The organism is Methanocalculus sp. MC3 (assembly GCF_054767395.1).
On the sequence record NZ_BAABMP010000002.1, the window covers coordinates 112,695 to 341,161 of the forward strand.

General features: G+C 48.7%; 238 protein-coding genes, 6 tRNA genes and 2 pseudogenes (2 of these 246 cut by a window edge). 126 read left to right on the forward strand and 120 right to left on the reverse strand.

Annotated features, from left to right (window positions below; translation table 11 throughout):
• Positions 1–529: the 5' portion of a mismatch-specific DNA-glycosylase gene (locus tag ACYUBO_RS04105; RefSeq protein ID WP_460372570.1), read on the reverse strand. Its footprint begins 146 nt before the window's first position; the window shows 529 of its 675 coding nt (coding positions 1–529); the start codon lies at positions 527–529; its stop codon lies off the left edge, out of view.
• A gap of 346 nt (positions 530–875) precedes the next feature.
• On the opposite strand from ACYUBO_RS04105, the gene ACYUBO_RS04110 reads away from it, so the two are divergent.
• From ACYUBO_RS04110 to ACYUBO_RS04190, 17 genes are all read left to right on the forward strand, one after another.
• Positions 876–1,208, forward strand: a complete 333-nt coding sequence (locus tag ACYUBO_RS04110) for a transcriptional regulator (protein WP_460372572.1) — start codon at positions 876–878, stop codon at positions 1,206–1,208.
• 1 nt (position 1,209) lies between these two features.
• Complete coding sequence (locus ACYUBO_RS04115) at positions 1,210–1,740, forward strand: hypothetical protein (protein WP_460372574.1); 531 nt, start codon at positions 1,210–1,212, stop codon at positions 1,738–1,740.
• 2 nt (positions 1,741–1,742) lie between these two features.
• Positions 1,743–1,841, forward strand: a complete 99-nt coding sequence (locus ACYUBO_RS04120) for a type II toxin-antitoxin system PemK/MazF family toxin (RefSeq protein ID WP_460372576.1) — start codon at positions 1,743–1,745, stop codon at positions 1,839–1,841.
• A 19-nt stretch (positions 1,842–1,860) separates the two neighbouring features.
• Positions 1,861–2,076 carry a type II toxin-antitoxin system PemK/MazF family toxin gene (locus ACYUBO_RS04125; RefSeq protein ID WP_460372578.1) on the forward strand — a complete coding sequence of 72 codons (216 nt, stop codon included), beginning with the start codon at positions 1,861–1,863 and terminating at the stop codon, positions 2,074–2,076.
• A gap of 333 nt (positions 2,077–2,409) precedes the next feature.
• Positions 2,410–3,507: a transposase gene (locus ACYUBO_RS04130; protein WP_460371484.1), complete on the forward strand. Its 1,098-nt coding sequence runs from the start codon at positions 2,410–2,412 to the stop codon at positions 3,505–3,507.
• A 412-nt stretch (positions 3,508–3,919) separates the two neighbouring features.
• Positions 3,920–4,150: a DUF7557 family protein gene (locus ACYUBO_RS04135; RefSeq protein WP_460372580.1), complete on the forward strand. Its 231-nt coding sequence runs from the start codon at positions 3,920–3,922 to the stop codon at positions 4,148–4,150.
• A gap of 53 nt (positions 4,151–4,203) precedes the next feature.
• Positions 4,204–4,419, forward strand: coding sequence for a type II toxin-antitoxin system RelE family toxin (locus ACYUBO_RS04140; RefSeq protein WP_343221800.1), 216 nt, complete (start codon positions 4,204–4,206; stop codon positions 4,417–4,419).
• Positions 4,420–4,738: 319 nt separating this feature from the next.
• A complete protein-coding gene (locus ACYUBO_RS04145) occupies positions 4,739–5,947 on the forward strand; it encodes a site-specific integrase (protein ID WP_460372582.1) in 1,209 nt (402 codons plus the stop codon).
• Between the two features lie 527 nt (positions 5,948–6,474).
• On the forward strand, positions 6,475–6,885 hold the full coding sequence (locus tag ACYUBO_RS04150) for a hypothetical protein (RefSeq protein WP_460372584.1): 411 nt from the start codon (positions 6,475–6,477) through the stop codon (positions 6,883–6,885).
• A 551-nt stretch (positions 6,886–7,436) separates the two neighbouring features.
• Entirely contained in the window at positions 7,437–8,891 is a 1,455-nt protein-coding gene (locus ACYUBO_RS04155) for a hypothetical protein (RefSeq protein ID WP_460372586.1), read from the forward strand.
• Positions 8,892–9,128: 237 nt separating this feature from the next.
• Positions 9,129–10,832 carry a UvrD-helicase domain-containing protein gene (locus ACYUBO_RS04160; RefSeq protein ID WP_460372588.1) on the forward strand — a complete coding sequence of 568 codons (1,704 nt, stop codon included), beginning with the start codon at positions 9,129–9,131 and terminating at the stop codon, positions 10,830–10,832.
• Positions 10,832–12,016: a DNA primase gene (locus ACYUBO_RS04165; protein WP_460372590.1), complete on the forward strand. Its 1,185-nt coding sequence runs from the start codon at positions 10,832–10,834 to the stop codon at positions 12,014–12,016. Before ACYUBO_RS04160 ends, ACYUBO_RS04165 begins: the two co-directional genes overlap by 1 nt.
• Positions 12,017–12,485: 469 nt before the next feature.
• Complete coding sequence (locus ACYUBO_RS04170; RefSeq protein ID WP_460372592.1) at positions 12,486–12,881, forward strand: hypothetical protein; 396 nt, start codon at positions 12,486–12,488, stop codon at positions 12,879–12,881.
• Positions 12,882–12,974: 93 nt separating this feature from the next.
• Positions 12,975–13,688, forward strand: coding sequence for a hypothetical protein (locus ACYUBO_RS04175; protein WP_460372594.1), 714 nt, complete (start codon positions 12,975–12,977; stop codon positions 13,686–13,688).
• Between the two features lie 793 nt (positions 13,689–14,481).
• Positions 14,482–14,871 carry a hypothetical protein gene (locus ACYUBO_RS04180; protein ID WP_460372596.1) on the forward strand — a complete coding sequence of 130 codons (390 nt, stop codon included), beginning with the start codon at positions 14,482–14,484 and terminating at the stop codon, positions 14,869–14,871.
• A gap of 203 nt (positions 14,872–15,074) precedes the next feature.
• Entirely contained in the window at positions 15,075–16,055 is a 981-nt protein-coding gene (locus tag ACYUBO_RS04185; RefSeq protein ID WP_460372598.1) for a ComEC/Rec2 family competence protein, read from the forward strand.
• Between the two features lie 5 nt (positions 16,056–16,060).
• Complete coding sequence (locus tag ACYUBO_RS04190) at positions 16,061–16,294, forward strand: DUF3006 domain-containing protein (protein WP_460372599.1); 234 nt, start codon at positions 16,061–16,063, stop codon at positions 16,292–16,294.
• A gap of 372 nt (positions 16,295–16,666) precedes the next feature.
• Here the strand turns inward: ACYUBO_RS04190 and ACYUBO_RS04195 are convergent, their stop codons facing one another.
• The 3 genes from ACYUBO_RS04195 to ACYUBO_RS04205 all read right to left on the reverse strand — a co-directional run bounded on the left by ACYUBO_RS04195 (position 16,667) and on the right by ACYUBO_RS04205 (position 18,945).
• Positions 16,667–17,047, reverse strand: coding sequence for a DUF3060 domain-containing protein (locus ACYUBO_RS04195; protein ID WP_460373586.1), 381 nt, complete (start codon positions 17,045–17,047; stop codon positions 16,667–16,669).
• A gap of 117 nt (positions 17,048–17,164) precedes the next feature.
• Positions 17,165–17,953: a hypothetical protein gene (locus ACYUBO_RS04200; RefSeq protein WP_460372601.1), complete on the reverse strand. Its 789-nt coding sequence runs from the start codon at positions 17,951–17,953 to the stop codon at positions 17,165–17,167.
• 374 nt (positions 17,954–18,327) lie between these two features.
• Positions 18,328–18,945, reverse strand: coding sequence for a hypothetical protein (locus ACYUBO_RS04205; RefSeq protein ID WP_460372603.1), 618 nt, complete (start codon positions 18,943–18,945; stop codon positions 18,328–18,330).
• A gap of 391 nt (positions 18,946–19,336) precedes the next feature.
• Here ACYUBO_RS04205 and ACYUBO_RS04210 point away from each other — a divergent pair, with 391 nt between their 5' ends.
• Positions 19,337–19,687 (forward strand): hypothetical protein, encoded by a 351-nt coding sequence (locus ACYUBO_RS04210; protein WP_460372605.1) that lies wholly within the window; start codon positions 19,337–19,339, stop codon positions 19,685–19,687.
• Between the two features lie 75 nt (positions 19,688–19,762).
• On the opposite strand, the gene ACYUBO_RS04215 is transcribed toward ACYUBO_RS04210, so the two are convergent.
• The gene (locus tag ACYUBO_RS04215; RefSeq protein WP_460372607.1) at positions 19,763–20,512 is read right to left on the reverse strand and encodes a tetratricopeptide repeat protein; all 750 of its coding nucleotides are present in this window, start codon (positions 20,510–20,512) and stop codon (positions 19,763–19,765) included.
• 264 nt (positions 20,513–20,776) lie between these two features.
• Between ACYUBO_RS04215 and ACYUBO_RS04220 the strand changes: the two genes are divergently transcribed.
• The 6 genes from ACYUBO_RS04220 (at position 20,777) to ACYUBO_RS04245 (ending at position 31,680) form a co-directional block, all read left to right on the forward strand.
• On the forward strand, positions 20,777–21,433 hold the full coding sequence (locus tag ACYUBO_RS04220; protein ID WP_460372609.1) for a hypothetical protein: 657 nt from the start codon (positions 20,777–20,779) through the stop codon (positions 21,431–21,433).
• Positions 21,430–21,873 carry a hypothetical protein gene (locus tag ACYUBO_RS04225; protein ID WP_460372611.1) on the forward strand — a complete coding sequence of 148 codons (444 nt, stop codon included), beginning with the start codon at positions 21,430–21,432 and terminating at the stop codon, positions 21,871–21,873. Before ACYUBO_RS04220 ends, ACYUBO_RS04225 begins: the two co-directional genes overlap by 4 nt.
• Before the next feature lie 63 nt (positions 21,874–21,936).
• Positions 21,937–22,257, forward strand: coding sequence for a DUF2085 domain-containing protein (locus tag ACYUBO_RS04230; RefSeq protein ID WP_460373588.1), 321 nt, complete (start codon positions 21,937–21,939; stop codon positions 22,255–22,257).
• Positions 22,258–22,604: 347 nt separating this feature from the next.
• Complete coding sequence (locus ACYUBO_RS04235; RefSeq protein ID WP_460372613.1) at positions 22,605–25,340, forward strand: ATP-dependent helicase; 2,736 nt, start codon at positions 22,605–22,607, stop codon at positions 25,338–25,340.
• The gene (locus ACYUBO_RS04240; protein WP_460372615.1) at positions 25,337–28,459 is read left to right on the forward strand and encodes a site-specific DNA-methyltransferase; all 3,123 of its coding nucleotides are present in this window, start codon (positions 25,337–25,339) and stop codon (positions 28,457–28,459) included. Before ACYUBO_RS04235 ends, ACYUBO_RS04240 begins: the two co-directional genes overlap by 4 nt.
• Positions 28,456–31,680, forward strand: coding sequence for a DEAD/DEAH box helicase family protein (locus tag ACYUBO_RS04245; RefSeq protein WP_460372617.1), 3,225 nt, complete (start codon positions 28,456–28,458; stop codon positions 31,678–31,680). The genes ACYUBO_RS04240 and ACYUBO_RS04245 overlap by 4 nt, the downstream gene beginning before the upstream one ends.
• Positions 31,681–31,782: 102 nt before the next feature.
• Here ACYUBO_RS04245 and ACYUBO_RS04250 read toward each other — a convergent pair whose 3' ends face one another.
• The 6 genes and pseudogenes from ACYUBO_RS04250 to ACYUBO_RS04275 all read right to left on the reverse strand — a co-directional run bounded on the left by ACYUBO_RS04250 (position 31,783) and on the right by ACYUBO_RS04275 (position 36,479).
• Entirely contained in the window at positions 31,783–31,920 is a 138-nt protein-coding gene (locus ACYUBO_RS04250) for a hypothetical protein (protein WP_460372618.1), read from the reverse strand.
• Between the two features lie 426 nt (positions 31,921–32,346).
• Positions 32,347–33,527 (reverse strand): annotated as a pseudogene (locus ACYUBO_RS04255) (IS256 family transposase).
• Between the two features lie 41 nt (positions 33,528–33,568).
• Positions 33,569–35,080 carry a GmrSD restriction endonuclease domain-containing protein gene (locus ACYUBO_RS04260; protein WP_460372620.1) on the reverse strand — a complete coding sequence of 504 codons (1,512 nt, stop codon included), beginning with the start codon at positions 35,078–35,080 and terminating at the stop codon, positions 33,569–33,571.
• Between the two features lie 126 nt (positions 35,081–35,206).
• Positions 35,207–35,611 (reverse strand): hypothetical protein, encoded by a 405-nt coding sequence (locus ACYUBO_RS04265; protein WP_460372622.1) that lies wholly within the window; start codon positions 35,609–35,611, stop codon positions 35,207–35,209.
• Between the two features lie 380 nt (positions 35,612–35,991).
• Positions 35,992–36,065: transfer RNA gene (locus tag ACYUBO_RS04270), tRNA-Thr, on the reverse strand.
• A 120-nt stretch (positions 36,066–36,185) separates the two neighbouring features.
• Positions 36,186–36,479: a DUF3467 domain-containing protein gene (locus ACYUBO_RS04275; RefSeq protein WP_300329746.1), complete on the reverse strand. Its 294-nt coding sequence runs from the start codon at positions 36,477–36,479 to the stop codon at positions 36,186–36,188.
• 41 nt (positions 36,480–36,520) lie between these two features.
• Here ACYUBO_RS04275 and ACYUBO_RS04280 point away from each other — a divergent pair, with 41 nt between their 5' ends.
• Positions 36,521–37,330, forward strand: a complete 810-nt coding sequence (locus tag ACYUBO_RS04280; RefSeq protein WP_460372624.1) for a PD-(D/E)XK nuclease family protein — start codon at positions 36,521–36,523, stop codon at positions 37,328–37,330.
• A 75-nt stretch (positions 37,331–37,405) separates the two neighbouring features.
• On the opposite strand, the gene ACYUBO_RS04285 is transcribed toward ACYUBO_RS04280, so the two are convergent.
• Genes ACYUBO_RS04285 through ACYUBO_RS04295 form a run of 3 tightly spaced genes read right to left on the reverse strand, consistent with a single transcriptional unit; the run spans position 37,406 to position 39,653 of the window.
• Positions 37,406–38,347, reverse strand: coding sequence for a nucleotidyltransferase domain-containing protein (locus ACYUBO_RS04285; protein ID WP_460372626.1), 942 nt, complete (start codon positions 38,345–38,347; stop codon positions 37,406–37,408).
• 5 nt (positions 38,348–38,352) lie between these two features.
• Entirely contained in the window at positions 38,353–38,931 is a 579-nt protein-coding gene (locus ACYUBO_RS04290; RefSeq protein ID WP_300329776.1) for an L-threonylcarbamoyladenylate synthase, read from the reverse strand.
• A 47-nt stretch (positions 38,932–38,978) separates the two neighbouring features.
• Positions 38,979–39,653, reverse strand: coding sequence for a DUF5612 domain-containing protein (locus tag ACYUBO_RS04295; protein WP_300329755.1), 675 nt, complete (start codon positions 39,651–39,653; stop codon positions 38,979–38,981).
• Between the two features lie 323 nt (positions 39,654–39,976).
• On the opposite strand from ACYUBO_RS04295, the gene ACYUBO_RS04300 reads away from it, so the two are divergent.
• Positions 39,977–40,519: an HdeD family acid-resistance protein gene (locus tag ACYUBO_RS04300; RefSeq protein WP_460372628.1), complete on the forward strand. Its 543-nt coding sequence runs from the start codon at positions 39,977–39,979 to the stop codon at positions 40,517–40,519.
• 79 nt (positions 40,520–40,598) lie between these two features.
• Here the strand turns inward: ACYUBO_RS04300 and ACYUBO_RS04305 are convergent, their stop codons facing one another.
• The 9 genes from ACYUBO_RS04305 to ACYUBO_RS04345 form a co-directional block, all read right to left on the reverse strand.
• Positions 40,599–42,221, reverse strand: coding sequence for an IS1634 family transposase (locus tag ACYUBO_RS04305; RefSeq protein ID WP_460372630.1), 1,623 nt, complete (start codon positions 42,219–42,221; stop codon positions 40,599–40,601).
• A gap of 329 nt (positions 42,222–42,550) precedes the next feature.
• Positions 42,551–44,452 (reverse strand): DUF8451 domain-containing protein, encoded by a 1,902-nt coding sequence (locus ACYUBO_RS04310; RefSeq protein ID WP_460372632.1) that lies wholly within the window; start codon positions 44,450–44,452, stop codon positions 42,551–42,553.
• 130 nt (positions 44,453–44,582) lie between these two features.
• A tRNA-Gly gene (locus ACYUBO_RS04315) sits at positions 44,583–44,653 on the reverse strand.
• Between the two features lie 109 nt (positions 44,654–44,762).
• A complete protein-coding gene (locus tag ACYUBO_RS04320) occupies positions 44,763–45,038 on the reverse strand; it encodes an AbrB/MazE/SpoVT family DNA-binding domain-containing protein (RefSeq protein WP_460372634.1) in 276 nt (91 codons plus the stop codon).
• On the reverse strand, positions 45,016–45,624 hold the full coding sequence (locus tag ACYUBO_RS04325) for a class I SAM-dependent methyltransferase (RefSeq protein ID WP_460372636.1): 609 nt from the start codon (positions 45,622–45,624) through the stop codon (positions 45,016–45,018). The genes ACYUBO_RS04320 and ACYUBO_RS04325 overlap by 23 nt, the downstream gene beginning before the upstream one ends.
• Before the next feature lie 667 nt (positions 45,625–46,291).
• Entirely contained in the window at positions 46,292–47,173 is an 882-nt protein-coding gene (locus tag ACYUBO_RS04330; protein WP_460372638.1) for a type IV pilin domain-containing protein, read from the reverse strand.
• A gap of 73 nt (positions 47,174–47,246) precedes the next feature.
• Entirely contained in the window at positions 47,247–49,775 is a 2,529-nt protein-coding gene (locus tag ACYUBO_RS04335) for an InlB B-repeat-containing protein (RefSeq protein WP_460372639.1), read from the reverse strand.
• Positions 49,776–49,787: 12 nt separating this feature from the next.
• A complete protein-coding gene (locus ACYUBO_RS04340) occupies positions 49,788–50,843 on the reverse strand; it encodes a type IV pilin N-terminal domain-containing protein (RefSeq protein ID WP_460372641.1) in 1,056 nt (351 codons plus the stop codon).
• A complete protein-coding gene (locus ACYUBO_RS04345; RefSeq protein ID WP_460372643.1) occupies positions 50,843–51,799 on the reverse strand; it encodes a hypothetical protein in 957 nt (318 codons plus the stop codon). The genes ACYUBO_RS04340 and ACYUBO_RS04345 overlap by 1 nt, the downstream gene beginning before the upstream one ends.
• A 213-nt stretch (positions 51,800–52,012) precedes the next feature.
• Between ACYUBO_RS04345 and ACYUBO_RS04350 the strand changes: the two genes are divergently transcribed.
• Positions 52,013–53,050, forward strand: a complete 1,038-nt coding sequence (locus ACYUBO_RS04350) for a radical SAM protein (protein WP_460372645.1) — start codon at positions 52,013–52,015, stop codon at positions 53,048–53,050.
• Positions 53,047–53,826, forward strand: a complete 780-nt coding sequence (gene uppS, locus ACYUBO_RS04355) for a polyprenyl diphosphate synthase (protein ID WP_300332041.1) — start codon at positions 53,047–53,049, stop codon at positions 53,824–53,826. The genes ACYUBO_RS04350 and uppS overlap by 4 nt, the downstream gene beginning before the upstream one ends.
• On the opposite strand, the gene ACYUBO_RS04360 is transcribed toward uppS, so the two are convergent.
• Complete coding sequence (locus ACYUBO_RS04360; RefSeq protein WP_460372647.1) at positions 53,800–54,393, reverse strand: undecaprenyl diphosphate synthase family protein; 594 nt, start codon at positions 54,391–54,393, stop codon at positions 53,800–53,802. The genes uppS and ACYUBO_RS04360 overlap by 27 nt on opposite strands.
• Positions 54,390–56,120 (reverse strand): DNA polymerase/3'-5' exonuclease PolX, encoded by a 1,731-nt coding sequence (polX, locus tag ACYUBO_RS04365; protein ID WP_460372649.1) that lies wholly within the window; start codon positions 56,118–56,120, stop codon positions 54,390–54,392. Before polX ends, ACYUBO_RS04360 begins: the two co-directional genes overlap by 4 nt.
• 48 nt (positions 56,121–56,168) lie before the next feature.
• On the opposite strand from polX, the gene ACYUBO_RS04370 reads away from it, so the two are divergent.
• The 8 genes from ACYUBO_RS04370 to ACYUBO_RS04405 all read left to right on the forward strand — a co-directional run bounded on the left by ACYUBO_RS04370 (position 56,169) and on the right by ACYUBO_RS04405 (position 63,494).
• A complete protein-coding gene (locus ACYUBO_RS04370; RefSeq protein ID WP_460372650.1) occupies positions 56,169–56,807 on the forward strand; it encodes a metal-dependent transcriptional regulator in 639 nt (212 codons plus the stop codon).
• Complete coding sequence (gene feoB / locus ACYUBO_RS04375) at positions 56,804–58,666, forward strand: ferrous iron transport protein B (RefSeq protein ID WP_460372652.1); 1,863 nt, start codon at positions 56,804–56,806, stop codon at positions 58,664–58,666. Before ACYUBO_RS04370 ends, feoB begins: the two co-directional genes overlap by 4 nt.
• A 13-nt stretch (positions 58,667–58,679) precedes the next feature.
• Positions 58,680–59,390 carry an RAD55 family ATPase gene (locus ACYUBO_RS04380; RefSeq protein WP_300333579.1) on the forward strand — a complete coding sequence of 237 codons (711 nt, stop codon included), beginning with the start codon at positions 58,680–58,682 and terminating at the stop codon, positions 59,388–59,390.
• A complete protein-coding gene (locus ACYUBO_RS04385) occupies positions 59,387–60,553 on the forward strand; it encodes a GTP-binding protein (protein WP_460372654.1) in 1,167 nt (388 codons plus the stop codon). The genes ACYUBO_RS04380 and ACYUBO_RS04385 overlap by 4 nt, the downstream gene beginning before the upstream one ends.
• Positions 60,554–60,561: 8 nt before the next feature.
• On the forward strand, positions 60,562–61,335 hold the full coding sequence (dph5, locus tag ACYUBO_RS04390; protein WP_460372656.1) for a diphthine synthase: 774 nt from the start codon (positions 60,562–60,564) through the stop codon (positions 61,333–61,335).
• Positions 61,332–61,910, forward strand: a complete 579-nt coding sequence (locus tag ACYUBO_RS04395) for a DUF357 domain-containing protein (RefSeq protein WP_460372658.1) — start codon at positions 61,332–61,334, stop codon at positions 61,908–61,910. Before dph5 ends, ACYUBO_RS04395 begins: the two co-directional genes overlap by 4 nt.
• 68 nt (positions 61,911–61,978) lie before the next feature.
• The gene (locus ACYUBO_RS04400; protein WP_460372660.1) at positions 61,979–63,028 is read left to right on the forward strand and encodes a lysylphosphatidylglycerol synthase transmembrane domain-containing protein; all 1,050 of its coding nucleotides are present in this window, start codon (positions 61,979–61,981) and stop codon (positions 63,026–63,028) included.
• Between the two features lie 16 nt (positions 63,029–63,044).
• Positions 63,045–63,494, forward strand: coding sequence for a bifunctional nuclease family protein (locus ACYUBO_RS04405; protein ID WP_460372662.1), 450 nt, complete (start codon positions 63,045–63,047; stop codon positions 63,492–63,494).
• A gap of 6 nt (positions 63,495–63,500) precedes the next feature.
• Here ACYUBO_RS04405 and hisE read toward each other — a convergent pair whose 3' ends face one another.
• The 3 genes from hisE to ACYUBO_RS04420 all read right to left on the reverse strand — a co-directional run bounded on the left by hisE (position 63,501) and on the right by ACYUBO_RS04420 (position 65,117).
• Positions 63,501–63,812, reverse strand: coding sequence for a phosphoribosyl-ATP diphosphatase (gene hisE / locus ACYUBO_RS04410; RefSeq protein ID WP_300330502.1), 312 nt, complete (start codon positions 63,810–63,812; stop codon positions 63,501–63,503).
• Positions 63,802–64,251 carry a NusA-like transcription termination signal-binding factor gene (locus ACYUBO_RS04415; protein ID WP_300330504.1) on the reverse strand — a complete coding sequence of 150 codons (450 nt, stop codon included), beginning with the start codon at positions 64,249–64,251 and terminating at the stop codon, positions 63,802–63,804. Before ACYUBO_RS04415 ends, hisE begins: the two co-directional genes overlap by 11 nt.
• Positions 64,252–64,388: 137 nt before the next feature.
• Positions 64,389–65,117: an SIMPL domain-containing protein gene (locus tag ACYUBO_RS04420; protein WP_460372664.1), complete on the reverse strand. Its 729-nt coding sequence runs from the start codon at positions 65,115–65,117 to the stop codon at positions 64,389–64,391.
• Positions 65,118–65,286: 169 nt separating this feature from the next.
• On the opposite strand from ACYUBO_RS04420, the gene ACYUBO_RS04425 reads away from it, so the two are divergent.
• Positions 65,287–65,901: a LysE family translocator gene (locus tag ACYUBO_RS04425; RefSeq protein ID WP_300330508.1), complete on the forward strand. Its 615-nt coding sequence runs from the start codon at positions 65,287–65,289 to the stop codon at positions 65,899–65,901.
• Positions 65,902–65,959: 58 nt separating this feature from the next.
• On the opposite strand, the gene ACYUBO_RS04430 is transcribed toward ACYUBO_RS04425, so the two are convergent.
• Entirely contained in the window at positions 65,960–66,667 is a 708-nt protein-coding gene (locus ACYUBO_RS04430; protein ID WP_460372666.1) for a putative hemolysin, read from the reverse strand.
• 71 nt (positions 66,668–66,738) lie between these two features.
• Complete coding sequence (locus ACYUBO_RS04435; RefSeq protein WP_460372668.1) at positions 66,739–67,683, reverse strand: radical SAM protein; 945 nt, start codon at positions 67,681–67,683, stop codon at positions 66,739–66,741.
• An 89-nt stretch (positions 67,684–67,772) separates the two neighbouring features.
• On the opposite strand from ACYUBO_RS04435, the gene ACYUBO_RS04440 reads away from it, so the two are divergent.
• Positions 67,773–68,354 (forward strand): nitroreductase family protein, encoded by a 582-nt coding sequence (locus tag ACYUBO_RS04440; RefSeq protein WP_460372670.1) that lies wholly within the window; start codon positions 67,773–67,775, stop codon positions 68,352–68,354.
• 46 nt (positions 68,355–68,400) lie between these two features.
• On the opposite strand, the gene ACYUBO_RS04445 is transcribed toward ACYUBO_RS04440, so the two are convergent.
• The 6 genes from ACYUBO_RS04445 to ACYUBO_RS04470 all read right to left on the reverse strand — a co-directional run bounded on the left by ACYUBO_RS04445 (position 68,401) and on the right by ACYUBO_RS04470 (position 72,887).
• Positions 68,401–69,492, reverse strand: coding sequence for an AI-2E family transporter (locus ACYUBO_RS04445; RefSeq protein ID WP_460372672.1), 1,092 nt, complete (start codon positions 69,490–69,492; stop codon positions 68,401–68,403).
• Positions 69,489–70,391: a formylmethanofuran--tetrahydromethanopterin N-formyltransferase gene (gene fhcD, locus ACYUBO_RS04450; RefSeq protein WP_460372674.1), complete on the reverse strand. Its 903-nt coding sequence runs from the start codon at positions 70,389–70,391 to the stop codon at positions 69,489–69,491. The genes ACYUBO_RS04445 and fhcD overlap by 4 nt, the downstream gene beginning before the upstream one ends.
• A 6-nt stretch (positions 70,392–70,397) precedes the next feature.
• On the reverse strand, positions 70,398–70,964 hold the full coding sequence (locus ACYUBO_RS04455; protein ID WP_300329473.1) for a 5-formyltetrahydrofolate cyclo-ligase: 567 nt from the start codon (positions 70,962–70,964) through the stop codon (positions 70,398–70,400).
• 48 nt (positions 70,965–71,012) lie between these two features.
• On the reverse strand, positions 71,013–72,152 hold the full coding sequence (locus ACYUBO_RS04460; protein WP_460372676.1) for a putative sulfate/molybdate transporter: 1,140 nt from the start codon (positions 72,150–72,152) through the stop codon (positions 71,013–71,015).
• Positions 72,153–72,242: 90 nt separating this feature from the next.
• A complete protein-coding gene (locus tag ACYUBO_RS04465) occupies positions 72,243–72,584 on the reverse strand; it encodes a hypothetical protein (protein WP_300329479.1) in 342 nt (113 codons plus the stop codon).
• 75 nt (positions 72,585–72,659) lie between these two features.
• The gene (locus tag ACYUBO_RS04470) at positions 72,660–72,887 is read right to left on the reverse strand and encodes a hypothetical protein (RefSeq protein WP_300329482.1); all 228 of its coding nucleotides are present in this window, start codon (positions 72,885–72,887) and stop codon (positions 72,660–72,662) included.
• Between the two features lie 221 nt (positions 72,888–73,108).
• Here ACYUBO_RS04470 and ACYUBO_RS04475 point away from each other — a divergent pair, with 221 nt between their 5' ends.
• From ACYUBO_RS04475 to ACYUBO_RS04495, 5 genes are all read left to right on the forward strand, one after another.
• Positions 73,109–73,807, forward strand: coding sequence for an ABC transporter substrate-binding protein (locus tag ACYUBO_RS04475; protein WP_460372679.1), 699 nt, complete (start codon positions 73,109–73,111; stop codon positions 73,805–73,807).
• A 112-nt stretch (positions 73,808–73,919) separates the two neighbouring features.
• Positions 73,920–74,726 carry an amino acid kinase family protein gene (locus ACYUBO_RS04480; RefSeq protein ID WP_460372680.1) on the forward strand — a complete coding sequence of 269 codons (807 nt, stop codon included), beginning with the start codon at positions 73,920–73,922 and terminating at the stop codon, positions 74,724–74,726.
• Positions 74,727–74,826: 100 nt separating this feature from the next.
• Positions 74,827–75,780, forward strand: a complete 954-nt coding sequence (locus ACYUBO_RS04485; RefSeq protein WP_300329491.1) for an ABC transporter substrate-binding protein — start codon at positions 74,827–74,829, stop codon at positions 75,778–75,780.
• 55 nt (positions 75,781–75,835) lie between these two features.
• A complete protein-coding gene (locus ACYUBO_RS04490) occupies positions 75,836–76,522 on the forward strand; it encodes a TupB family ABC transporter permease (RefSeq protein WP_300329495.1) in 687 nt (228 codons plus the stop codon).
• 51 nt (positions 76,523–76,573) lie between these two features.
• Positions 76,574–77,596 (forward strand): ABC transporter ATP-binding protein, encoded by a 1,023-nt coding sequence (locus tag ACYUBO_RS04495; RefSeq protein WP_460372682.1) that lies wholly within the window; start codon positions 76,574–76,576, stop codon positions 77,594–77,596.
• 61 nt (positions 77,597–77,657) lie between these two features.
• On the opposite strand, the gene ACYUBO_RS04500 is transcribed toward ACYUBO_RS04495, so the two are convergent.
• The 6 genes from ACYUBO_RS04500 to ACYUBO_RS04525 all read right to left on the reverse strand — a co-directional run bounded on the left by ACYUBO_RS04500 (position 77,658) and on the right by ACYUBO_RS04525 (position 85,810).
• Complete coding sequence (locus tag ACYUBO_RS04500; protein ID WP_460372684.1) at positions 77,658–78,164, reverse strand: type I phosphoribosyltransferase; 507 nt, start codon at positions 78,162–78,164, stop codon at positions 77,658–77,660.
• Between the two features lie 10 nt (positions 78,165–78,174).
• Positions 78,175–79,593, reverse strand: a complete 1,419-nt coding sequence (locus ACYUBO_RS04505) for an RNA-guided endonuclease InsQ/TnpB family protein (RefSeq protein WP_460372685.1) — start codon at positions 79,591–79,593, stop codon at positions 78,175–78,177.
• 449 nt (positions 79,594–80,042) lie between these two features.
• A complete protein-coding gene (locus tag ACYUBO_RS04510) occupies positions 80,043–80,285 on the reverse strand; it encodes a type II toxin-antitoxin system HicB family antitoxin (RefSeq protein WP_300329542.1) in 243 nt (80 codons plus the stop codon).
• Positions 80,286–80,491: 206 nt separating this feature from the next.
• Complete coding sequence (locus tag ACYUBO_RS04515) at positions 80,492–82,435, reverse strand: serine hydrolase domain-containing protein (protein WP_460372687.1); 1,944 nt, start codon at positions 82,433–82,435, stop codon at positions 80,492–80,494.
• Positions 82,436–82,520: 85 nt separating this feature from the next.
• Positions 82,521–85,034 carry a DUF4064 domain-containing protein gene (locus ACYUBO_RS04520; protein WP_460372689.1) on the reverse strand — a complete coding sequence of 838 codons (2,514 nt, stop codon included), beginning with the start codon at positions 85,032–85,034 and terminating at the stop codon, positions 82,521–82,523.
• A 65-nt stretch (positions 85,035–85,099) separates the two neighbouring features.
• Positions 85,100–85,810 (reverse strand): HFX_2341 family transcriptional regulator domain-containing protein, encoded by a 711-nt coding sequence (locus ACYUBO_RS04525; protein ID WP_460372691.1) that lies wholly within the window; start codon positions 85,808–85,810, stop codon positions 85,100–85,102.
• A gap of 266 nt (positions 85,811–86,076) precedes the next feature.
• Here ACYUBO_RS04525 and ACYUBO_RS04530 point away from each other — a divergent pair, with 266 nt between their 5' ends.
• Positions 86,077–86,952 carry a CPBP family intramembrane glutamic endopeptidase gene (locus ACYUBO_RS04530; RefSeq protein WP_460372693.1) on the forward strand — a complete coding sequence of 292 codons (876 nt, stop codon included), beginning with the start codon at positions 86,077–86,079 and terminating at the stop codon, positions 86,950–86,952.
• Positions 86,953–86,990: 38 nt separating this feature from the next.
• Here ACYUBO_RS04530 and ACYUBO_RS04535 read toward each other — a convergent pair whose 3' ends face one another.
• Positions 86,991–90,878: a PAS domain S-box protein gene (locus ACYUBO_RS04535; protein WP_460372695.1), complete on the reverse strand. Its 3,888-nt coding sequence runs from the start codon at positions 90,876–90,878 to the stop codon at positions 86,991–86,993.
• 485 nt (positions 90,879–91,363) lie between these two features.
• Between ACYUBO_RS04535 and ACYUBO_RS04540 the strand changes: the two genes are divergently transcribed.
• Together ACYUBO_RS04540 and ACYUBO_RS04545 are read left to right on the forward strand one after the other, a co-directional pair.
• Positions 91,364–92,986, forward strand: coding sequence for an IS1634 family transposase (locus ACYUBO_RS04540; RefSeq protein ID WP_460372697.1), 1,623 nt, complete (start codon positions 91,364–91,366; stop codon positions 92,984–92,986).
• A 15-nt stretch (positions 92,987–93,001) separates the two neighbouring features.
• Positions 93,002–93,604, forward strand: a complete 603-nt coding sequence (locus ACYUBO_RS04545) for a DUF2238 domain-containing protein (protein ID WP_527250158.1) — start codon at positions 93,002–93,004, stop codon at positions 93,602–93,604.
• 33 nt (positions 93,605–93,637) lie between these two features.
• Here ACYUBO_RS04545 and ACYUBO_RS04550 read toward each other — a convergent pair.
• The 11 genes from ACYUBO_RS04550 to argH all read right to left on the reverse strand — a co-directional run bounded on the left by ACYUBO_RS04550 (position 93,638) and on the right by argH (position 103,266).
• Positions 93,638–93,711 (reverse strand) — tRNA-Thr (locus ACYUBO_RS04550).
• Positions 93,712–93,851: 140 nt separating this feature from the next.
• On the reverse strand, positions 93,852–95,603 hold the full coding sequence (locus ACYUBO_RS04555) for a DUF2070 family protein (protein WP_460372701.1): 1,752 nt from the start codon (positions 95,601–95,603) through the stop codon (positions 93,852–93,854).
• A gap of 1 nt (position 95,604) precedes the next feature.
• A complete protein-coding gene (locus ACYUBO_RS04560; protein ID WP_460373590.1) occupies positions 95,605–96,264 on the reverse strand; it encodes a diphthine--ammonia ligase in 660 nt (219 codons plus the stop codon).
• 1 nt (position 96,265) lies between these two features.
• Complete coding sequence (locus tag ACYUBO_RS04565; RefSeq protein WP_460372703.1) at positions 96,266–97,135, reverse strand: carbohydrate kinase family protein; 870 nt, start codon at positions 97,133–97,135, stop codon at positions 96,266–96,268.
• Positions 97,132–97,470, reverse strand: coding sequence for a DUF555 domain-containing protein (locus ACYUBO_RS04570; RefSeq protein ID WP_255332848.1), 339 nt, complete (start codon positions 97,468–97,470; stop codon positions 97,132–97,134). Before ACYUBO_RS04570 ends, ACYUBO_RS04565 begins: the two co-directional genes overlap by 4 nt.
• A gap of 17 nt (positions 97,471–97,487) precedes the next feature.
• Complete coding sequence (locus ACYUBO_RS04575) at positions 97,488–98,015, reverse strand: nitroreductase family protein (protein ID WP_300331343.1); 528 nt, start codon at positions 98,013–98,015, stop codon at positions 97,488–97,490.
• On the reverse strand, positions 98,002–98,358 hold the full coding sequence (locus ACYUBO_RS04580; protein WP_300331341.1) for a hypothetical protein: 357 nt from the start codon (positions 98,356–98,358) through the stop codon (positions 98,002–98,004). The genes ACYUBO_RS04575 and ACYUBO_RS04580 overlap by 14 nt, the downstream gene beginning before the upstream one ends.
• Before the next feature lie 51 nt (positions 98,359–98,409).
• Positions 98,410–98,694 (reverse strand): DUF5350 domain-containing protein, encoded by a 285-nt coding sequence (locus tag ACYUBO_RS04585; RefSeq protein WP_300331339.1) that lies wholly within the window; start codon positions 98,692–98,694, stop codon positions 98,410–98,412.
• 48 nt (positions 98,695–98,742) lie between these two features.
• Positions 98,743–100,572 (reverse strand): Glu-tRNA(Gln) amidotransferase subunit GatE, encoded by a 1,830-nt coding sequence (gene gatE, locus ACYUBO_RS04590; RefSeq protein ID WP_460372706.1) that lies wholly within the window; start codon positions 100,570–100,572, stop codon positions 98,743–98,745.
• Entirely contained in the window at positions 100,562–101,788 is a 1,227-nt protein-coding gene (gene gatD, locus ACYUBO_RS04595; RefSeq protein WP_460372708.1) for a Glu-tRNA(Gln) amidotransferase subunit GatD, read from the reverse strand. The genes gatE and gatD overlap by 11 nt, the downstream gene beginning before the upstream one ends.
• Entirely contained in the window at positions 101,785–103,266 is a 1,482-nt protein-coding gene (argH, locus tag ACYUBO_RS04600; RefSeq protein WP_460372710.1) for an argininosuccinate lyase, read from the reverse strand. The genes gatD and argH overlap by 4 nt, the downstream gene beginning before the upstream one ends.
• A gap of 203 nt (positions 103,267–103,469) precedes the next feature.
• On the opposite strand from argH, the gene ACYUBO_RS04605 reads away from it, so the two are divergent.
• From ACYUBO_RS04605 to hisB, 17 genes are all read left to right on the forward strand, one after another.
• Positions 103,470–104,684, forward strand: a complete 1,215-nt coding sequence (locus ACYUBO_RS04605) for an ABC transporter substrate-binding protein (RefSeq protein WP_460372712.1) — start codon at positions 103,470–103,472, stop codon at positions 104,682–104,684.
• Positions 104,684–105,445, forward strand: coding sequence for an ABC transporter permease (locus ACYUBO_RS04610; RefSeq protein WP_460372714.1), 762 nt, complete (start codon positions 104,684–104,686; stop codon positions 105,443–105,445). Before ACYUBO_RS04605 ends, ACYUBO_RS04610 begins: the two co-directional genes overlap by 1 nt.
• Positions 105,442–106,200 carry an ABC transporter ATP-binding protein gene (locus tag ACYUBO_RS04615; RefSeq protein WP_460372715.1) on the forward strand — a complete coding sequence of 253 codons (759 nt, stop codon included), beginning with the start codon at positions 105,442–105,444 and terminating at the stop codon, positions 106,198–106,200. Before ACYUBO_RS04610 ends, ACYUBO_RS04615 begins: the two co-directional genes overlap by 4 nt.
• 60 nt (positions 106,201–106,260) lie before the next feature.
• Entirely contained in the window at positions 106,261–106,767 is a 507-nt protein-coding gene (locus ACYUBO_RS04620) for a 50S ribosomal protein L16 (protein WP_300331491.1), read from the forward strand.
• Positions 106,768–106,839: 72 nt separating this feature from the next.
• Positions 106,840–107,679: a fumarate hydratase gene (locus ACYUBO_RS04625; protein WP_460372717.1), complete on the forward strand. Its 840-nt coding sequence runs from the start codon at positions 106,840–106,842 to the stop codon at positions 107,677–107,679.
• Positions 107,646–108,224: a FumA C-terminus/TtdB family hydratase beta subunit gene (locus ACYUBO_RS04630; RefSeq protein WP_300334796.1), complete on the forward strand. Its 579-nt coding sequence runs from the start codon at positions 107,646–107,648 to the stop codon at positions 108,222–108,224. Before ACYUBO_RS04625 ends, ACYUBO_RS04630 begins: the two co-directional genes overlap by 34 nt.
• 67 nt (positions 108,225–108,291) lie before the next feature.
• A complete protein-coding gene (locus ACYUBO_RS04635) occupies positions 108,292–108,564 on the forward strand; it encodes a 4Fe-4S dicluster domain-containing protein (RefSeq protein WP_300334795.1) in 273 nt (90 codons plus the stop codon).
• The gene (locus ACYUBO_RS04640; RefSeq protein WP_460372719.1) at positions 108,561–109,661 is read left to right on the forward strand and encodes a 2-oxoacid:acceptor oxidoreductase subunit alpha; all 1,101 of its coding nucleotides are present in this window, start codon (positions 108,561–108,563) and stop codon (positions 109,659–109,661) included. Before ACYUBO_RS04635 ends, ACYUBO_RS04640 begins: the two co-directional genes overlap by 4 nt.
• On the forward strand, positions 109,658–110,446 hold the full coding sequence (locus ACYUBO_RS04645; RefSeq protein ID WP_460372721.1) for a thiamine pyrophosphate-dependent enzyme: 789 nt from the start codon (positions 109,658–109,660) through the stop codon (positions 110,444–110,446). The genes ACYUBO_RS04640 and ACYUBO_RS04645 overlap by 4 nt, the downstream gene beginning before the upstream one ends.
• Positions 110,443–110,982, forward strand: a complete 540-nt coding sequence (locus tag ACYUBO_RS04650; protein ID WP_460372722.1) for a 2-oxoacid:acceptor oxidoreductase family protein — start codon at positions 110,443–110,445, stop codon at positions 110,980–110,982. Before ACYUBO_RS04645 ends, ACYUBO_RS04650 begins: the two co-directional genes overlap by 4 nt.
• The gene (locus ACYUBO_RS04655; RefSeq protein WP_460372724.1) at positions 110,979–112,067 is read left to right on the forward strand and encodes a succinate--CoA ligase subunit beta; all 1,089 of its coding nucleotides are present in this window, start codon (positions 110,979–110,981) and stop codon (positions 112,065–112,067) included. Before ACYUBO_RS04650 ends, ACYUBO_RS04655 begins: the two co-directional genes overlap by 4 nt.
• Positions 112,064–112,939: a succinate--CoA ligase subunit alpha gene (sucD, locus tag ACYUBO_RS04660; RefSeq protein ID WP_460372726.1), complete on the forward strand. Its 876-nt coding sequence runs from the start codon at positions 112,064–112,066 to the stop codon at positions 112,937–112,939. The genes ACYUBO_RS04655 and sucD overlap by 4 nt, the downstream gene beginning before the upstream one ends.
• Before the next feature lie 23 nt (positions 112,940–112,962).
• Positions 112,963–113,742 (forward strand): DNA integrity scanning protein DisA nucleotide-binding domain protein, encoded by a 780-nt coding sequence (locus ACYUBO_RS04665; protein ID WP_460372728.1) that lies wholly within the window; start codon positions 112,963–112,965, stop codon positions 113,740–113,742.
• 61 nt (positions 113,743–113,803) lie between these two features.
• Positions 113,804–115,009, forward strand: a complete 1,206-nt coding sequence (locus ACYUBO_RS04670; RefSeq protein ID WP_300333787.1) for a methionine adenosyltransferase — start codon at positions 113,804–113,806, stop codon at positions 115,007–115,009.
• Positions 114,990–115,868, forward strand: coding sequence for an ATP phosphoribosyltransferase (gene hisG, locus ACYUBO_RS04675; RefSeq protein ID WP_460372730.1), 879 nt, complete (start codon positions 114,990–114,992; stop codon positions 115,866–115,868). The genes ACYUBO_RS04670 and hisG overlap by 20 nt, the downstream gene beginning before the upstream one ends.
• A gap of 5 nt (positions 115,869–115,873) precedes the next feature.
• Positions 115,874–116,584 carry a 1-(5-phosphoribosyl)-5-[(5-phosphoribosylamino)methylideneamino]imidazole-4-carboxamide isomerase gene (hisA, locus tag ACYUBO_RS04680; protein ID WP_460373592.1) on the forward strand — a complete coding sequence of 237 codons (711 nt, stop codon included), beginning with the start codon at positions 115,874–115,876 and terminating at the stop codon, positions 116,582–116,584.
• A complete protein-coding gene (hisB, locus tag ACYUBO_RS04685; RefSeq protein WP_460372732.1) occupies positions 116,581–117,159 on the forward strand; it encodes an imidazoleglycerol-phosphate dehydratase HisB in 579 nt (192 codons plus the stop codon). The genes hisA and hisB overlap by 4 nt, the downstream gene beginning before the upstream one ends.
• A 25-nt stretch (positions 117,160–117,184) precedes the next feature.
• Here hisB and ACYUBO_RS04690 read toward each other — a convergent pair whose 3' ends face one another.
• The 3 genes from ACYUBO_RS04690 to ACYUBO_RS04700 all read right to left on the reverse strand — a co-directional run bounded on the left by ACYUBO_RS04690 (position 117,185) and on the right by ACYUBO_RS04700 (position 119,341).
• Positions 117,185–117,394, reverse strand: a complete 210-nt coding sequence (locus tag ACYUBO_RS04690) for a histone family protein (protein ID WP_255332874.1) — start codon at positions 117,392–117,394, stop codon at positions 117,185–117,187.
• 172 nt (positions 117,395–117,566) lie between these two features.
• The gene (mtxX, locus tag ACYUBO_RS04695; RefSeq protein ID WP_460372734.1) at positions 117,567–118,328 is read right to left on the reverse strand and encodes a methanogenesis marker protein Mmp4/MtxX; all 762 of its coding nucleotides are present in this window, start codon (positions 118,326–118,328) and stop codon (positions 117,567–117,569) included.
• The gene (locus tag ACYUBO_RS04700; protein ID WP_460372735.1) at positions 118,325–119,341 is read right to left on the reverse strand and encodes a methanogenesis marker 2 protein; all 1,017 of its coding nucleotides are present in this window, start codon (positions 119,339–119,341) and stop codon (positions 118,325–118,327) included. The genes mtxX and ACYUBO_RS04700 overlap by 4 nt, the downstream gene beginning before the upstream one ends.
• A 104-nt stretch (positions 119,342–119,445) precedes the next feature.
• On the opposite strand from ACYUBO_RS04700, the gene ACYUBO_RS04705 reads away from it, so the two are divergent.
• Positions 119,446–120,819, forward strand: a complete 1,374-nt coding sequence (locus tag ACYUBO_RS04705; RefSeq protein ID WP_300329720.1) for a replication factor C large subunit — start codon at positions 119,446–119,448, stop codon at positions 120,817–120,819.
• Here ACYUBO_RS04705 and ACYUBO_RS04710 read toward each other — a convergent pair.
• Positions 120,799–121,179, reverse strand: coding sequence for a UPF0146 family protein (locus ACYUBO_RS04710; protein ID WP_460372737.1), 381 nt, complete (start codon positions 121,177–121,179; stop codon positions 120,799–120,801). The genes ACYUBO_RS04705 and ACYUBO_RS04710 overlap by 21 nt on opposite strands.
• Positions 121,180–121,241: 62 nt before the next feature.
• On the opposite strand from ACYUBO_RS04710, the gene ACYUBO_RS04715 reads away from it, so the two are divergent.
• Together ACYUBO_RS04715 and cas1 are read left to right on the forward strand one after the other, a co-directional pair.
• Positions 121,242–121,775 carry an archaemetzincin family Zn-dependent metalloprotease gene (locus tag ACYUBO_RS04715; protein WP_300329714.1) on the forward strand — a complete coding sequence of 178 codons (534 nt, stop codon included), beginning with the start codon at positions 121,242–121,244 and terminating at the stop codon, positions 121,773–121,775.
• Positions 121,776–121,876: 101 nt separating this feature from the next.
• Positions 121,877–122,803 carry a CRISPR-associated endonuclease Cas1 gene (cas1, locus tag ACYUBO_RS04720; RefSeq protein WP_460372739.1) on the forward strand — a complete coding sequence of 309 codons (927 nt, stop codon included), beginning with the start codon at positions 121,877–121,879 and terminating at the stop codon, positions 122,801–122,803.
• Between the two features lie 58 nt (positions 122,804–122,861).
• On the opposite strand, the gene ACYUBO_RS04725 is transcribed toward cas1, so the two are convergent.
• From ACYUBO_RS04725 to ACYUBO_RS04735, 3 genes are all read right to left on the reverse strand, one after another.
• A complete protein-coding gene (locus ACYUBO_RS04725) occupies positions 122,862–123,134 on the reverse strand; it encodes an acylphosphatase (protein ID WP_300329705.1) in 273 nt (90 codons plus the stop codon).
• Positions 123,135–123,474: 340 nt separating this feature from the next.
• Entirely contained in the window at positions 123,475–124,851 is a 1,377-nt protein-coding gene (gene glmM, locus ACYUBO_RS04730; protein ID WP_460372741.1) for a phosphoglucosamine mutase, read from the reverse strand.
• The gene (locus ACYUBO_RS04735; RefSeq protein ID WP_300333609.1) at positions 124,832–125,428 is read right to left on the reverse strand and encodes a DUF5806 family protein; all 597 of its coding nucleotides are present in this window, start codon (positions 125,426–125,428) and stop codon (positions 124,832–124,834) included. Before ACYUBO_RS04735 ends, glmM begins: the two co-directional genes overlap by 20 nt.
• A gap of 1,049 nt (positions 125,429–126,477) precedes the next feature.
• Here ACYUBO_RS04735 and istA point away from each other — a divergent pair.
• From istA to xerA, 3 genes are all read left to right on the forward strand, one after another.
• Positions 126,478–127,722, forward strand: coding sequence for an IS21 family transposase (gene istA / locus ACYUBO_RS04740; RefSeq protein WP_460372743.1), 1,245 nt, complete (start codon positions 126,478–126,480; stop codon positions 127,720–127,722).
• Complete coding sequence (gene istB / locus ACYUBO_RS04745; protein WP_460372745.1) at positions 127,719–128,498, forward strand: IS21-like element helper ATPase IstB; 780 nt, start codon at positions 127,719–127,721, stop codon at positions 128,496–128,498. The genes istA and istB overlap by 4 nt, the downstream gene beginning before the upstream one ends.
• Before the next feature lie 1,571 nt (positions 128,499–130,069).
• On the forward strand, positions 130,070–130,936 hold the full coding sequence (gene xerA / locus ACYUBO_RS04750) for a site-specific tyrosine recombinase/integron integrase (protein WP_460372747.1): 867 nt from the start codon (positions 130,070–130,072) through the stop codon (positions 130,934–130,936).
• Between the two features lie 25 nt (positions 130,937–130,961).
• Here the strand turns inward: xerA and ACYUBO_RS04755 are convergent, their stop codons facing one another.
• The 5 genes from ACYUBO_RS04755 to ACYUBO_RS04775 form a co-directional block, all read right to left on the reverse strand.
• On the reverse strand, positions 130,962–131,144 hold the full coding sequence (locus tag ACYUBO_RS04755; protein ID WP_460372749.1) for a tautomerase family protein: 183 nt from the start codon (positions 131,142–131,144) through the stop codon (positions 130,962–130,964).
• Positions 131,145–131,196: 52 nt separating this feature from the next.
• The gene (locus ACYUBO_RS04760) at positions 131,197–132,315 is read right to left on the reverse strand and encodes a DUF373 family protein (protein ID WP_460372751.1); all 1,119 of its coding nucleotides are present in this window, start codon (positions 132,313–132,315) and stop codon (positions 131,197–131,199) included.
• A 165-nt stretch (positions 132,316–132,480) separates the two neighbouring features.
• On the reverse strand, positions 132,481–133,341 hold the full coding sequence (locus tag ACYUBO_RS04765) for a coiled-coil protein (protein ID WP_460372753.1): 861 nt from the start codon (positions 133,339–133,341) through the stop codon (positions 132,481–132,483).
• Positions 133,342–133,679: 338 nt separating this feature from the next.
• Positions 133,680–134,825: a cell division protein FtsZ gene (gene ftsZ / locus ACYUBO_RS04770; RefSeq protein WP_460372755.1), complete on the reverse strand. Its 1,146-nt coding sequence runs from the start codon at positions 134,823–134,825 to the stop codon at positions 133,680–133,682.
• 15 nt (positions 134,826–134,840) lie between these two features.
• Positions 134,841–135,020, reverse strand: a complete 180-nt coding sequence (locus ACYUBO_RS04775; RefSeq protein ID WP_300330943.1) for a ribbon-helix-helix domain-containing protein — start codon at positions 135,018–135,020, stop codon at positions 134,841–134,843.
• A 274-nt stretch (positions 135,021–135,294) separates the two neighbouring features.
• Between ACYUBO_RS04775 and ACYUBO_RS04780 the strand changes: the two genes are divergently transcribed.
• The 3 genes from ACYUBO_RS04780 to ACYUBO_RS04790 all read left to right on the forward strand — a co-directional run bounded on the left by ACYUBO_RS04780 (position 135,295) and on the right by ACYUBO_RS04790 (position 138,180).
• Positions 135,295–136,287, forward strand: coding sequence for a pyridoxal phosphate-dependent aminotransferase (locus tag ACYUBO_RS04780; protein WP_460372757.1), 993 nt, complete (start codon positions 135,295–135,297; stop codon positions 136,285–136,287).
• Positions 136,275–136,877 carry an NTP transferase domain-containing protein gene (locus ACYUBO_RS04785; RefSeq protein WP_460372759.1) on the forward strand — a complete coding sequence of 201 codons (603 nt, stop codon included), beginning with the start codon at positions 136,275–136,277 and terminating at the stop codon, positions 136,875–136,877. The genes ACYUBO_RS04780 and ACYUBO_RS04785 overlap by 13 nt, the downstream gene beginning before the upstream one ends.
• A 67-nt stretch (positions 136,878–136,944) precedes the next feature.
• The gene (locus tag ACYUBO_RS04790) at positions 136,945–138,180 is read left to right on the forward strand and encodes an ornithine cyclodeaminase, nickel-pincer nucleotide-dependent (RefSeq protein ID WP_460372761.1); all 1,236 of its coding nucleotides are present in this window, start codon (positions 136,945–136,947) and stop codon (positions 138,178–138,180) included.
• 8 nt (positions 138,181–138,188) lie between these two features.
• Here ACYUBO_RS04790 and ACYUBO_RS04795 read toward each other — a convergent pair whose 3' ends face one another.
• The gene (locus ACYUBO_RS04795) at positions 138,189–139,175 is read right to left on the reverse strand and encodes an archaeosine biosynthesis radical SAM protein RaSEA (protein WP_460372763.1); all 987 of its coding nucleotides are present in this window, start codon (positions 139,173–139,175) and stop codon (positions 138,189–138,191) included.
• A 29-nt stretch (positions 139,176–139,204) separates the two neighbouring features.
• On the opposite strand from ACYUBO_RS04795, the gene ACYUBO_RS04800 reads away from it, so the two are divergent.
• From ACYUBO_RS04800 to ACYUBO_RS04845, 10 genes are all read left to right on the forward strand, one after another.
• Positions 139,205–140,305, forward strand: a complete 1,101-nt coding sequence (locus tag ACYUBO_RS04800; RefSeq protein WP_460372765.1) for a hypothetical protein — start codon at positions 139,205–139,207, stop codon at positions 140,303–140,305.
• A 33-nt stretch (positions 140,306–140,338) separates the two neighbouring features.
• Positions 140,339–140,421 (forward strand) — tRNA-Ser (locus tag ACYUBO_RS04805).
• A 99-nt stretch (positions 140,422–140,520) separates the two neighbouring features.
• Positions 140,521–140,745: a HypC/HybG/HupF family hydrogenase formation chaperone gene (locus tag ACYUBO_RS04810; RefSeq protein WP_460372767.1), complete on the forward strand. Its 225-nt coding sequence runs from the start codon at positions 140,521–140,523 to the stop codon at positions 140,743–140,745.
• Positions 140,745–141,086: a hydrogenase maturation nickel metallochaperone HypA/HybF gene (locus ACYUBO_RS04815; RefSeq protein ID WP_460372769.1), complete on the forward strand. Its 342-nt coding sequence runs from the start codon at positions 140,745–140,747 to the stop codon at positions 141,084–141,086. The genes ACYUBO_RS04810 and ACYUBO_RS04815 overlap by 1 nt, the downstream gene beginning before the upstream one ends.
• Positions 141,083–142,078 (forward strand): hydrogenase expression/formation protein HypE, encoded by a 996-nt coding sequence (gene hypE / locus ACYUBO_RS04820; protein WP_460372770.1) that lies wholly within the window; start codon positions 141,083–141,085, stop codon positions 142,076–142,078. Before ACYUBO_RS04815 ends, hypE begins: the two co-directional genes overlap by 4 nt.
• Positions 142,072–143,334: an amidohydrolase family protein gene (locus ACYUBO_RS04825; protein WP_460372772.1), complete on the forward strand. Its 1,263-nt coding sequence runs from the start codon at positions 142,072–142,074 to the stop codon at positions 143,332–143,334. Before hypE ends, ACYUBO_RS04825 begins: the two co-directional genes overlap by 7 nt.
• 59 nt (positions 143,335–143,393) lie before the next feature.
• Positions 143,394–143,519 carry a hypothetical protein gene (locus ACYUBO_RS04830; protein ID WP_300330347.1) on the forward strand — a complete coding sequence of 42 codons (126 nt, stop codon included), beginning with the start codon at positions 143,394–143,396 and terminating at the stop codon, positions 143,517–143,519.
• Position 143,520: 1 nt separating this feature from the next.
• Positions 143,521–143,835, forward strand: a complete 315-nt coding sequence (locus tag ACYUBO_RS04835) for a DUF167 domain-containing protein (protein ID WP_460372774.1) — start codon at positions 143,521–143,523, stop codon at positions 143,833–143,835.
• A 175-nt stretch (positions 143,836–144,010) separates the two neighbouring features.
• A complete protein-coding gene (gene dnaG / locus ACYUBO_RS04840; protein ID WP_460372776.1) occupies positions 144,011–145,339 on the forward strand; it encodes a DNA primase DnaG in 1,329 nt (442 codons plus the stop codon).
• Positions 145,340–145,410: 71 nt separating this feature from the next.
• Positions 145,411–145,695 (forward strand): UPF0058 family protein, encoded by a 285-nt coding sequence (locus ACYUBO_RS04845; protein WP_300330356.1) that lies wholly within the window; start codon positions 145,411–145,413, stop codon positions 145,693–145,695.
• Between the two features lie 5 nt (positions 145,696–145,700).
• Here the strand turns inward: ACYUBO_RS04845 and ACYUBO_RS04850 are convergent, their stop codons facing one another.
• Complete coding sequence (locus tag ACYUBO_RS04850; protein WP_460372778.1) at positions 145,701–146,501, reverse strand: ATP-grasp domain-containing protein; 801 nt, start codon at positions 146,499–146,501, stop codon at positions 145,701–145,703.
• An 18-nt stretch (positions 146,502–146,519) separates the two neighbouring features.
• Positions 146,520–147,992, reverse strand: coding sequence for a tetraether lipid synthase Tes (tes, locus tag ACYUBO_RS04855; protein WP_460372780.1), 1,473 nt, complete (start codon positions 147,990–147,992; stop codon positions 146,520–146,522).
• A gap of 136 nt (positions 147,993–148,128) precedes the next feature.
• On the opposite strand from tes, the gene ACYUBO_RS04860 reads away from it, so the two are divergent.
• The 4 genes from ACYUBO_RS04860 to argF are packed head-to-tail and all read left to right on the forward strand — an operon-like array spanning position 148,129 to position 151,370.
• Positions 148,129–148,629 (forward strand): CDP-2,3-bis-(O-geranylgeranyl)-sn-glycerol synthase, encoded by a 501-nt coding sequence (locus ACYUBO_RS04860; protein ID WP_460373594.1) that lies wholly within the window; start codon positions 148,129–148,131, stop codon positions 148,627–148,629.
• Complete coding sequence (gene pyrE / locus ACYUBO_RS04865) at positions 148,623–149,135, forward strand: orotate phosphoribosyltransferase (RefSeq protein ID WP_300330368.1); 513 nt, start codon at positions 148,623–148,625, stop codon at positions 149,133–149,135. Before ACYUBO_RS04860 ends, pyrE begins: the two co-directional genes overlap by 7 nt.
• 28 nt (positions 149,136–149,163) lie before the next feature.
• On the forward strand, positions 149,164–150,456 hold the full coding sequence (purD, locus tag ACYUBO_RS04870; RefSeq protein WP_460372782.1) for a phosphoribosylamine--glycine ligase: 1,293 nt from the start codon (positions 149,164–149,166) through the stop codon (positions 150,454–150,456).
• Positions 150,447–151,370, forward strand: coding sequence for an ornithine carbamoyltransferase (argF, locus tag ACYUBO_RS04875; protein WP_460373595.1), 924 nt, complete (start codon positions 150,447–150,449; stop codon positions 151,368–151,370). The genes purD and argF overlap by 10 nt, the downstream gene beginning before the upstream one ends.
• On the opposite strand, the gene ACYUBO_RS04880 is transcribed toward argF, so the two are convergent.
• The 3 genes from ACYUBO_RS04880 to ACYUBO_RS04890 all read right to left on the reverse strand — a co-directional run bounded on the left by ACYUBO_RS04880 (position 151,363) and on the right by ACYUBO_RS04890 (position 153,886).
• Positions 151,363–151,593 carry a hypothetical protein gene (locus ACYUBO_RS04880; RefSeq protein WP_300331635.1) on the reverse strand — a complete coding sequence of 77 codons (231 nt, stop codon included), beginning with the start codon at positions 151,591–151,593 and terminating at the stop codon, positions 151,363–151,365. The two genes, argF and ACYUBO_RS04880, sit on opposite strands and share 8 nt — an antisense overlap.
• A 3-nt stretch (positions 151,594–151,596) precedes the next feature.
• The gene (locus tag ACYUBO_RS04885) at positions 151,597–153,096 is read right to left on the reverse strand and encodes a methanogenesis marker 14 protein (RefSeq protein ID WP_460372784.1); all 1,500 of its coding nucleotides are present in this window, start codon (positions 153,094–153,096) and stop codon (positions 151,597–151,599) included.
• A gap of 64 nt (positions 153,097–153,160) precedes the next feature.
• Complete coding sequence (locus ACYUBO_RS04890; RefSeq protein ID WP_460372786.1) at positions 153,161–153,886, reverse strand: acetyltransferase domain-containing protein; 726 nt, start codon at positions 153,884–153,886, stop codon at positions 153,161–153,163.
• Positions 153,887–153,990: 104 nt separating this feature from the next.
• Here ACYUBO_RS04890 and ACYUBO_RS04895 point away from each other — a divergent pair, with 104 nt between their 5' ends.
• From ACYUBO_RS04895 to ACYUBO_RS04925, 7 genes are all read left to right on the forward strand, one after another.
• A complete protein-coding gene (locus tag ACYUBO_RS04895; RefSeq protein WP_460372788.1) occupies positions 153,991–155,208 on the forward strand; it encodes a YcaO-related McrA-glycine thioamidation protein in 1,218 nt (405 codons plus the stop codon).
• A complete protein-coding gene (locus tag ACYUBO_RS04900; protein ID WP_460372790.1) occupies positions 155,165–155,830 on the forward strand; it encodes a TfuA-related McrA-glycine thioamidation protein in 666 nt (221 codons plus the stop codon). Before ACYUBO_RS04895 ends, ACYUBO_RS04900 begins: the two co-directional genes overlap by 44 nt.
• Positions 155,831–155,902: 72 nt before the next feature.
• The gene (locus ACYUBO_RS04905) at positions 155,903–156,796 is read left to right on the forward strand and encodes a class 1 fructose-bisphosphatase (protein ID WP_460372792.1); all 894 of its coding nucleotides are present in this window, start codon (positions 155,903–155,905) and stop codon (positions 156,794–156,796) included.
• A 14-nt stretch (positions 156,797–156,810) separates the two neighbouring features.
• Positions 156,811–157,755: a fructose 1,6-bisphosphatase gene (locus ACYUBO_RS04910; RefSeq protein ID WP_460372794.1), complete on the forward strand. Its 945-nt coding sequence runs from the start codon at positions 156,811–156,813 to the stop codon at positions 157,753–157,755.
• 61 nt (positions 157,756–157,816) lie between these two features.
• The gene (locus tag ACYUBO_RS04915) at positions 157,817–158,053 is read left to right on the forward strand and encodes an LSM domain-containing protein (RefSeq protein WP_300333419.1); all 237 of its coding nucleotides are present in this window, start codon (positions 157,817–157,819) and stop codon (positions 158,051–158,053) included.
• A 6-nt stretch (positions 158,054–158,059) separates the two neighbouring features.
• Entirely contained in the window at positions 158,060–158,407 is a 348-nt protein-coding gene (locus ACYUBO_RS04920; RefSeq protein ID WP_300333421.1) for a helix-turn-helix domain-containing protein, read from the forward strand.
• A gap of 87 nt (positions 158,408–158,494) precedes the next feature.
• On the forward strand, positions 158,495–159,013 hold the full coding sequence (locus tag ACYUBO_RS04925) for an archaellin/type IV pilin N-terminal domain-containing protein (protein WP_460372796.1): 519 nt from the start codon (positions 158,495–158,497) through the stop codon (positions 159,011–159,013).
• On the opposite strand, the gene ACYUBO_RS04930 is transcribed toward ACYUBO_RS04925, so the two are convergent.
• Positions 158,985–159,554 (reverse strand): endonuclease dU, encoded by a 570-nt coding sequence (locus ACYUBO_RS04930; protein WP_460372798.1) that lies wholly within the window; start codon positions 159,552–159,554, stop codon positions 158,985–158,987. The genes ACYUBO_RS04925 and ACYUBO_RS04930 overlap by 29 nt on opposite strands.
• A 39-nt stretch (positions 159,555–159,593) precedes the next feature.
• On the opposite strand from ACYUBO_RS04930, the gene aglJ reads away from it, so the two are divergent.
• A complete protein-coding gene (gene aglJ, locus ACYUBO_RS04935; RefSeq protein WP_460372800.1) occupies positions 159,594–160,535 on the forward strand; it encodes an S-layer glycoprotein N-glycosyltransferase AglJ in 942 nt (313 codons plus the stop codon).
• Positions 160,536–160,561: 26 nt separating this feature from the next.
• On the opposite strand, the gene ACYUBO_RS04940 is transcribed toward aglJ, so the two are convergent.
• Genes ACYUBO_RS04940 through ACYUBO_RS04950 form a run of 3 tightly spaced genes read right to left on the reverse strand, consistent with a single transcriptional unit; the run spans position 160,562 to position 162,092 of the window.
• Entirely contained in the window at positions 160,562–161,134 is a 573-nt protein-coding gene (locus ACYUBO_RS04940) for an aldolase (protein WP_460373597.1), read from the reverse strand.
• Entirely contained in the window at positions 161,107–161,736 is a 630-nt protein-coding gene (locus ACYUBO_RS04945; RefSeq protein ID WP_460372802.1) for an endonuclease III domain-containing protein, read from the reverse strand. The genes ACYUBO_RS04940 and ACYUBO_RS04945 overlap by 28 nt, the downstream gene beginning before the upstream one ends.
• A complete protein-coding gene (locus tag ACYUBO_RS04950; RefSeq protein WP_527250159.1) occupies positions 161,736–162,092 on the reverse strand; it encodes a thioredoxin family protein in 357 nt (118 codons plus the stop codon). Before ACYUBO_RS04950 ends, ACYUBO_RS04945 begins: the two co-directional genes overlap by 1 nt.
• A gap of 45 nt (positions 162,093–162,137) precedes the next feature.
• On the opposite strand from ACYUBO_RS04950, the gene ACYUBO_RS04955 reads away from it, so the two are divergent.
• Together ACYUBO_RS04955 and ACYUBO_RS04960 are read left to right on the forward strand one after the other, a co-directional pair.
• On the forward strand, positions 162,138–162,293 hold the full coding sequence (locus ACYUBO_RS04955; RefSeq protein WP_300334397.1) for a hypothetical protein: 156 nt from the start codon (positions 162,138–162,140) through the stop codon (positions 162,291–162,293).
• Positions 162,294–162,359: 66 nt separating this feature from the next.
• Complete coding sequence (locus ACYUBO_RS04960) at positions 162,360–162,713, forward strand: hypothetical protein (RefSeq protein ID WP_460372804.1); 354 nt, start codon at positions 162,360–162,362, stop codon at positions 162,711–162,713.
• Here ACYUBO_RS04960 and ACYUBO_RS04965 read toward each other — a convergent pair.
• Complete coding sequence (locus ACYUBO_RS04965) at positions 162,706–163,287, reverse strand: carbonic anhydrase (protein WP_460372806.1); 582 nt, start codon at positions 163,285–163,287, stop codon at positions 162,706–162,708. The genes ACYUBO_RS04960 and ACYUBO_RS04965 overlap by 8 nt on opposite strands.
• Before the next feature lie 427 nt (positions 163,288–163,714).
• Between ACYUBO_RS04965 and ACYUBO_RS04970 the strand changes: the two genes are divergently transcribed.
• Positions 163,715–164,875 (forward strand): tubulin/FtsZ family protein, encoded by a 1,161-nt coding sequence (locus ACYUBO_RS04970; protein ID WP_460372808.1) that lies wholly within the window; start codon positions 163,715–163,717, stop codon positions 164,873–164,875.
• Positions 164,876–164,935: 60 nt separating this feature from the next.
• Here ACYUBO_RS04970 and ilvD read toward each other — a convergent pair whose 3' ends face one another.
• Positions 164,936–166,579, reverse strand: coding sequence for a dihydroxy-acid dehydratase (gene ilvD / locus ACYUBO_RS04975; protein WP_460372810.1), 1,644 nt, complete (start codon positions 166,577–166,579; stop codon positions 164,936–164,938).
• Positions 166,580–166,678: 99 nt separating this feature from the next.
• Between ilvD and ACYUBO_RS04980 the strand changes: the two genes are divergently transcribed.
• Positions 166,679–168,250, forward strand: a complete 1,572-nt coding sequence (locus tag ACYUBO_RS04980) for a CHASE4 domain-containing protein (protein WP_460372812.1) — start codon at positions 166,679–166,681, stop codon at positions 168,248–168,250.
• Positions 168,251–168,476: 226 nt separating this feature from the next.
• Here ACYUBO_RS04980 and ACYUBO_RS04985 read toward each other — a convergent pair whose 3' ends face one another.
• From ACYUBO_RS04985 to ACYUBO_RS05020, 8 genes are all read right to left on the reverse strand, one after another.
• Positions 168,477–169,904, reverse strand: coding sequence for an IS1634 family transposase (locus ACYUBO_RS04985; protein WP_460372814.1), 1,428 nt, complete (start codon positions 169,902–169,904; stop codon positions 168,477–168,479).
• Between the two features lie 70 nt (positions 169,905–169,974).
• Positions 169,975–171,336 carry a ribosomal eL19 family protein gene (locus ACYUBO_RS04990; RefSeq protein ID WP_460372816.1) on the reverse strand — a complete coding sequence of 454 codons (1,362 nt, stop codon included), beginning with the start codon at positions 171,334–171,336 and terminating at the stop codon, positions 169,975–169,977.
• 135 nt (positions 171,337–171,471) lie between these two features.
• Positions 171,472–172,227 (reverse strand): uroporphyrinogen-III C-methyltransferase, encoded by a 756-nt coding sequence (gene cobA, locus ACYUBO_RS04995; RefSeq protein WP_460372818.1) that lies wholly within the window; start codon positions 172,225–172,227, stop codon positions 171,472–171,474.
• 2 nt (positions 172,228–172,229) lie between these two features.
• The gene (gene hemC, locus ACYUBO_RS05000) at positions 172,230–173,117 is read right to left on the reverse strand and encodes a hydroxymethylbilane synthase (RefSeq protein ID WP_300332143.1); all 888 of its coding nucleotides are present in this window, start codon (positions 173,115–173,117) and stop codon (positions 172,230–172,232) included.
• Positions 173,105–174,349 carry a glutamate-1-semialdehyde 2,1-aminomutase gene (locus ACYUBO_RS05005; protein WP_460372820.1) on the reverse strand — a complete coding sequence of 415 codons (1,245 nt, stop codon included), beginning with the start codon at positions 174,347–174,349 and terminating at the stop codon, positions 173,105–173,107. Before ACYUBO_RS05005 ends, hemC begins: the two co-directional genes overlap by 13 nt.
• Complete coding sequence (gene hemB / locus ACYUBO_RS05010; RefSeq protein ID WP_460372822.1) at positions 174,339–175,313, reverse strand: porphobilinogen synthase; 975 nt, start codon at positions 175,311–175,313, stop codon at positions 174,339–174,341. Before hemB ends, ACYUBO_RS05005 begins: the two co-directional genes overlap by 11 nt.
• Positions 175,292–176,566, reverse strand: a complete 1,275-nt coding sequence (hemA, locus tag ACYUBO_RS05015; protein ID WP_460372824.1) for a glutamyl-tRNA reductase — start codon at positions 176,564–176,566, stop codon at positions 175,292–175,294. Before hemA ends, hemB begins: the two co-directional genes overlap by 22 nt.
• Positions 176,559–177,185: a precorrin-2 dehydrogenase/sirohydrochlorin ferrochelatase family protein gene (locus ACYUBO_RS05020; RefSeq protein ID WP_460372826.1), complete on the reverse strand. Its 627-nt coding sequence runs from the start codon at positions 177,183–177,185 to the stop codon at positions 176,559–176,561. The genes hemA and ACYUBO_RS05020 overlap by 8 nt, the downstream gene beginning before the upstream one ends.
• 216 nt (positions 177,186–177,401) lie before the next feature.
• On the opposite strand from ACYUBO_RS05020, the gene ACYUBO_RS05025 reads away from it, so the two are divergent.
• The 4 genes from ACYUBO_RS05025 (at position 177,402) to hycI (ending at position 178,916) form a co-directional block, all read left to right on the forward strand.
• Positions 177,402–177,473 (forward strand) — tRNA-Gly (locus ACYUBO_RS05025).
• A 57-nt stretch (positions 177,474–177,530) separates the two neighbouring features.
• Complete coding sequence (locus tag ACYUBO_RS05030; RefSeq protein ID WP_460372828.1) at positions 177,531–177,731, forward strand: hypothetical protein; 201 nt, start codon at positions 177,531–177,533, stop codon at positions 177,729–177,731.
• Between the two features lie 511 nt (positions 177,732–178,242).
• Positions 178,243–178,401 (forward strand): hypothetical protein, encoded by a 159-nt coding sequence (locus tag ACYUBO_RS05035; RefSeq protein WP_460372830.1) that lies wholly within the window; start codon positions 178,243–178,245, stop codon positions 178,399–178,401.
• Between the two features lie 62 nt (positions 178,402–178,463).
• Positions 178,464–178,916 carry a hydrogenase maturation peptidase HycI gene (gene hycI / locus ACYUBO_RS05040; RefSeq protein WP_460372832.1) on the forward strand — a complete coding sequence of 151 codons (453 nt, stop codon included), beginning with the start codon at positions 178,464–178,466 and terminating at the stop codon, positions 178,914–178,916.
• Between the two features lie 38 nt (positions 178,917–178,954).
• Here the strand turns inward: hycI and ACYUBO_RS05045 are convergent, their stop codons facing one another.
• Both ACYUBO_RS05045 and ACYUBO_RS05050 read right to left on the reverse strand, forming a co-directional pair.
• Positions 178,955–179,233 carry a type II toxin-antitoxin system HicA family toxin gene (locus ACYUBO_RS05045; RefSeq protein ID WP_460372834.1) on the reverse strand — a complete coding sequence of 93 codons (279 nt, stop codon included), beginning with the start codon at positions 179,231–179,233 and terminating at the stop codon, positions 178,955–178,957.
• Complete coding sequence (locus ACYUBO_RS05050) at positions 179,163–179,381, reverse strand: type II toxin-antitoxin system HicB family antitoxin (RefSeq protein ID WP_300331106.1); 219 nt, start codon at positions 179,379–179,381, stop codon at positions 179,163–179,165. The genes ACYUBO_RS05045 and ACYUBO_RS05050 overlap by 71 nt, the downstream gene beginning before the upstream one ends.
• A gap of 161 nt (positions 179,382–179,542) precedes the next feature.
• Here ACYUBO_RS05050 and ACYUBO_RS05055 point away from each other — a divergent pair, with 161 nt between their 5' ends.
• The gene (locus ACYUBO_RS05055; RefSeq protein WP_460372836.1) at positions 179,543–180,961 is read left to right on the forward strand and encodes an RNA-guided endonuclease InsQ/TnpB family protein; all 1,419 of its coding nucleotides are present in this window, start codon (positions 179,543–179,545) and stop codon (positions 180,959–180,961) included.
• Between the two features lie 108 nt (positions 180,962–181,069).
• Here the strand turns inward: ACYUBO_RS05055 and ACYUBO_RS05060 are convergent, their stop codons facing one another.
• From ACYUBO_RS05060 to ACYUBO_RS05125, 14 genes are read right to left on the reverse strand one after another with little or no spacing between them, the layout of a single operon-like run.
• Complete coding sequence (locus ACYUBO_RS05060; RefSeq protein ID WP_460372838.1) at positions 181,070–181,471, reverse strand: 4Fe-4S dicluster domain-containing protein; 402 nt, start codon at positions 181,469–181,471, stop codon at positions 181,070–181,072.
• Positions 181,472–182,482 carry a respiratory chain complex I subunit 1 family protein gene (locus ACYUBO_RS05065; RefSeq protein WP_460372840.1) on the reverse strand — a complete coding sequence of 337 codons (1,011 nt, stop codon included), beginning with the start codon at positions 182,480–182,482 and terminating at the stop codon, positions 181,472–181,474.
• On the reverse strand, positions 182,476–183,714 hold the full coding sequence (locus ACYUBO_RS05070) for a hydrogenase large subunit (RefSeq protein WP_460372842.1): 1,239 nt from the start codon (positions 183,712–183,714) through the stop codon (positions 182,476–182,478). The genes ACYUBO_RS05065 and ACYUBO_RS05070 overlap by 7 nt, the downstream gene beginning before the upstream one ends.
• Positions 183,707–184,393: an NADH-quinone oxidoreductase subunit C gene (locus ACYUBO_RS05075; RefSeq protein WP_460372844.1), complete on the reverse strand. Its 687-nt coding sequence runs from the start codon at positions 184,391–184,393 to the stop codon at positions 183,707–183,709. Before ACYUBO_RS05075 ends, ACYUBO_RS05070 begins: the two co-directional genes overlap by 8 nt.
• A complete protein-coding gene (locus tag ACYUBO_RS05080; RefSeq protein WP_460372845.1) occupies positions 184,390–184,824 on the reverse strand; it encodes an NADH-quinone oxidoreductase subunit B family protein in 435 nt (144 codons plus the stop codon). Before ACYUBO_RS05080 ends, ACYUBO_RS05075 begins: the two co-directional genes overlap by 4 nt.
• Positions 184,821–185,168, reverse strand: coding sequence for a membrane-bound hydrogenase complex subunit MbhI (gene mbhI / locus ACYUBO_RS05085; RefSeq protein ID WP_460372847.1), 348 nt, complete (start codon positions 185,166–185,168; stop codon positions 184,821–184,823). Before mbhI ends, ACYUBO_RS05080 begins: the two co-directional genes overlap by 4 nt.
• A gap of 1 nt (position 185,169) precedes the next feature.
• Entirely contained in the window at positions 185,170–186,726 is a 1,557-nt protein-coding gene (locus tag ACYUBO_RS05090) for a proton-conducting transporter transmembrane domain-containing protein (RefSeq protein ID WP_460372849.1), read from the reverse strand.
• A complete protein-coding gene (locus ACYUBO_RS05095) occupies positions 186,723–187,067 on the reverse strand; it encodes a sodium:proton antiporter (protein WP_300334733.1) in 345 nt (114 codons plus the stop codon). Before ACYUBO_RS05095 ends, ACYUBO_RS05090 begins: the two co-directional genes overlap by 4 nt.
• Positions 187,067–187,531: an MnhB domain-containing protein gene (locus ACYUBO_RS05100; protein WP_300334734.1), complete on the reverse strand. Its 465-nt coding sequence runs from the start codon at positions 187,529–187,531 to the stop codon at positions 187,067–187,069. Before ACYUBO_RS05100 ends, ACYUBO_RS05095 begins: the two co-directional genes overlap by 1 nt.
• Complete coding sequence (gene mbhE / locus ACYUBO_RS05105; RefSeq protein WP_460372851.1) at positions 187,531–187,797, reverse strand: hydrogen gas-evolving membrane-bound hydrogenase subunit E; 267 nt, start codon at positions 187,795–187,797, stop codon at positions 187,531–187,533. Before mbhE ends, ACYUBO_RS05100 begins: the two co-directional genes overlap by 1 nt.
• A complete protein-coding gene (locus tag ACYUBO_RS05110) occupies positions 187,794–188,048 on the reverse strand; it encodes a hydrogenase subunit MbhD domain-containing protein (RefSeq protein WP_460372853.1) in 255 nt (84 codons plus the stop codon). Before ACYUBO_RS05110 ends, mbhE begins: the two co-directional genes overlap by 4 nt.
• A complete protein-coding gene (mnhG, locus tag ACYUBO_RS05115; RefSeq protein WP_300329628.1) occupies positions 188,041–188,400 on the reverse strand; it encodes a monovalent cation/H(+) antiporter subunit G in 360 nt (119 codons plus the stop codon). Before mnhG ends, ACYUBO_RS05110 begins: the two co-directional genes overlap by 8 nt.
• Positions 188,397–188,654, reverse strand: coding sequence for a cation:proton antiporter (locus ACYUBO_RS05120; protein WP_460372855.1), 258 nt, complete (start codon positions 188,652–188,654; stop codon positions 188,397–188,399). Before ACYUBO_RS05120 ends, mnhG begins: the two co-directional genes overlap by 4 nt.
• The gene (locus tag ACYUBO_RS05125; RefSeq protein ID WP_460372857.1) at positions 188,651–189,178 is read right to left on the reverse strand and encodes a Na+/H+ antiporter subunit E; all 528 of its coding nucleotides are present in this window, start codon (positions 189,176–189,178) and stop codon (positions 188,651–188,653) included. The genes ACYUBO_RS05120 and ACYUBO_RS05125 overlap by 4 nt, the downstream gene beginning before the upstream one ends.
• A gap of 193 nt (positions 189,179–189,371) precedes the next feature.
• On the opposite strand from ACYUBO_RS05125, the gene ACYUBO_RS05130 reads away from it, so the two are divergent.
• Both ACYUBO_RS05130 and hisH read left to right on the forward strand, forming a co-directional pair.
• Positions 189,372–190,778 (forward strand): phosphoadenosine phosphosulfate reductase domain-containing protein, encoded by a 1,407-nt coding sequence (locus tag ACYUBO_RS05130; RefSeq protein ID WP_460372859.1) that lies wholly within the window; start codon positions 189,372–189,374, stop codon positions 190,776–190,778.
• The gene (hisH, locus tag ACYUBO_RS05135; RefSeq protein WP_460372861.1) at positions 190,756–191,361 is read left to right on the forward strand and encodes an imidazole glycerol phosphate synthase subunit HisH; all 606 of its coding nucleotides are present in this window, start codon (positions 190,756–190,758) and stop codon (positions 191,359–191,361) included. Before ACYUBO_RS05130 ends, hisH begins: the two co-directional genes overlap by 23 nt.
• Here hisH and ACYUBO_RS05140 read toward each other — a convergent pair.
• The 4 genes from ACYUBO_RS05140 to ACYUBO_RS05155 are packed head-to-tail and all read right to left on the reverse strand — an operon-like array spanning position 191,358 to position 195,805.
• Positions 191,358–191,978 (reverse strand): ArsR/SmtB family transcription factor, encoded by a 621-nt coding sequence (locus tag ACYUBO_RS05140; RefSeq protein ID WP_460372863.1) that lies wholly within the window; start codon positions 191,976–191,978, stop codon positions 191,358–191,360. The two genes, hisH and ACYUBO_RS05140, sit on opposite strands and share 4 nt — an antisense overlap.
• Positions 191,971–194,712 carry an alanine--tRNA ligase gene (gene alaS / locus ACYUBO_RS05145; protein ID WP_460372865.1) on the reverse strand — a complete coding sequence of 914 codons (2,742 nt, stop codon included), beginning with the start codon at positions 194,710–194,712 and terminating at the stop codon, positions 191,971–191,973. Before alaS ends, ACYUBO_RS05140 begins: the two co-directional genes overlap by 8 nt.
• Positions 194,713–194,771: 59 nt before the next feature.
• Entirely contained in the window at positions 194,772–195,101 is a 330-nt protein-coding gene (locus ACYUBO_RS05150; protein WP_460372867.1) for an SWIM zinc finger family protein, read from the reverse strand.
• Positions 195,098–195,805 carry a Nif3-like dinuclear metal center hexameric protein gene (locus ACYUBO_RS05155; protein ID WP_460372869.1) on the reverse strand — a complete coding sequence of 236 codons (708 nt, stop codon included), beginning with the start codon at positions 195,803–195,805 and terminating at the stop codon, positions 195,098–195,100. The genes ACYUBO_RS05150 and ACYUBO_RS05155 overlap by 4 nt, the downstream gene beginning before the upstream one ends.
• A gap of 102 nt (positions 195,806–195,907) precedes the next feature.
• On the opposite strand from ACYUBO_RS05155, the gene ACYUBO_RS05160 reads away from it, so the two are divergent.
• From ACYUBO_RS05160 to ACYUBO_RS05170, 3 genes are read left to right on the forward strand one after another with little or no spacing between them, the layout of a single operon-like run.
• On the forward strand, positions 195,908–197,416 hold the full coding sequence (locus ACYUBO_RS05160; RefSeq protein WP_460372871.1) for a homocysteine biosynthesis protein: 1,509 nt from the start codon (positions 195,908–195,910) through the stop codon (positions 197,414–197,416).
• A complete protein-coding gene (locus ACYUBO_RS05165; RefSeq protein WP_300332298.1) occupies positions 197,413–197,799 on the forward strand; it encodes a 4Fe-4S binding protein in 387 nt (128 codons plus the stop codon). Before ACYUBO_RS05160 ends, ACYUBO_RS05165 begins: the two co-directional genes overlap by 4 nt.
• A complete protein-coding gene (locus ACYUBO_RS05170) occupies positions 197,796–198,503 on the forward strand; it encodes a UPF0280 family protein (RefSeq protein ID WP_527250160.1) in 708 nt (235 codons plus the stop codon). The genes ACYUBO_RS05165 and ACYUBO_RS05170 overlap by 4 nt, the downstream gene beginning before the upstream one ends.
• A 1-nt stretch (position 198,504) precedes the next feature.
• Here the strand turns inward: ACYUBO_RS05170 and ACYUBO_RS05175 are convergent, their stop codons facing one another.
• Positions 198,505–198,897, reverse strand: a complete 393-nt coding sequence (locus tag ACYUBO_RS05175; protein WP_460372875.1) for a hypothetical protein — start codon at positions 198,895–198,897, stop codon at positions 198,505–198,507.
• A gap of 35 nt (positions 198,898–198,932) precedes the next feature.
• Between ACYUBO_RS05175 and ACYUBO_RS05180 the strand changes: the two genes are divergently transcribed.
• From ACYUBO_RS05180 to ACYUBO_RS05200, 5 genes are read left to right on the forward strand one after another with little or no spacing between them, the layout of a single operon-like run.
• On the forward strand, positions 198,933–199,208 hold the full coding sequence (locus tag ACYUBO_RS05180) for a MarR family transcriptional regulator (RefSeq protein WP_300332286.1): 276 nt from the start codon (positions 198,933–198,935) through the stop codon (positions 199,206–199,208).
• 6 nt (positions 199,209–199,214) lie between these two features.
• A complete protein-coding gene (locus ACYUBO_RS05185; protein ID WP_300332284.1) occupies positions 199,215–199,739 on the forward strand; it encodes a tRNA (cytidine(56)-2'-O)-methyltransferase in 525 nt (174 codons plus the stop codon).
• The gene (locus ACYUBO_RS05190) at positions 199,736–200,809 is read left to right on the forward strand and encodes an ATP-grasp domain-containing protein (RefSeq protein WP_460372876.1); all 1,074 of its coding nucleotides are present in this window, start codon (positions 199,736–199,738) and stop codon (positions 200,807–200,809) included. The genes ACYUBO_RS05185 and ACYUBO_RS05190 overlap by 4 nt, the downstream gene beginning before the upstream one ends.
• Positions 200,809–201,324: a transcription factor gene (locus tag ACYUBO_RS05195; protein ID WP_300332293.1), complete on the forward strand. Its 516-nt coding sequence runs from the start codon at positions 200,809–200,811 to the stop codon at positions 201,322–201,324. Before ACYUBO_RS05190 ends, ACYUBO_RS05195 begins: the two co-directional genes overlap by 1 nt.
• Before the next feature lie 42 nt (positions 201,325–201,366).
• Positions 201,367–201,843 (forward strand): HD domain-containing protein, encoded by a 477-nt coding sequence (locus ACYUBO_RS05200; RefSeq protein ID WP_460372878.1) that lies wholly within the window; start codon positions 201,367–201,369, stop codon positions 201,841–201,843.
• Positions 201,844–202,823: 980 nt separating this feature from the next.
• Here ACYUBO_RS05200 and ACYUBO_RS05205 read toward each other — a convergent pair.
• Both ACYUBO_RS05205 and trpY read right to left on the reverse strand, forming a co-directional pair.
• The gene (locus ACYUBO_RS05205) at positions 202,824–204,446 is read right to left on the reverse strand and encodes an IS1634 family transposase (RefSeq protein WP_460372630.1); all 1,623 of its coding nucleotides are present in this window, start codon (positions 204,444–204,446) and stop codon (positions 202,824–202,826) included.
• A 394-nt stretch (positions 204,447–204,840) separates the two neighbouring features.
• Positions 204,841–205,341: a TrpY family transcription regulator gene (gene trpY, locus ACYUBO_RS05210; protein WP_460372880.1), complete on the reverse strand. Its 501-nt coding sequence runs from the start codon at positions 205,339–205,341 to the stop codon at positions 204,841–204,843.
• A 206-nt stretch (positions 205,342–205,547) separates the two neighbouring features.
• On the opposite strand from trpY, the gene ACYUBO_RS05215 reads away from it, so the two are divergent.
• Positions 205,548–205,632: transfer RNA gene (locus ACYUBO_RS05215), tRNA-Leu, on the forward strand.
• A 124-nt stretch (positions 205,633–205,756) separates the two neighbouring features.
• On the opposite strand, the gene ACYUBO_RS05220 is transcribed toward ACYUBO_RS05215, so the two are convergent.
• Positions 205,757–206,881, reverse strand: coding sequence for a PKD domain-containing protein (locus ACYUBO_RS05220; RefSeq protein WP_460372882.1), 1,125 nt, complete (start codon positions 206,879–206,881; stop codon positions 205,757–205,759).
• A 52-nt stretch (positions 206,882–206,933) separates the two neighbouring features.
• Positions 206,934–208,127 carry a PEGA domain-containing protein gene (locus tag ACYUBO_RS05225; protein WP_460372884.1) on the reverse strand — a complete coding sequence of 398 codons (1,194 nt, stop codon included), beginning with the start codon at positions 208,125–208,127 and terminating at the stop codon, positions 206,934–206,936.
• 46 nt (positions 208,128–208,173) lie between these two features.
• Here ACYUBO_RS05225 and ACYUBO_RS05230 point away from each other — a divergent pair, with 46 nt between their 5' ends.
• From ACYUBO_RS05230 to ACYUBO_RS05275, 10 genes and pseudogenes are all read left to right on the forward strand, one after another.
• Positions 208,174–208,506, forward strand: a complete 333-nt coding sequence (locus ACYUBO_RS05230; RefSeq protein ID WP_460372886.1) for a hypothetical protein — start codon at positions 208,174–208,176, stop codon at positions 208,504–208,506.
• Between the two features lie 112 nt (positions 208,507–208,618).
• Positions 208,619–208,942: pseudogene (locus ACYUBO_RS05235) on the forward strand (hypothetical protein); the annotation flags it as partial.
• A 136-nt stretch (positions 208,943–209,078) separates the two neighbouring features.
• Positions 209,079–209,273 carry a hypothetical protein gene (locus ACYUBO_RS05240; RefSeq protein WP_460373618.1) on the forward strand — a complete coding sequence of 65 codons (195 nt, stop codon included), beginning with the start codon at positions 209,079–209,081 and terminating at the stop codon, positions 209,271–209,273.
• 70 nt (positions 209,274–209,343) lie between these two features.
• Positions 209,344–209,811, forward strand: coding sequence for a GyrI-like domain-containing protein (locus tag ACYUBO_RS05245; protein ID WP_460372888.1), 468 nt, complete (start codon positions 209,344–209,346; stop codon positions 209,809–209,811).
• A 92-nt stretch (positions 209,812–209,903) separates the two neighbouring features.
• Complete coding sequence (locus ACYUBO_RS05250; RefSeq protein WP_460372890.1) at positions 209,904–212,600, forward strand: hybrid sensor histidine kinase/response regulator; 2,697 nt, start codon at positions 209,904–209,906, stop codon at positions 212,598–212,600.
• A gap of 93 nt (positions 212,601–212,693) precedes the next feature.
• A complete protein-coding gene (locus ACYUBO_RS05255) occupies positions 212,694–214,613 on the forward strand; it encodes a beta-propeller domain-containing protein (RefSeq protein ID WP_460372892.1) in 1,920 nt (639 codons plus the stop codon).
• A 340-nt stretch (positions 214,614–214,953) separates the two neighbouring features.
• Positions 214,954–215,535 (forward strand): nucleotidyltransferase domain-containing protein, encoded by a 582-nt coding sequence (locus ACYUBO_RS05260; protein WP_460372894.1) that lies wholly within the window; start codon positions 214,954–214,956, stop codon positions 215,533–215,535.
• A gap of 160 nt (positions 215,536–215,695) precedes the next feature.
• Positions 215,696–215,986 carry a hypothetical protein gene (locus ACYUBO_RS05265; protein WP_460372896.1) on the forward strand — a complete coding sequence of 97 codons (291 nt, stop codon included), beginning with the start codon at positions 215,696–215,698 and terminating at the stop codon, positions 215,984–215,986.
• A 167-nt stretch (positions 215,987–216,153) separates the two neighbouring features.
• Entirely contained in the window at positions 216,154–217,734 is a 1,581-nt protein-coding gene (locus ACYUBO_RS05270) for an IS1634 family transposase (protein WP_460372898.1), read from the forward strand.
• Between the two features lie 344 nt (positions 217,735–218,078).
• On the forward strand, positions 218,079–218,546 hold the full coding sequence (locus ACYUBO_RS05275) for a nucleoside deaminase (protein WP_460372900.1): 468 nt from the start codon (positions 218,079–218,081) through the stop codon (positions 218,544–218,546).
• Here the strand turns inward: ACYUBO_RS05275 and ACYUBO_RS05280 are convergent.
• The 6 genes from ACYUBO_RS05280 to ACYUBO_RS05305 form a co-directional block, all read right to left on the reverse strand.
• Complete coding sequence (locus tag ACYUBO_RS05280; RefSeq protein ID WP_460372902.1) at positions 218,540–219,616, reverse strand: MFS transporter; 1,077 nt, start codon at positions 219,614–219,616, stop codon at positions 218,540–218,542. The two genes, ACYUBO_RS05275 and ACYUBO_RS05280, sit on opposite strands and share 7 nt — an antisense overlap.
• Positions 219,617–221,509, reverse strand: a complete 1,893-nt coding sequence (locus tag ACYUBO_RS05285; protein WP_460372904.1) for a beta-CASP ribonuclease aCPSF1 — start codon at positions 221,507–221,509, stop codon at positions 219,617–219,619. It lies immediately after the preceding gene.
• Between the two features lie 33 nt (positions 221,510–221,542).
• Complete coding sequence (psmB, locus tag ACYUBO_RS05290; RefSeq protein WP_300334055.1) at positions 221,543–222,184, reverse strand: archaeal proteasome endopeptidase complex subunit beta; 642 nt, start codon at positions 222,182–222,184, stop codon at positions 221,543–221,545.
• A gap of 78 nt (positions 222,185–222,262) precedes the next feature.
• On the reverse strand, positions 222,263–223,111 hold the full coding sequence (locus tag ACYUBO_RS05295) for a CBS domain-containing protein (RefSeq protein ID WP_300334052.1): 849 nt from the start codon (positions 223,109–223,111) through the stop codon (positions 222,263–222,265).
• Between the two features lie 5 nt (positions 223,112–223,116).
• Positions 223,117–223,545, reverse strand: a complete 429-nt coding sequence (locus tag ACYUBO_RS05300; protein WP_300334049.1) for a universal stress protein — start codon at positions 223,543–223,545, stop codon at positions 223,117–223,119.
• Positions 223,546–223,588: 43 nt separating this feature from the next.
• Entirely contained in the window at positions 223,589–224,620 is a 1,032-nt protein-coding gene (locus ACYUBO_RS05305; RefSeq protein ID WP_460372907.1) for an amidohydrolase family protein, read from the reverse strand.
• A gap of 76 nt (positions 224,621–224,696) precedes the next feature.
• Here ACYUBO_RS05305 and ACYUBO_RS05310 point away from each other — a divergent pair, with 76 nt between their 5' ends.
• Entirely contained in the window at positions 224,697–224,831 is a 135-nt protein-coding gene (locus tag ACYUBO_RS05310; RefSeq protein ID WP_300333873.1) for a preprotein translocase subunit Sec61beta, read from the forward strand.
• A 4-nt stretch (positions 224,832–224,835) separates the two neighbouring features.
• Here the strand turns inward: ACYUBO_RS05310 and ACYUBO_RS05315 are convergent, their stop codons facing one another.
• Positions 224,836–225,576, reverse strand: a complete 741-nt coding sequence (locus ACYUBO_RS05315; protein WP_460372909.1) for a coenzyme F420-0:L-glutamate ligase — start codon at positions 225,574–225,576, stop codon at positions 224,836–224,838.
• Between the two features lie 155 nt (positions 225,577–225,731).
• Between ACYUBO_RS05315 and ACYUBO_RS05320 the strand changes: the two genes are divergently transcribed.
• On the forward strand, positions 225,732–226,004 hold the full coding sequence (locus ACYUBO_RS05320; RefSeq protein WP_460372911.1) for a DUF1922 domain-containing protein: 273 nt from the start codon (positions 225,732–225,734) through the stop codon (positions 226,002–226,004).
• A gap of 9 nt (positions 226,005–226,013) precedes the next feature.
• On the opposite strand, the gene ACYUBO_RS05325 is transcribed toward ACYUBO_RS05320, so the two are convergent.
• Positions 226,014–226,781: a formylmethanofuran dehydrogenase subunit C gene (locus ACYUBO_RS05325; RefSeq protein WP_460372913.1), complete on the reverse strand. Its 768-nt coding sequence runs from the start codon at positions 226,779–226,781 to the stop codon at positions 226,014–226,016.
• On the reverse strand, positions 226,778–228,467 hold the 3' portion of the coding sequence (locus tag ACYUBO_RS05330; RefSeq protein ID WP_460372915.1) for a formylmethanofuran dehydrogenase subunit A. Its footprint extends 11 nt past the window's final position; only the last 1,690 of its 1,701 coding nucleotides appear in the window; its start codon lies off the right edge, out of view; the stop codon is at positions 226,778–226,780. Before ACYUBO_RS05330 ends, ACYUBO_RS05325 begins: the two co-directional genes overlap by 4 nt.

Consider the following 228,467-nt stretch of genomic DNA (forward strand, 5'->3'; position numbering starts at 1 on the left):
GAGCGACGAATACGGAGCTCTCCCCGATCATCTCAGATTGCATGCCATACCCGATCTCTCTTCTCTTTAAGGCGTGCCTGGCTGCTTCTTTCCCATTGAAGACGATGAAGCGGGGTGCATATTCCAGCATCTTCTGAATGAAACTGTCCGTGTTGTACTCTGATTTTGTCAGGGATCTGTCGGATCCCGACTCTGTCTTATTCAGATCGGTAAGCCCGATGCCATATTCCAACACAATCCTGCAATCCTCAATGGAAGCGGGCATTACGATCTCTCTGCCGGTTATCCGGGAGAACTGCGGCCAGAATTTGTTGCCCGGCCCGCAATAATAACACCCCTTCTCTCTTGACTTCCTGCTGACAGCAGATCCGCAAAAGACGATTAAAAGGTTATATGCCAGGATATCTTCAAGGATGTGCATCAGATTGTGATTGGAAGGATTGATTACCCATTTGGTTTCATCTGACTGGTATCGATCCTGAAGGAATTGAAGCTCATCTTCACGATCAATGAAGTTTTGTTGAGACATACGTAGACTACTTTGGTGTTAATGTAACTGATTAAGGAGACGGTGTGTGGTGGATCCCGTGTTTGAGGCTCATAATGATCACCCTCTCCGGTTGATGGTCTCAGGTGGATCAGTTTTTGATGAGTGGATACATTCATGAACGAAATGAATGGAAAAACCACACCGGGGATGGCTGTGGGTATTATTAACCGCACGATCACGTGGCGGATATTTTTCCATACACCTGTTAAGTATCTTTAATTGGGTCAATACCTATTTTTACGCGCCTTCTTCAGTAATTAATTTAAACTTCAAGTCGCAATTATGATCCACAAGCGAATACTTGCTGAAGTGGTGTGCGGGAAAAATGAAAGAAAAATTTTTGGAAATTGTCAATGAATCCGGAAATTTGAACTCAAAGTTATTTTCAATGAGCCGGATAAAAATTCTATGGGCCTTATCAGAACTCGGCGAGGACGGAGCAACAGCAAGGCAGATTAAAAACGGCCTTAATATCGGAAGTGACGGCTCAACATATTCAAATTTAAATGCACTTGTAGAGATGGGTTACCTGCGGATGGAAAAGGTCAGATTTGAATCAAAGGAAAATCTCGAATTATATGTCATTACTCCCGCTGGACTTGAAGAGTGGAATAAAATAAAAAACTGGCTTGATATGCTTGTATGCGAGGGTGAATAAGATGGGAGATTGGAAGAAAGCGATTGCAGTATTTGAAGAGATGGACTTTCCCTTAGACTGCGATGAATTTGAGGACAAAATTATTGCTCAAAAGACGATATGTCTCCTTCAGTTAAAGGGGATGAATCTGAATTATCCTTTTGGAATGTATGTTCGCGGTTCGTATTCCCCGGCATTTACCAAGGATTATTATGATCACAAAGAGGAGTTTAAAAGCCTTAGTTCAGGTTCTTTCTTATCTGATGAAGAGAAAGTGATGGTAAAAAATCTTGATGATCTCTTTTTGAAGAACGCTCCTCTTCTTGAGATTGGTGCAACATATGCCTTTATTGTTAAAAAAACAAACAGAACGCCAATAGAAGCATTCCGAATTATCAAAGAGACTAAGGGCTTTTATCGTGACACCCAGATTGCAAAAGGTATTTCAAAGGTGAAACAATTTTTATTTGAACCGACTGAAAAAGACCTTGAGTGGCTTAAAAACGAGACCGGGCCGATGCAGCGTGCATCTATAAAATCAATGAGGTATTAGGGATGGACTTCAATGAACCTGGAGAAGTCTGGTTTATTGAACTTGAAAACAGTCGCGGGCACGAACAGTCCGGCCGACGTCCGGCAGTTGTTCTTGCTTAATCTTTCGGGACGCATACGGTTGTTCCCCCTTACCACATCGGAGAATGGATTCAATTTTCCTCATACACATATTATTAACCCGGATTCAAAAAACAATCTTTCAAGCTTAAGTTTTGCAATGTGCTTTCAGGTTTTATCTCTTGATGAAGAGAGGTTTTTGAATAAAATAGGTGTGCTTTCAGAAAGTGATCTGGAGTGTATTAAAGAGCTTTTAAAGGATCTGCTGGATTTATGATATAGATTGAAACAAACAAGTAACGGATCAGCACCACCTATCCTAACACCCTCCCCAAATCACATATCACACTGTATTCGCTCCACAAAACCGATCCAGATGGAACCGGAGCATCATCATGATCGACGGAGGTTTGTTGAGAGATAAGTAGAGCCCATCAAATCAGGGATCTGACTTATAAAACCTCCCCTATTTTCCGGCACTCTGCGCGTTTCTGAAGAAATCCGCTTGATTCCACCATTGTTTCTATAGGTTTACCGAATTCACGAGATTTTTTTGCGCCCCTAAGAGGGGTTTTCAGTCAGGTTTATATACTCAGCGTACGACTGGCTCATGGACTCCAGCATTGAGTTCTCGGAAAAAGCAGGTCGAATTAAAGAGATTGAACAGGGAACCTCTATCTCAGAATTCCTGAGTTCATCGCATCTGCACACAATTGCACAGACCATTGAACGAGAATACTACCCCACAGGAAGCACCAGATTCCGTTATCCGGTTCATCTCCTGCTGAAACTCCTTATCATCAAGTGTTTCAGGAAACAATCCTATGCCCGGACAATTCTTCTCCTGACAGACGAGGATTGTTTTCATCTTGGGGCAGAGTTGGGCGAAGATGGGTACATCATACCCAATTCAGCAACACTCCACTACTTCGTGAAATACCGTCTCGGAGTCAAGGGGATGAAACGGCTCATGCACCTTGTCGGCGAGGCAATCCTTCTCTGGGCACAGAATGAGATGGTAGGTATCATTGATTCAACTCCGATTGAAGCTTCCCGGTACGACAAATATGCTCCGTTTCATCCGCACTACTCGGTGAAGATGGATAAAGCGCATATCTTCCATCTGGGACCATACCCTCTTGCAATGGTCTATTCGTATGGAACCGATGCTGATCCATCTCATCTTCTACCTCTTCTTAAACGGGTGAAGACATTGAATCCACGGCTCATCAATGTGCTGCTTGATGCAGGATATGACTCATTTGAAGCACATGCTCAGGTTTGGTATCATCTGAATGCCCGACCCTGTATCGATATCCGGGAAGGAGCAGTTCTCCAGAATGAAGGAAATGTTGAGAGAATCAGACACTGGGTCAACAAGCTCTGGAGAGCAGGGGGAGATATCCACGCTCCCCTGGCTCAACAGTTGAGATTCCTCTTCCAGAACGGAAGAGTGGAACAGGTCGGGATGCATTTCCGAAACAAGAATCTTCTCGACCCTGAATTCTCAGCAATCATGCGAAGCCGTGGTGAGTGTGAACGGGTACATGCCCGGATGAAGGCATCAGTTACCTTTCACCTCAGGAGGATTCAGCATGAAAGCCGGGAACTCTATATAATCCTCAACTTTGTTGTTTATCAAATGCTCCTCCTGACGGGGTTGCGTGCCGGGGTGAAGAACCCGACACACCTGAGTACGTTATTCTGAGGACTGATTCCTGCAGTCAGAAGAGGCAAACCCCTTGGTGAGAGGGGAATAAAGAGAGCGATAGCTTTGTCTTTTCAATGGGTTTTTGGGTAATCTGGCAGTGGAACCGTATCGCTGTTCAAGACAAGGGCAGGGATATTGAGCAGTTGAGTGATATATTCAGGGCTCATTATGGAGATCTGACGGAACAAATGACCCAGAATTTCATATCATCAAATCAGGAGGGGTGTTGTTTTGATGGGCTCAAGTAGACTACTTTGTTGTCAACAAAAGAGATTAAGGAGAGGGTGTTTTGGACTGGTGTGTTTTGGGTTCTGTAATGATTCACCCTCTCAGTTAGATTGCCTCAGGTGGATCAGTTTGTAATGAGTGGATACGAAATCTTATATTCTATACTCTCCTATGGGTTATTATGGCAACAACGATTCAACTTCAGCCGGAGACAAAATCCCGGTTGGATGAATTAAAAATACATCCCCGGGAGAGTTATGATGAGACGCTCAACCGCCTCCTGGATATAGCATATGACTCAGAACCCCTCTCTGAAGAGACATTGCAGCAGATAGAGGAAGGTATCGCAGATATCCGGGCCGGTCGCTTGCGCTCACTTGAAGATATTGCTTTGGAACTGGGTCTGGAATGATCTGGCGAGTCCTCTTCACTCCGAAAGCGGAACGTGACTTGAAACGCCTTCCAATGTCTGAGGAGCAGCGGATCAAAGACGAACTAACTGCTCTAGCAGAAGAATCATATCCTCGCTTACACATAAAAAAACTGAAGGGACACCAAAGCATTCCGATTTACTCTTATCGGATAGGGCGGTTTCGGATTATACTCACAATTGAGGATGACGTGATGGTCATCTTTGTGATTGAGATCGGAGATAGAAGCACAGTCTACCGAAAATATTGAAATGTCGAGGTTTATTATTTCATATTACCTTTTTTTCAGTTGCTATAGACAAGTGCTCCTCAAAGCAACATGCTTCCTATGATAGTATGAAATTCCAACTCGATATCTCGTTTCGATCTTCAATTCAAGGACTGAATTGTTCGCTACTGCAATATCTGCCCTTTGGAAGAAATACTCAGGATCAAGGTTTTCAAATAACGAGTAATGTAAGCCTTAATCTTGATTTAACGACTTTAAAAGAGAGCCGCCGGAGGGCTTTTAGATGTGAAGTTCTTAATCCCACAGCAACTATTTATAGTATCAAACCAAATATAATTTTATGAATAACACACGTTTTCATAACTCCCCTGAACAATACTTTGCAGCCGCAAAGAAATCTATACTCAAAGGATTGGAATCAGGCAGATTAACTGACGACGATGCAACACTCATTCGAGACTATGTTGATGAAAAGTCGAGTAGGCTGTCTCCATCACGATATTATAAGACAGTCTCAACTCTGGTAACTGTCAGAAAATATTTTGCTGTAGAGTTCCGAAAAGCAAAAAAGAACGATTACTATGCCGCCATGAATAAAATGCGGTATGCAAATAAACCTGATGGGACCTCCTATAAGAAAAATACTATCGCCGACTATACCAAATTCACTAAGAGATTTTTTACGTGGCTTGCCGAAGAGAACCATGTTGAAATAAAACCTGATCATATTCAAAAATTTGCTACTGAAAAATTTGATCGGAAAACTAAATCTAATGAGGATGTTCTCTCGGCTGAAGAGATCACCGCAATTATTGGTAAAGCAAAATCCGCCAAATACAAGGCTTTACTTGGGATCTTATACGAAGGAGGTTTCCGTATCTCCGAGGTTGCGTCTCTTAGATGGCGAGATATCACTCCTGTTGATTTCGGCTTTAAGATCCAGACTGATGGAAAAACCGGCTATGATCGGAATCTCCCAATTCGAACATACCAGAACTATCTTGCTCAGTGGCGTGTTGCATATCCCGGAGATCCGACTGGTGATGCATTTGTGTTTATCACGCCATCAGGTAAACCTCTCCAATATCGAGGTGTGGCAAAAGCAATCAAGGGTTTTGTTAAGGAAGCAGGGATCACAAAGAATGTTACTCTTCATAGTTTCCGACACAGCAGGATAACACATGCACTCAGCGGAGGTATGCAGGAGACTGTTGCAAAGAAAGCGTTTTGGGGTAACGAGAGCACGGATATGATTGCATCCTATTCGCACTTGGTAGATGATGATGTGGATAATGCTATGGCAGCACTTTCCGGAGTAGATATTGGAAAGAAGAAGGTAAAAGAAGCTCCACGCCCGGTGCAGTGTCCGGAATGTCACTATATCAACCCTCCTTCTACAAGATTCTGTGGAGATTGCGGTCAGCCGTTGACAGTAGAAGCGATTCGTGATGTGGAGTCTGCCCAGAAAAAATTATTGAAAATAATGCAGGAACAACCCAGTTTTGCACTTCAGGTTCTCGAAAAAACAAAACATGAGAAAACGGAATAGTCGCAGATCTGTACATCATACCTAAAAAAATAGGTTTGAAATAAAACATCTTCCCAAATCTATAAATAATATAATTCATTTTTGGTTGGTCGGACGGTCTGTTAAGCGAACATATCATCCATCATATGACCACCTCATTACTAAAAGAGCATGCTTATGCCCTTTAAAGAACTATTTGTATTTTCCTGAATAGAGTCTATTATAAACCCTATACTCGATAAAGTGCACGTATTGAGCACACCTCAGTGCCAAAGCTTGTATCGAGTGTGCATTTGTTTTGTTACTGATCTCTATTACTGTTACTCGGAGCACCAATATTTGTTAATTGAATTTTAAAAAAAAAAAACAGATTTCTAAGCATCATTCGGAAACTGTTCCTATACATAAGTACGGAACTCAGTTTAGGATGACAAGAACAGCAAGCAGATCATAGCAAGCAGATCACTGATAACAATGAATTCTGAATACATACACATTACAAGAAGACAAACAAAACAAATAACCAAACGCATTCTTCGTGATACTCAATGGGCAAAAGACCTCCAGAACCAAGACCTTCAGGCTGGGTTGATGAACCCTTCATCAACCTCATTCCTATATCATGGGTTGTCGAACTCTGCAAACTTCCCCCGTCAGCTATCCGAGTCGGACTCCTCATCTACCATAAGAAGGGACTCAATGACAAGAATCCATATCGAGATAAATACGGACCCGGGGTGCTTAACATAACCCGGAAGTTCGCGAACATTGCCATGCAAATACCTCCACGGACCCTTACGGAAGGTCTTGACAGACTTGAGGAGGCAGGATTGATCGCTGCCTCAAGAGGACGAGGAAGGGCGATACGCGTCTCGATCATCGATGTAAAGAAAAAAGAACAACCTGATGATTCGAACACTGAGGCGAATCAGCAAATTCAATGTTCGATTATTGAATAAAAAGAAATGTTACTTGAACACATCCGCGATGAATCTCATTGTCGCCCATACAAACTCAAAAGATCCCCTCAGACCCACATTCATTTATATGGGGATACTTCAAACTAGTATTTGTGAATAGAAAAATAGTTTCTATATCCAAACTGTCACGCAACGGAGGTCCCAAAGGATCGAACGTTCTGACAGTCCCAGCAGAAATCTGCCGACTTCACAATCTCCATCAAGGAGACCGATTTCTGATCAGTATCGATGATACTGGATGCATAGTTTATGAACACATCAAAAACGAAACTGAGTGACAGGGAGATCGAAATGTTCCGCAACATACCTCCCCGACAACTCAACCTCACAACCCTCCATGGAGGAATTACAATTCAATACTTTAAATCTCAAACGCTAAATAATGATCTAATCCAGATCCCCCGTGATGTATACGAACAACTCGATTCTCTCTATTTTGCAGCAGCAGAGATCCTTATGGAGCAGGGAAAAGTCATCATTATCGAATCTGATGGCAGCCCTGCACAAAGCGTATCACGAGGGTCTTCACTATGAGTTCGGATATACCTCCCGTCTCCGAGATCACAGTAATACCCGAATCATACTCGTCTTATACGGGGAAATGGATGGGAGGATTCACCCCCTCCCCCGATATCCCGATACATTCTGACGAGTATCATCAGAAACTGGCAGCAAAACTCTGGGTTGACAAAGTAATGAAGAAGAACCCTTCGTTGTTCGATTCGCTGAAAGAGCAGCATCTCTGGTCGTGTCGGGACAATGAGGTTGTCTTCTGGCAGGCGGTTGCAGCGATAATTCAGGAGAAAGGATCGACCTCACCAAATGTCGAACCTGAAACTGAAACAATTGAAACCAAATCGGATTTCCCCTCGGACGAAGAACTCGGAAAACTCGATCATCCTGCTCTCCTGAATCTCTGTGAAGAGCTGGCTCAACACTACCCATTCCTCGCGGGAAAAAGAGAGGAGTTCGACAAAAAAGGCGTTTTTTCCTCACCTGAAAATACTCGAATATTTCTTATGAATATGCGGAACATGATCTCCCATGATAATAAACAGACACCAAAACAGGATACAGCATCTACCCTCACTCCAAGAACAGCTCTCGATAATGTGCCGCTCCTTGTAGGAGATCTTACTCTGAAGATATCATCTTCTGGTAACAACTACATATCGGAGATATATAGTAAGGGTGAAGTTGTGGTGTCAGATACAGCATCCATACCCGCATTCCAGGATTCTCGGGCTGCCGGACGAATTGCTCGAAAGATAAAAGATACACTGCCGGTTTTCGATCAGAAAAATGTGAAAGATCATCTCGATCGTATTTTCAATGATATGGGAAATTCCCCCGATTCTCATGCGATCATGAGTGAGGCATGTGCAGAAGTTCTCCGGAAAACAGTTTCGGTTAAACGAGAAATGACCGAATCTCCAACGTATATCATCGAAATGGATGATACTGTATCTTTGACATTTCAAACAAAAGATTTTGGATCATTAAACTCGTCATCAATCAATAACCAATGGATCGAAAAATATAATCGTGGTCTTGACATAAAAACAAAAGAATTCAAACAAATTCGAGATTTTTGGATGGAACGTGCTGAAGATATTGAACCATTAGGATGCGTGTCTCCTTGGGAACCAATCGCGGAACAGATATTAGAACAGGTTGCTTCGAAAACAGCTTCAAATGAGCAAGAAGGGCTCGTGAGAAGCGGGTTGTATAAGGATCTTCACGGTCCGTTATGGGTCGCTGGTTCGATAATATCTGATGTGATGAAAGATAATGGTAAAAGTCCGACAGATCCCGGTCTTTCGCATTATCTGAAAAAAACAGGATTTCTGATTACTGGTTCCACAGTATTCAGAATTGGTTCGCAAACGGTGAGAGCATGGGGGTTCGATCCACAATTGAAACCCCTTCCCGATAATTCGAATGATGATCCTTTTACTGATTCGGAGGAGGTGTGTGCAGCATGATCCCCCATATTTTTGTTACAGGTAACCGACATGTAACACGCGAGGAAAGTTGTTTGCACGAAATCGTGCAAGATGCAAAACTACCCGTAACACCCGTAACACCTGTAACTGGTCGTCAAGAATCTATTTGTTCTTATATTAAAAACCAAATCGTCGTCCTTTTAGTAACGGGTGAAAACATACTAACCCGTAACACCTGTAACAGAAATACCTCGCGTGATTATATGGAGTTAACCTATGGCTGAACTCTCCCGATTCAGAGGAGGACCTGGTAGTGGGAAGACCACTCAACTAATCTCCTTTATCTCTGACGAACTGGGGAAAGGGGTATCTTTTGACGATATCAGTATCATGACATTTTCCCGATCCCAGACAGAAGATCTAAAAACCCGGCTCAGAAACGATATGCCGGATCTCTCTCCAGAACAAATTGACAAACGAGTAGCAACAATAGATGCAACGGTTTACCGGCAGTGTAGATATACCGGATTGTTCACGTCCGATCAAAATCCTATACTCCAACCCGGTGATTCCAAAAGGAACGGGGTTTTCCAGGAATTCATGGATCAACACCAGCTTGATTACAATCCGAAAGGGTGGCTCACCGATACTGACGATCATAGGCGTCTTGCCGACATACCGGTTGGAAACCAGCTTATTACCCTGAACAGCTATCTTAGTTCGACATTGAGATCTCACAATTCATGGCATGAATCAGCTTCATCCCTCGGATTAACCCTCTCCGGTGACGCATACAATATTCCCGAACTCCTCTCTGCATGGAGCGAGCATAAGATTCAAAAGGAGGTTGTCGAACACAGTGACTACGTCCGCCTGGCGCTGGATCATGAAATCCTCCCCCCAGCTTCGATCTTAATCATCGATGAATATCAGGATGTATCGCCTCTCCAGCATGCTCTCCTGAAGCACTGGATCGCCCATCCTGACACCAAACGAGCGTTTGTCGCTGGTGACGAAGATCAAGCAATATACGCGTTCAGAGGTTGCGATCCAAATCTCTTTCTCTCTCTCGATGCAAAGGACGTCGGATCAGATGGGATGGAGAATCGTCCTGAATCCCATCGTTGCCCAGTTGCGATTATGAACGTTGCCGAACGGGTCCTTGGAAAACAATCAAATGTCTCCGCCCATACCCGATGGAAAGGTCGAGCCGCTCATCAAAAATGCCCTCATGCCCACGATTTAATCGAGCTCGTCGAGGCTGGGATCAAACATCTCCATGGTAACAGTATGCCTGAAAACCTTTCCAAAAAAATGTTCATCCTCAGCCGGTTTAATGATAATGCGAAGAAAATTGCCCGGACACTCGCCAAACACGGCATCCCCTGTATGGGTATCAAAGAATCGAGAAATAAAGTATGGACCGCAACTATCGCCGGTAAAAGAATCGATCTCAATGAACTCAAATGTGTGATTCAGAAATATCTTACTCCCGGCTCTGAGGTCGATTATGACGAAGCCATAACATTTGTTCATTCACTTAGCGGTATTGATGGGATTAGGTATCATGATATCATCGCCGAACTCACTTCCTTAGATAAACACACAATCCTCCGAGCAGAACATTTACATCAGATAACCCGCGGTCGTAAAGACGACATCCTCGATCGATTGAACCTTACCCAAAAACAGATCGATCAGATCCGGGCATGTCTCCACAGAGATGCAAGGCGAGGTTTCACCATCCCTCCCGACATGATTCAAATCGACACAATACATGCCTCAAAAGGTCTGGAATCTCCCATAACACTTCTTCACTCCGGCTACTTGAAAAACAGGTATTCTGATCTGGTGATTCCCGAACGGAATGCTGAGGAACGGAGAGTATTTTTCACAGCGGTGACACGTACAAGCAAAAATCTGGTAATCGTGGATTATGGCAAGAGCCCGGTTTGCCCTCTGCTCGAAGAGGTGATCTAATGAAAAACCAAATCCTTGAAGATGCATGCCAATATTTCGAACGATACCTCACAGAAGAACACAGGAACTTCCTCCAGTCCCGGTACGGGTTCTCCCGCGAAACGATTACAAAGTACCGGATCGGGTATGCACCTCCAAAAGTAAGCGGGCTTCTTGAGTATCTCATGAGTCGTGGGTATCCAAATGAAGATATCAGCACTTCAGGTTTGATCAATCAGATCAGAACTGAAACCAAACACTCATCATCCGATCTATTTCAAGGAAGGCTCGTGTTTCCCTACCTTCTCTACGGTTCCCCTCTCTATTTCATCGCCAGGGAGACCGATGCCACTCCCTCCTGGGGGGACTACAAATCACCTAAATACATAAAGCAAAAGGTCTTAGAGAACGGATTCATCGAGCCAATATTTGGTGCTGATACAGTCATCCCTTCAAACACTCTCGTCATCACAGAAGGGATCACCGACTGTATTGCTGTCCATCAGGCAGGGTATCCGGCAATCAGTCCTGTTACAACTCGTTTCAAAGAGGAACGGATGCCTGATGTCATCAAGTATTGCAAATTTGCATCCGAGATCATCATCATAAACGATTCTGAGGAGAGCGGAATAGGAACACGAGGGGCTGCAAAAATAGCTATGGGATTGATCACAGGCAACTCTCCACCCACACGCATAGGCGAGATCCCCCGTCCGGACGGTGAAGAGAAAGTTGATCTGAACGACTATCTCCGGGCAGGTGGGTCTCTCGCATCTCTCATCGAGAGCGCCATTCCAGCTCAGGATCACCCTTCGGTACACGAGCTACAAAACAAGATGATTAACAGGGCAATGACAACCCTCCGTTCTGAAAGATCATCCACATCAAGAATTGCCTATTCTCAAGATGATATTGAAGCACTTAAGGACGCTATGCCTTCTCTCTCCGCATACACGGGTATAGCGCCCGGTCATCGTGGCTCCCATCCAGTATACGGGAGCATTCACGGTGATAATTTTGCTATTTCTCAGGATGGGCAGACCTGGACATCGTTCCATGGGGGTGCCGAAAAAGGAAGAGCCGGGGATATCCTCAAACTGATTGCCCTTGAACAGGGGTTCCTGGATGACGAAAATGACAAATTACGTGGTGATGCCTTCAACGAAACAGTGAAATTCTGTAGGAAGAAGTACGGGGTGAAATGAATACCTTTCCCTCCTCCTCCTTTAATTTCATGTCGTGACTCATCACATCAAAACCTTACTAGCCATGAGAGCTGTATATTGCCCATAATAATGGTCGATCTACAGAAACTGATATTTGACATAATCGAATAACAAACACGCGAAATAACCCTCTTCTCTCTCCTCTCCCTCTTATCCAATGAAAGAGTGATCACGTTGAGAACCCAGCAACTCATTTCAACTCAGCTATTCTCCCTACCTTTTCATTGACATACTACCCTCCTATCTGGGAAATCCTCTCATGCTGGAACAACTCCTAAAAAAAGCTCTTCAGGCTTGTTTGGTGATTATGAAAAATACCATAGATATTAATTAACACCTCAAGTTCTGACTGGGGCACCAATGCTGACATCCATCCGCAGCCTCATAAACCAGATAGCACAGCCGATTGAGCAGACTACTCCAAAACACGATAAATTTTCTGAAAACCATGAAAACCGACAACACCACTCCCATCCCTAAGCGACAGTCTGGATATCACATCTATAATGATATCTCCCCACATGCTCCCCCAAGCGAGAAAATCTTAAATGCCCTCCTTATCATCTCCATTAGAGATCCGATCTCCTTCAATCTGATCCACCCTCGCCATCTCAAAAGCCCCGGCGACTGGATCCGGTTCGTTGATTATGCAGTCAGCTCTCCTACAAGAGACGGTATCGGTTTTGTCGCCAGACAAGCAATGATAAAATACCTCGCCTCCTGCGATATCAACGACATCACCCGGCGCGAGGCGGTCCTCCTGACAAAGGTTGCCCGTCCCCATTCGGATCAGATTCCGAACCTGAAACCGCTGTTCGAACGAATCCGAATTTGGGAGGAGTGAGGTGTTTTAAAAATATTCTTATATAAGAATCTCGAACCCGCAACAGCTCTATGAACACTTCGAAATATTCCCCTTATCAACTGAGGAATTTATATGAAAAAAAAGAATGCGAACAACAAATACGACGACAACGTCCCCGTATCGCCAGAAAATCCCCTTCCCATGACCCGCGAAATGATCTTTGCGTTTGAGCATTGGAGCCCAGAAATGAAGGGTGTTGGACGATCCATGATTAAACAAGGACTCTGGTTCGTCCCGGAACCGCTCTCCGCTATAGACCAAACATACCCCGACCCTCTCACAGAAGAGATGGCTCATCCCTTTAAAATCCGTAGATCTATCATGGATCAGCTCATCGAACGCGAGCCGTTTTATAAAGATCTTGAAGAACAAAACGTGCGTAACCAAGTCTGGATGATCATTGAGGATCATGACGATACCCAGGACAGCGATTGTTATCCCACGGACTCCCTTTCCCCTCCATCCAAAACTCAAGATAACGGCGTCCCTTTTCACCTCGAAATCGTCCAGGAGGATTCTGTCGCCCTCTCCGATCTCAGTCTGATGGTCTCCCTCAAGTGCAATGTACTTCCAGGCTGCGATCCCATTCTTACAATGATCTGTCTGGGCAGCACCGAGCCGCTCATCATATATACGGGCGAGAGAGCTGGTAAAATCTATGAATGGATCCTCAGGGCGAAACATCTCAACAAATCCTTTTTGCGAATCGATCTGGTATCCGGCAAGGTTTCGTTCTGGACACAGAGCCAGATTCTCCACCAGAAGGGCAATCTCGTGTCAGAATAGGCTCGACCTTCTTCAATTCTCTTTTTGCCACTGGAAACGACTATCGTTAACAACATACATTGGCAAAAGCCTGAAAAGTACCTTCATCCATTGGTTGTGGCGAAAAGCCCTACCCCCCCCACCCGATTTTCCATTTTTATATCCGCGTTAAACCCTGGATATCAAAAATTACGCGCACAGAGCCGCCCCTCACCTCAGAGATGCGGGGGCACCCCACCCGACTTTCCATTTTCAAATATCCTAGTGGGAAACCGACCTCCGAAAAATTTTGAACCCAGAAAAGTTGAGCATGTATTATTACTCTCATGCATAAAATGATCAATTATAATTTATAACGGGCGGGGAATCCGAAAAATTGCAACACTCGAATCGAAACATAATGAAATTGGTGTACTCTGATGCACATATTTGTACATTGTGTATGTATTGATAGGTAAAGGTCTGTATACATGTCTCATCCTTGGGGGATTTGTGGCATAACTACGATTTCACATCGGTATGGCTAAACAGCGCTATTGGCACTCAAAACCATAACAGGGTTCAAATTTGACATCAGGATCATATGTCTGAACAGATGGGCACGTCATCACTCAGATAGATGATAGGAGGACACATGATCTTTATGGCTGAGTTATGCGGAGCTAGTTCAATTTGGAGAATCTTCCCCACCCCATGATAGAATCATAAGGAATAACATATAGCAGGTTATATTCCCACTATTCCGTGATTGATATCTCGATCAGATAATGTCATTATAATCAATCTCGTTATGGCGGGTTGGATGTGAAGGGCAATGGGTTTATTTGAGGAATTAATTGAAAAACTCAGGGGCAAGGGTAAAGACGTGCATTTTGAGACTTCTTCTGGGTTTGAAGAGGACGTTGACCCCTGCGCTGTTATTACTTTGACTCAAGGACTTGGGGGTGAAAATGAAGAAGATTACCTTTCCCCCTTCCCCGCACCCGAACAAATCACGGGTAGCCACGCAAATATGTCCTCACGATTTCTTATAACAGGTAGGTTTACACCAATTGGAAATAATTTCCCTGACTACTATGATAGAGGTGATGATTCTCTCGATGAATTGGAGCCATATGTCGGTTATGATTTAAGTTGGGGGGACGATATTGACTATTATCATTCTGGCGATTATCATGATTATTATGATCATCACCTACCCTAATATGTCAGAAGGAACAACGTTTGTGTTCTCTTCAATTTATGCTTTATTCGGTATTTAGATAATAAATAATCTGATTATCCGTCATTTATTTTCAAAATCGGAATAGGGTTATATATCAAAATCTCTGTAAATAACTGATGCCTATTGATTGACTATTACTTTATTTACACCTAATATACAAAATTACCACAACAGTGATTCCAATGAACCCAAAACATCTCATCCTCACCATACTCGCAATCTTTGCGATCATCACCATATTCAGCACAGCGGGCTGTGTCGACCAGGAACAACCCCTTCCCATCGCCACTCCTGAACCAACCCAGATCCCAACTCCTGAACCAACCGAACAGCCGACACAGATAACGCCAACACCACCCCCAGACACAACCCAAACCCCTCCCCCGCAAGTCCAACCCGGCAGTCGGCTAGAAGCTCACTTCATCGATGTGGGGCAGGGCGATGCCATCCTGATCCAGTATAATGGGAAGAACATGCTTATCGATGCAGGCGACCGGGGATATGGGTCAACAGTAGTTTCCTATCTCAGAGAACAGAGTGTATCCAGACTGGACTATATTGTAGCCACTCATCCGCATGCAGACCATATCGGGGGTATGACCGATGTTCTGGATGCATTCCCGGTCGGTCGGTTCATTGATAGCGGCAACCCGCATACATCGCAGACTTACGAGAACATGCTGCTTGCGATCGATGAGAAAAACATTCCGTTCAGTGTAGCAGAACGCGGGCAGACCATCAATCTCGACTCAGCTCTCTCGATCCAGATCCTCAACCCCGGACCACAACTCACCGGCGACCTGAACGAAGATTCGGTGGTCTTGAAGATGGAGTATGGGCAGGTCGCGTTCCTGCTCACAGGAGATGCCGGGATCAGCACCGAGAACCTCATGATGCAGCATTATGACCTTGAAAGTGAGATCCTGAAAGTGGGTCATCACGGGAGCAGATATTCATCAGGTGCAACGTTCCTGGCAGCCGTCAGCCCCGAGGTGAGCATCATCATGGTCGGGGAAGGTAACCGCTACGGTCACCCAACAGATGAGGTTCTCGACCGGCTCCGTGTGATTGGATCACAAGTCTACCGAACCGACCACCACGGGACTATCGTGATCGCAACAAATGGCGTGAAATACACCGTCACATCCGAACGTGGAGCATGAACCTGATGGAGAGACGCGGTTTCAAAGCCACCATAGACCGTTTTGCTGGCGATTACGCGGTACTTCTCGTCCGGGACGATGAAGATATCAAGATAGACTTCCCCACTACCCTATTGCCTGCGGGATGCAGGGAGGGGGATATCATAGATATTCAGATCGGCAGGGATGAGGAGGCGACTGCTGATGCCCGGGAGCGGGTGACAGCGTCGCTGGGTAAACTGAAAGCAAAGAACGGGTAATGTTATTCTTCATTAACCGAAGAGTAGGCTTCAACAAGGATGTATGGACGTTATCTACCCTTGATAATGCCCTGATATAACCCATTAGAAGAAAGATGGTTGATAGGTATGTATAAACGCATGACAGCACAATTCAGCAGACGATGTGCGGTAGTTGTTAACAGCCTGACATTTCACAAGAAGTATCATTTGTTACGGTCAGAATTTGTAAAAGCCATCGAAGAAGCAGGGACCTTTGAGAATCTCCCCTTTAAATGGCAAGAAATGATATTGGATTGTGAAGAATCGCTATAATGATCTGCCTCAAAAATGCAATCCTGACTCTTAACTGATCAGTGTGGTTTTTTGAAGATTTCTCATTGCTTCTTCTCTTTAATATGATTTAATCAAGTTTTCTGAACCATTCTCATTTATTAGAGGTCTGGAAGTTCTCGGATAATAAACTGTATTGTAGTTACCATTAACTCTAATCATCGTAACATCTGAATTGAGTATCTTAACTTCGTTATAATTGCCATTTACATGAATTCTTTCACCGGAAACATCTTGAATCTTATAATTACCATTAATAAATACATCTCCAACTGAAGGTAATACCTGCTGAGTAGATGATGGAACTCCATATGTTGGCTGTGAAGTAGGTGATGCTACACGTGCCTGATTATCGGAATGATTTATCTCAATACAACCAGAAAACGCAACAAGAATGAAAATTATCGTCGCAAATAAAATTCTTATATTTATTTTTCCCATATCCAATCAATCAACAATAGAATGCCATTAATGATAAGTTTTTCTCGATTATTAAGGATTTAAGATGATATCTTCTTTTTATGAATCTCCTTATTGGATGGAATATTAATTATGCATTTATTTGAATAAATTGTTCATTTGAAAATAAATGTCCTCTAAATCGCGATTTGCATTGTTAAGATTGTTCGTTGCTTGATTCAGCTCACCAACCCGCTGAGAGACTATCATCCCTTGTGCATTAATTTGAGAATATAAATCCATTGCCGCCTGTATTTCGTAAGGATTACTACTCGTTCGCCCAGCATAACGAGAATATTGGTTACTAAGTTCGTTATAGCGATTTACTGCTGAATTATATTCGGACACTTTTTGGTTGTAATCGTTAGTTGCCCTCTCAACAACCTTTAATTGAGTATTTAATTGTTTTATTAACGAGAGATAGGTTCTCATTTCCCGTGGGGATTCAAAAGACCAGCCCCGATAGTAGCCATCATCATAACTTATAAAACCGCCAGTTGCCTCTAATGCAACCCATTTCCCAGGCGATGTTTCCGCTAGAACCCATGCATGGGTTACTTCACTCAAATCTGTTAGTTTTGGTTTTTTTGGATCTCCAATCTGGATTTTTGCATTGATTCCCTCCGTTTCAACCATATTCCACACATCCATAGCCATATCACCACAAACAAAAATATCCGGACCCATATATGTGTGTGTTTCGTGGTAGGATCTCACAATCTCCTCAACAATATCTACATTAGTCCTCTGGGGAACCGGTTCCGGCGTCGTTTTAGGTGTTGATACAGGTGTAGCGGGTGCTGATGCTGGTTCTGAAGTACATCCCGCGATCCCGACTCCTGCAATTAGGAGCAGTCCGATAATAAAAAAGGTCAGTAATCTCCTCATTGTTTGGACTTGGCTATAGGGTTGGATAAAGGTTGCTATATTGGATGAAGAATAAAGGATAACTGCCTCCTCATCACACATTTTACAACTGACACATCGTTCGATGCGGTCATCAGCCAGAGGTTATGGATCGGTAAACTCACCAACGGCAATGGTCTGGAATTACGAATTTAAGGTTATAATTCCCTGCTAAAATCTAAGGCTATTTCGAATTTATTTCTTTTTTGAAATATAATTGGATCTCGCTACTCTACCGTTTCCGAAATGCGACTTTCCCAGGCAAGATCTGAAAAAGAGGTATAATTTCCCCCGGAGCCACCCCTAACATCCACTCATCCATCTATATCATCCGCGCCTATAATGACGTGGCAAAATTATTTTATTCTTGTTATCTTCACATCAACCATAGCAGTCTCACGTGCAACTACAAGATCTTTCGGACTGTTTCTTGTGTCAAGACAGAGTGAGTATCTTCCCGTACCTTCAGGTATGGTTACAACGAATTTTCTGTGATATGTATCATCGAATTGGGAAACAATTTTTCCTCTATAATCCCACTTTCTTTGATTCGAGTTCCACTCAGGGCGATAATTTCTGAAATTATCAAGATTAGTATCTTGCATGAAAAGGACATTCAGACTCTTATCTGATTCTACCTCGATCTCGTACTGTTCACCACCATAACAAAAGTCTACCCCGTGATCCCTAAATTGTATAATATGATAATAATTTATGGTAACTCCAATTCTTTGATCATAAATAACCTTGGGAAATGTCGTTAGGGGTGTTGGTGTCGATTCTGGTGTCGCTACTGGTACAGCGGGTGCTGGTTCAGGAGCCGATACAGTCGCAGCAGGTGTTGGTTCAGGTGTTGGTTCAGGTGTTGATACAGGTGCTGCGGGTGCTGGTGCTGGTTCTGAAGCACATCCTGCGATTCCGACTGCTGCAATTACGAACAGTCCGGTTATGAAAAAGATCAGTAGTCTCTTCATGATGTGGACTAGGTTATAGGGTTCGATAAAGGTTGCTATATTGGACGAAGAATAAAGGATAACAACTTCCCCATCAAACATTTTACAATGGACACCTCGTTCGATGTCAACATCACCCGCAGGTTATGGATGGGAACTATCATCGCCGGGCTCGGTATGGGATTGCTTCTGGAACTGGTTTTCCGGATCTTCAACGGGTCGCAGGTCTTACCGTTACTATTCGTTGCAACCATGGCGGGTGTTGTTCTGGTCTTTGTGTATTGGGTGCTTACTGAGTTTCAGAAGCAGCGTCCTTTATAAAGCAAATTTTAACCAGTCCGTAAATGAGTGGTCGAGAGATTACGAAACTTTTTTCAGTTAATGTCACATAATGGGATGATGGAGAATTGAAATGAGATTGTTTATTGACGATAGAAGCTCAAATTGGGCAGCGTATCCTGTTGATGATATCGAATCGATTTCATTTAAAGGTGGGGTTTTCACAATTAAAATTACCTTAAAACAAAATTATATTACTGCTGTTCATGGGGGAGGTCAAAAGAGCGTTATTTTTTCAATCAACGCGAATATTCCTAGGAGAGAATTTTATATAAAAATGTTTGAGGATATTTGCAATATTATTGCAGATGACAATATAAAAAAAATCTATCTCCGCGAACTTGAGAGTTTGGGGAGTGAAAGTAGTAGTGTTGCTGAAGAAGCTGAAGAACCTTTATCGCATAAAAAGCGTGTTAGAAGATAATATAAAGGTTTATAATAATCTTTTTATTAAAATTAGTAGTTAATATGTAGTAAATTCATGCATTAAATTGAAGTCCTATTTTGAGTTATTCCTTAAATCCCAACACTTCCACACCCTGACCCCCACGTATCCGACAACCACAACACTCCCAATCACCGCCCACCGGACCATCATCTCTTTAAACGCCAGCTGCTGCTTCAGGGTGTCCCTGCGCCACCGCACTGCCTCATCATCCGGATCAAGTGCAAGTGCCTTCTCAAACGCTGCTAATGCCTCCTCATACCGCCCCTGCTCGACAAGTCTTCTTCCTAAGTTATCCCAAGAGGGTGCATACATCGGATCGAGTGAGATTGCCACCTCGAACGCAGCCACCGATTCTTCAATCAATCCCATATCTGAATAGACTGCTCCTACATTGTTCCAGATCTCAACTGAATAGGGCGATCTATCAAGAGCAAGCTGAAACGATTCCATTGCTTCATCATACTGCCCGAGTGCCCGGAGCACAATGCCCCGGTTGATAAGTGCGTTTGTATAGTATGGATCCAGAGCAATTGCCCTGTCATATGATTCCAAGGCATCGTCATATCGTCGCATCTCATGGAACGTCACACCTTTATTGTACCACGGCAGGCTGAACCCAGGTTCCAACTCAATTGCCCGGTCGAACGATGCGATGCCTTTGGTGTACTGCCGTGCTTCGACGTAATCGCAGCCTTCGTTGATGTGGAAGAATACAGACTCGTTCTCCGCAGCGGCAGCGGGGCACAGGATGAGGATGAGGAGGAGGGCGGTTGCGTAGATGAGAGTCGGGCGGCGGGACATTGGGGATATGTTGGGGGCGGCAGGGGTTGAAGGTTGTGAAGTGATAGGCGGAGGGGTGCGCATTTCCCCGATCCTCCCCGAAACGTATGGATATCGTTTTCTTTAAAGATTAATTGATTATTGGAGGATTTTGTGACACTCGTGAACTTTGGATTAATTATATATAGTAGTATGATCTATAATGTGTAATACACCTATATTACAAAATGAAATACAGAGTTATTACATATTGTAAGTATCGGGTGTATTAAGGAGGTAGAGTGTATGACAAAAGATGAGATATTAAACAGACCGCTTGTTGAATGGACTATTGAACTACAAGATGACATTAAAAAATTAGATCGATCAAAGATATACAAACGGCAATATCGAAATCTGATACGATCCATAATCCAGATTCGGGGTTATCTGACAGAAGACGGACTTGGATTGGTCATTAATCCACAGGAAGACTTAGTTGAAGGGTATTATATCGTATCCTCGGAGGCATTTACTGATATAGATCTGCTTAAGGACTTAAATGAACGGGAGATTCATAATGAGTTATATGGGTGCTTTGCCACATTGGTATATAAAAAATCGATGGAGGATAAAGCCGAGTTTGTCGGAGTTTTTGATCCAGAAGACAACCAACAATGGAAAGAGGTCGCTATTAATGACACAACGAGTCCCGCAACATTCCGATTTCCAAAACATATTTTGGAGGAATATCGGACAGGTTGTAATGAAAAGGAACAGTCACTGACAGATGCTCTTGTAGGACAAATGTGGAATACGATTCGCCATTATCGGTACGGTTTGATGAATGCTGACACAATAAACATTCTAGGCAATGGTGAAGAATGGGATTTCATATCAGATGAGGGTATTCTTACTTTTTTCACAAGTCCTCTTGCCGAAAAAAGGGAGGTGGAGAAATGATCTCTCTCCATCAACTCTCCTGCTATCAGAATCCTCGACTTGTGAATCTCACACATCACACAATCAGATTGTATCAATCAGATGATTCGTATATAGAGATCCCACCAACAGGTAAGATCGCTAGGGTCGGGGCAGCAGAAGAGATCGTTGGATATGTTGGTGAGACACCCATCATTTACAAAGAATTTGGATCTGTAGTTAATCTTCCGGATCCAGTCGACAACGTAGTATACATCACATCAACTCTGACGGCTGAGACCGTTAAAAGACCTGACGTTGTATCTCCAGATAGAACCCCTCATTCAGCAGTTCGTGACGATTCAGGAAAAATGATAGGTGTGAGGATATTACGTTCGTATACACCCTCATCTCGACATATTAATGCCTTTGAAAGTTCACAATGCAAAGAGATGGAAGCTACCTTAACATGTTGTTTATAGATATTGGGGGAGGTAGCAGTATTGGAATTCATAAAATATTTTTGGGATGACAATATTGGACCCGTGTTCTCCATAAAAATTAAGGGCAAAACAATAAACCTTTGTTTCTGTCATCGAAAGAAGGAACGTTCAATACCGTTCTTCGGTTTAGAAAAGTATCTTTGTAGTAGATGTTTAGGGATGTATTTAGGTTTTGTATCTGGTTTGTTTTTTGTTATTGTAGGTTTTCGTCTACCATTTTGGATTCTAATACCCTTCTTTATTCCCATGGTTATTGATGGCACTACACAATTGATGGGGTTGCGAAAAAGTAATAATTGTTTAAGACTTATTACAGGTTTGTTATTTGGTTTCTCTATAAGTTTCTTGGTGGTTATATGGTAAGCGAAAGAGAGGAATATGAAGCACAATGTTGTCTCCATTTTATAATTTTAGTTATAATATTTATTATAATTTATTTTATTGTGTCATTATTTAACTATATCAACTCCATATTTAATTTTATTTAATCTAAAATATTAAATTAAATATAATTAATAATTTTGCATCCAATCTCAAAAATAATGGATTTATGTCTTCTTTTTGAGATAAAAAGATGACTTGCTCAGTCTACACAACAACAAATCGTATAAGAACATATTTCAACAAAGGATAATTGCGACTCATTATAACCAACCTGATACAATCAAATCTGAACAATTAATATAATGCCCCATCAACCATTGGTTATCATGCCCCTCCTCTCAGACACTCTTCAAGATAAAATTCTCAACGAACCCAAACCTCTTTCAGACCAACAACGCCGTGCTGTTCTCTGTCCTCGTTCACATATCCGTATAATCGCGGGTGCAGGTGCCGGGAAAACAGAAACCCTGACTCGCCGAATTGTCCATCTTCTTCTGGTTCAAAATGTTGATCCTTCTGCGATTGTTGCATTTACCTTCACTGAGAAGGCAGCACAAAGCATGAAAAGCAGGGTATACGAGCGGGTAAGAAATCTCGGGGGTGATGAGATCTGTTCCCGTCTTGGAGAGATGTTCATCGGAACCATCCATGGATATTGCTACCGTTTACTTGACGAGTATTTCGGGTATGGGGATTGGGGGGTCCTCGATGATAATCAGGAGATGGCATATCTCATGCGGTTTGGCTGGTCTCTCGGATTAGGTAGGGGAAGGTATTACGCAACTGATTGTGAAGATTTCACAAACACTCTGAATGTGTATTATGGAGAAATGATACCACAAACTGCATTCAGAAAACCCGAAGATAAAGCATTCCTTGAAAAACTAAAAAAATACGAAGATCTGCTTGATACCCATAAACAACTTACATTCAACCGAATGGTTCAGCTTGCACTAGATAGTCTGCGAGAGAAGCCGGAGGTATCAAAGTATGTCCAGCATCTCATTGTCGATGAATACCAGGATATTAATCTCGCACAGGAAGAACTGATTCAATTAATTGGAGATAAGGGGAATATCTTCGTAGTAGGTGATCCCAGACAAACCATCTACCAGTGGCGTGGTTCAGATGAACGTTGGTTTGAGGAATTTGCCAAAAAATACCCTGACACAGAAACGATTCATATCACCGAGAATCGACGATCAACTGTATCAGTTATAGAAACTGCCAATGGTTTCTCGGATACATTCGAAAACCAACATTATGATCACATGGTTCCTGTCCGTCGCGAACAGGGTGGCGTCTATCTCGCAGAGATGGAGAGTGATATTCAGGAAGTGTACTGGATAGCTGATCAGATCCAACACCTTATTTCTCAGGGGAAATGTAATTATTGCGATATTGCCATCCTGTTTCGAAGTGTATCAACCTCAGCACCACTCTTCATCGATGAATTCAGGCGACGAGATATTCCTTTTATCGTCGGTGGAAAAGTCGGTCTCTTCCGCAGGAAAGAGATCGTCAGTCTGGGAAAATTGTTTGCCTGGTTATATGAAGATGGGTTCTGGAAACCCGATCGATATTCAAAAGAGACAATACAGGGGGAGGAGTTATTTGATGGAGCAATTGATGACTGGAACCAGGGGATCCCAGATCTCAGACTAAACCAAAACACCATCACCAACCTTCATAGCTGGAAAAAATCTGTTGCCAGTGATACTTTTGAAAACCTTTCTCGGATCCTTGCAGAATTGTTGGTTATCCTCGGATTCCACCAGTTGGATCCCGATGATCCCCGTCATGCAGTCATCATGGCGAATATCGGGCGGTTCAATACCCTTCTTACCGATTATGAAACCGCGATAATGTTAGGCGGTCGCAGAAAAAGAGACTTGACCAGCGATTTAAAAGGGCTCTGCTGGTATCTGAACACCTATGCCTCATCAAAATATGAAGAACAGGCTGGTGACGATTTCAGTGGCGTTAATGCCGTCCAACTGGTGACAATCCATCAGAGTAAAGGTCTTGAATGGTCACAGGTATTCCTCCCTTGTCTGGTGAACCAACGGTTCCCATCAAGTCTTATTGGAAGAGGCAGGATATGGTTAATGAGCCACGGGCTGTTTGATGTTGCCAAATATCAGGGTGATGTTGAGAGTGAACGGAAACTCATGTATGTTGCTCTCACCCGTGCAAAAGATGTGGCAGTGGCAAGTTACTTCACTACCATGAGCGGTCGTCGGAAAGGAATGAGTTTGTTCATCAATGATATATCGGACCTGCAGTATGTGGAGCCACTATCCCAAAACGACAATATACCCGATCATACCTATTCGACTGGCGGTGTGAATGACGAGTTATTGACATTTACCGCAGGTGAGATTGTTGATTATGGAAGATGCGGATACTTTTACCGGCTCAGACACTTATGGGGATACCAACCAGGTCTATCCGAATATCTGGGTTATGGCAAAACCCTCCATTTCTGTTTGCGAGAAGCTGGCAATCTGATGAAGAACCAACAACTCCCTCCCTTGATCGCTGTATCAACCTCTGTTGATCGGCATTTCCATATGCCGTTTGTTACCGGAGGGCGGATGGAGAAGATCAAACAGGCAGCAAAAAAACAGCTCATGCGATTCGCAGACATTCATTCTGATGATATGCGACGGATAAAAGAAGTGGAGACACGAATCGAGTTTCCCATTCAAAACGCCATTGTTGCAGGTAAAGTCGATGTCATACTCCATGACGGTGATGCGGTCGAAGTGCGTGAGTATAAGACCTCTGATACCTCTACAACCCCCGAAGATTCAGCACTTCAGGTTCAGCTGTATGCAAGAGGACTCAGTGTTCTGGGAGAGACGGTGTCTCATGGATCGGTTGCGTTCCTCGAAGAAGCAGTTGTCAATGACGTGGAGGTAACTGACCAGACAATAAACGACACAGTGAAACGGGTTGAGAATCATATCAATCATATTATCTCCGGTGATTTTACACCGTGTCCAGGGGCTGTGTGTTCGGAGTGCGATTATAAGGTTATTTGCAGGTGGCAGGTATGATAGGATCCGATAGTAAAGTGATACAACATCAGGAAGATCGTTTGAAACGACATAAACAACAGCTAAAACAGAAACTTACAGAAATTTTCCAGATAGATTCTCCCGATCTCGATTTTGGTGTATATCGAATCATGAACCAAAAACGTGATGAGATTCTCAGGTTCATGGACGAGGAACTAATCAATACGGTTGATACAGAGTTCGGGAAATATGATGCGGATATCCGTAACCAGTTATTAGAAGATCTCAATACATTGGAACAGACTATCCATGAAACCTATGGTGAATCTGCGCTGGATGAATCTGGTCTTAAACCACAATACCGTGAGAGTCTGAAGGGGAAAGAACTACACGAAAAGTGGCTGAAACTCCAGGACAAGGTAGAAGAATCCTCGATGAGTGATCTTCAAAAAGCAGAGATATTTGCTCATCTCGAAGAGTTCTTCTCCCGATACTACAAAGATGGTGATTTCCTATCTTTGAGACGATACTCAGCAAATGAGAAGTATGCGATCCCCTACAATGGTGAAGAGGTCATGCTTCATTGGGCAAATAAAGATCAGTATTATATCAAGACGGACCGGCATCTGAAAACGCATGGATTTGATGTTGGAACGTACCGAGTCCTCTTTGAAGTGGTACATGTTGAAGGAGAATCAAATGGGAATGGGAAGGGAAGATATTTTGTTCTCGCAAATGACGATTCCGTTCTGTATGATGACGAAAAAAACCTTCTGACCATCCGATTCAGCTATAAACCTCTTTCAGACGAGGAATTAATCCATCAATACCCGGCTGGGGCGTCACGGCAAAAACCAAATCACGAAGATATTGTTACAGGACTCGTAGCACAGATACTTGATACAGAGATAATACCAAAAGGGTTAGCTGATGCGTTGAAAGCAAATGAACGGGAGAATGATTCCAAACCCCGTCTTTTCAAGCATATCAATAGTTTTACAAGAGAAAACACAAGCGATTTCTTCATTCACAAAAATCTGGGGGTTTTCCTCCGTCAGGAACTTGACTTTTTCATAAAAAACGAGGTCTTCCGTCTGGATGACCTCGGAACAGAGAATGAAGTTGCTGTCGAACGTTATGTGAAACGAGCTAAAGTAATAAAATCAATTGGTCACCAGATAATCGAGTTTCTGGCACAACTCGAAGAATTCCAGAAGAAGTTGTGGGAGAAGAAGAAATTCGTTATCCGAACCGGATACTGCATGACTATTGATCATGTTCCTGAAGATTTTTATCCCGAGATCCTTGCCAATGAAAAACAATTAGATGAATGGCGGATACTCTATGGTATTGGTGACAAAAGAGAACAAACCACGATTTTCGATACAAAAATCGATGTAGATTTTCTACAGAACCATCCATTCCTCGTCATCGACACAGCATTTTTTGATGAACGTTTCACAGATCGGTTATTAGAACATTTCCAACACCCTGATGGCACACCTGTTGATGATTTGGATGAGGTGGTTGGAGGGTTGATGATTAAATCGGAGAACTGGCAAGCTCTGAATTTACTCCAAGATAGATATCTTGATCAGATTGATACTATCTATATTGATCCTCCATATAATACTGGTAACGATGAATTTATCTATCGAGACAATTACCAACACTCAAGTTGGATCTCTATGATCTATCATCGAATTCATTTATCTAAAACTTTATTACAAAATGATGGAGTCTTTTTTTCTTCCATCGACGATCATGAGGTTCATAATTTGCGGATTTTATTAAATGATTTATTCGGCGAGAAAAACAATGAGGTGTATATATGGGACGTTCGTGAAGATGGAAATATGCCTAAAACCGCTCGAAATACAGTGCGGAAAGAACACGAATACATTCTCTCTGCATTTAATGATAAAAACACCATCAATTTTCGAAAATATCAAGAGATGAAATATAGTAGTAATGATGGTTGGGGCAATCCTGATAATGATCCCAGAGGCGATTGGATGTCTGGCAATATTTCACGCAATCAAATACAATCAACGACTGGGAAAAAATATTACTCAATCACTACTCCAACGGGGAAAATATATACAAGAAATTGGTCATTAGATTTTGAAGAATTTGAAGTTTTACGAAAAGATAATCGAATATATTTTGCAGATAATGGAGATGGGGTTCCCAGAAAAAAAATATTTGCGAACGAACCAATAGACATAATTCAATCTTCACTCTTTGAGGGCTTATCATCATCACAATCTGGGAAAAAAACAATAATTGATATCCTTCAACAATGTAAACTCAACCATCCAAAACCACTACCTCTAATTGAACGATTAATAAGAATATCTTCATATAAAAATTATCAAATAATGGATTTTTTCGCCGGTTCTGGCACCACTGCACATGCGGTTCTGAATGTTAATATGAAAGATGATCTTTCTATTAAATACATACTCATAGAAATGGGAGATTATTTCGACACCCTCACAAAACCCAGAATTCAGAAAGTGGTATATTCAACGAACTGGAAAGAAGGCAAACCTCAAGATACGGACGGTCAGAGCCACATATTCAAATATCTGGAATTAGAACAATACGAAGACACTCTTGATAATATCGAATTTTTAGATAGTGACGGGCAAATCCAAGCCACCATCTTCGGCATGAAAGATTACATGCTGAACTACTTCCTTGATTTTGAAACAAAAGAGAGTGCATGCAGACTCAATATTGACAAAATTGCCACTCCCTTGGCATACAAACTACGTATCCGACGCGATACTGGTTTCGAGCATCTCCCTGTTGATGATGATGGGTTCCGTGAGGTAACTGTTGATCTTGTTGAGACATTCAATTACCTCCTTGGTCTGCATGTCAAACGCCGAATCGTCCGAGAAAACAACGGGCTCACATACAGAGTTGTGCACGGGGTATTGCCTGATGGAGGCACTGCCACAATAGTCTGGCGGAATTCACCGAAGAATCCTGTAGGGCAAGAGAAGGCGCTTGAAGCCGATGAAGCGTTCATCAATGGTAATATCCTGAAAGAATTCCCCAATACCGGTACACTCTACGTTAATGGACATTGTTTCGCAACTAAAGCGACACCCATCGAACCTGAATTCAAGAAAAGAATGGGTGCGTGATAGATGTGCCAGTAACACGAAGAAGAGGGCAAGCACAACCCAGGAGTCAAACCTCAAAAGAGGGCGAGCTCCGACCTTGGTTAATGAAATTTTCATTTGCATGCCACATGTTTGGGTTAAACAAACTGTCTGATTTCCAGGTTCTCCTAGCAAAGATCGAAGAGGGAGAAGACGAGGATGGACAATCATACTTCTACCACGTTTTAAAACGTCATGATGGATTCAGAGAGAATGCCCGGATTACTCATGACGAGTTGCAGAATTATGATGAGAATATCGTTCGTTACATGAAACAGATCAATCATAACCGTGACACACCAATCCGTCTCAAATATTACCAGTGGCTGGCTGCTCTCTTCACGGAAGTGTATCTCGATCTATATTTTCAAAGTCCAGGAAAACTCGCCGCTAGGATCGAAGATGTGGTGAAGAATCATGTCAAAGAACGATTGAGAACCATTGAGGAGCCGTATGAATATTATGCCAGATTCACCCCAAATATAGATGAACTCCGGAAATGTGCCTTCTGGATGGCTACAGGATCCGGCAAGACATTTCTCATCCATCTCGCATATCTCCAGTTTCAACATTATAACAAAGGTCCAAACAAACTCGATATTGAACGTGTTCTGCTTATCACACCGAACACCGATCTCTCAGCACAACACATTCGCGAGATGAAGATCAGCAACATACCGTGTACCCAGTTTGATCCCGAACGGCTAAGTGGTTATTTCCAACCCCAATCTGAAGAAGCAATCAATGTAATAGAAATCACCCGGTTTACCGAAGATAAAAAAGATGGTGGACTCAAGAGAGTTGATATTGAAAATTTCGGCAAGAAAAACCTCATTTTCGTGGATGAAGCACATAAAGGATCCGGCGGAGAGAAATGGAAAAAATTCAGACAAGAGGTTTCCCGGGAAGGGTTTACGTTTGAATACAGTGCTACATTCGGACAGGCTGCAGCCGGTGGAGGATCAGTCGATAACGATAACCTCAGCGTATTTGCAAAAACCATCTTGTTTGATTATTCATATCCACACTTCTATAATGATGGATATGGGAAGGAATACCGTATATTAAACGTCAATAAATCCACTTATGAAACAGACAAAGTGCTTTTTGCCAACCTTCTGACCTATTATGAACAGAAGCTCGTGTTCGAGGATCTCAAAGAGGTTGCGACAACAGAATATAATATCGCAGATCCATTGTGGATATTTGTCGGAAGCACCGTAAATGTCTCCAGCACCAAATCCGATGTTCTCACTGTTGTTCGTTTCTTTAAGAGAGTACTCACTGACCGCGATTGGGTAATCAAGACAATAGATGCATTTGTTCAAGGGAGATCAGGACTACTGCATGAGAAGACAAAACACGATCTTTTCAGCCCAGCATATCCCGAGCAACGACTTCGTTATCTCCGAGAAAAGGGTTTGAATCCAGATGCAATATACTCAGATATGCTTCATCGAATATTCCGCTGTTCAGAAGCTTCCGGTCTCACTCTGGTCCACCTCAAAAATAGTGAAGGAGAGATCGGCTTGAAAAGTGGTGACAACCATTTCTTCGGAGATATTTATGTCGGTGATGCCCCAAAATTCATCAAAATTGTTGAAGATAATGAACCGCACATCAATGTTGAGAAAATCACCCATCCCTCGTTATTCCGTTCGATTGACAGTCCTGAATCCACGATAAATATCCTCATTGGTGCTAAAAAATTCATTGAAGGCTGGGATTGTTATCGCGTTTCCTGCATGGGATTGATCAACATCGGTAAGAGCGAAGGAACAGAAATTATCCAGCTATTCGGTCGAGGTATCCGCCTTAAAGGACATGATAACTCTCTCAAACGCAGTACAAATGATACCGGCGATCAACCACAGAACCTCCCTCTACTCGAAACACTCAATATTTTCGGGGTGGATGCAAAGTATATCGGATATCTCCGGGAATTCCTCACAATCGAAGGTGTGGATGAATACAAAACCGTTGAGAGACGGATTCCAATCAAGATCACTTCTGAACATATTCAGAACAAACTATTGATTCCACATTGGGAGAAGACCGGATTTGAACGAAAACAGCGGCTTGTGTTATCCAAAGAACATATAGTTCCAGTGACAATCGATCTACTTCCCAAGGTTGAGGTTGAAGACAGTGCGTTTTATTTAGGGGTTGAATCAGACGACCGCCCGGATCCAATCCGTATCGATACACAATACCTTGATCTGATCGATTGGAATGAGGTGTATTTCACTCTTCTCAACCATAAAAACACAAAAGGCTGGAAAAACGTTGTATTCAATAAAGATTTACTTCGTATGATCATCGCGGATCAGAATTGTTATACTCTATATTGTGATCAGAATGTAGTTCGCCCAGCAAAATTCACCGAGATCTCAAAATTACAGGATGTGATCATCCTCATCATCAAAAAATCAATCCAAACAGCATACAGCAGGCTGAAAAATATCTGGATGATGGATACCATTCAAGTTGAACGGTTATCTGAATCTCATGGGAATTTCGAGTTTGGTAAGTATACCCTTAAAATCAAGGAAAACGAGGTAGATGTCCTTGAAGCAATTGATGCTTCAATCAATGAGATCGAACAGATCAATATAGGTGAAACGACGAACTTCATAACAAACATCTTCTTTAAGAATCACCTGTATCAGCCACTGCTTGCCAAGACAAGCAAATCATCCACTAAAATCGATTCAATCTCTCCGGAAGGACTGAACGAAGGTGAAGAAAAACTTGTCCGGAGTATCAAGGTATTCATTGATGAACACCCGGAGCTGTTCTCGGATAAGAAAATCTACTTGATCCGCAATATTCCTAAGACTGGTGTCGGGTTCTACAAACGATCCTGGTTCTACCCGGATTTCATCATGTGGTTAGTTGATACCAACACACAACATATCATCTTCCTTGAACCGCATGGTATGGTCTACAGTGCCGGATTTGATGACGAAAAGGTGCAGCTTGCCAGTGATATCAAACAAATAGAACACAGAATCAACACCCGATTAAAAGAGAAGGGGATTGTATGTGGATTAAAACTTGATTCGTTCATTATCTCTGTAACCAAACCCCAGGATGGACAGCATTCATTCTATACCGATAAACAACTGAGGAAAGAACACCATATTCTATCAATCCATCAATCTGATTTTGTGAAAGAAATCTTCGAGTTTGCTCTATCCTGATCTTTCTCCATCATTTATTTCATTCGGTGTGTTGACACACCTGCTCTCTTACTTCAGAGATAGCTGACAAAAAAGAGTTGGTTATCTTCAAAGATTACTCAATTACTCAGCAACATCCCTAGCAATCGGTTTTCCCATTGCTACTTCTATTCTTCTGAGAATCGCCTCTTTCCGTGCCATGAAGAATGATTCAAAATCATCAGATCGAGCGATGGAGGGATCGATGTTATGACTCATCATAATTTCATCCAGACGATCAGGGGTGATATTGGTCTCCTTGTGAATCTTCTCTAAATACAGACTTGGAGCATATCCTCCGATTTTGCGGTTCGTTTTGTAGGAGAGAGGCGTTTTATTGATAATACAGTCATAATTGATGCCTGTGTTACTGTCTTTACTGACATTGTTTTCAACACACCATTTTTCTGGGGTTATGTCAGTATCGTCCTGTAAATTAGGCAAGACCTGTACCTAACACCAATTCGATCTCTTCTATATTAAACATTATGTGCAACAATTGGCTGTCGCAAATTCTTTTCCAGTACAGCGGGCTATCCTAACGACAAGGGGGTGGGCTCACCCACCCCCGACCACATGCAGCCACTGGGCACCAGTCACCCGTTATTCCTTTTCTACGGGAATTCAACGGCAGTTCATATGAAAGGGCTATTGAACAGCTACAGAACACTCTCTGGACGATCTGGTTGTCTCATCTACAGGAGGCGAGATCGTGAGGTATCGTTTGCCACAGAGCCAGTCTTCGTTCTTATCAATCAGGATCGAACCTATAAGACGCATCGCTGAATCGCCGTTCGGAAACGCCCCAATACTTCGTGATCTCCTCTTAATCTCAAGATTCACCCGTTCCAACATGTTCGTTGTCCTGAGACGTTTCCAGTGCTCTTCAGGAAACGCCTGGTAGTTGAGGAGGTCCGTAGAGAACCGTTCAAGACTTGCCGCAGCACTCTTGTATCCCATCTCTTCCAACTGTTGTATGGCGTTCTGGAGTTCCTGGAAATCTCCCTGAATTCCATTTCTGACAATCTCAACAACGACTTTTATATCGCACCTCCTGATCCCCTTGGATTTGATGATCCTGTGCATATGGACATGACACATCTGCCAGCTTGAACCGAGAAAAGCTCGTTGAACTGCATTCTGAATCCCTGTGTGTCCATCAGAGATGAGAAGTTGTACTCCGTGGAGACCACGCTCCTTGAGCATCTCAAAATGGTCGTACCAGAAGGCTTCACCTTCGCTGTCCATCAGGTCGATACTGAGTATCTCACGGAACCCATCCTCCCGGATCCCGGCTGTGATGAGAAGAGCCTGAGATACAACACGGGTACCGCGACGGACCTTGAGATACGTTGCATCAACGATTAAATATGGAAATGGCTGTTCTATCGGGCGATTTCTGAATTCTTGTACAACACCGTCAAGTTCCTTGGCCATCCTGGAGATGGTATCCGGACAGATGTTGGTGATCCCGAAGTGTTTCATCGTTTCATTGATCTTTCGGGTCGAGACACCGTTGATATACGACTCGGTGATTGCAAGAATAAGAGCGCGTTCAACTCGTGAGTATCGCTCAAAGATAATTGTCTGGAATGGCTTCTCACGAAACTCAGGTTTTTGAAGCCATATGTCGCCGTATCGTGTTTTTAAACCTCGTTCTGAATACCCGTTCCGTGTGGCGGTGCGGTGTTCAGAACGCTCATAATACCCTGCTCCGGCTTGTTCTCAGCCTCACAGCGCATAACCATGTTCATAAAGGTGGTCAGCAGGGTCTGCATTGCACCCTGTGGATCGGAAAGATAATCTTCTGCTAAATCGTATAGATCCATGGCTCTGTTCCTCTTTTGCAATTCTAACTTGGTACAGAGCCTTAATTAAATTTACAGGGGATTACGGATACTATCTTTTCTGGGAAGATATGATGAATATCAACGTTCTCTTCGAAGTACGTGGTATAATCAATCGGTTGACCACTCATGAAATCCAAAGCCCCGTCTCGCATCAGGAGGGTGTATACACCTTTGTATGCAGCACTATTCCGTGTGCGAAGGGTAAGAAGTCTGGATGGTGAGAAATATGCTTCAGTGACTGTTGACGGTTCAGGACCATCATTCTGAATCCAATTGTAAATCTCTGGTACATCTTTTGCAAATCGAGATTCAACCCCTGCTCCATAGAGTTCGCCCAAGACGCCACACCAGAACCATTGGAATATCTTCTGTCTAACAGTGTCACTCTCGATTTTATCACCCAACAATGAAACAACCGTAGCCAATGACGTGATCTGTGATCGGTAGGGAATATCACGAGACGAGAAGAATTTTTGTAGAGTCAGTAGCCGAGAAGCTTTGATAAAACCTTGCAACGCTTGATCGGAAAAACTCTGGTAATCCTCCAGAGTCATCTTCAGAATATCTTTTCTTTTGCAACTAATCCCTGGAGCACTCTCGGGATTCACACCGTCCTGAATTGCAGAGATATGCTTTTTTCGGGTTGCAAGCAGAGATATTGATTGCAGAAAATCCGTACTTTCAACCTTTTTTAGGATCGGATTGGACTTCAACTCTTTTTCGATCCTATCCCAATCATCCCGAAGATTGAAATTGTCTGCAGCGAATGTAGCTGTCAACAATTCAAACACATTCAGCGAGACACCACCTGTATTCACCTTCTCAAAGACAATACAGACTGCTTCTTTTGGCGTTTCTTTACCCATTGTGATAAGCGGTAACTGATACTGTTCAAATCGTTTAATTACCTCCGTATTGAACCGATTGAACAATTTGGTTTTTTCTTTATCATAATCCCAATATTCCTGGAATCCCATCATCCAGCCATCACTTTTAAAAATCTGATTAAATGGGAAGAGTCCAGCTTCATATTCTTTTTCAGGAGTTGTATAATCCTCAATGATTTCACCCCTGAAGTTTTTGACAAGTTTTGTCTCACCTATGCTACGGATACAATCATCCCGATCGTTGTTGGGATCGAGGGCTTCAACCATATCAATGTAATACCATCGATTCATAGGGTTTCCGCGAGTATCACGGGTTTCAACAACCGTTTGAGCGATGAGAGATTGATACAGAGCTGTCAATCGTTGTTGCCCATCCAAAATCAGGAGATCGGGATCGGGAGCAGAATTATGATTCACTCCCTCAACTAACCGGGGTTTAAATTTTACATCAGCATTCCCTGTCTCAAGCATCATAACTGTGCCAATCGGAAATGACTGAGATACACTTGCCAAGAGGCTCCGAATCCTATCATCATCCCATTTCCAACCCCTTTGGAAATCGGGCAGCTGGATTATCGCTTTTTTGATATTGGACAGAAGACTCAATAGAGATTCTTTGGTACTGTCGAATGTGGTTGATGTCATTGAGCATACCTCATGATGAGTATCATTAGTAGGCTATTCTGTAGAAGAAATGAAATACATATTGATTTGATTACGAAGCACCACGTTACACGCGAGACAAACTATACACAATTGAAAATGGATCAATCATCCCCCAACCACCTTTTCCATCCCCTCATACACTCCCGCCAGCCCCTCATCAAACACCTCTCCTGCCATCCTGGGGTTGACCTCAACCTTCCCCACCCCATACGTCACTACACCTTCATCACTCAACCAGGACACAACCGGGACACTCAGGATGGATATCGGAAACTCATCGTCAGCCGCCTCCTGCCATCTCCCTGCAGAGAACATCTTGTCTGCCACAGGAGCCAAGTGGATCTCCATGGAGGCGGCGAGTGGCTCGGTGATGTGGAGCAGCCGGTTGGGCGCGTCTACCACGACAAGAACGCCGCCGTCATAGAGGTCGAGTCGGCACCGCCCTACAATGATAGGGTTGCCGTCCAGCCAGGCGAGGCGGGATTCGTCGTCGGGGATGATGGAGGTCATTATCAATACTTTCCAATACATGTGTGTGCGAAACCTGATTATACAGTCTTATATCGCCTTCACATTAGCGATATAAAGGCGGATCTCAGGCTATCCTGATAGATACATCATATGGATTCAGTGTAAGACCCGTATGATCCGATTCCAATCAATTGAATCACATAACTCCTTACGCCACCGAAGAACTCAGGTTCTCACGAGCGCGGTAAAGGATTATATGGTTCGACCTTCAATGTCAGTATATCGATGAACTCAGAAATCGATATACATGACCAATCGAAAAAACCAACAGAAATGCGAGAATTTAATTTTATTTCAAAAAGTAAATAAACTCAGAATGAGCTTGGATTTTTGGAGGGATTAAGAACTTCACTTCTTGAAGCCGCCGGAGGGAGTTGAACCCTCGACCTGCTGATTACGAATCAGCCGCTATGCCGGGCTAAGCCACGGCGGCACTGCGACCATTCTATTGGCTTTGAAAAGGTTAAAAGGTTCTGCTCTTTTCAGCATCGCGGTATCATTTCTGGTTTCGCTCTCGTGCAGACTGTCGTAGAGACTATCGTTCTGACATCGCTTACGAGTATCCCCGCATCGTCACCGAGTCGCCTGCCTGCTGCTCCTGGGGGGGCTCGATGGTGCCGAACTTGGATTCAAACTCAGCAACACTCTGCTGGAGCACCGCGAGGAACTTCTTCGCATGTTTTGGGCTGATGGTGACGATAGACTTCGCCTTTGCCTGGTTGATATTTGGAATCTGGTGGAGGAAGAGGAAGGTGAATTCGTCGTCCCGGAAGGCGATCTGGATCATGTTGCTGTAAACGGGATCGAGATCCTGAGGCACATTTACGGTTATTTCCTTAGAAGCCATGCAAATCTATTAGCGGAGTGAAAAGAAAAGCTTTCTTACGCATGTCTGCGCCAACACGACCCTCAGAACCACAATTCATCCCAGTCTCGACACTCGTCCGCACTTCGGTCTGCCCGGTCCGGGTGTATCTGGAACGGCATGAAGGGATCACAGAGCCGCCGGAATATACCATTGCGAAACAGGTCGGCTACCACCTGGGAGCATTGGCCGTATCTGATGGTTCAGCGGCTACGGAATCTGAGGCTGTGTCATCTGTTGGATCTCCACAGGTTCCAGATTGTAATCCAGATCCCCACGTTGAGAGGATCTGGGGGGAGATCCGACTCGTCCGGCCGGATATCGATGATCCAATGAAAGAGTACCTCAAAGGGTGTATCGCCGCCTGCCGGGGGCTTGCCTGGGAGGCGCCTGTCGCAGCCGATGTTTCCTGTACAAACAGGAAGTACGGCATCTCCGGGCGGATCGACTGGATATTCAGCAAAAAGCCTGCAATCGGCATCCTCAGGGCAGGCCGTGCCCCGACCTATGGTGTCTGGAAGCAGGATCGGATCCGGGCGGCTGCATACCTGCTGGCGGCAGAAGAGATGGAACAGCTGAATGATGGAGGACACCCCCTCTCTGAAGTCCGGATCGCCTATATTCCATCCGGCATCGTCCGGACGGTCGCCCCCACCGCCTCGGACAGGCGGAGCCTCCTCGCCGCCCTCAGGAAGGCAGAAGCGATCTATCGCGGCGAAACCCCGCAGGCACCGCCGGATGCCCCCTGCGACCGCTGCCCGAAGAGGGAATCCTGCACCCGGGGCGCCGGCGAACCGCAGACGCTCTTTGACCGGTTCTTCAGGAGAGGGTGAATTCAGGAGAGGATAGACCGAAAAAGAGGGCGGAAACAGATTGGCAGGTGGAAAAGAGATCTCCGAAAAAACTGCTCACCTGTTCAGAAGTGTTCGTGAGAGGATGTACTCGCCCCGTGCCTCGCGGGTGGTGCCGACGATCAGCCATTTTTCTTCTCCATGATCCTCGACTACACCTGCTGCCTCGATCACTTCTCCTGCGAGTGCCTGCCCGGCATAGGTATGGGTGAAGGAGAGGACATAGCTGATCTCCTCGTGGTCGATTGCATAGACGGACGGGTTATCAAATGCAAGGGAGGCATCGATCACGGTCGCCTCGATCACATCCCGGCCGGTTGGAACTCCTTTTTTGATCGGAACGGCGTTCTGCCCTGCATATCCACGAGAGAAGAGGAGGTCGAAGTAGGTTCCTTCATACTCGCCCCGGTTGTATTTCCGGGCTTCATGGGCGACGAAGTCGTCAAAACCGATCTCAGGGACACGCTTCCTGTAGACCTTCCTCCACATCTCTTCGCTCATCTCCGGGATCTTCCCCGCTGAAACAGCATCGGCAAGCTGCCGCTGTGCTGAGAACCACTGCTCCCCATAGACGACGAGATCGATATCTGATGCTTCATTCTCAAGACCGCAGAGGAGGGAGCCGGTACAGCCAAAACTCTTCTCTGGGAGGCTGAAGAGATTTGCGAGGCTCCTGACACGGGGGTTCTGCTGCATGATCCGGTCCATCTCCTCTTCCGGCTTCAGGACAGAGGCGATCTGATCCAGCGGGATCCGATGAACGGTATCATTCCAATCCGGATGGTGGTCACGAATCCAGGCGAATGCCTCATCAAACTCGATCTTCCGGTACCGCTTTCCATCTGCACAGGTTCGCTCGCCATCCGGATCGGGGAGGTATCTCAGGACACAGCCTGCCCGCTCGTCGTTGTCGTACACTGAAACGGCATATATCCCGCCATCTCTATCGACTAAAAAATCACGAAGCCGGATAGGCTTCTCCATCCGCTTTATCTCCATGCAGCTCAGTCCATTTCGATGAGGAATCTGACGATCTCATCAAGCTGTGATCCCGGCCTGACGATCTCTTTTGTTTGGAGATCCACAACCGTGCTTGGCGTCCCCGGCAGCTCTCCCCCGTCGATGAAGAGCTCGTGCCGAACATTCACGTCATTTTTGGTCCTTGGAGAGATGTCACCGGAGAGGTTTGCGCTGGTTGCGGTGATCGGGGCATCCAGCTCGCTGATGATCGAAAGCGCTATTTTGTGATCCGGCCAGCGGATCCCGATCATCCCGGTGCCGCCGGTCAGTTCTGTCGGAACACAGCTCTTTGCCTTCAGGATTACTGTGACGGGTCCCGGGAGGAAGCGGTTGATGAACGCCTCTGCCGCCGGATTAAGATATGCGACACAGGCGAGCATCTCGATATCCGATACCGCAATTGAGATCGGTTTTCCCCTGAGCCTGTTCTTTGCTTCATATACCCGCTCGATTGCAATATCCGAGAAGGCATCCCCGCCAAGCCCATACACCGTCTCGGTCGGGTACACGATTAAGCCGTCATGGCTGAGGATGGAAACGGCCTGCTTAATGATGTCATCCATATCTTTCATAGTATCAGATCAACTCTTTGGAAGGTATATTCAGCACGTTAAAACTCGCGTCCCTTCACCCTGCTGATGTCAAAGATTGCCTTTTCTGAGACATGCATCACGGCAAAGACTCCCGCCTGGATTGGGTCGGTGACCACAAGATCCGCATGTTTTGTGACGCTCCCTGCCATCTTCAGGGCAATCACCGGTATTCCTTCTGCCTTTACGTTCTCGACAGCACGGCTGATCTTTCCGCCCATGATCGATCCGGCAAGCACAAGGATCGAGGCACGAGGCAGCCGTGTCACCGCATCAACTGCGAGTGCCAGCGTATCTTCCCCGACAAGCGGGATGGTATCGACCGAGATCCGTTCTCCCCGGATATTATGGCGATCCGCCTCATTCACAGCACCCATTGCCACCTGTGCAACCTGGGCGCCGCCGCCGATGATGATCACCCGCTGCCCGAAGATCTTCGAGAACGTCTCATGGGTTTCGACCTCAAGAATCTGGGGGAGGGCAGTCAGCGCAGCAACGATTGATCCGAAGTTGTCATCAACCTCGATCTCAAGATCCACCCATGCAAGGCCGGCCTCAGGTCCGCGTTTGATGATCTCCTGCTGTATCGTCAGAATATTCCCATTATGTTCGGCAAGAGTGGTTGCGATATCGCGGAGAACGCCTTTTTTGTTCTCGGTGATCAGGCTGATCGCATAGCTTGAAGAAGAGTCCATTGTCGCAAGGTTACCTTTTTCCCGGAATATACTTCCGGATATTGTTTTTCTTGTTCATGTACAGTTCAGTGTTCATCGAGTCCATAGTACCCTTCGATCCGTATATACATGGTTACTGCGGGAGGAGAGAAAACAATATCGGAAGTGCATTCTCTGGATGAGGAACCGGGCAGTCTCAAAGCATGCCTGGAAAATTCGGCATCTGGTTTTGATGGATGGCTCTTTCTGATCTGAAATATGAAAAGAGGAGAATACTCAAAGTCAGAGAACCTGATTAACGGAATTTTTAAATAGTCAGGATCGCAATTCCGTATTGATCCATTATGGAATCAGAAGTTATGACCCGGGGCGGGCTGTTGGCCCGCGGAATCTTTGCCCTCATCATTGGTGTCCTTTGTTTCACTATTCCGATCGCGATGGAGGCGTTATTTGCTTATATCATTGGAATCTTCCTGATAGTCATCTCGATTGTCACCGGCGCAGTCTCCATCAGTGACACCGGGAAAGTGCACTGGGGTGTTCTGATCCTCTCAATACTCGGATTGATCGTCGCAATCCTCCTCTTCATGACCCCGTTTGTCATGTTCGTTGCCCTGACTATCCTTGTTGCTGCCTGGGCGATTATCACGGGAATTGCAGAGCTTGCCCTTGCATTCAGCCTGGATGAACTGCCCTTCCGTATCATGCTCGGCATCGGCGGTTTCTTCTCGGTGCTCTTTGGTATCCTGATCGGATTTGCACCACTCCCGATGGACGGATCACTCATCCTGATCATGCTCATTGGAATCTACTTCCTGATCATGGGCATCCTGAGCCTTATCACCGGCCTCCTGATGCGGAAAGGCGAAGTGATTGTATCAGTCTGAGTAATCACCGAGTCTCCTGATGGTCTGATCACCCAAACCCCCTGTGAAGGATAAGATCTCGCATTCGGCAGCTAATTTTTCACGCATAATATTTTTCCACCCCAGACCCGAACAGCCGCGTTATATCCTGTAATTCATCTGTATAATTGAGAATACGGCATTCAACCCCTGCATCAGTCACTTCTTCAATCTGCCGAACCCGCCTGAAGAGATGGTAGATCCGTTTTGTCGTCGGTTTGTCGGTCTTCTTCTTGACATCACGAACCGTCTTCTTCTGCTCCTTAAGGATCTCCCTGATCTGCCATTGAGTAACCGTGTACACCATTAGACTGAGCACCATTAGCATTGAGACTGCGGCTATTCTATTCGGGTTTTTCAGAAAGATCTCTGAGATATGGAAGCTATTATCCTTTAAAAACCGGAAGCCGCGTTCAACTGCACCCTGCTCCTTGTACCAGTCGAGAAGTGTATCAGGATCGATCTCACAATCGTTTGTGGCGAGAATGAACCGTCCAAGCCGCTCTTTCTCCCGGTGCACCTCATCATCATTAAACATCAGCTTACAAGAGATGAGGAAGACCTCCTTCAACTCCTCTCCAATTTTTGGCCGCCCCTTCTTACCATCTGCACGACGGTGCTTGGTTATCACAAGAATGTTGCCAGGTAGGTATCGGTGATGTTTTCCAAACCATCGTTCAAGTTCAGCACGTGCATCAGTTTCACAGGCATATTCATGAGAAAATATCTTTTTCAGAGCGGTTTCATCCTTTTTTCGTTGCTTTTCTATGCGGGATGTGAACTTCTTTTCCGATCTGGTTTGTTGATCCCGTGAATGGTACAGCACCCATTTCTGAGGGATATCAGCATACCCAGATTGGAGTTCGTGGTAGTGATACCGGTCATCGGCACAGGGTTGCCAGGTGACGCCTTCCAGGTGAATGAGTGTTTTTGCTTCTTTAATCGTGTTTGGAACATGAGAGATCCAGTAACACTGGGTTCCCAGGGTTTGGAGATTTAATTTCGTATAAAACGCTGAATCTGCGATATGGTAGATTCGTTGATCGGTCACCAGATTATTCCGGACAGCCTGAATTGACCTGAGAAGGGATTTTTTATCCGAGGCATTCCCGGAGAGGGGTTCCATGAAGACGGGAATGCCATGCTGGTTGGTGACCAGGGTTATGACGAATTGGTTGAGATCGTTTCGGTGATCTTTGGAGTGGCCACGGACAATCTGAATTAGTCGTGTTCCAAAATCACTGTCATACTCTCCTGTTACCTTAAAAGAGCTTGTATCATGATGAAGTCGAGGAGAGTCCTGAGGTTTGGGAGGTTCGGGTGTGAGCTTTTTCATCATGGTGAGGCTGATTGCAGTGAAGAGCTGGGTCGGGTTAAACCGTGCAATTGCATCCAGCGTCTCACCAAAGAGAGATTCATTAAGATGATCAGGATGGATTCCCGGACCAAGGAGTCGTTCTGTTGCAATATCATCGAAGTAATCCGGCATGATATAGAGCCGCCGCTCCACAAAGCCGAGAGAGTTGAGGAGAAGTGCTTTGACAGCGGTGCCATGGGAGACGATGTGATGCCGTTTCTTGGGTATGAGTTCGTCAATGAGATCGCCGATCCCAAGCGAGTCATACACACCGGCAACGAGCCCAAGATGGGATATTGTGACATTCGAGCCATCTACAAGAGCCATAGTAGAACAATTGAATATTAAACATGTACTCTCATATAAAACTATGTACGTAAATGTTTGATAGTTGGATCTTTACTGCCGAAGACCGGATAAGATCGTTTAATGGGGGAACCTGGGTGAGGAAACAAAGGAGGGGGAATCTGAAGGGGAAATGAACTCCACCTCCTCATTTTCAAGTAATAGCCTCATGATGTGTAACTGAGCGTTTCAGATACATCCACTTCTTCTGGTGGAGCGTAAAGACAGGTCTTAGTACAATTTCTCTTTCTGCAAAGAATCTGTTTGGAAATCTCCGCCGTTTCGGAAGCGCCAACTCAACCTCTCTCCCATCATTTCTTTGTTCTATAAGCCTGCATGGGGTGCCTGGGATTTGATGGGAATGTATATTCAAGGATCCCGTTTTTAATCATAGGAGAGAGATAATTCTGAAATATCCATTTTTTATTTCTTTTTATGATCGTGGCAAGTTCATCCGCAGTATAGATCCGAATACTACAGAGCTCTACAATGACCTGTTGCACCCGCTCCGGCGGACTTCTCTGCCCGAGATTCCCGATGGCTTCTTCAAGCATGGTAGGTATGCCCTCAGGCATGGCAGGTAAGCTCTCAGGCATGGTAGGTATGCCCTCAGGCATGGCAGGTAAGCTCTCCCCTTCATCTGGGATGTTGGTGTCTCTGTGCATGAGTTGCTCCCTTCCGATGCCCTCTCCCTTTTCAACAGGTCTCGTCTCCTCCTTTCCCTCCGGTTGACGTATTTTTTCAGTGGGGGTATAATATGTCGCTGATGCGTGGGGATGCTGGTTTAGAAACCCCAGGTTACGTAGCCGCCGTAATGTTCCGCTTGCCTTTAGGGTGTTGAGACCTGTAATGTCCCGGCAGACAGCGTTGTTAATTGATCCGATCTCACGAGCATGAATCAGTATCCTGACTTCATCATCGCTCAGATTCAACTCTTTGAAATGCTCAAGCCACTTAATATCCTCCAGATCGAGGAAATGGTGCATAAGAAAGGTTGCTGTGAAGAGATCCTGTTCCCGGTTAGATTCGAAGGCTGGTGGAGAGAGATGTGCATCCTTCATGAGATGACGCATAACGCGTATTCCGCTTCCTTTACTCTCTGCGAACTTGGTTTCGTGTAGAACACCTGCAATTATTGGATTGCGAGGAGTTGAACCCGGCTCGCCGAGTATCTCAACAGGTTTGAGAGAATGGCCGGGATTTCGTATTTCAAGCCGGTTTGCATATCGTATAACCTGTACTGGACTGTTGATCCGATAACTTCGATGCATCAGGGAGTTAACAAGTGCTTCACGGATTACCCGAGGAGGGATGCGAGGTTCCTCCTGTCGCATGAGGCCGTCGGAAGTAAATGTGAATGCACGAGGAATATCGTCCATAATTGCTGCCTGTCCTCGTGTTAGAAGGCGAAAAAGAGGCTCGCGCATCTCTATTGCTTCAAATGGATGGTTCGGATCTTCGATCCAATCACGCCCAGCAACGCGGAGATAATCAAGGCGTATCATCGGAAAAAACATTCTGAGTGCCTTCCTTGAGCCAAATAGAAGAATTCCTGCCACAGTTGGCCGAAGTATTTCTCTATCATTTTTGATGCAATGAAGTGATTTGAGGAGGTCAGCATCGTTCCAGTGGAGTTCTTCAGCATCAGGGTCAACAACAGAACGAATACGGCGGTACTCCGCGATAGCCTCACTATCAAGATCTTCAATTGTTGCATCTGTGAGGATAGTTTCATCGTAGGGACGCTCTCTACCTTCTTGATAAATCAGTTGAAGATCATCATCGGTACAATGTTGATTTGTTGAACCGATACGGCGGAAAGCTCCTTTAGGTAATCCCATTTTTTTAAAGAATATTGGCTTATCTCCCGCCTGGGCTTCAGAGATGAACACTCCTACAACTGCTCTTCCTTCAATTGTCTCAACGAAACATTCCGGGCGGATTACGCGATTAAAACGGGAAGCGCACTGTTCAGCAATGTCATGTTGGATTTTATCAGGGTTGCTGATACCTGTTATGCAATATTTATGCTTTCCGGGTTCTTTACACTCATGGACACCAAGAAGGAGAAATCCTCCTGACAATCTGGGCTCGTTGGCAAATGCACATATCGTTTCCATGACGGATGTGCTGACCTGACTGGCAGTTTTTGCTTCAATGCGTGGATGCTCGTCAAGTTCATTTAACTGGCTGAAGAGATCAGAGCATTTCATTGAATCATCTCAAATATCCTTACAATGGGGTAAAGAGGGCAAGCATCACTTATAAGAGTGAGTTAATATTGTCGCACCTGAATCAAGGAGGAGTGATGATCTGATGCATATACAGAGGAACTTCCCTCAATGCGATAACCGGGATTCGAACCCGGGCTAGAGGCTTGGGAAGCCCCTGTCCTACCACTAGACTATTATCGCGCTTCCTCATTTTATCTGTCTGATCACTTATAGAAGTTATCGTTTGTATGCCCCATGTACTCCCTGATGGAGGGGAAAAAGGGGGTCATCCCCCGCAATTCTTTGAAAATCACTCTTCCCGTGGCTCTTCAGGGGGTTCTTCCGATGGTTTTTCAAACATCTGAAGTATCGAGAGCGCGATCTTTTTGAATGCATCAGCTTTGACGATTGCAATTCCACGATCCTCGTCCCCGAGAACTATCAGCGTATCCCCCGGTTTGATGTCGAATAATTCACGCGCCTCTTTCGGAATAACGATCTGGCCCCGATCACCCACCTTTACAGAGCCAAAGATATGCTTCTTCTCATCCGGGTGGGAATGGTTACAATGATGGTGATGAAACATCTGATTCTCCCTCTCTCTTCATTTCTATTGATGGGGTACATCTCAGGAATGCTTTCTCCTCAGATATAATATCCCAGAGTCCTGAGCCTGAGATGATCTGCCTCGTTCTGTCACGGGGTTGGTGGCCGTCGTCGATGATCAGTATGCCATCTGGTTTTGTGATCCGCAGCAGCTCTTTCAGAAATGCAGCGGTATCCGGAACCATGTGGAACATATCCAGTGCATAGACGAGATCAGCTGATCCTGTTGCCAGCCCTGAGTTGTACCCCTCTGCCAGCACGGGAATGATTCTGTGCTGTCCGGTCTTTGTGATCCGTTTTGAGACGGATTCAATAGCACGCTCATGAATATCCACCGCATACACAATGCCATCCGGACCGGCGAGACGGGCTGCACTGTCAAGATAGCCTCCGGGACCGCACCCGTAATCAACAACCGTCATACCGCTTTTAATGCCAAAACGGGTTACTTTATTTTCAGGCGGATAGAGTCTGTCCCTGATACGGAATAAGAATGCCATTGCAGAGAAGGCCGGATCAGGTATCCGATAGACGGAATCCCTGGAATCATGGCTATTGCCGGTCATATAACCACCACTCTGGTAAGATGGAGTTCAGGGCTCAGGCCATCCCGGTTTGGGATCTGAAGTGTTGGTTAAAAATTCATGTAATTCATACTTTTCATACTAATATGAATGTTCATACTTTATATCTTTTGTGATGATGGACTGCTGAGGCTGATGAAGTGGTTCTCTTTGCCGGAACTCAATGGGTGAGCCAAAATGTGAAGTCAGGTTCAAAAGGGGATTGTTGTGATATGATAGATTCGTCTTTTGGATACCATCAAAATGGTGTTATTGGTATGTGTATTTCGAGAGCCTTGCTCTCATGCCGGGGGCAGACCCGCATCATAGCGTGCCTGGATCTCTGCCTGCGTGAAGGCACGCTCATATGTGCCGAGGCCGCGGATCTCGCCGCCGAATTTTCTCAAGCATTGATGTTGGGCCGGGCCATTCTATTCCGGCCGGACCGCCAACCTGATATCTGCCCGGAGATGGGATGATTGTTCCCTTAAACCAATCGAGCCTTGATGGCCGCCCCATCCACATAGATGCGCAGCTATCCTGCATCCTGGTTATATACGCCAACCACATGATATCAGGTATCTCTCACCGGGGATGTGCTTGAGCGAGTAAACTGTCGGTTGGCATCTGTTGTCATGGCTACTTCTGATTGCGGCAATTGATATGATATTCACCCAAGCACAATAATCTCTTGTATCCGGTCCTGATTGAGCTGTAGTTGTATCTGTAATCTGATCACTTTCGCTCCATCAGTTGACTCGATGATGATTGGTGATACTGTTGCAGTGCCGACACCGGCAAAGTTCCGGTTTATGTATGTCAGGGTTGCTCTTCCATCACTGCCGATATTTGGACTCCATACTGCATCTGCTGAAATGACGACTCCTTGATCAACAAGGGCATTGCCCGCCCGCTCAAGAAGCGAGATGGCTCCCGGCAAGCTCCCATCATATGGGGTTCCATCCGGGTTATTGACCTGAAAGGTAATTGTTGTCTGTGTAAAGCCAACCAGCTCAATTGCCTCAGGTATTGGTGCTGGCGTTGGAACAGGCCCATGCAACATGCCCTTTACAGTCATCTGCTCCATAAAAACCAGGAGTTGGGAACCAATATCCACCGCAGTGATTGATCGTTCACCTGGTGCACACCCAATACCAGAGTTGACGGCAACCGCCCTGTCCTTTGTGAGCCGGGGGCCGTCAGGTGTATTGAACATGAAGATGCTCTCGCCCGGCCTCCAGTTCATGGGGGCAAGAGGAACTACACGGATTCTCTGCCCACCAATTGTGACGAAGAGATCAACTGCTTTTCCCTGTTCTGCGCCGGTTGTGTTCAGGGTAATCGTATCCCCGCCCCTATGCCGGAGTTCAATATAGGGTGTGCCATCGGGATCATGGACTTCGGACTCTATTGCGAGATAAGGAGGCTGGATAATTGTGGGGGCAATTCCATAGACTGATCCATAGATGACGATAGCAAAGAGGGAGGCGAGGGCTATCATCATGACTACGCCAATTACGGGGGAGACTGCGTCGTTATTAGTGGTTTTCATCTATTTTCCTGTTGTATTCTATTCTGTATTGTTCTTTTAAAAATTGGGTGCAGGGGGTTCAAACACCTCTTAATCAGAATGGATAATCATTTGGATCTCCAATATACTGGTCAAGGTTCTTGAAGGTGACTGTTGTCCCGCCACTTGTCACATAGAACCCGTCACGGGCAATGACAAGACCTTCAAGGAATGCTCCGTTAAAGGTTACCCTGCCATTTGGTGCATAAAATACGCCGGTAACGCCACCTCCTCCCATTCCGGTAATGGTTATATCACCAGTACGTGCGATGATGATCACATTCGTTGCTGTGGGTCGCCAGCTTGTAGATGAATAGCTGTCAGCAAATATTTTCATATTGCTCGTTAAAGCTCCCCCAGAGACGTACCCGCGTGGGTCATACCAGTCAGCGGCTTTTGTCGGAGGGATCTCCTGATCTGGCATGTCGAACCCGGGAACTGTTGCCTGGTGGATGCATTTGGCAAGGATATCTGCCGGGTAACTTGCTGGATGAGTAATTGTCCCGGTATAGTAAATGCGTGAATCCGGAGCAAGTGTTGGCGTATATCCAAGGTTCAGATTGCCATTGACATACACATTACCGAATATATGAGCATCTTTTAAGTCAAAGTTGCCATCAATATAGACATCCCCATAGATATGCCGCTGCCCTTCCCAGAGTCTCGTATCACCGTTCACGTAGATATTTCCAGGTTGAACTGATGATCCAAGCCCTGCACTTCCACCATCGAGATTCACATTTCCATCAATGTATATGGTTGAAACTGCAACAGCTGCGCCCTGATTTAAATCTGAGGTGATAAGGCCGCCGGTAATCACAATCGTTGCTCCTGGCCCTGTTACGCCACTTCCACTGAAACTGAGTACATTCCCATATACAAAGACATTCTCATCGATGACAAAGTCAACGAACGACTCTCCTTCGACTGTGATATAATCGATCTTCGTCACGGTCACGTTCGCATCCAAATTATTCACATCCTTCTTCGTCACCGTCAGGCTGACAGTATACGTCCCTGGTGTCACATAGGTGTGGGTGGGGTTCTGTGCTGTCGATGCCCCTCCGTCCCCAAAGTCCCATGCCCATGCAGTCGGAGAGTGTGTGGTCAGATCAGTGAACTGTACCGCAAGCGGGGCAGTGCCGTTGGTAACATCAGAGGTGAAGTTCACCACAGGCGGGCACCCTGCATTATATTTATCCAGGATCTCCTGCGGGGTGAATGCCCGCTCATGTGTCCCAAGGCAGAGGATGTTGCCACCAAATTTTCGCAGCTGAGCCGATGGCGGTGGACTGGGCCAGTTTATGCCGGCAGGGTCGCCGATCTGGTATAAGCCGGGCGATGGGATCAGTCCGAGGGTACTTACCGAAGCACTGCTCTCTTCAATTCCATTTACATAGATGCGGAGGTGTCCTGTCTCCTGGTTGTAGACACTGACAACATAGTACCATATTCCCTCAAGGGGGGTAGTTGTACTCTGGCGGAATGTCCTGACATTATTTGCAGTACGTATAGCAAATTCAAATTTGGTATTCTGCTGATCATGCTGGAAGTGATAGCGGCTGTTGGAATCTGCATTCCCATCGACCACGATCGTTGCCCAACGCTGATCATTATTATCCGGTGTTGGGTTCCTGTTCCACCTGACCCACGCCTCGGCTGTAAATCCACTGACTCCCGGGGGCTCAAAATTCGCCACAAGAGTCACGTCTTCAGCTGGCATAGTGTAGGTAAAGTTCGCATTGAGACTCTCTACGTTGCCATTCTTTGTCCAGTTGATAAAGGTGTAGCCTGAAGATGGTATAGCAGTTATAGAAACAACATCTCCTGCCTCATACATGCCTGAGCCATTGATTATTCCACCCACCAATGGATCGGCAACAAGTGTGAGAGTATATTTCACCGTTGGATCCATCTCGAAGTTCGCCACCAGCGTCACACTTTCTGCTGGCATGGTATAGGTGAAACCTGATGATGCACTGACCAATACGCCATTTCTTGTCCAGCTGATGAACTGGTAGCCTGCATTGGGCTGGGCAGATACGGGAACCTCTACTCCTGCCTCATACACGCCTGCACCAAAGACCGATCCCCTCTCTTCCGGGTCAGGAACTAGCGTCAGACTATATTTCTCCGTTGGATCCGGCCACGGGCCTGGCGGTACCCCGATATCCCCGATTGTGAATAGGAGTGCCGGGACATCCGGCCCGGTATGGACGATCTGCACACTGATATCATCCTGATAGGAAAAGCCAGGAAGATTCAGCCTGAGCCAGTCTCCGGTGCCAAACTCCGCCCAGCTCGAAACCTCCTCTTCACGGAAAAAATCCCCTGTCCGATCCACACCATCCACAAAGATCCTGGTCTTCTCCCGGAAGAGCATATCTCCTCCCCGGTTGATCAGAACCAGTGCACCTGAGTCATTATGAATATCCACCCGCAGCGCCGGCACCTCCGCAGGCGGCCCCTGGGAGAGGAGGGTCACCCCGACGATCCCGATGACGAGGACGATCAATGCGGAGAGGATCAGCGTGCCAACTAGTTCTGAGGAGGCGAGGCAGTTTAACCTATATTTTTTTTCCATGTCAATTCCGAATCATATATTCAAAATTCCATTCTGATAGATTACTGTGTTGCCAACTTCCACTTGATCCGCCTGACCTACAAATGAAATTTTATCATTGCTTTGTTTTGGATATTTTAAAACAAGTAAAGTTGGTTCAGCTGGCTTAACATTTGTGAGGGTAATTGTTGTAGAATTAGTACTATCTATTATTGTATGATTTTTTATTATTAATCGTGTATGTCCAAGATTATTTCCCTTTGAGGTAAATGTGAGACTAGATTCATAGTCTTTAAATGAAGTTATCCAGCTATCTATTAAATCTCCAGTTAATTCCACCCCATTTCGGTAAATCTTGGTTCCATACCCTTCTATGGTCCATCCTTTACTACCAACAGAAAACAAATCTGCGCTTGGCTGACTCTTTTTTCCAAATTCTATCGATAAGGTATCTCCAAAATTTAGATCAACTTGTTTAAGGGGATCCGTAGTTGTCAATATATATGATCCTGTGCTGTTAATAGTTAAATTTACAAACCCACCCAACGATGACTGCCCGCCAAGTGACATTCGATTAAAATAGATTGCATCAGATTGTAATCTCTCAGTGAAGTTATCAACAACGAATTGTGGGTCACACCCCCCTGGCTGTGGCGGCTCAGGCGATATAGGCGCCGGTCCTGGCGTGATAGGCACCCCCCCTCCGGTCACCTGTCCGATACTAATCTCGCGGATAAGATTCTGCTGCCCGCCGCGGGTAGAGATGATCTGAATGCGCTCCGGCTCTTCCAAAACATCCGAAAAAGTCAAACTCCCTCCAATTCCCCATTCTCCTCGATAGATTGGACTGCCCCCATCAATCAGGATATAATACTCCCCTGGTGCCATCAGATCCCCGCCATCGTGCTGGAGGTAAAGGACTTTGCTTGTTTCATTATATCCTGCAATCACATTCAGATCCTGTGTCTGCACAGGCGGTGGCTGAGAGAGGAACCCGACACCAATAATTGCGACAGCAAGGACGACCAGAGATATCAATAGAATTGAACCAATGACTTCCGATACAGCCTCATACTGCCTCTGCCTCATTATTCTATCACCGATGCAATTGACTGAACTGAAATGACTAAATCGACAGTACCATAAATAAGGGTGTTATTCCCATCCGGACGGGATACTGAAACAGTACTTCCACTTTGGGTAATAATCACATTGTCTGTGTTTAAACCTGCAAGCGCCCGTCGCTCCTTCAGTATCTTTTCCCATCCAATCGCTGCAAACTCGTCCCTCAGCTCGAATGTAACTGGCAAGGTTCCAGGAATTCCGGTGGTTACGTGATTTAACTCCGTATCTATCCTGACCGGCCCCTGCCCGGACATCCCCGATTTAGCCCTTGATGATATTTGCATAATCACCGCATCGTTTCCTTCAAGATTAAAATTTATCAATGGAGCAACCCTTGCAACCGTTCCGGCTGGCTGACGGAGAAAAACCCCTCCCATCTGATAGTAATAAGACTGCGGTATCCAGTAGTTGTTCGTTGTCTCAAATTCCAGAATTGCCAATGGGAAATGCTGCTCGTTATTATGGACGTCTCGAATAATGATGAATTCACTCTTATTTGTCACCACAATCGCCCCGGTAGATCCAACCGGGCTCATCACCGGAAGAAACAAACCCCCCGCCTGGGTGGTACCACCTTGCGACCCGAGTACCAGAGAATTGGAAAATGTCATTCCGGTCAGTGACTTATCGTCATTATGATTTACCCACAGCGAATCCGCTGTCACCTTATATTGCGTGAACCAGTTCCGGACATAGTTCATATGCTCGATCTCCTGCTGCCGCCCTTCCGCAGGAACCACATAGACCATCCAGAGGGAGAGGAAGATCATGAGAATAGCAATAATCAGGATGAACCCAATCACTTCAGAGAGGGCATCATCCGATCGTGGCAGGGTCGATCGTGCAGTCTTCGACCCAGCAGTACCAGACCACCCATTATCTGATCGTACATTCCGGGACCGGCTCAATCGCCTCGGCATGATGATACATAGCATCATCATAATGAAAAAGGTACTCCTCAGGATACCTCTCTTACCCCGGCATTGCCCTCCTTCCACATGCCCGGCTCTCCCCGCCACCCGTCCGCATACTGTTTTACTCATACACGATCAATAGAGAAGCAGAGATCCAAATGACACTCCCCACCCCACTTTCAATCCACATACAAAATCCCACACCCGCGAGGCGATCCCATGGACAATGATGAATCCGTATCCGGCCTCATGGAGCGGGCCGAGACTCTTCTGCCGGAGAACTTAAGCGACGGGTGTATCCTCTGCTACCAGGGGGCAAAGCTCGTCCTCTTCATAACCGGCCTCTGCGACCGCACCTGCTGGTACTGCCCCCTCTCGGTCGAGAGAAAAGACCTCGATGTAGTCTTCGCAAACGACAAGCCCGTCTCATCAGATGCCGACCTAATCACCGAGGCAGAGGCGATGGATGCGCTCGGCACCGGCGTCACCGGCGGCGAGCCCCTCCTCTTCATTGATCGGACAGTTCACTACTGCAGGCTCTTAAAAGATCACTTCGGCAGCAATCACCAGATCCATCTCTATACCGGCCGGGCCCCGACAGAGGCAGATTTAGCCGCACTTCAGGGGGTTGTTGACGAGATCCGGATGCACCCGCCATATGAAGTCTGGGAGCATATCATGGAGACGGACTATCCGGAATCCGCACGGCGAGCAAAAGAGATGGGCTTTGATATCGGGATTGAAGTTCCTTCCCTCCCCGGTATCGGGAATCTCAGGCCGATTTTGCCGCTGCTTGACTTCTTCAATATCAACGAGCTTGAGTGGGGCGAGACCTGTGCAGACGAGATGCGGAGGCGTGGCATGGAGTCGGAAGAAGGGCTCTATAACGCAATTAAAGGGGCAAAGCAATGGGCTGAAGAGATCACCGATGATCCGAAGGTGCACTATTGCTCTTCCGGCTTCAAGGATGCCGTCCAGCTGAGGGAGCGGCTCATACGAATAGCAACTATGACCGCCCGGAACCTCGATGAGATCACCGATGACGGTACAATCGTCTATGGAAGGATCAGATCCAACACCGATCTCAGCCATCTCCTCGCCATATTCGAAGAGGGGAGTTACGAGCTCCAGCCGGATGGCAGCCTCGAATGCGAATGGTGGCTCCTTGATGATCTGAAAGGAACACCCGGCCTTGAACTTGAGATCATCGAACGGTACCCAAATAATGGCATGATCGTGGAGATAGAACCGCTATGACACTCAGATCCCTCCTGGAACCCCTCTACTTCCGGATCCTGAAGTCGACCATCACCCATATCCCGACCCATATCGCGATCATCCAGGATGGAAACCGGCGATATGCAAAAGAGATGGGGCAGAAGACGGGGTTCGGGCACCGGCAGGGGGCCAACACCACCGAGACGATGCTCGAATGGGCACGGGAATTTGGGATCAAACATATCACCCTCTATGCCTTCTCAACCGAGAACTTCCGGCGGAGCGATGAAGAGCTTACAGAACTCTTTGAACTCTTCAAGGATCGGTTCTTAAAAGTACTCACAGATGAGCGGGTACACAGAAACAAGATCCGGGTCAGGATGGTCGGCGACAAGACCCTTCTTCCGGACGATGTCCTCGCATGTGTCGAAGAGGCAGAAGAAGCAACAAAAGAGTACAGCAACCACTACCTCAATGTCGCCATCGCCTATGGGGGCAGGAACGAGATCGTCCATGCCGCCCGCCGCCTCGTCTCACAGGTCCGGGCAGGCACCCTCAGATCTGACGAGATCACCCCGGCAATGGTCGAGGAGAACCTCTACGGCGGCCTCGGGCTCCCGCCGGTTGACCTGATCATCAGAACCGGGAACGAATACCGGACCTCAAACTTCCTGCCATGGCTCGCAAACGGTAACGAATCTTCAGTCTACTTCTGCGCACCATACTGGCCGCAGTTTCGGAAAATAGATCTGCTCAGGGCGATCCGGGTCTATGATCAGAGAAGACGTTCAGGCTCCAAAGCGTCGTGCCCGTGACTGGAAATCCCTGATCGCACGGAGCAGATCGGTCTTCCTGAAGAACTCCCAGTTTACATCCAGGAAGAAGAGTTCGGAATAGACCGACTGCCAGATGAGAAAATCGGTGAGGTAGCTCCCGCCAGTCTTTATGATCAGATCGGGTGCGGATCTGAAGGTGAGATGCGACTCGATCGTCTCCTCGGTAAGATCACATGGGTCAACTCCTTCATCCGCTATCTTTTGAATGCTCTCTGTGATCTCCTCCCGGCCACTCCTGCCAACGACGATCAGAACCGGGAGGCCCTCTCCTGAAAGAAAGACCTCATCTTTGAGATGCAGCTCGAGACGGGCATGCCGGGAAACCTCCTTCAAGTCATTAATAAAAGGCATCACGCAGGAGATATCGTCTGTGTCGATATGGAAAGTCAGCATCCCGATACCCGGGACACCCTCTGACCACCTGACAACATCGTTGATCCGCTCAGGCGCAGAACGGAGATCGAATGCCGTCAGCATAAAACAGATCTCGCGGGGGGGAGTTGTGATCTCCCGCATCAGCAGGTATTCATAGAGCCTGTGTATCATCTGAAATAGTCCAGTAATCCGGATAATGAATAGGTATTCAGAATATCGCGGGCTCCGCACCAGCCACGCCGGGCTGTCGTCACGCCATATCTCATCGCGGCAAAATCTCCCGGCCCATGGGAGTCGGTCCCGATTGCAATCTTCACTCCTAGTTCTTTTGCCGTCTTCAAATAAATATCATCAAGGTCGAGCCGGTATGGTGAAGCATTCAGTTCAACTGCCACCCCTGCCTCTCGTGCAGCCTCAAGGATCCGTGGAATATCAATTGCAGACGGCTCCCTTCTGCCGATCAGCCGCCCGGTCGGGTGGCCGATGATATCGACATGCTCGTTTTCTATTGCTGTTATCACTCTTCTTGTGATCTGATCGCCTTCCTGGTGAAGTGAGGAATGAACCGAGGCGATGACGAGATCGAGATCGGCGAGTACAGAATCAGGCAGCCCGAGACTCCCGTCGGTCATGATATCCACCTCGATACCGGCGATTGTCTGGCATTCATGGTTTCGGTTTGCGATCTCGATCTCATGTGCCTGTTCGAAAAGCCCCTCAGGTGTGAGGCCCCGTGCAACACCGAGTGAGGCAGAATGGTCAGAACAGAGGATATAGTCATATCCAAGCGCATCTGCGGTTGCTGCCAGCTCATCAACCGAGAGCGATCCATCTGATCCGGTTGTGTGGGCATGGAGATCCCCCCTGATATCTGATAGCTCAACCAGCTGTGGCAGCGTTCCGGCTTCTGCGGCAGCAACCTCGCCACGATCCTCCCGGAGCTCAGGGGGAATGAAATGGAGGCCAAGAAGCGAAAAGACCTCATCCTCGGTTGCACACCGGGTCATCTCCCCGTTCTGTTTATTCAGCAGCCCGTATTCATTCAGCTGCATCCCACGTGCAATTGCCCGCTCACGGAGCCGGATATTAAACTCCTTTGATCCGGTGAGGTACAGAAGCGTCGCACCAAACTCTATTGTATCTGCAAACCGTACATCAACCCGTTTCCCCCGATAGAAGAATGAAGTCTTCTTCATCCCCTCATCGATCATCTCGCTGGCAATCTTCCGGATCCTGGGATTGACCGATTGCGCAGGCTCGGTCGTCACAATATCGATATCCCCGACTGTGCTCCTGCCGCGCCTGAGCGACCCGGCATACTCAAATGTCCCCGGAATGAGAATGGCAGCAACCTCTCCGGCAATCTCTTCTGCCTCCGGGATGAGCATCCTCCCGGATCGGTTCTTATAAACCCTGACCGCCCGGAGGATCTCGTCTTCCTTCTTCTCACCAAATCCCCGCAAACCCCGTATCCGGCGCCCGCGGGCGGCGGTTTCAAGCTCTGCAATCGAGGTGATATTCAGGTGGCTCCAGAGCTTCTGCACCGTCTTTGGCCCGACACCATCCAGCTCAAGCAGTTCCGGAAGATCAGGGGGCACCTTCTCCATCAGGGATTCAAGTTCAGAGCAGGTTCCGGTCTCAGCAATAGCAAGAATGGCTTCTGATGTCCCCTTCCCGATGCCATCAAGTGCCATCAGTTCATTTTGGGTCATTGTCAGAACAGCGTGCGGGCTCCTCCGCACCGCCTCTGCTGCGCGCTGGTATGCACGGACTTTGAATTGATTCTCACCGATTACGAGAAGGAGATCGGCAACCCTCTCAAGCACCCCGGCAACCTCCGCGTTCACCCCGCTTCCCATATCCGGTATTGGTATCCATCTCCTTATAGATGCACGCATTTCCTCCAAATGGCATACTATATCATTTACGACTCAGATACTCTGTATATGCAGACCTCTCTTGAGGAAGATCTCCTTGAAACCATCCTTCGAATTCAGCAGGATGGTGACGTTCCTACACAGGAGAGGATTTTTTCTCATCTCTCTCAACCGGAGGCATCAATTTCCACTGCACTTGAACAATGCATGCATCAGGATCTCATCATCTCCGGAGGCTCCTCCGGCTACCACCTTACACCGGCAGGAAGAAGAGCTGCTGAGATGATCGCACGAAAACATGCTGTTCTTGAATGTTTTCTGAAAGAGACACTTGGTCTTGAGGCAGAGGCTGCCTCCCGTGAAGCATGCCTCCTCGAACATGATGTCTCCGAAGAGACGATCGACGCCCTTGATTCATTCATACAGTCAAAAGGGGGAAAGTGCCGGGGGCACTACAGGCGTCCCTGTCCCACCCCTCCGGAATCAAAACCACTCATCTCCTTCCCGGAAGGCGAGCCCCTTATCGTCACCTTTGTCCGTTGTCCCGGACGTCACCGGAGACTTATTGATCTTGGTGTTATCGAGGGTGAACCGATCATTATCCGGAGAAAACTTCACAATGAAGCCGTCGTCATCTCGGTGAAAGGGTGCGATATCGCCCTCTCCCCCGAAGTCGCCTCCGAGATCCATGCACGGAGAAGGGTATGACCGGACGCCTCTCCTGCGCGCTCATCGGAAACCCGAGTGTCGGGAAATCACTCATCTTTAACCATTTGACAGGCCTTGGTGTTGAAGTCAGCAATTATCCCGGCACCACCGTCGATCTGATGCGTGGAAATGTCTGTTTCCAGCGCGAGATGATCGAACTCGTCGATCTCCCCGGAATCTATTCTCTTGAAGGCGAATCTGAGGAAGAGACGCTTGTCCGGGGAATTTTAAGTCGGAAGGAGGTGGATATCCTCATCGCTGTCCTGGATGCCACCCATCTCGAACGGAACCTCTACCTCCTCCTTCAGGTCGCAGAATACAAGATCCCGATGGTTGTCGTCCTGAACATGGTCGATGAAGCAGAAAAGTTCGGGATAGAGATCGACTATGACCTCCTCTCAGAGAAGATCGGATCACCGGTCATCCCGACGGTTGCATCTGAGGGGAAGAATATGGAGGCGATCATCGATCTTGCACGGGGAGAACCCCCCATCCCGACAGTCAGTGTTCCCTACGATCACCATGTCGAAGCAGCTGCCCGGAGCCTCACCAAGATCTTTGGTATCGGGAGAAGTGCTGCTCTCCAGGCACTCGTACGCCCTGAGGGATCTGATGATCTCGCTGACTCGGCGCAGGGGCTTGGAGCTGAGATCGAAAAGCGGCATAATATGACGCCGCACCAGATCATCGCAACCAACCGGCACAACTTCTCACATGCACTGGCAGGGGAGGTAACCGAGCAGCACTCCCGCCCTCCCCGGTTTGATCTTGATACGATTCTGACACGGTCATTTCCCGGTATCCCCATCCTGATTGCGATGATCATCGCCATACTCCTGCTTGTATTCACCGCAGGCGCATTCTTTGAAGAACTTATCGTTACCTTCTTTGATACATATGCGATAGAACCATTTCTCGCTCTTGATCTCCCCGGAATCGCCTCAGCTGTCGGCCTTTCCATAATCATTGCCCTTCAGGCAGGCATGGGGATTGCGTTTCCTTATGTCTTCATCTTTTACCTGGTCATCTCGATCATCGAGGATTCAGGGTACCTCACCCGTGCCGCGTTCCTTGCTGACCGCTCGATGCACAGGTTCGGAATGCATGGGCAGGGGATCATCCCGATGGTTCTTGGGTTTGGATGTAGTGTCCCGGCACTGATGAGTGTCCGCCTCCTTGCAACCCGAAGAGAGCGGATCATTGCCTCGGTCCTTGTCACAATGATCCCCTGCTCAGCAAGAACCGTTGTCATATCAGGGATTGTTGCCTCCTTTATCGGTCTTGCCGCGGCATTCTCCGTCTATGGAATCGTCTTCCTCCTCGTCTTTGCAACCGGGATCGTTCTCTCGAAGGTGACTCCCGGCCAGCAGTTTGGGATGATCCTTGAGATGTCGGCACTCCGGGTTCCCCGGCCCGATATGGTTGTGAAGAAAGCCTGGTCGCGTCTCTCGGAATTTCTTTTCATTGCCATGCCGCTCCTCCTCGTGTCCAGTGTCTTCCTTGGGATCTTTGAGTATCTCGGATTCGTGTCGGCATTCCAGGATATCATAACCCCCTATTCCGAGGCTGTCCTCGGGCTTCCGGGATTTGCCGCGACCGCCCTTCTCTTTGGCATCCTCAGAAAAGAGATGGCATTTGAGACGCTGGCCGTTCTTGCAGGAACTGCAGATCTCGGCGCAGTCCTCTCGGGTGTGCAGCTGTATATTTTTGCGGTTGTCTGTGTCCTATTTATCCCCTGTATCTCAACAATTGCCGTTTTAATCAGAGAAATTGGAAAACGGTGGGCGATACTCATATCTTTGTATACTGTTGCCCTGGGTATCATCGTAGGAGCATTGTTAAAAATAGGGATGACATAACACGTAGTATATTATGTACAGCTACCAGTTCGGTATCCCTGCACTCGATGATCAACTCGGCGGATTGACCTCGGGTGCGAACGTACTCATACTGGCACCTCCTCTCTCTGGTGCCGAGAGGATTGCGTATAATCTCTCGTTTCCTTCTGAAAACGAATACTCGGTTCTTCTCTCGACAGATGAACGGGCATCTGAGATCCTAAACTTCTTTAAGCTGAATGGAACGGAGAGGAGAGCCCTTGCGATCATCGATGCTATCACAAAAAGCGATCTGCCGAACGTGCCTGATACCGACAGGATGAAGTTCGTTGCAAGTCCGGTTGATCTGACCGGCATCAGCATCAAGATGAGCAAGATGTTTGCGGGCATCGTCGATGAGAGCCTGAAGAATCCAAAACCCGGTGTTTTTCCGCCCCCGATTCGGTTCTGTGTAAGCTCTCTCTCAACATTTCTGATGTACAGGAAACTGGAGGTGATGTATCAGTTTGTCCACGTCATCTCTGCCAAGATCAAGAAGAACGAGTGGATCGGGCTTTATACCTTAAACAACGAGTCATTTGATGCCCGTACCATATCGGTGATTAAACAGCTGATGAACGGGGTGGTTGAAGTGAGAGAAGGGAAAGATAGCTTTGAGCTGAGGGTTGTTGGCCTTGGAGGACGGATGACTCCATGGCTTGCGTATTCATTTGATCCGAATGGGAAACTGGTGGTGGAAGGATGATATATACTGGAATTGATGCGCTGGATGGATTGCTTGAAGGAGGGATTCCTGATGGGAGCAGGGTTCTTTTTTCGATCGAGCCGGAGGCAGACGGACAGCATTTCCTGATTTCGATGCTCCATACTGCTGTCGTTTCCGGCAGGAAAACACTGGTTATTGCGCCGTTTACCAGTAAAGATGCCTACTTTAATGATATTGCAACACAGAGCCATTATCATCTGGATTGTTATGATGAACTGATCAGTTTCCTTGACCAGTCTGATGTCGAAGCAATCACGAGACAAAATCCTGACCAGAGTGCATGCAGGGCAGCATGGCGGGACAGAATCCGGAGCATTGTCAAAGAGGAAGATATCGACGTTATCGTCGTCTATCTTGATGTCCTCTCCGACTACTTTGAATTTGCCGGAGCAGTCTCGCTCTTTGATGATCTTGGATCAGATAAACCAGTCACCATCGCCTTTGAGTATTTCAATCTCTTTGGTGATGAGATGCTCAACTCAATCCTCAGCGAAACTCCCTGTGATCTCGTTATAACCCTTCAATCGGGAGCGGGAATTGTCTCTTTCTTCAACTACTTCACCCTCCATACCGTATCATGGCTCCCACTCCCGGCACGTTCACTCCCCTATATCGTCACCGAAGGCCATATTGTCCCTTATATCCCGAAGATCGTGGTGACCGGCCCCTCAAACAGCGGCAAGACGACTTTTGTCAAGAATATATCAGAGAGCGGCATGTCAGTCGATCGCCTCGGGGTACTTGGTACACCGACAACCGTTGCTCTTGATATCGGCCATATGGCAAGCAAGGGTTTTGATATCAATATCTACGGCACTCCAGGCCAGGAACGGTTTGATCCGATTGTTCCCCAGCTGGCACGCAATGCGATGGGCGTCATCCTGATGGTGGATGTTACACGCCCCGATCAGATGGCACGGGCATTGAAACTGAAGACAATAGTCGAGGGAAATGCTGTTGTTCCAGTGATCGTCGTTGCAAATAAAGCTGATCTTGAATATTCGATTAATGAGGAGGAAATACGTTCTGCTCTTGAGATCGGACAGGGAACACCGGTATACTTCATATCGGCAACCGACCACAGGCAATGCCGTGATATCATCGATTCAATGGTCGATCAGATCACGCGATTTGAGTATTGAGGATACAGATGCTGACATTTATCGGGCTTGGGCTCTTTGACGAGCATGATATATCCCTAAAAGGACTTGCCGTCATTCGTGAGGCAGATGCAGTCTTTCTCGAAACCTATACCTCCAGGCTGATGGGTGCGGATATCCCGGCACTTGAAGCACTCTACCAGCAACCCATCCGGCTTCTCTCCCGCGAGGATGTAGAACAGCACCCTGAACCGATCCTGGATGCCGCAGAATCGGGATCCGCTGTCTTTCTGACAGCCGGGGATACCATGGTCTCAACCACACACGCAGATCTCAGGATCCGTGCAGCCCAGCGGGGTATCCGGACCCAAATCATTCACGCGGCTTCGATTGCAAGTGCAGTCTGTGGCTTGTCCGGTCTCCAGAACTATCGGTTTGGAAAGTCATGCTCGCTCCCTTACCCGGAAGCACGATGGATGCCCACCACACCTGTTGAGGTGATTGCAGCCAACCGTTCCCAGAATCTCCATACGATCGTATACCTGGATATTCAGAAAGACCGGTATATGCGGATACCTGAAGCAATTGTGATCATCGAGGGGATCTGTTCAAAACTGAATATCACAATCCCTCTCTATGTCGGGATTGCACGGGCAGGTTCAGCTGATCCGGTGGTGATCGCCGGATCAGGGGATCAGTTGAAGAGAATGGATTTTGGCCCGCCGCTCCATATCCTGATCGTCCCCGCAGATCTTCATATGATGGAACGTGAGTACCTGGAATTGTTTGCCGGCCTTCCCCCTGAATCAGATCCAATCCGATGAATGCTCAGCTTGCAAAACTCTGCCGGTCTTTCACCGAAGCGCTTGAAGATACAAATCCACAGATAAACCCATCCTCTCCTTATCTCCGGGTTGCTGAAGAGATACTGGAGATGGCATTTGCCTATCTTGAGGATGGTGTTGTTTTTTACAGGCGGGGCGATCCTGTCAATGCCCTTGCCGCCTGGTGCTATGGATATGGGTGGCTTGATGCCGGTGCAAACCTTGGTATTCTGATTGTTTCCTCTACATTCAGCAAGATCCCAGGATTCCATGGTTCTATCCCCCCAACCTGTACTGAACATCTTGAAGAGAAGACAGAACGATACCAGAGGATGCTCCGGGATGCATGCCTCTCAATTGAAGATGCACCAGATGAATCAAGCCCAATCTATCCTTTATGTAGCATAATCCGGGACTGTGTTGATGATTGGCAGATGAAGGGCGAGGCATACCATGCCCGGCAGGATTCTGCTTCAGCACTTGCTGCATACAGCTATGCATATGGATGGCTTGACTGTGGCGTCAGGGCAGGAATCCTCCGGATCACCGGAGATCGCCACCTCTTCACGGCATAATTGCCAGAAGACGTTTTAAGAATGGCAGATAATGGTTGATGACAGAATTGTGATGTACAGGTACTGCGATGAATCAAGAACATAAGAAATGGATCTGGATCTCAATTGGCCTCAGCACCTTCTTTCTCATAGGGCTCCTGTACTTTACTTTTGATGAGTCCACACTCATCGCCCTTAAGAACCTCAGCCCGTTTATCATCCTTTTTGCCCTCACCATCCATGTTATTGCCCTCATCTTCTGGGCTCTCCGGATCAAGGTGATGGCATATTCGCTTGGCTATCGGGTGGGACTCTTTCATTGCATCAATCTCGTCTTTGCCAATCTCTTTCTTGCCGCAATCACTCCGTCCCAGGCAGGAGGCGAGCCGGTGCGGGTGCATGAACTCTATCGGGTGAATGTAAAACTGGGGGACGCGACAGCCATTGTGATCATGGAGAGGGTACTTGATGGCGTCATATTCGGGCTTGGCGGAGCAATCACCCTCTTTCTCCTTGGTACTGCCTGGAAAGAGGTTAATTTCCCTCCAATTGTCTATACTGTCATTTATATCACCTGGGCTGTTGTGACATTCGGGGTTATTCTCTTTGCCCTCTCTGTCAGAAACCCTCTGATTCTGAAAAAGCTGATGAGAACTGTCTCTGGTTATCTCACAAAGAAGTGGGAGATGGCACGGGTCGAGCGATTCATGGAAAGAGTCGATCGCGAGGTGGATAACTTCCATTTCAGTCTCAGCAAATTCATCGGAATGGGTAAGCTCGGTCTTCTCCTTGGCCTCTTCTTCACCGCACTCTTCTGGATCCTCGAATTTTTAATCGCCTCTATCCTTCTGATAGGACTCGGCCAGGGACCATTTTTCCTTGAATCATTTGTGTCTCAGCTGATTATTGCGATCCTCATGATGATCCCGCTCACACCGGGTGGTGCGGGTGTTGCCGAGATCTCGATCAGTTCGATCTATGGCCTCTTCATCAGCACATCGGTGATTGGCGTCTTTGTCCTGCTCTGGCGGATCATCCTCTACTACTTCAATATTGGAATAGGCCTCGTATCCAGCCTTCTGATCGTCAGGAGGGAAGTCGAATCCGGCGAGGGTGACCAACAGCTTCATAAAGAGTAATGACATTGAGACGGTCATGGAGCAGATCAACTGTGAGGTGGCCGGCGTCTACCTGGCGATACATGATCTCGGTGTTGCCCCGGTTGTTCTCCTCAAAACCAGGGATGAACGCTATATCCCAATTTTTATTGGTCTCTTTGAGGCCGTATCCATTCATTCTGCTCTCAACGGCCCGCCACCCCCACGCCCCCTGACGCATGATCTCTTCAGTGACACACTCACCGCACTTCGAGCAGGGCTGCGTGAAGTCAGGATCGATTCTATCGACGATGGCGTCTATTATGCCACCCTCTTTCTTGATACACAGACAGGCGATCTCTCAATCGACTCCCGTCCAAGCGATGGGATCGCCCTCGCTGTCCGAAAGAATGCCCCTGTATACATTGATTCAGGACTGATGGCGGAATCAGCGGTGACCCGGGATCAGCTCCCCGAACTAAGGGAATTTACTGAATATCAGGTGTAAAAAAGGTTAATCGTGGAGATTCATTCCTGCCCGGCGAACAGAAAGCTCCTCTTTTACAGCATCAAAACTGATATCAGCTGCTTTTAAGCTCACCATCAGGTGAAAGATGAGATCTGCTGCTTCAGAGGTGATACGTTCCGGGTCTCCTCCTTTTACTGCAAGAACATATTCGATCGCCTCCTCACCCACTTTCTCAAGGGATTTATCTAATCCCTTCTCATGGAAGAGGAGCGACCGGACATAGGACTTCTTCCCGCTCGAATCAACTGCCCGCTGCTCTATGACTTCCCAGAGGGTATCGAAGATATCAGGCTCCATGGTCTTCCTCAACGATAATGTCCCCGCTCTCGGGACCAAAGAAACGGCGTACGATCATGCGTGCCTTCTCGATGGTGCAGCCACCTTTTCCAATGGCGATCCCCACCTCATTCTTGTTCCTGACCGTAACCCGGATTCCGCCGGTCTCCCCTTCGGGGAAAGAGACCTGCAACACTTCGGCAGGTTTGAAGATGTTCCTGATGAACTGATCCCGCTCCTCTGCATACTCGACCATCTCAATCCGCTTGCCGAGCACCTTCTGCATTCTTTTAATATTGTCACCACTTTTTCCAATGGCAATACCCATGTCGCCCGGAGTTATGATATAGATCAGGCGGTCAAAGCGGTCGTCGATGATACAGTCAATTGCGGTTGATTTGGTGAGGATACGGAGCTCTTCAATATACCTGCGTTCTTTAAAACTAATCGTTCGCTCCATTGTATTATCCCGAGATGATGATTCATTCTCTTTAGGAGGAATATTGTCAATATTCCTCATTAAGCATTTGTATTCTCAGGTACTGATGTGGCATTGCTGAAAAAAGAGAAAGGAGGGGTTGTCTGGATGCAGATCCATCAGCAGATGTAGGTGATTGAGACCGTTGCGGTAACGCTTACCTCACCAGCTTCAATCGGGGTTGACGCCTTCTCCATGCCCGCACCGAGCATCCTGTAGTCATACATCGGCGATGCAGGATAGTACCCGCCCCCGATTGTAACCTCCTTCACATCACGGACAGTTAAGCCAAGGGATGCGGCGACGACATTGGCATCGCCACGGGATTGTGCTACCGCCTCTTTGAGCGCCTCTGCCCGAAGGCTCGCCTGTTTCTCGTCACTCAGGGTGAATGAGATATAATCTATGTTGTTTGCACCATTTTCAATGGCGATGTCGATGAAATCTCCAGCTTTTGTGGTGTCTTTGAGGGTGATCATGAGGGTGTTCGTAACACGGTAGACCTGGGCCTTCCTGTCTCCCGGGAAGACCCTGTCCTCTTCTTTTGTTACCTGGTAGATCGAGTACCCGGTGGTTTTGATATCCTCTGAGGTGAGCCCGGCATTTTTCAGGGCATTCATGACAGTGTTCATCTTCACAGCGTTCTCCCGCTGTGCAGCCTTCACATCGGCATGTTCTGTCATGACCGCAACCGAGATCTCGACGCGGTCGGGAGTGGTTGTAATGGTGCCGGTTCCCTGGGTGTGGATCACCCTTTCATCTGAGGTGGTTGCCGCCGATACCGGCAGAACAATCAGGCTGAACACAAGGATCAGTGCCAGCAGTGGTGTGAGTATGTGATTACGCATAGCGATCATACTATCAAGGGATTGTATATATCTTATAGTTTCTCTTAACTGCGAAGTTATTTGCAGTCTAATTTAGAAAATAATGGATTTTTGGATTTTAATGTTGTAATGGTATTCAGTAGCCTGATTCATCTGGAATAACAACACACCTGTTCCTACTGATACGTCCATGCCGGATCTCATCTCAATTTTTATCATAGGCCTTCTGATCGGCCTTACCGGGACACTTGCACCGGGCCCCACCCTGATCGCCACCATCAACGCTTCTGTCACCTCTGGCTGGCGTGCCGGTCCGCTCGTCAGCATTGGCCATATCGGAGCTGAGATCGGGATCATCCTGCTCATTGTTGTCGGGCTTGGTGCCCTTATTGGTTCAGTGACATGGGTGATCGGCCTTGTCGGGGGTGTAGCATTAGTGCTCTTTGGTCTCCTTACCCTCTCCTCGGCCCGCGTAGCTCTTCTTCCGACAGGAGATGATTCCATGGACGTGAAGAAGCCGGTTGCAGCAGGCCTTCTCACCAGCTTTGCAAACCCGTACTTCTGGATCTGGTGGTTTACCGTTGGTGCTGCCCTTCTCTGGAGCTACCTTGATGGGGGTATCATCGCAGGAGGTGCCTTTATGGCCGGCCACTGGGCAGCCGATATCGGGTGGCTCACTCTCGTCTCTCTGAGCCTTCACCGGGGCAGGTTCTTCCTCTCAGAATCCGGATACCGGCTCGTTCTTGCTGCTTGCGGCATATTCCTGGTCATCTTTGGGATATGGTTTGTATCGGGTTCGATCTAAAAAAGGGTGGCAGAGTCCTGCCAGGCAGCTTTCAGTCAGGCTGGTTCCATCCATCTCATCAGGCTTTGTCGTGATGTTGCCAATAGAATTCCCATTCATCCATCTCGGTTCCATCCGGGAGGATAGCTACTCCATACTCTCCATCAGGCCCGGATCGGATCTCATATGCATACCCGGACTCTTTCACAAAGACGGCTGCTGGATTTGCCATACCCGCCAGGGGGGCATCATATTCACTGATCGAGATGATCGTCACCGGCTGGCCCCACTGCTGGATTGTCATGACATCCTCAGGTGTTGCCGTGAAGGTGACGGTAAGCCCGTCTGTTTTGAACTCCTCTGCCAGGTTCAGGGGAAGGTAACGTGTACCTGCACCGGTAATAATCCCATAGAATCCGCCTTCAAGATCGATATAGGTGATAACTCCGGTGCCGGAGATCGAAGGTTCGCCATGTTCAACCCTGATCTCGGTGATCCGGATAGGAGTTCCCCACATCTGCATGGTGATGAGATCCTCTTCGGTCACACCGGTGAATGTCACTTCTGTCCCATCCACTTTCAGCTCTTCTGCCAGATTTGTTGGGAGGTACTGGGTGCCTTTTTCGGTGACGATTCCGAAGAATCCTCCTTCAAGGTCGATGTAGGTGATTGTTCCTGTCGCAGAAACTTCCATTCCTGCCGGAGGCTCCTCAGCCACACATCCGGCTGCTAAGAGGAAGCAGGCGGCGGCAGCCATGAGGGCTACTAAGATCAGTTTCGCTTTCATTGGTATCAATCAGATACTGGGCAGTATAATAATAAATATATTCCTTTAACTGCGGGGATTTCTGCAGTTATCTATTCGGAAAAACCCCTGCTCAGACCGGCTTTTTGTGCAGTTGCGAGTGCATCATCAAACTCCTGCTGCGTGATCATCCGCCTGAGAGCATCGAACCCGGAACTCTTCTCCCGCACCTTCCAGGCAGGGCGGTACTGGGGCATGATGTTCACATAATTTGAAACAGACAGCTCGTCTGCAATGAACCTCATCACCTCCTCTGTTCCGGCGAGCCCGTCTGGCAGCACCAGGTGCCTGATGATCATGCCCCGTTCTGCAATTCCGTTCTCAATAACAAGATCCCCTACCTGCCGGTGCATCTCAGACAGTGCTTCTTTCATCCGATCAACATAATCGGCAGCACCTGAGAGTGCATGAGCAATCCTATTGCTCCCATACTTCGCATCAGGCATATAGATGTCAATCACTCCGTCAAGGAGACGCAAGGTTTCGACTGCGTCATAGCCGCCGGTATTGTAGACGATTGGGATATGAAGCCCCCTGCCTGCTGCGATATCTACTGCCTTCAGAATCCCCGGCACCTGATGGGTGGGTGAGACCAGGTTGATATTATGGCATCCCCTCTCCTGGAGCCTGAGCATGATCTCCGCCAGATCATCTGCATGTACCTGAAAACCTCTCCCGCACTGGCTGATCTCGTAGTTCTGGCAGAAGATGCATCCGAGATTGCAGTTGGTGAAGAAGATCGTTCCTGATCCCCTTCTCCCGACAAGCGGCGGCTCTTCGCCGAAATGAGGGGAATAGCTTGAGATGATCAGCTCATCCCCTGTCCGGCAGAACCCGGTCTCTCCGGCGGTTCTGTCAACATGGCACTGGTGGGGACAGAGGGTGCAGTCGCTCAGTATCTCATATGCGGCATCTGCACGATCCCGTACTATACCTTCTGCCTGGAGGTCTGGGTATCGCTCTTTCATCAGTTCATAGGTGTTTCGGGTTGTATTCATATCCTTGGCAGTGCCGTATTGCTGACGAGAAACCATAATACTATCATGCATCATGCACGATCATCTGCTTGTTGCCGGAGAATCATAGAATGGATACCAGTATACACACCCTCATACGGAAGAGCAGGAGTACCCGGAGATTTCAGGAAGATCGTCTTCTACCTGAATCACGGATCATTGATTTCATAGATATCGCCCGGCTCTGCCCCTCTGCCCGGAACCGCCAGCCCCTGAAATATATCATCTCGGTTGACCCGGAGGAGACAACAAAGATCAGACATGCCCTCCTCTGGGCACTGGATCTCCCTGAGTGGGATGGTCCCGTTGAAGGTGAGCGGCCACCAGCCTATATCACGATCATTGCTCCTGAGAACTGCAGCCCTGACCCGGCGATCGATCTTGGGATCGCCGCCCAGACGATCCTTTTAGCAGCTGCCGGGCAGGGGATCTCCGGGTGTATGTTCGGATCCATAAGACGTGAGGAGATGAAGCGGATCCTGCCGGTTCCAGAAGGATATGAGATCCTCCTTGTGATTGCACTTGGCTATTCCGGGGAAGAGATCCGGCTTGAGCCCCTCGGAGATGATGGAGATACCCGGTACTGGCGGACACCCGACGGCGTCCATCATGTGCCGAAACGCTCCCTCGAAGACTGCCTCGTCAGGAGATAATCGTCCACATTTTCATAAAAGAGAGGGGAGATGTATTCAGATCTCCTTATTGTTGCTGCTCTTTCGGACCTGCACTCTCCCCTGACTTCCCCTCTGCAATCTCCTCGAATATGGTATCCACTCCAACCAGTGTATTGATCCACCTTGTCTCGTCGCTTGATTGGAGTATGATCAGAATAAGCAGGGTGAATGGCACGGCAAAGACGAGCCCGACAACACCAAGCGTCCAGCTCCAGAAGATAAGCGAGAGGATAACAACGAGTGCGGGCATCTCGAACCGTTTTGATGCAAGATGTGCATACACGGGATTCTCAACAACGACATTCAGGATGACGACAAGAACGACCACCGCAACAGCGCCCCAGACCCCGAACTGGAGCCAGGCAAAGAAGATCGCGGGTATCGCTGCGATGATCAGCCCGATATAGGGGATGTAGCCGAGTATCACTGTCAGAATTCCCCAGAGGATGGCGGAGTGCACCCCCATCACATACAGGACGCCTCCAAAAAGAAACCCATGGACAATATTCGTCTCTGTCCTGACGACGACAAAATCCACCATGAACCTGCTCATCCGGGCGAACTGTCTGAGGGATTTGTTCTCCACGCTACCGTAAATCTTCCTGATCCGCTCTGGAATCTTTGGTGCTTCAAGGAGGGCGAAGAAGGTGGTGATCGCAATGAAGAAGATATACAATAATGCCTCTCCAAGGCTGAGCATCGACTGGGAGATGATCACAGCAGTTGACTGGAGATCTATTGTCGGATGGGTGACTGATGTCCGTTCGATCCCGAGTCTGTCAAAGAGCATGAAGATATCAGCAAGACGCTCCTGGAGTTCTGCCTGGAAGAATGGGAGGTCGGCGATGAGCTGGCCGATTGAAGCGAGAATCAGAAGAATCAATGCGATAATTATCAGGATTGCTCCGCCTGTGATGATAGAAACTGCGGCAATATCGGGGAGCCCTTTCTCCTTCAGCCACCGTACACATGGGTAGATGAGCATGGTGAGAACGAGCGACAGGAGGAGGATATTGATGATATACGAGGTGATCTGTATTCCTATCACAAATACGATTAAAAGCGACAGAAATCCGAGTGTCGCATACGTCATTGGAATTGTCCGTGTGTCAATCATTGTCCACTTCCCCTCTCTTCAAAGAGATCATGCAGCCGGAACCTGTGGGGTCCCAGTCTGCCATCAAAGTTCGATGCGCCGATCGCGAGGATGCCGCCATGTGCAGTTGCCGCTTCTATCCCGGCCCTCATCGCCGTTTGGATCGCATCATCACCGATCCCGTTGATCACCACTTCATAGATCGAATTGACGCTGTCTGGAACCTGTGAGCCTTGCACCTTTCCTTTCAATGTCGGGCAGAGGAGATGGTTTGTGCTGGCGGGCATGGGGAAACGGTAATTTTTGCATCCGACTTTTGATCCGCTCCCGACAATACCCCCGGCAAAACTCATGATCACATCCCGTATCGGCTCTATTGCCTTCACTCCCGCCTGTGCGGCGGCGAGAGCCTCGCGGCGGTTATCCCCCATTACGAGGAAATTTCCTCCTGCAATGCCTTTCACTGTTCCATACCGCTCCTCTCCGATATATTCCCCTTCCATGACAGGAATACGCCAGCAGTGACGGTTGCCGACCATGCACCGCTCCTCATACCCATCTCCAAAGTAATGCATCCGTGTATAGAACCGATCGGGTGCATCGGGGAGTCCGTCATAGGCGGATGCTGTTGGCGCCGGGAGGATGCACTGGGATATTCGATCCGATACATTTGATCGCATCTGTTTCTTCTCCGCGGAGATCAGGATCGAGACACCCGGTCTTCCGTCAGGGGTATCATCCAAGGTGCCTTCTATACCTGCCTCACAGGGGCAGTAGATCTTTGAGGTGGCAAAACCTGCTGCTTCTGCTGCTGCTGCATATGCCAGTTCATGTGTGTCTGCGGTGACGATCACCCGCGAGATCCAGACCGGGAACGCCTCGGCAAAGGTATCGATTATGGTGATCCCGTTTCGTTCCATCCGGGATCACCCTCTCTTGAATATGACTCCGTCTTCGGTAATGATCGCATCCATTGGAATGTCGTGCGGATCAAGTGGGAGTGCTTCCATCTCCTGGCATGCAAAGGCAATACCGATCTTCCGAATCGACGGGTACTTCTCAAGAAAACGGTCATAATAACCTGCGCCATAGCCGATACGCCCGCCCCGGCGGTCGAATCCGAGCATCGGGAGGATGATCGTATCGATATCTGCACCATCCGCTGGGATCTCATTCCCGATCGGTTCAGGTACTCCGAAGGTGCTTGGGATCAAAACCCCCATATTCTCAATATAAGATAGACGAAGGCTGTAATCCTCTTTCTGGATGATCGGGACAATCACCGGATTTTTGTATGCGAGGAGCATCGTGATGAGCGGGACTGTGTTCACCTCCATCTCCTTTGAGGTGTAGACCATCACCGTCTCATTTGGCTGGATCATCTTCATCAGGTGAGCGCAGATCCGCTTGCTCCTCTCAAACCGCTCTTCCGGTGTCTGCATCTCCTTCCTGTGCCTGAGAATATTCCGAATTGCCTCCTTGTCTTCACCCATAGGAATCATCACCTAATGGCAGTAGTAGAGCAGGAAGGTATATAAGACTCATCCCTCTATCTGTGCCTCATCTCTCTTCTGCTTCCCGAGGATGTATGCAATAATCATGCCGATCAGAAATGCGGGTGTGATGCCGCCGATGAGAGCGATGATTCCCATTGTGATTGTAACCGGATAGGAGTCGGTCTTCATGCCATGTTTTCCAAGTTCAAGGGCAACGAAGATGAGAAGGCCGCCGAATATGCCATAGGGGATCAGGGTGAGCACTTCAGGGGGTGCAAAGGCGATTGCAAAACCGATGATGATAAGGCCTGCGATGATATTTGCACCGCCGGTTCGTGCACCAAACCGGTACATGGCGGCGAGCCCCCCGGCCCCGTGGCACATGGGGAAGCCGCCGAAGGGGGCAGTGGTCAGGTTCATGATCCCAATCGTCTTTGCAAGCCGATCAGGTTTGATCTCGTGCCTGAAGAGGTCAAGGGTGAGGAGCGATGTGGCAAGGATTGCGTTACCGATGGTGAGCGGGATCTGCGGGATCACCAGATGCAGAGCTGAGAAGAGCCAGTCTCCTGATGCAGGTATGATCAGCTCAGGAAATGGAATCAGCCGAAACGGGGGCAGTCCGGTCATGATGATACCTGCGCCAAGGCCGATTCCGATCACGATAAGTGAGGAGATATCCGGAATCTGCCTTGTATGTGCAGCAATAAAGAACCCTCCTATGATCAGAATGGCAACTCCCGCAAAGAATGGATCCGGTACAATATAGCCAAAGGATGTCCTGAGAAGAATAAGTGCCAGGCCGACCTGGATTCCCCGGATCACACTCACCGGGATCACTCTCTGAAGTGTCTCCATCCCCTTCAAATAGCCAAGGATGATAAGAAACAGCCCGATGATGATCCCGGAAGCAGCAATCTCGCCTGCTGTTAATCCTTCAGCGATGGCAATAGCACCGATCGCTTTCATCGGCTCGATAGGGACAGGGAGCCTGTAATAGAGCCCTGCGATGATGAACCAGAGCCCGACACCGAGGAATGCATAGCTGACATTGACTCCGGCGGCAATCCCTGCCCCGAGTATGATCGGAAAGATCGTCCCGAAGTCGCCGACCGATCCTGCAAGCTCCCTGAGTGAGAAACGGATGCCTGTCATCTGGTTCTCTTCAGGAGCCGGTTCCATATCCATCCGCATCACTCTTCTGGTAAGAGGGATAGGAACTGTTTATTGATAAAGAACATGGATAGTATCAGAATGCTGCGGTGGAGATTACTTCCGCTACCTGGGCGGCTCTCTCAGAAGATCAATCATTGTTTTTGGGAATTTCTCTGAAAAAATATCTACATAACGGCGATCGATTATGGAAACGATTGCATCTGTTCCCTTTCTTGTGGTGGATATGCCCACCCGCTCGGCTCTCCTGATAAGCCCGTCCTTCTCCATCGCGGCAAATTGCGGCAGGACATAATAGTGGGGTATACCAAGGTGCTCGGCAAGCCGACGTGTTCTGGGGAGTGATATGGAAACCTCCTCCCCGGTAACACTGATGGTGATGCGGCCTTCTTCCAGGATGAGCCGGATGGCCGCATCAAGCATTTCGTGGTGTTCGTATGCGTTCATTGAATGCTCTCACTATTCTGCTCTCTTTGTAAGAGCGGTTCAGTTCAGATGCCAGAGACAGTGCCTGTTTGATGCTTAATTTGATTTCTTCTTACCGTGCTGGTCTTCAGGCATATCCTGGAGATACACGATCTCAGCACCGGTATCGGTTGCAATCTGTTCAAGTTCGGTCTTCCGGAAGTGGGTTCCCTCAACCTTCAGCTGTCTCTTGTCATCTGCACCTGCGGTGACTGCAACAACCCTGAATCTGGGTTGTTTTACACCTGTGCCTACCTTCTGTCGTTCTCGTACATAGATCTTCATACCCTTCACCTCATTTCAGTTGGTATATCAGTTGATATACATGAATAGTATAAATAAGTTTGCACAATATGCTCCCTTTTAAGGTGATTTTGGATCTGTGTTCTATGAGGAGAGAGTTCATGATGTTTATTAAACTTATTAAATGTATTTAATCAACAATACATTATTCATATTTGTCAGCGAATGAATATGCTGGTACAGATGAAAGAGGAGAAGGGTTCGTGACCGTTTATCTTGGCATTGATGATACGGATACGCAGGAATCACGGGGAACCGGAAGGCTTGCCCGTTCTATCGCAGATGAACTGTCTTCAGAGTATACGATACTCGGTGTCACACGGCACCAGCTTTTTGTCCATGATGAGATTCCCTATACATCCCATAACAGTGCTGCTGTTATTCATATCGATTGCAATGGCAATGGATCTTTGCAAAAGATTTACCAGAGAGCCCGCGAGATGATGCTCTCTGACTTCATCGTTGGTAGTGATCCAGGTATCTGCATCGCAACATCAGATACAGTAACTCCCCCGGTTGTTGCATTCGGATGGAGTGCGAAAAACACCGTTCTCACGCAGGAAGATGCACGTCATCATGCAAAGAACTGTGGAATCACCCTTGAAGGGCTTGGAGGGACTAACGGCGGTATCATCGGTGCGCTTGCCGGGGTTGGCTTAGCGGCTTCGGGGGAGGATGGCAGATTTGTACAGAGGGGACGTTCCCGGATGATGACCGGAAGCCGGAGTATTGAAGAGCTCCTCGCCTCCGGGATCGATCAGATCATGACCCGGGATCGCGAGCCGGTTCCTGACGGGCTCGTGGAGATACGGAAGTTCCCAAAACCGGCTCTCGTGAATGGAAAAGCAGTCCTGTACGTCACAGGAACAGATGGGCACTATCAGGATCTCGTGGTTGGATAACACCCTTCCGGGATCGATCTGCCTATCACAGCAGTCAGAATAAATAAAGGCTGACTCCGGATGAATGATCTAGAATAAGGATAACGTAGAGTTACATAATGGTTTGATTATTATGCACAGAAGAAGGGAGATTGAATCCAAACTCAGAGGCGAGACGCTTGGACGTCGTGGCCTTCTGAAACGGTATGAAGGTACAGATCAGCTCAGGATCGCTCCGGATCTGAATGTTGTTAAGATCGGGGGGCATGGGATCGTTGATTACGGGGCTCCTGTATTAAAGCCGCTTGCAGAAGAGATCGGGGCGCTCTCACGGAAACACCAGATGATGGTTGTGACCGGCGGTGGTGTCCGTGTCCGTCATATCATGGATATCGGCCTGGATCTCGGTATGCCAACCGGCGTGCTTGCGGAACTCTCTGGTAAGGTGAGTGAGCAGAATGCGATCATGATGTCTGTTCTCCTTTCTGAGTATGGTGGAACCCGCATTCACTCTGCAGATCTCCTTGAGCTACCGATGCTCCTCCGGATGGGCATTCTTCCGGTGACACATGGCACTCCCCCTTATGGTCTCTACGAATCACCCTCAGAAATTGGCATGATCCCGGCTCACCGGACAGATACCGGTGCCTTTCTTATGGCTGAGGTGCTCGGGGCGAAGTCCTGTATTCTTGTCAAGAATGTTGACGGCCTCTTTACGGAGAATCCATTTGATAACCCGGATGCCGAATTGATCGAAGAGATCACAGCCGCCGAACTCCTGGATCTGGGGATGGAGGATCTGGTACTTGAGGATAAGGTGGTTGAGATGCTGCTGGATGCAAAATGTGTCCGTAAGGTTCATATCATCAATGGGCATGTTCCCGGCACACTGACACGCCTCCTGAATGGTGAGCGGGTTGGATCGATCATTAAAGCATGAATGTGGAATGTGATAGTTAATTGTGTTAATTAAATGAGGTTAACAACAAACTAAAAAATAACCGTTAAATAGTAAAAGATAGTAATAACCGCTGTTTGCTATGGAATGGAACAGAATTATTCTTGTAGCAGCCCTTCTGATCGCAGGGCTGCTTGTTGCAGGATGCGTCAGCGGGGATGCACCTGCCGTACCGGATGCAACACCAGCACCAACAGCCGCTCCAGCTCCCGAAGAGCTTCGGATCGCGACAACCACCAGCCTGTATGATACAGGATTGCTTGATCACCTGACGCCCGCGTTTGAGGAGAAGTATAATGCCAAACTCCTGATCGTCTCTGCCGGTACCGGGAAAGCTCTCGAGTATGGCCAGCGGGGCGATGTGGATGTAATGATGGTGCATGACCGTGCCCGTGAAGATACCTTCATGGCTGATGGTGATGGAGTTGAGCGGCGTGTCATCGCGTACAACTACTTTGTGATCATCGGTCCCGAGTCTGACCCTGCAGGCATCCGTGGAACAGAACCCGAGGAAGCATTTCAGACCCTCTTGACTGAGGGCAAAGCCGGAACTCCGGGTGTTGTCTTTGTCTCACGTGGTGATGCATCAGGAACCCATGCAAAAGAGAAGGCTATCTGGAAGTCCGCAGGCTATGACTATGCAACCGATGTCCAGAACTCAGGTGACTGGTATGTTGAAGCGGGAACCGGTATGGGTGCCACACTGGTGATGGCAAATGAGAAAGAAGCATACACCCTCTCGGATATTGGGACATTCCTTGCATACAAGGGAGATCTTCAGCTTGTGCCGGTCGTTGATTCCGGTGATATCCTCCTGAATATCTACTCAACGATGCTGATCAATCCTGAGAAGCATGCAGGTATCGACACAGAACTAGGGAAAGCCTGGATCAACTACTTAATCTCCGAAGATGTACAGCAGGAGATTGCCACATTTGGTGTTGCAGAGTATGGTGAACCCCTCTTCTTCGCAGCATCCGGAAAATGGGATATCATGGGTGTTCCCGAGGCAGAGGTAACTTCACCTGTTGTCTGATCGAAAACCAACTCTTTTTTTCCATCTTCGACTACATTTTCCATGAGAGTATGCTATGAATGAGATCGTTGCCGGCTTCACCACCGCAATCGAGTTGATCGTAAGCCTGGATCCGGAGGTAATAGAGACCGCTATACGGAGTATTATTATCTCGCTCACAGCGACGTTCTTTGCCACCCTGCTTGCGATTCCGATTGGATCTGTCATAACTTTCTCCGAATTCCGGGGAAAGAAGTCACTTATCAACCTGATCCAGACGCTCTATGCCCTCCCGACGGTGCTTGTCGGGCTCTTTGTTTTCCTTCTGATCTCACGTGCAGGGCCTTTTGGTTTCATGCGGCTCCTTTTCACCCCTGAAGGGATGATCATTGCCCAGGCGATCCTGATCCTGCCGATTATGGTCGGGCTGACGATATCAGCCCTGAAAGGTGTGGATTCGACGATCCTTGACACCCTCCGGTCACTGGGTGCGACCCGGTACCAGTTCATGAACAGCGTCGTCCGTGAGGCACGGTATGCGATCATGGCGGCAGTGGTTCTTGGATTTGGCAGGGCAATCTCTGAAGTCGGCGCTGCGATCATGATCGGCGGGAACATCCGGGGCCATACCCGTGTTTTGACGACCGCAATCTCGCTTGAGACCTCAATGGGAAACCTTGCTATGTCGATTGCCCTTGGGATCATCCTCCTCGGAATAGCCCTTGTGATCAATCTCATGCTGGCATTTGTACAGAACCGGTGATCCTGAATTCTCAGACTGCGTGATATTACCAAAAAATTCGGCGACACCCACGTGCTCAGGGGAGTATCTGCTGAGATCCAGAAAGGTGAAATCTTTACGATCATCGGACCCTCAGGTGCCGGAAAGTCGACACTGCTCAGGATCATTGATTTCCTGGAGACACCAACCTCCGGGACGGTGATCTTTGGAGGGAGGGATATTACCTCCGAGGGATCAATTGAGGTTCGCCGCAGGATGGGCATGGTCTTTCAGAAATCAGCGACCTTCAACACAACCGTGTACGAGAATGTTGCCATCGGCCTCAGGTTCAGGGGGATACCTGAGGCAGAAGTCAGGGAAAAGATTACAGAAGCCCTCGGGATTGTCGGGCTCACCGGGTTTGAAGAGAGGAAGGCAAAGACGCTCTCAGGTGGGGAGATGCAACGGGTGGCGCTTGCCCGGGTACTGGTCACAAATCCGGATCTTCTTCTTCTTGATGAACCTACAGCAAATCTCGATCCGGTCTCGGTGGAGATGATCGAGGATCTGATCAAGAAGATCAACCGAGATTTTGGGATCACCATTCTCATGTCAACACATGATATGGTCCAGGGGCAGCGGCTGGCACACCGGATAGGGGTGATGATGAATGGGGTTTTTTCCCAGATCGGTACCCCCCGTGAGATCTTTTCAGCTCCCCATGACCGTTACGTTGCCCGTTTTGTCGGAATTGAGAATATTATCGAGGGTACCATCACTGGAAAAGACGGCGGCCTTGCCACTATCGAGGCAGATGGTACGCTTCTGTATGCGATCTCCCCGCTTACAGAGAGCACTCATGTACATCTCTTCCTCAGGCCTGAGGATATCGCCCTCAGTTGTACAGGCGAACATGCGACAAGTGTCAGGAATATCCTCCCCGGAAAGGTGGTTGAGATCATCCCGATGGGACCCTTGAACCGCCTCATCCTTGACTGCGGGATACAGCTCATCGCCGTTATCACCTGGAAGGCAACCGAGGAGCTTGGGATCAGTGTGGGATCTGAGATCTGCGCATCTTTCAAGGCCTCGGCTGTGCATGTGGTGAAGAGGTAGGGCAGGTCATCATTTTTTCATCTCTTCTTCCTCTTTTCCTGCCTTGCATTGTGAAATGGGATTATCGATCATCCTCTTCGATCAATATCCGTCCACCGCAAACCCCCATTATTGCACAAAGAGCATGCACCGGGACTCCTGCCCGGATCCGATCCCTCCCTGCCTCAAATGTCTTCTCAACAAGCACCCCGACACCAACAACCTCCGCACCCGCCAAATCGGCAACCCTGATCAGTGCGGCGGCAGTCTCCCCCCGTGCCAGCACATCATCGATGATCAGCAACCGGTCCTGGCTCCCAATGTATTCCGTCAGGATGAAGAGATCCGTCTTGTGTCCTTTTGTCCGTGAATGCAGGCTCTCGTGAAAATATGGTCCCTGCATGGTCTTCGGGAGCTCTTTTCTGGCGATTAATACCGGTATGCCAAGCTCCATTCCGGTGGGGAGTGCCGCGAGTATCCCACTCACCTCGGCGGTCAGTATCTTTGTCGGGGAGAGATGCCTGAAATGCTCTGCCAGCTCCTCTCCGCAGCGCTTCAGGAGGTTGGAATCGGCAAGATGATGGGTCAACTACCCCGCCCTAAACGGCGGGGCTTGCAATAGCGGTGTTACCACAGACATTGCAATTTAATGTGCACGAAGGTTGCTCGTAGTTGAGCCTTATTCGTACCGGTCGGTTGACGCGACCGCTACTGATTATCGGTGTCATAACCGAATCACCAGCTACTTTTCTCAAATGGTTTAACGCACCATTGACATCCGCATTGATCACGATACCGGAACTACTCTGGTACAGTCCCCGGCTGATACGACGGCATCTTCCATACCATGGTTTCTGGATCGGATCGAGTGCCAGGGCATCAACCTGCGATGTGTACCGTTCATCATGGGAGTCGTCAAAGTGTATCCCGAATATCTCACATTTTGCCTGTAATTTCCGTCGAAATTTCGCATAGGGAATCTGGACGAAATTCTGGTTGTTTCTCGCACCATGATTGATCTCTTGTTTGATCCCATCCCATCGTGGCACAATAATGGTACCGATTTCGTGATCACATGCAAATTTGATGAGATAAGCGACAAATCGGTTCATCGCCTCATCGATTTTGTTATTTCGTCTGATGAGGAGGCGTGACTGGCGGTGCGTAAACTCCTCGGTTAATCCCTGTTTATCTTTAATCGATTGTAATCGGGCGTTTTCTTTGTTGTACCACCGGTTGATTGATTTTAGATACGTACCATCGATAATCGAGGCAGTCCCGGTAGCAGTGTCAACGATTGTTGCAAAATTGGTAACGCCGAGATCAATCGCAAGATAATGGTCAGGATTAAGACGTGTTGGTTGAAGGGGAACCATATACGCAAATTCGATCGTGTATACCTTCCCGTTATGGTGTGGCACAATGGTCACCTCACGGATCTGGTTTGGTTGAATGTGTGGCGGAATTTTGAATGTCAGTTCTTTCCCGGTTAATCTATGCTGTTTTTTAAACATCCGTGACATGCCGAGAGTGACATATCCATTCCGCATTGTGATATGCGATGCAGGAAATGCCAGTTTGTACCTGCCATTTTTGTCCAGATAGCGCGGGGATCGTGGTTGGCTGCTGAGTTCGCCACAGTGGTACATCCGCATGAGTGCAAAATACGAGGTGTACGCTTCTTCAACACTCCTAATCGTCTGTTGCGCAACATCACTATGGAGCAGCGGATAGTTCTCATTCTGGCGGGATTGGACATAATTTGAGACATCTTTGTAGGGAAAGTCTTTCTTCCGGGTATAGGGGAGAAAGGAACCGATACAGATGGTGACGTTTGCAGCAATATCCGGTCGAACCGCTTGGAAGATCGGAGCATTTTCGCAATATTCGAAGTAATGCTGCCGGGTATTGTACAATGCAACATTGTACAAATTCTTTGAATGGTATGCGAGTGTGTCAATAATATGATACTGTCGTTGTGACAGTCGCAGATAGTTTGACACCGTTCGAATTACCATTTGATGCATATGGGTTGTACTACAGGATATGGGTTATGGTTCAATTATGGGCGATTCCTCCCCGGCATGAATGCCGGGGTCTCCTCGCCCTTTTAGATGAATCATGGATCTTCAGCACGAGATTGAGTTGTTCCAAGTGCATGATTCAAACCCCTTGATCGTCAGATGTGAATTCATACACTTGTTAGGACTGGTCACCGAACATCCTCCGGGGGGGCACTGCCATCCCCCTTCGGAGCTCGGTGAAGGCGACCTATCGGTCACCAAGCGAGGCTTATAGCCCCGCCATTGAGGATAGATGGCGCTTCGCGCCCATTACTTGTTACTGTTTCCTCTCTCTTCCTCAACCACAGTTTCTTATGCACTGTCGCTTGTATGAAAGGGGATCATTTGTGAGGATGAAGCCACGACATTTAGATTCTTTTACTCAGGAATCAGGGATTAGATGATCAGAAATTTGGAAAAAAAGTCCTCATATGAGATGGAAGAGAACTGATCTGGATATTCTCAGATGCCATCTTTAATCTCGAGCTCAGACAGCCAATGATTGCTTCATGGATATTGTCAATAGCTTCTTTGAGCGTTTCTCCTTCGCTCATACATCCCGGCAGGTCAGTACACTCCACGACATACCGCCCATCCTCGTCCTTTTCGACAATGAGAGAGAATTTCATAATGGTATCGTAGATCATATTCTGTCAGGACATTCTATAAAGGTATGTGTATGCCCGGAGATCGAATGGAGGGAAACAATGGATCACTCATTTTTCCCTCTCTTGATTTGAAGAGGGGCAATTATCCTGGTGTGTAGGGTTCCTGATGATATCTGAGCAGCTAATAAGAATCTATTTAAACCTGGTATGGGGGAGTTCGGAGAAGATACAAAAAATAGTGAATCTCAGAGGCAGAATACCCAGAGATTCCAGGAATTGATCCACCAGAGCATCGCCACTGCGGCAGCAGCAACAACCGTATAATGGATTCTGTGCAGGCGGTTCCAGTACCCTTCTTTCCAGGCAATGGCAGCGAAACCAACTGTCAGCAGCGTCAACAGAAGCGAAAGTACCGGGACAATCAGGGCGAGGGTAAACTCAACTGGTGGAACCGGACTGATCAGGTATGTTGAGACGAGTGTCTCGTTATCTATGATTTCGGGTAGTAGTACCAGGACGAATCCAAGGAGCGAGAACGCGGATGCACCGGCAATCCACCGGGCAATCCGGGCGTGGCGTGGCATTGCCTTTTCAGGTATAGCATATGCCCGCCTGAATGCAGCGAGGAGCGGCCAGATGAGTACCGTTGCAAGAATAATCCCGGCGACATTTTTCACATTCTCCAGAAATGACGGTGTATCATGCCAGGCAAGCCTCTCAAAAGTGAGAATTGGGACGTTTTGAAGGACGAAAAACTCCGGCCTCCCGGCAGAACCGAGATGAAAGATGAGGTTTCCGGTGCACTGGGGGTCTCCATCCGGGAGTGCGAAGATATCCTCTTCAATCATATAATATTCCTGAGCATTTCCGGGGTGCTCAAGGAGGAGTGTTCCATTACTTGAAACAGAGATCACAATTGGTGATCGTTTGGCGACATACTTCTCAAAATGTGCCATATTGCGCCGGTTGGTCTCATAGGTGCCCGTATATTTCTCAAGATAGGCAGTGTTCAGTGGATCTGGATCCGGGATGGCTACCTCTTCTGCCGGGTAATAGTGATCCATAAATGCCCGGAGCAGTTCATTTCTCGCTGCCCCTCCGCCGACGCTATTATAGGAGACGAAGAAACCTGCCTGCTCTGTTGGCATGAAGATCAGGAGAGAATGAAACGTGTTGGTATCTCCGCCGTGACCGATCAGCCGCCTGTTATTGACATGCATCTCGTAAAATCCGAGACACATGCCCGAGCCGCGTGGATCATTTGTGAATGACTCTGCATGCATGAGCTCAGCGGTGTCACGGGGAAGGATTGTGACATCATCCAGGCTCCCACCTTTCATATGCATGGCAAGAAATGCCGCCATATCCGGTGCTGTGGAGCTGATTGTTCCGGCAGGCCCGATATTATAGATGTCATCATGGATGGCTTGATTCTTCCGGCTGAATACATATCCCTTCGAGAGTCTTTCTGCTCTTTCAGGAGGGAGATCCTCTCCTGTACTGGTGCTCTTCATTCGGAGTGGTGAGAGGATATTGTCGTTGATATATACTTCAAACGGAACTCCGGTGACATCCTCGATTATAACTGCTGCAAGGGTGGTTCCGTAATTTGAATAAGATGAGACCTTGCCGGGTGGATTGACCCGTGCGGGCATATAGCCGGCACAATAGTCCCTGAATGATATCATATTATCAACATTATCAACTGCCATAAACCAGATATACTCTTCAAACCCGGCAGTATGCGTCATCAGGTGGCGCATTGTTATCGGCTCACCGGGATAGGTGTCTGGTATCTGGAAATCTTTCAGGTACTGGTTCACATCAGTATCGAGATCGATTCTGCCTTCAGACTGAAGCTTCATCACAGCAGTCCAGGTGAAGAGTTTGGTGATCGATCCGATCCGAAAGAGCGTATTGTCCGCATCCACAGGCACCCGCTTTTCGATATCGCTGTAACCATACCCTTTTACAATAACGAGCTCTCCGTCTTTCACAACCGCAACCGTTGCCCCAGGCACATTGTAGAGGGCGAGGTTTGCCGGCATGATCTCATCAAGAAACGCTTCGACCTCTTCCGGGTCAAGCGGCCCGGGTGGCTGCACAGGGAGCTGATCTGATCCGGCAACCGGCAGGGCTGTTATGAAGCAGATCAAAAGGAGAAGGAGAAAGTGCCCTCGAAAGTCCATGCGGATTCATGGATTGAAGGGATGATAAGCCTTACCGCGTGTCTGAAGCCCACGCATAAGGCTTATCTTCCTTCGAATCAGCCTTTCAGCGAATCTCAACGATTGAATAGACCTCCAGCCGTTCAATTGGGATGACTATGCTATTGCCAGTACTGGCAAACGGTATCTCGCCGGTTACACCAGTTTCAAGATTATAAAGGATTACTCTCTCAGGGTTCCGTCCAGGAGGCATCTCAACCACAACCTCAAATCCGGGTGTGGTTGTGAATGCATCGGTTCTGTGATTATAGTTATAATTCACGAGATGAAGCAGCACGCTCTCATCCGTTGCATATCTCCGGATGCCCACGGTGATTGGCGCATCCGTTCTGATCTCGGGGTCATAATAGGTATAAAGGATGTCGCGGAACCGGTTCAGGTGTGGATCCGCATCTGTCTTCTCTGAAGGCAGCCTGATTTCTCCATCATGGAGGTAATACGCATACCCTGGCACCTCAGCCACCGTATGCCAGGTGCCAGCACCGATCTGCTTTGCCCCGGTTCGCCGCAGCTCTTCCAGGCGATTATGGGTATTCGTCTCAAATTCCTTGTTGTAGAGGCCGAACTTCCCTGTCTGAATCACAACACCTCCGTTTCTCACATACTCAAGAAGTACATCGATCTCTCCCTCATTCAGGATCGTTGCCGAGGGAAGAATGACAACTTCATAGTTGACAAGATCAGATGCTGTTATATCTCTTGGAACTACATCGCAGCCAGAGATTATCATTGAATAGGGAACATACAGGTCAAAGAGAAGATCCATTGTTCCGATGAGATCATAGTTCGATATACCGCTTAATTCCAGAGGGAGATACTGCCCTTTTCGTGAAGCAAATGAATGAATAACTGCTACCCGTGCGGGTTCATCGGCATGGAATAATTCAGGGTGCTCATGAAGGTACCTGGTATACCGCCCTGCAGCCTTGCCATCATACCGGACATAGTCACGGAAATCCACATATGTCCTTCCATCCATTGTGAGGATACCTTCAGGCCCTCTGATCAGCATATTTGTCCGTGATGAATAGGCATCTGCAAACAAGTACTTGAACAGGTTCTCGGTGTCGCGGGGAATTCTTCCCCTGTCATAACTGACCTCAATATAGGGGCTGAAATGCTTTGAATGGCCTTCTGTCAACTTCTGCTCGATTCCAACCTTCTGCGGGCTATTAAATACTGTATTGAAGTAGAAGAATTCACCACTAAGATAATCCACAAAATCCATCGGTAGGAAGCGATCCGCAAATGCCGGGCCGGCATTCATGCTGAAGAAGAACTCCCTGCCGTACCTATCCCTGGAATACGCTTTCATCTCATTGACTGTCTCTCTCCAGAACTCCATTCCGGCAATCTTCTGGAATCTCCCAAATTCATAGATCAATGGGTGGGGGTTATACGGGGACTCCGTCAGCAGGTGTTCCATATTGTTTTCGAGAAGATAGTCGCCGAGATGGAATGTATCAATATCAGGGATGGCATAGCGGGATTTGAGTTCCTCAGCAGTATACTTGTCTTTGAGGTATGTATTGAACCCGGCCATCGAGTATTCATCAAATGATCCCCCTTCCCTAAAGATAACAATATAGCCGCTCTGAGGATGATCCACGACTACTCCCTGCACTCCTGCATCAACATATTCCTTCAGATCAGCCCGTATCTCCTCCTGCCAGAGGGGATTTAAGATATTCCGATAGTAATAGCCTTCGAGATAACCGGGATTGTGGGGATCAAACCATACTATCGGGTTTCCATGGATGTCGACTGCGGCCATATCCTCCCGTTTGGTTGGATGCGGGCTTGTCGGGAGGTTCTCATCACGTCCTGCACCAATAAAATGGATATTTCTCTCCCTGAGCATCGCCATCATGTTCATATGGCCAACTCTATAGAATGACTCAAGAATTACCGGGCTCCAGGCAATTCCATGTGGCTGCAGGTCATCAAGGACCTCACCATCAATTTCATAGGGTGTGCTGGAAAGGAGAAATACCGGTCCTTTAAAGAAGGTGTCTCCATCACCTGACATGATATATGCAAAATCAGGATCTTCGCACCATGGCGGGGTTGGCCATGGCCCGGGTGGCGGACAGATCTGGAAAACCGCCATCATAACAATCCCAAACAGTATGACAGCTCCAATCCCTCCGGCTATAAGTATTATAGGGCTTTTCCCTGCCTCCTTTCGTGCGGAGAAGAGTGCTGCTATCCTGCACTGTTGATCGGATAACCTCAGGTATCCGCCATACAGGAGAAGCAAGCCTGCAGGTATGGTGATATTCAGCCCGAATGCCAAAATGAGGATGATACCCGATACAGCCATAAGTGCTCCTCCGATCCTCTTATTCGAGAGGACACTACCTGCAATTCCTGCAATTGAGACGAATACAGCGAGTATGACGGGCAAATACTCTCCGATATGCGGAGCTTCTACAGCACCAAGATCTCCGATGAGGATCAAAGGAACGATCTCCATCGCAAAGAACCAGGCTGCAAATATGATAGCTATGAAGCCACCAATGAGCCCATACCAGAATGGATGACGGGATGAGTCTGACATATGCGTTCCTTTGGAAGGCACGCTATTTGAGTGTTATGGCTGGTGGAAAGCCCGGAAAAAAGTGATTATATAAGTTTTGAATTTACCATATCGGCGAGCATTCTGCCCAGTTCAGTGAGCCGTATCGAGATATTGCGCCCTTTCTTTGCCTTTTTAATGAACCCGGCCTCTTCAAGCTTTGAGAGGTGGTGGGAGAGCCGGCTCCGCTCGCTCCTGAACTCCTTGCTAGCCTTCTCGATATCGGGAGTGATCATGAAGATAAGGCTGTCAAGTGACTCGACTCCCTCTCCAATGAGAGTGATGATATGCCGCTGCTCTTCACCAGGATAATCCACCGGGATGACCGGGATCTCAATGACCTCCTCAATTCCGATCTCTTCTCCCATGTCATCATATTTCGGAATGGCTGTTATCATCTTCGATCCGGTCATGCAGGCGGCGATATAGGCACCAACCGACAGGGTATGAGTTGAGCCGGATGTATTGAGGAAGACATCATTTCCTATCATCTTCTCTTCAGTGATCATCGTGAAGAGCTGGTTTGCTGCCTTCAGAACAGATTGCTTGTCAACTGCCCGGATGTCAATATCCCAGAGCATCTTCAGCTCGGTCTGAATCTGCTTGGCAATCTTTTTTATATTTTGTTCACTGGCTTTATTTTTATCTTCCCCGACGATAAGAAAGAGTTTTGAAAAAGGAATCTCACGAAGGGCGCTGATCGACTCGATCAGGCGATCCTTCTGGTTTCCCACAAAAACAATGTGTGTAGTTGGCATGTACATATAGCTATCACGTTGAATCGTGTATATATCTTTCTATGGATCAACCTCTTTTTCGAAGTCCCTAAATTAAAGTTGACTTTTGTCTTTTCACTCATCAATTCATTTCTCAGCCAATAGTTATGCATATATTCTGAAAATACAGGAATCATGTAGAGCATTGACGATTATATTTATGGATGGACTCTCTCTCACATAACCCCGGTGAAGTAGCCTGAAAATACCGGAATCACAATATTAATCTCTATGAAAAAGATTAGTATATGGAATCCACTGCTTCCTTTGGTATCAAAACAGGATACACTATCCCCCCAAATCCAAAGATCATGGTTTTGACATTCGTCATCCTCACCTTCATCTTCTCTTCACTCTTCTGGTACCTGATCTCAGGGACACCTGCACTGGCAGACAATGCGACCCGCCTCTATCTCTATACTATCGCCGTGATGTGGTGCCCGACGCTTGCTGCCATAATTACCCGCCTGTACTTTCAGCGGAACCTGAAGGGATTTGGAATGGCTGTCAAAAAGCCGATCTGGCTCCTTTTTGCTGTGCTCATTCCAATTGGAGCAGGGCTCCTGATGTTTGGATCGGCCTGGATATCAGCTATAGCCCCCTTCAGCCATGAGGGTGCAGCGATTCTCCTCTCAATCAGTTTCATCCCCACACTCACCATCGCAGTTGGATTCAACCTCTTCGCAGCAGCCGGTGAGGAGTTCGGATGGCGGGGATTTCTGGTTCCGGAACTTGCCCGGTTCCAGAGCTTCACACCCCTCGCACTGATATCCGGCGGCATATGGACGGTCTGGCACTTCCCGCTGATCATCTTTGGATCCTATCATGGGGCAGGATCACTCGCCTTCTCCCTTGCCGTCTTCATCCCCTCAGTGATGGGTGCAGGACTCATCCTTGCCTGGCTCCGCCTTATGTCGGGAAGTGTCTGGTCTGCCGTCCTTTTTCATGGCTTCTGGAACTATCTTATCCAGCAGTTCTACCCGGCACTTACCCAAATGACTGATGCCGGGGAGATGATGCTTGGGGAATTTGGCTGGTTTGCTGCTGCCTTTTATGTGGTTCTCGCACTCATCTTCTGGCATTACAGAAATGCACTGCCAAAACTGCCGGCAGAGGGGGTGTGAGCATGAGATCAGGCTCTGGTGTGAATGCTCTCAGACACTTATTGTCCAGAGAAGGAATGGTTCCCTCCCTGATCGGAATCTATCTCTTCCATTGAAGGTTGAATACAAAATCCTCCTTTTGGAACCAGGATTTCAAATCTCGCCCCCTCTCCGGGCACCCCGGTCTCTGAAATGGTAATTCCGGTAATCTCAAGGATCTCATTGACAAGGAAAAGGCCAAAACCCGTATGTCTTCCAACCCCGCTCTCAAAGATCATCTCTTTCTGATCATAGGGGATGCCTTGTCCGTCATCCTCCCAGGTGATAAGGAGGCCGTCATCCCTCTCCTGGCATCGAATTGTTATGCCTGTTGCCCCTTCTGCATGCCTTTGGGCGTTATCATAGAGGTTCATAAAGACCTTCCCGATCATCGGCTCGGCATAGATCAGCACAGGATCACAAACAGCAGTGATTGGTAACAATGAATCATCTATCTCTTCCAGAAGGCCTGATAACGAGATCCACTCAGGTTCATTTACAGCGATCTGGTCATACTGGCGGGTAAACTCAATCTGTCTTTCTATTGCATCAGCAGCGGCTTTCAGCTGCTCAAGGTATTCTGCGAGTTCCTCATCTGATTCTGTCTCCCCGGCAATTTCCAGGTACCCTTTGATTGTCATTATCTTATTCAGTATATCATGGCGGGTGATGCTTGAGAGAAGGTTTAATTTCCGGTTTGTTTCCCTGAGTGAATCTTCGGCCTGAATTCTCCCGGTAATATCAATCCCGACTCCGACAATAAATCCGGGTGCCATACCACCGGAAGATGCCCGCCGTCCATGCCACTCGATGAGGAGTCTTTTGCCGGTTCTGCTGATTATATGGTTCTGGTTGATCGTCGATTCTCCATTATTCATAATACGGGAAAAAATGTCAGCGAGACACCCATGCTCTTCTTCCGGAACAATTGCAGTGAGGTAATTCTTTCCGATCAGATCCTCTTCCCTGTATTCAACTGCTTCAAGAAGTGCCGCATTCATCTTGAGAAGTGTTCCATCATCTCCAATCGCTACAAAGAATGCAGGTGATGTGTCAAGGAGGGTTTTGATAAACTCCTGCTCTGTTTTGACTTTTTCCTCAGCATGCTTCTTATCTGTGATATCAAGAATGATTCCATCCAGCACCCGTGTCTCCGCCTCTCCGTCTATGGCGGCTCTCCCATTTTCATACACCCATCTTGTATCACCATTTCTGGTATAGATCCGATATTCGATCTCCCAGGGCTCATTTAGGCTGACCGCTTCATTGATTGATCTCTCAACATATGCGGAATCATCGGGATGAATGATACTTGCATATGTCCTGACGGCGTTCCGGATAAAATCACTGCCTGGGTATCCGCTGATCTCCTCGATATCGTCATTCAGGAACAGCATAGTCCAGTCTGAATCAAGCAGGCAGCGGTAAACAACCCCGGGAACATTCGAGACAAGTGACCGATAGCGGTTCCTGCTTTTTTGCAGCTCTTCTTCAAGCTTCTTTTGTTCGGTGATATCGATGATGATCCCCCGAATCCCGGCTAATACCCCGTCTTTTAGAATGAGTGATGAGTAGATGTTGATTGGGAAGGTCCTCCCATCTTTTCTGATTGCCAGGTATTCACGTATCGGTTCATCCAATCTCTCTTTTTTCAGAACTTTCATGAAGTTCTCCTTCGCCTTATCCCGTAATTCAGGGCTGAGAGTTGAAAGGACGTTTAACCCTGCATCGACATCTTCCTGTGAATAACCAAACATCTCAAATGCCATATGGTTTGCATAGGTAAGGGTGCCTTGTAGATCTGTTTCATAGACTGCCTGCGGAAGGAGTTCTGCAAGTTCCCGGAAGCGGCTCTCGCTCTCCCGAAGTGCGGCCTCTGATGCTTTCCGTTCAGTGATGTCGGTTGCGATGCTCAGCATCGCGGGTTTTCCTTCCCACTCAACCTGCTTGACAAAGATCTCAAGTGGAACACTAGATCCATCTTTTCTCAGATGTTCAACCTCAAAGGATGCTTCTCCATACTGAGCGATCTGCTGCATCCGTTCCTCAATCCGTGCAGCACTTGATGGGACATCAATCTCTGCAAGGTTCTTTGAGAAGAACTCCTCTTTCGAATATCCATGAATTTCAAAGGTCTTCTGATTGGCATACAGGAAATGTCCATCATAATCATGGACGGTAATTGAGTTTGGGGCAATATCGAGCATCCCGGCAATTGCCCGGCTTTTTTCCTCAATCTTCTTTAATTCTGTGATATCCCGGATTGACTCAATGGCGCCGGCAACATTTCCCTCTTCATCATACAGGCGTGATGCCGTAAACCAGAGTGCGGCTCCCTCCCCGCCCCGAAGGTGAGGTAATGTGATCTCGGAAAAGACTGTATCCCCACGCCGTTTGACATAGGGGTATCTGGACTTGACATCCGGATCATCCCTCAAAGCAAGATCGATAAGAAGTGGGCGCCGTTCACGATAGAAGGGGAGTGCATACTCGTAATTGCCTTTTCCAAGCATATCCTCTGCCAAAACCCCGCTCATCTCTTCCATCGCCCTGTTCCAGGCGATCACAACTCCATCGGTATCGATTGCAAAGGTGGCATCCGGTAGGAAGTTGATAATGTCCGCTTCACGACGCATGTATTTTCTGATGCTCTCTTCCGCAGCTTTTCGTTCGGTGATATCCTGGCCCTGGGCAATGACCGATCGAAGCGTTGTTCCATCATAATCCATGATCGCAGCAGAGTTCCAGATGACGCTTCTGACCCTGCCTGACTGGTGGATGATCGGGATCTCTACACCTTCAAGCCGCTCACCCCCCATCGCCTTATTGATGAGAACCATCCATTCATCTCTTGAATCTTCAGGAAAGAGGATCGGGAGCTTCTGCCCGAGTATTTCTTCTTCAAAAACTCCGGTCAGTTCCTCAAATGCATGGTTGATGCGGGTTATGGTGTACTCCGGATCCCAGACGATGATCGGTGCATTTGCATATGATATCAGGCTATTTAGGTATTCATTTGATTCTTCGAGGGCGTCATGGGTTGCGATAAGCTCTTCCAGCTGTGACCGCATCTCCTCCTCAGCTGCAGCGAGCTCCTCGTTCTTTCGCAGAATCTCCTCTTCCCTGAGCTTTCTCTCGGTGATGATCTCGGTATAGACAATGAGCCCGCCGATTGTCCCGTCCGATTCAAACCAGGGGCGGCATTCCCATCGTGTCCAGTCGAGCGAACCATCTTCGCGTGGATAGGGATCATCGTCTTCACTGAACACTCCTTCCCCGGCGAGTACCTTGCGGTGAATCTCCCTCAATTTCTCCGGAAAATCCGGAAAGACATCGTAATGGCTCCTGCCAATGACATCCTGATTTGTAATGCCATATGTCTCCAGGTACCGCTGGCTGACAAAGATATAGTCCATATTCAGATCATGCACGGCAACGGAGGCATTATTGTGCTCAATGATGTAGCGCATCAGTTCAAAGGTATGTGCGAGTTTCATCTCGCTCCTTCTCCTGGCAACAGCGTACATGATCTTATTTGAGAGTTCGGCAAACTGTGACTTCGGATCCCCTCCTTTCTGGAGATAGAAATCGGCACCGCTATTGAGTGCCTCAATCACCACATCTTCACGCCCCTTTCCGGTGAAGATGATGAAGGGTGTCTTATTCCCATTCTTCCTCAGATGCTGGAGAAACTGAAGCCCGTCCATTCCCGGCATCTGATAATCCGAAACGATTACATCGAATTCTTCTTTTCCAAGGAGCTCTATAGCCTGATCTGCACGATCACTTGTTGAAACAGTAAAATCTCCGCTCTTTTCAAGGAAGATCCTGCCAATTTCCAATAGAGCAGGCTCATCATCAACATAGAGAATTGATATGGATGGAGTGGATATACCGGGGGCGGGCATAATGTAGTGTTGATTGTTTAGTTGATTATAATGGTATTGGTTATTTTGAAACTATATTTCCTCTTCTCTCTCGAAGCAGTCATTCAGGAGCATTTAGGAGGGTATAAGAGAGGCAAAGGATTATATGCCCCTGTAGCAGATACAGATACCGGCGAGGAGTACCCCCTCTGGGATTAATTGATCTCCTCGTCGTGAACATATTCAAATCTAAAGGTATTTTATCATTTTTGCTGAATATTCAGGCTCTTTTACTAATCGCCTTATTTAGATCTCTGCTTCAAAAGATGCCAAGGGGCGTTCCGATCCTACGCTCACCATCATAGAGGCGGCAACAGGGAGATGACACCTTTTTAAAAGCCTCAAACCAACACTAAAATACTCATATGAAATTTCAATCCGGTCTTCGGCAGTAAAAATCAAACTATCAAACATTTGCGTACATAGTTTTATATGAGAGTACATGTTTAATATTCAATTGTTCCACTATGGCTCTTGTAGATGGCTCGAATGTCACCATATCCCATCTTGGGCTCGTTGCCGGTGTGTATGACTCGCTTGGGATTGGCGATCTCATTGACGAACTCATACCCAAGAAACGGCATCATATCGTCTCCCATGGCACCGCTGTCAAAGCACTTCTCCTCAACTCTCTCGGCTTTGTGGAGCGGCGGCTCTATATCATGCCGGATTACTTCGATGATATTGCAACAGAACGGCTCCTTGGTCCAGGAATCCATCCGGATCATCTCAATGAATCCCTCTTTGGTGAGACGCTGGATGCAATTGCACGGTTTAATCCTACCCACCTTTTCACTGCAATCAGCCTCACCATGATGAAAAAACTCACCTCTGAGCCACCCAAACCTCAGGATTCTCCCCGACTTCATCATGATACAAGCTCGTTTAAGGTAACGGGAGAATATGACAGCGATTTTGGGACACGGCTGATTCAGATTGTCCGTGGCCACTCCAAAGATCACCGAAACGATCTCAACCAATTCGTCATAACCCTGGTCACCAACCAGCATGGCATTCCCGTCTTCATGGAACCCCTCTCCGGGAATGCCTCGGATAAGAAATCCCTTCTCAGGTCAATTCAGGCTGTCCGGAATAATCTGGTGACCGATCAACGAATCTACCATATCGCAGATTCAGCGTTTTATACGAAATTAAACCTCCAAACCCTGGGAACACAGTGTTACTGGATCTCTCATGTCCCAAACACGATCAAGGAGGCAAAAACACTCATTCACCAGGAAGACGTTCCCTGGCAACCCTGTACCGATGAGCGGTATCACTTGTATGAACTCACTTCTGAGTATGCCGGGATCCCCCAGAAATGGGTGCTGTACCATTCCCGTGACCAGCAGACCAAATCTGAAAAGACATTTGCATCACGAATCAAAAAACAATGGAAAAAAGATTTAACCGCTCTGAAAATGACATTTCAGCATGAATATGCGTGTGAACCAGATGCACGTGCAGAACTTGATCGATGGATGAGAAGACACCCTCGCTACGTTCCAGTAAACATTCAGGTGACGAAGAAGAACCATCGTGCGAATGGGAAAAAGGGTCGGCCAAAGAATGGAGAGGAACTGAAGGAGGTCTTCCTCATCTCTTGTAAGCTGATGTTGAATGATGAAGAGATACGGCGGGAGAAAGAGCGGCTTGGGCGGTTCATTCTCGCCACAAACGATTGTGATTTGGATCCTGACACACTTCTTGACTGGTATAAGGAGCAGGGTGCCGTTGAACGCGGATTCCGGTTTTTGAAGGATAACAGTTTCCATATCTCTGAGATCTTTCTGAAAAACCCGAATAGAATAGCCGCAGTCTCAATGCTGATGGTCCTTAGTCTGATGGTATACACGGTGACCCAGTGGCAGATCCGGGAGATCCTCAGGGAGCAGAAGAAGACAATCCGTGATGTCAAGAAACAGACGGCGAAACCAACAACGAAACGGATCTATCATCTGTTCAGGCGGGTTCGGCAGATCGAAGAAGTGACTGATACAGGGGTTGAGTGCCGTATTCTCAATTATACAGACGAATTACAGGATATAACGCGGCTGTTCGGGCAGGGAGTGGAAAAATATTATGCGTGAAAATTTAGCTGCCGAATGTCGGTTCAATCAATTGAACTGTATTTTTTGCTCATTATCGAATCTCTCTTGACCTGGTTTGCATGGTCGGCTTTTATCAATGGAGACACCGTCCGTTTCTTTGTTGTCATCATCTCTATGGGTCTTATATTCATCCCATCTCTCATGGAGTTCCTTTTATCCATCCGGCTGCCAGCAGGAACTCACTTTGCAGTGGCAATTGCCCTTATCTTCCATGTTGCTGGTGGAATAAACCAGTATTACTGGATATATGCTCCCTACTACGACAAGGTGGCACATTGCATCTCAGGCTTTGCTCTTGGCCTTGTTATCTTCTCATCTCTCCTCTACCTTGGCATGAGGGGTGTCCGGCTCTCACCATTTCATATCGTTGCAGGAATAATCCTTCTTGTCTTCTTTTTTGGTGTGGTATGGGAGATATGTGAGCTTACAATTGACGCTCTGACCGGATCAACCTATAATCTGGGAGCAGAGGATACTTTCTTTGATATGCTTGGAAACACTCTCGGTTCACTTGTTGCGGTTGCGTATGCACTCCATATTATGAATTCAGTCGCACCTGAAAAGCAGGTCTTTTCCATCCTGGAAAAAACGGAATAACTCTCCTTTAAAAAGCAAAATCAAAAAATGAGAAGCCTCAGCCGTGATTTGAACACGGGACCTGCTGATTACAAATCAGCCGCTATGCCGGGCTAAGCCACTGAGGCGCTGTTGACTGCATTATCTGGCACCTGTGGGGAGAGAAACCACCCCGAATACAACCGCCCTGAAATGCTTATAATAATATGCCTGCCTCATTAAAAAGGTCTTCGGAATGCCTCTTCAAAAACCTCATCAGTTCCTCAGGTCACCAGTATAATCCGATGACAGAGAAGGTCAGGATGGAGAGGATAAATGCCAGGATCAACATCCCGAGACTTAATGGAGGAATAAAGACAAGCATGGCATTCACAGTGCCTGCAAACTGGGCAATCCGGTGAGAGCCGAAGATAATGAGTCCTTCACACCATGTTGTCACAGATGCCGACTTCGCGGGTTTCAGGTCATCAAGTGCCTCAAGAACAGCAGATCTGACATGGGGAATGATCGAAGAGACGGGAATGATATGGCCGATCGGGTTCTTCCCGCTCACGGTATTGACAACATGGGTATCTGTCGTCATGATTTCGCATTCATCAACGAGATCACTCACTGCCTCCCGTATCTCTTCTCTCACCCCTTCCTGGATATTGTTGCCATCAAAGAGAATAAAGGCGCATTTTGTGCCTTCAACGCTCATCGCAAGCACCTGAATGCCAAGATCGCCAAAACCCTCCATCCGTGTAAATGGCAGGCGTCGGTGGCATATCCCAATAGAGAACGGCAGAAGTGGTTCTTTAACCGCTTTCTCCATTGCAGCGAGGGCTGCACGGTAATATTCAGTTCCAAGCGGGGTTGCGGGCAGCACCGGGGAAGAGACATCTGTCATACAGTTGTGGGCATCTATGAAGGCAACATCACGGAACCACCGGTGTCCCTCGGCCATGATCGTCATCCCGATATTAAAGTCGATATCCTCTGTCTTTTCAGGTGAACGGGTGGAGATCATAAGGATCGAATCTGAGAACCGCTGGGTCAGGATCTCGACACTTCCATATCGGGTCCTGACCGGCCTGCTTGCCCCCTCAGAATAAATAAGGTTCTTCTGTGACTTGGCAAGCGCATCAATGATCACTTCAACTTCAGACTCTGAAACAAGATTAAAATCATGGGTTGCACACCCATGGGCGACAAAGACCTCCTCATCAAACCGATCGTGAATGATTTTGGGGAGGTTCGCACTCCCTATCTCGCCCATCGGTCCGGGATGGATATTGGGTACTGTGAGTACCGCATCACCTGCACCATCACGCGAAAAGAAGAGGCTCACCTGTGGAATTGTTACTTCTTCTCCTATCTCAGAGAAGAAATCTTCCAGGGTCTTCGATCCATCGGTCATATGGGCAATGAATGCATTCAGAAAGCTCAGTCCGGAGAGCCCAAAGGCCCTTTTCAGGGGTCTTTCGATGAGCCAGATGAATATGGAGCTGCCTATTCCGAAGATGATCAGGAGCCCGCCTGCCCAGAGAAGAAATTCCTGCCCAAAATAATAATATCCTGCACACAGTCCAAACAGGCTCTGGAGTGCCGCAGGAATGATCATTCTCCTGAGCCGGTAATCTGCAACTGCGACAAGGACGGGCATCCGGAGTGAGAGAACCATGCCAAGACCGGTTGCGTAGGTTATCGGAAGATAGAACCCTGAATCTACGCCTATGGCAGCAAAGGCGGTGATAATAACTCCGACAACCACTGATGCCAGGGCAAGAAGCCCGGATCTGTTCCAGGTCAGTTTCTTTCCTGATAAATGGATAAACTGGCGGGTAAAATAAAAGGCAAAGAGCGCAGGCAGAGTAAAACCGATGGATCCGAAGAACCAGATCGGCTCCTGTGCCCTAATTAATGCGATGTCTATTAAAAAACCGAGAATGATAATGATCAGAAGGGATCGTGGCCAGGAGGGGGCGGTAAAGATAAACCGCGATAATCTCTCGATCCTGACGTCGCCCCCCGGAGCCATACTACCACAATCCGTTGAGAATTAATTCACTTCTGCCAGTATAAACCCTGCGCATCTCGCCGCTCCACCTGATTGGGGTGCTATAGAAGGGTGCGTTTATTGCAAGGGTCTCGTATTCGCCCCCCTCTCCTGCGATATGTATCCGGTTCTTCGCTGAGATTTGCTTCAGCCTCTCTACCACTCCGGCATCAATATGGGTGCCAAGCATCTCTTCACCCAGCCCGTCTGCTGCACAGACCACGATGATTGCATCAAGCTGACGTACCACCTCATCCATGATCCATTCCGGATCCTTCTGCCAGAGGGGGGTGAAGACAGAAAGCCCCAGCCTCCCTGCAATGGTGCTGACCCGATCATACTGGTACTTCGACTGGATTGCACCGGCGACTATGCCTTCGATTGGAAGGAGAGAGAGCCCTTTCTCAAGATCAACCAGCTCCTCCTCCTTTTTACCGTGGGTTGTAATCTCTATGTACTCCATCCGGCCCCGTTCTGCGATCAGTCGGACCGCATCCAGGTTTGATGAATGGAACATATAGGAATCCGGATTATCCGGCCGGACGCAGACGATATATCCAACATCAAGCGCGGCATCAAGGGCAAGCTGGATGGAGAGGACTGAATCCTTTCCACCTGACGTCAGTGCCGCATACACCTGCATATCACCCAAAGTATGTATCCAGCCTATCCTGCATCTGATCCCATGTCGGTAAATTCGTCTGACACCCGGTCTTCTCGATGACAAATGACGAACAAACCGTCCCGATACGGCAGCAGTCTGCAAGAGGCAGCTTTTTCTTATAGGCCGTCAGGAACCCTGCACGATATGCATCGCCAGCCCCGGTCGGATCAACAAGCGTCACCGGAACTGATGGGATCATCGTGAGCGCTCCATCTTCGTAGAGTCTGCTTCCCTCTTTCCCCTGGGTAAAGATCGCAACAGGAACGCGTGCAGAAAGATCCTCTTCAGTATGCGAAAGAACTTTTGCCATAATTTCTGCCTCGTACCGGTTTGCGAAGAGAATATCAATTGAATCAAGCAGCTGTTCAAACTGCTCGGCACTATATTTGTGGATATCCTGTCCGGGATCAAAAGAAGCAAAACCGGCACGCTCCGCGACCTTCACGTTGTACGCGGGATCGGCGGTTGCCATATGCACAAAGTCAAATGACGGTGGATCAGCTTTTGTAAAAGCCTCTGATGCACCCCATTCAAAGAAGGTGATCTGATCTTCCCGTTCATCGGTGAACATACAGGCAAGGGGTGTGTGGGCTTCCTCCTCGATGTAGAAGTACCTGCCGACATGATGTGAATGAAGCCAGCGGTCATAATCTGTTCCTTCAAAATCGCCCCCTACAGCGGAGACGAGTGTTGATTCTCCACCAAGGACTGCAATGCCGACAGCGATATTTGCTGCCCCGCCGCCGAAGAAGATCTGGTGGTCGAGGATCTGTGTCGAGGTGTTTGGATCCGGAAGATGCGGGACACGAAAGATATGATCTGTCGCCGTATGGCCGACGACATGAATCATATCTCGATCACTTCCACAACCTGAAGTGGAATCTCCCTGAGTGCTTTTCCGATTGTCGCTTTTGCGATACGCTCGGCATGCTGCTCGGACTCCGCCTTGAAGACCTTCATATCCAGGGTCAGGCCCACAAGGGCGGTATTTGCTACCATAAGCGCGTTATTCAGTTCTTCTTCGCAATTTGGGCAAGATGTTGCCCCGATCTCAACCTCGACAAACTTTGCCGTCGGATTGAGTCGCTTACCAGCCTCGCTGATGGCAATACCGATCGCATCGTCAACGGTTTTAACGTCCTTAACGATCCATGCCGATTCCAGTGTCACATGATAATCTGCCATAATAATGAATCTCCAATTTACCAGTAATCCTCATGAAGGTGTTCGTGAATGGTCATCCGCTCAGGCGATACCGCCTGCTCCTTCCCCTCTCCGATCAGGAGGATTGCAACCGGCCGGACATGAGGGGGTATGCCGAGGATCTCTTTTACTTCCTCCTCGTCAAATGCCCCTATCCAGCAGGTGGCACGCCCAAGGGCATGGCTTGCGAGCATCATGTAGGTTCCGGCGATAGTCGCATCCTGTACAGCATAGAGTATCCCCCGCTCCCCATACCTGGACATCGATCTGACATAATTTGCACAGATGACAAAAGCGGTCCCTGCATGGGCAATAAACTCCTGGTTGAATGCCGCATCTGCAAGAGATTCCAGGAGATCCTCCTGCCTGCAGATGATCACATCCCATGCCTCGCGGTTTCCGGCAGTCGGACAAGTTGATGCAGCAGAGAGAATATATTCTCTCTCATCCTGCGTAATCTGCTCGCCGGTATAACTCCTGATTGAACCGCGGGATTTCAGAAAACCAAGAAACTCAGAGGATTCCATGTGAATGTAGTACTTCCCAGGCTTTCTGTGCCGCTGTTGTTGCAGCAGAGACGCCTTCGCCTGCCCGCTCTGTTGCAAGCCCAAACTGGCTGCTTTCGGTGAGGCTGATCATCTCCGAGAGTGAGTGGGACACTTTTGAAAAATCCGCATTCCCGGTTGCCGCTGATGCTGTCTCCGCATCTGCACGCAATTCCTCGATGATGCTGATCAACATTCTTCGACCGCCTGTTCTCTCTTCTTTTGGATAATCCGGCAGGCTCATGAGCATCTTTGATACCTGGATAATGCCGGTCTTGAGACGCTCAGCATACTGCCATGATAAAACTGCATTCCTGACATCCATATGGATATACAGGGGATAAAAGAATATAAAAAGGTAGGTAGTAGTCTTCTATTACCGCCTGGATTTCTGTTTTGCGCCCATCATCGTCTTCTTCGAGCGTCGAATGTGGCGCCTGACACGTGGGTCGACAACATGTCCTCCCCTGCGTCCTCCGCCCCCACGGCCCTGCTGCTGGGCGTTTGCCATCTTCTGCTCAAGCTTCTTGACGATGGTGTGTCTCTTAAATCTCTGGTTCGGTCCCGGCTTCTTAGCCTCACCACTCTTCTGAGGAACCAGTCTGATCTGTCCCTGGTTTCCTTTTACCTGGTGCCAGTTTATGCTGCCTGTCTTTCCCATGTGAAACTCCTTATAACTACTGTCTGGCTTTTTGATAAAGATATCTTTTCAAATCCTCTTCTCAATCGATCGCTTTAAAACATCTGCTACAATCTGGCCGTCTATCCTGCCCCTCACTTCCTTCATAACAACACCCATCACCGGACCAAGCGCCGCCATTCCACGATCCCTGATGAATTCTGCACGTTCGGCGACAATTCCCTCAATTAATGATTCCAGATCGGAAACCGAGAATGTAGGTCCGACTGACAAAATTGCCTCTTCGAGTGGAGAACCCCCGGCAAGGGCACGGAGGATGTCGGGAATTGCTTCCTTGGCAATCTCCCCGTCATTGACACGTGAGAGGAGCACAATGAGCGTCTCATCAGGGACTCCCCCACAATCCACACCATCGCGGGACAGTTCCCGCAGGGTTGAGATGAGGGTACGTGCAGCTAATGCAGGTTTTATCCCGGCTGCAATCGCCTTCTCGAAGGTCAGAAGCCGATCTGAATAAGCGATATGGCGGGCAAGCGCGCTATCGATGCCGAGCTCCTCTGTGAAGCGTTCCGCAACATCGGTCAACAGCTCCGGGAGCTCGATTGCATCCATCATCTCCCCGGTGATCTCAACAGGAAGAACATCCGTCTCGGGGTACATCCGTGCTGCTCCGGGGAGTGGCCGCATATATGCGGAACTTCCTTCGGGAAGCATCTTCCGGGTCTCTTCAGGAACTCCTTCAAGTGCCATCCCTGCACGCTTCAGTGCCTGTTTGATTGCACAAGATGCCTGCGGTTCTGTTCCTGAGACGATAATCACACAGTCGCCATCGCCTGCCATCACACGTCCCCTCAGGGCAGCAACCTCCTCTTCAGTAACGCCGTATGCAGGCAGTTCATCGGTATGGAACAGTCCGCCAACGCCGCATTTCTTTGCATAATCTGACATCTCACTTCCAAGGCGGCGTCCGGGTTGGATCTCCCGCCCTATGATCCCGGCAAATCCTTTCAGGGTCGCAGCCATGATGCATGGCGCCTTCTTCAGCACCTTCGATTTCGTGGATGAGAAGAGATCAGTGACATCAATCTCCCCGGGGAGCACCTCAGCACCACGGCTTTTCAGTTCCTCCCTGATCGCAAGCAGGCTCACCTGCCGCTCAACTTCACGGGAGACGACCTCCGGGATCAGATCGAGTTCCTGGACCCCCTTGATCTCAACACGGGCTCCGTCCCTGATCGAGATGTTCACATCCTGCCTGATTGTTCCAAGACCGCGTTTCACTTTCCGGGTTGATCTGAGGATCATGCCGATATATTCTGCGATCTCCTTCACTTCTTCCGGAGTATGCATACAGGGTGTGGTTGTGATCTCAACAAGCGGTATCCCGAGCCTGTCCAGCGAGAATGTCTTGTCGGTCACTCTCTGGGCTGCCTCCTCTTCAAGGCAGATCGACTCGATCCTGCAGCTGCCACCTGCAATCCCGTTCATGGCAACAAGTGCCGTTCTCTGGAAGCCGGTGGTGTTTGACCCGTCGATCACCATCTTCCTCATCGTATGCACCTGCGAGATCGGGGTCATCGAGAGCATCTTTGCGATGGTGAGGGTGATCTGAAGGGCCTCCGGATTCATCGGTGTCGGTGGCTCATCATCATTCTCGACAAGGCAGGTGGTATCGTAGGAATAGTATGAGAAGAAGCGCATCTGTTTCATCTCTTCTTCTGCCGCACGGTCGATGACACCCATCTCCGAGACCGTTGCCCTCAGGTATCGCCTGATCTCACCGTTTTTCTCATCAATATTCCTGAGAATGGTCGGACACCGGCAGTAGAGCTTTTCAGCTGTGTCGAGCTGCTGGTGAATCTCGATTCCTGCGGTCAGGCCGAGTGCCTTATAATCCATACACAGACCTCCGTACAATCTCACCCTTCAGATTCTCCTGCATCATCTTCCGGATCTCATCAGGGTTCTCTGTCTGTCCAAGAACCCACATCAGTTTGACAAGAGCAGTCTCGGGAAGCATATCTTCTCCTTCGATGACACCCGCCCTGAGGAGATCCCTCCCGGTATCATAGACCCGGTCGCAGACTCTTCCCTGGAGGCATTGCGTTGTCATCACGATTGTTGTTCCATTGCAGACAAGCTCACGTATCCTATCCATAAGGACAGTTCCGACATGGCCAAGCCCGGTTCCCGCGATGACAACCCCGCGATATGATGTATATGAATCAAGGATTGCCGGATTCATCCCCGGATAGTAGGAGATAAGGGCACATTTCTCCTCCATTGTATCCCTGAGAGTCAACTCCCGTGCATCTCTCCCTATGGCATCTGCCTGAAGCGATACCTCCAGATCCGGGTAGGTGACCGTTGCAATCGGTTCTGCTCCGATACTCTGGAATGCATCGCGGCGCGAAGTGTGCATCTTTCGTACCCTTGTCGCCCGGTGCACAGCACAATAATCGTCATTGACGGTACCATGCATGCAGATGGCGACCTCGCCCAGATTTGCAGATGCAGCAGCAGCACTACAGAGTGCATTCATCACATTGTCGCTGCTCGGGCGATCGGCTGATCGCTGGGAACCGACAAAGATGATGGGAACCGGTGTATCAAGCATGAAGCTGATGGCAGATGCCGAATATGCCATCGTATCGGTTCCATGAGTGACAATGACACCCCGGGCGCCTGCCTGAATCTCATCATGGATGCTGCGTGCAAGCTCAATCCACATTGAGGGTTTCATATTCTCAGACAGTATCGAGAATGGCTGTCTGGTTCGGAAACGCCCGATTGTAGCAAGCCGGGGAATGGCTGAGATGATCTCATCAGCAGTTGATCTGCTTGTGACCGCCCCTGTCCGGTAGTCTACACGGGATGCGATGGTGCCTCCTGTTGAAATGATTGCAAGCTCAGGTAATTTCGAATCCTGCACAACAGGAGGTTCGACTCCTTTCCTCTCCTCCCCATCCCTGATATGCCTGATTTCAGGGAATGGCACTCCGATATTGTATCCTGATGGGAGTTTCAGGACAGCCCTCTCATCCCGTTCTGTGATATACACTGCTTCAAGCGTCTTCCCGCCAATGGTACAGGAAACAAGATCTCCGGTCTTCATGCTTCAATAAGCCCCCGTATCATGGAGACAAGCTCCTCTTCAGCATCCTGTAAAACTCTTCTCTGCATCTGTATCGTCTCATTATGCTCCTTCAGAAGACCTGAGCGTATCCGTATCGCGTCATGGATGGCCTCTTCAGCCGGCCCCCCGGCAACCTTCTTCGCGGCAACTACGAGGGCTGGATCGAGTGCATTTCGAATTCGATCTTCTGTAAGCCCCATTTCCTGAAGAGAGATGCCTGAGATCTCTTTGCCCGCCTGTTCGATTACGCTCAGGGTGATCTCTTTTGAGCGGACTGCCCGGCCGACAATGTTGTGTGCTGTTCTGAATGGAAGCCCAAACTCACGCACAAGTGTATCGGCAAGTTCGGTGGCGGTCGAAAAGCCCCGGTCACTCTCCCGATACATCCTTTCGGCATTGAATACTGCCGTCTCCATCATTCCTGCAAGAATCTCCATGCTTGCAGCGGTATGTGAGATTCCACTCCAGAGATGGGGTGTCAGTGTCTGGAGATCGCGGTTATAGCTCATGGGGAGACCTTTCATGCAGACGAGTGCGGACTGGAATGCCCCTGCGACCGTCCCGGCGTGTCCGCGCATAATCTCGGCACAGTCCGGGTTCTTCTTCTGCGGCATGATCGAACTGGTGGAGCAGTATATGTCATCAAGCTCGACAAATTCAACAAAGGCACTGCTCCAGAGGATCAGCTCTTCGCAGAGCCTGCTTGAATCTGACATCAGAATGGCGAGGGCAGAGAGCGTCTCAAGTGCAAAATCCCTCCCCGATACCGCATCCATCGAGTTCCCGAGGATGCTGTTGAACCCAAGCAGCCGACTGGTCATCTCACGATCGATCGGAAAACCAGTCGATGCAAATGCGGCTGACCCGAGAGGTGATCGGTTCACGCGGGCAAATGTTTCGAGAAGCCGTTCTGCACTTCGGGAAAAGGCCTCTTCATAGGCGAGAAGGTGATGGGCGAGTGTTGTTGGCTGTGCATGCTGGAGGTGGGTGAAGCCCGGCATCACTGTTCCTGTATGCTCCCCGGCACGCCGGATAAGGATCTCCCTGAGTGTGGCAACTGATGTCAGGATCTCCAGAATATCCTCACGCACCCTGATCCTGAGGCAGGTTGCCACCTCATCATTTCGTGACCGTGCAAGGTGAAGCCGTCCTCCGGAATCGATACCGGCTTTTGCAATTAATTCTCCCTCTATTCCCGCATGGATATCTTCAAAACGCTCATCGAATGCCTCATCCGGGATGCCCTCGGTATACATTCTGAAAAGCTCTGATGCAATCTTCTGTGCATGCTCCTTTGGTATCAGGTTCTGCTGCCTCAGCATCGCCAGGTGAGCCATATCCACCCGGAGATCCGCAGAGGCGATCCTCCGGTCAGCTTCCATTGATGAGAGGTACCGTGCAATGAGCGCGCTCCGCTCCCCGGCAAGCCTCCCTTCCCGTATCTGGTCGTGTCGCATCCTCTTCCTCTTCAGGTATGATAGTATCTGAAAACTGATTATCTCTTCGTAGAAATCGATTCTTTTCTGGAAGGGTATGGAGTTACTCCTCAACTCCTCATTCTCTTTTTGTAGAATTTTTCATCAAAATATCTCTATAATGTCCACGAAATTCCGAAATCCAATAGATTATATAGTCTACCTAACCACTCATATTTATGAAAATGAAGGTGTTTTGGGGTATCATAACTCTTCTAGCACTTGCCATGTTTGTAGCGGGCTGTGTCACAGAAGAAGTACCGGTAACTCCCCCCGATGGTGTGCAGAGTGAAGTAGGTATCATGTATACGGCAACCGGGCAGATGCCTGTATTGCTCTCGACCGGCCAGATTGACGGCTACATGGTATGGCAGCCATTCGTCTCTGTCGCTGAGGTTTCAGGTATTGGAACTGTCGTCAGCTACTCCCAGGATCTTCCGCCAGCAGGTACCTGGACAGATCACACCTGTGATGCCCTGTCTGCACGCGAGGACTTCATAACTGCAAACCCTGATTTTGTGAATGCATTTGCTGCACTCCTTATTCTCTCAGGCAACTACGTCCAGGAGAACCCTGATCGTGCCGCAGAGGTCTCTGCCAACTGGCTCTTTGGTGGCGGGACCATGACTTTTGGTGATGTCAAGGTTGATTCAAAGGATGTTCTTGCCCATTCCATACCGACAATACGGTTCTCGACTGAACCCTCTGAAGAGTGGCTCCAGAGTAATGATCGCTTCATCGAAGCGCTCCGCGAGATCGGCTATCTGACAGGAAGCCTTAAGGATGCCTCAACTGCCGACGTACGTGCCACACTCTATGACTTCTCCCATTACGAAGCTGCACGGGTGATGGTTGATGCAGGCGAGATCACAACTCCCGGGAAGCTGACAAAGCCAGTCTCCCTTGGGTACCTCCCATCAGATCATGATGCACCCCTCTTTGTTGCTATCAAGGACTGGGAATACTTCAATGAGAATTATGGGATTGCCCTGAAGCCCCGGGCAACTGCCCCGGGCAAGGTCGATGTTGCCGATTTAATTGTCAATGGTGAGACCATCGCCGAAGTCAGGCTCGTCCAGGGTGAAGGTGGCGCCCAGCTGATGACACTCATGGGAAGCGAAGCTATCCAGCTCTCCTATGCAGGCACCCCGCCAACAATCTCTGCAATTGACAAGGGAATGGCTATTAAGATCCTGCTTCCAACACAGAATGAAGGATCAGGCCTTGTTGTTGCGGCATCTGCTCCGGTTGATGACTGGGATTCATTCATCGCATGGGCTGATGCACGATCCGCCGAGGGTCGGCCACTGAAGATCGCCGCACCAATACGTGGCTCGATCCAGGATGTGCAGATAAAATATGCGCTCCAGGACAGCGGTGTGGTGGTGAAAGAAGTCTGATGAGATGGTATCTGAAATTATTACCTCCTTTTTTTCTTCTCCTTGCGTGGGAAGTCGCATCGGTTCTGATCAATAACCCATTCATCCTCCCAACGCCGACGTCTGTTGCTGCGGTTCTTATGACTCCCGGGGCAGATATTCTCGGGAGCGGAAGTATCATCGATAATGCACTGCTCTCTGTCTGGAGAGTTCTGCTGGGTTTTGGACTTGCGGTTCTCTGCGCAGTTCCGATTGGGATTATTATCGGCCGTTATCGCACCATCGAAGAACTGGTAAACCCGATCATCCAGCTCCTCAGGCCGATCCCGCCGCTTGCATGGGTCCCCCTGTCATTAGCATGGTTTAAGATCGGGCTCCTTTCAATCGTCTTCATCATATTCATCGGGTCGTTTTTCCCGGTTCTGATCAATAGCATAGATGGTGTTCGGAGGGTGAATCGGACCTGGATCGAGACTGCGGCGATCTATGGTGCAAAAGGGTGGAAACTCCTTGCATATGTGATTTTACCGGCTGCTGCCCCTGCGATCTGGACTGGTCTTCGGGTTGGGTTTGGAGTTGCCTGGATGTGTGTCGTTGCAGCTGAGATGCTCCCGGGCACCAGCTCGGGTATCGGGTACCTGATCATGTACTCATACAACTGGGGACAGGTGCAGGTGATCATAGCCGGTATGATTGTCATTGGTATCATCGGGATTGGCGTGGATGTTCTCTTCCGCGAAGTTGAGAAGCGAAAGTTCCAGTGGCAGGAGATGAACAGATGACAGTGGTCCTGAAAAATGTAGGCAAAACCTTTACTGCGCGTCAGAATGAGCAGCTCATTGCTCTTGATAATGTTTCTGCCGAGATCTCAAGAGGTGAGTTTCTTTGTATGCTCGGTCCTTCGGGCTGTGGAAAGACAACCCTTCTCAGGATGATCGGCGGCCTCGATCATCCGACCTCAGGGGAGATTATTGTTGAAGGAACGCCCGTCACCGGACCCGATCCACGTCTTGCCATGATCTTTCAGGAATACTCGCTCTACCCCTGGCGAACTGTCCGGGCAAATGTGGGCTTCGGCCTCCAGATGCGCGGGATGCCGCATGATGAGCGCGAGGAGATTGTCAACCGGTTCATCGGTCTGGTTGGTCTGGAAGGATTTGGTGATAGTTACCCATATGAACTCTCAGGAGGGATGCGGCAGCGGGTTGCAGTTGCCAGAGCGCTGGCAACCGATCCTGCTGTCCTCCTGATGGATGAGCCCTTTGGCGCCCTCGATGCACGGACACGAAACCGGATGCAGAAAGAACTCCTCCTGATCTGGGAGAAGACGAAGAAGACGGTTATGTTTGTTACTCACAGTGTGGATGAAGCAGTCTTTTTAGCTGATCGGATCATGGTGCTCTCAGCACGACCCGGAAGGATAGCCGGGATCTATGATGTCGACATCCCCCGCCCCCGCGACCGTACCAGTGTCGAGTTTGCAACCATCCGCCGGAATGTGCTGGAATTTATCGATCGTCTCGAGCACAGCCAATAACTTTTATACCTCATACCATCCATTTTATTAAGCATATTTTCATAGCGAGGAGTTTTTTACATGGTACGAAAACCAGCAAAGATGTACAGGGCCATTTCAAAGAAGGCATATACACGCAGGAAATATATGGGTGGTGTCCCGGGCCTGAAGATTGTCCAGTTTGATATGGGGAATCTGAAGGAAGAATTCCCGGTTGCCCTCCACCTTGAAGTGAAAGAGGCATGTCAGCTTCGTCACACAGCTCTTGAAGCTGCCCGTGTGAACATGAATCGTCGCCTTATGAAGGAAGTGGGCAGGAGCAACTTCCATATGAAGCTCCGTGTCTATCCCCACCATGTTCTCAGGGAGAACAAACAGGCAACTGGTGCAGGTGCGGACCGTGTTTCAGAAGGAATGCGCCTTGCATTTGGAAAGGCAGTCGGGACCGCTGCACGTGTACACGAAAGACAGCGTGTCTTCACCATCTGGACATCTCCCCAGTACGTTGAGAAAGCAAAGTATGCGCTTCTCCATGGCGGACATAAGCTTCCAACACCTGTTTGTGTCGTCATCGAAGAGAAGAACTAAAAACCTTCAATATCTTTTTTTTTACCTGCATATTTCACGACTTTTATCATCTTTCGCATCATATCAGGCGGTATGAGTACCCGTGAAGAGCAGACGCTCCGGAAGGCTGTCTCGGATGCGACTCTTGCCTGTATCCAAGAGGCTGAGGTATTCCTTCCCCCGGATGTAGAGGCTGCTATTGATGCTGCATACGAGTTGGAAGCCGATCCCGTGGCCCGGGGAGAGCTTGCCAATATTCGCGCGAATATCTCCGAAGCCGGGAGACTGAATCTCCCTCTCTGTCAGGATACCGGAATTGCTGTCATCTACATGACGGTACCTCATTGCTACCCTTTACATGAAACAGATCTGAGGGAAGCCGTTTATGATGGGGTCAGGCGTGCAACCCTCTCTGTCCCTCTCAGGCCAAATGCAGTCGATCCGGTTTCACGGCAGAACAGTGGTGATAATACCGGTGTTTCAATCCCGCCGATCCATATCAGCGAAGGACCTGATCTCACCATCACTGTCCTTCCGAAAGGAGCAGGATCCGAGAATGTCTCACGCATCGGGATGCTCCTTCCTTCACAGGGAAATGAGATCCCTGCATTTATTGTTGAAACGGTGCTGCTTGCAGGCGGCCGGCCATGCCCGCCGGTTGTTGTCGGCGTTGGGATTGGAGGGACATTTGATCTGGCTGCCGCTCTTGCTAAAGAGGCGCTTCTCCTCCCTATTGATGCGATGGATACCTATGAAACAGAGATCTGCACAGCAATCAACAACCTTGGAATCGGACCGATGGGTTTGGGCGGAAATACCACTGCTCTTGCCGTGAAGGTGAAGAAAGCCCACTGTCATACCGCTTCACTCCCGGTTGCCGTAAATATCCAGTGCTGGGCATGCAGGCGGGCGACACGGAAGGTGAGTCTGTGAAGATTAAAACTCCGCTTGGTGATGAGATTCTCGATCTCAGGGCTGGAGATTCTGTTCTTTTATCAGGAACTATCTATACGGCCCGGGATGAGGCGCATCTCAGAATGATGGAGGAAAAAATCCCCTTTGATCCAAAGGGGGCCGCGATCTACCACTGCGGGCCAGTAATCCAGGATGATCGGATCATCGCTGCAGGACCGACCACGTCTGCCCGGATGAACAGGCTGACAGCTTTCCTCCTCGATGCCGGGGTACGCTGCCTGATTGGAAAAGGGGGGATGAGTGACGATGTTGCCGCCTCCCTGAAAGGCCGTGGCATCTACCTTGCCTTTACCGGAGGCTGTGCCGCCCTTGCGGCATCTCATATGAAACTCACCGGTGTCTTCTATCCCGATCTCGGGATGGCCGAGGCTGTCTGGGTTATTGAGGTGAATGATCTCCCGCTGGTGGTTGGCATAGATGCAGCCGGGGGCAACCTCTTCTCACTGGTAAATGACAGGGCACGGGAACGGTATGATGCATGGATCAGGGATCAGGTGCGATGATCAATGCGTTGATACGCAAGTGCTTATTGAATAGCCGCACAATTCTATATGCGAGGGTTTCCATTGCATGAAACTGGTTATCGATGATACACGGTGTAAAGGGTGCAACCTCTGCGTGATGGTCTGCCCATACAACATATTCAGGGAGGGGCAGAGGCCGAATAAGCGGGGTGTCTTTGTACCTGAACTGGATCGACCCGGACGGTGTACAAACTGCCGCCTCCAACAGCTGTACCAGCGCCGCCTCTGCGGAGTATGCCAGACCATCTGCCCCGATCAGGCGATCAGATGGGTTCAGGAGGCCCCCTTTGAACCGCATAAGGTGGTGATCGAATATTGACGCGAATTAACTTTATGCAGGGGAATGATGCCTGTGCAGAAGGTGCAGTTGCGGCAGGATGCCGGTTCTTTGCAGGATACCCAATTACCCCGTCATCTGAGGTTGCCGAGCAGATGGCTCGCCGCCTTCCAAAAGTTGGGGGTACATTCATCCAGATGGAGGATGAGATCGCCAGCATGGCTGCGATCATCGGTGGGGCATGGACTGGTGTGCGGTCGATGACAGCAACGAGCGGTCCTGGCTTTTCCCTGATGATGGAGAATATCGGGTATGCCGCATTCACCGAAACACCATGTGTGGTCATCAATATCCAGCGCGGGGGCCCCTCAACCGGCCAGCCGACGATGGCTGCCCAGGGGGATATGCTTCAGGCACGGTTTGGCTCGCATGGTGATTACAGCGTGGTTGCTCTTGCCCCATCAACCGTTCAGGAGATGTTTGACCTTACGGTGAAAGCATTCAACCTTGCAGATCGGTTCCGGGTTCCCGCTTTTCTGATGTCCGATGAGATCATCGGCCATCTCCGGGAAAGGGTGGAGTTCCCTGATGAGGTTGAATGTATTCCTCCAAAGCTGATAAGGGAGGGTATGCTTCCATTTGAACCAGAAGACGATCTTGTACCCGGATTCACTCCGTTTGGCAAAGGGCACCGGGTTCATGTGACCGGACTTACGCATAACGAGAAAGGATATCCTGCATCAACCGATCCTGATCTCCATGAGAAGCTGGTGATGCGGCTTGTGGAAAAGGTCGAACGGGCACGCCATGAGATTGCAGATTATGATATTGTCAACCCGGAAGCCGAGATCGTCTTCATCTCCTATGGTGCTCCGACGCGTGCGGTTCGCCAGGCTCTCCTGGATGCACCCGGGAAAACCTATGGACACCTGAATCTCAGGATCGTCTGGCCATTCCCTGAAGATCTCCTAAAGCAATTCCCAAATGCACGGGTGTTTCTTGTTCCCGAGATGAATCTCGGACAGATTGCGCGGGAGATTCAGCGGCATGTCGATCAGCCTGTTATCCCGATTCCGCGGCTTGGAGGCGAACTCCATGTTCCGTCATATCTTCTGAAATCAGCGGAGGAACATGAATGACAGCTGAAGAGTGGTTCAGGGAGGATCGTCTGCCTCATATCTTCTGTGCCGGATGCGGGAATGGCACAATCATCAACTGCACCCTCGAGGCAGTCGACTCTCTTGGATGGAAGATCGATGATACGGTCTTTGTATCCGGGATAGGCTGCTCGTCACGGGCGCCGGGATATATCAAAACCGACTCGCTCCATACCACGCATGGCAGGGCACTCCCCTTTGCAACCGGCGTGAAGATGGCAAAAAAGGATTTCAATGTGGTCGTCTTCACCGGTGACGGGGATCTTTCGGCAATTGGAGGGAACCATTTCATCCACGCCTGCCGCAGGAATATCGATATCACCATCATCTGCATGAATAACCAGATCTATGGTATGACGGGCGGCCAGGGAAGCCCCTGTACCCCAAAGGGGGCCGTATCAACAACCACTCCCTATGGCATGGATGAGAACCCCTTTGATCTCTGCGAACTGGCATCTGCTGCGGGTGCGAATTATGTGGCACGCTGGACATCATATCATGTCAGGGAGCTGACACAGGCGATAAAGACCGGCCTCCAGAGACCGGGTCTCTCGTTTATTGAAGTCATCGTCCAGTGCCCGACAAATTACGGGCGGCGGAACAAACTCCGTGATGTGCAGTCTATGATATCGTCGATGAAAGATCATTCACTGCTGAAAGAGAAGCGTGACCGTCTCCTTGCCGAAGGAAAACCGATCCCGGATGATATGTTTGTTGTCGGTACACTGACTGAGCGCAACCGACCGGCACTCGGGGTGAAGGAATGAAGTACGATGTGTTATTCTCGGGATTCGGCGGTCAGGGGATCATCCTCTCTGCCGTTGTCCTTGGTCGGGCAGCAGCGATGTATGATGGAAAATACGCTGTCCAGTCCCAAAGTTATGGGCCGGAGGCGCGTGGCGGGGCATCCTCAAGTACTGTCATCATCAGCAACGATCCGATCCAGTACCCAAAGGTTCTGGAGCCAAACCTCTATGTGATCATGTCTGAGGCCGGTTTCCTGAAGTTTGGCGCAGAAGCACCGGAATCTGCCCTGATGCTGATTGACACGGGGCTTGTCCAGTCCCGCCCACAATGCCGTTTCATCGAGATCCCCGCAACGATGCAGGCTAAAGAAGTACTTGGAAAGCCGATCGTCGCCAACATCGTCATGCTCGGAGCTCTCGTTTCTGCAACCGGAATAGTCAGTTTCGAAGCGATGGAGAAGGCTGTTCTTGACAGCGTTCCAAAAGGGACAGAAGAGCTCAACATCAGGGCATTGAATCTTGGTCGGGATATCGTGCAGAAAGGAGGAGATTCATGAAACTGCTTGAATACGAAGCAAAAAAAGTCTTTTCGACATTTGGAATCCCGGTTCCGGAGAGTGTCCTGATCACCAGTGCCAGAGAGGCATCTGCTGCCTGTCAGAAGATTGGCGGATCGGTGGTATTGAAGGCACAGGTCGATGTTGGTGGCAGGGGTAAAGCCGGCGGCATCCTGATGGCAACGGCAGATAATGCGGAAGCTGTTGCAACCGAACTCTTCCAGAAAGAGATAAAAGGCCTTCCTGTGAAGGAAGTGCTTGTGGAGGAGCGGCTTCCCATCCAGAAAGAATACTTTGTATCAATTGCCATTGACCGGAGCACCCGGTCCCCGGTGATCCTCTTTGCCGAAGCAGGCGGTGTTGAGATCGAGGCGACCGCCGGGGAGCGCCCGGATGCGGTCAGGAGCGCACATGTATCTCCCCTACTCAGTGAGGTTCCCGGCTTCATTCTCAGGTATCTGACCCGGGGATGTGAGAAAGAGATTATGCCGGTTATCTCAGCGCTCTACCGTGCATTTCGTGAGAAAGATGCCCTTCTTGCTGAGATCAATCCACTTGTGATCACACCGTCCGGTGTTCTTGCAGCCGATGCAAAACTGATCATCGATGATAATGCCCTTGCCCGTCAGGGGATCAGCGTGAACCGTGACCTCACCGATCGTGAGGCAGAGGCTGAGGCGCATGGGTTCTCGTACGTTGAACTGAACGGGTCGATCGGCGTCATCGGTAATGGTGCGGGACTTACCATGGCAACCCTCGATCTTATTGCCCACCACAACGGCGCCGCGGCCAATTTCCTTGATGTCGGAGGAGGTGCCGGTTCAGATCGGGTGATGCATGCAGTCAGGCTGGTTGCATCTGTTCCGGCTGTAAAGGTGATCGTTGTCAATCTGCTTGGCGGGATTACCCGGTGTGACGAGGTGGCCCGTGGCATTATCGCAGCCGGTGTTTCACAGCAGGTGATCGTCCGGCTTGCTGGAACAAATGAGGCCGAAGGGCGGGCTCTTCTTGAAGGGGCAGGCTACCGGATGCTTGAGACGATGGAAGACGCAGTTGCAGCGGCAGTTCTGGAGGCGTCATCATGATCTACTGCGATAAACAGACACGAATCCTTGTCCAGGGTGCTACCGGCAACCAGGGCGCCTTTCACATCGACCTGATGAACCAGTATGCCCGATCGGTCGGTGGTGCAGGCGTTGTTGCCGGGGTGACCCCAGGGAAGGGAGGTCTGGAAGTCCATGGTGTCCCGGTGTATGATACCGTCCGGGAGGCACAGGCTGTTCACGACACCGAAGCGTCTGTCGTCTTCGTTCCTGCGGGTGCTGCGGCCGACTCGATCATGGAGGCTGCCGATGCCGGGATTGGAACGATCGTTGCTATCACTGAGCACATCCCGGTGCATGATGTGATGAGGGCAGTTGCCTATGCACGTTCATGCGGATCAGCCGTTATCGGTCCAAACTGCCCGGGCCTCCTCTCTCCAGGTGAATGCAGGCTTGGAATCATGCCCTCCCCGCTCTTTCAGCGGGGACCGGTCGGGGTCATTTCGAGGAGCGGAACCCTGACCTACGAGGTTGTTGATGAGCTCACCAGGGCTGGTATCGGGCAGAGCACGGTTGTTGGGATCGGGGGTGATCCTGTGATCGGCGAGACGTTTGTCGATTGTATCGAGAGATTTAGCGAGGATTCGCTCACGAAAGCCGTCATCCTCATCGGTGAGGTGGGTGGTGCACTTGAGATCGAAGGTGCCGAAGCTGCACTCTCGCTCGATCTGCCACTGGTTGCCTATATCGCAGGCATCTCTGCTCCAAAAGAGAAGAGAATGGGCCATGCCGGTGCCATCATCGAAGGGGGTGAAGGTGATGCAGCATCGAAGATACAACGACTGGAGGCGATGGGTATCACCGTTGCAGCACGGCCATCCGAACTTCCCTCAAAAATACGCGAACTGTTATGATCGTGGATAAAGATCAGGTACTGATGGCAGCAGCAGCAGATCTTGCACGTTCAGTTGATGCCATCGCCATCCTCTCATTCCTCGAATCACAGCCATTTGAGTCTGATGTGCCGGTCATCTGGGTGAAGGAGCATCAGCCTGATCTGATGATCAAAAAAAATATGCAGGAACTCCTGCTCTTCTGCGAGCACCATATTCTTGATGCAGTTGTTCAGTATCATCTCAGAACCGAGGTTGCAAGCGGGAAGATCATCGGAGTCTTCCCATTTGCCATCCTCATCTATGATGTCGGGGATGGGCGTGATTACCTTGATCTCGCCAGCTATGAAGATATTGTTCCATCCGATATCCTCCATTCCGCTCTCGCCCTTGCAATTGAGATTGCACATGAAGGGAGGGAAGGTCGAAATATCGGAACCGCGTTTATCATCGGCGATGGTTCATCCCTCCTTGCCCGCTCGCACCAGGCTATCCTGAATCCCTATGCCGGCCACCCGCTGTCTGTCTGTGATATCAGGAATCGTGAGAACTGGGAGAGTGTCAAGGAGTTTGCGCAGCTTGACGGTGTCTTTATCATTACAAAAGAAGGATACATCACCGCCGCAGGCCGCTACATCGATGCGGATTCACGCGGAGTAAGCCTTCCATCAGGGCTTGGCGGCCGCCATATGGCAACAGCTGCGATTACCAGGGATGTTCCGGCTGTCGGGATCACCGTATCCGAGAGCGGCGGACTTGTCAGGGTCTTCCGCGATGGTGTCTGCAGGCTGACACTCCGATCAGAGGTGGCGCTGACCAGATGAACAATGTTAAATCAAATCCAGTCTTTTTTTATATACTGACAGAAACAAAATGAGGCTTCTCATGAAACGCACTATCAACGTTGAATCACTCCGGCAGATGCCGATTGAAGAACAGGCAATTGAACTTGTTGAACGCAAATGCATCGGGCACCCCGATAGTATCGCAGACGGAGTGGCAGAGGCCATCAGCCGCGCGCTCTGCCGTGAATATGAAAGCCAGTGTGAAGCAGTCCTCCATCACAACACCGATCAGGGTGAGGTTGTTGCCGGAGCTTCCCTCCCGTCATTTGGCGGTGGAAAGATCGTTCGTCCGATCTATCTTCTGCTGACGGGAAGAGCAACAAAATGTTTTGAGGGGCGTGTCATCCCAACCGATGCAACAGCAGTTGAAGCAGCCAGGGAATACCTGAAAGAGACCCTTCCCACACTGAACATGGAACGGGACATTATTGTTGACTGCCGTATGGGTGACGGGTCAACCGATCTCTGTGATGTCTTTAAATCCTGTGGTGGAAACGCCGTTCCAAGGGCAAATGACACCTCCTTTGGTGTCGGGCATGCACCGTTCTCTGAAGTCGAACAGATCGTGCTTGCCATGGATCAGGAGATCGCCTCTGTTCTCCGTCCGAAAAATCCGGCGATCGGATATGATATCAAGATCATGGGTCTTCGTCATGGTGAGGAGATGACTTACACCATCGCATCAGCCATGGTGGACCGGTACTGCTCATCCATCGATGACTATGTCGAGGTGACGGAGTTCATGAAGGAAGGACTTGAGGCAGTTGCCCGGAGACATACCAAACGCAAGGTCTCTGTTGCGGTAAATACTGCTGATGATATCAAGAGCCAGAGCCTCTTCCTGACTGTAAACGGAACATCTGCCGAGATGGGTGACGATGGGTCGGTTGGACGTGGAAACCGGATCAATGGGCTGATTACCCCGAACCGTCCGATGAGTATGGAAGCAGCAAGCGGGAAGAACCCGATCAACCATATCGGCAAGATCTACAACCTCCTTTCAACCGAGATCGCACAGGAAGCATGCACAAAGGTTGATGGCATCACCGAGATGTATGTCCGTCTCCTCTCACAGATCGGCCATCCGATCGATCATCCACTCGTGGCGAGCGTGCAGATTATTACCGAGAATGGTGCTGACTTTGGCAGTATCTCCCGTGATGTTGAAGAGATCGTGAATAACGGGCTTGCGAATATATCCAGTATCACCGAGAGGGTTATCAAAGGTGAACTCAAGACCTTCTGATCTGATCAGGCTGGCAATCCCGAATAAGGGAAGGATTGCTGAGCCCATTAACGATCTCATCGAGAAGAGCGGCCTCCATATCATTACCTCGGGGGATAGACGGTTGATCGCAAAAACCGTCGATCCTCATGTTGAGATACTGTATGTTCGCCCGATTGACATTCCCGAATACGTTGCGCAGGGAGTGGCTGATATCGGCATCACCGGACTTGATATGGTCGCAGAACGCGGATCAGATGTTCTTGAACTTCTTGACCTCAAAATGGGACAGGCCCGTCTTATTGTGGCTGTTCCAGAGGATTCCAGCTATCATGAGCTTGGTGATCTTGCGGGAAAGAAGGTTGCAACGGAATTTCCCGGGATCACCCGGAAATTTTTTGCGGATCATGGTGTTGATGTCTCGATCGTCTCGGTCTCCGGCGCCTGTGAGGCTGCCCCAAACCTTGGAATTGCAGATGCGATTGTGGATCTGACCAGTTCAGGGACGACTCTCAGAACCAACCACCTCAGGATTATGACTGACGTCTTCCAGAGCTCCACATGGCTCATTGCGAACCAGAGTTCTTTTTTGGAGTTTCGTGAGAAGATTGATGAGATTACTCTTGCACTTGAAAGTGTGCTGCGGGCAAAAGGGCAATGCTATCTGATGATGAATGTCAGTCGCGATCGGCTGGAAGAGATCAGATCAATTCTTCCCGGCCTCTCCGGCCCCACCGTGATGGAGGTTGCATCTGACCAGAACCTTGTCGCAGTCCATGTGGTTGTTGCCGAAGAGCGGGTATACCAGCTGATCAATATGGTCAAGCGTGCCGGTGCCAGGGATATCCTTGTGATGGATGTCCAGCGGATGATCCCGTGATGGTTATGGACATATTTCCCGCAGTTGATATCCTTGGTGGAAGATGCGTCCAGCTTGTTCAGGGTAAAAGAGAGACCGCATCTTCCTATGGTCATCCACTCTCTTCTGCCCTTCGGTGGATTGATGAAGGGGCAACAGCACTCCATATTGTGAACCTTGATGGTGCTTTTGGAAGTGCTGGGGCGAATGTGGATGTTATCCGCGAGCTGATAGCAAAAACTGATGTTTTTCTCCAGCTCGGCGGCGGTATCAGATCCGAATCCGATGCAGCCGGATGGCTTGAACTGGGTGTGGATCGCGTCATCATCGGAACGGCAGCAGCAGAAGATCCATCAATCATCAGTCGGCTTTCAATAGAACATGGAAGTGAACGGATCATGGCGGGTGTTGATGCCCGTGGTGGTGAGATAGCGATTCATGGTTGGGAGAAGACTGCCGGTGAGGTCTCTGTCTGGGCAAAAAGGTTTGAAGATGAAGGTGCTGGTTCTCTCCTCTTCACCAATGTCGATGTAGAGGGCCTCTGTGAGGGAATCGCCGTTGATCCTATACAAAGAGTTATGGCTGCGGTGAAATGCCCTGTGGTCGTCTCTGGTGGCGTCTCACGAGCAACGGATCTGAGAATTCTCCGGGAACTGGGTGTGGCAGGGGCTGTTCTCGGATCGGCTCTCTATAATGGGATGCTCTCGTTCCCTGCAGTTCTTGAGGAATTGAAATGAGACGGGCAGATATTAGTCGTGAGACGAAAGAGACGAGTATAACAATCAGCTTTGATCCGGATGGAGGTCCCCTGGAGATCCAGACGAGCCTTCCTTTCCTGGATCATATGCTTGAGTCATTTGGGAGGCACGGGGGTTTTGGCCTCTCTGTAACGGCATCAGGCGATCTCCAGGTGGATCCCCACCATACTGTCGAGGATATCGGTATTGTTCTTGGTATGGCTATTAAAGAGGCGATTGGAGATGGTCGTGGGATCACCCGGTTTGCCAATGCTGTTGTACCAATGGATGAGGCACGGGCAGAGGTTGCACTTGACTGCGGAGGAAGAGGGTATCTCGTCTTTGAAGGATCATTTGTTGGAAGTGAGACCGGGGGAATCTCAAATGATCTCTTTGAACATTTCTTCTATTCTCTCGTTCATCAGGCGGGGATTACTGCACATATCGTCTTTTCCGGCCGATCAGATCACCATATCTGTGAATCGGTCTTCAAGGCGTTTGGAATTACCCTCAATATGGCACTCAGACTGAGTGGAAACGAATCAGAGATTCGAAGTACAAAAGGAACGTTCTGAATTTTTTTAGAAAAGAGAGGAAATATCAAGCCTCGCTCTTTGCGGCGAGCTCGATGTCTTCCTCTTTGATCGTCTTTCTACCAGCGTGAAGGGCGTACTGATTTGCCTTCTTGGTGAGTTCGGCGATGTATGCTTCTGCTTTAGCAACAAGTGCTTCAGCTGCATCACTTCCGACACGCTCTGCACCATTCTTCTTTGCGATTCTTACTACAGCTGCAATTGGTAGGTCTGCCATGTAATTACCACCATTGAAAGAGTATATTGTTAAATATTTAAGGCTTTCGTATATTCAGCCCCTTTCTTCCTTCCATTTATCGGTATCTCGATGTTGGAGGGTTATTGTTAATTCAGGGTTTTCTTTTGAAAAGGGGTTTTAAATGGCTTTATTTGTGCCATTTGAGCTTATTTTATTGTTTTTTCAAATCACAGAGCTTTGCTGCCAGCCTGAGGGCATTCTCGTAATTATCAGATGCGCGCGAAGTATCGACGAACGTAACATCGATATTTACGACAGGTGCGCCATGTGATCTCCCGGAACCCAGAAGAACAAGTGTCCTGAAGATCAGGTTGCCGGATATGCCGTCAGGTGCAATCACAATCCCATACCTGTTTGCCGCCTCCTCGATCAGGATACCGGTATGAACTCCTCCGGTCAGTTGTGCAAGGAGCTCTCCCTCGGCCAATGATCGATCAACAACAGGATTCCTGCCGATATCACTCATCCGGCCTCCTGAAAGTATACCAATCGTCTGATCAATTCCGATGCATCCGGCAAGTGCAACAGCCCTCTCCACCAGGCTCACTTTCTCAGAACAAGTCCACCCTTCATCTATGCCAACGGGGGTGAGGAGGAATTTCTTTCCCTCCGGAGTTTCCAGAACCGCAATACGCTCGAGGCCTGAGGTGGTGGTTGATTCCCTGAGATACCTGAGTGTGGCATCGGATGGCAATGTTCCCCGCACCGCTCCATCGATCTCTCCGCTCAGCAGGCCATTGATGAGTGCGTGTATGGGGTTCGGTGATATATGGAAACGCACCTGTCCGCTCTCCTCTTCGCTCACCTCCTGAGAGGTATAAATGATGATGAGGAGATCGTCTGAAGCTGCCTTTCTGGCTGCCTCATATACCCTGGTAAAATCTTCCAGTGCCCCTATTCCGATTCTTCTCATAATGACTTGCACCAATCGATGGATCCGATGATCCCGTCATGGGAGAAGTCAAAGACTTCGGTGTTTTCTCCCTGATAGGTGATGGTGAGTTGCTGTGTATCGTTGATGGTTCCGATTATCTGTGCTGCCATACCTACGTCACGGAACAACCGTAAAACCTCATCTGCATGAGACTGGTTGGCAGTGAGTATGAAGCCCATTCCAGGGTACATTCGTACCCAGTGCTCAAAGGTGATCCCATGCACTGCAAGGTCGGGCATTGGTATCGACTGGAGATCAATACTCGCTCCTTTCCTGCTTACTTCAAGGAGCATCCCAAGGGTTCCGATGACACCGGGATTTGAGATATCCTTTGCAGATGTGACGAGGTGTGCCTCTCCGAGCTTCTTCATTACGCCAATCTGGGATCTGAGGGTCTTTGCATCTTTCATCGTGACAGAATCCCAGTTCATGGCACATGAAGGGTGAACACGGCCGTTGAGATCGATGGCTGCAATCACTGCATCTCCATTCTCTGCCCTGTCACTGTAAATGACCGAGTCCAGTCGTGCTGTTCCAAGAACCGCAACATCAATGACATTATATGGGGTGTTTGGATGGAGATGCCCTCCGACGATCGGAACGCCAAAACGGCTTGCAGCATCTGCCATTCCCCGTGTCACCTCCTGCATCAGTGTTTCATCCGTGAAGGAAAGGATATCAACGAGTGCAAGTGCATCTCCTCCCATCGCGGCAATATCATGAATATTTACAAGAACGGCACAGAAGCCGGACCAGTATGGATCAGCTTCCATCAGCTTGTTCCAGATACCGTCTGCGGCGAGGAGGAGAGCATCATCTCCCTTGCGGATGACGGCTGCATCTTCTCCAAACGATGCCACGATATCGGGAGAATCAAGCTTGAGAGAGCGGATGATCTCACCAATGGCGTGTTTTCTGGTCACTCCCTCGTATTCTCTAACCGCATCTGCTACTGATTGACTGGAGCAGTTCTTCACCACAATAAACACCAAATATCGATTACTCCTATATTTTTGCCTCATCAAAGATAATGTATTTGTTCTGGTTTACTGATCCCGGAACCTATTTTCTTCTCATAAACTGAAATAGATCTGATATGGACTGGGTGGAGAAGTATCGGCCAAAGACACTCGCAGATGTTATCGGTAATCAGTCTGCGGTTCATGAGCTCCTTGAATGGGCAAAAGACTGGACGACACAGAGCAAACCGATCCTTCTCTATGGTAAGCCAGGTATTGGAAAGACCTCGGCTGCATATGCGCTGGCACAGGATCTCGGCTGGGAGATCATTGAAATGAACGCAAGCGATCAGCGGACAAAAGGGGTGATCGAGCGGATTGCAGGGAGCTCGAGTACAACCGCCAGCCTCTCCGGCGCATTACGGCGCCTGATCCTCCTTGATGAAGCAGATAATCTTGATGGAAACGCTGATCGGGGTGGTGCAAAAGCGATTGTGGATATCATCAGGCGATCAAAACAGCCGATTATGCTCATCGCAAATGATGCCTATGGGGTGGCACCCGAGATCAGGCGGCTCTGCGATCAGGTCCAGTTCCGGGCAGTTCCCGCTCGTACGCTTGCCCCACATTTAAAAGATATCTGTGCAACGGAAGGGCTGGATTGCGATCCGGAAGCTGTCCGCATCATCGCCGAGGAGGCAAAGGGTGATATCCGCTCTGCTGTCAATATGCTCTTTGGCTCTTCAGTCGGAAAGGCTCGCATTCTTCCATCGGATCTCCAGGTTCAACAGAAGGATTCCCGTTCCAGCATCTTTGATCTTGTTGCAAAAACACTCTCCGGCTCTTCAGACGATGATTCTCTGATGCGGCTCTCCCGCGAGGTAGACGATTCGCCGGATGCGCAGATTCAATGGCTTGAAGCAGGTGCTCTTCAGCACCGTGATCCCCGGAGGCGTGCGCTCTCTCTCCGTCTTCTCTCCTGTGCGGATTCATATCTCGGCAGGACATTCAGCAGGCAGTATTACACTCTCTGGAGGTATGCAACCGGCATCATGCTCATAGGGACGGCTGCTGCGTCTGCGGGATCGGGACTCCGGGTGAGGATCTCTCCACCGGATCGATGGAAACGGATGGGGCAGGCGCGCAGGCAGAAGATGATCCGGCTCTCACTTCTGCACCGCTGCTCTGAAGCGTACCGGATCCCGGAAAAGACTGTGGCAGATGAGTATCTCACACCAATCGGTCTCCTTGCTGACAGGGATCCAATACGATTTGTCCGCTCACTCAATCTGGATGCCGATCAACTGGCACTGTTAATCCATGATAAGGCGCGTTCCCAGTCGGTCATGAAAGAGATTGAAAAAGCCGTAAAAGAAGAGGAGAAGAGAAAGTCATCACTAAAAAATGTGAAACCTGCACCTCGCGAAGATCCAATCCCTGAAAAGCAAACAGAAGAACCTGCTCTTGAAAAGAAGAAGGCAGAATCGCAATCAACACTTTTCTCTTTCTGATTGGGTTTTTTGTTTTGCGCAATAGCGGTGAAGAATGACGCCACAGTCAATCCTCTCCCCGCCATCCTGGTAGATCTCGCATCCCAGGTGGTAGATGAGCAGGTCTGATCTGACGTTTGCGGCAAGTTCGATGAGATCCGGCATCATCTCAATTCCCGGTCTGATCGCATATATGCAGTCTGATCCCCTGTAGAGCCTCAGATCGGGGTCTGTGATATCATCAACTGCTGTGCGTACCGTGCCAGCTGGTGGAAATGGCTTTCGATCGACACAGAGGATAGATCCACCCCTGCGTTGGATAATTGAGGCGGCAACCAGATTCCCGCCATATCCCACTTCAACGCATCGACGGTATCTCATTCCGATAAATGTGCCAATCGCTTCTTCAATATGTTTATAGCCGCTCATTTCCTATTTACAGTATGGGGATCGTGATCTATTGGGATTATCGATCGGTTGATGGCATCCAGCTTCCTGTGCAACGAATCATTTCGGCTGTCATTGGGTCTCCGGTTGAACTCATCCTTGGTGATCATTTTCCTCTTGAAGGATATCATCGGATACGCCGCCAGTATGATGGAGGGCGGATCATCAACCGGATAGGTCTCTTCAAACGGCTGCATGGAATACAGGATCACTTTCTACTGGTAATACCTGATGACATCTATGCCGACTCATCTGATTTTGTATTTGGACTGGCACGTGATTCTATTGGAAGTGCTGTTGTTTCAACAGCACGGCTGGAGAATGAATACTACGGGCTCCCCGGTGATATTCATCTGATCATTGAGAGGACAGCAAAGGAAGGAGCTCATGAACTGGGGCATCTCCTGGGGCTTGAACATTGCTCTGTTCCCGAATGCATCATGTACAGGCCTGAAAGCCTGAGTGAACTGGATCGGAAGGAGAGATATTTCTGCCCTGAATGCCGGCTGCAACTCCCTCCGATCAGGTGATCGTCCACCTTTTTTTCTCCAGACTTTTTTCCAAAGATTAATCACTGAAAGAACGGATAATATACTGTTGTTCTGTGTATGAGGGTTGATTATTGGTTGGTATGAAGATTCCCTGGCATGCAATCTGGGGATATGGTGCACATATCAAGTCGACACCAGGACTGTTGTATGTCCAGAAACGATCCCAGCAGTCAAGCTATTCAATAGATGCAATCAATCATCTGCTCCTGGTTGGAGGGCATACGATTCAGACTGCAACAATAAACCGTCTTCTTGAGAAGGGTGCATCAATCTCCTTCTTTGATGCTCATGGAACACCTCTTGGTACCCTAACGCCGTTTGGATCAAACAGGAATGAAGAGACCTGGTGCCTTCAGACCTCAACCCCTTCACATCGGTATATCATTGAATTTGTCCGCTCTTCTCTGCAATCACGGCTTCTCTGGCTGGAGGAGCTTGATAATACTCTTGAATCAGGCCTTTTCTATCGTGGGGAACATGATTTCCTTATACAGGCAAGAAATGAGATAGAGTACCTTGTCAGGATAGAAGAGATCAGAAGGCTCCATACTCTCTCAACTGATATGTATTATGAGATTCTTTCACGGATGCTTCCAACAGATCTGGAGTACAGGAGAAGGACAAACCGCCCTCACTTTGATCCTGTCAATGCGATGCTCTCGTTTGGGTATGCACTTCTCTTCGGCAATGCATGTGTTGCAATCATAGGGGCTCATCTGAATCCTGATAACGGCCTGCTGAATCAGGGGGCAGGCGGATTTGTCTATGATATAATAGAGCCCCTGAAGAGGACCATGGTCGATTCGACGGTATTTGAACTTGCAAAGGATTTTTTAACAGCAGGTGATTATGAACTGAGCCAGACCCGCTGTGTCCTCTCGGACGAACTCATATCCCGGCTCCTTGAGCGTTTATATACGAAGATCGATCAGCGGATCATCGATGCAAATGTGTATGCATATCTTAAATCTCTTGAGAAAGGAGGCAATTTCTCAGTTATTTTTTAAGGTATAGTGGAAGATTGGGGGTGCACGCCCTCCACTGCCTGCATAACCAATAATGTCTTCAAAGAGGGCGTTTGATGGAAAAATCCGGAAAATCTGTCAGGATGAACGTTCTCATATCAATATCCCGAATGATAGCACGGGGACAACTATAGAGCATGGATACGAACTTTTCAAGGATAACATCCTCGCCTGTGGCCAGTACATGCACCCTGCCATCCGGGAGATTCTCCACCTCCCCGGAGATGCCGAGGCTGGTTGCAATATGCCGTATACAGGCCCTGAAACCGACTTTCTGAACTCTCCCCGAAATGATCAGTTCGATTGTTTTCATCTCTCCTCCAGACTATTTCTCATCTTTCTTATTCATTTTGAGTGGATATTATGCCCTGTAACAATCAATGGTTGCTTCTTATTCAGAATGTTGTATTCTTTCGCATCTTCAGCTGAATCAGACTTTTGATTTCTGGAATTGATTGAATGTGTCGGGAGACAAACCCGGTTCTTTCTATCAATATGGGTATCTGACCATATCCACGAATCTCACTTTGATCTCAATTCTTGTGGGAAAGTCCTTTGTCATTATGATATGGAATGAATATAGTTAATAAAGAAATCTATTCCTTTGTTTTTTGAAAAAAAGAAAAAATAAGCTTATTATTTGATTTTAAGCCTTAATGGCAGCCTAATTGGAGCAGAGAGAGAAGATAGTCTTTTACTTCTTCTGCCCGCCTTGGATCCCGTGATTCTGCATAGAGCCTGATGAAGGGTTCTGTCCCCGAAGGGCGGATCAGAGCCCATGCATCATCCCACCGTATATGGATGCCATCGGTTTCATTCAGGCCAAGCTCAGAACAGGCTGATCGAACTCTTGAAAGGATGGCAGCCGGATCATCGGAATGGATCTTCTCTTTAACCATGGTATATGGAGGGATCTCATCTGCAAGGGCGGATATCGATCGTTTTGATGCAGCGACAAGTTCTGCCATTGCAGCAGCAGTCATTCCCCCATCCCTGCAGAACTGGTGATTGGGAAAGATCTGACCTCCATTTCCTTCACCGCCAAAAGCAACCCTCTCTCCTGCCTCGATCAGTTTCAGCATGGTTCGTGCGACATATATGCTTCCAACCTTTGTGTAGGAGGTTGTGCATCCGCAGTCGGCTGCCACCTCCCTGATGACATCTGATGTACTGACGGGTGTGACGACAATGCCCGGATTGTTTTGACATGCGGCACGTGCAAGCATCGCAAAGGTCAGATTCTCGTTCATGAAAGTTCCTGTCTCATCCACAAAGACTGCCCGATCTGCATCGCCGTCATGCGCAACCCCGAATGCTGCTTTGGTTGCAATGACTGTTTCAGAAAGGAGGGCGAGCCCCTCCGGGCTCGGCTCAGGGAGCCGTCCGGGGAATGTGCCGTCAAACCGTCCATTGATGGTATGGACCGTACATCCCATTCGCCTGAGGATCTCTGGTGTTGTTGCAGCAGCCGGTCCCGATCCCGGATCAACGACGACGACCATCTCTTTGCAGCAGTCTGTTGGAAAATGAGAGACAATGGCTCTGATGTACTCCTCTATCAGGTGGCTTTCATCAGTCAGCTTCCCAACACTCTTCCAGTCCAGAACTCTGACATCCTCTGAAAAGATCAAGGATTCCAGTGCTATTGTGCGGGTGTCATCCATCTCGGTGCCGTCACCCTCAATCACCTTCACCCCGTTATATTCGGGGGGATTGTGTGAGGCGGTGATCATCGCCCCTCCATCATAATGCTCCCTGACCAGGTACTGGAGTGCCGGTGTCGGGAGTATACCGAGATCGATGACATCGCATCCGGATGCGAGGAGTCCTGATCGCATTGCAGCAGCAAGTGCCTCTCCTGAGGTTCTGGTATCCCTTCCAAGCGCAACTCTGCCCCTTATCATTGTCCCAAGGGATAACCCGATCTTCATGACGAGTTCCGGGTTCATGTCTTCTCCAATGATTCCGCGGACTCCGTTTGTTCCAAAGAGTTTTTTTTTCGGTTCGGTATTATTCGTCATTATCTTCATCTCTCTCAGATTCTCTGCTATTTGTTTCATCCGGCTGAATGGATTGCCGGGATCGTTTGTTCAGGAGAATATTTGCAGAATCGCCAAGTTTTCTCATGATGTCGGTGATCCGGTCTTCTATTTCGATCTCGTCATCGATCTCAAGTGATGTGCCCTCAACTTCAAGGAGGAACCGTGCAATCTCGCTTGATTCAAAGAGGATGTCGTCAAGTTCGTCAAGGGTGAAGAAACCGCACATGGCCCCGTAAAAGAATGTGGCACCTGATTTCCTGACTTTTCTCTTGAAGGATGAACGTGCCTGGTTGACCGCCTGCGGAGAGTATGGCTCCTGCATAAATGGAACCAGATCAGGGAGATTCTCTCCGATAAAAGTCATCTCGGCACCTGCCGTTGTCTTAAAATCGGAACAGAGCCGGGCTATTGCCCATTCCCGGGCAGTTACGTACGTATGCTTCCGCAGGAACTGGTTGACTTTCCGGTATGTGGCGCCATCGACTTTCCGGAACTTCCGGTATTTGGAGATCTCCTCTCTCCGGCTTTCATCGATCTGAGGTTTTTCCTCTTCTGGGTTGCTCATCTCAGTACCTCTGTTGCTCTTCTGCCCCCTTGAACCTTTTTCTGTGTATATCGGTGTCAATGTATGACGAATTCCGGGGGCAGGATGCGGGAAATTCTGTCCTCTTTAACGTATAGCATCATATGGTTTATAGATGACGATCTACCTCGAAACGGCTCTGATTGAAGTATATTGTTGAATAAATAATTTATTTATTTTCCTGGATCCGGGGTGTGGGGGGTGAAGATGCAGATGCCTGGTTGGGGTTCGCATTACATCGGGTTGTATCGGGGGCTTGTAGTCGAACCCGTTTTCCTCACCATTGGGGATGTTTCATTCATCCCTGGATGTTGGCTTTTGACTGGTTCCTCTCTGGCTGGATGCTCTCTGAGATCTGCTGATCGATGTAGAATGTCAATGGCTTCGTTAAATTTGCGCTTCATATTGCTCAGGTGTGGCGATCGAAAAGTGCTCCATTGCTCTCCTGTCTTTTCCAACTGCTTACTCTCTGTTTGTCTTGGGTGGGAGGATTTCATGGCAGGCATGGTCTGATGCTGCTTGGGTATGGCGGTAAACATCGTCCAGACTGTAACCGGGCTCTGGCTCTTCGTTGATGCAGGGGCAAACGCAGTATCGTAAAAGTTTGGATTTGTGTATTGTTGGCTTGGGTTTGCGGGCTATGTGTTAGGGGTTACAGATTGGTTTTCTGATCAAAGGGTGGCTCCTCGACCGGGTCTCCTGGTTATCCCTGCTCCTCTTATTGATAGCAAAGCAGGCTCTCACACTATGATGCAGAGAAATGTCTGATATGTTCTCCTCTGAAAAGAGGCGGTCCTCTTCCAATCTCTATAACGGGCATCTGATCTGTCGCTGTTTGGATCTATGGTGTATAGATCGATTATTGATCAGATCGGTGGGTTTCTTGATCGGAACCCTCGGAGCTGTCAATGTCGGTTTACTTTTCCCCAGTTTCGTCGGCGTAAAAATACCCAAATGCGTCGGAATAAAAATCCCCAATGTGCAACCAGAGAGTGTCTGGGATTCACATGCTCAAGGACGAGGAGTATTTTATGTTACTGGATCTAGCTCGTGAACAGGAACTGGCAACAGGGAAAGTCAATATCAGCTTGCTTGCCCGAGAAACCGGATATGACAGAAAAACCATAGCTCGGCATCTTTCTTTGGATCAACCCTCAAAACATCCTCAGACCAGACAGAAAGCAAGCAAGCTGGATCCCTTCAAACCATACATCCAGGAGAGGCTGAACAATTATCCTCGTCTGAGCCGTGTTCGACTTCTGGAAGAGATCCAGGATCTCGGCTATGATGGCGGGCCAACAATACTTGGCGATTATATCCGCCAGATCCGTCCCAACATCACCATTCCAGCTGAAATCAGATACGAAACCAAGCCGGGAGAGATGATGCAGTGTGACTGGCTTGAATACCCCTATGAAACGGCAGATGGATCCAAAAAGAAGGTCTATGGCCTCTCAATGGTTCTTGGCTATTCCCGGATGAGATATGTAGAATTCTTCCCTCATCAGGGTCTTCTTGCTCTTCTCAAAGGACATCTGGGCGCCTTTGAGTATTTTGGAGGAGTCACTGACATGATCCTCTATGACAACCTTCGGAGTGTCGTCCTTGAGCGGAAATATCCCTCAACCGCTTCAGAATTCCATCCCCTCTTTGCAGACTTCCGTGACCACTTCGGGTTTACATCACGGCTCTGCCGCCTGGGTCGAGCCAAAACCAAAGGCAAAGTTGAACGTGCAATCTACTATGTCAAAGACAACTTCCTGTATGGTCGAACCTTCCATTCCATAGAGGATCTGAATCTTCAGGCACGTACCTGGCTCAATTGCGTCAATGGGAAGGTCCATGGAACCACCCATGAGATTCCGTTTGATCGCTTGGTTCAGGAGAACCTTCGTCCTTTCGCTTTGTACAAACCATATCTCCTCAAGAGGAAAGAATCCCGAAAAGTCTCCAAAGACTGTTACATCTCGTTATACGGGAATAGCTACTCAGTTCCATGGAAGTTTGCAGGAAGACGTGTTGACGCATATGTCCTGGAGAACCACGTATCGATTCATGCTGATGGCACAGAGATCTGCACTCATACTCTCCTGAATGGGAGAAATGAGCGTTCAAAGAAAAAAGAGCATTTTGAAGGGCTTTACAAAGAAATCCTGGGTATATCCAGCAATGGTACAAAGAAGAAACGGATAAACAAACCAGCCATTGATCAGGATTCTGTTGAAACACGAGACCTTGCCGAATATGATGTTTTTGCTGAGGAGGGTCGGGTATGACGACTCTTCTTCTCGAGCAGATCCATCACCGCCTTGCCATGATGAAACTGGATGCAATGGATGCTCTGCTTGAGCCAACGCTTGAACGTGCCATGAACGAGAATCTCAGTCCCATTGAGACGATCGGGTATCTGGTTGAACAGGAATGGAACAACAGAACTTCAACACGAATTCGAACCCGGACAAAAAGTGCTGGTTTCCCTCTTCTGAAGCGAATTGAAGAGTTTGATTTTGAGTTCCAACCCTCGATTGATCAGACGGTGATCAGTGACCTTGCCACTCTGAGATTTATTGACAATGCAGAAAATGTGGTCTTCCTTGGACCGCCAGGTGTTGGTAAAACTCATCTGGCGATTGGTCTTGGTGTTTCTGCAATTGAACAGGGGATCCCGGTTCTCTTCATCAATGCATCTGTCCTGATCGAACAGCTCAAGGACGCATACCATAGTGATCAGCTTGATCGGTATCTGAAGAAACTCACCCGACCAGGTCTCCTGATCATCGATGAGATCGGGTATCTTCCATTTGATGCTCAGGCAGCTTACTGCTTCTTCCAGTTGATATCCCGGCGATATGAGCAGGGATCAACGATCTTCACCTCGAACAAATCGTTTGGTAACTGGGGAGAGATCTTTCAGGATCAGGTGATTGCCGCAGCACTTCTGGATCGAATCCTGCATCATTGTAGAACAGTGAATATCCGGGGAGAAAGTTACCGTATGAAAGACAGAAAGAGCCACAAATTATGGGTGAACAAGCATGAATCGGCAGAATAGAGGTTTCCTAATGTTTGACAGAGAATTGACGATAGGTTTAAGTGGGGTGAGGAGAATTATTCCGACGAAGTTGGGGATTTCTAGACCGACGTTGACAGGAGCTCAGGTCGCTCTCTCTCTCTCTCTCTCTCTCTCTCTCTCTCTCTCCCTTTCAATCCATCTTCTCTCTTCTCTCTCCACTATCTGAATCGATCGTCTGTTATTCTGGATTGACCTCTATCACCGCCAGTTTGATTTTGTGCACTTTCGGCGGTGTAACAATGGGCACGTTCCGAAGTCCTTCCGGGTTGTACCCGAGTGTTGTGGCAACAACTCAATTGCTGGATGGCGTTTTTTCCAGGGAATCTGATCTCCGATCTCCTGTTCTTATGGTGTGTGATTGGTGCGTCTCCTCTTGGCAGGTGTGGGGTGGGACTGGTTATCTAAAAGGCAGTTGGTTTCCAAACCCTCCTCTCGTAATTCCTGCTATCTATCTCCCCGCATTTGGTTCAATCAATATTTCAATTGCGTCCAAAAATAACGTCCTCGTATTGGCATTCTCGTCTACTTTTTTCGATTATCATAATGTCTCATATTAAAAATGTGAAAAGATCGATGAAATCGACGATATGGAGTTTCTTTATATGCACCTTTCAGCCGGGGTGGCTGTACTCGCTGTCTGTCCGGATGGTCGGGGGTTCTGTTCCTCTGGAAAATTATGGTTTGAAGCTGGCCAATGCCTCTTGTCTCTAAAATCGTTAAATTTTAGTCCATTATCTTTTTAAGTCCTATATTGGAGTTATTTTTGGGGCATGTGAGAACGGCATTTTTTGCGCAGAATAGGTATTCTGCGCAATTATGGTGTGCAGGGGCCTGTTTTTGATATCATGCGGTGCAATCTGAATCATCAGACTCGAATGAATAGATCATGAGGGTTCTGTAATTATGATCGGCAATAATCATCTGTGCTTCTCCCGCTGATAGGACTGGCCCTTGGCATCTGGGTCGTTGGGGGGATCTCTTCATTGTGTGTAGTTCACTCTTCAGCATATTCTCAACGTCCCTCTATGTGAGGGATGGTTGTGATGATAATGTTGGGCCAGTAATTGATCCTGCTCTCTCCAACCCGATTTCCTATTATCTGTGTTTTTGCGAAAATGAAGTGGTGGAAGGGAATGCGGAAAATCATCGAATGCGTGTCTTAAAATGTGGGCTGGGCTATGGATTGGGTGGGTCTTGCTGAAAAAAGTCTCCTGGCTGTCAAAGATCTGTTTTTTTTATGGTGGGGGCGTGGGTGTTCTTATGGTATTATGGTGGCGGGTTGATCTGCTATTATTATCTGAACATATTTATATTCGAAATCCCTGAATTTTGTTCTAACTTACTAGAACAATACCTTCTATAAACCATATGATGCTATATGGATACGAGCTCATATTCTGCAACTTTTATACAGACAAAACCATCATCTCAGATCAGATATCGATCATAATTTTTGATCCACAAAGCCGGGTAGTCGAATCACGTATCTGATCGAATGTGGCCAAACTATTCTGCGCAAAGGTAATAACTCCGGAAAACCATGGTATATCATGGCTCCCCGTCAGCGGACGTTCTCTGTCTGGATTCCCCGGTATATGAATCACCTGACGATGCGGAATTATTCTGTAAAAACAATAGATACCTACCGCCGGGTGCTGCACGATTTCTCCTCCTATTCTGCCGGAGTGCAGGCCTCGGATGATCCGGATGTTGAGACTGATGGCTATGAAGTCACCAATTTTATGGCGCAGGCATCAGTTGAACGGGGCCTCTCCGCAACAACCATGAACCGTTATCTCTCAACGCTCAGCTCATTCTACACATTTCTCGTTGGCCAGCAGGTCATTGATACGAATCCGGTTCTCGGCGTGGATCGTCCTAAAATCAAGGATCGGGAACTCTTATACCTGAAACACGCGGATGTCATCACTCTTCTGGAGAAGATCGGGGATTCAAGGGATCGCCTCCTTATCAGGACAATCTATGCAACCGGGGTACGGGTGTCTGAACTCTGTGGAATTATGATTGAGCATATCGATTTTGATGAGGAGACGATTCGTATCCGTGGAAAAGGGGGCAAGATCCGGACGGTCTTCATCGATCCCGATACGCTGACCGCGATCAGGGGGTTTACCGGCGGAAGGAAGGATGGCCCGCTCTTCCAGGGCCATTCTGGCGCTCCACTCTCTTCCCGTTCAGTCCAGCATATATTCCAGAAATATGCCCCTGCCGGAATCACTCCCCACAAGATCCGCCACAGTTATGCAAGTGAACTCTACCGGCGTTCACGAAACCTCAGGGTAGTGCAGGAGAACCTGGGCCACTCATCAATCCAGACGACTGAAGTGTACCTGCATACGGATCTCGAAGAGAGACGTAAGGTCTACCAGGAGCATTTCCCGCTCTCAAATGAGTAATCTCTGAAAAAAAGATACAATCCTCTCAATCCGAGAGGAGTTTTCCGCTTTTTGCGATATTTTCGCGTGGCAACTCGTTGAAGATGACAATAACTGCTGCCGGGTCGACCCCGAACGTTTCGGCAACGGTTTGGGTAATCTCACCGGCAACTCTCCGCTTCTGATCTGCTGTTTTTCCTTCTGACATCTGAATTGTTATGACAGGCATGGAATAGACATCAGCATGTAATCATAAATGCATTGCCGTTTCATCTGGCTCTTCACCACTTTCTGCTCTTCTTACCGTCTATGACCCATTTGCTCGTTGCAGACTGGATATAGATCCCAATAAGTGCACAGAGAAGGCCGGCTACTGTGAAGATGATGATGGATTGCACTCCGCTACCAGCGGAGACGGGGAATTCGGGCACATTGCTGATTGAAAGCAGGTAACTGCTCGCCCCGTAGATGATTGTCCCTATCGCTCCGATAAAAAAGGGGATGATCACAATTCTGCTGAGCATCTCCTGTTCATTGAGGATGCAATCGATGATCTTTCCCGCAAGAGCAACAAGCCCTGCGCCCACAAACCACCATACCGATCCATAGATAAATGCAGCGAAAAAGAGCAGAACTCCGGCATCCTGTGGATAATAAACGAGAAGGCTCGTTAAACCCATGATTACAGCAACAATTGAGATCAAGGCTGCGGTTATGTATGCAACAAAACTGAAACTCCCTTTCTGAAAAGACTGCTGAAGTCCTGAGATGAGATAACTGAAGAATTCGTCAATTCCAAATCCTTTGAAGAGGAGATAAATCCCGACAGCTCCGACTACAAAGAAGGTTGCAAGATCCGGCCTTCCCCAGAGGTATGCTGCTGAATAGAGCAGCATTGCAAGGCCGATTGGAACAAGAACAACACGGGCAATCTTTGGATCATCGAGCAGTTTCTTGATGATATAGTAGGTTCCCTCAAGGTTTGGCATCTGTGCAACGATGACCCGTTTAACGCTCTCAACAGGGATCCTTGACTGGACGATCGGGAGGATGAAATCATCTTCAGCGCCATCAGATACAAGGATGCATGCGGTTACGTTCGTTTGATTGATTAATTGTGAGAGCGAATCGGCGATTTTACGATCTCCATCGAGCATGTTCATATGGCTTCCGCCAATGACAGAAACGATCACATCCTCTCCTCGTGCAGTCAGCTCGTCATATGTCTTGACTGCCTGGAATATCGCATTCACATCGGAATCTTCGGGATCGACAAGCCCGAGGCGTTTCGCTGCCTCGAGGCACGCCTCTCTTCCGATAACGGGACTTTCTATCCTCGCTTTATATCCGATATCGTCATCGCGATCGACGCTCAGCACGAGCGTCTTCCTCTTCTCCATTACAGAATACATGAACGTATTAGGATAATAATGTTGTTTTCTCAGAATGATGAATGAAATCTGGTTTTCCAGAGTGAAATCGTCAGAAAAGATTTCCTGAAAAATCGCCCTGCCGGAGAAGACCTGCCGGTCTTATTCAGTCATATCGTGCGTTCTGAAAAAAAATTAAATGAGTTTGGATCTCTGGAGGAGAAGAAGATCGTCGGTGGTAAGCTTTTCTCCACTCTTGAATGAGTTGAAGATCTTTTCAGCTTCCATTCTGACTGTTTTATTCTCTTTAACGGTTTTAACCTTCTTGGTTTTTGTCCGCATGCCGCTGATGACCTTGTCGTAGTCACGGAGTTCTTTCTGGCATTCGATGAAAGATTTGTGTTCGGCATCTGCTGCTTCCTGTGCCTCGACAAATGCACGGTGCCTGGCATCTGCCTCTTCACGGGACTTGTCGGCTTTCCTGTAGCACTCCACCATAAGATCGTGATGAGTCTGTGCAAGCTCTGCACTCTCGGTCACCTTGATGTGGAGATCGGATGCCTGTTTCCGGAGGTCACGTGCCTCCTGTAGCTTTGACCGGATCTCTTTATTCTGCTCAAGTTCAGCTTCCTGTTCGCGAACCTGGCTTTTCATCTGTTTGATCTTCTCAACGAGCTCACGTTCCTTGTCAGAACTCATTGCTTCGGTCTGCTGTTTGAACTCGAGAAACTCAATCTGACGCTGGATGTCTTTAACCTGGCCCTTTTTTATATTGCCATGTTCTTTTTTATATTCTTCAAGCTCCTCAAAGAGTACATTTGCCTGTTCATTCAGGACATTTCTCTGATCTTTCAGATCGGAGACATCTTTGTTGCTTGAGTCGCGAAGCTCCTTGTGCTTCTGGGCTTCTTCGACATACTGGCGCGTCTGGTTGTTCAGCTCATTCCGCTCGCGGGCACATTTGCTTGCGAGGGCATTGAGTTCATTTCTTCTGTTCTTGTGCTGTTCAGATTCAGCAAGAATAGTTTTTCTCTTGTCTACGAGATCATTCAACATGCTCAACAATCCTCAAATGTCGATACGTTTGCCTCTGGGTTGCAGGTTGGAGTATAAGCGCCCCGTTTGTACAGAGTATCCTCTGTTCCGGGTAGTAGATAAAAAACAGACAGCACTTCACGTGAGTGCTGATGCGCGTAAACCATCCTGTTCAACCTCCGATACGAAAAGCGATCAATTGCTCAATTCCGGTGGCAGAAACTGTTCCCGGTTCCAGAGGCATTGATACGACTTTCTATAAGTAAAGGTTAAGGTTGCTATTAAATGTATCGAATTCTCGGAATAGAGTGTAATTCTGGCCTGATGGCAAAATGTAGAAAAGAAAAAAGTTTTTTGGATTACATTACCCAGTCAAGCAGGCTTCCGGAGCGGGCATCTGCAGTTCCCCGGCCGATGCTCCGTCCCGGGATAACCGCTTCACTTCGTGAGCGTGTTGACTGCATCGAGAGGCTTGGGAGTCCACCGAGTATCTGCGGGCTCTGGACGCCTGTCATAATTGCCATTACCCTGACTTTCCCTTCATAGTCGCTTCTGACGCGCGCACCCCAGATCACATCTGCATGCGGATCGAGCTCATATGTGAGCTGGCTTGCAATCTCTTCTGCATCGTGGAGTGTAAGATCGCTGCCACCGGTGATATGAATGAGACATCCTGTTGCGCCACGATAGTCGATATCAAGGAGCGGGTGGTCAAGGCACTCGCGAACAACACTTTCCGCTTTGTTCTGCTGCTTGCTTTCGCCGACAAGCATTACGGCAAGCCCACCTTTGCTCATGGTGGCACGAACATCGGCATAGTCGATGTTGATGAGTGATGGTTCAGTGATTGTTTCGCTGATCCCTTTGACTGTTTCTGAGATGAGCTGATCCATAACTGAAAATGCCTGTCCGAGTGGGAGGTTTGGAACGAAATTCTTCAGCCGGTTGTTGTCAAGAACAATGACGGAATCTGCTGCATTGCGGATCGCTTCAAGCCCCTCTTCTGCTTTGAGCATGCGTGCCTTCTCAACCTGGAAGGGGTAACTCACCATGGCGACGACGATTGCACCCTGCTCTTTTGCGATCTGAGCCACAACAGGGGCCGATCCGGTTCCGGTCCCTCCACCCATTCCTGCGGTGACGAATACGAGATCTGCTGATTCAAGGAGGCTCTCAAGGGTCGGCCTGGCCATCTCGGCTGCGCGTCTGCCAACATCCGGGAATCCGCCGGCTCCAAGGCCTTTGGTCAGGGATTTGCCGATCAGGACTCTTTTATCGGACTGAACCATATCAAGGTGCTGTTTATCGGTGTTGATTGCGATCGTCTCAGCACCATTCACCTGCATATGGTGAAGCCGGTTTACTGTGTTGTTTCCTGCGCCGCCACACCCGATGATGACAATGCGTGGATTGCCAAGCATCTCATCATCATCGATGATCGATGATTTAACGCGGTCTTTCTCAATCTCTGCGTGTTTTAGAGCTTCATTTATAATTGTCTGCATACTACAACCCCTCATTTAAATTTTTAAAGACGTGACCTGATCGCTTTCGCGCATTACCCGATCTCCGTGCTTGGATAGGAGTTCCCGTACTGCATATCGAACCGCTTCAGATACGGTTGGGAATTCTCCGGCCGCTACCAGTTTCTCCAGCATTTCGACCTGTTGCCTGGGTAATCGGATGGTGATCCTGTCCATTTCTCACTCCAGTCAGACAATTGTCATACATTAATAAGCTAATTGTCAGACATTAAGCGCACAATCGTCTGATCTTACTAATCAGATAAATGTAGATGTATCGTTAATGTATATATAGTTTACGAAAAACTACGGAAGCGCCCCCGAAGAGCCTTTTCAGAACCCTTTTAATCAGAACAATGCAAATTAATTTTAGTATGATTCAACCCGCTTTCTTTGAGAATTGTTTTCATCAGATCCTTTCCTGGTGGCCTGCCCTATGAGGATCAAACACATGCCAAAAAGGCAGATACATGGTGGTATTATCAGGAATCTTCGCAGAGAAGGGCTGAAAAAAGATCTGCTGGACTTCAGTGCAAGCATGAACCCATTCCCTCCTGCTGTTGCATGGGAGCCAGGAGCATGTGATCTGGGCGATTATCCCGATGACACCTATCTTGATCTGAAGGAGGCGATTGGATCTGTATTTTCACGAAAAATCGAAGAGATCACCGTTGGCAATGGATCGGTCGAGCTGATCAGGATCTTTGCGCAGGTGATGGCACCCGCAGGGTCGCGGGCATTTATTGAGAGATCGACATTTGGGGAGTACGCCCAGTCTGTTCGTCTCGCCGGTGGTACAATTACCCATAATCCTGAAGACAGAGTTGATCTGCGGTATATCTGTAATCCAAACAATCCAACCGGCATGCTCCTTTCAAAAGATGCGATCAAACAAAGGCTGAAGGAGTGCCGGGATGAGGGCTCCGTCCTCTTTCTGGATGAGGCGTTCATTGATCTCTCGGATCCCGATCAGAGCATGGTGGATGAGAGGGATTCTGACCTCTTCATCCTCCGATCACTTACAAAGGCATTTTCTGTACCGGGCATCAGGTTTGGTTTTGGCTTTGGTGATCCGGATCTGATCGAAGCGATCGAAAGCACCCGTCCTCCATGGACTGTGAACAGATTTGCTGAGATATACGCAACCGAGGCTATCCGACATCTCCCTGATCTGGCAGAATCACGAAGAATGATAGCAATTGAGCGTGATTATCTCAACCAATCACTCTGCGCCATCGGTTACACTCCACATCAGTCATCTGCGAACTATATCCTCGTTGATGTGGGGATCTCCGCATCAGATCTGGTCCGGCGTCTTCTTCGTGAAGGGGTTCTGGTGAGGGACTGCACATCATTTGGTCTCCCGGAATCGATCAGGGTTGCAATACGAGGGCATGAGGAGAATCAGATTCTCATTGAGGCATTATCTGCATGCGCGCCTTAATAATGGCAGGAGGAGTTGGATCGCGCCTTGACATGGGGGAAAAACCCCTTGTCAGAATAGCAGGCCGTCCGATGATTCGTTTTGTTATTGATGCATTTTTAGCAGCAGGTGTAACTCCGATTATCGTAACATCCATAAAAACGCCCTACACAAAAAACTGGTGCCGGGCACATGATATCCTGTTTGTCTCTACTGATGGCACGGGTTATATCGAAGATCTCGCTCAGGCAGTCTCAATTCTTGAAGAGAACGGTCCTTTATTTGTAGCTGTTTCGGACATCCCCTGTCTCCGGCCGGATATTATCTCTTACATATGGGAGGAGTATGCGATTTCAGGGATGCAGGCCTGCTCAACCTGGATCCCTCTTACTCTCTGCAGCCGTTTTGAAACCACGCCACGCTACCAGATGGAGATTAATGGTGTCCCGGCAAGCCCGGCGGGAATCAATATCCTTGATGGTTCATGTATTCATGCGGAGCAGGAGGAACTCCGGCTCCTTCTCCATGATCCGGGGCTTGTATTCAATGTAAATACCCGGTTTGAGCTTGAACTTCTTGAAAAGCACTTTCAGTCACTCATGAAACGATGAGAAATGATCTCTTTTACAAGGAACGATTCGTCAGAATGCATATAACGAAAACTGCTGACTAGTATATATGAACCATTCGCGGGAGATCGAGGTCGAGGGTCATATCATTGATTCGGGCATTATGACACGGGTTTTTGACCGTATCATGGATATGGGGGGAGACTTTGAGATCATCACGTTTGATGTCGGAAAGAAGAAAGTTGATCCAAGCTTTGCCCGGCTCCGTGTCTTTGCCGAAACTGAGGAGAAACTCGACTTAATAACAAGCGAGCTTCATCGGTATGGTATACGCCTCATTGAGGCTGATAATGTCAGGCTTCTTCCAGCGGAGGCTGACCGGGTTATTCCATCCGGCTTCTATTCAACAACCAATCATCCGACATCAATCAGGTATAATGATGATTGGATTCTGGTTGAGAACATTGAGATGGATTGCATAATCAAAGTAGATCCAAACAATTCGCGTGCTTTCTGTATCCCTCTCTCAAAGCTGCGAAAAGGTGACTATGTCGTCCTGGGTGAAGCGGGTGTCAGGGTTATCTATCCTGAACGGCCCCGGGAAACCGGCATGTTTGAGTTCATGCACGGGCAGGTCTCCTCTGAACGGCCAAGCGAGACCATCGTCAGAAAGATCGCAGAGGAGCTGCTGAAAGTTAAGGCAAAAGGGCAGAAGGTTGCTCTCGTCGGCGGACCGGCAATTGTTCATACCGGCGCAGGAGAAGCACTTGCAACCCTGATCCGGAAAGGATACATCGATATCCTCTTCAGCGGCAATGCCCTTGCCACTCATGATATTGAGAGCAATTTGTTTGGAACTTCCCTTGGAATGAATCTCAAAACAGGTGATCTCGTAACCGGCGGTCATAAGCACCATATTATCGCAATCAGCGAGGTGATGCGTGCCGGATCAATAGCAGCTGCCGTTGAATCCGGGGTGATCACTCAGGGGATTATGTATGAGTGCGTGAAAGCAGGTATACCCTATCTGCTCGCAGGCTCGATCCGGGATGACGGTCCTCTTCCTGATGTAATAACCGATGTTGTGGTGGCACAGGATGCAATCAGGGCCAATCTTGGTGATTGCGGGATGGTTCTCATGATCGGAACACTTCTCCACTCGATTGCTGTTGGCAACTGCCTGCCTTCCTATGTTAAGACGATCTGTGTGGATATCAACCCGGCGTCTGTTACAAAACTGATGGATCGTGGAACCAGTCAGGCGATAGGTGTTGTCTCGGATGCAGGGACATTCATTCCGGCTCTCCTTGCTGCACTCCAGCACCAGAAAGAGACGTCAAAATAAAAAAAAAATTACCGGGTAAGGGGCATGCACCAGGGCATCTCATTGCCAAGGATATACTCCCACTCCTCTTTACAATCACAGCCTGCATCATATACGGCCTGGAGAAGGCTGCGATCAAAGCTCAGCGAATAAAGATTAATCGCATTTTTTATCTCCCGATCACAATCACCGCAGTTATGTGGTCCACGGGCAAACCCGCCCCCAACAGGATCACAACTGACCTTTTCATCGGTTGAGAGGAGGACATCAAGGGCACTCCAGAGGTATGGAGGCCGGTATGCTCCGCGTTTCCAATAGTACTCAACATCAGTTCGCTTCTGAACTGTGCAGAGATTCATTGACATCAAATCCGAATACGGTGCCGCCTCACGGATAGAGGTCTTCATATCTGCTATCGCTTCTTTTTCAGTCATGAAGAGTGGTTTCATCATCAGATATGACTTGACACCGACACCGGCTTCTTCTGCCTCTTTTGCTGCCCGGATAAAGTCGGCAAATGCCATTCCCTTGTCAATGCATTTCTCTCTGATTCGATCGTCTGTTGTCTCAAGCCCGATTGCAACATAGAGGGGCATCGTATGATCGCCGCAATCAATCTGGTCGAGGAATGAAGCAATTGCCGTCTGGGAAATATATTCGGCACGGGATTCGGCAATCGCAATTTTTCCCCTGATGAGCCTCCCAAGTTCCTCTCTCGCTTCCAGCGGAACTTCGTCAGGGTCAAAGAAACTCCCTGAGGTGAAGATCTTGATCACCTCGTAGTCATCGGAGCGATAATTCTCTTCGATCCACCGGATCTGGGCAATCATCCGCTCTTTTAATTCGCTCGTTTCTAATGAATGGTACCGTTCAAACCGGTATCCGCACATCCTGCACCTGTTCCAGCGGCAACCGCCGGATTTCAGAATAATGGTGAGTGTTTTTTTAATCTCGCCATCTATCAGGTCTTCCCCCATCCATGAGGCAAGGGGCTTCTCAACTGTTCGGGATACCATTAAAACCATATAAATATGATATCTCGATCATGAAAAAGATCGCACTTGCTGCCATTCTCCTCCTTCTCTGTATCTCAGCAGTGGGGGCATATAACTTCCAGTTTATCGGGCCGCCACGAGACTCAGGCAGTATTAACGGGAATGTCGGAGATATCATTACCCTTAGTGGGATCTCCCAGAACATACCTCCGGGCGTTACAATGACACTCTCTGTCACCGGTCCGGACAGTTACTATTCCAGCAGGAGTATGGTGATCCAGGATGGAGGGGTATTCTCAACGGAATTTGATACAACCGGGCTGAAAGAGGGTGATTACCGGTTTCAGATTCAGGCACCAAAATACTACGAGGTTTCACAGCCAAGAAACTGGGTTATCTACCACTTAACTGACCGGAGCCTTCTCCTGACGATGATATCTCCGGTTCGCCAGGACTATGATGGCTGGCTCTCTGTCAGTGGCATGGTCGACGGCCTTGGCGCTGATGGGGTTGAACTGACAGTATATGGTCCATCAGGCAACTATTTCGGCCCCCAATGGGTATCGAGCGATCAGAGCGGCAGGTTCTATCAGGAGATATCAATAGACAGAGCGGGGGTTTATTCCGCTCGTATTGCCGATAGGAGAGGATTGATTGGAATGGTACAGATTCAGGTGATCCAGGAGATAGTATCCACCCCGGTCATCCCTACACGAACCCCGGAGCCTTCGATCATCTCTGCAAGCGCGACTGCCTCACGTGAAAATCCGGCATATTTTGTGATGCAGACGAGATCCGGGACGGCAACAATCAGCACTTCGCTTGGAATTGACTGGGTGATCGAGTATATCGATGAATCAGGGAATCACCATATCATCAATGAGTATGGGGCAGACAGGGCAGAGACATTTACCCTTGAAGGGAATGGCGGCATGATTCATATCAGGGCATACCCCGATGGAGCGGGAACCGGCACAGTCCATCTCTATGGCCAGAACATCGTCTCTTTAACCACAAGCACGATGGCTTCAGATAAGTTCGGAGATCTTGTGGATCCGGGGCATACGCCTGCTGAAGAGTCTCCGGCGTTTATCCTTATGCCCCTGGTTGCACTGGCAATTCTCGTCATTTGTCTGGTGAAGAAACCATAATCTCTTATTTCTAAAGAGCATATATGTGTACGGGCCGGGGTAGTCTAGTCCGGAAAGGCGGTGGCCTTGAAAGCCACTGGTGTTGCACCTCGGGAGTTCAAATCTCTCCCCCGGCGTTTTTATGACTCTTTTCTCTTATCTGACTCATTCATCCATCAGCCACATTCGTTCTCTTTATCACTTTGAGAAGACAAGAGGATCTTGAGGAATGGTTCATGTGTATTGCAGTGCCTGCAGAAGTAATTGAGATCAGGGATGGAAACATCGGACTTGTCGACTTCGGCGATCTTCAGCATGAAGTCAGGCTTGATCTCGTTGATGTAAAAATTGGTGAGTTTGTTCTGGTTCATGTCGGTTTTGCTATCCAGCGGCTTTCCCGTGAGGAAGGACTTGAGACACGGGAGATATTCCGTCAGGTCTATGAGGCCATGGGTGCCTGATGCACGAATATGGCATAGCATATGATATCTATGCAACGGCACGCAGAACGGCACTGGATCATAATGCCAGTCATGTAACGAAGATCACCGTGAATTTCGGTAAGATGGCTATGATAAATCCGGAGCAGGTCTCCTTTCTTTTTGAGACCCTCACAGCAGATGATCCGGTAATGAACGGAGCAGAGATCGTCTGTGAGACCATCCCCCCCAGAACCCGCTGTACATGCGGATATGAGGGTGAAGAGATCTATGTCTGCCCGGATTGTGGAAAACTCCCAACACTTGTTGCCGGAAAAGAGATTGTAGTGAAAAATATTGAGATAGATACAGGTGAAGAATGAAAGTCAATCTGATGCATGGTGCCGGTGGAGAGGTGATGGGGGAACTCCTCAGGACTCTGACAGCTTTCTCCCACAACAATGCTGGTGGTGTTGGTCTTGAAGCCCTTGACGATGGAGCAATTATTCCCATTAATGGCAGCAATATTATACTCACCACCGATTCCCATGTGGTCCGCCCCCTCTTTTTCCCGGGAGGAGATATCGGAAGGCTATCTGTCTGTGGCACGGTGAACGATCTTGCAGTTATGGGGGCACGGCCGATTGCCCTCACCTCTGCAATGATCATCGAAGAGGGTTTCTCTGTTGAGGATCTTGCCCGTATTGTTGCCTCGATGGATCTGGCACTCGGCGAAGCCGGTGCCAGTATAGTTACTGGTGATACAAAGGTTGTGGAACGGGGATCCCTCGATGGTATCATCATCAATACCGCAGGAATAGGGATAGCTGATCGCCCTGTGCGTGATAGCACCCTGCAGGAAGGGGATCTCATCATCTCCTCGGGCACACTTGGTGATCATGGCATATCCATCCTCTCATACCGCGAGGGCTTTGAATTTGGTGAGACGCTCAGGTCAGATGTTGCCCCGGTCTGGCCGATAGTTGAACGTGCGCTCGCTGCCGGTGACATTCATGCAATGAAGGATCCGACCAGAGGTGGTTTTGCGGCTGCTATCAATGAGATGGCCCGGAAGAGCGGGTTTGGAATCCTGCTGGATGAAGAGAAGGTTCCGATTCGCCGAAGCATCAGGTCTGCGGCTGATATCCTTGGAATCGATCCCCTTCAGGTTGCAAACGAAGGTAAAGTGGTGATGGGGGTTGCAGCAGATGATGCAGAAGCCATCCTCTCGGCAATCCGCTCCCACCCGACCGGCGCTGATGCTGCAATCATCGGCGAGGTCGTCTCAGGTTCACGGGTTGTGATGCAGACCAGCATCGGAGGCGAGCGCTTTATCGAACCGCCTCTTGGAGATCCGGTGCCAAGGGTATGCTAGATCTTGTCCTGAGAAACGCCTCCCTCCCTGATGGCAGGGTGGCTGATCTCGCCTTCCGGGATGGTGAACTCCTCCATATCGGAAGCGCAGGAAGGGCAGATGAGGAGATTCAGTGCCGTGGTCTCCTCTGTGTACCGGCTGCCACCGATATGCATGTCCATATGCGTGGCGGGATTCAGTCTTCAAAGGAAGACTGGAGGACAGGTACTATGGCCGCCCTCGCAGGCGGGGTTACCATGGTTGTCGATCAGCCAAATACCATCCCTCCACTCTTTTCACGCGATCAGTTCCAGAATCGTATCAGGGAAGCATCTACGGGTGCCCTTTGCTCATTCGGAGTAAACGGGGGCGTATCCACGGATTCAGATCCATTGCCTCTCTGGAACGCGGGGGCTATGGCATTTGGCGAGATCTTCGCTGCCCCTTCAAGTTATGGTGATGCCCTCACCCTTGAAGAGCTGCGAGATGCGCTTCCTGCTATCCACTCACTCGGCGCCCCCGCCACCATCCACTGTGAACAGGTGCTTCCCGGATCGCCGGATACTCTTATAGATCACAATACCCTCAGATCCGCTGAGGGAGAAGCAGAATCATTTCAGCAGATACGATCGGCCATCCCGAAAGGAATGAAACCACATATCTGTCACATCAGCTCATCACAATCCCTCGCGGTTGCACCGGGATCAAAGGAGGTGACTCCTCACCATCTCTTCCTCTCGATTGAACAGTTTGAACCTGAAGATACGTTTGGGCGGGTAAATCCCCCTTTGAGACCGGAAGCTGAGCGGAAAGCGCTTTTTGCATCATGGGATGCTATTGATCTGATCGCCTCCGATCATGCCCCCCATACACGTCAGGAAAAGCAGGTTCCTTTTGCAGAAGCCCCCTCCGGGCTCCCTGGTGTTGAGACGATGCTCCCGCTCCTGATGAACGAGGTGGTCAAAGGTACATTCACCCTTCAATCTGTCATCGAGAAGACGGCAACAGCCCCATGCGGGGTGCTTGGAATACCACCTTCCGGATTTGGAGCAGGAGAACGATCGGACTTTGCCCTCTATGCGATGAAACCAGAAAAAATACAAACAGAAAAACTCCATTCCCGGTGTGGGTGGACTCCATATGAGGGTATGATGGGAGTTTTCCCTTCTCTTGTTGTTCGTTTCGGCAGGATTGCTTATCGCGAGGGAGAGTATACTCATGAGCCTGGAACATGGATGCCGGGAAGGGGTTATCATCCCGGGGAACAAATAGAATAATGTGCCAACATATTCGCATTCATAGGTCCCCAGGTGATCCATATGCCGTATGTCATGAGATGATCCATGGGACAACCCGTCTGCGAGACAGGCACCACCCGGTGACGGGTTTGATGCGGGAGGAACGGCAGCAGCCACCGATGACCGAGATCAGTTTTCACCGGGTGACATTAACCCATAGTTAGTATGGCTTCTTTTGAAGATGCATTTCGGATATCCAATGAAGGATTGTTGATCGCTCTTGATGTACATCCTGGATCTGGAAGAAATGCCTTTCCCGATGGATATAATGCCTGGCGAAAGTCAATCGGCATTGCAATAACCGCCCCTCCCGTTGATGGACGTGCCAACACGGCGATCATCGATCTCGTCTCAAAGGTTATGGGTATTTCAAAATCGGAAATTCGTATTGTATCCGGGCACCAGTCATCGCGAAAAGTGATCCAGATTGCCGGGATGACTCCTCTCCGGTGTAAAGAACTGCTTGCCACACTTCTCTAAATATACCATTTACTGAATGGAATGACTCTTTTCCATACTCTCACATGCCAGGATCGCCTGATGTTCTGAAACGGTATTTCCACCATGGGTTACTTTAAGTAATCGCAAATCCTTATGACATAATGCCTATGATCAAGCGCAGACACAATTGCATGATCGATGGAGGTGCGTTTACATGTATTCACCAGATACGACAAAGTATCTTATTCAGATTCATCTCGAAACAGAGGGGGTGGTTGAAAAACCCGACGTAGTCGGTGCCATATTTGGCCAGACAGAAGGGTTACTTGGCGAAGATCTCGATCTTCGTGATCTCCAGAGAACCGGAAGGGTTGGACGTATTGATGTTCAGATCGTCAGCAAACGTGGAGAGACCGCAGGTGAAATATTCATTGCCTCGTCTCTGGATCGGGCAGAGACAGCTATACTTGCTGCATCACTTGAGACAATAGATCGGGTTGGTCCCTGCGTTGCACGCGTTCGTGTGGAATGTATTGAGGATATCAGAGTAGCGAAACGGAAAAAGATCATCGAACGGGCAAAAGAGCTCCTTCTGGATGCTTTTGAAGAGGACACAATCGACTCACAGGATCTTCTTGATGAGGTGCGTGAATCGATCAGAATTGAAAAGATCAGGCTGCTCGGGGAAGAGCGAATTCCAGCCGGCCCGAATGTCGAAGAATCTGATGCTATCATCATTGTTGAGGGGAGAGCGGATGTTCTGAATCTCCTCCGGTATGGGATAAAAAACAGTGTGGCGGTAGAAGGAACCAATGTCCCCGATATCATCGTCAGTCTCTGCGAAAAGAAGACTGCAACCGTCTTTCTCGATGGGGATCGTGGTGGGGAACTGATACTGCGTGAGCTTCTCCAGATTGCGGATATTGATTTTGTTGCATATCCGCCACGAGGCAAGAGTGTTGAGGATCTCAGCCGGAAGGAGATCGTCAAAGCCCTGAGAAACAAGGTGCCGATTGAATATGTCCGTGATCAGGTGAATCGTGATATCAGAAAGGTTCCATCAGATCATGGAATCCAGCCAACCCTGTATCCGTATTCACCGGATATCAGTGAAGAGAAAATTCCGGGGAATTCTGTTGGGGAGGGGAGTTCAACCCACCCCTCACCCACACCAGTTCCAGGTGAAAGTTCCCTTCAGGTGAAGAGATCTGATGATGGCTCCAATGAGCCGGCTCTCATCCAGCCCTCTGAGGAGAAAGGAGGAAATGCGACACTGGGCAGGCACATGAAGGCAGTGTATGGAAGCGGTCTTGGACGTTTTCTCTCTCCTGATCTCTCGACACTTCATGATTTTTCCCCTCAAGAATTTGAGGCTCTCCTTGAAGAGTATGGTTCCGAGAGTGCAGGTGTTCTTCTTGATATAAATGTGGATCAGAAGATTTTGGATGTAGCTGCCGAAAAGGGGCTGGAATTTATTGCTGCGCGTGACTTTCAGGGTATTGTGAAAAGACCAATATCTTTACGTATGGTGAATATGCAATAGTATTTTAGTTTTTCTTTTTAATCCATACTCTTTTATTCCCAGCCATCACGATCGTACTTGCGGGTGATCCGATGCATAAAGATGAGTTGATCGCACTCCACCAGATGTTAGCAGATATCAAGGGTTACTTTGAAGAAAAGAGTCCTGATATTTCATTTCCTCAGTACCAAGCCCTGAAGATCAACCCTTCCCAGGTACATAAAAGCAAACTTGAGCATAAGTATGCAATTTTCATTCTTGCAACAGAACTTGCAAATGTTATGAAGGATGCAGAACTTGGATCATCGGGAAGGATAAGCTCCAGAATGAGGGAGCTTGCAGAGAAGACGCTAAAAGAGATCGAATGTGCCCAGTAGATATTTTATTTTAATTTTTTTTGACTCACTTCTTCTCTGACCAGGTATTCTGCCATCAGACGGGGTATTGGTGCAGACATGCAATGCCAGTTTGGTGTACCATTCACTTCAAGGACGGTATATCCATCATCTGTCCTGAGAAGATCAACACCACAATAATCTATTCCGACAGCTTTCGCTGCCGCTTCAGTTATCTCCCTCATTGCAGGATCGATCTCAACCGGTGTGCCGACCCCTCCTTTATGGATATTATGGGTCAGGTGGGGTGACTGGCGATATATCGCCCCAACGGCATTATATCCGATGACAAAAACCCTGAAATCGCGATCATTTCTGACATACTCCTGAATATAATATGGGGGCTCAGCGAGATCGGAGATATCTGAGAAGAGGAAAATGCCATCTCCGTCAAATCCATAGACTGGCTTATACACAGCTTTCCCATGTTTTATGAGGAACTCTTCAACTGCTTCATGTGAAGCGGTAAAGAGTGTCTCTGGTGTTGGTACGCCATGGTGGCAGAGAAGTGCGGACGTCATCACCTTGCTTGCACAGGTGGCGATGGCATCCGGGGTATTGACAAGTCGGTTTGTTAACGAGAGGGCTTTGATCTGTTCAAATTCAACACCGTTCTGGCGAATGCCACAGACCCAGATAAGGTCACCCTTGCAGGGAACCCTGAAAGGATTTATTTCATTGAGATGAAGCAGTTCGTATTGTGCATTCAGCGTATCAAGTGCATCAAGCACCATTTGTGTTGAATTATCCTCGGGTGTATCGGTTGGTTTTGGAATGATTCTGATCATCTGAAAACCACATCACTATCAAAACGATTGAGTCTCTTCATCGAGTGCGTGTTTTTTCCAGACTTCCTCACGCCTCATCGGTCCACTATTATAACTGCAGAATGGGATGATCTGGCCATCTGGTGTTGCATAGTGGATACAGCACCGGTTCACCCGGTTGATATCATAGTTATAATTATCCATAAAATGCATGGTTCCGATGAAGAGTGCATTCCAGTGGAATTTTCTGAGAGCATCAAAATTATGGTGAATCAGGGCATTTGTAATGAGCCCCCAGAAATCAATCTTATCCGGCCGATCATTCTTCATGGTGGTGCGGAGATGATTGACACCCTCAAGGAGGGTTCGGTATTTATTGATCGTTCCTTTCTTCTTCAAACCCTCTGAAATGGTATCAATCGACTTAAAAAAGTCATCAACATCTACCATTCTGTTCACCGGGACAAGCCCGTTTTCTGTGACGAAGAGGTAGGTGGCTGCTCCACAGTGTGGGTTTGCGGTAAACTGTATCTGGGGACGTCCGGTGTATGATTCTACCAGATCGATGATCGGCTCGACACATGGGATCGGATAAAAGTCTGCTGCTTGTAGCACTCCCTCTGTCTGCTCTTCTATTCCCTTGAGAAGATCGGGGATGGTGATCCGTTCCTTTGCGATATCGTCGTTGCTTGCGGCCCCGGTGAATGCAACCGGCTGGAAATTGACCCCTCGTATCACATCGATATTCTCAGCTGCAAATTTGATGATGGAACCTGCCTCATGATGGTTCTTTCCACCAATTATGGTAGGTACGAGGACGATTCCCACTTTCATTTCGCGGCAGTTTTCTATGGCTTTCTTACTGATCTCAAGAAGGGGATTTGTTGCTTTGGTGACACCATCAAAATGGAGGTATATAGTGGAAACGCCAGCATCTTTCAGGTCTGAAACAAGCTGTTTATCCTGTGCAAGCCTGATACCGTTTGTTGCAATCTGTACCTGGCTGAATCCATATTCCTTGGCTTTTCTGACGATCTCGGGAAGGTCTTTTCGCATCGTCGGTTCACCGCCGGAAAGCTGAACTGCCGGGGGTGGAACCGGTTTCTGGGATCGGAGGAGCAGAAACATCTCTTCTATCTGCTCCATCGTTGGCTCATAGATAAAACCACATGCGCGGGCATTTGCAAAACAGAATTCACAATTCAGATTGCAGCGATTTGTGACATCAACATTTGCTAGCAGGGTTCCTGATTTATGTTCCGAACAGAGGCCACAATCATATGGGCATCCACTCCGGATTTCAGGCTTATTTGAGTTTTGAACACCGTTCCCTATGGCATTATAAGCATCAAACCTGTGGTACATTGCAGAATCAGACCAGTAGAGCGATCTGTTTGGGCCATGATCCGGACATTCACGGCAGATCCAAACGGCATTATCTTCTTCGATAATATCGGCATCAAGGACCTTTCTACAAACCGGGCAGATACTTTTCGTCTTTTTGATCAGCATTCTTGATTCACCCGCGAAAACCTTCAGAGTAAGTATGTGATACAGTATTTTTTAAACCTTCCACCATAGTACATAGGATATGGGTGGTATCGATATCAATTCACTCATCATTATCGGCATATCCGCGCTCTGGGTGATGCTTCCGGCTTATCTTCCAAACCCGGTTGCAGCTGCACTTGGTGGCGGGAAACCGATTGACGGTGGAAGATGCTGGCGTGATGGCAGAAGGATATTTGGTGATGGCAAGACGGTGAGAGGGCTCATTGCCGGGATCACCGGAGGTGTTGCCATAGGGCTCCTCCAGATCCTTGTCCATTCCCATGCGGAGATCGTCTGGTTGCCAGAGCATACGCTCGTCTCGATCACCCTCCTTGCTGTCGGGGCACTCCTCGGCGATCTGGCAAAGAGTTTTCTGAAGAGGCGAAGGGGGGTTGAAAGGGGTGAGAAATGGCCGGTTGCCGATCAGTTCGATCTTGTTATTGGCGCCTTTATCCTGCTTCTCATCTTTGATCCCGGTTGGTTGTTTTCTACGATCACAATTCCAATTGCAATTGCAATTATGATCCTCACCCCGGTTCTTCATCGTGGAACAAATATTATCGGCTATATACTAGGAATAAAGGATGTACCATGGTAGACGATATTTCATCACTCCTGATTCAGTATCATGCAATTGAATTTGGTGAGTTTATACTGGCTTCCGGCCAGAAGAGCTCGTATTATGTCGATATCAAGCAGGCAGTGACGCATCCTGACCTGCTTTGTGCAATCGGCCGTATTGTATCTGATGCATATGATTTCGAACTGGTTGCCGGTGTTGCAGTCGGAGGTGTTCCGCTTGCAGTTGCAGTATCACTTGTGTCGGGGAAACCCTATGCAATCATCCGTGCGACTGAGAAAGATCATGGTAAAGCTGCGCGGATTATCGGAGATGTAGCCGGAAGGAGGGTGCTTCTCATCGAAGATGTCACCACATCCGGTGGCTCCGCCATCTATGGAGTCGAAGAGTTGCGGCGGGCTGGTGCCTGTGTCGATACGGTGGTGACCATTGTGGATCGTGAGCAGGGTGCAGCGTCACGGATGGAGAAGGAAGGCATCTCTCTCTGCCCGCTGGCACGGGTAAGCGATCTTTTGAAAAAGTGATAGTATAATAGGAGAAGGGTTCAAATACATGAGCATGAATTACCTGGTTGTGGGTGGTGGCGGAAGGGAGCACGCACTTGCACGAGCACTCTCCTGCAATCCGGAGTCCGTACTCTATGCCGTGATGTCACATGCAAATCCCGGCATTACTACACTCTGCCGTGATTTTTTAATTGCAAGCGAGACTGATACCGAAGCGATAGTCAGGTATGCAAAAAGCCATCAGATTGACTATGCGGTGATCGGTCCTGAAGCACCTCTACATGCCGGCGTTACTGACGCTCTTCTTGAGATAGGTATCGGCTGTCTTGGACCAACCCGGGCAGCTGCCCGGATCGAGACGGACAAAGCCTTCTGCAGACAGCTCATGAAGGAGTACCGGATCGAAGGTCTCCCTGCATATCGTATCTTTTCCGATCCCGAAGATGCAGTGGCTTTTATCTCATCACATGAAGAGGATGTTGTCATCAAACCAATCGGCCTGACCGGAGGAAAAGGTGTCAAGGTAATGGGTGAACAGGTCGATCGGGCGGGTGCGATCGAGTATGCCCGTTCCATTCAGGGGGGAATGGTCATTGAAGAGCGGCTCATCGGCGAGGAATTCACCCTTATGGCATTTGTCGATGGCAATTCTCTCATTCCCATGCCCCTTGTCCAGGATCACAAGCGTGCTTTTGAGGGTGATACCGGTCCAAATACCGGTGGCATGGGATCATACAGCATGCCTGATCACAGACTCCCCTTTGTTCTGGATTCAGAATATGCAGCCGCTCTTCGGATAATGCATGATGTCGTCTCGGCACTTGATACATCGGGTTCTCCCTACCGGGGAATCCTCTATGGACAATTCATGAATACGGCATCAGGTCCAAAAGTTATCGAATTCAATGCACGGTTTGGAGATCCGGAAGCCATGAATGTCCTCTCAATACTCTCAAGTGATTTCTCCGAGATCGCCATGCGTGTTGCAGACGGTACTCTCCGCCAGTCTGATGTGGTGTTTGAGAGAAAGGCAACCGTATGCAAATACGTAGTCCCTGCGGGCTATCCTGAAAAACCAAAGACCGGGGATAGAATTGAGCTTTCAGGAGATCATGGTGCCCTCCTCTATTATGCCAATGTCGAGGAGAAGAACGGATCCGTCTTCACCCGCTCGTCCCGTTCCCTTGCCTTTGTCGGGGTTGGAGAGAACCTGGCAGATGCAGAGAGATCAGCTGAGGCTGCGGCATCTTCTGTCCGGGGAAATATCAGGTACAGGACGGATATTGGAAAGGAAACCATTCTCTCGGATCGTATACATCATATGAAGGAATTGCGATGAATGTACTCTCTATTCTGGATCTCTCGTCTGAAGATATATCGACGATCATTGAAGATGCAATCCGGCTGAAAGAAGAGCGTCGACAGAATATCCCTCACCCTCACCTCTCTGGAAAAACACTCGGTATGATCTTTGAGAAGTCATCGACCAGAACACGGATCTCATTTGAAGTCGGGATGTTTGAACTTGGAGGATCTGCCCTGTACCTCAACCCACGGGATATGCAGCTGGATCGCGGTGAGGCTATCGGTGATACTGCGCGTGTTCTCTCACGATATCTCTCGGCAGTCATGATCCGCGCACATACCCACAGCTCTATTGAGGCATTTTCTGCGTCTTCTGCGATACCGGTCATTAACGGCCTTTCAGACAGGGAACACCCATGCCAGATTCTGGCGGATCTGATGACCTTAAAGGAACAGTTTGGCCGCTTATCAGGGCTGAATGTTGCATGGGTGGGGGATGGAAACAATGTCTGCAACTCACTGATCCTTTCATCAATCAGGACCGGAATGAATGTCTCTGTGGCTGTTCCTCCAGGCTACGAACCAAATAGCGAGTGCATCCGCCGTGCCGAAGCCGAAGGCTCTGTGAGATTGTGTGAGAGTCCTCTTGAAGCGGCCGAGGGTGCCGATGCAGTCTATACAGATACCTGGATATCGATGGGTCAGGAGGCTGAAGAGAAAGAACGTCTTGCATCATTTATGGGATATCAGGTGAATGCAGAACTGCTGAAGCGCGCATCTCCCGAATGTATCGTTCTTCACTGTCTCCCGGCACATCGCGGCTGTGAGATCACCGATGAACTTCTGGACGGACCCCGGAGTGCTGTCTGGGATCAGGCTGAAAACCGCCTCCATGCACAAAAAGCACTTCTGCTCTCGATTTTTGGCGCGGAAAAAAAGATTAATTGATAAATTTTTTCAGTTCTTCAAACATGAACGCCTCAACGCGTTCAACCTCTTCTCTTTCTCCCCTGAATGCCAGTAGTTCACGTTCGTCCCCATCCATATTCGCAAAAGCCAGGCGGGTTTTATGCGGCACCAGTTCGACATTATAATTCTCCAGTACCGAGCGGATAATGCTTCTCGGTACTCCCGGTGGGATCACCAGATCAAATAACTCTGCTTCTTCCATACTTTATCTCCCAATCTTTATTCTTCTACCCATGATACAGCCCCCTCCACGGACGCCGCCCAGGGGATTTTTCGGTTTACCGAGCGAATTCATACAGCGTCCCATCAGTGCAGCACCGCGAGCAAGCCCATCGTCCACGAAAACAATGTGATCGATTGGATCTGCAAACAGTTCTCGATCGATGATCCCCTCAAGGATATATTCGGGTTTTTTCCCCGATATCGCTGCTCTTCCGGTAAAACCGATTGATGCATTCCCTGGTATGAAATGTCGTTCATTGCAGACATCAATCATCCTGAGAGCCATGCTTGCACAGACGCGATCGATAACCTCTGTGACTACAGATAATCTGTGTTTCTCATAGATCTCCGCACCAATCTTTTTGAGGTTGTCGATCCCATCTCCGTCAACACCGCAATCGCATCCGATAAGTGCCACACCAGATTCCGCTGCGACATCGGCATAAACAGGAACACGTCCAAAACGCTTTCGATCCGGGGGAACTATCCTGATATCAATATATTGATTACAGAGATCCACATAGTCGGATACTACCTTCCTGTGCCTTCCAAAAGAGAAACTACCCCCTCCGTTCCCTTCGCCAAAAACATCTAGTGCGGTGCCGGTCCTTCCTTCAACAAGACCGGTTCCCCTGACGATCGCATCGGGAATTGCTCCGGCAAGGCCACAGAAATTGCCGATTGTTTTTGCAAACGGGTTATCTGCCTCAGAGGGAACATCCCCTGTGATCCTTCCATCAAGCGTGGTTCCAAAATCAAGTGAGATGCAGGGATTCCGAAAATCAACCGGAGTCCATTTTGCCCCTTCTTTTATGCCTGCCATGGCAAGCTCTCCTTCCATCTCGTTTGCCACCATTTCCACTCCGGTGCTACCAACCGGTGGCACAACTCCTGCAACAGCACCGGTAAAGACGAGGCGGTCAGCGAAGCTGTGATCCTTCAGTTTTTTTGGGAGATTATCAATTGACATCGGCGGGGTCATCTTTCGCGGGGGCACGCCAGCATCCAGACAACCATTCGCTAGCGCGATAACGAAGTCACCTACCTGATCGGGGGATTCCATTGCCGCAACAACCCCGGTGCTCCGTACCACAAAGTCAAGGTCATTTTTGATATCGAGTTTTGCCTCACGATGGCACTGGATCAGCGTATTCCGTACAAGTTCGGTCACCGATTCCCGTGTCAGTTCGGTTCCGTCCAGTGTCTTTCCAAAGATCTCCTCTCCGGGCTTTGGGGGACGGACATCCCGGCTCATGCTCACTGTCTTGTTTATAACATAGCATAAACCGGTTTCAAGGCTGGTTCCTGTCAGGATACATTTTGTAGTGGTATTGCCCATCTCAACAGAAGCGACGATGAAATATGGTTTGTTCTTATATTCTGGTATCTGCATGCCAGCACCGTGGGATATTGAAGGTGGAGGCGGGCTGTAGACCATGTGAGGTTTCTTCCCAAAGAAACCCTTCAAAAAACCGGCGCACATACTAATCGATTCTCAAGGCAGAACAATTAACCTTTCTGTTTCTCTCCTGAAAAAATGCAGGCTATCAGATCCCTGCCTGCCCGATCAGAACAAGAAATCCAATGATGATCGGCTGGTGAATGAGATAGATAAGAAGCGAATTTCGTCCGGGAACAGCCAGGAGACTCACAAATCTGTTATCTCGTTGTTTTTTTGCCTTTTTGGAATACCGGAATGTTCCTGCTGCTATTCCCAACAGGATCAGGGAGAACCATGGTATGAGCGGCTCATAGTCCAGTGTGTAGAAGCCGTGTGGATAGATGCCAAGTGGGATCAGGTACGCAGGTCCATAGAGAGGAAAGAAGAGCAACCAGATGAGAATAATTATGCCAGCCGGAAGGATATTCCATCTTCCAAGCGGGATAAAGAGGATCGCGAGTATGGTGGAGATTCCTATGAGATGGAGGATCCCAAAAACAATGAATCCATCATGGGGATAGATCCAGGTAACAATTGTTATTCCTGCTGCAATACCGAGGATTTTTATGCCGCGTGAGATGAATGGAGAGATAGAAGATCTGTAATCGGCCTTTATCCCGATTGATCGAGCTTTTAGGTGGAGAGAGATCCCGGCGATGAAGATGAATGAACCGGCGATCGGATATGCCATGTAGCGAAAGAACGGGTCAACCTGTATGATTCCAAAATAACTCAGATCGAAGATGATATGGTATACGATCATTGCGATGAGAGATACTCCACGGGCAGCATCAAGAAGATCATCCCGTTTTGTTCCATGCGGCTTGCTCATCAGCTCTGATCTCTTGCCGTGATCATATATATTCTGTCAGATTGATTGCGTTTCATAATGCAAAGGTAGTAAGTATCTGAGGGGATAAGATCTATCAGATTCAGATGCAGTTGAAAAGCTGCCCGAAAGGGTATACGATCGAAACACACCGGGCTGTATCTCCCGAGTCAACCCTTGAACGGATTGAACCCCTCCTTCCACAGGCTGGTATCACGCGGGTTGCAGATATTACAGGTCTTGATCGCCTTGGCATACCTGTCTTCTCCTGCATCAGGCCTACTGCCGAGGGGGGAGCAATATCAGTCTACAATGGGAAAGGAGCAACGCCAGTTGCTGCACGTGTCTCTGCCATCATGGAAGGGATCGAACGGTGTTCTGCCGAGATGCATTCCGATCCGGTGATTGTTGGACGATACTCTGAGATCTCACGGGACTTACCTGCCATTGATCCAATCGATCTGATCCTTCCGGCAGGTGCAGACAGGGAAGCACCAATACCCTGGGCAACCGGGTATGACATCATCAATAACGAGGAGGTGCTTCTGCCGGCACATGCCGTATACCACCCCCTCTCTCATAGCTATCCTCCCCTTCACCGGACAAACACGAATGGAATTGCATCTGGCAATACTCTTGAGGAAGCGATTATCCACGGACTACTGGAAGTTATCGAACGGGATGCATGGTCACTTGTTGAGGCAACCCGCTATACCGGGAACCGGATCGTCGAGATCACGGACCCTTTCAGCCTGGAGATTATCAATCGCTTCTCTCGTGAAGGAATTGACCTGATTCTGAGGGATATTACAAGCGATATTGGGATTCCGACATGCGCAGCTGTTGCAGATGATACTACCCTCTGCGATCCGGCGCTTCTTGTCACGGGCATGGGCACCCATACTACACCGGAGATCGCGCTTCTTCGCGCATTGACCGAGGTTGCCCAGAGCCGCCTCACCCAGATTCATGGTGCCCGCGAGGATACGGTGGTTGCCGATATGAGAAGGCAGATTGGGTATGAACGGACCAAAAGGCTGAACGGTTACTGGTTCCGGGAAAATGGTACTATTCCTTTTGAAAGAATACCCGGCTATAGAAGTGATGATCTCCTCACCGATATCAGGCATGTCTGTGATCGCATCATCTCAGCAGGATTTGACCGGGTTATCGTCTCTGATCTGACGCGGCCCGGGATCGGCATTCCCGTTGTCAGGGTGGTAGTTCCCGGCCTTGAAGTATTTGCAATGGATCAGGAACGGATAGGAGATCGGTGTAAGAATGCACGGCGCAGTCGTTTACCTCGGCCCAAGTCTTCCTCATGAGGAAGCACGGGCACTCTGTCCGGATGCCACCTTCCTCCCCCCGATCAGGCGCGGGGATCTAAATGCCATTTTCGGATCTGAAGTATCACTCGTCTGTATCATTGACGGGTACTTCTTTCAGGATTCTGCTGTAGGCCATCGCGAGATCCTCTCTCTTCTCCGGAGTGGAATTTTCGTGATTGGTGCATCAAGCATGGGGGCGCTCAGGGCAGCAGAACTGGATTCCCTTGGAATGGAGGGGGTTGGTGTCATCTATTCACTGTACCGGAATGGAACACTCGTCTCTGATGATGAGGTGGCCCTTGTCTTCGATCCCGAAACATTGACTCCCCTCTCTGACCCCCTTGTTAATATCCGGTGTACGCTTCGACATGCCAGAAAAGATGGTGTTATCTCAGAAGATGTGGAGGCTCTTCTTATCAGGACTGCAAGAGATCTCTTCTATCCCGAACGTACCTATGAGCGTATCGTCTCTGTACTTGGGATTGAAGAACGCGCTCGCCTTATTGAGTATATTTCAAAATCGGCAATCGATCAGAAACGATCAGATGCCATTGAAGCTCTCACGAGAGTACATGATATGCTGAACAGAACAGAGTTCACCGGTAAGACTGAGGCATAATTAAGATGTCAGCAGACGACGGAATGATATATTTGCCCGGTACAGGGACGGGACATTTGGAGTGATAAGGATATGATTACAGTACAGGAGTATCTCAGGGAGAAGAATTGCGAGTCCGATCTTGCCGATCTTATATGCCTGATTGCAGAACAGGCAGGTCCAATCCGGAGCGCATTTATCTCGAATCAGCGGTATGCCGCCTCACTCAACACATCCGGTGAAGTGCAGGCCGAGATGGATACCTGGTCAGATACACATATCTCCGGAATACTTGCCGAATCAGGTCTTGTCTCTCTGATCGCATCTGAAGAGCAGGAGAAGGTCTTCGCGTGCCGGAATTCCGGGGGCCGGTATTCTGTTGTGATGGATCCGCTTGATGGATCATCGCTGATTGCTGTGAATCTTGCAGTTGGTACAATTGTCGGAATCTATGAGGGATGTTCAGTCCTGAGAAAGGGAAATGAGATGAGAGCCGCCCTCTATCTTCTTTATGGCCCGATGACGACCCTCACACTCTCAATAGGATCAGGGGTCGCTCTCTTCTCCCTGGCAGATGACGGGCGGTATCTGCTGATGGAGGATTCCATCACAATGCCGGAGGGTACTATCTATGGGAGTGGTGGCAAGCGGCCGGAATGGACGAAAAAGCATTCGGGATTTATTGCCGCGCTTGAGGCTGAAGGTGCAAAGAGCCGCTATTCGGGTTCTTTTGTGGCTGACTTCCATCAGATCCTCAAATATGGCGGCCTCTATGCATACCCTGCCGCGCGTGGAAAGCCAGAAGGCAAACTCCGGCTGGTCTTCGAAGCCCAGCCGATTGGTTTCCTCGCAGAGCAGGCAGGGGGCAGGATCAGTAATGGATCTTGTGATATACTTGATATTCTTCCTGAAGATGTCCATCAGAAGACGCCGATTTATGTCGGGAGCAGAGGGATAATCGAGCGGCTGGAAGCGCTGCCCGAATAAGGGAGTTCGTAGGTATGACGGACTCTTTGCTGTTGAAATGCACCCTGATCACCTCCCGCCCCGGCGGATTTCCGGCAGGACATCGCCTACATCCCGGTATTATCGAGCTCTCTGCCCGCCTGCTGAAGAAAGAGGAGGGTGGAATTCTGATTGATTCCTTTGTTTTTCGATGCGGGGATACGCTTGGTTTTCTCATAACACACACACAAGAGGTAGAGATTGATTCCCTGGTAAAGAGGGTTCTTGAATCCTGTCGTGAGTATCTTGGGAAGAAGAATATCTTCTCTCCTGCGCAAGCTTCCACAGTATCATGCACGCTCTCGTTTGCTGAGCGCAGATCTGAAGAGATCGTTCTCTTCATAGCCGATCATCCAACTGCGGATCTCTTTAATCTCCATCTCTATCGTATCTTTGCCGATCCATTCTCGACAACACGGCTTGTTACTGACGATGCGCTTCTGGATGGTTTTGTCTTTTCCACATCCTCCCATGATTCCAGGCGAAGCTTCTCTCTTCCTGAGGATACATACCGTCTTCTCGCCTCGATCAGGAGACCGGAAGAGAGCAGAGTCACAATCGTATCGAAGAGAGATGGGGAGCATGCAGCATCTGTGACCGGACCATCAGAAACTGCCGCCCCCGGCCTTCTTCTCAGGACGGGTGGCATATTTCCAACCTATGGTGAAGCGGTCGAGCCTTTTGCCCAGCCGTACATGGTGCGCTCCTCAGTTGGAGAACGGCCAATGATGCCACTCATACCGGTTTCTATTTGTGATGCACAGGGCTCCCGTTCCGGAGGGCCACCACGGATTGTCTGCCTGGCCTTTACACTTGCGGGGGGGCGGCTGATCGGCCCGGCTGATATCTTTGATGATCCTGCGCTTGACCCCGCAAGAGAACTTGGATCCCGGATTGCAGGCTATAGCCGTGCACACGGCCCCTTCGATCCATTCCTCTGATCAACTCTTTTGTAAAATGGTATGAAAAGGTTAATGTGGCAACCCTGCGATAGTATTCATAATGGTGTCAAGTATTGTTCTGCCTATTAAAAAGGTAAATTCTCTCGTCGATTCCAAAATTGTCGTAGAAATTAAGGATGATGGGCGAAAACTTCAGGGGAGGCTTATTGCGGTTGACGAGTATCTCAATCTCCACATGGATGAAGCCACAGAGCTGACTGAAGGGTCACGTGAACGAAATCTGGGGTGTGTTGTCATACGCGGGAACAATATTCTGAGCATCGCCCCCGTCCTCTGAAGCGCTATGACTGATGACTTGTTTGACGAAGCGCTCCAGATGATACAGTCGAAGAGCGATGGTGTTCTTCAGAGCGAATTATGGAAACTCCTGAATGTTGACTCTAGGAAGTGTTCACGGATTGTCAAGAAGCTCATCGATTCTGGGATGGTTGAGCGACATGAATATCGGAAAAATGGTATTAAGACATATCTCCTGAAATCAACAAAAAAGCGGGTTATTGATCCCTCTCTCCTGATGGCTGGTGAACATCTGATCCCCTGTGTCGGCTGCGAGCGCGAATGTGTTGTTGAAACCTGCGAACTCCTTCTTGACTGGATGTACGAACTTGCGTTTATGGGTTTTGATGAATAAGAGTTCTCCTCTTTTTTCATCATCTCTTCCTCTTCAAAGAGACATATTTCAGATTACATAAATAGCCGGACTTATAACCTTTTTAGGATGTCAGATGGGCGATCCGGGGAAGCAGTATCACAGGTTCAGGGTGTACTGCTCTTAGTTGTGATCACAATCATTCTTGCCGTTCTTCTGTTTCTGATGCTCCATATCCCGCTCTGGCAGGGAGGCTCTCCCGAAGAGCCACCGGAGATCTTTGCAATCACGCAGCTGAGCCACTATTGTGAAAAAAATGGTGGACTAAATTATGATAGCAGGATGACCATCATCAATAGCGGGGTGGCGACATATTTCAATGACGATCTCCGGGCTGAGATCTTTGTCAATGGTCGGGATTCCGGAGCCCTCATCTCTTCAATGAATGCCCATATCTTCATATCAACATACCATATCGGTGTTGAGAGGATGGAAGGTCCCGGCTCGACAGGATTTTACTGGTATCCGGGATCAAGGATCTTTCTTGATCTGACTGATGGTACATTTCGACCTGGCGATTCTGTCAGGCTTGATGTGTATCATAAGGATCATGACCGGATTATCTCCCGTTCTGAGCGGATTGCATGACTGCACGGGCAAAAATCCGGGCAACCCTGACAGGCTCCGGGACTCTGCCATCGAAGGTGAATGTGTTGATGATCCTTGTTGCATCATCAAGCTGGATTCCTGATCGCCTGAGATAGACAACATACCCGGTCTTCAGATGGATGGAATCACGTTCCCCGAGTGCGCAGTATGCCTCCATTCTCTCTCTATCACCCGGGAAATGATTGCGTATTGCCTCTTCAAGGCCGCCTGATTCTTCATAGGTGATGATCATTACCGGTGTGTTTGTGGCTTTTTGAATCAGATCGGGATTGATGATATTATACCAGGCGATTGCAGCCCCTGAGATCAGGATCAGATTGATATCTGTCCGGGATAACGAGATGAAAAGTCGGATCACAGCATCAGTTGCATCCATCCCTCCAACAGTCACATGAGTGAGTGCGGATCCGTCAATTCTGAGATCCCCCCTCATGACGACACCTGCAAGGAATGACTCTTCTCTCCCCATCCAGCTTTCTGCGATGCCAAGGATGCGTATCCCCGGCTTCCCCAAACCCATACAAGCACTTATCAGAATGTACTTATTAATAATTGTACGATGGCCATCGAGAGAACGGATGTCTGTATCCTCATTCCCACACTCAATGAAGGTAAAACCATAGAACATCTCATACGTGAGTTTCAGGAGATGGGTTTTACACGGATACTTGTCATTGATGGTAAGAGCACCGATGGGACAGTGGAGGCTGCAGAGCGGGCCGGTGCGGAGGTGGCAATCCAGGTTGGAAGAGGCAAAGGTGCGGCGATCATTGAGGCGTTCTCGATGATCCGCGAGCCTTACATCCTCATGCTTGATGGTGACGGAACCTATGCTCCGGCAGATGCCGATCGCATGCTCGCCCCTCTGGCACACGGTGCTGATCATGTCATCGGTGAGCGGTTATCCGGGTATGAGAAGGGTGCCCTGACACGCCTGAATCATTTTGGTAATTATATCATCAATGTTCTCTTCAAATGGGCTCATGGGGCATATCTTCAGGATATACTCTCGGGATACCGGGCCTTTACTGGTGAGTCCCTATCCCGGATGAACCTTAAAGAGTCCGGGTTTGAGATCGAGACCGAGATTGCAGCTGAAGCGGTCAGGAATGAGCTGAAAGTAATTGTTGTTCCTGTCAGTTACTGCCAGAGGCCGGGCACTCCCACTAAGCTCCATCCGATCCGGGATGGATATAAGATCATAAAAACCATCTATAAGCTCGCCAAAATCGGGAATCCTCTCTTCTATTTTGGAATTATCGGCCTTCTTCTCACCCTTGCCGGTGTGGTACTTGGAATCATTGTTGTCTATGACTGGTTCCAGAGTATTGAGCGGGTACCAATGACCATCCTGACCGGGCTTCTGATCATGTCAGGACTGATTATTCTGATGTTTGGTCTCCTTGGCGATATCTTCCTTGCTTTTCACCGCGAGACGACCGGGGAGATCCGGAAGCTTCGTGAACAACTGAACCGAATAGAAAATGAGAAAAAGAAGTAGCTTTTTTGGTTTGCTTCTGTTTTTCCTCATTGCTTTACTTTTTCCCTGTGGGCATCAGGTTTTTTTTTTGTGAAATTGCCCGTATAAAAGAGTACACGTGATGCATGCTCAGCAAGTGAGGTATAAAGATATGCTTCATCAATTGTTTTTGCAGCAGCAAATGTCCCATGCCCCCTGGCAATGACAAGATTACTATTTTTTAAGGCTTCTGCACAATTCTCTGCGAGTTCCTGACTGCCGGGTACTCCCTCCACAACAGAAATCTCCGGGCAGAGCATTTCCCCTTCACTGTCGATTGGTATGATCTGATCCATGAGAAGTGAAGCCGCAACCGCACAGGAGGGGTGTGCATGGACAATTGCACTATGTTTCGTCTCCCTGTAGATCGCTTCATGAACCCTGTATTCGCTCGATGCGCCCCTTGGAACCGGCTCGCCGGGAATCACCAGGACAAGGTCTCCAGGATCATCAAGGTATGAACCACTTCTCGTGATCAGGTACCCCTGATCTGAACGTATGCTCATATTGCCAAAATTACCGCCAACGAGTCCTTCATTGAAGAGGCGGCGTCCTATTCGGGTAAAATCCGGATTCTGCATTCCTGACATCTCTTTTTACTACAATATTCTTTTGCATATTCAACAATCTGGCCATGGCAGGATCTGAGGAGGCGGTTGTCGGAACCAAGAGCTGACAGGAAGATTCGGCGCAATTGATCATCAGTGAGAGATACCCCGGCGCAGGTACAGATACGGCGGGTATATGCATCAATTACAAATGTCTCCCGAAAAAGTCCATAACAGAGGATACTATCGGCAGTCTCTTCACCTACACCATTCACTGTGAGGAGGGAACGTCTGAGGAGATCAGTTGGGATCAGATCGATCTCTTTCATCTCAGGATATTGATCCAGAAAAAATGTGGCAAGCTGATGGAGGCGTGCTGATTTGACCCGGTAAAACCCGGTGCATCGTATACAGGACTCCAGATCTGCCGAATCCGCTGCCGCAATCGCGGAAAGGGTATTCAACCCGGCTGATCTCAGCCGGGTTAATGCCGCCTCAACATTCTCCCAGCGTGTCTGCTGGGTCAAAATCGCGCCAACTGCCACTTCGTCAAATGGTGCATCCCACCACGGAAAGGGGCCATAGGTCTCGTTTAAGACCGAAATGAGTGATTCTATACGGTCTCTCTCTTCCATCAGATAAGCGGTTTTAAGAGTTCTTCCAGTCTCCGTGCATCGGTCACTCCTTCGAGTTTATGGATGACGGCTCCGTCTTTCTCTATGATTAGTGTCGGAACAACCTGAATCTGGTATTTTCCTGCAAGATCCATATGATGATCGACATCAATTGTCTTGATTTCAACTGCATCCCCGAGTTTTACCTTCAGGTCCTCAATGATGGGGGTCTGCATCTTGCATGGCCCGCACCATGTGGCGAAAAAGTCAATAAGAATCGGTCTGGTCATGGAACTACCTTCTTTTACAGTCGTTGAAAAGAGCAATAAAGATTGCCTTTTTCCTCTCTCCTGAGATAAACCCCATGAGAATGGCATGCAGATCAGACCTGTTTTGAGTATGTTGACTATCAAAGGCAAATCATGCGCGATCGGAGCCCAATCCCGCTTCTTGCAGTTGTCATGAATAAACACCCAATTGATGATAATCGGGTTTTTTCAATCCTGGCAGATGAAATCAAGGATGAAGATGATCTTCTCTCGCTGCTTGAAGTTGTTGATGTGTTGGTGCAGTTATAGTTTTCAACACACTCTTTTTCTGAGAGAGAACGATGGTGCTAAATTGTCTGCATTCAGATATCTTTTATGAGTACCAGAATCGATATAGAAGTAATCGGGCTTGAGGAACTCTCATGCGGTCCGTTCCCCTGCAATGATGAACGAAGCTGTGAACTTACCGAATGTGCGCCCACCGAGAAACTTGTCAATGCTGTATCGGCGCTCAAAAAGGCGCTGAAGAAGGAGTATGGCGGTACTGTCTCACTTCAACTCACCTGCATCGATGATGGGGTGCCACAAAGAATTCGAACAATCATTGAGGAATACCAGCCCCCTCTTCCAATTATCCTGATAAATGGCCGCGTTACTCCGGTCGGTCGGATCTCGCTTCCTTTAATCAGAGCGGAGATTGAAAAAGAGTTGAAGAACTCCTCTATTTGAGCTCTTCTAGTACTCCGGTCTCAAGATAGTAATAGAGGCCGTGTATCCCCACCTTATTCTCTTCTTCTGCCTTTTTTACGATTGGGTATGTTCTGAGATGCTCTATCTGGAGACGAACATTCTCTTTTTCCATCTCTGTCAGCCGCTTTTTCTCCTCCTCTGCGTTCTTTGGGGGCGGAATTTTTGCATCGACTCTGTTCTGTGCCTCACGAGCATTATTGATCCAGAGGGGGATATATGAATCCTGCATCTCTTTATCGAGGGCCTTGATACCTCCGCATTCAGAATGGCCGCAGATGACAATATTCTCGACCTTGAGGTGTGCAACAGCATATTCAAGGACGCTAGCAAAGTTCCAGTCCTGAAGAGGAACAATATTTGCTATGTTTCGATGGACAAAGAGCTCGCCCGCTTTCGCATGAGTGATTCGCTCGGGATCGATACGCGAGTCTGCACACCCAATCCACAGTGTCTTCGGGCTCTGTGATTGTGCCAGATCGGAATATCGTTTTCTGTCTTTTTCAAAGTCTTCTTTAATAAAAGCTTTATTTCCTTCAAAAAATTGATCGATCATATTACCACACCGGAGCGAATGAAACTGCTCCACTCTATCTGAACACTCTCTATTTATTAATGCTTTGAAATATATGGCGGTTAAATTGAGCTTAATTTTAATAATTGGGTCCAATAATCTCTTTTATATCGAGGAGGTTTGAAATGGCCGGAATTATTCCTGTTAAATATATGATAATCTATGCGCTTTTTGCCATTGTCCTCTTATTCATCCTTTAAAAGTTTCCTTTTCTCCATTTCTTTCGATGAGGAACCGGTAAAACCTGACTGCACTGAATCCACAGAATGGGTAATTATCATATGCCCGACATCTTCGAATAAAAGTTCTGATTATAGATCCAATCCGGATATCCCGGATTATTTTCGAAATTCTCTTATATATTGCGGATACTACGATTATATTCATTTACGTGACAGGTGTCAATACAATGCGGGTATTTTTTATTGGATTTGGACAGGCCGGGGGAAAGATCGTCGATATGTTCCTCGCGCATGACAAAAAACTTCAGAATAGCAGTTTTCGTGGAATAGCGGTAAATTCTGCACGGACAGATCTTCTTGGCCTTCAGAACATCGATATGAAGGATCGTCTTCTCATTGGTCAGACGGTGGTCAAAGGGCATGGTGTGGGGACAGATAATGTCACCGGTGCAAAGATCACGGCCGATGAGATTGATACGATCATCAATGCAATTGATACCAGGGGAACCCATGACATCGATGCGTTTATCGTTGTTGCCGGGCTTGGTGGCGGAACCGGCTCAGGTGGGACGCCTGTTCTCTGCCGGCACCTAAAACGCATCTACCGTGAACCAGTCTATGCTCTTGCGATGATCCCGGCACCGGAAGAAGGGCGTCTCTACTCCTACAATGCTGCACGCAGCCTGGCGACACTGGTGAATGAAGCGGATAACACCTTTGTCTTTGATAACAGTGCGTGGAAAGAAGAGGGGGAAAGTGTCAAGAGTGCCTATGACCGGCTGAATGAGGAGCTCGTCAGGAGATTTGGAGTGCTCTTCAGGGCAGGTGAGGTCGGCCAGTTTGGTGTTGGTGAGATGGTTGTTGACTCATCCGAGATCATCAATACCCTCAGGGGTGGCGGTATCTCCACCATTGGATATGCGATCTCTGATGTTATTACAAAAAGCAAGCCAAAGAAAAGTTTCTTCTCAGGCTTTGGGAAGAAAGAGAAAGATGATAGTGCCCTCACAGGAGAGGATAAATCTGCCAAGATCATCGGGCTTGTCAGAAGGGCAATGCTCGGCCGCCTGACACTCCCCTGTGATTATACAACAGCAGAACGGGCACTGGTGCTTGTAGCCGGCCCCCCAAATGAGCTGGACAGGAAGGGTGTTGAAAAGTCCAAGTCCTGGGTTGAAGAGAATATTGCCGGAATTGAGGTGAGGGGTGGGGATTATCCTGTTGGATCCAATTATATTGCAGCAGTTGTCCTACTCTCAACCATTGGAAAAGCACCCCGGATCTCTGAACTGCTTGAAGAGGCTAAAGAGACGAAACAGGATGTTATCAAGTCAGCTGACCGGAAATCCACTCTCTTTGAAGATTCGATAGATCCACTCTTCGAATAAGTAATATCTCCCTCTCATCTCTCTTTTTTTTAACACCAGTTTCAATAAAAGAAAGGTTGATTATAATTGGACTGCCCCGGAATCGGCCTGTCCGACGATCCTGGCATATCGCGCAAGAACACCTTTTAATCTGCGTTCCTTTGGCCGCCACATGCTGCGTCTCCGATCAAGTTCAGCATCATCAACATTCAGGTCAATCCGCTTCGCCGGAAGGTCGATTGCGATCTCGTCCCCGTCCCTGACGAGAGCAATCGGTCCCCCGACTTCTGCTTCTGGTGCGACATGGCCGATACATGGCCCTCGTGTACCTCCCGAGAATCTCCCATCTGTTATGAGAACAACCCGTTCATACCCAAGTCCCATCAATGCTGATGTTGGTGAGAGCATCTCGGGCATGCCAGGCCCGCCCTTTGGCCCCTCATACCTGATGATGATAACATCCCCCTCTTTGATCTCACGGGCAAGAATGGCCTTCATTGCCATCTCTTCTCCATCAAAGACACGTGCAGGACCCTTGTGTTGCCACATCGATTCTGAGACCGCAGCATATTTGACGACCGCACCATTTGGTGCAAGCGTTCCAAAGAGGATCCTCAGACCCCCGCTTGTGTGGATGGGAGTATCAACAGGTTTGATGACGTTTTCATCCATTGTGAGAATTCCCTTTGCGATCTCGTAAACAGATCTGCCTGAAACGGTCATGACATCTTCAAGGTGATCGATTAAGCGGTTGAAGATAGCGGGAATTCCGCCTGCCCGGTTGAGTGCGACCATTGCATGCGGTCCGGCAGGCTGCATGTGACAGATATGCGGGGTTCCATCACTTATCTGATTGAATGATTCAAGATTCATGGGAATGTCCGCTTCCCTGGCAATCGCCATCAGGTGCAGAACGGTATTTGTTGAGCCTCCAAGCGCCATATCGACCCGGATTGCATTTCTCAGGCTCTTTTCTGTAATGATCTGCCTGGCATTTGTTCCCGATCTGACGAGATCCATGATTCTGTATCCTGTCTCATGCGCTACCCTGATTTTATCTGATTCAACAGCAGGAATGGCTGCTGATCCTGCTAATGACATCCCCATGGCTTCAGTCATGCATGCCATTGTATTTGCAGTATACAGGCCCTGACAGCTGCCGCATCCGGGCATCGCCGCGCACTCCAGGGTACAGAGTTCTTCTTCCGGAAATGATCCGGCAGCGACTTTTCCAACTGCTTCGAAGACATCAACAAGCGAGAGATCCTTTCCATTAAGTGTTCCGGGCATCATCGGGCCGCCGGTGAGGAGAATGGCGGGGATATCCAGACGAGCTGCCGCCATCAGCATACCGGGTACAATCTTATCACAGGTGCCAACACAGACGAGTCCGTCAAACCGGTGTGCCTCCACCATCAGTTCGATTGAATCTGCAATATTTTCCCTTGATGGGAGGGAATATCGCATTCCCTTATGTCCCATTGCAATCCCGTCGCAGATTCCAATCACTCCAAACTCAAACGGAACTCCACCGCCTGCTGCGATACCTTCCCTGACTTTGTTTGTCAGGTTTCTGAGGTGGGTGTGGCCGGGAACAATGTCATTCCAGGCATTGGCAATTCCGATGAACGGGAGATCCATCTCGCTATTGCTCAAACCGAGGGATCTGAGAAGAGAACGATTTGGGGCTCGCGGGTACCCTTTTTTTATTTCATCACTGCGCATAGATGATCAAGATACGTCGTCTTCAATACTGATAAATAGTGTCGGAGAAGACTACCTCGACATGGAAACGTTTTCATGAATGTCCGAACCCAGACGATAGTGATCATCACCCTGGTAAGCATCTGCCTGATCGGCGGGCTTGGCTTCTTTAGCCAGGCCTTCATTCTTGAAGGATTTATCGATCTCGAAGAAGAGATCCTTGAACAAAAAATGGAGTATACTCTTCTCACCGTTGATTATGAACGACAATACCTTGCTACAATTGTCAATAACTGGGCTGAGTGGGATGAGACCAATCAATTTATTGCTGGTTCAAATCCGGATTTTCTTGAAAAGAGCCTTGGTGATCCTATTTTTTACTATTACCATATTCATTTTATTATCATTAAGGGAAAAGACGGGAACGTTATCTTTGCACGGGGCTTAAATCCTGACAATGGTGACGAACTCGACGTTCCCCCTTCTCTTCTCAACATCCATTCTCCTATTACTGGAAAGGATTCAGATGATGTCTCAGGTTTTACTGATACCGAATCAGGTTTCGTGCGTGTTGCATTAAGTCCTCTTGTACCAATGGGTCGTGAAGGCGATGTGGAAGGTTCTGTACTCTTTGGGAGGCTCATTGATGATGGATGGGTGAGCCGGCTCTCTGATCATATTGGGGAGCCTGCGCAGATCTCCGCTTATACTGAGGAGGATCTGAAGCTTGAAGAGGACCTCGTAATAGAACGTGAAAACGATTCAATAACTGGATCATATATTCTCACAGATATCAATGGGAAACCTCTTCTTGTTCTTTCCGTGACTCAGGAACGTACAATTTATAATAAAGGTGTCCTCTCATATCAGCTGGCTCTGATAGCAATTATAGGACTTGGAATACTCTCGGGTATTCTCCTTTATTTCCTTATTAACCGGTCATATCTCAAGAGAATCTCCTCCCTAAATACGGAAGTTAAGAGCATAACTGTCCATTCTCTCACCGGCAAATCGATAGATGTTGAAGGTGATGATGAGGTTGCCGAACTTGGGCATTCCATCAATCATCTGCTGGGTGAAATTGAAGAGGATCAAAAGGTAATTCGGGAGAGTGAAGAACACTATCGCCTTCTATTCAATGCAGTAGATGATTTAATGCTTCTGGTAGCACTTGATGATGATAAGAAGCCTGGAAAGATACTGGATTCCAATAAGGCTGTAACTGGAGCACTTGGTATTTCCCGGGAAGAACTCATTGGTATGCGCCTTTCACACGTCTTTACCATTGATAATGATGACTCCCAAAAAACCTTTCCTACCGGTTATTTCTTTCCAATTACTGGTGATCCTGTCCCCGTTGAGGTGAGTATGCATACGTTCATTCATAAAAACAGATCTGCTGCAATATGGGGTGCCAGAGATATCTCTGAACGGGTTAAGATTGAGCGGGAGAGGGCTGCATCTATCGAAAGACTCAGCCAGAATATTGATCAGTTTGCCATCCTCGGTGATAATATCCGAAATCCTCTACAGGTTATACGGGGATGCGTTGCTCTTCTTGAAGGAGAGGAAGAGTATATTTCATTGATTGAGGAGCATGTCGATCAGATCGACGAACGAATAAAACAACTTGATTCGGGTTGGCTGGAATCAGAGAATGTGATCAAGTTTATGAGGCGGCACTATAAGTAAAACCAGTTAAAGGTGGAATAGATCTGTTTCAAGATGATTATATGATAGCTGATTGATGATACCAGTCTTCACAATACTTTTGAAAAAGATGCTATAAAAATTTATAACCTAAGTTTGCCACTTTGGCTTCGGCCACCAAATGGGAGCATCCACTATCGTGATCTAAATTTTCCAGAATTTCATCGAGAAACTGAATTTGACAGTTGACGATTTTCCCATCAATATTTCATGTAACTGCCCAATTATGCCGTAAAACCATCGTGTTAATGGCATCAAAATTGGAGTGAATGAACCTTTTTGTCTTCCTCATCCACGAATCAACCGTAACTGTCAAATTCAATAGCGCCGTTTTGATGAATTTTGTTGATGTATGCTTCAGTTCCGGGATCTCAAATCGGATCAGGGAGACAAACAACTGTGCAATAAACCCAATGATTAGAGCGCCATAAATGCTATTATCAGTCCATACGCGCAATGGTTTGATCTCGATCTCGTTCTTGAGTGAGTTGAATATCTTCTCGATCGAGTCCTTTTTTCGATAGGTCTGGAGAGCTTCAGTAAGTGTCAAATTCTTACTCGATTTCAGGCAGAAGAATCCCTCTCTCCCAGTGATGAACTTCTCTTCAAGAAACCTGACAGCATCATCTTCAGAGAGTTCAATCAACTTTGTCTGGATGGAGTAGTCCACATCCACAAGAAGATTGTTTATCCGGAATCGTTTCGGAAGAGCCTTATTCTTGTCAATACTCTCCTGAATGGCCTCTGCTTCTTTTATCTCCCGAACGACTTTTCTGGCTCTGGATTCCAGTTGCTCTTTCTGCAGCTTTTCTGAGAAGTAGAGATAGTTCGTACTGTTTGGCTTCTCGAGTTTAATCCCGCGGATTCCTGATTCCTCATCAACCATCTGAGGATTATATGTCTCGAATTCAGCGATTATCTTGTCGTCGCTTTTGTTGAGCTTCTTTCCGGTGATGTACTGGAGATTATCTGCCCGGATCATCTGGGTATTGGTGACACTGTTCGCTCCTTTGTCAAATATTACCAGAGATCCCTCTTTGAGCCGGTTGCTTGACTGGCGATACGTCTTCTTGAAATGGGTCTGATCATTGAGATTGCCGGGTTCAATTGTCATCCCAATTGGGATATTGATTGGGTCGGCAAGTTCAGTGATACCAACGGTGATCTGTTTTTTATCTGGCCGATGATCCCGGCTGTATCCATACTTTCCAAGCCGGGCTTCAGTGCCATGAAGGACTATGCTGGTCCAGTCCATGTTGATGTTGGTATGCTCAAAATCGTATCTCAAAAACAGGACATCCTGGATGTCGGAGATGATTTCATCCCGGTTGGTACCAAGGGTTTCAAGGACACGGTAGAGTGTTCTTTCACTAAATGAAGGGAGGGTGAATTCGGCACGAACTTCAGGCCGGTTGATCCAGTCGTGGGATCGTTTGATGCTGAAGTTATCTGTCAGTTTGTAGCTGATGAGTGCTCGAAGCAGATTATTGATATCGATACCCTTCGTCTTATGTTTCCCGAAAATATCGCGAAAACCCAGGACTTCATACAGCTGATTAACGAGGAAAATAGTACCGATAGGAAAGGATATATTGTCATTCGGCTCAACTTCATTAGTTCTTAGTTTTGTTTGCATTTTCGTCGATACAAACATCACTAAGAACACTTTTATTTCTTGTTAATGGCAAAGTTGGGTTATAAAAAAATTATTGAGAATCCCCTAATCCATACACTTTTAGAAGGTTATTTAGAATAGTTCTCAGTATTCCATATTCTTCAGTCTTATCCTCTTCGTTATCCGGGTTTACAGTTTTGCCTGAGTTCTGTTCATCCTGAATACTATTTGATATAAAGGTCTCTTCACCATCATTTTCTTCGACGACATTATCTGCGGGGGATAAGATATTCCCATTATTCTCTATTGGAGTGACAATCTCCGTGACGATTGGGCTTTGCGCTCCCGGGGCGATAAACATTGCAAATACGGTGAAATGATCTGTAAATGCAGTGACAGTTCTTACTTCTGGGTTTACTGAGGTATCAACCCGCTCCCAGTCATTTGTTTCTGTATTGAACCACTCCACAGCGAGTGATGAAGGATCATCCCCTGTCTCTTCCATGAGTGCGTCCCAACGCTGCTGACTAAATGGACCAAAGGTCACTCCTACTTTTTCAGAGAAGGTGGCACCAGCAGGACCACAGGTTACTGCTTCACCTGCATGTCGATATGTTGAGTCACTGGCTACATCCGGAATAGTATCTGATCCAACTTCCCGAATGGTAATCTGGCTGACCTGCTGACCATTTATCTGGACAAGAGTGCCTTGAGGAATAAAGAGCTGAGCTGTTTCTTCTGGTGATTGTATAATAGTTGAGGAACTGCTCTTACCTGTCTCGGGATCAGGCTTGACTTCTCCAATACCCCCACGACTTACGGTGGGAAGTGATCCTGACTGTCCGGGTGCATTGCCTGAGTTCCCTGGTGTGTCTCCTGACTGTCCGGGTGCATTGCCTGAGTTTCCTGGTGCGTCTCCTGACTGTCCGGGTGCATTGCCTGAGTTTCCTGGTGTGTCTCCTGACTGTCCGGGTGCACTGTCTGAGTTCCCTGGTGTGTCTCCTGACTGTCCGGGTGCACTGTCTGAGTTTCCTGGTGTGTCTCCTGACTGTCCGGGTGCACTGTCTGAGTTTCCTGAGCTACCTGAGTTCCCTGGTGCGTCTCCTGACTGTCCGGGTGCACTGCCCGAGTTTCCTGAGCTACCTGAGTTCCCTCCTGAGTTTGCTGATGAGTCTCCTGAATTCCCTGAGCTCCCTGGTGCGTCTCCTGACTGTCCGGGTGCACTGCCCGATTTGCCCGGGTTATCCGGAGGGCCAGCTGTAAGAGGCCCTTGTATTGGAGTTATGACTGGCGGAATTCTGTAAAGTTCGGAATCCACATATGCTCCACTCTCAACAAGCCCAAAAGGACTACTTGATGACATCATTTCCGATCCGACAACCTGAAATGAATATGCTCCTGCAGTTGAAATGCAGAGCATGAGCATGATGATTATGGATGGTATTAATCTCATGGTTTCACCTATCAACCTGCGTTCTCATAAAGGTATTTCCTGTTTTAAAATTAAAATATGTTTGTTTAATTATTTAATCGACGGTCTTTTATTGCCCCATATATTTCAATAGTTATAAAGGAATAAAAAGAAGTTTCAGCTTCGGCTCCACGCCCCCTCGCTTCCATCACGATACAGGGAGACGACCCCTCCTATCACGATGATTGCAGGTGGCTTTACCCCGGCTTCTCTGGCTTTTTCAGCAATATTTGAAAGCGTTCCGATTGTTACACGCTGATCAGGGCGGAAGCCCCGTTCAATAATGGCAACCGGATTCTCAGCTGTCATTCCATGCTCGATAAGGGATCTGGTGATCATGCCCAGATTCTTCACTCCCATCAGGATTACGATGGTGCCTGGTGACCGTGCCAGCCATCCCCAGTCTATTGCAGATTCTTCTTTTGTCGGGTCTTCATGCCCTGTCAGAAATGTAACCTGGCTTGCGTGGCTCCGGTGTGTAACTGGAATCCCTGCACACCCGGGAACAGCTACTGCACTCGTAATCCCGGGGACAACCTCGACAGCGATATTATGTTCTCTCAGAACTTCCATCTCCTCTCCACCACGGCCAAAGACAAATGGGTCCCCTCCTTTCAGCCTGACAACACGTTTGCCTTTTTGTGCCCTGTCCACCATGAGGCTCTCGATCTCTTCCTGTTTCAGGGTATGGGATCCACCAAATTTTCCGCAGTTGATCTTCTCAGCCGTCTCCGGTAATGTTGCAAGGATCTCATCTCCGGGCAGTTGATCGTAGAGGATCACCTCAGCCGAATCAATCACTTCACGCGCTCGAAATGTCAATAAGCCAAGGCCGCCAGGCCCTGATCCGACAAGATATACGATTCCGGTCATGGTTATTTCAACCCCAGTTTCTCTTTTGCTTCAAGAATAAGATTCAAAGAGCGATCACGAAGCTCTGATCCAATTCTGCGTGCATCGTCAATCTGCCCGACATGCTCTTCCATGCGTTCATACGTCCTTCCATCCAGCGAAAGAATCTCCGCTATCAGGTTGCCGTTTTGACAATAGATTCCCTGCGGGGTAAAGCAACCGCCGCCGACTTCTTCCATCACTGCACGTTCGATCTCTGTATCCCTGCGGGTTGCAGGGTGATCGAGTGGCCGAATCAGATCGGCTATCTCTGGATCATTCCTACTCACCACAGCAATTGTTCCCTGGTTTGGGGCCGGGACAAAGTGGCTTGTCGGGAGCCTGATTCCATTTAAATGAATTGACATCCGGGCAAGTCCTGCTTCTGCAAGCATAATTGCATCGTATTCACCGGATTTCAGCTTTCGAATTCGTGTGTCGATATTGCCCCTGAGCTCCCTGATCTCATACCCAGGGTCATGGCGGAGAAGTTGTGCCCTCCTCCGTGTGCTGGAGGTTCCGATACAGGAGATCTCATCAAGCGGGATATCGAACGCAAGATAGTCATTTGGAGGATCGCGGGGGAGAATAGCAGCGGTAGTAATTCCGTCCGGGCGGGCTGCCGGGATATCTTTCATACTATGAACCGCACAGTCAATCTCACCCCGGAGGATCGCATCATCAAGTGCCCTGACAAAAATCCCCTGCCCCCCAACCTCGTGAAGAGGGACACCGGTCTGTGCATCGCCTTCTGTTTTGATGATGATACTCTCTGATTCAATCCCATTCTTCAGAAGGAGTTTGGAGACGATCTCAGTCTGCTTTCGAGCAAGGGCACTTGCACGTGTGCCTATCCTGATTATGGAAGGCATGAATGGTAGACTCCGGCAATTGTCTCGATATCTTCGTCAGTATGTGCAAATGAGAGGAAATTTGATTCGTACTGTGCCGGAGGGAGGAAGACCCCATTCTGAAGCGCAGCCTTCCAGAATACTCCGAATGCATTTGTATCGCTCTCTTTTGCCTCTGTATAATTTGATGGCGGATCGCTTCTGAAGAAATATTTGAAGATGGATTGTGTCCTGACAAACGATCCCTCCGCAGATGAGGGAAGACTCTCTTCGATTACACGGGTGCGCTCTTCTGCCCGATGATATTCTTCACGGTGAGCATTCAGATAATCGATGGTCGCGATCCCGGCAGCAAGCGAGAGTGGATTGCCGCTGAAAGTTCCTGCCTGGTAGACGGGTCCTGCTGGTGCGATCATCTCCATGATATCCTTTCTTCCTCCAAACGCTCCGATTGGGAGTCCGCCTCCGATGATCTTTCCCAGTGTGGTCAGGTCAGGTGTAATGCCATATTCCTGTGCAGCACCGCCGATGCCAAGCCGGTATCCGGTGATCACTTCATCAAAGATAAGGAGGACACCGTGTTCCTGTGTGATCGCACGAACATCTTTCAGGTAGTTCTCTTCAGGTAGAATTGGTCCGATATTCCCCATCACCGGCTCAAGGATGAATGCGGCAATATCAGGATCGTCAGAGAGGATTTGATCAAGTGCCTCAGGATTATTATACGGTACCTGCCGCGTGAATTCTGCGACACCGACAGGAATTCCGGCAGAATCCGGAATTCCAAGTGTAGTTGCACCAGATCCTGCCTTTATAAGGACACTGTCATGAGCGCCGTGAAATCCCCCTTCAATCTTCAGAATCTTTTTCTTCTGCGTAAAACCGCGTGCCAGCCTGATTGCTGCCATTGTGGCTTCTGATCCGCTTGAGACACAGCGTACCATCTCAACGCCGGGTTGATCGCGGATGATCCGCTCAGCCATTTCGATCTCCTGTTCAGCCGGTGTTCCATAGAGCCAGCCGCGATCAAGCTGCTTCTGAATGGCATCTTTTATTGTATCATGTGCGTGTCCAAGGATCAGGGGACCATACCCAAGGCAGCAGTCTATGAGTTCTCTATCGTCTTCTGTTATGATTCGTCCGCCTTTTCCTGATTTCGTATAGAATGGGTATGGCTTGATCGCCCTGACAGGGCTGCTTACCCCTCCCGGGAGGAGCTTTTCTGCTTTTTTAAATAGTGCTTCACTTCTCATCTAACCACCTCGCAGCATCTTCTGCAAAATACGTTATGATTAAATCCGCCCCTGCCCTCTTAATGCAGGTCAGGGATTCAAGTACAACCTTTTTTTCATCAATCCATCCATTCATAGCGGCTGCTTTTATCATTGCATACTCGCCGCTCACCTGATATGCCGCAACCGGGAGGCCAAGAGATCGTATCTCTTTGAGGATGTCAAGATACAACCCGGCAGGCTTGACCATCAGCATATCCGCCCCTTCCTCAGAATCTATTCTGGATTCCCTGAGTGCCTCCCGTGCATTTGCCGGATCCATCTGGTAGGTGGTCCGATCACCGCAGGTATAACAGGAGTCAGCAGCTTCACGGAATGGCCCATAGAGGGCACTGGAGAATTTTGTCGAATAGGAGAGGATGGGGGTTCCAAAGAACCCTTTGGCATCAAGTGCTTCTCTGATTGCTTTCACCTGGCCGTCAAGCATACAGGAAGGTGCAACCACATCAGCCCCCGCCTCTGCATGGCTGATCGCAATTTTTGCCATCAATGCAAGCGATCGGTCATTATCGAGATCCAAACCATCATCTGTCAGAATCCCGCAGTGACCATGATCGGTGTACTCGCATGCGCAGACATCGGTGATGATCGTCATATCTGGAACCTTCGACCGAATCGATCTCACCGCGTTCTGTATAACTCCAGCCTCTGCATATGCTGATGAACCGATGGAGTCTTTTGTTTTTGGAATTCCAAAGAGGAGCACACCTCTGATTCCCGTATCATACAGGCGCCGGACGACATCCGCGATGCCATCAGGAGGGAAGCGGAACTGGCCGGGCATTGAGCTAATCGGAGAGGGCTCACAAAGTGTTTCATCAATAAAAAGCGGTGCAATGAGATCGGTTGTCAATACCTGTGTCTCCCTCACCAATGGCTGGATTCGGCGCGTTCTCAGTCTTCTTAATCGTGTTTCCGGAAACATATCTTCTCACCTTTTGTTATTGCATCAACGATCATCCCTGCAGTATCCAGATCGCATTGTTCTGCACTTACCCTGATTGCCATTGTAGCATCGGCAAGTATCTTACCGGTCAGTACACGGGTGAGATCATCAACGATCTGAATTGTTTTTTGATCTGCCGGACCAAGCCGGTTAATTGCCTTGTCCCGTTCCCTGATCCTGATCGCTTCAGCCCAGGTATGGAGGGTGGCGATGGTGTCGTTTGCAGCTGCCCGGTTGATCCTGTGGATGAATGTTCCAATTTCTGCTTCTATGAGTGAACGGATTGTATCTGCCTCGCTCTGTCGTGCAGCAAGATTTTCATCGGATATTGATCTCAGGTCATCAATTGTGTACAGATGGACACCGGGGATCTCCCGTATTGAATCCTCGGTATCACGGGGTTGGGCGATATCAACGACGACCAGAGGCTTTGGCATGGTATCAAGGGGCCAGGTTCTCTCCTGCATTGCTTTTTCAAGTTCGTCGTGACGTATTACCGGGTGGGGTGCTGCTGTACATGAGATGACCACATCCGAGAGCAGGATGAATGGAAAGAGATCCTTGAAAGTGACTGCTTTGCCACCGATCTCTTCAGCCAGTTCAACCGCCCGCTCATATGTCCGGTTTGTTACATAAATTGCTGTTAAGTCCTTCTCCTGAAGGGCTTTTGTAACAAGCCTGCCCATCTCACCGGTACCAACAACAAGGATATGCCGTTTCTTCAATGTGCCCAGAAGATCTTCTGCAAGCCGGACAGCAGCCGATCCAATAGAGACCGATCCACGGTTAATCATCGTCTTCTGTCTGACTGTCACACCGAAATGGATCGCCGTATTGATGCAGATATCAATGATCTGGCTGTTCCCCCCATATTCGGTTGAAGTGAGGAGAGCCTGGCGCATCTGGCCAAGGATCTGGTCTTCACCGACTATCATGGAATTGATGCCAGCAGCAAGTCCGAGGAGGTGTCGGAGGGCGCCAAGGCCGTGATGGATGGTAAACCTGTTTCTTCCGATACTCTGCATAAAACGGGCGAGATCGTCAGGATCTCCCTGCACAAGTACCTCAACACGGTTACATGTCTGGAGGAGGAGGACACCTTTATACCGGGAGCGTGCCTGCCTGATAAAGTCCTCATCGTCAGGAAATCTGAATGCCTCAAGTTCGTTCTGGGTTGCCGTATGGTGATCAAGCCCTGCAATAGCGATTGGAGCCAGGAGCCCCTCATTCATGGCAATACCTCGACATCGCAATCTCAATTGTTCTCTCTCTGTCGTCAAGCATTCCTTTCCGTATCGCCGGATCCCGGATTGCTGCTGTCAGCCGCCTGGCTCTTTCTCCCTGTGTCAGATCCATTCTCTTCAGGGCATCACGGAGTATATGCTGAAGATCGATCATCGCATCAATTTCGGGTGTAATCTCTTCGAAATGTTCCCTCAGATGCCTGCTGACTGCCGGGCTTTCGCCCCCGGTTGAGAATCCGGCTATCAGGTGGCGGCCACGGACGATCGAGGGGATGATCACATCCCCCATATCTCCATCTGCGTTGTTGAAGAGGATTCCTGCCCGGGCAGCCAGCATACCGATGCGGTTATTCTCTTCTCTCTCTGAGAGTGCAGCAATGACCAGAAATGCACCATCAATATATGAGTGTATTTCCTTGTTGCTCAAAGCCCCTGTATCGGCAATAATCCGCCTCACCGGAAGTTGGGTAAGAGCATCCGTGAAGCTTCTGCTGATAATGGTGAGATCTGCTTCATCCAGAAAATAACGTGCTTTTCTGGCAGATACCGAACCTCCGCCAAAGATGACGACTTTCTTCCTGCTGAAGTCGATGATCAGGGGGATCATTTCTTCAAGGTTAGTGGTGCTTTCCTATTAAGATGACGATATTTCAGAGGCGATGCTATTTGTTCTACTCAATCGTCTGATCTCTCATTGCATGGTCATCGGATCGATCCTGTCATTCGTCAGGTCTGTGAATAACCACCAATCGAGGAAAGATCGATATGAATAAATACGGATAATTCCTATAAAGTAAGGTCGCAGGGCAGAGATGTCCGAAGTGCGCCGATAGTGTAGTGGTTATCACTAGGCGTTGCCAACGCCTAAACCCGGGTTCGAGTCCCGGTCGGCGCATCCCTTTTGTATTCGTTTCTTCTGGTACTGCCAGGTGCATTCCTTCCGAGGAACCTGTTGAAAAATGATACAATGAACTACTCTTCTCTCTATATTCAAATATCGTTAAAAAATGTAATTATCAAAAAAAGAGATGAAGGGAAGGATTATTTCCTGCCTCCCTTCTTGTCTTTTGACTTGTTCTCAACAGCTGCTTCCTTACCCTTCTTAGCCGGTGCTTCGTATGCCATGAGGATATTTCACCTCCCCCCATCATAATTTGGGACAATCACTTCGTTTGCATATCAGATTATGAAGTTATCGTACACTTTTTCTTTTAATCGGAGAATAACCTTTAAATGCCTCTCAAAATTGGTTTTTATTTCTATATACTCACTGAATTGGAATACGCGCAGCATAGGTGCTTCGAGGAGTTGAAAAGGGCCTCATTTAATCCTTGATTGTGTACTTCTCTCCATACTCGCGGCATGGTTTGTTCCTTCTGTAGCCTTTTTCACATAAAAATTCAGCTGCGATACTCATACTTGTTCTCTCTGGAATCACGGTTCTTTAGGAAAAAGCTAACACTGTTTGGAATTTGCTCTCTCTTCCTCACAATCTTTGGGATTCACTCATGTGGACCAAAAGAGAGAAAAGAGTACATGCAACAGGTGGTGAGCTGGAAGGATGATTATGGGTACCTGTCCACTTGCTTCGCGATCTGTTGCCGGAGCACTACGATGTTTGTAATAGATGAAACGGAAGTGATAATCCTGGATGTGAGCCTGAAATGGGAGTGAACGCGTCAATTGGGAGTCTTGATACTCAGGATGAGAATGAGCGGCAGGCAGCCATCCGTTTATTCCTCAGACGAGGATATCGTCCGGAGTTCGGTTTCTTCCCTGAAGAGGGGCTGGTCTCTTCCCATTCCGGATCCTCTCCTGAGTAGCCTGCTTCTCTTCCTGCTGAAAAAAGCAGGTTGATGTAGTCTGAGGAGGAGATCTATCTACAATGATGATCCTCCTTGGAGTTGGAAACACGCTTCTCTCAGATGATGGTGTCGGTTGTTGGATAGCCGATAGTTTCTCTCCAAAATGCTTCTCTTCAGATGGAATGAGAGCATTTCATGGCGGAACGGCACCAGAGAACTTCACGGCTCCAATCCGGCGTGAAAAGCCGGAAATTCTTATTATAGTGGATGCTGCGGAGATGGGTCTTCCCGCAGGCAGTATCAGGATCATCCCTCCCGATCAGATCGATGATACGAGCATCGGCACCCATATGCTGCCGCTCTCCCACCTCATTCACTACCTGTCATCTGACATTCCTGAGATCCTTTTCATAGGGATCCAGCCGGAAACCATCGAGACGGGCGAAGGGCTCTCGCCTGCTGTACAGAATGCAGCTGAGGCGCTCATTGAAGTTCTGAAAAAAGGAGAGTATGCCTCTCTGGAGAGGCTTTGAAAACTCGTTAAGGTATAGATGGAAAAGCAGGAATAAAGCTATTTTGACAACATTTGAATAAACTCTTCTCGTGTGAGTCCTGCCTGGCGAATAATTGATCTAAGGATACCCCTTCCCAATTCTTCTCCCTGATGGTCCGGTATGACAATAGTTCTACCATCCGGGTGATTCATAATGATATGGCTCCCCTTCTGCCTGACACATGAAAAGCCTGTTTCCTCGAGCAATTTTATAACTCTCCCGGCTTTAACAGGAGTTAATTTCAATGGCCTGAACCCCCACAAACTCCCGTATCTCGTCTGGCTCCGGGCATTCATTCACTTCGAGGTAGAGTGATATCGCTTCATCAAGCCGCCTTAATAACTCCTCATAGGTCTTTGCCTGAGTAAAGCAACCTGGCAGCGATGGGATCGAGGCATAGTAGTAGCCATCCTCGTCTTTCTCAATAAGGCAATTGATTTTCATTATTCTATCCTTGTGTTCTCAAATCAAATAGCTATTGATCATAGAGACGCCCTGCCGGATTTCATCTAAAAGGGCGAGGAGACCCCGGCATTCATGCCGGGGAGGAATCGCCTATAATTGAACCATAACCCATATCCTGTAGTACAACCCATATGCATCAAATGGTAATTCGAACGGTGTCAAACTATCTGCGACTGTCACAACGGCAGTATCATATTATTGACACACTCGCATACCATTCAAAGAATTTGTACAATGTTGCATTGTACAATACCCGGCAACATTACCAGGAGTATTGTGAAAACGCTGCGATCTTCCAAGCGGTTCGACCGGATATTGCTGCAAACGTCACCATCTGTATCGGTTCCTTTCTCCCCTATACCCGGAAGAAAGACTTTCCCTACAAAGATGTCTCAAATTATGTCCAATCCCGCCAGAATGAGAACTATCCGCTGCTCCATAGTGATGTTGCGCAACAGACGATCAGGAGTGTTGAAGAAGCGTACACCTCGTACTTTGCACTCATGCGGATGTACCACTGTGGCGAACTCAGCAGCCAACCACGACCTCCACGCTATCTGGAGAAGGATGGACGGTACAAACTGGCATTTCCTGCATCGCATATCACGATGCAAAACGGCTACGTCACTCTCGGCATGTCACGGATGTTTAAAAAAAAGCATGGATTAACCGGGAAAGAACTGACATTCAAAATTCCGCCACACATTCAACCAAACCAGATCCGTGAGGTGACCATTGTGCCACACCATAACGGGAAGGTATACACGATCGAATTTGCGTATATGGTTCCCCTTCAACCAACACGTCTTAATCCTGACCATTATCTTGCGATTGATCTCGGCGTTACCAATTTTGCAACAATCGTTGACACTGCTACCGGGACTGCCTCGATTATCGATGGTACGTATCTAAAATCAATCAACCGGTGGTACAACAAAGAAAACGCCCGATTACAATCGATTAAAGATAAACAGGGATTAACCGAGGAGTTTACGCACCGCCAGTCACGCCTCCTCATCAGACGAAATAACAAAATCGATGAGGCGATGAACCGATTTGTCGCTTATCTCATCAAATTTGCATGTGATCACGAAATCGGTACCATTATTGTGCCACGATGGGATGGGATCAAACAAGAGATCAATCATGGTGCGAGAAACAACCAGAATTTCGTCCAGATTCCCTATGCGAAATTTCGACGGAAATTACAGGCAAAATGTGAGATATTCGGGATACACTTTGACGATTCCCATGATGAACGGTACACATCGCAGGTTGATGCCCTGGCACTCGATCCGATCCAAAAACCATGGTATGGAAGATGCCGTCGGATCAGCCGGGGACTGTACCAGAGTAGTTCCGGTACCGTGATCAATGCGGATGTCAATGGTGCGTTAAACCATTTGAGAAAAGTAGCTGGTGATTCGGTTATGACACCGATAATCAGTAGCGGTCGCGTCAACCGACCGGTACGAATAAGGCTCAACTACGAGCAACCTTCGTGCACATTAAATTGCAATGTCTGTGGTAACACCGCTATTGCAAGCCCCGCCGTTTAGGGCGGGGTAGTTGACGATCACGGATGCCAGCAGATAGGAGACATCTGGTTTCCCAGTGATAAAAGAGAAATGACTAATAAAAAATGGATTCTGGAGGAATAATCTTCCTTATTCCACAATCTGGCTTTCGGCAAACCGGTCCTCGGTTGCGAGCAGAAACTCCGGGCTCATGGTGAGGACACCTTTTGGGCAGATGTCATTGCACTGGGAACAGAAGACGCACTGGGTGACATAAATCCTGACTCTCTTCGTCTCGGGGATGAACTCGATTGCGTGTGCGGGGCAGACCCGTATACAGAGATTGCATCCGATACAGCCATCCCGGTCATAGACGATCTTGCCGCGGAAATTTGGGGGTGTCGCAACCGGGGGGTTGATTGTCGCTTCGCCTGATCCCACCTTCTTTAAGAACTCGGTCACTGATGGCGGGAGGAATCGTGATGGGAAGGGGTTTGTCGCGGGTATCTTAAAGACCTGTGCGAAGATCTCCCTGATCATCGGAAGTGCCATTTAGAAGACCCCCCTCAGCACCGAATCAAGGATCACAAGCGAAAGGCCAAAGAGCCCGGCCAATCCAAGCCATACCCAGAAGAGGGTGACGACATGGGTAATTCGAAACCTTGCAAGCCCGGTCCTGATCACCGTAACCGAGACGATCATCAGGAGAATCACCTTTGCGAAGAAGAACGCAGCATCCACTGCAATGGCAACGTAGCCTGTAAGCCCAAGCAGTGGTGAGAGATTCCAGGGGAAGAAGATTGCAACTGCAAGCCCGCCCATCACGAGCGTCTTCACACCCTGTGCAATCGTGAAGAGGCCGAGGTTTTTCCCTGAGTACTCGACAAGCACTCCTCCGGCAAGCTCCGTCTCTGCTTCCGGTGTATCGAAGGGGATCTTCGAGAGTTCGGCCGGCGAGACCCAGGCGAAGGTGAGGAGCAGAATGAAGAGCCCCACCATCCCAAGGGGTCCGACCAGAGTCCAGATCGGGTTTGCCACAATACTTGAAAGTGCGAAGGGATCAGCAACTCCCGATGAATAGAGGAGCCAGGCGACCGCTATAACAATAGAGGCAAGCGGGAGCTCGTATGCGATCATGCTCACCATCTCACGCTGTGCACCAACAGTTGCATAGGGTGATCCGGAGGCAAAACCTCCTGCAACCATCGCAAGTGCCGGAACCGCAAGCAGGTACATCACCAGGATCAGATCGCCATAGCCACCGAGGATCGGCATCATCGAGCCGATCGGGAGGTACAGGAGCACCACAATCGATGAGGCGAGCGCCACGATCGGAGCGGCATTGAAGAGCGATGGGATCGCATTCTCGGGGATGATATTCTCTTTCGAGAGTAATTTCTTCAGATCAATAAACGGCTGCCGGAGCGGGGGGCCGATCCGGGCCTGCATCCGGGCAGAGATCCTTCGATCGACCCCAAGGAGGATGAGCCCAAGAGCAATCCCGATGATCGAGAGGCCGAATGCAGCCAGAATGGTGACCAGAATGGTCTCAGGACTCAGCATTCCTGAATCCTCCGTGTCTTCTCAACCGAGAGCCGATGGAGATCTTCCTTTGTCATCAGATCCCGTTTTGTACCACGGATTACAGCGACCCTGTCAGTGCAGGAGAGGCAGGGATCAATGGATGCGACGATGATCGGGACATCAGCAAGCTGTTCGCCTTCGAGCATCGGAATCCATGAATGGAGGTTGCTGTAACTGGATGCCTTCACCTTCCACATTGCGGGAGCTTCATTGCCGTCCATTGCCACATAGTGGAGGCATTCGCCACGTGGAGCCTCGTGCCGACCGACCGCCTCACCATGGGCCTTTTTGCAGGCAGAGAGGAGCTTTGGAAGCTTCGGCTCCCAGAGGATCGGCCCTTCCGGCATCTCTTTAAGGCAGGTCTCGATGATCTCAACAGACTGTGCAACCTCAAGCAGACGCACAACGATCCTGTCATAGACATCCCCGTTGATCTCGCCCCCATAGGCAGTTGGCAGGATCGGGGAGATGTCGAGATCCCCGTATCCCGAGTATGGATAATCCACCCGCACATCCTTTGGAACACCTGATGCCCGTGCGGTTGGACCGACTGTGCACAGGTTCCGCGCTTCTTCAAACGACAGGAGGCCGCAATCTTTGCACCTGATTGCAATTGTGGTATCCTTGAGGAAGAGATTCAGCATCTTCCCGAGCAGATCGCGATACCCGTCAAGGCATTTCTGAATAGTCGGGTGCTGTTCCGGGGTAATATCCCGCCTTACACCGCCGACCTGTATCAGCCCATAGTTCACCCGGTTTCCGGTGATGTACTCGATCACATCCATCGCCTCTTCGCGGACACGCCATGCGAGATAGAAGAGGGTGTCAAACCCGAGTTCATGAGCCGCAACACCGGCCCAGAGGAGATGGGACTGGATCCGCTCAAACTCGGCGATGATCACCCTGATGTATTCGGCATGTGCCGGGACTTCGATATCGACGATCTGTTCGATTGCCCTTGCAAAAGCAAATGAGTGGGTGACACCGCAGATTCCACAGATCCGATCGGTCATGTGGATGATCTTGATCGGGTTTCTGCGCATTCCCATCCATTCGATCCCACGGTGTGCCTGTCCCGGGGCAAAATCCGCCTTTTTGACAACCTCCCCTTCCATATCAAAGAGGAACTGGACTGGCTCTTTGAGTGCCGGATGGATCGGGCCAATCGGGACGACATATGGCGCTTTCTTTCCCGGACTATCGTCACTCATCGGTCTTCACCTCCGTCTCAGGTTTCTTCTCTTCAGAAGGTGTATTTTCCCCTTTCTTCTCTTCTTTCTTCACTTTCTTCCCCTCAGGATCGGCCTTTGGCTCTTCTTCCTTCTCGGTTACCGGTGGCACCGGACGGTCTGTTGGGCGCCCCACCTCCCAGAGGTGCTTCACCATTGTATCGGGGATGCCGGTCTCGTCCTTTCTGAGGGGGTAGACGCCCTCGGGGAAGTCTTCAGGCAGGAAGAGCCGCCGTCCATCAGGGATATCCTGAATTTTCACGCCGAACATCTCCTGCTTCTCCCGCTCGGTGAAGAGCGCCCCCGGCATGATATCGGTGATGGTCGGGAGCACGAGATCGTCTTTTTTGAGGGGGACTGTGAAGATCACCATATACTCCCCATGCCGCTCCCCGAAGTAGATCGAGAAGATGTACTGCATGCGCAGCTCCTCTCCCACATCCCAGCCTGAAATCACTGAAAGATGTGGGTAGGAGATCTCCTTTAACATGGAGATTGCCGGCTTCAATATATCACGGGTGATGGTCATCCAGATATTGATATTCTGGTTCTTCTTTCCACCTTCAGCGCGGATCTGAATTCTTGGATCAGAGACCAAATCACCAAATGCTGTGGTGAACCGGTCGATCAGCTCCTGTGGGGTAAGTATCGTCTCGTTCATTCTTCACCTCCTTCTATCCGTTCAAGTTTTGTAAGTGCAGTAACGACACCATAGATGATCGCCTCTGGCCGGGGAGCACATCCCGGGACATAGACATCCACCGGAATGATCTGATCAACAGGCCCATCCAGGTTATATGAGTCATAGAAGACCCCGCCGGACTGCCCGCATGTCCCGATGCACATGACAACCTTTGGTGAAGGCATCTGTTCATATACACGCCTAAGCCTCGGTGCCATCTTCTTTGTCACCGGTCCTGTCACAAGCAGGACATCCGCATGCTTTGGAGATCCAACAAGTCTCACGCCGAAACGTTCGGGATCATAGCGGGGGGTGATTGTTGCGACGATCTCGATATCACATCCATTGCAGGATCCTGCATTGAAGTGGAATACCCAGAGCGATCGTTTGAAAGATGGAGAGAGTGTCATAGGAAGATCACCACCAGTGCGAAGACGGCAATTATGACACCGAAGTACCAGAGCATATAGTCATTCAGGTCACCCGTATGGAGGGGTATCAGACGGGAATAATACCCTTTCAACCCCTCGGTAAATCCCCAGTAGAGGTTTCCACCGCGGATATGCACCGCGTTCTTCTCAGGCTCTGCATTGCCCGAGAGGTATGGTTTTACCTGTTCTGTCCCTTTCTGGTATGTTGAAACCCCGCACCTCCATATCAGGTATGCCACAATGAATGTGATCACAAACGCCAGAATCCAGATCATCGGATTCCAGAATCCTGTTCCGGTGAAAAGGGTTGCTGTAATATCCATATCAGATACCTCCCATGACAGAGGCGATATAGCCGGTTTTGTCGATAAGTGCCAGCGCGGCGGGTTCAACGAGCGTATTCACAACGAGATCCGGTAAGAGCCCGAAGAGTATGATCAGAACAGCAAGAAGTCCCATTCCAACGAGCATCGGCATCGGCACTTCCTTCACCGCCTCATATTGCGGCAGCTTTGGTCCCATGAACATCGAATGGAAGACCTTGACAAAAGACGCCAGCGTCATGATCGAGACCACCATAGCGATCACCGCGATGAAGGGGTTGAATATGAAGACCGATTCATAGATCATCAGTTTGGAAGCAAAGCCGTTAAAGGGCGGGATGCCTGCAATTGCAAGTGCTGCAATGATAAAGAATCCCATCGTCCATTTCATTGAATGGCCGAGTCCTCCCAGATCGTTTAGATTTGCGGTTCCACACCGGTAGATGACTGCGCCTGCGATCAGGAAGAGGAGGCCCTTGTAGAGGGCATAGTTGATGATATGGAAGATCCCTCCCTCCATCGCGACAACCCCAAACTGTGCGAGCATCTGCTGATCACCAAGCACCGCGAGACCGACACCAAGTCCGACAAGCATGTATCCAATCTGTGAGACTGAGTGGTATGCCATCAGCCGCTTCACATCCTTCTGCGGGAGCGCCATCGAGACGCCGATGAACATCGAGAGGATACCGAGGATGATGATCACCCATCCGACGGTCACCACGTTCATTGTCAGGCCGAATAAGCTGAATGCAATCCGGAAGATTGCATAGAGGCTTGCCATGCTTGAGACGATCAGGAGCGCTGTAATTGAAGACGGTGCACTTGAATACGTATCCGGTGTCCAGAAGTGCATCGGAACAGATCCCGACTTCATCGCGAGCGAGACGACCATCAGGACGACTGCCACAAGTGACAGGCCGGTGAGATCGATCACAGAGGCGATATAGGCGATATTAAGTGAGTTGTACTGGCCATAGAGCATTCCGACTGCAATAAGGAAGAATAGACCTGCAACAGTCGAGATGAACGCATATTTCAGGCCTCCTTCGACTGCAACGCCGCCTTTGATACGGTATGCAGCGAGTGCTGCACCGGCAAGCGAGTTGATCTCTAGGAAGACGAAGAAGTTGAAGAGATCCCCTGTTGAGACCATCCCAAAGATTCCCGCCATCAACAGGAAGAGAAGGGCATAGTACCCGTCCTGTCCGGACTGTTCGGATTCGCTTGAGATCGAGTACAGCGTGGCGGCAAACATCATGATCGCTGCTGTCAGGATCATGAATGCAGACATCGCATCGATCACAAAGAGGATCCGAATCGGCACACCGCCGGAATCAAATGGTATTGCCTGTGCAGGATCGAAGGCGCCGAAGGCGTAGACGATTGTTCCCTGTGTCAGGACTTCCCAGACGAGAAGGAGGGCTGCTGCCACAGTTGCGAGCATCGCAATGATTGCCCATGAGTTGCGCATCCTCTTGCCTGCCAACCCGATGAGTGGCATTGCAAATGCCGCGAGCAGGGGTATGGCGAGTAATAATGCTGCATATTGGCTCATTCCCGAAGCCTCCTGATGTTGTTCGTCTCAACTGACCCATATTTTCGGTAGATCATGATGGCAAAGGCAAGGAGAAGCGCTGTTGTCGCAAATCCGATGACAATGTTTGTGAGGGTCATCGCCTGCACGGTGGGGAGCACCATCTCCCCACCCGGAGCATTGGTAAAGATGGGGGCGATCCCTCCTTCCCGGTACCCGAGGGTAACGAGGAAGAGGTTTGCCGCACCTTCGATGATCGCAAGCCCCATGATCATCTTGATCAGATTCTTCTTCAGGAGAATCGTTGCGATTCCGATGCCTGCGATCAGGACCACAGCCAGGTATGGTATCTGTTCGATCATCAGATCTTCTCCTTTATTCCAGAGAGGAGTGCAAGCAGGATCACGCTGATCGCTCCAACGACTTCAATGCCAACTGCAATATTCATGATTGGGATCAGCCCTCCGGTATTCAGGTTTGCTACACCGGATCCAAATGCAACGATATCACCAAAGATGAATCCACCTGGTGATAACCAGTTAAAGAAGAATCCCGCACCGAGCATCATTGCAGATAATGCAGCAATGATGAAGAGGAGGAGACCGGTTGACTCCAAAGTCTTCATCATCACCTGCCTCACAATTTTTGTGCTCTCAGTATACCTGTATGCCAGAAGGAGGAGGAGAACTCCCGATGCGAGAATGGCACCGCCCTGAAACCCTCCGCCGGGTGTCAGATGTCCATGGATAATAATATAAAATCCATATATCAGGATGAACGGAAAGAGAATATCCGCTGTTGTTTTGACGATAGAACTCATCTGCATTAATCTTCCCTCCGTCTTCGCAGAACGAGGCTGGCACCGAGAGCTGCTGTAAAGAGCACTGCCGCTTCTCCGAGGGTATCAAAGCCCCTGTAGTCGAAGAGGACAGCAGTGACAACATTATTTGCACCACTCTGCTGCTGGCTGTTCTCAATGAAATACCGGTCCATTGGATGATCAACGGGATCGCCAAAGGTAAGCCCGCTCACAATCACGCCGAGCATCCCGATCATCAGGATGGTAATGATGATGGAAACTTTCTTCTTCATGCCTCATCACCCTCTGTTTTTGTGGTGCCGCGTATTGCTATCATGAAGGCTGCAGTCGTGAGTCCGGCTCCGATGGCAGCTTCTGCAATGGCAACATCGGGTGCCTGAAGGAGATAGAATTCAATTGCCAGAAGGAAACTGAAGAGCCCGAATGCGACTGCCGCTGATATGAGATCCTTGAATTTAAAGACCAGAACTGCTGAAACAATCATCCCGGCGAGGATGAATGCGTGAAGGATTATTTCAATCACGGGACTTCACCTCCGCGAGGCGATCGACAACTGAGGGGTCTGGCAGCTGCCCGCTTCTATGTGCGGCCCGTGCAATGGCATGCGAGCCGGTTGCATTTGTGAATGCAAGGGCAATAACGGCGATTGCAGTATGGATTGCAAGGGTGAGGTACTGGCTGTCGTTTGTCCCGGATAACATCCATCCGGCATAGATGATAACCCCGAGTGCCAGGAATATTGTTCCGAATGTCGTCATCTTCGTCTCTGCATGGAGACGGGTATAGACATCCGGGAACCTGAGGATACCGATAACTCCGAGGGTATTGAAGAGGATGCCGATTCCAAGGCATATCATTGCTGCTGTCTGAATCATAATTCTCCTCCTATATATTTCGAAATGGCGATGGTTCCGAGGAATGAGAGGAGGGCATACACGATCGCCACATCCACAAAGATTGTCTGCCCGAGATAGACGGCAAGGAGAATCATTGCCCCGACAACCAGTGTGTTGATTGTATCAAGAGCAACGACCCTGTCCGGTGCTGTCGGCCCGATTGCAAGCCTCAGTGCAGAAAAGAGTATCAAAAGTCCGAGAACTGCAATTGCGATGAAGAAGATATCGTTCATTCCGCAATCCTCCTGATCCAGCCAGGTATATTAAAGAATGAGAAGAGTTCACGCGCCTCAACCACCTTCTTATCACGGAGTTCATCCGGGACATTGATGAGATGCACATACAACTGCTTTGTTGCATCATCAATCTCAACCGAGAGCGTTCCCGGGGTGAGGGTGATTGAGTTTGCAAGAATCAGCATGCCGAGATCTGTCTTCATCCCGGTATTCACCCTGACAATCCCCGGCTTCACGTTTCCGGTTATCACCCTTATGGCGACATCGATATTTGCCCGTGCCATCTCGATGAAGAGCGGAATAATTGCGTAGACGGGCAGAAGAATGAGGCGTATGGGGTTTGCCATACGGACACTTCCTGTCCTGCAGAATATCCGGTATGAGGCGATACCAACAATGATTGCAAGAATACAACCGATGATGAGTTCCATTTCGGACCAGAGAATGATCGTTCCTGATCCGGCTGTCAAAAAGAGATATGCCACAAAAGCGGCTATTGCGGTTGCCAGCAATCGGATCACTGGTGGACAACCCCCCTTGTGCAACGGCAATGCGTCGTCTTATCCCGCAAAGAATGATACAAACGCGGTAGATGTAACTCCAGCCATTTGTTTGTCATGATCAATAATGATCGTTTCCTAAATTATGGTTTTCCATATGTGCAGAATGAACTGATGCTTCGCTATTTAACCAATGCTCAATAATAGAATAGGGATGAAGTCACCGTATCTTGGTGCCGTTCCCCTTCACTGGTGTGACGAATGCCATGTACCGGTTCTTGGAAAACGGTGCGCCTGTGGGGGGAAAACGCGTTTTGTCGGAGTTACACCCCCGGGAGATCTCCGTCCGGCATTTCCCTCCGATATCGAACTGATAAACCATCTGTTTGAGGAGTCATTTGGCTCCCCGCTCATTCCAAAAGATAATCTCGCACTTTTAAACAAGGTTCCGGATGATGACAGGATGGAGGAGATCATTGTCGGCGGGGCAATCGTCGGTGCGATACGGTACCTCCCGGGAGAAGGGAGATGGGAGGTGCTCCCGCGCCCGGATGCCACCCGCCTGATGGCTCCGAAGCTCCGATATGTGATCGTAGATGATGCTGCCGCTGTATTCATCAAAGATGGTTCAAGTGTTCTTGCACCCGGAGTTGTTGAGATTGAATCCCATGTAGAGAAGGGAGATGAGGTCTTTGTCCTCACAAAAGATGGTACCTGCATTGGTGTCGGGCGGGCAAAGATGGGTGCAGAAGAGGGACGGGGTATTTCCCGCGGCCAGGTCGTCCGCCTCAGAAAGAATGCTCCACAGGTGTGCTGCCCCGGTCCCGGAACATGGGATGATACGGTGGATGCCAACAGGGAATACCTTGCATCAATGGAGGCAGACTCCATCACCTTCATTCGTGATCTGGCAGAAGAGGAAGATCTCCCTGTCACAGTATCATATTCGGGTGGAAAGGACAGCCTTGTAACCCTCCTTCTTGCACTGAAGGCAATCGGGCCTGTTCCCTTGCTTTTTGCAGATACGGGTCTTGAGTTCCCGGAAACACTTGAGAATATCTCGGCTGTCTCAGATCGCTATTCCGTCCCTGTATTAAGGGGAGATGGTGAAACTGGTTTCTGGGAAGGTTTTTCAAGGCATGGCCCTCCGGCAGTCAACTTCAGGTGGTGTTGTAAGGCATGCAAGCTGAATCCTGTCAGGAGATTGATCGAACTTGAATTTGGAGAATGCATCTCTCTCATCGGGCAGAGGAAATACGAGTCTGCCAGACGGATGAAGAGCCGGCGTGTCTGGCGAAACCCAAATGTTCCCAACCAGCTCTCTGCAGCCCCGATCCAGCACTGGAATGCATTGCATGTCTGGCTCTATCTCTTCCAGGAGAAGGCGCCATATAATACACTCTATGAAGCGGGCCTCGATCGAATCGGGTGTTATATGTGCCCATCAAGCGATATTGCCCATCTCAGGATGATAGAAGGACGTTATCCGGAGCTCTGGGATGAGTGGAGATCTGCTGTTACAGAATACGCCGAAGCCACCGGCCGCCCCCCGAACTGGTTTGAGAGCGGTGCGTGGAGGATAAAAAAGGGAGAAAACGATGACGAAGATAGCCATTATTGATTATGGTCTTGGGAATCTCAGATCGGTCTTTCGTGGGATCGAGAAGGCAGGGGCACGGCCGATCATCACTCATGATCCAGATGAGATCCGATCTGCCGATGGCATTATACTGCCTGGTGTTGGTGCATTCTCTGAGGGTATGGGGCGGCTCTCACCTCTCAGGCAATGCCTCCTCTCAGTTGCCAGAGATGTTCCGCTCCTTGGGATCTGTCTTGGAATGCAGATGCTGATGGATGAGAGTGAAGAACATGGGAACCACAAGGGACTCTCGCTGATCCCCGGACATGTCCGTAAATTTCAGCCGCAGCCAGGAATGAAGGTTCCACATATGGGGTGGAATACCATTCATCATGCAATGCCGGATGATCCGCTCCTCTCTGGAATAGAGGAGGGCAATTATGTCTATTTTGTCCACTCCTATTATGTTGACTGCCCGATCGAGTACCGGCTCTGTGAAACCATCTATGGTGTCTCGTATTCCTCGGCAGTCAAGAAGGATCGCATATACGGTGTACAGTTTCATCCGGAAAAGAGCGGGGAGACAGGCCTTCTGCTTCTGAAAAATTTTATTGGAATATGTTAATACCGCTCATCGCGGAACCAGTGCATCGCTTCGTACACGATTAAGGCCAATAAGACCAGGCAACCCCCAAGGAAGAAGGCCATGACAAATTCATGTATCATCGGGGGAAGGGGGGCGCCTGCTCCTCCCACTGCCCGTGCTGCCATGGGCATTGCATCAGGGATCTGTATGGCTTCAGGTGGTGGAGCAGTATATACCATCATATCTTCTGAAGAAACCATTTTTTCCTGAAGGAATGGAAGGTACATGGTAAGGAGAGCGGTTCCCACAATGAAGACGCCGAGTGTGGCGGCATATTTCTTCATCATGCCGATTGCACTCGCTCGTCCGGGCGATACGATCAGGATCTGGTTCTTCAGGCTGTAGATCTTGATCTCACGGCCTTTTGCACTCCAGCGGGTATCTGCCACCTCAATAACACCTGCATCCAGCAGGTTACCGAGATGGTATTTTGCGGTGGTGAGAGGAATATGTAGCTCTTCTGCTAATGCAGTTGTGCTCTTTGGCGTATCTGAGAGGCTTCGCAGGAGATCGCCTGCGGTCGGGCTAGACATCGCTTTTGCGATCTTCTGTGCCTGTTCTTCACCAGGCTCAAGGAAGACTATCTCTTCAGCCATTGATCATCGTCTGTATGATTTCACGGGCTTTCTCAAGTGCACCGGGGATGGCATCCGCATCTTTCCCGGCCCCCTGCGCAAGTCCGGGTTTTCCTCCGCCCTTTCCACCAAGAACAGTACATATCTCCCGGACGATTACACCAGCATCAACTGAATCATTTCCGGATCCGGCAACAACACGGATGCCATCGCTTGTGGATATGAAAAGGGCCACTCCCTTCTGTTCAGAGATGCCTGATGCCATATTGACCAGTTCTTTCTGGGTTCGATCGATCTGACGGATGATAACATTCACCCCGCCAATCTCCTCGCCGCTCATGTTCTGTAGTGACAGATCTGCTAGTCTCTGTTCCAGATCCCCGATCGTTTTCCCCCGCTCTTTCCATTCAGAGAAGAATCGCTCCACTGACTGGGGGAGATGCTCCACCTGAACCGAGAGGGTGGCAGCAGCCTCGTTGACAATATCCTGCAGGTGCTGCATGGCGTAGATCGCAGCAAATCCTGCTGAGAACTCAATTCGTTCGACACCGTCCTGAATATGTTCGATCCTGAGTATCTTGATGATCCCCACTTCGCCACTGTTCCTGCAATGGGTTCCTCCACATGCCTGGACTTCTGTTCCCATCTGGACAACACGGATATCCTTTCCTTTGGGAACACCACCCTGGTAGAGTGCGAACCCGAATTTCTCTTCGGCACGGTTTCTGTCTTCAATTTTTATAAAGACAGGTATGTTCTCCATAATGATCTGGTTTGCAGCGATCTCAATCCGCTTTGCCTCTTCCGGTCTAATATGTGAGAAATGGCGAATATCAAGCCTGGAACTATCAATCCCGTTCTGAGATCCGGCCTGGTGAATATGAGGGCCGAGAATTTGTTTACAGGCACGGAGAAGAACATGGGTGCCGGTATGGTGACGCATCAGCGACCAGCGCCGTTCCTCGTCAACAATTCCTTTTACCCGTTCTCCCCGCTTCAGGACTCCGCCTTTGATCTTATGCAGGATTCTATCGTCTTTGATTATTGCTTCATCCACCCGGACAACATTCTCTGAAGTGACAAGCGTCCCGGTATCTGAGGGCTGGCCCCCGCCCTCCGGGTAGAAGAGGCTCTGGTCAAGTACGACATATCCATCGAAATAATCGAGAACAATTGCATCGAATTCAAATTCATAGGGTCGTTCGTAATAGATTTTTTTGGTTTGTGGGAGTCCCGTGATCCTCTCATCAAATTTCTTTGTACCGGCTTCTTCCTCTGATGATTCAGCCTCAGAGTGCATATCTGCGATAATTGAATCGAGGTCGTCGGGGAGATCAAAGTCCGCCCCCTCATTCGTTAATATCTCCCGCATCAGGGCAGTCGGAATACCATGTGATTCATAGAGAGTGACCATCTCGGGGAGCGGAACCGGTTCGTTCTTTTTCATATAGGTCTTTGCAATCCGCTGGACGACCCTGCTTCCCCGGGCAATGGTCGTATCGTATTTCTCTGTTTCACGATCGATGATCTGGCGCACTATGTCCTGTGTCTGCTCAAACTGATCAGATCCGATCGTATTCATCTGGGCAAGTACCAGATCTGAGAGCGTCTCATCCAGATTCAGCTCGCCCATCATCCTGAGACTTCTCCTGAGAACAAGCCGTGCCAGGTATCCTTCACGTGCATTTGACGGGACAATACAATCCCCAAGCATATATGCAAGGCATCGGGTATGATCGCAGAGTGCGTAAATCCCCTCGATTGGCGTAATCATCTCCTCAAGTTTATCAATGCTGATACCGATGGCGTCTGCAACCTTCTTGCGGAGATGAACCAGTTTTTCTCCCCTGATATCGATAAGCCCGGCGAATTTTGCGTTTAAGCCAAGGATATTGGTAAATTCGCTATTATCCAGAAGATGCTCAAGTCCGGCTGATCCCATCAGGCGGGATACCATCTCCGGGAATACCGCATCATAGATGGTTGGTGATCCTTTTGATGCCCAGACGAATCGCTCAAGACCATAGCCGGTATCTACAATCCGAAGATCCATTGGATAGTAATCTTTTCCATCGATCATTGTCGGAGAGTGATCGGTCTTCGTCCTTCCAAGGTTCATGAAGACGAGGGTTGCAACCTCCAGTCCTCCGATGAGCACCTCAACGCTTGGACCAGCATTGCCTCCCCCATACCATGGATGCTCTTTGAATGTGAGGTTTTGCAGGTCTCCGCCGATCGATCTGATGAAATTCGAACAGAGTTCAAGTGTATCTTCTTTCCAGTAGATCTCTTCATCTGCGGAGTTGAAGGCATGATGTGCCATCATCTCAAAGCAGGTGAGATGCCTGCCTGATCGTCCGACTGCATCCAGATCATTTAAGCGGATACATGGCTGGGATATTGTGAGCGGGTTTGCCGGGGGAGGAACAACCCCGCCGGTTACAAATGGCTGAAAATCTGCAATTGATGCAATTGTCAGGTAGATGTCGTCACGCCATCTGGCCGCGACCGGGTAGCGGTCGATTCGTGTATGGTTATTCGTCTCGAAAAATGAGAGGAATGCCTCACGCATCTGATCGAGAGAATGCGGTTTAAAGATCGGCTCTCCGATGAACTGATATGGCTCACAGGGTGCATCTCCACACAACTCACGTTCCGGGTCCTGTGTCCAGAAGGCTGCCCCACAGGATCTGCAGGTTTTCCTCAGAAATCCATTGGATCGAAAATAATCCAGCTCGTATTCTTCCTCAAGCATGAACAACCACGTGCTTGGTATAGGTTCTGTTCGTCACCATAAATGGTTTCTCTTTGGAATCAGCCTGTATCGTCTCCATTTGTAGGTTCGCAATACCAGAGATCGAACTCCTCATAGAGGTGGCAGATATCAGCGATCTGAACCGCGATGCTGTGCCAGCAGACGCCACCCCGAAAGCGGAAATCATCACAGGTACAGAATCCATCTTCGACAATATATTCGTCAGATCGGCCAACGACGACCCAGAAGTCACGGTATTTTTTAACATTGCCATGCTCGGCTGCGAGAATTGCTTTTTCACCGCGTTCATGGTATGCATGGATGAGAGAACGCTTCGCCTCAGGTGACAGTTCCCGACTCTGTTTCAGCAGTACCCAGGGATTGATCATACAAGCAGGCAGCTTTCAGGGGGATCATCAATATATGTCCACCCCATCCTCCCCGAGAGAGCCTTCATGCCGGGCGATTCAAGGGCATAGTGTGTAGCTTCAATGCAGGGAAGTGGTATCTGGCGCCCGATGCTATGTTTCATCTCAGAGGAGATGAAGATCTCCGCGCCGCATCGTACTGCCTCATCCATGAGATCCGGTGAAAAACCTGATCCGCCTACAACAGCAACCCGATTATGGGTGGTGATTGCTCCATGAACCCGGACGCCACACCCAAGAAGCCGAATCAATTCATTGATCCCAAGGTGGCAGTCACCCACAATACCAAGGCTCATTCGTCTCCTGTTTGTTAATCCGATCTGATCGGCAAGCGCATCGTTAATTCCATTCTCTGCATGATCGAAATTCGTATGCATCACAAAGAGATTCATATCATTCTCAAGGAGTATTTTCAATATGCGCGCTGTTGTCCCCATGATCCGGGTAACGGGAGTAAAGAGGGGGGTGTGATGCACAACAAGCATATCTGCACCGAGATTTGCTGCTGACTGCACAACCTTCAGGGTTGGATCAAGTGCTGCAGCAACCACACCGATATCCTCTGTTCCCTCGACAACAAGTCCGATTCTGTTAGAATCGAACTCTTCTGCAAGCGATGCAGGGGCTATCTTCTCCATCTGATTGAGAAATGCGGATAGCTTCATGGATTTATGATTGAATCGGAGAAGGCATAGGTCTTGCGATGCGAAATATTACTCCTGGTTATTATTCGGAACCTTTTTTAATGCATGGAGAAGATATTGTGTATGGCAAAATCCATCGAAGAGATTAATCTCAAAATTCGCGATGGAAGTGCTGTCGTTGTCACTGCTGAGGAGATGCCTGATATCGTCTCCGAACTGGGCGAGGAAGGAGCCTTGCGCGAAGTTGATGTTGTGACAACAGGCACCTTCGGCGCGATGTGTTCTTCAGGAGCTTTTCTGAACTTCGGCCATGCTGATCCACCTATCCGGATGGAACGGATCTGGATCAATGATGTCGAGGCATATGCAGGGATAGCCGCAGTGGATGCATATATTGGAGCAACGCAGGAATCCACCACAGCAGGGTCAAAATATGGCGGGGCTCATGTTATCGAGGATCTCGTATCCGGCAGGCAGATTGAGGTTCGTGCAATCTCAAAAGGAACAGATTGCTATCCCAGGCGGACGATCACAACAGAACTCCTGCTTGAGGATCTGAACCAGGCGGTGATGGTCAATCCAAGAAATGCATACCAGTCTTATAATGCGGTAATCAACCGATCTGACCGGACACTCAATACCTACATGGGGATGCTCCTCTCAAACCAGGGAAATGTATCTTATTCCGGTGCCGGTCTCCTCTCCCCGCTTGCAAACGATCCTCATTTCAACCTGATTGGTTCCGGAGTTCCGTTGTTCATCGGTGGCGGAGAGGGTGTCATTATCGGAGAAGGAACACAGAGTTCTCCATCAAATGGTTTTGGTACCCTGATGGTAAGTGGAGATCTGAACTCAATGACTCCTGATTATCTTCGTGCCGCGAGTTTTACCGGCTATGGTGTCAGCCTGTATGTTGGTCTGGGTATAGCTCTCCCCATGCTGAATGTCGAGGCTGTCAGGAACTGTGCGGTTCGCGATGAAGATCTCATCACTTCTATCGTTGACTATGGGACTCCACGGAGAGACAGGCCGGTTGTTCGGACGGTATCATATGCCGAACTGAAAAGCGGACATGTTGAGATCGATGGCGAGATGGTCAGGACATCCTCACTGTCCAGCTACAGCCATGCCCGGCAGGTTGCTCATGAACTGAAAAGCCTGGTTGAGGCAGGATCATTTACGGTTGCACTCCCGACCCGACGAATTAATACGGCGAAAAGAAGTCATCCAATGAGGGAGACGCGGCAAACCCCGAGGATCTGCGAGATTATGAACCCTGCGGTTGCCACGATCACCGAAGACGAGTCGGTGAAGACTGCTGCCCGAAAACTCCTCAAGGGAGAGACAAACCATCTGCCGGTGATCGATTCCCAGGGGAAGCTGGTTGGGATCATCACAACCTATGATGTATCCAAGTCAGTTCTTCTTAAAGGCGATTCCCTGAAGGTGTCTGAGATCATGAGCAAGAAGGTCGTTGTCGTTACTCCTGACGAGCCTGTTGATGTGGCAGCACAACGGCTTGAACAGCATAACATCAGTGCGCTCCCGGTTGTTGATAGTGAGTTCCACGTGATTGGGATCTTAAATGCAGTTGATCTCGGCAAGCTCTTCTCACGGAGGTGGCAGCCATGAAACTCTTCCTGACTATTCAGAGGGATGTCGTGAAGCGTCCGCTCATTTCACAGGTGGTCCTTGAAACCGGGGTATTGATCAATGTCGAACGTGCCCATATCGATTCCAATGAAGGATGGGTACTGATAGATATCCCGGAGAAAGAGGAGGCGCGAATATCCTCCCGTCTCATCGAGCTTGGTGTGCAGGTGAAGAAGCTCGAAAATGCTGTTGTTCATGACGAACATGAGTGCGTTGAGTGCGGTGCCTGTCTCTCCATCTGCCCGCAGGAGGTCTTCTCATTTGATCAGGAGTTCCATCTGGTGATCAAGGAAGAGCGGTGCATCCTCTGTGGACAATGTGTATGTGCCTGTCCACACCAGGCACTCTCCATAAGGCAATGATCCGGCGGCATTTCGAGTACAAGCAGACGATCACGACAATCCTCGCTGACTGCGAAGCTGATATTGATCTGGCAAAGGCAGGAATTCTCGATGCACGCATAGCTGTCGAGGCGATGGTGGCTGCGGATCCTTTTTTTGCCTCGACCTTTGAGCCCTATGATCCAGGATCCGATCATCCGGTGATCTGCCGGATGGTGGATGCCTCATATGAAGCTCGTGTCGGGCCGATGGCAGCAGTTGCCGGCACAATCGCATGGGCAGGGGTTGAAGCGATGCAGGATGGGGGTGCTCTCTTTGGTGTTGTTGACAACGGGGGCGATATCGCTCTTATGACAGACCGTGTTCTCAGGATAGGGATCTATGCGGGCAGTGCCTCAGCAGGTGGGCAATCTGCATTTCTCTGCCCGCCACAGGAGAAGATATATGGCGTCTGTACTTCGTCTGCAACGGTTGGCCCGTCAATATCACTTGGAACAGCTGATGCTGCTACTGTCTTTTCCGATGATGTGTCAGCAGCAGATGCCTGGGCAACTGCACTCTGTAATCGCCTCTCAGCCGATGATCAGTCAGAGTTCGACCGCCTCTCCGGCTCACGGGTTCATGGTGCCGTTGCGATCTTTGGCGATTCTCTTTTTTCGTATGGTATTGTCCCTGAGATCGTTTCGGCAAAAATTGATATGAATCTGATCACACGTGGGATCTGACTTATTCAAATTCTTCTGCAAAGTGAATTGCAAGCCGGTGTGCATCCTTCCCTCTGAAGGTTGCAAGAATATCATTCCCTATTCTGACCTGGACAACCGGATTCTCCCCCTGAACGAGAAAAATAAGTTCGACAAGACCTATCTCTTCGAGGAGAGTACCTTTCTCAAGAGATGAAGCAGGCTGAAGGAGAAGTCTGTCGATGATCAACTCATCCGGGATCTCCCCAAACAGATAGATATAGACCTGATAGGCGTTGAGGAAGTCGGATATCAATAGTTCAGATCGAACCCCGGGTGTCAGGCTGGAGATTCCCTGCACCAGCCGATTGTCATCATCATCAGCATAGTCAAGGAGTTCGTCTGCAATGTCGGCGAGGGTAGCATTCTGGTTCACAACATATATTGTTTCTTTTCACTCCATAATACTCTGTGAAAGATGAAGAGGTTGACTGGGATGTCTATCATCGGATTGTCTGCAATCAGGCAAACACCGTTTCTGGTATAGAAGAGGTTTGCGGGTTATCGTCTGATGTGGTTCTTGCATCTGTTGATCGGCTCAAGCACTACCTCCTCATCAAAGAGGAGAACGGGCTGCTTCATCCTCTTGGGATTGAAGAGATGCTCCTCTCCTGCCGGATCCGGCATGCACAGGATCTTCCGTTCACAATCGAAAATGGTGTTATTAAGATGAAACAGGAGGATTAGAGCGCTATGGTTCGATCCGCTATACTCAGGATTGGCCACCGACATGATCGTGACCAACGGGTGACGACGCATGTCGGACTGACCGGACGTGCGCTTGGCGCAGATGGAATGTATCTTGCAGCAGATGATCCCGGGGTTGTTACGAGTATCGAGGGAGTTGCACGACGTTTCGGCGGGTCCTTCTTTGTTCAGAATAATGTCTCATGGAAGCGTTGTATCCGGGAGTTTCAGGAATCTGGTGGGGCTGTTGTACACCTGACGATGTATGGTCTCCGTATTCAGGACAAGATCGGCGAGATACGCACGCGCGAGAAGGTGCTTGTCATCGTTGGTGCCGAGAAGGTGCCTGGCGAGGTCTATGGTCTTGCCGATTATAATATTGCGGTAACAAACCAGCCTCATTCGGAGATAGCAGGACTTGCTGTCTTTCTTGACCAGTTGTATGAAGGAAAAGAACTGGATCTGGAGTTTCCTGATGCAGAGATCAGTGTTGTTCCCTGTGAATGTGGCAAAGAGATGGTCGAGCGGTGACAAAGACGGTTCTTGTCGCGGGGTTTGCCACACGGCATGTTGCGCGATCTGCGAGAAGGGCGGGTTACCGGGTTTGTGCGGTCGATCACTTCTGTGATTTGGATCTTGGATGGAGTGTTTCGGATTACGAGGGGTTCCTGGAACTCACCGATCTCCCCGTGGCAATTGAGAAGATTCTATCGCGCAATTCGATCGACCATCTGGTGCTCACCTCAGGTGCCGAGTCAGCGATCTGTCCTGGTATCCCGCGCGCAGGTACCTGTCCGGAGACCATCCAACCATTTCTTGATAAATCTGCAACCCAGTCATTCTTCTCCCGGTTGGCTGTGCCCCATCCCGAAATTGCTGAAGAGGGCAGATATCCCATTATGATCAAGCCCGTCTGCGGTGCAGGGGGCTGGAGGAACGCGATTGTCAGGACAGAGGAGGAGAAGAAAGCATGGATTGAAGATTTTGATCTTCCCTATATCTGCCAGCAGTTTGTTTTGGGACTTCCTGCAAGCGTCTCCTGTGTCTCAGATGGCAGACGGGCTGTAGCTCTTGCAGCCAATGAACAGATCCTCCGTGGATCAGGTGATTCTGCATTTGGCTTTGCCGGATCGATTACGCCGTGCGATCACCCGCTTGCAGGTGAGATGATGGCAATAGCCGAGCGGATTGTTGCTGCGAGCGGGTGTATCGGGTCAGTCGGCGTTGACTTTGTGCTTTCTGATGAAGCTGTGGCGATTGAGGTGAACCCACGGTTCCAGGCGACACTTGATACGGTCGAGGGATCTACAGGAGCAAATCTCTTCTCCCTGCATATGGATGCCTGTTCCGGAAGACTGCCCCTTGAAAGGCCACAACCGACCCGATATTCCGCCCGGCGTATCCTTTTTGCCGGGAAGGATTGCGTGGTTCGATCACGGCTGGATCGGTTCGCTGCGATTGCTGCTGATATCCCCCACCCCGGAACAGAATTTGCCAAAGGGGATGCAATGATCAGTGTTTTTGGATATGGGTCGTCAAGAGATGATGCCCTTTTGATGCTGGATAACCATATTAGTATCATACGCCAATATCTTGAATGATGCAACAAGTGGAAGAATTGTTAGAGAAGCAGGCGATCCATTCTTTTTTCCTCCGTCTTGTTGGTGAGGAAGGAATTCAGCTCCTGCTGCGGTTCCCCGATAACGGAGAGCATAGTGATGAGGAGCTTGCTGAAAAAACCGGGATCAACCTGAATTCCGTCAGGCATACTCTCTATACCCTTTATGAACGAAGACTTGCTGTCTACCGGAGGGTGAAAGACAATGAAACCGGCTGGCTTACCTATCTCTGGCACCTGCAACTTGATCAGCTGGATCCTGTGCTGGCCGAAGATCTGGAAAGGGTGAAGGAGAAGCTTGTCGCACGTGAGAGGTATGAGGAGGAGAACGACTTTTATCTCTGCAAGACCTGTGGTGCTATGCATACCTTTAACGAGGCATATAAACATGATTTCTCCTGCATCACCTGCGAAGTTCCGCTCTCACACTTTGATAACGAGATGCTCGCTCTTGCTCTCCGGCGAAGGCTTGAAGCTATCAGTGAGACACTCGGATAACCTCTTTTTTGTATGGACTTTCCAACCTCGATAGATGAGTCAATGTGTCTTTGGCATCTGGTTGGCGCTGGTTGTTCTCAGAAGGTGATCGCCCATGCGCGAGCGGTTGCCGGTGTTGTTTCTGAGTTTCTTGATGACGAAGCCGTCGACGGGAACTTAGCAACCTGCGGGGCTCTTCTTCATGACATCGGCAGATCAGAGAGCCACTCACTGGATCATGCAATAATTGGCGGTGACATCTGCCGTGAGCGCGGGCTCCCCGAAGAGATCGCACGTATCGTTGAGCGGCATCTTGGAGCCGGACAGACCGCAGACGAATACCTTCAGTTCGGCCTTCTTCCAAGGGACTGTATGCCCATGACCCTTCCCGAGAAGCTTGTCGCTCATGCAGATAATCTGGTGAAGGGGACGTCCGTGATTCATATCGAGGAGCGGATGATGAAGATCCTTGATCTTCCAAAGAAGAAGCGGCGCCGGACCTATCGGCTGGCACTTGAAATGGAACTGTTCAGGAGATGAAAGCCGGAAAGGTCTGATTTTTCACATTCTCTCTCCCTTATATTCTATCTCTATAATCGCACAATCTGGAAGACCTTACCCCTCGCACCTCCGGGGGGGCACTGCCTACCCCCTTCGGTTCTCAGGGTAGGCGGCCTCTCGGCCACCGAGCGGGGCTCGCCGCCCCGCCGAGAGGATAACTGCGCTTCGCGCTCATGCTGTTGTACTGGATCTCAGTTCATCTAACAGATACCGATTCTCCGTCCACCTATGAATAAAATCGATGTTTGACGCGCTCTGCCGCTCCCTCAAGAAGGAGAACACCACCTACCTGCAATCGCAATCGTACACATGCTATGCTGCGCCTCCAGGGGCTTACTCTCACCCGAATCAGGCACCTGTGCTCCCCGCGATTGCCTGGACCCCCATGTTATCCTCACTCCCCCCTTCAGGTGAAGGGGGCAGGGGGTTTGCCGGAGGGAGGAGTGTCACAGGACAGCAGATACACAAAGGATACACACCTGCCTGTAAGCGCTTGTCGAAATAGGCTGAATCAAGTATGGTATGACCCCTCGCCCCTTAGGGGGGGCACTGCCTACCCCCTTCGGTTCTCGGAGTAGGCGGCCTGGCGGCCACCGAGCGGGGCGTGTCGCCCCGCCAGTGAGGATAACTGCGCTTTGCGCTTATGCTGTTGTACTGGATCTCAGTTCATCTCACAGATATCGGATCTCCGTCCACCCATGCATAAAATCAATGGTTGACGGATTCTGCTGCTCCCATACGAAGAGTTGAAAGAAAGCTTGCTGCAATCGCTGGCGTACTATCTCTTATACAGAACCTCTATGGGCTTACTCTCACCCGAACCAGGCACCGGTGCTCATTAGCGGTTGCCCGGACCTCCCTGATATCCTCATTCCCCCTTCAGGTGAAGGGGGGCAGGGGGGTTTGCCAGAGGTAAGAGTGTCACAGGACAATAGATCTCGCATTCGGCAGCTAATTTTTCACGCATAATATTTTTCCACCCCAGACCCGAACAGCCGCGTTATATCCTGTAATTCATCTGTATAATTGAGAATACGGCATTCAACCCCTGCATCAGTCACTTCTTCAATCTGCCGAACCCGCCTGAAGAGATGGTAGATCCGTTTTGTCGTCGGTTTGTCGGTCTTCTTCTTGACATCACGAACCGTCTTCTTCTGCTCCTTAAGGATCTCCCTGATCTGCCATTGAGTAACCGTGTACACCATTAGACTGAGCACCATTAGCATTGAGACTGCGGCTATTCTATTCGGGTTTTTCAGAAAGATCTCTGAGATATGGAAGCTATTATCCTTTAAAAACCGGAAGCCGCGTTCAACTGCACCCTGCTCCTTGTACCAGTCGAGAAGTGTATCAGGATCGATCTCACAATCGTTTGTGGCGAGAATGAACCGTCCAAGCCGCTCTTTCTCCCGGTGCACCTCATCATCATTAAACATCAGCTTACAAGAGATGAGGAAGACCTCCTTCAACTCCTCTCCAATTTTTGGCCGCCCCTTCTTACCATCTGCACGACGGTGCTTGGTTATCACAAGAATGTTGCCAGGTAGGTATCGGTGATGTTTTCCAAACCATCGTTCAAGTTCAGCACGTGCATCAGTTTCACAGGCATATTCATGAGAAAATATCTTTTTCAGAGCGGTTTCATCCTTTTTTCGTTGCTTTTCTATGCGGGATGTGAACTTCTTTTCCGATCTGGTTTGTTGATCCCGTGAATGGTACAGCACCCATTTCTGAGGGATATCAGCATACCCAGATTGGAGTTCGTGGTAGTGATACCGGTCATCGGCACAGGGTTGCCAGGTGACGCCTTCCAGGTGAATGAGTGTTTTTGCTTCTTTAATCGTGTTTGGAACATGAGAGATCCAGTAACACTGGGTTCCCAGGGTTTGGAGATTTAATTTCGTATAAAACGCTGAATCTGCGATATGGTAGATTCGTTGATCGGTCACCAGATTATTCCGGACAGCCTGAATTGACCTGAGAAGGGATTTTTTATCCGAGGCATTCCCGGAGAGGGGTTCCATGAAGACGGGAATGCCATGCTGGTTGGTGACCAGGGTTATGACGAATTGGTTGAGATCGTTTCGGTGATCTTTGGAGTGGCCACGGACAATCTGAATTAGTCGTGTTCCAAAATCACTGTCATACTCTCCTGTTACCTTAAAAGAGCTTGTATCATGATGAAGTCGAGGAGAGTCCTGAGGTTTGGGAGGTTCGGGTGTGAGCTTTTTCATCATGGTGAGGCTGATTGCAGTGAAGAGCTGGGTCGGGTTAAACCGTGCAATTGCATCCAGCGTCTCACCAAAGAGAGATTCATTAAGATGATCAGGATGGATTCCCGGACCAAGGAGTCGTTCTGTTGCAATATCATCGAAGTAATCCGGCATGATATAGAGCCGCCGCTCCACAAAGCCGAGAGAGTTGAGGAGAAGTGCTTTGACAGCGGTGCCATGGGAGACGATGTGATGCCGTTTCTTGGGTATGAGTTCGTCAATGAGATCGCCGATCCCAAGCGAGTCATACACACCGGCAACGAGCCCAAGATGGGATATTGTGACATTCGAGCCATCTACAAGAGCCATAGTAGAACAATTGAATATTAAACATGTACTCTCATATAAAACTATGTACGTAAATGTTTGATAGTTGGATCTTTACTGCCGAAGACCGGATAGATAAACAAATGATACGCACCTGCCTGTAAGAGCTTGTCGAAATAAGCAGAATCAAGTATAGTATAACCCCTCGCCCCTTTGGGGGGGGGCACCGCCATCCCCCTTCGGTTCTCAGGGTAGGCGGCCTGGCGGCCACCGAGCGGGGCGTATCGGCCCGCCGAGAGGATAACTGCGCTTCGCGCATATGAGTTGTCCTAGGCCTCTAATACATGCACAATAATAATGGATGCTGCTTGTAAGCGACTGCTGATCAAAGCAGATTCAGGTATGGTGTGCCGGTCATTTATTTCTAATCCGGTTCTCAGAGTATGAGCCGCTTCACCTGCGGCAGCTCTCTTAAATCTTCGATGACTCCGTGGGGGAGAGCTCCGTCGATGATCATCACAAGTTTTGGCTCTTCTGAAAAGATCGGATCGGTTACAAATAACTGGCGGATTGATAGGTCGTACTCTGCCAGTACCCTGACAGCCGATGCAACAATATGTTTGTCTGAAGCGTTCTTTGGGATGAGGGTAATGATTGCGAGTCCGAGCACTTCTGCAACCTGCGAGAGATCCGGTGTCACGCGGATGTTACAGAAGACCTGGCGCAGGGTCTCGTGATCGAGGATACTGCGGGCGGTGGTGTCGACGACACGCCTGTCAACACCTATTGCACGCGCTACCTGGGTGGCGGGCATCTCGATCCCGTTTGCGGTGACCTTCCCTGATTCATTGACTCCAAACCCATTTTCGAGGAAAAATCTGACAACGCGGAGTTGTGACGGGGAATCTGAGAAGGCATCAACGATATCGTACCACATAGTCACCTGATTGTTGGTGTCATGACGGAAAAAGGATGCGATGTATAATGATGCAGGATAATGTGTATCAGTATACATGGTTGCCAGAGATGGGGCAGGGAAATGAAGGATTGTTCAATCAACCGGGATGAATATCCCCTCTCCGCTTGGAAAGCGAGATCGATAGCATTTTTAAGGATAGCATCGTATTTGTTTAAGTCAACCGAGCGAGGGTTGCCGAGCCAGGTCAAAGGCGCTAGCTTGAGGGGCTAGTCTCGTAGGGGTTCGCCGGTTCGAATCCGGTCCCTCGCATTTTCTTTTACTATCTTCTTGCGTTTAGGAATATTATCCTTTCAATGTCTTGATAATCCTCAACAAATGAAAACCATTGAAAATGCAAAAATGAATTTATTTTGGCTCTTCTGACTCCGTCTTCTTATCCCATCCCAAAGAGCCCTTTAAAGAACCCCAGGATCATGTTCAGGATGTTTTTTTCCTCTTCAATCTCTTTTTCAAGCGCTGCGATCTGAGCCTGAATCTCCTCCTGTTCTGCCGCCAGTCTATCCATCTCGACCTGATCGACTACTCCATATGTCTGGATGGGTATGGGTGTCGGGGTTGGAGTCGGGGTTTCTGTTTGTGCCGCCTCTCCTTCTTCCATCAAAATGATGATCTCTGTCTCATCAATCGCAATTGTTTGTATTGTTGAATTGGTAGTATAGCCTGTTCTCGTGACTGATATGCGATATTCATCACTAGCCCCTTTTCTGAGGTTGTCTGAGACGATGCCATCTGTTCCTGTAATGCCCAGCTCGACTGAATTAACAAAAACTCTGGCAGCATACAGTGGATCATCGGTATCTGCATCGAGTATGAGGAGTTTAACATTATTGCCCCTTTCCAAATAGATTGTATCTTCCTTATCTGCACCATTTACGGCGAGTTGTTCCTCAACATCCTTAAAAGTAAAAGCTGAGATGTACACTGAGTATTGGCCATCATATAGGCTGAATGAGGAGACACCATCGGTATTGGTAGTCTTCACCGATGAATACGAATCGTCTCCGGTTATTCTTATCCTCACCCCGCTAACCAGGTTATTATTCGAACTGTCCTTGAAAGTATATGTGATATTGTATGCGACAGCGGGGGTGGGTGTAGGAGTTGCAGTGGGTGTAGGAGTTGCAGTGGGTGTAGGGGTTGGTGTTTCTGTAACATCTTCTTCTGGAGGTGCTTCCGGCTCACTTACTATGATATAGTCTGCTTCAATCTTTGTATCCGAGCCCTCTGTATTCGTTACTGTCAGGCTGACGGTGTATGTGCCTGCGGTAACGTATGTGTGTGCGGGGCTCTGTTCTGCTGAGGTGTTGCCGTCACCAAAGTCCCATGACCATGATGTCAGGTTGCCTGTGGAGGAGTCTGTAAACTGCACGGCTAGCGGTGCTTCACCACTGTTTGGATCTCCAGTGAAATCAGCAGCCGGTTCCGGTAGAGTATCCGCCTGCACCGTCGAGATACAGAGAAAAAGGATGATGAGAGATATAAGAATGGATTTTTTCATAAAATTTGATTTGAATAATTAAAAGATAATAGTTTCGATTTGATGGTCTCCATCATCTCCTCTTCAGGGCGACAATGAGCACTCCACAAATCCCGAGAGCAGCAATGGCAGCAACCGGCAGACTACCTGATTCTTCTGTTGCAGGTGGTGTTGTTTCTATAAGTGTAGCTGAGACGGGTGTGGACTGACGGGCGTTCACCTGCACCGTCCCCATCCAGTCACTATGCCCCTGCATCTTCAGAGTAATCTGATGGCTTCCAGCATCGATATCCGGGACAATAACTGGCGTAATGCCCCGGAAGAGGTTGTCTATATAGACCTCGGCACCGGAGGGGTTCGAGGAGAGCTCCACAGTACCGGTGGTCACTGGTTTGGGCATCGGCGAGGGAGAGGGTGCGGTCTGATCCATTGTTCCGGTCACATATTTGATCCCTCCGCCGGTTACGGTTACGGCGGTTGTATAATCATAGTATCCGGCTTTCTTCAGCGAGATCGTGTGCTTTCCTGTTGAAACCCCGACAATATCGAAATAATCGTTTGAAACAGTAACTCCTTTGTAATTGCCGTCGAGATAGATTGAAGCGCCGGCAGGGTTTGATTGAACTGCAACAGAACCGGTGGAAGGGGTTGCCGGTGTCAGATATGGATTCAGGGTGGTGGTCTGGCCGGGGGTGATCAGGAATGTGTCTGTGAACTTCTGGTACCCGGCGAGCCTGAGCTCAAGGGTATGGGTTCCGGCACTGAGACTGCCGACGGTCATCGAAGTGTGGCCGCGATACGATCCATCAACATACACATCCGCCCCCGGAGGCTGTGACTGAATGGAGAGTAATCCGGTTGTAGGTTTGATCACTATAAGGGATGCAAATATCTGGGTGGTCTGGCCTGAGCTTGCGGAATAGATCCCGGACCATGATTCATATCCCGGGTACTCGACCTGGACACGGTGTGTTGTCCCGGTGGTCACACGGTAGTCGGGAAGAGGGGTTGTTCCGGCATAGACTCCATCTATCCGGATGGTTGCACCATGGGGCAGGGAGTCGATTGAAAAGTATCCATCAATCGCCGGAGTTGGTGTTGGCTGTATCTTTTCCAGTACTACGTGTACAGTTTTTGTCTCTCCCGCAGCCGGATGAGGTGATGCTACTGTCTTTGAAATGTATCCTCCCTCCGAGATGACGAGTGACTGCGGTGGAGTTCCTGTCACATAGACTTCAATATCGAGCGGTGTTATCCCCTTGTGCACTCCATCGAGCGTCACATCGGCTGTAGATGGATCTGAGGTGACCCTGATGGTTCCAACCTCACCCCCAATCGGTGGGATCACAGGTCCAATAGGTTCAGGAGTGGGTGTAGGGGTAGGAGTTGGGGTAGGAGTTGGGGTAGGAGTTGGGGTTGGAGTTGGAGTTGGAGTTGGGGTAGGTGTAGGAGTAGGTGTTGGGGTAGGAGTAGGTGTTGGGGTAGATGTTGGGGTAGGAGTGGGAGTAGGAGTGGGTGTAGGAGTAGGGGTAGGTGTAGGAGTTGGAGTTGGGGTGGGTGTTGCGGTCTCATTCGAATCAGCTGAAACAGGAGTTGCCATGAGGATCAGGAGAATAATACATGATCCAATTATGAGCGTCAAATAATTGAAAGGACGTCGATTAGTGCGCATAATCCTGGTTGGTTTAGAAATCTTAAATAGTGTAACATATTGATCTCCTTTCTTATGTTTTGCTCAGGAAGCCAGGAGGAAAAGGCATGCAGGCTTGTCGGTATTATAAAGGAACCGGAGTTACCGGAGAGGTTGCATCGGCTGATATCCAGCGGCTCCATAGTGCGAGTCCACATATTCTCAGTGCAGCAGTCTTTAATTGGGAACCACTGATCGTGACAGCTTATCCAGATTCTTCACAGGTTGTTGGATCCAGTCTCAGTTTCAATCCAGAGACTCTCCGTGTGATCAGTGAGGGTGAACGTCATATGTCTCTGGTTTTTCTCTCAGCAGAAGAAATACCCGGTAGTGTGGTGATCATGCACCCGGTTTTTGGATCGGAGGATAAAATAATTGGCGGCGTTAGCACCCTTATCACTCCTGCAACAGCGATCCCTGAGGTGACGGCATCACATTTCACTGATACCAATCTCAGCCTGATCGTCGACCAGGTTGATACAACCATCCTCTATGATTCTGATCCGAAACAGAGCGGACTATCAATTGATGAATCAGATCTATTCCGCATCCCCCACCCTGCATACCATGGTCGGGAAGAAGAGGGTGAACCCGACCGGAACAGAAACGTACGAATTCGTCAATCCGGTATCTGGCGAGACTGTGAAGAAAGAGATCGTCTGGACAACAGTTGTTCTTCACCATACCGAATGGAGGGTCTCGGTCTTCTGGTTGATCCAGTGAATCTCTTCTTTCAAGGATTTTCTTCAAATACAAGATTCATTTTTTATCCTACTGATACAGATAATCATCCATGCGATCTATACTGACCGTTGATGCCCCCACCCAGAAGGTGATTGGGATCAGGCGAACAGGACGTTATGAAGAGATTGGATCGATGATTATGGAGCTTGCATCATTCATCGAAGAACACAAAATCACTGTCATCGGTCCTCCCGCATTCATCTGCCATGAAGAGAGCCTGAATGCTGTGCAGTCGGCAGCAGAAGCCGGAAGTGCGGATATAGAAGTTGCCTTTCCAATTGAAGGGGAGGGGAAGGGAAGCGGCGATATCCGTATCTATGAGCTCCCCGGCGGACAGATGGTTCGGATCATCCATATGGGACCATACCGTGAGTTGCCGGATACCTATCAGGAACTCTTCAGGTGGCTTGGAGATAATCATCTCGTCATAACCGGACCTGTCCGGGAAGTCTATATCAATGATCCAAAGACCACTGAAGAGGATCTTCTGGTGACCTGGATCTATGCCCCAATCTGATTTTTGTAATTAACGGCATAATCCTGTTGTACCGGATGATTCAATCTGTCTCCTTCCACAAGCCTTATACCCAATCAATTCAATCATCATCCATGAAACCGCCCGGTTCTGTCATTCATCCAATCAGAGTCCTCTATGTTGATGACGAGCCGGCACTCCTTCAGATCTGTAAGATCTATCTAGAGAAGAAAGAGCATTTTGAGGTTTTTCTCTCTAAGAATCCAACAGATGCCATTGCTCTCTTATCAAAACAATCATTTGATGCAATCATCTCAGATTACCAGATGCCGGGTATGGATGGTCTCCAGTTTCTCAAATATCTCCGTGAGCAGGGAGATGAGACACCGTTTGTCATCTTCACCGGAAAAGGCAGGGAAGAGGTGGTCATTGAGGCTCTGAACTCTGGGGCAGATTTCTATCTCCAGAAAGGCGGCGATCCAAAGGCACAGTTTACCGAACTTTCACAGAAAATCAAGTACGCTGTTGCACGTAAGAGAAGCGAATCGGCACTCAGGGAGAGCGAGGATCGGTACCGGAATGTCATTGAGGATATGGATGAGCTGATCTGCCGGTTCCATCATGATGGAAGGATCATCTTCGTCAATGATGCCTATTCCCGCCATTTCGGGTTATCCCTGGATGATCTTATCGGGAGCAGTTTCAAACCCGGGATACATCCTGATGATCAGGAAAAAGTCTCATCCCTCTTCTCAGCCCTTACGCAGGATCACCCCTCAGGTATGATTGAGCAGCGGGTGATCATGCCGGACGGGCGGATCGTCTGGCAGAGATGGAGCACCCGGGCGATCTTCGATAAAGATGGAGTTATCACAGAATACCAGTCAGTTGGTCGTGATATTACCGAACTGATGGAACGGGATAATAAGCTCAAGAGAGCCAATGACGAACTCCTTGCAGCCAACGAAGAGCTCACCGCTATCGAAGAGGAATTGCGGCATCAATATGATGATATACGTGCCGCCCAGAAAGAGGTTCGGTTATCTGAGGCACGGTACCGTGCCATCTTTGAGTACACAAGTGCTGCATCAATCATCATTGAGGAAGATACGACGATATCCCTCGCCAATACCGCATTTATAGATTTAGCCTGTTCTACAAAGGAAGAGGTAGTCGGGCGGAGCTGGACCGAATTTGTCAGCCCGGATGATCGGAAGAGGATGCTTCAGTATCACGAGCAAAGGAGAGATGCAACAGTATCTCCTCCCAGAAGCTACGACTTTACTTTTATTGATAAAAACGGAGGTGCCCACTCCACCCATATAACGGTTGGAATGATTTCAGGCACACGCCAGTCTGTTGCATCCTTCTATGATATCTCTGACCGTGTCGAGATGGAAGAGGCGATCAGGAAGAGTGAGGAGCAGTACCGGATGATTGCCGAGAACATCACGGAGACGATAACAGTTCTTGATCTCTCGATGAATTTTACCTATGTGAGTCCTTCTATCACGGCTTTACGGGGATATACCGTTGAAGAGGTGATGCAGCAGTCGTTAGCAGACATATTGACTCCGGAATCCTTAAGAACCGCTTTTGAACAGCTTGATGAAGAGAGTCGGCTTGAAGCAGAGGGTTCCGCTGACCCGGCCAGAGTTGTTATCCTGAACCTAGAGGAGTACCGAAAAGACGGATCAACAATCTGGGTTAGCAATATCATGAAGTTCCTCAGAGATGAAGATGGGAGACCCAGGTCAATACTCATCCTCTCGCGTGATATCACCAATCAAAGAGCCGCAGAACAAGCCCTGAAGGAGAATGAGCTCTTCAACAGAACACTGATAGAACATCTTCCGGACTATATCCTCCTCTATGGAACAGATGGCAGAATCCTCTATATCAATCCTTTAGCAGCTGATGCATTAGGGTATATTGTAGATGAAATGATTGGAACCGATGTCCTCAGCTATGTGGCAGAAGAATATCGTGACAGTATTCATAACAAGATAGCCCTTCGACTGCAAAAACAGCATATTCCACCATATGAGATCGATATCATCTCAAAGACAGGTGATCGGTATTCCGTCCTGATTAAAGGTGCAATCATCAGGTATCACAATAAAGAAGCAGTCCTGCTTGTCCTTACTGATATTACCGAGTGGAAAGCAGCGGAGATCGCGCTTCATAACGCCAATAAAAAACTACAATTACTCTCCGGCATTACCCGGCATGATATCCAGAATACGCTAACCGTTTTGCAGGGATACCTTTCCCAGGTAATTGATCATAATGACGATTCAGATCTCATTAATTACCTGAATGAGATAGAATGTGCCGCAGATGCTATCGAGGAGCAGATTGCGTTTACAAGCCAGTATGATGCCTGTGGAGCAAACATCCGCTGGCAGAAGATCTCAAAATCTATTACGGATCTTCCGACTGGTACCATCACCATCCAGAACGATTGTACCGAGCTCTCTATTCTGGCGGATCCTATCCTCCAGAAAGTCTTTTCCAACCTGTTGGACAATACCATCCGGCACGGTCAGAAAACAACCCGGGTACATCTTTTTTGTGAAATAAAAGATGATGAATGCAGAATTATCTGGGAGGATAACGGGATTGGCATACCATCTGATCAGAAAGAGATGATATTTAAACGGGGTGTTGGGAAGCATACCGGTTTTGGTCTATTCCTCAGCCGTGAGATCCTCCTTATCTCAGGGATAACGATTCATGAAACAGGCACATATGGGGAAGGGGCGCGATTTGAGTTGCATATTCCAAAGGGTATGTGGCGGGTCGATTCAAATAATACCAGTTTTACGTAACCCTTTGGTGTTATCCTTTAACTTCGAAAAAATCCGCAGTTTACAGAAGCTATTTCCAGAACCCCGCTCTTCTTACAGTAAAGGAGTGATATTATGCAGAACCGCTATCTCATCGCAACCCTTCTTCTCGGCATCCTTGTCATAGGAGCAATCATTGGATTTGCCCTGCTGAACCCGCAGGTGCATTCACCGGAAGGAGGGCCGGTGAAGTTTGCTAACGAACAGGAGGTACAGAAGTACTTGGTACAGTCAGAGGCCTCCGGCTATTCGTCCCGGTGGATGAATACGGCAAAATCCGAAGATATGGCCGCTATGCCCCCTGCTGCCCAGGCAGGAATGCCGATCCCGATGCCAACCTCAGCCGGTGGCGCAGTTGAGTATTCGACGACGAATATCCAGGTGCAGGGGGTGGATGAAGCTGATTTTGTTAAAAATGACCAGAAATACATCTATCTCATAACCGGCGGCAGGTTCATCATTGTTGATGCCTTCCCGCCTGAGAATGCAAAGATAATCTCCAACATCAGTCTCTCCGGCAGTCCGCGTGAGATGTACCTGTCCGGTTCAACGGTTGTGGTCTTCTCAGACGAAACGATCGAAGAGTTCCAGCAGGTTGAAGGCAGTGCCGCCCCCGTGCCGGTCAGGCGGCAGGTAACAAAGGCTGAGATCTATGATGTCACAGACCGCTCAAAGCCCTCACTCATCAGGACAATCACCGCATCAGGAACATATGCCTCATCAAGGATGACTGATGGGATCGTGTACCTCATCACTCAGGAGTACCCGCAGAGGAGGGGATCAGATATCCCGATGCCTTTGGTGACAGATGGGAGCAGCACCTATACGCCAGATATCTGGCGGTTTGACGATCTCGAAGGGCCATTCATCTTCCAGACGATCACTGCCTTTGCACCCACGCGATCATCATCCCTGTCAACAGAGAGTTATCTTGTCGGCTATTCATCGACCTTCTATGCAACTCCCTCACATCTCTATGTCGCCTACACACACTATGGCGATCGCTACCGTTCCGGCTGGATGGAACCTGCTGACCCGGCAGGTCCCTCAACGATCATCCACCGGTTTGATCTGAACCGGGGAAACCCTGTATGGAGACAGAGTATGATCGCACAGGGAACACTCCTCAACCAGTTCTCACTTGATGACTACCAGGGTCATCTCCGTGTTGCCACAACTGTTGAGGAATATGGATCAAATGGCTTCCAGACTTCTTCAAGCATAACAATCTTCGATCGATCTGGAACTATCACCGGTGAGATCACCGGGATTGCGCCGACCGAGCGTATATTTGCTGCCCGTTTTATCGGGGAAAGATGCTATCTTGTCACATTCCGCCAGATCGATCCTTTCTTTGTGATCGATCTTGCCGACCCGAAGAACCCGAAGATCCTCGGTGAACTGAAGATCCCCGGTTATTCGGATTATCTCCATCCCTTTGATACGAATCATATAATTGGAATTGGAAAAGATACCGGGGAGACAGCATGGGGAGGCTTCACCACTACAGGCGTAAAAGCGGCCCTCTTTGATGTGTCAGATGTCGCAAATCCGGCACTGAAAGATTCGATCACCATCGGCGGTTCAGGGAGCGACTCCGAGATCCTCCGGGATCACAAGGCATTCTACTTCAATCCAAAGACCAGCGTGATGGTGCTCCCGGTCACGATTGCTCAGGGGTATGGTTCCGGCTATGTCTGGCAGGGATCCTATGTCTACGAAATAACACCTGAAGATGGTTTCACACTTAGGGGCATCGTCCCGCAGTACAGGGGAGATGAACCGCCGGAGCAGGACCGCTGGCCGACAGCAGTAAAACGATCTCTCACCATCGGTGATATGCTGGCTACCATATCAGAGAACGCAATCGTACTTGTGGATATTCGGGAGCCATCACATCGGTATGGATCGATTGACCTTCCAATGACAACCAGTGGATATGGATACTGGAACGGACCAATATGGCGGGACATGCCTGTTCCATCTCCGAATTAATGATTTTTGAGGATGGAAGAAATCACCCACTTTTTTGAGAGAGTAAGCGCTGGTGACTGAATGCTTAACACCGCGAGCTGATCTCAAGGATTGACCCCTCACCCCTCCGGGGGGGGGGCACTGCCATCCCCCTCCGGTTCCCGGGTGGGCAACCTGGCGGTCACCAAGCGGGGCTGAACCGCCCCGCCAGTGAGGATGGGAGCGCTTCCGCGCTTATGAGGGTGTATTGGATCTCTGTACCTGCAATGGCTGGTGGAAGCTGCCCGGAAGAGATGCCGGAAGAAGTACCTTTGTCGTCTCTCTCCATAATCATTATATAATTGGAACTTAAATATTCCATGTGGAACAAAATATTACCATTCAGATAACAAAACATCTTATCCGATCAGATTCGTATCCACGGAATCTGGCAAAACAGATTAATACCAGTCATACGACTGTTCTGAGAAAGCTCCGGGAGCTTTTAGAATCCAATGTCGTCGATTACAGAATTGAAGGGAAAAATACGGTATACTTTCTGAAGAAGACAGTTGAAGCACGTGTCTACATCTATATGGCTGAGCACTATCGCCTTATAGAGCTTATCGAACAAAATCCAGGGTTGCGCCCGGTTATCAGGACTATTCAGGACCATCCGGATATATTATTGGTTTTATTGTTTGGGAGTTATGCAAAGGGAACTGTGAACAGACAGAGCGATATCGATCTCTATATTGAGACAAAGGGTGAGATAAACAATTCAGCTAACAAGACGGCAAATGACAGGGAATTAATACGTAACCTTGAGCGGCAGCACACAAAACTTAGTATCAAGACAGGGTCATTTGATCCGGACAACCTCCTGATCCAGGAGATCATCCAGGATCATATTATTCTCAAAGGAGTGGAACGATATTACGAAAAAACAGGATTTTTTAAGTAAACTCTTTCGTGAAGAGAAAATCCGGATCATTGAACCGAATTCAAGGGTTGCAGAGGCGTATAAAAAGAAATCAGAAAGTTTTCTTATTTCATCCAGAATACTTCTGGAGAACGAGTGACTCGAAGAGACTGTCTCGATGGCATACTATAGTATGTATTACATGATGCTTGCGCTTCTTTTCAAAACAGGTATCCAATGCGAAAATCATACAGGAGCAATGCTTCTTCTTCATCGATTATACAGGATTGATAGTACAAGGGTCGCTGCTGCAAAAAAAGACAGAGTCGATAAACAATATTATATAGATTTTGATATCACTGCTGCTGAAGTTTCCAACTCTGTTGAAGAAGCCGAGATATTCAATGCAGAACTTCTTGATTATATTGAGCGGCTTCATGAAGGTGATATCAGACGCCTCAGAGAGAAGGCAAGAGAAATTCTTGAGAGTTAGTGTGCCGCGTCCTGCAGCTCCCTTTCGAACCTGAACTCCCGCTGTTTATAGGCACTGGATCACAATAGGATCTCACATAACCATCTATTTCCTCAATTTATCCTCGATCTGGGCTTTTAATCGAAAGTACTTTATACTATAATGTGCCTATATTATGTGGGCACACCATGGAGCCTATTCGAAGGATCAAAAAAACAGGCGGAAGAGAATACTGGTATGAAGAAACACCATACTACGACCCGGTATCAAAGCAGACTCGATACAAAAACTCCAAATATCTGGGTCGGAATATCGATGGAAAACCCGTCCGTATGCGGGATGCACCACAAGAAGTCAAAGATAAGCTCAAGAAAAATACCCAACCCATAACGATCCGATCTGCCTATGATCACGGCTCAATCATGCTCCTTACGCAGATCATGCATGACCTGAAACTGGATCAGTACCTTCATGAGATCCTCAACGACTCCGATGCGGCAATGGTGACTGCACTTGCAATGAACCGTATTGTCCGACCAATGGCAATGAAAGATGTCGGGACATGGTATGTCGGAACCACCCTTGCCCTTGATTCACCACAGAGGTCTATTACCGGCCAGAGGATCAGTGAACTGCTTGCTCGAATCGGAACCAGTACTGTTCCGCAGCAACTGATGGCAAGACTCCTGGAAGAGAACAGGACGAAACGGACACTGATCTATGATATCACCAGTCTCTCCAGCCATTCTTCCCTGATGAACCTCCTTGAATACGGTTATAACAGGGATGGCGTGTCACTTCCCCAGATTAATCTCTCACTCATCATGGACAAGGAACTTGGTATCCCGGTGATGTACGATCTCTATCCGGGGAGTATTACTGATGTCACAACGCTCACTGGAACCCTGAAGAAAATTGCCGCATATGGCGTGAAAGAGTATACCGCCATTATGGATCGTGGATTCTTCAGCCAGCATAACCTTCTGGAGATGCTGGAACAACAGATTTCATTCATTATCGCTGCAACGATCCAGCTGAAGGAAGTGAAACTCCTTCTCACCGAAGCTCAGCGGGATATCACCAATGTTGAATACCTGCAGAAGTTCAAAGACAGGACGCTCTACGCAAAGCCAGTGACACTCCCGCTTGAGTCCTCTCAATTGAAAGGGTATCTCTTCTATGATCCAAAACGGGAACTCGAGGAGAAAGAATCACTCACCAGCCGCCTGATTGATATCAGAGATAAACTGGCCACTGTCAGGCTGAAGAAGGAAAAACCTGCATATATCAGGTTTTATGAGATAGCTGGCAAGCTTAAGAATTTTTTCGATTGGAAAGCGGTCGATGATCGGATTGAGGCAACCATTCGGCAGAATGCTGTTGCACAACGGATGAACAGAATGGGGAAGTTCATGGTGTTTTATTCAGGAGATGTTGACTGGTTGACTGCTCTGTCTCTGTACAGGGAACGTGATGAGATCGAGAAGGAGATAGAGATGATGAAGTCGGATTTGGATGTTCTCCCACTGAATACGCATAAGGACAGTACCACAAGCGGTTTCATCTTTGTTGTGTTTGTGGCGTTAATTATCCGCACCAGGTTGCTGGGAATGATGAAGGATGCAGGGTTACTGAAGCACTATTCTGTCAAGAGCCTCTTGCTGGAGCTCAATATGCTCAAAAAGATCACTCTTGCAGATGGGCAGGTGATGACGACTGAGATGACAAAGAAACAGCGGCTCATTCTTGAAGCACTTGGGTTCATGTGACTACGTTTTCCGGGAGTTCAGGTTCGAAAAGGAGGACGCCCTCAGCCTGCTGGTCGCATCCAAACTACCTGCTATACCGCACCTCCATGGGCTTATCCTCGCCCGATACCTGGCACCGGTGCTCATTCGCGATTGCTCAGACCCCCATGCTATCCTTATTCCCCCTTCAGGAGAAGGGGGGCATGGGGGTTTGCCGGATTGGTGAGGAGTGTCACAGTACAGCAGGTATCTCTCTGAGATGCACCTGCTTGTAAGCGCTAAAAACATAACAGAATAGCAATACTTCTCCCTCTCCTGAAATACAATCGTGAACCTCTTATCTCACTGATTCCAAAGGGTACAGAATGAACCCGGACTGTATGTGTGAAGCGATCCGTCAGGCGCGAATCGGTATTGCCAAAGGACAGACCCCCTTCGGTGCATGCATCGAATGTAATGGCGATATCATCGCTTCTGCACACAACCAGGTCTTTTCTGACACAGACAGCACTGCCCATGCAGAAATTGTCGCGATCAGGAAGGCAGAAATTCGTCTAAAGAGCATCGAACTTGAAGGTTGCACCATGTATGCAACAACCGAGCCATGCCCGATGTGTTTTGCCGCATGCCACTGGGCAAAGATCTCCCGTGTTGTCTATGGGACATCTATTACAGATGTACAGGCCCTTGGGTTTTCAGAGATGACCATACCAAATACCATTCTGCAGGAAATTGGGGGCAGCACCATGGAGATCATCGGCGGTTTCCTCCTTGAAGAGAACCTCTCGCTTCTCCGGGACTGGGCAGCTATCCCTGACAGAAAGATCTATTGACGTGCTTTAAGCCTGCATTGGCATCGCCCGATGGTAAGGACGACGGTGACTGTGAAGACTGCAGGAACAATAAATGCCAGGAAGAAGGATGAGAATTCAGCGATAAAACCGGTTACAAATGGAAGCAGAAACAGCCCGCCATAGGTTGCAGTATTATAGAGCCCCATCATAGCCCCCTGCGGTGCGCCGGTCTCTGCAAGGAATGCCATCTGGGAGATAATAACAACCCCGGCAAATGCGCCGAGCAGTGGGAATCCGAATGGTGTCAGTAAACAGATGATGACAGATCCGGCGATACCAATGGCTGCGATTCTGATTGTTAAAACCGGCTCAAGGCGTATATGTGAGACGACAAGAACCGAGATCATTGTTGCAAGATTCATACTGGCAATATAAATGCCGGTTAAAAGGGGATCATGTCCGCCAAATTCAGGATAGAGGGCGGTTGCTGCCCCGGTTGTACCCAGGACAACGATTGCAGAGTACCAGAGCCATTTGTACTGGCTCAGATACCGGGGCAGCTCTGTTGGCAGAGAGATCCTTTTTTCTGCAGACTGTTTCATGAAAAGTGAGAGGAGAAATGCAACCCCTGAGATAATAGTGAAGAATAAAAGTCCTGATCGCGGATCGCTGATCTGTGACACAATCCAGCCGGTGCCGGCAAGCCCGGCAAGAAGCCCGGCATTTAATGCTCCCATAAAGAAACCCGAAAGACGGGTATGATCAGAATCAGCATTCAGAAGCGACATTGCCGATGCAATCAGGAGGCCCGCCCCCACTCCCTCAACAACCCGAGCAAGAATTAGTATGAGTGGAGAAATTGTTGTCAGGAGCACAATTCCGGAGATTACGGTTATAGCAAGCCCGGCTCTTATCAGGAGCACAGAGCCAATCCGATCGCTTGCAAGCCCTGCTGGAAAGACGGTGACAAGCGCGCCAAAAAAATAGGCTGAAAAGATGATCCCCTGGAGGGCTGCCCCCTCCCCAAAAGCTGGAAGTACTGGCACAATGGCATTTGAGAGTGCCATTACCGCAAATACTCCAAGAATTGGGGGGATGTGGTTTTTCATCTATACCATTCGATAGGTCTCAAGGTTCATAGGCGAATAGGTCTGGATATGGAACTTCTTGTAGATAGAACTTGCGAGATCGAGTGTTTTACTCTCCTCCCCATGGATACAGAATATCTTCTCTGGTTTTGGATGCATCTTGCCGACGAAGCTCATCAGCTGTCTCCGATCCGAGTGCCCTGAGAATCCTTCAACAGTGGTGACTTCGAGATTGATGGTTATTGAGCCCTTTGTGCCGATTGGTATCTCACGCCAGCCTTTCTGTATACGCCGCCCAAGTGTCCCATCTGCCTGGTATCCGACAAAAACAAGGGTGTTACGTTCATCTGCAGCGAGGTTGTTGAGATATTCTATAACCGGGCCGCCATTCATCATTCCGGATGTCGTAATGATGACAGAAGGATCTCCATTGATCACTGTCTCACGCTTATCAGAAGAATCCACCTGTTCGAAACATTCAGAAAGGAACGGGTTCAATCCCTCGCGGAAGATCTGGTTCCTGAGATCCGAATTTAAGTATTCGGGATAGGTGGTGTGGATGGCTGTTGCCTCTTTGATCATACCATCAAGGAAGATCTTGATAGCCGGAAGTTCGCCTTTTCTGATTCCTTCCTCAAGCGCCAGCATCACTTCCTGTGAACGTCCAACCGCAAATGCAGGTATGATCACCTTTCCCCCACGTTCGATAGTCCTTTTGATCACATCGTACAGCTTCATCTCTGCATCCCTTCGTGCAGGAGTCATATCATGGGATGCACCATAGGTACTCTCCATGAAGATCGCCTCAAGGCGTGGGAAGCTGGCTGTTGCCGGGTTGAAGAGACGGCTTTTACTGTAATTGAAATCGCCTGTAAAGGCAATATTGTAAAGCCCGTCGCCTACATGGAAATGTGCGATCGCCGATCCGAGAATATGTCCTGCGTTATGGAATGTGAGCTTGATATCCGGGGCAATATCGGTGACTGATCCATAGTTCAAGGTGATAGAATTCTTGACATACTGCTTCACTTCATTGGATGAATATGGAGCGGGACGATCTTCCTTTCTGATCACCTCAAGGTAGTCAAGCTGGAGCATTGAGGAGAGATCCCTTGTTGGCGGCGTCGAATAGACAGGACCAGAAAAGCCGTATCTGAAGAGGAACGGGATCAGTGCGCAATGGTCAAGATGTGCATGTGTGAGGACGACGGCATCAAGATTTGCCAGGGGTTGAATCTCAGGAACACCGAGGAACGGTGTAGCGCCATTTGTTGCACCGGGCTTCTCTCCGCAGTCGATGAGTATCCGGCTTTCAGGTGTTGATAGAAGAAATGCAGCCCGCCCGACTTCGCGGCAGCAACCAAGGGTGGTAACCCGGACCCATTGATCTTTGGCGATGATATCCCGGTGAATCCTCCTCCCACTCATGCGGAGGAACTCTTTCCTCTCATCACGATTTGCCCGGAGATACTGCCGAATCTGTTTTACCGTGGAACTCTCGATCGGGGGTGTCCTGACAACCTTTGGCGACCATCCGATACTCTTTGTAATATCCCTTAAGGTCGATCCATTCTTCCCGATGACAACACCGGGCTTTTCTGCCTCGATAAGCACCTCGCCGGTATCCGGATCAAAGAATATATCGGTGATACCGCCATTTTCCGGCACAATCCTGACAATTTCGTCATATGCCTTCTCAGGATCCTCGAGAATGTTCGGGCGGACAACGATCCGTTTCCTGAGATCGCGTGCAAGCACCCTGATCAGATCTGCCTGATCTGCAAACTGTTTGGGATCATCTGTGTAGATGACAAGTTCGGGCCCTTCAAATTCGACATTGGATACCGTTATACCCGGAGGTACTTTACGGTTTATCAGCTCTTTCAGCTCTTTGAGTCTGTCCTCAATTAACATGGAATCTTCCTAAAAAAGTTTTTAAAAAAAATGTTATGTGCGAAGGGTTTTAACGATCTTTTCGAGGGTGCTATCATCAAGCACCTCGAATTTTTCTGCTGTTATAACAGCCAGCTGGTACCCCTCACCAGAACCTGCATCCCGCCTCATGGCAGATTTTAAGGAACGGACAGCAAGTTCGGTTGCTTCTTTCTCTGAGAGTCCTGCCTTGAACCTGTCCTCAAGCACACCAAATGCCATCGGAGATCCGGATCCGGTTGCAACGAAGTCATCTTCACGTGTTGCTCCGCCCATTGCATCAACCGAATAGACAGAAGATCCTGTATCATCCACGCCTCCAACAAGGAGCTGTACATAATAGGGGAAGTAACGGTTCTGGTTTAAGTAATTTGAGAGGAGAGTTGCCGAGGCTCCGACAGAGATATTTGTCCTTCGCCGGATCTGGTAAAGATTACTCTCCACACTCATCAGTCGTGCAAGCTGCTGGGCATCTCCTACACCACCGGCTGTTGTCATGCCGATCGTGTTGGTAATCTGATAGATCTTTTTAGCATTTTTACTTGCGATCATATAGCCCATCGTTGCCCGTTTCTCTGTTGCGAGCACGACTCCATCTGAGAAGACAATTCCGATTGTTGTCGTTCCCTTCATAATCTCCTGTGGCTGTTGCATCATAATATGCCCCCAAAAATCAGAATGAAAAAAATGATTGGTATTGTATCATATTTTAGTGATTACTTATATTAAATATTCTTATTGTGGTGTATAGTCGAGAAGTGCCTTGATAAGCTCCCGATCATAGAGCATTGAAACAAGCCTGTTATCGCCGTTGACTATTGGCAGCTGATCGACACGCCCTCTCTTCATCTTCAATGCACATTCGGAAACCCCGGCATTCGTTGGAACGGCAATAACCTTCTTGACCATTGCAAGTTTAACGGGTTTTGTTGGAAGCTGAATCCGGGATATTCCATAGGAGATCATATGCATGTCACGTATACTCTCCCATGTCCATTCGTCATCGTCTGTGCCGTTTGAAAAGTCGCTTACCTCGACATCGTCCTCAATACAGGAGCACCTGATGAGATCACGTTCGGTAATGATCCCTTCAAGCCTGCTTTCAGAATCAAGAATGGCAATTGCATCCACATGGGCAATCTCCATGATCCTTCCGACAATTGTGAGTGGGGTCTCACTCCAGAGGGCAAATGTTCTAGCAATATACCGGTTCTTGATCTCATCCTTGATCTTCAGCTGGGCAACTGCCCCGACAAGATCGGCAACGCTGATGAGTCCAACGAGTTTGCCGTCTTCAATAACCGGAAGCCGCCTGATATTATTTGTAATGATTATATCTGCTGCCTCTCTCAGGGTTGCATCTGGTGTTATTGAGATTGGGTCATGGGTCATCAATAATGCAATCTGTGTCTCATGAGGATTTCCGAGAAGATCTTTTCTGGTTATGATCCCGATACACTTCCCGTCTTTCATCACAGGAACGCCGCTGATCCCGGTTCTTTTCAGAATCTTCAGGATCTCATCCCTGTTTGCGGGGGTGTCAGCTGTGACCACATTTTTTGTCATGTAGTCACGAACTATCATTGTGCTTATACCCTCACCACCATAGTTGAAACGGTACTATATTTCACGACATGAGCTGAAACACTCCCGATCAAGAGGCGATCGATCTCGGACTTGCCGCGTGAACCAACTATGATCAGATCGGCTTTCACCTGCTCGGCGACGTTGAGGATCTCATTGCCTGCATGGCCGGAGAGGAGATGTTTTGTGAGTGTTATGCCGGCATCAGCAGCTTTTCCCTCAGCTTTATGCAGTGCTTCGGTTCCTTCTTTTTCGAGAAGGCTATAGATGACCTCCCATGTGTTATCCATAGGAACCGATGATATGAGCCCTGTCTCGATGACATAGATTGCATGGAGATTTGCCTTGAACCCACGGGCAAGCTCAACAGCCTTATCAAGAGCATTCATACCAATTTCAGAGCCGTCAATTGCGACCAGGAGTGTGTGAAACATGCGTACCACCAAAATCAGTTCTTTATTATTAGGTAGTTATTAATTAAAAAAGAATTCTATCGAGATGGCATGAACAACCTCGTGTTACCAGTGTTCTCGCGGGGTCGCGGGAGAGATTCAGATTGGATTTTTCTGGATTTACCTCAATAATTGAAGCTTTTCTGCCCTCTTCAATCCAGTATGGGTCTCCAGTGAGTGATGATCCGGATATGCCCATCTCCAGAATGGTACGCGCGGGAATATCCGTAATCACAGAGAGAAATGCCATCTCGCGCCAGAGATCCGGCTGAACGAACATTGCGTTATCTGTGCCAAGGAAGACTCTGCATCCCAGATCGATCATATCCTGAACCGGCGGATGATCCGGCGATCTGGTGACCCCGAGGATCCAGTTTGATCGTGGACAGATGGCAATCGGAATTCCTTCATCTGCACACCGCCGGAGATCGGTCCGGCTGGCATGTGTGCAGTGGATGAGAAGATCGGGCTCATAGGCGAGTGCACCCTCAATATCATCATTATCACGTTCCCCGGCATGGATTGCAATCATATGGCCGGCACGGCGGGCAGCTTCAATCTCTGAGTCAAGATTCGGCAGGTCACGGACACTGCTGATCCCAAAACCATCAGAGGTTAACTCGCCACCTTCCCTTCCAAAGATAAGGGGCTGTGTGGACATGCCGTTTGCAGCCTCCAAAAGCGCCTCAACACCTTCTACTCCCCCTTCACGAAAATCAGCAAAGCCTGCACACCCGGTCTGCTCCATAAACCCTATGGTCGCGTGCATGGCAGAGACAAGGGCACCTCTCTCCGTCGCGCGCAGAATCCGGTGTTTCAATCCATCAGGTGGTGTTACAATCGACTCCAGATCCCCATCAACAGGCAGATCCATTGCCACGGCATCGCCTATATGCGTATGAGCATTGAAGAGTGCTGGAAGTATCCAGCGTTTTCGTGGATTATTTACCTCTTCAATCGATCTGATGATTCCATCTGCAATTTCAATCCGAACCGGCCGGAGTGATAATTCATCACCTAAAAATGCGAACCCCTCAATGGAGGTAACAATCTCCATATCCTACCTATTGACCGTTTGTTTAAATATATGCACGGAGAAACCTGTCTGCATGGCAAAGAAGAAAGGTGGAAGAATGATATCCTCCGCAGGCCTTGTCACATACTATGACAGCGAGGATCGGCGTCAGGTCACCATTGACCCAAAGACCGTGATCGCAGTGGCAATTAGCATTGGAGTCTTTATCTTCATTATGAATCTCATATACTAACTCATCATCTCTTTTTCAGGGCTTCTTTGATGATATCTTCGGATTCCTCAAAATAGAGCATATCGTGCCCGCTCCAGGTCTCCATGTTCCGGAAGACAACTGCTGGAACTCCTTTATTGCTTTCGCCCATCACGAAGTTTGCAAAACCGGCGATCTCATCAGCAACCGCTTCTTCAGTTATGAGAAGCTCATGGCCAAAGAGATCGTGATCACCCCGGAAATCACGAATTGCGGTCATACCGCTCCACCCTATAGCATGGCCTGTCTGTCCACGCCGGAACGCCCGCCCGCAGGTATCGGTCAGGATAACTCGTATATCGACACCTGACTTCTCCCTGATCTCCGATCGGATCGCCTCAGCTGCACCCATAGGATCTGCTGGGAGAAGAATCACAATGCCATCCTCCACATTGCTGTGATCGACACCTGCCCGGACACCGATATGGCCGGAGGGAAGTCTTGAGAGGATGAAGGGGTGATCAAGGATGATCTCAACTGAAGAGTCAAGTACTGCCTGGACAAAACAGGGATCCTCACGGGTCATAGAGGCAATCCGCCCGGCTTCAGGGCCGGGTATTATCTCATCAAGACTCCGTATATTTCCGACAGACTTGGAATAGACAGAACTGGCGACACAGAGAATGTCCCCGTCCATAAGAGTAATCCGATCAGAGATGAGCCCGGCGAGATCATCACCCGGCTGGATAATAGGGAGGTTTTCAACCCCGATAACTTCAATTGACATTTTGCTCACTTCTGTTATCTGCTGGATAGAGATTAATCTCTTTGCTGATGAGTTTACCCTACGGAGGGCAGCAGGAGGGTGAAACAGTATCAGATGGGGGTTTCCGATCACCTTCCGATACATTTATCATCAAATCCGTATACCTTCGGGTACGTATGTACATCATAATCCGGTGTCCGGGGTGCCGGTCATTTACCTATATGGATCATCTTCAGAGATGGAAACTCTGCCCGGTCTGTGGGGAGATCATCAGTTCACAGAAGGCGCCGATCTATATTGAGGTGCAGACCTATGCTGAGGCCGATCAGATCGTCTCCCAGCTTGAGGAATACCTCAGAAAGACACGGCGGGGTGACCTCACAGATGATGAGATCGCACGTCTTCGCGCCACCTATGCACGGTGGGTGAAGGCGCACATCCCTGTGTAGTCACATTATTCATTGAAGATAGGTGAAGCGGGCAGTATAGAGATCTCCTTTTCCACGGTTTGCCACATCACCTCTGAAATGGTGAAACAGAAGCCCGTCATGATTGATTGTCCCTCTCTTTTCAAAGGTAGGGATCATCTCCTCCGCAGATCCATACACATAACAGGTGCCACCTGACATATTCGCACAGACGCGGCTTGTATCCCCGAGGATGGTGACGGTTCCGCCCTTCATCTCCGCACATGCAAAATCTCCGGTATTGCCATGGATAAGCACCTCACCACCGGCAATATGCTCGCATGCAAAATCGCCGACTGATCCGAGTATCTCAACCGATCCACCACGCATACCTCGGCGTCCGCCACGGTATCCGCTTGCACAATAATCTCCTGCATCCTCATGGCAGATGATCTCACCGCCTTTCATCTCGCGTCCAAGCCAGCCATCTGCCGAGCCAAGTATCTCGATTCTGCCGCCGGACATAAAATTCCCGCAATGCATCCCGATATCGCCTTCAATGGTGATTGTCCCACCAGTCATATATTCACCGACACGTTTGACGAGAGATGCTTCTCCGCGTATCAGAATCTCGATCTCATCAACTGACGATGCTGTCCCCTCAATACCAACCTCTGCAAGCTCACCGAGATGTACAGTCCTGTTTCCTTCACCAACACAAATCTCCCTGTTATTGAAGAATGCATCCGGGGTGATCATCTCGGCTTCGATTGGGATGAAAGGGTTCCTGCGGTTTCTGAAGGTGATGGTCACATTCATAAATCTGTCTCCGTTTCAATGCAGTGATTTCTGTGGAGATATTCTTCCTGGACAGGATAATTACTCATCCTGATACTGTAGTATCGCTCAAAGAGTTCCTGAAATGCGGTGTCATGCTGCATATCATAGGCAGCAGGAACCTTCGGCTTCACCCAGAAGGTGGTATTTTCACCATCGATGATTGCATCTCCACGTCGGGAAACGACGCGTCCTCGTTTAATGGTATATTCGGTCTGTGAAAAGCCTTTTATCACCCTCTCATATTCAGCAGAGGGGTCAATCTCATCGATCCTTATTGGATAAATGGCAATATCCGCCTCTGCCCCTGGCGATAGATGGCCTTTGCCGAGATCGGTGATCCCAAGCGCCCGGGCCTGCCCTGCTCTGGTCATTACTGCAATATCATACCAGTTTAATTCCCGTTCAATCGCCGGGAGAGGAACACGCTTTTCTGTGTCCTGATGGATTGTTGCAAACTCGGCGTCACGATACCGCTTGCTCATCAGGAGGGCAATGATCTCAGGATACTTGACAAAGGGAGCACCGTTTGGATTATCTGTTGTCAGGAGGCATTGCCAGGGATTTTTCACAAGAAGGGCAAGTTCAAGTCCGATCGCCCACATGATGCTGTTGACCAGATTCTTTTTCCGGTAATTGACAGGGATGATACCGGATCCTGTTTCAAGCTCGACATCATGGTTGCTCCATTTATCGTGGTGGAGCCGGTAGAGGTTGAACTCCATCGGTCCGTCAGCTGTCATCGTTGTTGTCCTGCCAAACATCACCTGTCCCATATCAATGACGATCTGCGGCCGAAAGTTCACCACATTTGCAACCGGCTCGCTCTTTGAGCAGAAATCTCCCCATCCGCTTCCGCCATAGGAATGGAACTGGACGTGGGTGGCATAGAGTGACTGGCGTTTGTCATTTAAGTCGGGAACATGCCCGAAGGTTCCGATAGTGCAGGTGAAATTCCCGGGTGTTCCGAGGTTGTTGCAGTGGAGGTGAACCGAATGGGGGAGATGGAGTATTTCATTTGCCTCGATTGTCCCTTTGATGATCTCAGCAGGGGTGAGATCAAAGGTTGGAATCGTCTCATTGATACAGGAGACGTTCTTCCCAAAGCCCCAGGCTTCTGTTCCGCCGGGATTAGTCAGTTTGATGGCAAATCCTTTCACGGCAGTGAGCGTCCATGCAATGATTGCTGCTGCACGTTTAATGTCCCCGTCTTCAAGCGCCCTGAGCATTCCCCAGTTCCCGTCAAAGAGGGTATTGGCAAACGAGTCCTGAAGCGGTGTGAACTTGAACTCCTCATGGGTATGGCGGGCTTCAAGCGGGGCCATCGCACCTTCAACGAGTGTGGTGTACCCAAGTGCACTGTACCGGTAGCTGTTTCCGTACGTTGTTGGAACACTATAGCCCGAGGTGATATGCATGTGTCCTTTCTTTGCAGTCCGGCCGGCACGCATATCCTCCGGACTCATGTACCTGCCAAAGTTCACTTTTGTCCCTGATGTATGCGTATGTGAGTCGATTCCTCCCGGGAGGGTGAGGAATCCCTGGCAATCGATCACCTCGGCCTTTGGGGATGCATCTTCGACGATCCTGCTCCCGGAGATGGCGATATCCATCACTTCCCCGTTGATGCCGGATATCGGATCGATAACATAGGCATTCTTCAGCAGT

Coding starts and splice junctions, on each gene's coding strand:
- ACYUBO_RS04110 (WP_460372572.1), top strand. CDS start 876: ATGAAAGAAAAATTTTTGGAAATTGTCAATGAATCCGGAAATTTGAAC.
- ACYUBO_RS04115 (WP_460372574.1), top strand. CDS start 1,210: ATGGGAGATTGGAAGAAAGCGATTGCAGTATTTGAAGAGATGGACTTT.
- ACYUBO_RS04120 (WP_460372576.1), top strand. CDS start 1,743: ATGGACTTCAATGAACCTGGAGAAGTCTGGTTTATTGAACTTGAAAAC.
- ACYUBO_RS04130 (WP_460371484.1), top strand. CDS start 2,410: ATGGACTCCAGCATTGAGTTCTCGGAAAAAGCAGGTCGAATTAAAGAG.
- ACYUBO_RS04135 (WP_460372580.1), top strand. CDS start 3,920: ATGGCAACAACGATTCAACTTCAGCCGGAGACAAAATCCCGGTTGGAT.
- ACYUBO_RS04140 (WP_343221800.1), top strand. CDS start 4,204: ATGTCTGAGGAGCAGCGGATCAAAGACGAACTAACTGCTCTAGCAGAA.
- ACYUBO_RS04145 (WP_460372582.1), top strand. CDS start 4,739: ATGAATAACACACGTTTTCATAACTCCCCTGAACAATACTTTGCAGCC.
- ACYUBO_RS04150 (WP_460372584.1), top strand. CDS start 6,475: ATGGGCAAAAGACCTCCAGAACCAAGACCTTCAGGCTGGGTTGATGAA.
- ACYUBO_RS04155 (WP_460372586.1), top strand. CDS start 7,437: ATGAGTTCGGATATACCTCCCGTCTCCGAGATCACAGTAATACCCGAA.
- ACYUBO_RS04160 (WP_460372588.1), top strand. CDS start 9,129: ATGGCTGAACTCTCCCGATTCAGAGGAGGACCTGGTAGTGGGAAGACC.
- ACYUBO_RS04165 (WP_460372590.1), top strand. CDS start 10,832: ATGAAAAACCAAATCCTTGAAGATGCATGCCAATATTTCGAACGATAC.
- ACYUBO_RS04170 (WP_460372592.1), top strand. CDS start 12,486: ATGAAAACCGACAACACCACTCCCATCCCTAAGCGACAGTCTGGATAT.
- ACYUBO_RS04175 (WP_460372594.1), top strand. CDS start 12,975: ATGAAAAAAAAGAATGCGAACAACAAATACGACGACAACGTCCCCGTA.
- ACYUBO_RS04180 (WP_460372596.1), top strand. CDS start 14,482: ATGGGTTTATTTGAGGAATTAATTGAAAAACTCAGGGGCAAGGGTAAA.
- ACYUBO_RS04185 (WP_460372598.1), top strand. CDS start 15,075: ATGAACCCAAAACATCTCATCCTCACCATACTCGCAATCTTTGCGATC.
- ACYUBO_RS04190 (WP_460372599.1), top strand. CDS start 16,061: ATGGAGAGACGCGGTTTCAAAGCCACCATAGACCGTTTTGCTGGCGAT.
- ACYUBO_RS04195 (WP_460373586.1), bottom strand. CDS start 17,047: ATGGGAAAAATAAATATAAGAATTTTATTTGCGACGATAATTTTCATT.
- ACYUBO_RS04200 (WP_460372601.1), bottom strand. CDS start 17,953: ATGAGGAGATTACTGACCTTTTTTATTATCGGACTGCTCCTAATTGCA.
- ACYUBO_RS04205 (WP_460372603.1), bottom strand. CDS start 18,945: ATGAAGAGACTACTGATCTTTTTCATAACCGGACTGTTCGTAATTGCA.
- ACYUBO_RS04210 (WP_460372605.1), top strand. CDS start 19,337: ATGAGATTGTTTATTGACGATAGAAGCTCAAATTGGGCAGCGTATCCT.
- ACYUBO_RS04215 (WP_460372607.1), bottom strand. CDS start 20,512: ATGTCCCGCCGCCCGACTCTCATCTACGCAACCGCCCTCCTCCTCATC.
- ACYUBO_RS04220 (WP_460372609.1), top strand. CDS start 20,777: ATGACAAAAGATGAGATATTAAACAGACCGCTTGTTGAATGGACTATT.
- ACYUBO_RS04225 (WP_460372611.1), top strand. CDS start 21,430: ATGATCTCTCTCCATCAACTCTCCTGCTATCAGAATCCTCGACTTGTG.
- ACYUBO_RS04235 (WP_460372613.1), top strand. CDS start 22,605: ATGCCCCTCCTCTCAGACACTCTTCAAGATAAAATTCTCAACGAACCC.
- ACYUBO_RS04240 (WP_460372615.1), top strand. CDS start 25,337: ATGATAGGATCCGATAGTAAAGTGATACAACATCAGGAAGATCGTTTG.
- ACYUBO_RS04250 (WP_460372618.1), bottom strand. CDS start 31,920: ATGATGAGTCATAACATCGATCCCTCCATCGCTCGATCTGATGATTTT.
- ACYUBO_RS04260 (WP_460372620.1), bottom strand. CDS start 35,080: ATGACATCAACCACATTCGACAGTACCAAAGAATCTCTATTGAGTCTT.
- ACYUBO_RS04265 (WP_460372622.1), bottom strand. CDS start 35,611: ATGACCTCCATCATCCCCGACGACGAATCCCGCCTCGCCTGGCTGGAC.
- ACYUBO_RS04275 (WP_300329746.1), bottom strand. CDS start 36,479: ATGGCTTCTAAGGAAATAACCGTAAATGTGCCTCAGGATCTCGATCCC.
- ACYUBO_RS04280 (WP_460372624.1), top strand. CDS start 36,521: ATGTCTGCGCCAACACGACCCTCAGAACCACAATTCATCCCAGTCTCG.
- ACYUBO_RS04285 (WP_460372626.1), bottom strand. CDS start 38,347: ATGGAGATAAAGCGGATGGAGAAGCCTATCCGGCTTCGTGATTTTTTA.
- ACYUBO_RS04290 (WP_300329776.1), bottom strand. CDS start 38,931: ATGGATGACATCATTAAGCAGGCCGTTTCCATCCTCAGCCATGACGGC.
- ACYUBO_RS04295 (WP_300329755.1), bottom strand. CDS start 39,653: ATGGACTCTTCTTCAAGCTATGCGATCAGCCTGATCACCGAGAACAAA.
- ACYUBO_RS04300 (WP_460372628.1), top strand. CDS start 39,977: ATGGAATCAGAAGTTATGACCCGGGGCGGGCTGTTGGCCCGCGGAATC.
- ACYUBO_RS04305 (WP_460372630.1), bottom strand. CDS start 42,221: ATGGCTCTTGTAGATGGCTCGAATGTCACAATATCCCATCTTGGGCTC.
- ACYUBO_RS04310 (WP_460372632.1), bottom strand. CDS start 44,452: ATGAAATGCTCTGATCTCTTCAGCCAGTTAAATGAACTTGACGAGCAT.
- ACYUBO_RS04320 (WP_460372634.1), bottom strand. CDS start 45,038: ATGTTTCATCACCATCATTGTAACCATTCCCACCCGGATGAGAAGAAG.
- ACYUBO_RS04325 (WP_460372636.1), bottom strand. CDS start 45,624: ATGACCGGCAATAGCCATGATTCCAGGGATTCCGTCTATCGGATACCT.
- ACYUBO_RS04330 (WP_460372638.1), bottom strand. CDS start 47,173: ATGAAAACCACTAATAACGACGCAGTCTCCCCCGTAATTGGCGTAGTC.
- ACYUBO_RS04335 (WP_460372639.1), bottom strand. CDS start 49,775: ATGGAAAAAAAATATAGGTTAAACTGCCTCGCCTCCTCAGAACTAGTT.
- ACYUBO_RS04340 (WP_460372641.1), bottom strand. CDS start 50,843: ATGAGGCAGAGGCAGTATGAGGCTGTATCGGAAGTCATTGGTTCAATT.
- ACYUBO_RS04345 (WP_460372643.1), bottom strand. CDS start 51,799: ATGCCGAGGCGATTGAGCCGGTCCCGGAATGTACGATCAGATAATGGG.
- ACYUBO_RS04350 (WP_460372645.1), top strand. CDS start 52,013: ATGGACAATGATGAATCCGTATCCGGCCTCATGGAGCGGGCCGAGACT.
- uppS (WP_300332041.1), top strand. CDS start 53,047: ATGACACTCAGATCCCTCCTGGAACCCCTCTACTTCCGGATCCTGAAG.
- ACYUBO_RS04360 (WP_460372647.1), bottom strand. CDS start 54,393: ATGATACACAGGCTCTATGAATACCTGCTGATGCGGGAGATCACAACT.
- polX (WP_460372649.1), bottom strand. CDS start 56,120: ATGCGTGCATCTATAAGGAGATGGATACCAATACCGGATATGGGAAGC.
- ACYUBO_RS04370 (WP_460372650.1), top strand. CDS start 56,169: ATGCAGACCTCTCTTGAGGAAGATCTCCTTGAAACCATCCTTCGAATT.
- feoB (WP_460372652.1), top strand. CDS start 56,804: ATGACCGGACGCCTCTCCTGCGCGCTCATCGGAAACCCGAGTGTCGGG.
- ACYUBO_RS04380 (WP_300333579.1), top strand. CDS start 58,680: ATGTACAGCTACCAGTTCGGTATCCCTGCACTCGATGATCAACTCGGC.
- ACYUBO_RS04385 (WP_460372654.1), top strand. CDS start 59,387: ATGATATATACTGGAATTGATGCGCTGGATGGATTGCTTGAAGGAGGG.
- dph5 (WP_460372656.1), top strand. CDS start 60,562: ATGCTGACATTTATCGGGCTTGGGCTCTTTGACGAGCATGATATATCC.
- ACYUBO_RS04395 (WP_460372658.1), top strand. CDS start 61,332: ATGAATGCTCAGCTTGCAAAACTCTGCCGGTCTTTCACCGAAGCGCTT.
- ACYUBO_RS04400 (WP_460372660.1), top strand. CDS start 61,979: ATGAATCAAGAACATAAGAAATGGATCTGGATCTCAATTGGCCTCAGC.
- ACYUBO_RS04405 (WP_460372662.1), top strand. CDS start 63,045: ATGGAGCAGATCAACTGTGAGGTGGCCGGCGTCTACCTGGCGATACAT.
- hisE (WP_300330502.1), bottom strand. CDS start 63,812: ATGGAGCCTGATATCTTCGATACCCTCTGGGAAGTCATAGAGCAGCGG.
- ACYUBO_RS04415 (WP_300330504.1), bottom strand. CDS start 64,251: ATGGAGCGAACGATTAGTTTTAAAGAACGCAGGTATATTGAAGAGCTC.
- ACYUBO_RS04420 (WP_460372664.1), bottom strand. CDS start 65,117: ATGCGTAATCACATACTCACACCACTGCTGGCACTGATCCTTGTGTTC.
- ACYUBO_RS04425 (WP_300330508.1), top strand. CDS start 65,287: ATGCCGGATCTCATCTCAATTTTTATCATAGGCCTTCTGATCGGCCTT.
- ACYUBO_RS04430 (WP_460372666.1), bottom strand. CDS start 66,667: ATGAAAGCGAAACTGATCTTAGTAGCCCTCATGGCTGCCGCCGCCTGC.
- ACYUBO_RS04435 (WP_460372668.1), bottom strand. CDS start 67,683: ATGAATACAACCCGAAACACCTATGAACTGATGAAAGAGCGATACCCA.
- ACYUBO_RS04440 (WP_460372670.1), top strand. CDS start 67,773: ATGGATACCAGTATACACACCCTCATACGGAAGAGCAGGAGTACCCGG.
- ACYUBO_RS04445 (WP_460372672.1), bottom strand. CDS start 69,492: ATGATTGACACACGGACAATTCCAATGACGTATGCGACACTCGGATTT.
- fhcD (WP_460372674.1), bottom strand. CDS start 70,391: ATGGAACGAAACGGGATCACCATAATCGATACCTTTGCCGAGGCGTTC.
- ACYUBO_RS04455 (WP_300329473.1), bottom strand. CDS start 70,964: ATGGGTGAAGACAAGGAGGCAATTCGGAATATTCTCAGGCACAGGAAG.
- ACYUBO_RS04460 (WP_460372676.1), bottom strand. CDS start 72,152: ATGGATATGGAACCGGCTCCTGAAGAGAACCAGATGACAGGCATCCGT.
- ACYUBO_RS04465 (WP_300329479.1), bottom strand. CDS start 72,584: ATGAACGCATACGAACACCACGAAATGCTTGATGCGGCCATCCGGCTC.
- ACYUBO_RS04470 (WP_300329482.1), bottom strand. CDS start 72,887: ATGAAGATCTATGTACGAGAACGACAGAAGGTAGGCACAGGTGTAAAA.
- ACYUBO_RS04480 (WP_460372680.1), top strand. CDS start 73,920: ATGCACAGAAGAAGGGAGATTGAATCCAAACTCAGAGGCGAGACGCTT.
- ACYUBO_RS04485 (WP_300329491.1), top strand. CDS start 74,827: ATGGAATGGAACAGAATTATTCTTGTAGCAGCCCTTCTGATCGCAGGG.
- ACYUBO_RS04490 (WP_300329495.1), top strand. CDS start 75,836: ATGAATGAGATCGTTGCCGGCTTCACCACCGCAATCGAGTTGATCGTA.
- ACYUBO_RS04505 (WP_460372685.1), bottom strand. CDS start 79,593: ATGGTAATTCGAACGGTGTCAAACTATCTGCGACTGTCACAACGACAG.
- ACYUBO_RS04510 (WP_300329542.1), bottom strand. CDS start 80,285: ATGATCTACGATACCATTATGAAATTCTCTCTCATTGTCGAAAAGGAC.
- ACYUBO_RS04515 (WP_460372687.1), bottom strand. CDS start 82,435: ATGGACTTTCGAGGGCACTTTCTCCTTCTCCTTTTGATCTGCTTCATA.
- ACYUBO_RS04520 (WP_460372689.1), bottom strand. CDS start 85,034: ATGTCAGACTCATCCCGTCATCCATTCTGGTATGGGCTCATTGGTGGC.
- ACYUBO_RS04525 (WP_460372691.1), bottom strand. CDS start 85,810: ATGCCAACTACACACATTGTTTTTGTGGGAAACCAGAAGGATCGCCTG.
- ACYUBO_RS04530 (WP_460372693.1), top strand. CDS start 86,077: ATGGAATCCACTGCTTCCTTTGGTATCAAAACAGGATACACTATCCCC.
- ACYUBO_RS04535 (WP_460372695.1), bottom strand. CDS start 90,878: ATGCCCGCCCCCGGTATATCCACTCCATCCATATCAATTCTCTATGTT.
- ACYUBO_RS04540 (WP_460372697.1), top strand. CDS start 91,364: ATGGCTCTTGTAGATGGCTCGAATGTCACCATATCCCATCTTGGGCTC.
- ACYUBO_RS04545 (WP_527250158.1), top strand. CDS start 93,002: ATGTCGGTTCAATCAATTGAACTGTATTTTTTGCTCATTATCGAATCT.
- ACYUBO_RS04555 (WP_460372701.1), bottom strand. CDS start 95,603: ATGGCTCCGGGGGGCGACGTCAGGATCGAGAGATTATCGCGGTTTATC.
- ACYUBO_RS04560 (WP_460373590.1), bottom strand. CDS start 96,264: ATGCAGGTGTATGCGGCACTGACGTCAGGTGGAAAGGATTCAGTCCTC.
- ACYUBO_RS04565 (WP_460372703.1), bottom strand. CDS start 97,135: ATGATTCATGTCGTCGGCCATACGGCGACAGATCATATCTTTCGTGTC.
- ACYUBO_RS04570 (WP_255332848.1), bottom strand. CDS start 97,470: ATGGCAGATTATCATGTGACACTGGAATCGGCATGGATCGTTAAGGAC.
- ACYUBO_RS04575 (WP_300331343.1), bottom strand. CDS start 98,015: ATGGAATCCTCTGAGTTTCTTGGTTTTCTGAAATCCCGCGGTTCAATC.
- ACYUBO_RS04580 (WP_300331341.1), bottom strand. CDS start 98,358: ATGGATGTCAGGAATGCAGTTTTATCATGGCAGTATGCTGAGCGTCTC.
- ACYUBO_RS04585 (WP_300331339.1), bottom strand. CDS start 98,694: ATGGGAAAGACAGGCAGCATAAACTGGCACCAGGTAAAAGGAAACCAG.
- gatE (WP_460372706.1), bottom strand. CDS start 100,572: ATGGATTATAAGGCACTCGGCCTGACCGCAGGAATCGAGATTCACCAG.
- gatD (WP_460372708.1), bottom strand. CDS start 101,788: ATGAAGACCGGAGATCTTGTTTCCTGTACCATTGGCGGGAAGACGCTT.
- argH (WP_460372710.1), bottom strand. CDS start 103,266: ATGCGACACGACCAGATACGGGAAGGGAGGCTTGCCGGGGAGCGGAGC.
- ACYUBO_RS04605 (WP_460372712.1), top strand. CDS start 103,470: ATGAAGGTGTTTTGGGGTATCATAACTCTTCTAGCACTTGCCATGTTT.
- ACYUBO_RS04610 (WP_460372714.1), top strand. CDS start 104,684: ATGAGATGGTATCTGAAATTATTACCTCCTTTTTTTCTTCTCCTTGCG.
- ACYUBO_RS04615 (WP_460372715.1), top strand. CDS start 105,442: ATGACAGTGGTCCTGAAAAATGTAGGCAAAACCTTTACTGCGCGTCAG.
- ACYUBO_RS04620 (WP_300331491.1), top strand. CDS start 106,261: ATGGTACGAAAACCAGCAAAGATGTACAGGGCCATTTCAAAGAAGGCA.
- ACYUBO_RS04625 (WP_460372717.1), top strand. CDS start 106,840: ATGAGTACCCGTGAAGAGCAGACGCTCCGGAAGGCTGTCTCGGATGCG.
- ACYUBO_RS04630 (WP_300334796.1), top strand. CDS start 107,646: ATGCAGGCGGGCGACACGGAAGGTGAGTCTGTGAAGATTAAAACTCCG.
- ACYUBO_RS04635 (WP_300334795.1), top strand. CDS start 108,292: ATGAAACTGGTTATCGATGATACACGGTGTAAAGGGTGCAACCTCTGC.
- ACYUBO_RS04645 (WP_460372721.1), top strand. CDS start 109,658: ATGACAGCTGAAGAGTGGTTCAGGGAGGATCGTCTGCCTCATATCTTC.
- ACYUBO_RS04650 (WP_460372722.1), top strand. CDS start 110,443: ATGAAGTACGATGTGTTATTCTCGGGATTCGGCGGTCAGGGGATCATC.
- ACYUBO_RS04655 (WP_460372724.1), top strand. CDS start 110,979: ATGAAACTGCTTGAATACGAAGCAAAAAAAGTCTTTTCGACATTTGGA.
- sucD (WP_460372726.1), top strand. CDS start 112,064: ATGATCTACTGCGATAAACAGACACGAATCCTTGTCCAGGGTGCTACC.
- ACYUBO_RS04665 (WP_460372728.1), top strand. CDS start 112,963: ATGGCAGCAGCAGCAGATCTTGCACGTTCAGTTGATGCCATCGCCATC.
- ACYUBO_RS04670 (WP_300333787.1), top strand. CDS start 113,804: ATGAAACGCACTATCAACGTTGAATCACTCCGGCAGATGCCGATTGAA.
- hisA (WP_460373592.1), top strand. CDS start 115,874: ATGGACATATTTCCCGCAGTTGATATCCTTGGTGGAAGATGCGTCCAG.
- hisB (WP_460372732.1), top strand. CDS start 116,581: ATGAGACGGGCAGATATTAGTCGTGAGACGAAAGAGACGAGTATAACA.
- ACYUBO_RS04690 (WP_255332874.1), bottom strand. CDS start 117,394: ATGGCAGACCTACCAATTGCAGCTGTAGTAAGAATCGCAAAGAAGAAT.
- mtxX (WP_460372734.1), bottom strand. CDS start 118,328: ATGAGAAGAATCGGAATAGGGGCACTGGAAGATTTTACCAGGGTATAT.
- ACYUBO_RS04705 (WP_300329720.1), top strand. CDS start 119,446: ATGGACTGGGTGGAGAAGTATCGGCCAAAGACACTCGCAGATGTTATC.
- ACYUBO_RS04710 (WP_460372737.1), bottom strand. CDS start 121,179: ATGAGATACCGTCGATGCGTTGAAGTGGGATATGGCGGGAATCTGGTT.
- ACYUBO_RS04715 (WP_300329714.1), top strand. CDS start 121,242: ATGGGGATCGTGATCTATTGGGATTATCGATCGGTTGATGGCATCCAG.
- cas1 (WP_460372739.1), top strand. CDS start 121,877: ATGAAGATTCCCTGGCATGCAATCTGGGGATATGGTGCACATATCAAG.
- ACYUBO_RS04725 (WP_300329705.1), bottom strand. CDS start 123,134: ATGAAAACAATCGAACTGATCATTTCGGGGAGAGTTCAGAAAGTCGGT.
- glmM (WP_460372741.1), bottom strand. CDS start 124,851: ATGAAGATAATGACGAATAATACCGAACCGAAAAAAAAACTCTTTGGA.
- ACYUBO_RS04735 (WP_300333609.1), bottom strand. CDS start 125,428: ATGAGCAACCCAGAAGAGGAAAAACCTCAGATCGATGAAAGCCGGAGA.
- istA (WP_460372743.1), top strand. CDS start 126,478: ATGTTACTGGATCTAGCTCGTGAACAGGAACTGGCAACAGGGAAAGTC.
- istB (WP_460372745.1), top strand. CDS start 127,719: ATGACGACTCTTCTTCTCGAGCAGATCCATCACCGCCTTGCCATGATG.
- xerA (WP_460372747.1), top strand. CDS start 130,070: ATGGCTCCCCGTCAGCGGACGTTCTCTGTCTGGATTCCCCGGTATATG.
- ACYUBO_RS04755 (WP_460372749.1), bottom strand. CDS start 131,144: ATGCCTGTCATAACAATTCAGATGTCAGAAGGAAAAACAGCAGATCAG.
- ACYUBO_RS04760 (WP_460372751.1), bottom strand. CDS start 132,315: ATGGAGAAGAGGAAGACGCTCGTGCTGAGCGTCGATCGCGATGACGAT.
- ACYUBO_RS04765 (WP_460372753.1), bottom strand. CDS start 133,341: ATGTTGAATGATCTCGTAGACAAGAGAAAAACTATTCTTGCTGAATCT.
- ftsZ (WP_460372755.1), bottom strand. CDS start 134,825: ATGCAGACAATTATAAATGAAGCTCTAAAACACGCAGAGATTGAGAAA.
- ACYUBO_RS04775 (WP_300330943.1), bottom strand. CDS start 135,020: ATGGACAGGATCACCATCCGATTACCCAGGCAACAGGTCGAAATGCTG.
- ACYUBO_RS04780 (WP_460372757.1), top strand. CDS start 135,295: ATGCCAAAAAGGCAGATACATGGTGGTATTATCAGGAATCTTCGCAGA.
- ACYUBO_RS04785 (WP_460372759.1), top strand. CDS start 136,275: ATGCGCGCCTTAATAATGGCAGGAGGAGTTGGATCGCGCCTTGACATG.
- ACYUBO_RS04790 (WP_460372761.1), top strand. CDS start 136,945: ATGAACCATTCGCGGGAGATCGAGGTCGAGGGTCATATCATTGATTCG.
- ACYUBO_RS04795 (WP_460372763.1), bottom strand. CDS start 139,175: ATGGTATCCCGAACAGTTGAGAAGCCCCTTGCCTCATGGATGGGGGAA.
- ACYUBO_RS04800 (WP_460372765.1), top strand. CDS start 139,205: ATGAAAAAGATCGCACTTGCTGCCATTCTCCTCCTTCTCTGTATCTCA.
- ACYUBO_RS04810 (WP_460372767.1), top strand. CDS start 140,521: ATGTGTATTGCAGTGCCTGCAGAAGTAATTGAGATCAGGGATGGAAAC.
- ACYUBO_RS04815 (WP_460372769.1), top strand. CDS start 140,745: ATGCACGAATATGGCATAGCATATGATATCTATGCAACGGCACGCAGA.
- hypE (WP_460372770.1), top strand. CDS start 141,083: ATGAAAGTCAATCTGATGCATGGTGCCGGTGGAGAGGTGATGGGGGAA.
- ACYUBO_RS04825 (WP_460372772.1), top strand. CDS start 142,072: ATGCTAGATCTTGTCCTGAGAAACGCCTCCCTCCCTGATGGCAGGGTG.
- ACYUBO_RS04830 (WP_300330347.1), top strand. CDS start 143,394: ATGATCCATGGGACAACCCGTCTGCGAGACAGGCACCACCCGGTGACG.
- ACYUBO_RS04835 (WP_460372774.1), top strand. CDS start 143,521: ATGGCTTCTTTTGAAGATGCATTTCGGATATCCAATGAAGGATTGTTG.
- dnaG (WP_460372776.1), top strand. CDS start 144,011: ATGTATTCACCAGATACGACAAAGTATCTTATTCAGATTCATCTCGAA.
- ACYUBO_RS04845 (WP_300330356.1), top strand. CDS start 145,411: ATGCATAAAGATGAGTTGATCGCACTCCACCAGATGTTAGCAGATATC.
- ACYUBO_RS04850 (WP_460372778.1), bottom strand. CDS start 146,501: ATGATCAGAATCATTCCAAAACCAACCGATACACCCGAGGATAATTCA.
- tes (WP_460372780.1), bottom strand. CDS start 147,992: ATGCTGATCAAAAAGACGAAAAGTATCTGCCCGGTTTGTAGAAAGGTC.
- ACYUBO_RS04860 (WP_460373594.1), top strand. CDS start 148,129: ATGCTTCCGGCTTATCTTCCAAACCCGGTTGCAGCTGCACTTGGTGGC.
- pyrE (WP_300330368.1), top strand. CDS start 148,623: ATGGTAGACGATATTTCATCACTCCTGATTCAGTATCATGCAATTGAA.
- purD (WP_460372782.1), top strand. CDS start 149,164: ATGAGCATGAATTACCTGGTTGTGGGTGGTGGCGGAAGGGAGCACGCA.
- ACYUBO_RS04880 (WP_300331635.1), bottom strand. CDS start 151,593: ATGGAAGAAGCAGAGTTATTTGATCTGGTGATCCCACCGGGAGTACCG.
- ACYUBO_RS04885 (WP_460372784.1), bottom strand. CDS start 153,096: ATGTGCGCCGGTTTTTTGAAGGGTTTCTTTGGGAAGAAACCTCACATG.
- ACYUBO_RS04890 (WP_460372786.1), bottom strand. CDS start 153,886: ATGAGCAAGCCGCATGGAACAAAACGGGATGATCTTCTTGATGCTGCC.
- ACYUBO_RS04895 (WP_460372788.1), top strand. CDS start 153,991: ATGCAGTTGAAAAGCTGCCCGAAAGGGTATACGATCGAAACACACCGG.
- ACYUBO_RS04900 (WP_460372790.1), top strand. CDS start 155,165: ATGCACGGCGCAGTCGTTTACCTCGGCCCAAGTCTTCCTCATGAGGAA.
- ACYUBO_RS04905 (WP_460372792.1), top strand. CDS start 155,903: ATGATTACAGTACAGGAGTATCTCAGGGAGAAGAATTGCGAGTCCGAT.
- ACYUBO_RS04910 (WP_460372794.1), top strand. CDS start 156,811: ATGACGGACTCTTTGCTGTTGAAATGCACCCTGATCACCTCCCGCCCC.
- ACYUBO_RS04915 (WP_300333419.1), top strand. CDS start 157,817: ATGGTGTCAAGTATTGTTCTGCCTATTAAAAAGGTAAATTCTCTCGTC.
- ACYUBO_RS04920 (WP_300333421.1), top strand. CDS start 158,060: ATGACTGATGACTTGTTTGACGAAGCGCTCCAGATGATACAGTCGAAG.
- ACYUBO_RS04925 (WP_460372796.1), top strand. CDS start 158,495: ATGTCAGATGGGCGATCCGGGGAAGCAGTATCACAGGTTCAGGGTGTA.
- ACYUBO_RS04930 (WP_460372798.1), bottom strand. CDS start 159,554: ATGGGTTTGGGGAAGCCGGGGATACGCATCCTTGGCATCGCAGAAAGC.
- aglJ (WP_460372800.1), top strand. CDS start 159,594: ATGGCCATCGAGAGAACGGATGTCTGTATCCTCATTCCCACACTCAAT.
- ACYUBO_RS04940 (WP_460373597.1), bottom strand. CDS start 161,134: ATGCAGAATCCGGATTTTACCCGAATAGGACGCCGCCTCTTCAATGAA.
- ACYUBO_RS04945 (WP_460372802.1), bottom strand. CDS start 161,736: ATGGAAGAGAGAGACCGTATAGAATCACTCATTTCGGTCTTAAACGAG.
- ACYUBO_RS04950 (WP_527250159.1), bottom strand. CDS start 162,092: ATGCCATTCTCATGGGGTTTATCTCAGGAGAGAGGAAAAAGGCAATCT.
- ACYUBO_RS04955 (WP_300334397.1), top strand. CDS start 162,138: ATGCGCGATCGGAGCCCAATCCCGCTTCTTGCAGTTGTCATGAATAAA.
- ACYUBO_RS04960 (WP_460372804.1), top strand. CDS start 162,360: ATGAGTACCAGAATCGATATAGAAGTAATCGGGCTTGAGGAACTCTCA.
- ACYUBO_RS04965 (WP_460372806.1), bottom strand. CDS start 163,287: ATGATCGATCAATTTTTTGAAGGAAATAAAGCTTTTATTAAAGAAGAC.
- ACYUBO_RS04970 (WP_460372808.1), top strand. CDS start 163,715: ATGCGGGTATTTTTTATTGGATTTGGACAGGCCGGGGGAAAGATCGTC.
- ilvD (WP_460372810.1), bottom strand. CDS start 166,579: ATGCGCAGTGATGAAATAAAAAAAGGGTACCCGCGAGCCCCAAATCGT.
- ACYUBO_RS04985 (WP_460372814.1), bottom strand. CDS start 169,904: ATGCAAACAAAACTAAGAACTAATGAAGTTGAGCCGAATGACAATATA.
- ACYUBO_RS04990 (WP_460372816.1), bottom strand. CDS start 171,336: ATGAGATTAATACCATCCATAATCATCATGCTCATGCTCTGCATTTCA.
- cobA (WP_460372818.1), bottom strand. CDS start 172,227: ATGACCGGAATCGTATATCTTGTCGGATCAGGGCCTGGCGGCCTTGGC.
- hemC (WP_300332143.1), bottom strand. CDS start 173,117: ATGCCTTCCATAATCAGGATAGGCACACGTGCAAGTGCCCTTGCTCGA.
- ACYUBO_RS05005 (WP_460372820.1), bottom strand. CDS start 174,349: ATGAGAAGTGAAGCACTATTTAAAAAAGCAGAAAAGCTCCTCCCGGGA.
- hemB (WP_460372822.1), bottom strand. CDS start 175,313: ATGTTTCCGGAAACACGATTAAGAAGACTGAGAACGCGCCGAATCCAG.
- hemA (WP_460372824.1), bottom strand. CDS start 176,566: ATGAATGAGGGGCTCCTGGCTCCAATCGCTATTGCAGGGCTTGATCAC.
- ACYUBO_RS05020 (WP_460372826.1), bottom strand. CDS start 177,185: ATGATCCCCCTGATCATCGACTTCAGCAGGAAGAAAGTCGTCATCTTT.
- ACYUBO_RS05035 (WP_460372830.1), top strand. CDS start 178,243: ATGGGAGTGAACGCGTCAATTGGGAGTCTTGATACTCAGGATGAGAAT.
- hycI (WP_460372832.1), top strand. CDS start 178,464: ATGATGATCCTCCTTGGAGTTGGAAACACGCTTCTCTCAGATGATGGT.
- ACYUBO_RS05045 (WP_460372834.1), bottom strand. CDS start 179,233: ATGAATGCCCGGAGCCAGACGAGATACGGGAGTTTGTGGGGGTTCAGG.
- ACYUBO_RS05050 (WP_300331106.1), bottom strand. CDS start 179,381: ATGAAAATCAATTGCCTTATTGAGAAAGACGAGGATGGCTACTACTAT.
- ACYUBO_RS05055 (WP_460372836.1), top strand. CDS start 179,543: ATGGTAATTCGAACGGTGTCAAACTATCTGCGACTGTCACAACGGCAG.
- ACYUBO_RS05060 (WP_460372838.1), bottom strand. CDS start 181,471: ATGGCACTTCCGATGATCAGGGAGATCTTCGCACAGGTCTTTAAGATA.
- ACYUBO_RS05065 (WP_460372840.1), bottom strand. CDS start 182,482: ATGCTGAGTCCTGAGACCATTCTGGTCACCATTCTGGCTGCATTCGGC.
- ACYUBO_RS05070 (WP_460372842.1), bottom strand. CDS start 183,714: ATGAGTGACGATAGTCCGGGAAAGAAAGCGCCATATGTCGTCCCGATT.
- ACYUBO_RS05075 (WP_460372844.1), bottom strand. CDS start 184,393: ATGAACGAGACGATACTTACCCCACAGGAGCTGATCGACCGGTTCACC.
- ACYUBO_RS05080 (WP_460372845.1), bottom strand. CDS start 184,824: ATGACACTCTCTCCATCTTTCAAACGATCGCTCTGGGTATTCCACTTC.
- mbhI (WP_460372847.1), bottom strand. CDS start 185,168: ATGGATATTACAGCAACCCTTTTCACCGGAACAGGATTCTGGAATCCG.
- ACYUBO_RS05090 (WP_460372849.1), bottom strand. CDS start 186,726: ATGAGCCAATATGCAGCATTATTACTCGCCATACCCCTGCTCGCGGCA.
- ACYUBO_RS05095 (WP_300334733.1), bottom strand. CDS start 187,067: ATGATCGAACAGATACCATACCTGGCTGTGGTCCTGATCGCAGGCATC.
- ACYUBO_RS05100 (WP_300334734.1), bottom strand. CDS start 187,531: ATGCAGATGAGTTCTATCGTCAAAACAACAGCGGATATTCTCTTTCCG.
- mbhE (WP_460372851.1), bottom strand. CDS start 187,797: ATGAAGAAGAAAGTTTCCATCATCATTACCATCCTGATGATCGGGATG.
- mnhG (WP_300329628.1), bottom strand. CDS start 188,400: ATGATTCAGACAGCAGCAATGATATGCCTTGGAATCGGCATCCTCTTC.
- ACYUBO_RS05120 (WP_460372855.1), bottom strand. CDS start 188,654: ATGAACGATATCTTCTTCATCGCAATTGCAGTTCTCGGACTTTTGATA.
- ACYUBO_RS05130 (WP_460372859.1), top strand. CDS start 189,372: ATGAAGTCACCGTATCTTGGTGCCGTTCCCCTTCACTGGTGTGACGAA.
- hisH (WP_460372861.1), top strand. CDS start 190,756: ATGACGAAGATAGCCATTATTGATTATGGTCTTGGGAATCTCAGATCG.
- ACYUBO_RS05140 (WP_460372863.1), bottom strand. CDS start 191,978: ATGGCTGAAGAGATAGTCTTCCTTGAGCCTGGTGAAGAACAGGCACAG.
- alaS (WP_460372865.1), bottom strand. CDS start 194,712: ATGCTTGAGGAAGAATACGAGCTGGATTATTTTCGATCCAATGGATTT.
- ACYUBO_RS05150 (WP_460372867.1), bottom strand. CDS start 195,101: ATGATCAATCCCTGGGTACTGCTGAAACAGAGTCGGGAACTGTCACCT.
- ACYUBO_RS05155 (WP_460372869.1), bottom strand. CDS start 195,805: ATGAAGCTATCCGCATTTCTCAATCAGATGGAGAAGATAGCCCCTGCA.
- ACYUBO_RS05160 (WP_460372871.1), top strand. CDS start 195,908: ATGGCAAAATCCATCGAAGAGATTAATCTCAAAATTCGCGATGGAAGT.
- ACYUBO_RS05165 (WP_300332298.1), top strand. CDS start 197,413: ATGAAACTCTTCCTGACTATTCAGAGGGATGTCGTGAAGCGTCCGCTC.
- ACYUBO_RS05170 (WP_527250160.1), top strand. CDS start 197,796: ATGATCCGGCGGCATTTCGAGTACAAGCAGACGATCACGACAATCCTC.
- ACYUBO_RS05185 (WP_300332284.1), top strand. CDS start 199,215: ATGGTTCGATCCGCTATACTCAGGATTGGCCACCGACATGATCGTGAC.
- ACYUBO_RS05195 (WP_300332293.1), top strand. CDS start 200,809: ATGCAACAAGTGGAAGAATTGTTAGAGAAGCAGGCGATCCATTCTTTT.
- ACYUBO_RS05200 (WP_460372878.1), top strand. CDS start 201,367: ATGTGTCTTTGGCATCTGGTTGGCGCTGGTTGTTCTCAGAAGGTGATC.
- ACYUBO_RS05205 (WP_460372630.1), bottom strand. CDS start 204,446: ATGGCTCTTGTAGATGGCTCGAATGTCACAATATCCCATCTTGGGCTC.
- trpY (WP_460372880.1), bottom strand. CDS start 205,341: ATGTGGTACGATATCGTTGATGCCTTCTCAGATTCCCCGTCACAACTC.
- ACYUBO_RS05220 (WP_460372882.1), bottom strand. CDS start 206,881: ATGAAAAAATCCATTCTTATATCTCTCATCATCCTTTTTCTCTGTATC.
- ACYUBO_RS05230 (WP_460372886.1), top strand. CDS start 208,174: ATGGTTCCAACCTCACCCCCAATCGGTGGGATCACAGGTCCAATAGGT.
- ACYUBO_RS05240 (WP_460373618.1), top strand. CDS start 209,079: ATGAATCAGATCTATTCCGCATCCCCCACCCTGCATACCATGGTCGGG.
- ACYUBO_RS05245 (WP_460372888.1), top strand. CDS start 209,344: ATGCGATCTATACTGACCGTTGATGCCCCCACCCAGAAGGTGATTGGG.
- ACYUBO_RS05250 (WP_460372890.1), top strand. CDS start 209,904: ATGAAACCGCCCGGTTCTGTCATTCATCCAATCAGAGTCCTCTATGTT.
- ACYUBO_RS05255 (WP_460372892.1), top strand. CDS start 212,694: ATGCAGAACCGCTATCTCATCGCAACCCTTCTTCTCGGCATCCTTGTC.
- ACYUBO_RS05265 (WP_460372896.1), top strand. CDS start 215,696: ATGATGCTTGCGCTTCTTTTCAAAACAGGTATCCAATGCGAAAATCAT.
- ACYUBO_RS05270 (WP_460372898.1), top strand. CDS start 216,154: ATGGAGCCTATTCGAAGGATCAAAAAAACAGGCGGAAGAGAATACTGG.
- ACYUBO_RS05275 (WP_460372900.1), top strand. CDS start 218,079: ATGAACCCGGACTGTATGTGTGAAGCGATCCGTCAGGCGCGAATCGGT.
- ACYUBO_RS05280 (WP_460372902.1), bottom strand. CDS start 219,616: ATGAAAAACCACATCCCCCCAATTCTTGGAGTATTTGCGGTAATGGCA.
- ACYUBO_RS05285 (WP_460372904.1), bottom strand. CDS start 221,509: ATGTTAATTGAGGACAGACTCAAAGAGCTGAAAGAGCTGATAAACCGT.
- psmB (WP_300334055.1), bottom strand. CDS start 222,184: ATGATGCAACAGCCACAGGAGATTATGAAGGGAACGACAACAATCGGA.
- ACYUBO_RS05295 (WP_300334052.1), bottom strand. CDS start 223,111: ATGATAGTTCGTGACTACATGACAAAAAATGTGGTCACAGCTGACACC.
- ACYUBO_RS05300 (WP_300334049.1), bottom strand. CDS start 223,545: ATGTTTCACACACTCCTGGTCGCAATTGACGGCTCTGAAATTGGTATG.
- ACYUBO_RS05305 (WP_460372907.1), bottom strand. CDS start 224,620: ATGGAGATTGTTACCTCCATTGAGGGGTTCGCATTTTTAGGTGATGAA.
- ACYUBO_RS05310 (WP_300333873.1), top strand. CDS start 224,697: ATGATATCCTCCGCAGGCCTTGTCACATACTATGACAGCGAGGATCGG.
- ACYUBO_RS05315 (WP_460372909.1), bottom strand. CDS start 225,576: ATGTCAATTGAAGTTATCGGGGTTGAAAACCTCCCTATTATCCAGCCG.
- ACYUBO_RS05320 (WP_460372911.1), top strand. CDS start 225,732: ATGTACATCATAATCCGGTGTCCGGGGTGCCGGTCATTTACCTATATG.
- ACYUBO_RS05325 (WP_460372913.1), bottom strand. CDS start 226,781: ATGAATGTGACCATCACCTTCAGAAACCGCAGGAACCCTTTCATCCCA.